Origin of the sequence: Lentzea sp. DG1S-22, assembly GCF_036321065.1 — a bacterium.
Classification (GTDB): Bacteria; Actinomycetota; Actinomycetes; order Mycobacteriales; family Pseudonocardiaceae; genus Lentzea; species Lentzea jiangxiensis.
Genome location: NZ_CP143276.1, coordinates 4,560,363 through 4,791,048 on the forward strand (window position 1 = coordinate 4,560,363; position 230,686 = coordinate 4,791,048).

192 protein-coding genes, 5 tRNA genes and 3 pseudogenes (2 of these 200 only partly in view) are annotated in these 230,686 nt (G+C 69.6%); 105 read left to right on the top strand and 95 right to left on the bottom strand.

The genetic code is table 11. From position 1 onward, the window contains the following. Positions 1–64, bottom strand: the 5' portion of a protein-coding gene (locus V1227_RS20830; RefSeq protein WP_176959939.1) for an HNH endonuclease. The gene continues 605 nt to the left of window position 1, outside the view; only the first 64 of its 669 coding nucleotides appear in the window; it begins with the start codon at positions 62–64; its stop codon lies off the left edge, out of view. 151 nt (positions 65–215) lie between these two features. On the opposite strand from V1227_RS20830, the gene V1227_RS20835 reads away from it, so the two are divergent. The 4 genes from V1227_RS20835 to V1227_RS20850 all read left to right on the top strand — a co-directional run bounded on the left by V1227_RS20835 (position 216) and on the right by V1227_RS20850 (position 5,422). Then, positions 216–2,312, top strand: a complete 2,097-nt coding sequence (locus V1227_RS20835; RefSeq protein ID WP_329787265.1) for a prolyl oligopeptidase family serine peptidase — start codon at positions 216–218, stop codon at positions 2,310–2,312. A gap of 41 nt (positions 2,313–2,353) precedes the next feature. Further along, on the top strand, positions 2,354–3,235 hold the full coding sequence (locus tag V1227_RS20840) for a mechanosensitive ion channel family protein (RefSeq protein WP_329794070.1): 882 nt from the start codon (positions 2,354–2,356) through the stop codon (positions 3,233–3,235). A 153-nt stretch (positions 3,236–3,388) separates the two neighbouring features. Next, positions 3,389–3,772 carry a globin gene (locus V1227_RS20845; RefSeq protein ID WP_329787266.1) on the top strand — a complete coding sequence of 128 codons (384 nt, stop codon included), beginning with the start codon at positions 3,389–3,391 and terminating at the stop codon, positions 3,770–3,772. Between the two features lie 57 nt (positions 3,773–3,829). Further along, a complete protein-coding gene (locus tag V1227_RS20850) occupies positions 3,830–5,422 on the top strand; it encodes a glycoside hydrolase family 13 protein (RefSeq protein ID WP_329787267.1) in 1,593 nt (530 codons plus the stop codon). On the opposite strand, the gene V1227_RS20855 is transcribed toward V1227_RS20850, so the two are convergent. From V1227_RS20855 to V1227_RS20865, 3 genes are all read right to left on the bottom strand, one after another. Continuing rightward, positions 5,419–8,343 carry an AfsR/SARP family transcriptional regulator gene (locus V1227_RS20855; RefSeq protein WP_329787268.1) on the bottom strand — a complete coding sequence of 975 codons (2,925 nt, stop codon included), beginning with the start codon at positions 8,341–8,343 and terminating at the stop codon, positions 5,419–5,421. The genes V1227_RS20850 and V1227_RS20855 overlap by 4 nt on opposite strands. A gap of 212 nt (positions 8,344–8,555) precedes the next feature. Beyond that, complete coding sequence (locus V1227_RS20860; protein ID WP_236222840.1) at positions 8,556–9,182, bottom strand: hypothetical protein; 627 nt, start codon at positions 9,180–9,182, stop codon at positions 8,556–8,558. Beyond that, positions 9,175–9,606: an acyl-CoA thioesterase gene (locus V1227_RS20865; protein WP_236222838.1), complete on the bottom strand. Its 432-nt coding sequence runs from the start codon at positions 9,604–9,606 to the stop codon at positions 9,175–9,177. The genes V1227_RS20860 and V1227_RS20865 overlap by 8 nt, the downstream gene beginning before the upstream one ends. 93 nt (positions 9,607–9,699) lie before the next feature. Here V1227_RS20865 and V1227_RS20870 point away from each other — a divergent pair, with 93 nt between their 5' ends. Continuing rightward, positions 9,700–10,197 carry a DUF2975 domain-containing protein gene (locus V1227_RS20870; RefSeq protein WP_329787269.1) on the top strand — a complete coding sequence of 166 codons (498 nt, stop codon included), beginning with the start codon at positions 9,700–9,702 and terminating at the stop codon, positions 10,195–10,197. Positions 10,198–10,263: 66 nt separating this feature from the next. On the opposite strand, the pseudogene V1227_RS20875 reads toward V1227_RS20870, so the two are convergent. The 4 genes and pseudogenes from V1227_RS20875 to V1227_RS20890 all read right to left on the bottom strand — a co-directional run bounded on the left by V1227_RS20875 (position 10,264) and on the right by V1227_RS20890 (position 21,883). After that, positions 10,264–15,194, bottom strand: a pseudogene (locus V1227_RS20875) (NAD-glutamate dehydrogenase). Between the two features lie 348 nt (positions 15,195–15,542). After that, positions 15,543–19,520: a hypothetical protein gene (locus tag V1227_RS20880; RefSeq protein ID WP_329787270.1), complete on the bottom strand. Its 3,978-nt coding sequence runs from the start codon at positions 19,518–19,520 to the stop codon at positions 15,543–15,545. 18 nt (positions 19,521–19,538) lie between these two features. Next, the gene (gene ettA / locus V1227_RS20885) at positions 19,539–21,215 is read right to left on the bottom strand and encodes an energy-dependent translational throttle protein EttA (RefSeq protein ID WP_236222831.1); all 1,677 of its coding nucleotides are present in this window, start codon (positions 21,213–21,215) and stop codon (positions 19,539–19,541) included. Between the two features lie 272 nt (positions 21,216–21,487). After that, positions 21,488–21,883, bottom strand: coding sequence for a single-stranded DNA-binding protein (locus V1227_RS20890; RefSeq protein WP_329787271.1), 396 nt, complete (start codon positions 21,881–21,883; stop codon positions 21,488–21,490). Positions 21,884–22,134: 251 nt separating this feature from the next. Between V1227_RS20890 and V1227_RS20895 the strand changes: the two genes are divergently transcribed. The 3 genes from V1227_RS20895 to V1227_RS20905 are packed head-to-tail and all read left to right on the top strand — an operon-like array spanning position 22,135 to position 24,469. After that, positions 22,135–22,746 (top strand): TetR/AcrR family transcriptional regulator, encoded by a 612-nt coding sequence (locus V1227_RS20895; protein WP_329787272.1) that lies wholly within the window; start codon positions 22,135–22,137, stop codon positions 22,744–22,746. Next, the gene (locus V1227_RS20900; RefSeq protein ID WP_329787273.1) at positions 22,739–23,662 is read left to right on the top strand and encodes an ATP-binding cassette domain-containing protein; all 924 of its coding nucleotides are present in this window, start codon (positions 22,739–22,741) and stop codon (positions 23,660–23,662) included. The genes V1227_RS20895 and V1227_RS20900 overlap by 8 nt, the downstream gene beginning before the upstream one ends. 9 nt (positions 23,663–23,671) lie before the next feature. Then, entirely contained in the window at positions 23,672–24,469 is a 798-nt protein-coding gene (locus V1227_RS20905) for an ABC transporter permease (protein ID WP_329787274.1), read from the top strand. On the opposite strand, the gene V1227_RS20910 is transcribed toward V1227_RS20905, so the two are convergent. Further along, entirely contained in the window at positions 24,466–26,397 is a 1,932-nt protein-coding gene (locus tag V1227_RS20910) for a cytochrome c oxidase assembly protein (RefSeq protein WP_329787275.1), read from the bottom strand. The two genes, V1227_RS20905 and V1227_RS20910, sit on opposite strands and share 4 nt — an antisense overlap. A 35-nt stretch (positions 26,398–26,432) precedes the next feature. Here V1227_RS20910 and V1227_RS20915 point away from each other — a divergent pair, with 35 nt between their 5' ends. Beyond that, positions 26,433–26,951, top strand: a complete 519-nt coding sequence (locus V1227_RS20915; protein WP_329787276.1) for a hypothetical protein — start codon at positions 26,433–26,435, stop codon at positions 26,949–26,951. Here V1227_RS20915 and V1227_RS20920 read toward each other — a convergent pair. Continuing rightward, positions 26,929–28,092, bottom strand: a complete 1,164-nt coding sequence (locus V1227_RS20920; RefSeq protein WP_329787277.1) for an MFS transporter — start codon at positions 28,090–28,092, stop codon at positions 26,929–26,931. The two genes, V1227_RS20915 and V1227_RS20920, sit on opposite strands and share 23 nt — an antisense overlap. A 72-nt stretch (positions 28,093–28,164) precedes the next feature. Here V1227_RS20920 and V1227_RS20925 point away from each other — a divergent pair, with 72 nt between their 5' ends. From V1227_RS20925 to V1227_RS20935, 3 genes are all read left to right on the top strand, one after another. Continuing rightward, a complete protein-coding gene (locus tag V1227_RS20925) occupies positions 28,165–29,244 on the top strand; it encodes a LacI family DNA-binding transcriptional regulator (protein WP_329787278.1) in 1,080 nt (359 codons plus the stop codon). A gap of 129 nt (positions 29,245–29,373) precedes the next feature. Then, positions 29,374–29,446 (top strand) — tRNA-Arg (locus tag V1227_RS20930). A 113-nt stretch (positions 29,447–29,559) separates the two neighbouring features. After that, positions 29,560–31,131, top strand: coding sequence for a tyrosine-type recombinase/integrase (locus V1227_RS20935; protein WP_329787279.1), 1,572 nt, complete (start codon positions 29,560–29,562; stop codon positions 31,129–31,131). Between the two features lie 3 nt (positions 31,132–31,134). Here the strand turns inward: V1227_RS20935 and V1227_RS20940 are convergent, their stop codons facing one another. Next, positions 31,135–31,818 carry an NUDIX hydrolase gene (locus V1227_RS20940; RefSeq protein ID WP_329787280.1) on the bottom strand — a complete coding sequence of 228 codons (684 nt, stop codon included), beginning with the start codon at positions 31,816–31,818 and terminating at the stop codon, positions 31,135–31,137. Between the two features lie 167 nt (positions 31,819–31,985). On the opposite strand from V1227_RS20940, the gene V1227_RS20945 reads away from it, so the two are divergent. The 4 genes from V1227_RS20945 to V1227_RS20960 all read left to right on the top strand — a co-directional run bounded on the left by V1227_RS20945 (position 31,986) and on the right by V1227_RS20960 (position 34,638). Further along, on the top strand, positions 31,986–32,318 hold the full coding sequence (locus tag V1227_RS20945; protein ID WP_329787281.1) for a hypothetical protein: 333 nt from the start codon (positions 31,986–31,988) through the stop codon (positions 32,316–32,318). A 226-nt stretch (positions 32,319–32,544) separates the two neighbouring features. Further along, positions 32,545–32,769: a hypothetical protein gene (locus V1227_RS20950; RefSeq protein ID WP_329787282.1), complete on the top strand. Its 225-nt coding sequence runs from the start codon at positions 32,545–32,547 to the stop codon at positions 32,767–32,769. Between the two features lie 77 nt (positions 32,770–32,846). After that, positions 32,847–33,719, top strand: coding sequence for a DUF5753 domain-containing protein (locus V1227_RS20955; protein WP_329787283.1), 873 nt, complete (start codon positions 32,847–32,849; stop codon positions 33,717–33,719). 40 nt (positions 33,720–33,759) lie between these two features. Then, the gene (locus V1227_RS20960) at positions 33,760–34,638 is read left to right on the top strand and encodes a DUF5753 domain-containing protein (RefSeq protein ID WP_329787284.1); all 879 of its coding nucleotides are present in this window, start codon (positions 33,760–33,762) and stop codon (positions 34,636–34,638) included. Between the two features lie 187 nt (positions 34,639–34,825). Here V1227_RS20960 and V1227_RS20965 read toward each other — a convergent pair whose 3' ends face one another. Genes V1227_RS20965 through V1227_RS20985 form a run of 5 tightly spaced genes read right to left on the bottom strand, consistent with a single transcriptional unit; the run spans position 34,826 to position 38,729 of the window. Next, on the bottom strand, positions 34,826–36,982 hold the full coding sequence (locus V1227_RS20965; protein ID WP_329787285.1) for an FtsK/SpoIIIE domain-containing protein: 2,157 nt from the start codon (positions 36,980–36,982) through the stop codon (positions 34,826–34,828). Then, a complete protein-coding gene (locus V1227_RS20970) occupies positions 36,975–37,799 on the bottom strand; it encodes a hypothetical protein (protein ID WP_329787286.1) in 825 nt (274 codons plus the stop codon). Before V1227_RS20970 ends, V1227_RS20965 begins: the two co-directional genes overlap by 8 nt. Beyond that, entirely contained in the window at positions 37,796–38,122 is a 327-nt protein-coding gene (locus V1227_RS20975; RefSeq protein WP_329787287.1) for a hypothetical protein, read from the bottom strand. Before V1227_RS20975 ends, V1227_RS20970 begins: the two co-directional genes overlap by 4 nt. Continuing rightward, on the bottom strand, positions 38,119–38,460 hold the full coding sequence (locus tag V1227_RS20980) for a WhiB family transcriptional regulator (protein WP_329787288.1): 342 nt from the start codon (positions 38,458–38,460) through the stop codon (positions 38,119–38,121). The genes V1227_RS20975 and V1227_RS20980 overlap by 4 nt, the downstream gene beginning before the upstream one ends. After that, positions 38,454–38,729 carry a helix-turn-helix domain-containing protein gene (locus tag V1227_RS20985; RefSeq protein WP_329787289.1) on the bottom strand — a complete coding sequence of 92 codons (276 nt, stop codon included), beginning with the start codon at positions 38,727–38,729 and terminating at the stop codon, positions 38,454–38,456. The genes V1227_RS20980 and V1227_RS20985 overlap by 7 nt, the downstream gene beginning before the upstream one ends. Before the next feature lie 170 nt (positions 38,730–38,899). On the opposite strand from V1227_RS20985, the gene V1227_RS20990 reads away from it, so the two are divergent. The 3 genes from V1227_RS20990 (at position 38,900) to V1227_RS21000 (ending at position 40,538) form a co-directional block, all read left to right on the top strand. Continuing rightward, positions 38,900–39,325 (top strand): helix-turn-helix domain-containing protein, encoded by a 426-nt coding sequence (locus tag V1227_RS20990; RefSeq protein ID WP_329787290.1) that lies wholly within the window; start codon positions 38,900–38,902, stop codon positions 39,323–39,325. A gap of 144 nt (positions 39,326–39,469) precedes the next feature. Then, complete coding sequence (locus V1227_RS20995; protein ID WP_329794071.1) at positions 39,470–40,141, top strand: NUDIX hydrolase; 672 nt, start codon at positions 39,470–39,472, stop codon at positions 40,139–40,141. Beyond that, the gene (locus V1227_RS21000; RefSeq protein WP_329787291.1) at positions 40,122–40,538 is read left to right on the top strand and encodes an NUDIX hydrolase; all 417 of its coding nucleotides are present in this window, start codon (positions 40,122–40,124) and stop codon (positions 40,536–40,538) included. The genes V1227_RS20995 and V1227_RS21000 overlap by 20 nt, the downstream gene beginning before the upstream one ends. Before the next feature lie 945 nt (positions 40,539–41,483). Here the strand turns inward: V1227_RS21000 and V1227_RS21005 are convergent. The 4 genes from V1227_RS21005 to V1227_RS21020 form a co-directional block, all read right to left on the bottom strand. Then, entirely contained in the window at positions 41,484–43,217 is a 1,734-nt protein-coding gene (locus tag V1227_RS21005) for a DUF262 domain-containing protein (protein WP_329787292.1), read from the bottom strand. A gap of 422 nt (positions 43,218–43,639) precedes the next feature. Further along, positions 43,640–44,173, bottom strand: a complete 534-nt coding sequence (locus V1227_RS21010) for a nucleoside-diphosphate kinase (protein ID WP_329787293.1) — start codon at positions 44,171–44,173, stop codon at positions 43,640–43,642. Positions 44,174–44,266: 93 nt separating this feature from the next. Then, entirely contained in the window at positions 44,267–44,440 is a 174-nt protein-coding gene (locus V1227_RS21015) for a hypothetical protein (protein ID WP_329787294.1), read from the bottom strand. Positions 44,441–44,940: 500 nt separating this feature from the next. Then, positions 44,941–46,542 carry an HNH endonuclease gene (locus V1227_RS21020; RefSeq protein WP_329787295.1) on the bottom strand — a complete coding sequence of 534 codons (1,602 nt, stop codon included), beginning with the start codon at positions 46,540–46,542 and terminating at the stop codon, positions 44,941–44,943. A gap of 119 nt (positions 46,543–46,661) precedes the next feature. On the opposite strand from V1227_RS21020, the gene V1227_RS21025 reads away from it, so the two are divergent. Continuing rightward, entirely contained in the window at positions 46,662–47,045 is a 384-nt protein-coding gene (locus tag V1227_RS21025) for a hypothetical protein (protein ID WP_329787296.1), read from the top strand. Here V1227_RS21025 and V1227_RS21030 read toward each other — a convergent pair. Then, positions 47,021–47,824, bottom strand: a complete 804-nt coding sequence (locus V1227_RS21030; protein ID WP_329787297.1) for an NAD(P)H-binding protein — start codon at positions 47,822–47,824, stop codon at positions 47,021–47,023. The genes V1227_RS21025 and V1227_RS21030 overlap by 25 nt on opposite strands. 88 nt (positions 47,825–47,912) lie before the next feature. Here V1227_RS21030 and V1227_RS21035 point away from each other — a divergent pair, with 88 nt between their 5' ends. Then, positions 47,913–48,674: an AraC family transcriptional regulator gene (locus V1227_RS21035; protein WP_329787298.1), complete on the top strand. Its 762-nt coding sequence runs from the start codon at positions 47,913–47,915 to the stop codon at positions 48,672–48,674. Between the two features lie 56 nt (positions 48,675–48,730). On the opposite strand, the gene V1227_RS21040 is transcribed toward V1227_RS21035, so the two are convergent. After that, a complete protein-coding gene (locus V1227_RS21040) occupies positions 48,731–49,510 on the bottom strand; it encodes a DUF3152 domain-containing protein (protein ID WP_329787299.1) in 780 nt (259 codons plus the stop codon). Between the two features lie 80 nt (positions 49,511–49,590). Here V1227_RS21040 and V1227_RS21045 point away from each other — a divergent pair, with 80 nt between their 5' ends. Together V1227_RS21045 and V1227_RS21050 are read left to right on the top strand one after the other, a co-directional pair. Then, positions 49,591–50,256: a response regulator transcription factor gene (locus V1227_RS21045; RefSeq protein ID WP_329787300.1), complete on the top strand. Its 666-nt coding sequence runs from the start codon at positions 49,591–49,593 to the stop codon at positions 50,254–50,256. Further along, positions 50,253–51,965, top strand: a complete 1,713-nt coding sequence (locus V1227_RS21050) for a sensor histidine kinase (RefSeq protein ID WP_329787301.1) — start codon at positions 50,253–50,255, stop codon at positions 51,963–51,965. The genes V1227_RS21045 and V1227_RS21050 overlap by 4 nt, the downstream gene beginning before the upstream one ends. Here V1227_RS21050 and V1227_RS21055 read toward each other — a convergent pair. Further along, positions 51,949–52,761: an NAD(P)/FAD-dependent oxidoreductase gene (locus V1227_RS21055; protein WP_329787302.1), complete on the bottom strand. Its 813-nt coding sequence runs from the start codon at positions 52,759–52,761 to the stop codon at positions 51,949–51,951. The genes V1227_RS21050 and V1227_RS21055 overlap by 17 nt on opposite strands. A gap of 50 nt (positions 52,762–52,811) precedes the next feature. Here V1227_RS21055 and V1227_RS21060 point away from each other — a divergent pair, with 50 nt between their 5' ends. Then, positions 52,812–53,372: a helix-turn-helix domain-containing protein gene (locus tag V1227_RS21060; protein ID WP_329787303.1), complete on the top strand. Its 561-nt coding sequence runs from the start codon at positions 52,812–52,814 to the stop codon at positions 53,370–53,372. A gap of 7 nt (positions 53,373–53,379) precedes the next feature. After that, the gene (locus V1227_RS21065) at positions 53,380–53,649 is read left to right on the top strand and encodes a DUF2277 domain-containing protein (protein ID WP_329787304.1); all 270 of its coding nucleotides are present in this window, start codon (positions 53,380–53,382) and stop codon (positions 53,647–53,649) included. Here V1227_RS21065 and V1227_RS21070 read toward each other — a convergent pair. After that, positions 53,646–53,789: a hypothetical protein gene (locus V1227_RS21070; protein WP_329787305.1), complete on the bottom strand. Its 144-nt coding sequence runs from the start codon at positions 53,787–53,789 to the stop codon at positions 53,646–53,648. The two genes, V1227_RS21065 and V1227_RS21070, sit on opposite strands and share 4 nt — an antisense overlap. 428 nt (positions 53,790–54,217) lie before the next feature. Here V1227_RS21070 and V1227_RS21075 point away from each other — a divergent pair, with 428 nt between their 5' ends. Both V1227_RS21075 and V1227_RS21080 read left to right on the top strand, forming a co-directional pair. Next, positions 54,218–54,868 carry a hypothetical protein gene (locus tag V1227_RS21075; RefSeq protein WP_329787306.1) on the top strand — a complete coding sequence of 217 codons (651 nt, stop codon included), beginning with the start codon at positions 54,218–54,220 and terminating at the stop codon, positions 54,866–54,868. Positions 54,869–55,205: 337 nt separating this feature from the next. Then, complete coding sequence (locus tag V1227_RS21080; RefSeq protein WP_329787307.1) at positions 55,206–55,346, top strand: hypothetical protein; 141 nt, start codon at positions 55,206–55,208, stop codon at positions 55,344–55,346. 44 nt (positions 55,347–55,390) lie between these two features. Here the strand turns inward: V1227_RS21080 and V1227_RS21085 are convergent, their stop codons facing one another. Both V1227_RS21085 and V1227_RS21090 read right to left on the bottom strand, forming a co-directional pair. Beyond that, positions 55,391–56,041 carry an HNH endonuclease family protein gene (locus V1227_RS21085; RefSeq protein WP_329787308.1) on the bottom strand — a complete coding sequence of 217 codons (651 nt, stop codon included), beginning with the start codon at positions 56,039–56,041 and terminating at the stop codon, positions 55,391–55,393. 63 nt (positions 56,042–56,104) lie between these two features. Beyond that, positions 56,105–57,052, bottom strand: a complete 948-nt coding sequence (locus tag V1227_RS21090) for a methionyl-tRNA formyltransferase (protein ID WP_329787309.1) — start codon at positions 57,050–57,052, stop codon at positions 56,105–56,107. 93 nt (positions 57,053–57,145) lie between these two features. Here V1227_RS21090 and V1227_RS21095 point away from each other — a divergent pair, with 93 nt between their 5' ends. Further along, on the top strand, positions 57,146–58,396 hold the full coding sequence (locus tag V1227_RS21095) for a lysine N(6)-hydroxylase/L-ornithine N(5)-oxygenase family protein (RefSeq protein ID WP_329794072.1): 1,251 nt from the start codon (positions 57,146–57,148) through the stop codon (positions 58,394–58,396). Between the two features lie 10 nt (positions 58,397–58,406). Continuing rightward, positions 58,407–59,942: an amidohydrolase gene (locus V1227_RS21100; RefSeq protein ID WP_329787310.1), complete on the top strand. Its 1,536-nt coding sequence runs from the start codon at positions 58,407–58,409 to the stop codon at positions 59,940–59,942. Here the strand turns inward: V1227_RS21100 and V1227_RS21105 are convergent. Genes V1227_RS21105 through V1227_RS21115 form a run of 3 tightly spaced genes read right to left on the bottom strand, consistent with a single transcriptional unit; the run spans position 59,920 to position 61,508 of the window. Next, the gene (locus V1227_RS21105) at positions 59,920–60,231 is read right to left on the bottom strand and encodes an ArsR/SmtB family transcription factor (RefSeq protein ID WP_329787311.1); all 312 of its coding nucleotides are present in this window, start codon (positions 60,229–60,231) and stop codon (positions 59,920–59,922) included. The genes V1227_RS21100 and V1227_RS21105 overlap by 23 nt on opposite strands. Next, positions 60,228–60,662: an SRPBCC family protein gene (locus V1227_RS21110; RefSeq protein ID WP_329787312.1), complete on the bottom strand. Its 435-nt coding sequence runs from the start codon at positions 60,660–60,662 to the stop codon at positions 60,228–60,230. The genes V1227_RS21105 and V1227_RS21110 overlap by 4 nt, the downstream gene beginning before the upstream one ends. Before the next feature lie 36 nt (positions 60,663–60,698). Further along, positions 60,699–61,508, bottom strand: coding sequence for a hypothetical protein (locus V1227_RS21115; protein ID WP_329787313.1), 810 nt, complete (start codon positions 61,506–61,508; stop codon positions 60,699–60,701). 152 nt (positions 61,509–61,660) lie between these two features. Here V1227_RS21115 and V1227_RS21120 point away from each other — a divergent pair, with 152 nt between their 5' ends. Continuing rightward, on the top strand, positions 61,661–63,133 hold the full coding sequence (locus V1227_RS21120) for a CYTH and CHAD domain-containing protein (protein ID WP_329787314.1): 1,473 nt from the start codon (positions 61,661–61,663) through the stop codon (positions 63,131–63,133). 50 nt (positions 63,134–63,183) lie between these two features. On the opposite strand, the gene V1227_RS21125 is transcribed toward V1227_RS21120, so the two are convergent. Beyond that, positions 63,184–64,404 carry an IS110 family transposase gene (locus V1227_RS21125; protein WP_329794022.1) on the bottom strand — a complete coding sequence of 407 codons (1,221 nt, stop codon included), beginning with the start codon at positions 64,402–64,404 and terminating at the stop codon, positions 63,184–63,186. Between the two features lie 532 nt (positions 64,405–64,936). Here V1227_RS21125 and V1227_RS21130 point away from each other — a divergent pair. Next, on the top strand, positions 64,937–66,415 hold the full coding sequence (locus tag V1227_RS21130) for a beta-N-acetylhexosaminidase (RefSeq protein ID WP_329787315.1): 1,479 nt from the start codon (positions 64,937–64,939) through the stop codon (positions 66,413–66,415). Here V1227_RS21130 and V1227_RS21135 read toward each other — a convergent pair. Further along, entirely contained in the window at positions 66,412–67,749 is a 1,338-nt protein-coding gene (locus tag V1227_RS21135; protein ID WP_329787316.1) for an aldehyde dehydrogenase family protein, read from the bottom strand. The genes V1227_RS21130 and V1227_RS21135 overlap by 4 nt on opposite strands. 197 nt (positions 67,750–67,946) lie before the next feature. Here V1227_RS21135 and V1227_RS21140 point away from each other — a divergent pair, with 197 nt between their 5' ends. From V1227_RS21140 to V1227_RS21175, 8 genes are read left to right on the top strand one after another with little or no spacing between them, the layout of a single operon-like run. Next, positions 67,947–69,302, top strand: a complete 1,356-nt coding sequence (locus V1227_RS21140) for a GAF domain-containing protein (RefSeq protein WP_329787317.1) — start codon at positions 67,947–67,949, stop codon at positions 69,300–69,302. Positions 69,303–69,360: 58 nt separating this feature from the next. Continuing rightward, complete coding sequence (locus V1227_RS21145) at positions 69,361–70,635, top strand: FAD-dependent oxidoreductase (RefSeq protein WP_329787318.1); 1,275 nt, start codon at positions 69,361–69,363, stop codon at positions 70,633–70,635. Further along, positions 70,613–71,170, top strand: a complete 558-nt coding sequence (locus V1227_RS21150; RefSeq protein WP_329787319.1) for a DUF402 domain-containing protein — start codon at positions 70,613–70,615, stop codon at positions 71,168–71,170. Before V1227_RS21145 ends, V1227_RS21150 begins: the two co-directional genes overlap by 23 nt. Next, positions 71,167–71,754, top strand: a complete 588-nt coding sequence (locus V1227_RS21155) for a uridine kinase (protein ID WP_329787320.1) — start codon at positions 71,167–71,169, stop codon at positions 71,752–71,754. The genes V1227_RS21150 and V1227_RS21155 overlap by 4 nt, the downstream gene beginning before the upstream one ends. Positions 71,755–71,800: 46 nt before the next feature. Continuing rightward, positions 71,801–72,346 (top strand): RNA polymerase sigma factor, encoded by a 546-nt coding sequence (locus V1227_RS21160; protein WP_329787321.1) that lies wholly within the window; start codon positions 71,801–71,803, stop codon positions 72,344–72,346. Next, on the top strand, positions 72,343–73,068 hold the full coding sequence (locus V1227_RS21165) for a hypothetical protein (protein ID WP_329787322.1): 726 nt from the start codon (positions 72,343–72,345) through the stop codon (positions 73,066–73,068). The genes V1227_RS21160 and V1227_RS21165 overlap by 4 nt, the downstream gene beginning before the upstream one ends. 10 nt (positions 73,069–73,078) lie before the next feature. Further along, positions 73,079–73,363, top strand: coding sequence for a DUF6412 domain-containing protein (locus tag V1227_RS21170; protein ID WP_329787323.1), 285 nt, complete (start codon positions 73,079–73,081; stop codon positions 73,361–73,363). 40 nt (positions 73,364–73,403) lie between these two features. Continuing rightward, positions 73,404–74,021, top strand: a complete 618-nt coding sequence (locus V1227_RS21175) for a YidC/Oxa1 family membrane protein insertase (RefSeq protein WP_329787324.1) — start codon at positions 73,404–73,406, stop codon at positions 74,019–74,021. Here the strand turns inward: V1227_RS21175 and V1227_RS21180 are convergent. Then, a complete protein-coding gene (locus V1227_RS21180) occupies positions 74,003–75,520 on the bottom strand; it encodes a PucR family transcriptional regulator (protein ID WP_329787325.1) in 1,518 nt (505 codons plus the stop codon). The genes V1227_RS21175 and V1227_RS21180 overlap by 19 nt on opposite strands. Before the next feature lie 112 nt (positions 75,521–75,632). Here V1227_RS21180 and pruA point away from each other — a divergent pair, with 112 nt between their 5' ends. Beyond that, the gene (gene pruA / locus V1227_RS21185) at positions 75,633–77,258 is read left to right on the top strand and encodes an L-glutamate gamma-semialdehyde dehydrogenase (RefSeq protein ID WP_329787326.1); all 1,626 of its coding nucleotides are present in this window, start codon (positions 75,633–75,635) and stop codon (positions 77,256–77,258) included. A gap of 88 nt (positions 77,259–77,346) precedes the next feature. Beyond that, a complete protein-coding gene (locus tag V1227_RS21190; protein ID WP_329787327.1) occupies positions 77,347–78,270 on the top strand; it encodes a proline dehydrogenase family protein in 924 nt (307 codons plus the stop codon). Here the strand turns inward: V1227_RS21190 and V1227_RS21195 are convergent. Next, the gene (locus V1227_RS21195) at positions 78,257–80,668 is read right to left on the bottom strand and encodes an ATP-binding protein (protein WP_329787328.1); all 2,412 of its coding nucleotides are present in this window, start codon (positions 80,666–80,668) and stop codon (positions 78,257–78,259) included. The genes V1227_RS21190 and V1227_RS21195 overlap by 14 nt on opposite strands. 173 nt (positions 80,669–80,841) lie before the next feature. Here V1227_RS21195 and V1227_RS21200 point away from each other — a divergent pair, with 173 nt between their 5' ends. The 4 genes from V1227_RS21200 to V1227_RS21215 all read left to right on the top strand — a co-directional run bounded on the left by V1227_RS21200 (position 80,842) and on the right by V1227_RS21215 (position 84,942). Beyond that, on the top strand, positions 80,842–82,485 hold the full coding sequence (locus tag V1227_RS21200) for a bifunctional 3'-5' exonuclease/DNA polymerase (protein WP_329787329.1): 1,644 nt from the start codon (positions 80,842–80,844) through the stop codon (positions 82,483–82,485). Positions 82,486–82,597: 112 nt separating this feature from the next. After that, a complete protein-coding gene (locus V1227_RS21205; RefSeq protein WP_329787330.1) occupies positions 82,598–83,986 on the top strand; it encodes a carbohydrate-binding protein in 1,389 nt (462 codons plus the stop codon). 54 nt (positions 83,987–84,040) lie between these two features. After that, positions 84,041–84,112, top strand: a tRNA-Val gene (locus V1227_RS21210). 188 nt (positions 84,113–84,300) lie between these two features. Further along, positions 84,301–84,942 (top strand): helix-turn-helix domain-containing protein, encoded by a 642-nt coding sequence (locus V1227_RS21215; protein WP_329787331.1) that lies wholly within the window; start codon positions 84,301–84,303, stop codon positions 84,940–84,942. Here the strand turns inward: V1227_RS21215 and V1227_RS21220 are convergent. Continuing rightward, positions 84,924–85,751 carry a hypothetical protein gene (locus V1227_RS21220; protein WP_329787332.1) on the bottom strand — a complete coding sequence of 276 codons (828 nt, stop codon included), beginning with the start codon at positions 85,749–85,751 and terminating at the stop codon, positions 84,924–84,926. The genes V1227_RS21215 and V1227_RS21220 overlap by 19 nt on opposite strands. 147 nt (positions 85,752–85,898) lie before the next feature. On the opposite strand from V1227_RS21220, the gene V1227_RS21225 reads away from it, so the two are divergent. The 4 genes from V1227_RS21225 to V1227_RS21240 are packed head-to-tail and all read left to right on the top strand — an operon-like array spanning position 85,899 to position 89,037. Next, a complete protein-coding gene (locus V1227_RS21225) occupies positions 85,899–86,321 on the top strand; it encodes a hypothetical protein (protein WP_329787333.1) in 423 nt (140 codons plus the stop codon). Between the two features lie 15 nt (positions 86,322–86,336). Beyond that, positions 86,337–86,912 (top strand): DUF3558 family protein, encoded by a 576-nt coding sequence (locus tag V1227_RS21230; protein WP_329787334.1) that lies wholly within the window; start codon positions 86,337–86,339, stop codon positions 86,910–86,912. A gap of 40 nt (positions 86,913–86,952) precedes the next feature. After that, positions 86,953–88,248: a PPE domain-containing protein gene (locus tag V1227_RS21235; RefSeq protein ID WP_329787335.1), complete on the top strand. Its 1,296-nt coding sequence runs from the start codon at positions 86,953–86,955 to the stop codon at positions 88,246–88,248. A gap of 9 nt (positions 88,249–88,257) precedes the next feature. Beyond that, complete coding sequence (locus V1227_RS21240; RefSeq protein ID WP_329787336.1) at positions 88,258–89,037, top strand: ESX secretion-associated protein EspG; 780 nt, start codon at positions 88,258–88,260, stop codon at positions 89,035–89,037. A gap of 52 nt (positions 89,038–89,089) precedes the next feature. Here the strand turns inward: V1227_RS21240 and V1227_RS21245 are convergent, their stop codons facing one another. The 7 genes from V1227_RS21245 to V1227_RS21275 all read right to left on the bottom strand — a co-directional run bounded on the left by V1227_RS21245 (position 89,090) and on the right by V1227_RS21275 (position 96,376). Next, entirely contained in the window at positions 89,090–90,250 is a 1,161-nt protein-coding gene (locus V1227_RS21245) for a lactate 2-monooxygenase (protein WP_329787337.1), read from the bottom strand. A 34-nt stretch (positions 90,251–90,284) separates the two neighbouring features. Beyond that, positions 90,285–92,438, bottom strand: coding sequence for a protein translocase subunit SecD (gene secD / locus V1227_RS21250; RefSeq protein WP_329787338.1), 2,154 nt, complete (start codon positions 92,436–92,438; stop codon positions 90,285–90,287). Positions 92,439–92,484: 46 nt separating this feature from the next. Then, positions 92,485–92,808 carry a hypothetical protein gene (locus tag V1227_RS21255; RefSeq protein WP_236217998.1) on the bottom strand — a complete coding sequence of 108 codons (324 nt, stop codon included), beginning with the start codon at positions 92,806–92,808 and terminating at the stop codon, positions 92,485–92,487. Further along, positions 92,808–93,758: a tetratricopeptide repeat protein gene (locus tag V1227_RS21260; RefSeq protein ID WP_329787339.1), complete on the bottom strand. Its 951-nt coding sequence runs from the start codon at positions 93,756–93,758 to the stop codon at positions 92,808–92,810. The genes V1227_RS21255 and V1227_RS21260 overlap by 1 nt, the downstream gene beginning before the upstream one ends. A gap of 45 nt (positions 93,759–93,803) precedes the next feature. Continuing rightward, positions 93,804–95,231: a rifampin monooxygenase gene (rox, locus tag V1227_RS21265; protein WP_329787340.1), complete on the bottom strand. Its 1,428-nt coding sequence runs from the start codon at positions 95,229–95,231 to the stop codon at positions 93,804–93,806. Between the two features lie 166 nt (positions 95,232–95,397). Beyond that, on the bottom strand, positions 95,398–95,784 hold the full coding sequence (locus tag V1227_RS21270) for an NUDIX hydrolase (RefSeq protein ID WP_329787341.1): 387 nt from the start codon (positions 95,782–95,784) through the stop codon (positions 95,398–95,400). Between the two features lie 10 nt (positions 95,785–95,794). Then, positions 95,795–96,376: an FMN-dependent NADH-azoreductase gene (locus tag V1227_RS21275; RefSeq protein ID WP_329787342.1), complete on the bottom strand. Its 582-nt coding sequence runs from the start codon at positions 96,374–96,376 to the stop codon at positions 95,795–95,797. 82 nt (positions 96,377–96,458) lie between these two features. On the opposite strand from V1227_RS21275, the gene V1227_RS21280 reads away from it, so the two are divergent. After that, on the top strand, positions 96,459–96,932 hold the full coding sequence (locus V1227_RS21280; RefSeq protein WP_236217990.1) for a MarR family winged helix-turn-helix transcriptional regulator: 474 nt from the start codon (positions 96,459–96,461) through the stop codon (positions 96,930–96,932). A 10-nt stretch (positions 96,933–96,942) separates the two neighbouring features. Here the strand turns inward: V1227_RS21280 and V1227_RS21285 are convergent. Then, positions 96,943–98,062, bottom strand: a pseudogene (locus tag V1227_RS21285) (NAD(P)/FAD-dependent oxidoreductase). A 177-nt stretch (positions 98,063–98,239) separates the two neighbouring features. Here V1227_RS21285 and V1227_RS21290 point away from each other — a divergent pair. From V1227_RS21290 to V1227_RS21315, 6 genes are all read left to right on the top strand, one after another. Next, entirely contained in the window at positions 98,240–98,440 is a 201-nt protein-coding gene (locus V1227_RS21290; protein ID WP_329787343.1) for a hypothetical protein, read from the top strand. A 52-nt stretch (positions 98,441–98,492) separates the two neighbouring features. Beyond that, positions 98,493–99,995, top strand: coding sequence for an AMP-binding protein (locus tag V1227_RS21295; protein ID WP_329787344.1), 1,503 nt, complete (start codon positions 98,493–98,495; stop codon positions 99,993–99,995). A 29-nt stretch (positions 99,996–100,024) separates the two neighbouring features. Next, positions 100,025–101,335 (top strand): helix-turn-helix transcriptional regulator, encoded by a 1,311-nt coding sequence (locus tag V1227_RS21300; protein ID WP_329787345.1) that lies wholly within the window; start codon positions 100,025–100,027, stop codon positions 101,333–101,335. A gap of 625 nt (positions 101,336–101,960) precedes the next feature. Continuing rightward, on the top strand, positions 101,961–102,095 hold the full coding sequence (locus V1227_RS21305; protein WP_329787346.1) for a hypothetical protein: 135 nt from the start codon (positions 101,961–101,963) through the stop codon (positions 102,093–102,095). A 117-nt stretch (positions 102,096–102,212) separates the two neighbouring features. Then, positions 102,213–102,701 (top strand): PH domain-containing protein, encoded by a 489-nt coding sequence (locus V1227_RS21310; RefSeq protein WP_442916343.1) that lies wholly within the window; start codon positions 102,213–102,215, stop codon positions 102,699–102,701. Next, positions 102,698–104,257, top strand: a complete 1,560-nt coding sequence (locus V1227_RS21315; RefSeq protein WP_329787347.1) for a PH domain-containing protein — start codon at positions 102,698–102,700, stop codon at positions 104,255–104,257. Before V1227_RS21310 ends, V1227_RS21315 begins: the two co-directional genes overlap by 4 nt. Here V1227_RS21315 and V1227_RS21320 read toward each other — a convergent pair. Next, positions 104,230–105,165 (bottom strand): GlxA family transcriptional regulator, encoded by a 936-nt coding sequence (locus V1227_RS21320; RefSeq protein ID WP_329787348.1) that lies wholly within the window; start codon positions 105,163–105,165, stop codon positions 104,230–104,232. The two genes, V1227_RS21315 and V1227_RS21320, sit on opposite strands and share 28 nt — an antisense overlap. Positions 105,166–105,242: 77 nt before the next feature. Here V1227_RS21320 and V1227_RS21325 point away from each other — a divergent pair, with 77 nt between their 5' ends. Beyond that, positions 105,243–106,502 (top strand): MFS transporter, encoded by a 1,260-nt coding sequence (locus tag V1227_RS21325; RefSeq protein ID WP_329794073.1) that lies wholly within the window; start codon positions 105,243–105,245, stop codon positions 106,500–106,502. On the opposite strand, the gene V1227_RS21330 is transcribed toward V1227_RS21325, so the two are convergent. Further along, positions 106,434–107,951: a helicase HerA-like domain-containing protein gene (locus V1227_RS21330; protein WP_329787349.1), complete on the bottom strand. Its 1,518-nt coding sequence runs from the start codon at positions 107,949–107,951 to the stop codon at positions 106,434–106,436. The genes V1227_RS21325 and V1227_RS21330 overlap by 69 nt on opposite strands. 72 nt (positions 107,952–108,023) lie before the next feature. Here V1227_RS21330 and orn point away from each other — a divergent pair, with 72 nt between their 5' ends. The 3 genes from orn (at position 108,024) to V1227_RS21345 (ending at position 110,521) form a co-directional block, all read left to right on the top strand. Next, the gene (orn, locus tag V1227_RS21335; RefSeq protein WP_329787350.1) at positions 108,024–108,629 is read left to right on the top strand and encodes an oligoribonuclease; all 606 of its coding nucleotides are present in this window, start codon (positions 108,024–108,026) and stop codon (positions 108,627–108,629) included. A gap of 66 nt (positions 108,630–108,695) precedes the next feature. After that, a tRNA-His gene (locus tag V1227_RS21340) sits at positions 108,696–108,768 on the top strand. Positions 108,769–108,895: 127 nt separating this feature from the next. Further along, on the top strand, positions 108,896–110,521 hold the full coding sequence (locus V1227_RS21345) for an ABC-F family ATP-binding cassette domain-containing protein (RefSeq protein WP_329787351.1): 1,626 nt from the start codon (positions 108,896–108,898) through the stop codon (positions 110,519–110,521). Positions 110,522–110,525: 4 nt separating this feature from the next. Here the strand turns inward: V1227_RS21345 and V1227_RS21350 are convergent, their stop codons facing one another. Then, entirely contained in the window at positions 110,526–111,662 is a 1,137-nt protein-coding gene (locus V1227_RS21350; protein WP_329787352.1) for a L,D-transpeptidase, read from the bottom strand. A gap of 281 nt (positions 111,663–111,943) precedes the next feature. Between V1227_RS21350 and V1227_RS21355 the strand changes: the two genes are divergently transcribed. After that, positions 111,944–112,017: transfer RNA gene (locus tag V1227_RS21355), tRNA-Lys, on the top strand. Between the two features lie 461 nt (positions 112,018–112,478). Here the strand turns inward: V1227_RS21355 and V1227_RS21365 are convergent. The 9 genes from V1227_RS21365 to V1227_RS21405 all read right to left on the bottom strand — a co-directional run bounded on the left by V1227_RS21365 (position 112,479) and on the right by V1227_RS21405 (position 120,228). Further along, positions 112,479–113,681, bottom strand: a complete 1,203-nt coding sequence (locus V1227_RS21365) for a cation:proton antiporter domain-containing protein (protein ID WP_329787353.1) — start codon at positions 113,679–113,681, stop codon at positions 112,479–112,481. Further along, the gene (locus V1227_RS21370) at positions 113,678–114,136 is read right to left on the bottom strand and encodes a flavin reductase family protein (protein ID WP_329787354.1); all 459 of its coding nucleotides are present in this window, start codon (positions 114,134–114,136) and stop codon (positions 113,678–113,680) included. Before V1227_RS21370 ends, V1227_RS21365 begins: the two co-directional genes overlap by 4 nt. A gap of 35 nt (positions 114,137–114,171) precedes the next feature. Then, positions 114,172–115,902 (bottom strand): tryptophan halogenase family protein, encoded by a 1,731-nt coding sequence (locus V1227_RS21375; protein WP_329794074.1) that lies wholly within the window; start codon positions 115,900–115,902, stop codon positions 114,172–114,174. Between the two features lie 28 nt (positions 115,903–115,930). Continuing rightward, a complete protein-coding gene (locus tag V1227_RS21380; RefSeq protein WP_329787355.1) occupies positions 115,931–116,188 on the bottom strand; it encodes a lasso peptide biosynthesis PqqD family chaperone in 258 nt (85 codons plus the stop codon). Then, entirely contained in the window at positions 116,185–116,610 is a 426-nt protein-coding gene (locus V1227_RS21385) for a lasso peptide biosynthesis B2 protein (RefSeq protein WP_329787356.1), read from the bottom strand. Before V1227_RS21385 ends, V1227_RS21380 begins: the two co-directional genes overlap by 4 nt. Beyond that, entirely contained in the window at positions 116,610–118,421 is a 1,812-nt protein-coding gene (locus V1227_RS21390; RefSeq protein ID WP_329787357.1) for an asparagine synthase-related protein, read from the bottom strand. Before V1227_RS21390 ends, V1227_RS21385 begins: the two co-directional genes overlap by 1 nt. Positions 118,422–118,431: 10 nt before the next feature. Beyond that, positions 118,432–118,554: a lasso RiPP family leader peptide-containing protein gene (locus tag V1227_RS21395; protein WP_329787358.1), complete on the bottom strand. Its 123-nt coding sequence runs from the start codon at positions 118,552–118,554 to the stop codon at positions 118,432–118,434. A 115-nt stretch (positions 118,555–118,669) separates the two neighbouring features. Further along, a complete protein-coding gene (locus V1227_RS21400) occupies positions 118,670–119,212 on the bottom strand; it encodes a GtrA family protein (RefSeq protein ID WP_329787359.1) in 543 nt (180 codons plus the stop codon). 32 nt (positions 119,213–119,244) lie between these two features. Then, complete coding sequence (locus V1227_RS21405; protein ID WP_329787360.1) at positions 119,245–120,228, bottom strand: ParB/RepB/Spo0J family partition protein; 984 nt, start codon at positions 120,226–120,228, stop codon at positions 119,245–119,247. Between the two features lie 282 nt (positions 120,229–120,510). Here V1227_RS21405 and V1227_RS21410 point away from each other — a divergent pair. Both V1227_RS21410 and pip read left to right on the top strand, forming a co-directional pair. After that, positions 120,511–120,830: pseudogene (locus tag V1227_RS21410) on the top strand (IS5/IS1182 family transposase); the annotation flags it as partial. Between the two features lie 605 nt (positions 120,831–121,435). Next, positions 121,436–122,407 carry a prolyl aminopeptidase gene (gene pip, locus V1227_RS21415; protein ID WP_329787361.1) on the top strand — a complete coding sequence of 324 codons (972 nt, stop codon included), beginning with the start codon at positions 121,436–121,438 and terminating at the stop codon, positions 122,405–122,407. A 58-nt stretch (positions 122,408–122,465) separates the two neighbouring features. Here pip and V1227_RS21420 read toward each other — a convergent pair whose 3' ends face one another. The 3 genes from V1227_RS21420 to V1227_RS21430 all read right to left on the bottom strand — a co-directional run bounded on the left by V1227_RS21420 (position 122,466) and on the right by V1227_RS21430 (position 128,770). Then, the gene (locus V1227_RS21420; protein ID WP_329787362.1) at positions 122,466–124,064 is read right to left on the bottom strand and encodes a glycoside hydrolase family 64 protein; all 1,599 of its coding nucleotides are present in this window, start codon (positions 124,062–124,064) and stop codon (positions 122,466–122,468) included. A gap of 178 nt (positions 124,065–124,242) precedes the next feature. Further along, positions 124,243–125,442: an acyltransferase family protein gene (locus V1227_RS21425; RefSeq protein ID WP_329787363.1), complete on the bottom strand. Its 1,200-nt coding sequence runs from the start codon at positions 125,440–125,442 to the stop codon at positions 124,243–124,245. 148 nt (positions 125,443–125,590) lie between these two features. Continuing rightward, the gene (locus V1227_RS21430) at positions 125,591–128,770 is read right to left on the bottom strand and encodes a S8 family serine peptidase (RefSeq protein ID WP_329787364.1); all 3,180 of its coding nucleotides are present in this window, start codon (positions 128,768–128,770) and stop codon (positions 125,591–125,593) included. A gap of 188 nt (positions 128,771–128,958) precedes the next feature. Here V1227_RS21430 and V1227_RS21435 point away from each other — a divergent pair, with 188 nt between their 5' ends. The 4 genes from V1227_RS21435 to V1227_RS21450 all read left to right on the top strand — a co-directional run bounded on the left by V1227_RS21435 (position 128,959) and on the right by V1227_RS21450 (position 132,443). Continuing rightward, entirely contained in the window at positions 128,959–130,161 is a 1,203-nt protein-coding gene (locus V1227_RS21435; protein WP_329787365.1) for an amidohydrolase, read from the top strand. A gap of 43 nt (positions 130,162–130,204) precedes the next feature. Beyond that, positions 130,205–130,816 carry a lysoplasmalogenase gene (locus V1227_RS21440; RefSeq protein ID WP_329787366.1) on the top strand — a complete coding sequence of 204 codons (612 nt, stop codon included), beginning with the start codon at positions 130,205–130,207 and terminating at the stop codon, positions 130,814–130,816. Between the two features lie 79 nt (positions 130,817–130,895). After that, positions 130,896–130,969, top strand: a tRNA-Lys gene (locus V1227_RS21445). An 88-nt stretch (positions 130,970–131,057) separates the two neighbouring features. Then, positions 131,058–132,443, top strand: coding sequence for a DUF4241 domain-containing protein (locus tag V1227_RS21450; protein WP_329787367.1), 1,386 nt, complete (start codon positions 131,058–131,060; stop codon positions 132,441–132,443). Between the two features lie 79 nt (positions 132,444–132,522). Here the strand turns inward: V1227_RS21450 and V1227_RS21455 are convergent, their stop codons facing one another. Then, entirely contained in the window at positions 132,523–133,185 is a 663-nt protein-coding gene (locus tag V1227_RS21455; RefSeq protein WP_329787368.1) for a fasciclin domain-containing protein, read from the bottom strand. Between the two features lie 211 nt (positions 133,186–133,396). Between V1227_RS21455 and sigK the strand changes: the two genes are divergently transcribed. From sigK to V1227_RS21485, 6 genes are all read left to right on the top strand, one after another. Further along, the gene (gene sigK / locus V1227_RS21460) at positions 133,397–134,008 is read left to right on the top strand and encodes an ECF RNA polymerase sigma factor SigK (protein ID WP_329787369.1); all 612 of its coding nucleotides are present in this window, start codon (positions 133,397–133,399) and stop codon (positions 134,006–134,008) included. Next, positions 134,005–134,736, top strand: a complete 732-nt coding sequence (locus tag V1227_RS21465) for an anti-sigma factor (RefSeq protein ID WP_329787370.1) — start codon at positions 134,005–134,007, stop codon at positions 134,734–134,736. The genes sigK and V1227_RS21465 overlap by 4 nt, the downstream gene beginning before the upstream one ends. Positions 134,737–134,780: 44 nt before the next feature. Then, a complete protein-coding gene (locus tag V1227_RS21470; RefSeq protein WP_329787371.1) occupies positions 134,781–135,131 on the top strand; it encodes a VOC family protein in 351 nt (116 codons plus the stop codon). Positions 135,132–135,210: 79 nt separating this feature from the next. Next, on the top strand, positions 135,211–136,215 hold the full coding sequence (locus tag V1227_RS21475) for a fatty acid desaturase family protein (RefSeq protein ID WP_329787372.1): 1,005 nt from the start codon (positions 135,211–135,213) through the stop codon (positions 136,213–136,215). Positions 136,216–136,265: 50 nt separating this feature from the next. Further along, positions 136,266–138,113, top strand: a complete 1,848-nt coding sequence (locus tag V1227_RS21480; RefSeq protein ID WP_329787373.1) for a hypothetical protein — start codon at positions 136,266–136,268, stop codon at positions 138,111–138,113. 51 nt (positions 138,114–138,164) lie between these two features. Further along, complete coding sequence (locus V1227_RS21485) at positions 138,165–138,866, top strand: SDR family NAD(P)-dependent oxidoreductase (protein ID WP_329787374.1); 702 nt, start codon at positions 138,165–138,167, stop codon at positions 138,864–138,866. A gap of 3 nt (positions 138,867–138,869) precedes the next feature. Here V1227_RS21485 and V1227_RS21490 read toward each other — a convergent pair whose 3' ends face one another. From V1227_RS21490 to V1227_RS21535, 10 genes are all read right to left on the bottom strand, one after another. Further along, complete coding sequence (locus tag V1227_RS21490) at positions 138,870–140,066, bottom strand: cytochrome P450 (protein ID WP_329787375.1); 1,197 nt, start codon at positions 140,064–140,066, stop codon at positions 138,870–138,872. Positions 140,067–140,079: 13 nt separating this feature from the next. Beyond that, positions 140,080–140,862, bottom strand: a complete 783-nt coding sequence (locus tag V1227_RS21495; protein WP_329787376.1) for an ABC transporter permease — start codon at positions 140,860–140,862, stop codon at positions 140,080–140,082. Beyond that, positions 140,859–141,794 (bottom strand): ATP-binding cassette domain-containing protein, encoded by a 936-nt coding sequence (locus V1227_RS21500; protein WP_329787377.1) that lies wholly within the window; start codon positions 141,792–141,794, stop codon positions 140,859–140,861. Before V1227_RS21500 ends, V1227_RS21495 begins: the two co-directional genes overlap by 4 nt. Before the next feature lie 10 nt (positions 141,795–141,804). Further along, positions 141,805–142,647, bottom strand: coding sequence for a DUF4097 family beta strand repeat-containing protein (locus tag V1227_RS21505; RefSeq protein WP_329787378.1), 843 nt, complete (start codon positions 142,645–142,647; stop codon positions 141,805–141,807). A gap of 68 nt (positions 142,648–142,715) precedes the next feature. Beyond that, positions 142,716–143,237 carry a ribbon-helix-helix protein, CopG family gene (locus V1227_RS21510; RefSeq protein ID WP_329787379.1) on the bottom strand — a complete coding sequence of 174 codons (522 nt, stop codon included), beginning with the start codon at positions 143,235–143,237 and terminating at the stop codon, positions 142,716–142,718. 99 nt (positions 143,238–143,336) lie between these two features. Next, positions 143,337–144,122, bottom strand: coding sequence for a TIGR02452 family protein (locus V1227_RS21515; RefSeq protein ID WP_329787380.1), 786 nt, complete (start codon positions 144,120–144,122; stop codon positions 143,337–143,339). A 44-nt stretch (positions 144,123–144,166) separates the two neighbouring features. Continuing rightward, positions 144,167–144,406: a hypothetical protein gene (locus tag V1227_RS21520; protein ID WP_329787381.1), complete on the bottom strand. Its 240-nt coding sequence runs from the start codon at positions 144,404–144,406 to the stop codon at positions 144,167–144,169. After that, positions 144,399–145,151: a hypothetical protein gene (locus tag V1227_RS21525; RefSeq protein WP_329787382.1), complete on the bottom strand. Its 753-nt coding sequence runs from the start codon at positions 145,149–145,151 to the stop codon at positions 144,399–144,401. Before V1227_RS21525 ends, V1227_RS21520 begins: the two co-directional genes overlap by 8 nt. 52 nt (positions 145,152–145,203) lie before the next feature. Further along, on the bottom strand, positions 145,204–145,629 hold the full coding sequence (locus V1227_RS21530) for a universal stress protein (RefSeq protein WP_329787383.1): 426 nt from the start codon (positions 145,627–145,629) through the stop codon (positions 145,204–145,206). Positions 145,630–145,631: 2 nt separating this feature from the next. Then, on the bottom strand, positions 145,632–146,897 hold the full coding sequence (locus tag V1227_RS21535) for an SLC13 family permease (protein ID WP_329787384.1): 1,266 nt from the start codon (positions 146,895–146,897) through the stop codon (positions 145,632–145,634). A gap of 83 nt (positions 146,898–146,980) precedes the next feature. On the opposite strand from V1227_RS21535, the gene V1227_RS21540 reads away from it, so the two are divergent. Continuing rightward, the gene (locus V1227_RS21540; RefSeq protein ID WP_329787385.1) at positions 146,981–147,760 is read left to right on the top strand and encodes a class I SAM-dependent methyltransferase; all 780 of its coding nucleotides are present in this window, start codon (positions 146,981–146,983) and stop codon (positions 147,758–147,760) included. Between the two features lie 38 nt (positions 147,761–147,798). After that, the gene (locus tag V1227_RS21545) at positions 147,799–148,857 is read left to right on the top strand and encodes a sensor histidine kinase (protein WP_329787386.1); all 1,059 of its coding nucleotides are present in this window, start codon (positions 147,799–147,801) and stop codon (positions 148,855–148,857) included. A gap of 1 nt (position 148,858) precedes the next feature. Here the strand turns inward: V1227_RS21545 and V1227_RS21550 are convergent, their stop codons facing one another. The 8 genes from V1227_RS21550 to pglW form a co-directional block, all read right to left on the bottom strand. Continuing rightward, positions 148,859–150,187: a purine-cytosine permease family protein gene (locus tag V1227_RS21550; protein ID WP_329787387.1), complete on the bottom strand. Its 1,329-nt coding sequence runs from the start codon at positions 150,185–150,187 to the stop codon at positions 148,859–148,861. Between the two features lie 76 nt (positions 150,188–150,263). Continuing rightward, a complete protein-coding gene (locus V1227_RS21555) occupies positions 150,264–150,908 on the bottom strand; it encodes a hypothetical protein (RefSeq protein WP_329787388.1) in 645 nt (214 codons plus the stop codon). A gap of 225 nt (positions 150,909–151,133) precedes the next feature. Continuing rightward, on the bottom strand, positions 151,134–153,245 hold the full coding sequence (locus V1227_RS21560) for a DEAD/DEAH box helicase (protein ID WP_329787389.1): 2,112 nt from the start codon (positions 153,243–153,245) through the stop codon (positions 151,134–151,136). Next, positions 153,242–154,564, bottom strand: coding sequence for a BREX system ATP-binding protein BrxD (brxD, locus tag V1227_RS21565; protein ID WP_329787390.1), 1,323 nt, complete (start codon positions 154,562–154,564; stop codon positions 153,242–153,244). The genes V1227_RS21560 and brxD overlap by 4 nt, the downstream gene beginning before the upstream one ends. Further along, positions 154,561–157,251, bottom strand: a complete 2,691-nt coding sequence (pglZ, locus tag V1227_RS21570) for a BREX-2 system phosphatase PglZ (protein WP_329787391.1) — start codon at positions 157,249–157,251, stop codon at positions 154,561–154,563. The genes brxD and pglZ overlap by 4 nt, the downstream gene beginning before the upstream one ends. Then, the gene (locus V1227_RS21575; RefSeq protein ID WP_329787392.1) at positions 157,251–161,003 is read right to left on the bottom strand and encodes a PglY protein; all 3,753 of its coding nucleotides are present in this window, start codon (positions 161,001–161,003) and stop codon (positions 157,251–157,253) included. Before V1227_RS21575 ends, pglZ begins: the two co-directional genes overlap by 1 nt. Positions 161,004–161,006: 3 nt before the next feature. Beyond that, the gene (gene pglX, locus V1227_RS21580) at positions 161,007–164,594 is read right to left on the bottom strand and encodes a BREX-2 system adenine-specific DNA-methyltransferase PglX (RefSeq protein WP_329787393.1); all 3,588 of its coding nucleotides are present in this window, start codon (positions 164,592–164,594) and stop codon (positions 161,007–161,009) included. 20 nt (positions 164,595–164,614) lie between these two features. Further along, a complete protein-coding gene (gene pglW, locus V1227_RS21585) occupies positions 164,615–168,964 on the bottom strand; it encodes a BREX system serine/threonine kinase PglW (RefSeq protein ID WP_329787394.1) in 4,350 nt (1,449 codons plus the stop codon). A 262-nt stretch (positions 168,965–169,226) separates the two neighbouring features. On the opposite strand from pglW, the gene V1227_RS21590 reads away from it, so the two are divergent. After that, positions 169,227–171,059: a DNA/RNA helicase domain-containing protein gene (locus V1227_RS21590; RefSeq protein ID WP_329787395.1), complete on the top strand. Its 1,833-nt coding sequence runs from the start codon at positions 169,227–169,229 to the stop codon at positions 171,057–171,059. Positions 171,060–171,158: 99 nt separating this feature from the next. Then, positions 171,159–173,048: a DUF2075 domain-containing protein gene (locus V1227_RS21595; protein WP_329787396.1), complete on the top strand. Its 1,890-nt coding sequence runs from the start codon at positions 171,159–171,161 to the stop codon at positions 173,046–173,048. Between the two features lie 54 nt (positions 173,049–173,102). On the opposite strand, the gene V1227_RS21600 is transcribed toward V1227_RS21595, so the two are convergent. Both V1227_RS21600 and V1227_RS21605 read right to left on the bottom strand, forming a co-directional pair. After that, entirely contained in the window at positions 173,103–173,294 is a 192-nt protein-coding gene (locus tag V1227_RS21600; RefSeq protein ID WP_329787397.1) for a DUF397 domain-containing protein, read from the bottom strand. Between the two features lie 278 nt (positions 173,295–173,572). Then, positions 173,573–174,133 (bottom strand): hypothetical protein, encoded by a 561-nt coding sequence (locus tag V1227_RS21605; protein WP_329787398.1) that lies wholly within the window; start codon positions 174,131–174,133, stop codon positions 173,573–173,575. A 56-nt stretch (positions 174,134–174,189) separates the two neighbouring features. On the opposite strand from V1227_RS21605, the gene V1227_RS21610 reads away from it, so the two are divergent. The 13 genes from V1227_RS21610 (at position 174,190) to V1227_RS21670 (ending at position 192,903) form a co-directional block, all read left to right on the top strand. After that, positions 174,190–174,642, top strand: a complete 453-nt coding sequence (locus V1227_RS21610; RefSeq protein WP_329787399.1) for a YbaB/EbfC family nucleoid-associated protein — start codon at positions 174,190–174,192, stop codon at positions 174,640–174,642. Then, positions 174,639–174,947: a hypothetical protein gene (locus V1227_RS21615; protein WP_329787400.1), complete on the top strand. Its 309-nt coding sequence runs from the start codon at positions 174,639–174,641 to the stop codon at positions 174,945–174,947. Before V1227_RS21610 ends, V1227_RS21615 begins: the two co-directional genes overlap by 4 nt. Beyond that, the gene (locus tag V1227_RS21620; protein ID WP_329787401.1) at positions 174,944–176,242 is read left to right on the top strand and encodes a WXG100 family type VII secretion target; all 1,299 of its coding nucleotides are present in this window, start codon (positions 174,944–174,946) and stop codon (positions 176,240–176,242) included. The genes V1227_RS21615 and V1227_RS21620 overlap by 4 nt, the downstream gene beginning before the upstream one ends. After that, the gene (locus V1227_RS21625) at positions 176,239–176,679 is read left to right on the top strand and encodes a DUF6346 domain-containing protein (protein ID WP_329787402.1); all 441 of its coding nucleotides are present in this window, start codon (positions 176,239–176,241) and stop codon (positions 176,677–176,679) included. Before V1227_RS21620 ends, V1227_RS21625 begins: the two co-directional genes overlap by 4 nt. Next, a complete protein-coding gene (locus V1227_RS21630) occupies positions 176,676–177,566 on the top strand; it encodes a DUF6346 domain-containing protein (protein WP_329787403.1) in 891 nt (296 codons plus the stop codon). Before V1227_RS21625 ends, V1227_RS21630 begins: the two co-directional genes overlap by 4 nt. 242 nt (positions 177,567–177,808) lie before the next feature. After that, complete coding sequence (locus tag V1227_RS21635) at positions 177,809–178,774, top strand: hypothetical protein (RefSeq protein ID WP_329787404.1); 966 nt, start codon at positions 177,809–177,811, stop codon at positions 178,772–178,774. Positions 178,775–178,823: 49 nt separating this feature from the next. Beyond that, positions 178,824–180,344: a TIGR02677 family protein gene (locus V1227_RS21640; protein WP_329787405.1), complete on the top strand. Its 1,521-nt coding sequence runs from the start codon at positions 178,824–178,826 to the stop codon at positions 180,342–180,344. Then, entirely contained in the window at positions 180,341–181,507 is a 1,167-nt protein-coding gene (locus V1227_RS21645) for a TIGR02678 family protein (protein WP_329787406.1), read from the top strand. Before V1227_RS21640 ends, V1227_RS21645 begins: the two co-directional genes overlap by 4 nt. Continuing rightward, on the top strand, positions 181,504–185,451 hold the full coding sequence (locus tag V1227_RS21650; protein ID WP_329787407.1) for a TIGR02680 family protein: 3,948 nt from the start codon (positions 181,504–181,506) through the stop codon (positions 185,449–185,451). The genes V1227_RS21645 and V1227_RS21650 overlap by 4 nt, the downstream gene beginning before the upstream one ends. Further along, positions 185,448–186,614: a TIGR02679 family protein gene (locus V1227_RS21655; RefSeq protein WP_329787408.1), complete on the top strand. Its 1,167-nt coding sequence runs from the start codon at positions 185,448–185,450 to the stop codon at positions 186,612–186,614. Before V1227_RS21650 ends, V1227_RS21655 begins: the two co-directional genes overlap by 4 nt. 55 nt (positions 186,615–186,669) lie before the next feature. Next, positions 186,670–188,064, top strand: coding sequence for a TIGR02677 family protein (locus V1227_RS21660; protein ID WP_329787409.1), 1,395 nt, complete (start codon positions 186,670–186,672; stop codon positions 188,062–188,064). Further along, entirely contained in the window at positions 188,061–189,137 is a 1,077-nt protein-coding gene (locus V1227_RS21665; protein ID WP_329787410.1) for a TIGR02678 family protein, read from the top strand. Before V1227_RS21660 ends, V1227_RS21665 begins: the two co-directional genes overlap by 4 nt. Next, a complete protein-coding gene (locus V1227_RS21670; protein WP_329787411.1) occupies positions 189,130–192,903 on the top strand; it encodes a TIGR02680 family protein in 3,774 nt (1,257 codons plus the stop codon). Before V1227_RS21665 ends, V1227_RS21670 begins: the two co-directional genes overlap by 8 nt. A gap of 170 nt (positions 192,904–193,073) precedes the next feature. Here the strand turns inward: V1227_RS21670 and V1227_RS21675 are convergent, their stop codons facing one another. After that, positions 193,074–195,356: a LuxR C-terminal-related transcriptional regulator gene (locus V1227_RS21675; protein ID WP_329787412.1), complete on the bottom strand. Its 2,283-nt coding sequence runs from the start codon at positions 195,354–195,356 to the stop codon at positions 193,074–193,076. Positions 195,357–195,440: 84 nt separating this feature from the next. Between V1227_RS21675 and V1227_RS21680 the strand changes: the two genes are divergently transcribed. Beyond that, positions 195,441–196,493 carry a cytochrome P450 family protein gene (locus V1227_RS21680; RefSeq protein ID WP_329787413.1) on the top strand — a complete coding sequence of 351 codons (1,053 nt, stop codon included), beginning with the start codon at positions 195,441–195,443 and terminating at the stop codon, positions 196,491–196,493. Here V1227_RS21680 and V1227_RS21685 read toward each other — a convergent pair. Genes V1227_RS21685 through folP form a run of 3 tightly spaced genes read right to left on the bottom strand, consistent with a single transcriptional unit; the run spans position 196,450 to position 198,560 of the window. Beyond that, a complete protein-coding gene (locus tag V1227_RS21685) occupies positions 196,450–196,734 on the bottom strand; it encodes a hypothetical protein (protein WP_236216279.1) in 285 nt (94 codons plus the stop codon). The genes V1227_RS21680 and V1227_RS21685 overlap by 44 nt on opposite strands. A 48-nt stretch (positions 196,735–196,782) precedes the next feature. Then, the gene (locus tag V1227_RS21690; protein WP_329787414.1) at positions 196,783–197,721 is read right to left on the bottom strand and encodes a hypothetical protein; all 939 of its coding nucleotides are present in this window, start codon (positions 197,719–197,721) and stop codon (positions 196,783–196,785) included. Between the two features lie 14 nt (positions 197,722–197,735). After that, positions 197,736–198,560: a dihydropteroate synthase gene (folP, locus tag V1227_RS21695; protein WP_329787415.1), complete on the bottom strand. Its 825-nt coding sequence runs from the start codon at positions 198,558–198,560 to the stop codon at positions 197,736–197,738. A gap of 62 nt (positions 198,561–198,622) precedes the next feature. Between folP and V1227_RS21700 the strand changes: the two genes are divergently transcribed. The 4 genes from V1227_RS21700 (at position 198,623) to V1227_RS21715 (ending at position 203,504) form a co-directional block, all read left to right on the top strand. Beyond that, a complete protein-coding gene (locus V1227_RS21700; protein WP_329787416.1) occupies positions 198,623–199,669 on the top strand; it encodes a DUF2786 domain-containing protein in 1,047 nt (348 codons plus the stop codon). A gap of 94 nt (positions 199,670–199,763) precedes the next feature. Beyond that, positions 199,764–200,246 carry a hypothetical protein gene (locus V1227_RS21705; protein ID WP_329787417.1) on the top strand — a complete coding sequence of 161 codons (483 nt, stop codon included), beginning with the start codon at positions 199,764–199,766 and terminating at the stop codon, positions 200,244–200,246. 63 nt (positions 200,247–200,309) lie between these two features. Continuing rightward, positions 200,310–200,582 carry a GlsB/YeaQ/YmgE family stress response membrane protein gene (locus tag V1227_RS21710; protein ID WP_329787418.1) on the top strand — a complete coding sequence of 91 codons (273 nt, stop codon included), beginning with the start codon at positions 200,310–200,312 and terminating at the stop codon, positions 200,580–200,582. A 720-nt stretch (positions 200,583–201,302) separates the two neighbouring features. Then, positions 201,303–203,504 carry an esterase-like activity of phytase family protein gene (locus V1227_RS21715; protein WP_329787419.1) on the top strand — a complete coding sequence of 734 codons (2,202 nt, stop codon included), beginning with the start codon at positions 201,303–201,305 and terminating at the stop codon, positions 203,502–203,504. On the opposite strand, the gene V1227_RS21720 is transcribed toward V1227_RS21715, so the two are convergent. Both V1227_RS21720 and V1227_RS21725 read right to left on the bottom strand, forming a co-directional pair. Then, positions 203,505–204,353 carry an SWIM zinc finger family protein gene (locus V1227_RS21720; RefSeq protein ID WP_329787420.1) on the bottom strand — a complete coding sequence of 283 codons (849 nt, stop codon included), beginning with the start codon at positions 204,351–204,353 and terminating at the stop codon, positions 203,505–203,507. It lies immediately after the preceding gene. Next, on the bottom strand, positions 204,346–207,321 hold the full coding sequence (locus V1227_RS21725; protein ID WP_329787421.1) for a DEAD/DEAH box helicase: 2,976 nt from the start codon (positions 207,319–207,321) through the stop codon (positions 204,346–204,348). The genes V1227_RS21720 and V1227_RS21725 overlap by 8 nt, the downstream gene beginning before the upstream one ends. 51 nt (positions 207,322–207,372) lie before the next feature. Between V1227_RS21725 and V1227_RS21730 the strand changes: the two genes are divergently transcribed. After that, a complete protein-coding gene (locus V1227_RS21730) occupies positions 207,373–208,818 on the top strand; it encodes an aromatic amino acid ammonia-lyase (protein WP_329787422.1) in 1,446 nt (481 codons plus the stop codon). A gap of 790 nt (positions 208,819–209,608) precedes the next feature. On the opposite strand, the gene V1227_RS21735 is transcribed toward V1227_RS21730, so the two are convergent. Both V1227_RS21735 and V1227_RS21740 read right to left on the bottom strand, forming a co-directional pair. Beyond that, a complete protein-coding gene (locus tag V1227_RS21735) occupies positions 209,609–209,893 on the bottom strand; it encodes a MoaD/ThiS family protein (protein ID WP_329787423.1) in 285 nt (94 codons plus the stop codon). Beyond that, complete coding sequence (locus tag V1227_RS21740; protein ID WP_329787424.1) at positions 209,890–210,969, bottom strand: WD40/YVTN/BNR-like repeat-containing protein; 1,080 nt, start codon at positions 210,967–210,969, stop codon at positions 209,890–209,892. The genes V1227_RS21735 and V1227_RS21740 overlap by 4 nt, the downstream gene beginning before the upstream one ends. 146 nt (positions 210,970–211,115) lie before the next feature. Here V1227_RS21740 and V1227_RS21745 point away from each other — a divergent pair, with 146 nt between their 5' ends. Beyond that, positions 211,116–212,798, top strand: coding sequence for an acyl-CoA dehydrogenase (locus tag V1227_RS21745; protein WP_329787425.1), 1,683 nt, complete (start codon positions 211,116–211,118; stop codon positions 212,796–212,798). Here the strand turns inward: V1227_RS21745 and V1227_RS21750 are convergent. After that, the gene (locus V1227_RS21750; RefSeq protein ID WP_329787426.1) at positions 212,795–213,424 is read right to left on the bottom strand and encodes a TetR/AcrR family transcriptional regulator C-terminal domain-containing protein; all 630 of its coding nucleotides are present in this window, start codon (positions 213,422–213,424) and stop codon (positions 212,795–212,797) included. The two genes, V1227_RS21745 and V1227_RS21750, sit on opposite strands and share 4 nt — an antisense overlap. A gap of 68 nt (positions 213,425–213,492) precedes the next feature. On the opposite strand from V1227_RS21750, the gene V1227_RS21755 reads away from it, so the two are divergent. Next, positions 213,493–213,933 carry an ester cyclase gene (locus V1227_RS21755; protein ID WP_329787427.1) on the top strand — a complete coding sequence of 147 codons (441 nt, stop codon included), beginning with the start codon at positions 213,493–213,495 and terminating at the stop codon, positions 213,931–213,933. Here the strand turns inward: V1227_RS21755 and V1227_RS21760 are convergent. Continuing rightward, positions 213,930–214,829 carry an asparaginase gene (locus V1227_RS21760; RefSeq protein ID WP_329787428.1) on the bottom strand — a complete coding sequence of 300 codons (900 nt, stop codon included), beginning with the start codon at positions 214,827–214,829 and terminating at the stop codon, positions 213,930–213,932. The two genes, V1227_RS21755 and V1227_RS21760, sit on opposite strands and share 4 nt — an antisense overlap. Positions 214,830–214,971: 142 nt before the next feature. Continuing rightward, the gene (locus V1227_RS21765; protein ID WP_030468404.1) at positions 214,972–215,178 is read right to left on the bottom strand and encodes a cold-shock protein; all 207 of its coding nucleotides are present in this window, start codon (positions 215,176–215,178) and stop codon (positions 214,972–214,974) included. A gap of 238 nt (positions 215,179–215,416) precedes the next feature. Between V1227_RS21765 and V1227_RS21770 the strand changes: the two genes are divergently transcribed. Continuing rightward, the gene (locus V1227_RS21770) at positions 215,417–215,647 is read left to right on the top strand and encodes a hypothetical protein (RefSeq protein ID WP_329787429.1); all 231 of its coding nucleotides are present in this window, start codon (positions 215,417–215,419) and stop codon (positions 215,645–215,647) included. A 12-nt stretch (positions 215,648–215,659) separates the two neighbouring features. Next, a complete protein-coding gene (locus V1227_RS21775) occupies positions 215,660–216,427 on the top strand; it encodes a hypothetical protein (protein ID WP_329787430.1) in 768 nt (255 codons plus the stop codon). A 5-nt stretch (positions 216,428–216,432) separates the two neighbouring features. On the opposite strand, the gene V1227_RS21780 is transcribed toward V1227_RS21775, so the two are convergent. Together V1227_RS21780 and V1227_RS21785 are read right to left on the bottom strand one after the other, a co-directional pair. Further along, complete coding sequence (locus V1227_RS21780) at positions 216,433–217,536, bottom strand: sugar ABC transporter substrate-binding protein (protein WP_329787431.1); 1,104 nt, start codon at positions 217,534–217,536, stop codon at positions 216,433–216,435. Between the two features lie 91 nt (positions 217,537–217,627). Continuing rightward, positions 217,628–218,731 carry a sugar ABC transporter substrate-binding protein gene (locus tag V1227_RS21785; RefSeq protein WP_442916344.1) on the bottom strand — a complete coding sequence of 368 codons (1,104 nt, stop codon included), beginning with the start codon at positions 218,729–218,731 and terminating at the stop codon, positions 217,628–217,630. Positions 218,732–218,962: 231 nt separating this feature from the next. Here V1227_RS21785 and V1227_RS21790 point away from each other — a divergent pair, with 231 nt between their 5' ends. The 3 genes from V1227_RS21790 to V1227_RS21800 all read left to right on the top strand — a co-directional run bounded on the left by V1227_RS21790 (position 218,963) and on the right by V1227_RS21800 (position 223,083). Beyond that, the gene (locus V1227_RS21790) at positions 218,963–220,675 is read left to right on the top strand and encodes a S8 family serine peptidase (protein WP_329794075.1); all 1,713 of its coding nucleotides are present in this window, start codon (positions 218,963–218,965) and stop codon (positions 220,673–220,675) included. A gap of 196 nt (positions 220,676–220,871) precedes the next feature. Continuing rightward, positions 220,872–221,567 carry a helix-turn-helix domain-containing protein gene (locus V1227_RS21795; protein ID WP_329787433.1) on the top strand — a complete coding sequence of 232 codons (696 nt, stop codon included), beginning with the start codon at positions 220,872–220,874 and terminating at the stop codon, positions 221,565–221,567. A gap of 55 nt (positions 221,568–221,622) precedes the next feature. Further along, the gene (locus V1227_RS21800) at positions 221,623–223,083 is read left to right on the top strand and encodes an alpha/beta hydrolase (RefSeq protein WP_329787434.1); all 1,461 of its coding nucleotides are present in this window, start codon (positions 221,623–221,625) and stop codon (positions 223,081–223,083) included. A 111-nt stretch (positions 223,084–223,194) separates the two neighbouring features. On the opposite strand, the gene V1227_RS21805 is transcribed toward V1227_RS21800, so the two are convergent. Both V1227_RS21805 and V1227_RS21810 read right to left on the bottom strand, forming a co-directional pair. Then, positions 223,195–226,125, bottom strand: a complete 2,931-nt coding sequence (locus tag V1227_RS21805; RefSeq protein WP_329794076.1) for a glycine--tRNA ligase — start codon at positions 226,123–226,125, stop codon at positions 223,195–223,197. A gap of 361 nt (positions 226,126–226,486) precedes the next feature. Continuing rightward, positions 226,487–226,666 (bottom strand): hypothetical protein, encoded by a 180-nt coding sequence (locus tag V1227_RS21810; protein WP_329787435.1) that lies wholly within the window; start codon positions 226,664–226,666, stop codon positions 226,487–226,489. A 4-nt stretch (positions 226,667–226,670) separates the two neighbouring features. On the opposite strand from V1227_RS21810, the gene V1227_RS21815 reads away from it, so the two are divergent. Both V1227_RS21815 and V1227_RS21820 read left to right on the top strand, forming a co-directional pair. Then, positions 226,671–228,092: an LCP family protein gene (locus tag V1227_RS21815; RefSeq protein ID WP_329787436.1), complete on the top strand. Its 1,422-nt coding sequence runs from the start codon at positions 226,671–226,673 to the stop codon at positions 228,090–228,092. A 78-nt stretch (positions 228,093–228,170) separates the two neighbouring features. Next, positions 228,171–228,692 carry a helix-turn-helix domain-containing protein gene (locus V1227_RS21820; RefSeq protein ID WP_442916345.1) on the top strand — a complete coding sequence of 174 codons (522 nt, stop codon included), beginning with the start codon at positions 228,171–228,173 and terminating at the stop codon, positions 228,690–228,692. Between the two features lie 52 nt (positions 228,693–228,744). Here the strand turns inward: V1227_RS21820 and V1227_RS21825 are convergent, their stop codons facing one another. Further along, the gene (locus V1227_RS21825) at positions 228,745–230,037 is read right to left on the bottom strand and encodes a glucosaminidase domain-containing protein (protein ID WP_329787438.1); all 1,293 of its coding nucleotides are present in this window, start codon (positions 230,035–230,037) and stop codon (positions 228,745–228,747) included. Between the two features lie 13 nt (positions 230,038–230,050). Beyond that, a protein-coding gene (locus V1227_RS21830; RefSeq protein ID WP_329787439.1) for a C40 family peptidase crosses the window boundary here: on the bottom strand, positions 230,051–230,686 show its end. The gene runs 657 nt beyond the window's last position; the window shows 636 of its 1,293 coding nt (coding positions 658–1,293); its start codon lies off the right edge, out of view; it ends in the stop codon at positions 230,051–230,053.

Here is a 230,686-nt window from a genome sequence, read left to right on the forward strand (position 1 = left end):
GGACCGTCGGCGCCGTCTCGCCTGGCAGCGAGGTGCCGATAGGGGTCGGTTGTCGGTCTGGCACGCGACCACCTCCACCGGTTCAGCCATAGGAGACCACACTTACCAGGAAAAAATCACGTGTGATAAGTGACGCGTCACGGATGTGTGATCGAACCCGGGGTGAACCACGTCCCTATCGGGGATCGTTTTCATCAACCGCTACCCTGGACAAGGTGACAGAAGCCCCTTCCACGCCCCTGCCTGCGACGATCACCTACCCGGCCGCCGAGCGGCTGGACCTCGCCGAGCAGATCCACGGCCGAGCAGTCGCCGACCCGTACCGCTGGCTCGAGGACGTCGCGGACCCGCGCACCGAGCAGTGGTCGCGAGCCCAGGACGCGCTGGCACGCTCCTGGCTGGACGCGATGCCCGGCCGCGAGCGGCTCGGCGCCAGGCTGGGGGAGCTGATGCGCACGGGATCGGTGTCCACCCCGACCTGGCGCGCCGGCAGGGCGTTCTTCACCCGCCGCGGCCCCGAGCAGGACCACCCCGTCGTCCTGGTGCGCGAGACCGACGGCACCGAACGCGTGCTGCTCGACGTGAGCGCGCTCGACCCGTCCGGCAGCACCACCCTGGACGGCTGGTCCCCCAGCCTCGAGGGCACGCGGCTCGCCTACCAGGTGTCCGTCGGCGGCAACGAGCACTCGCTGCTGCACGTCGTCGACGTCGAGACCGGTGAGCTGATCGAGGGCCCCATCGACCGCTGCCGCTACTCCGCGATCGGCTGGCTGCCCGGCGGCGAGGAGTTCTTCTACGTCCGCCAGCTCGACCCGGCGCTGCTGCCCGAGGACGAGAAGCTGTTCCACCGCCGCGTGTGGCGCCACCGCGTCGGCACGGACCCGGCGACCGACCTCAACGTGCACGGCGACGACCAGGCGCCCACCTTCTACTACACGCTGAACGTCTCGCACGACGGCCGCTGGCTGGTCGTGAGCGGTGCGCCCAGCACCCTGAAGCACGACTCGGTGTGGATCGCGGACCTGCACGGCGACGCCGAGCTCAAGACCGTGGTCCTGTCCGAGGCGGGTGTGCAGTGCTCCGCGTCCGTCGGCCGCGACGGCAGGCTCTACCTGCACACGAACCACGGCGCACCCCGCCAGCGCCTCTGCGTCGCCGATCCCGCGAACCCGACCGAGTGGACCGAGCTGATCAGCGAGGAGCCCGACTCGGTGCTCGACGGCGTGCGCCTGCTCGACGGCGACCTGGTCGTCCTGCGCACCCGGCACGCGGTGTCCGAGCTGCACCTGCACGACGCCACGACCGGTGAGCACAAGCGCGAGATCCCGCTGCCCGGCACGGGGTCGCTGCACGGCATGTCCGTCGTGGACGTCCACACCGGCCACGACCGGGACACGCTGTGGTTCGGGTGGACGGACTTCGTCACGCCGCAGTCGGTGTACCGGTACTCGAAGTCCACCGGCGAGACGGTCCTGCACGAGGCCGCGCCGGGCCGGGTCGAGCTGCCGGCCGTGACGACGCAGCAGGTCGCGTACGCGTCCAAGGACGGCACGACGGTGCGGATGTTCGTCGTCAGCGGCGAGCAGAAGCCCGACCTGCCCCGTCCCGCGCTGCTCACGGGCTACGGCGGCTTCGCGATCGGCCGCGGCCCCGGCTACAGCGCCACCACGCTCGCGTGGGTCGAAGCGGGCGGCGTGTGGGTGCACGTGTCGTTGCGCGGCGGCGACGAGGAGGGCGAGGACTGGCACGTCGCCGGCATGCGCGGCAACAAGCAGAACGTGTTCGACGACTTCCACGCGGCGGCGGAGCACCTGATCCGCGGAGGGTGGACCACGCCGCAGCAGCTGTCGATCATGGGAGGCTCCAACGGCGGCCTGCTCGTGGGCGCCGCGCTGACCCAGCGGCCGGAGCTCTACGCGGCCGTGGTGTGCTCAGCGCCACTGCTCGACATGGTGCGCTACGAGAAGTTCCTGCTCGGACGGTTGTGGGCCGACGAGTACGGCAGCGCGAGCGTTGCGGAGGAACTGGACTGGCTGCTTTCCTACTCGCCTTATCACCAAGTGGTAACGGGCGTTGAGTACCCTTCGGTCTTGTTCACGGTGTTCGAGTCGGATTCTCGTGTGGATCCCAACCACGCCAGGAAGATGTGTGCCGCGCTGCAGCACGCCTCGTCGAGCGATCCGACCAAGCACCCGGTGCTGATCCGCCGCGAGACCGAGGTCGGTCACGCGGGCCGGTCGGTCAGCCGGACGGTGTCTCTCGCCGTGGACCAGCTGACGTTTCTCGCGAATGCCACCGGCATGGAGTTGTAGGAGGGCACGACCACGTGATGGCGACGAGTCCCGTGGATGACATCGAGAACAAGACCGCGCAGGCGGTCGGCTTCTTCGAGAAGTACGGCCCGGACATCATCGCGGGTGGCATCAAGATCCTTCTGATCCTGATCGCCGCGTTCGTGATCAGGGCCATGCTGCGCAAGGTCATCGACCGGATCACCACGCCCGGCAAGGAGGGCAAGAAGCCGGGCCTGCTCAAGCCGTTGCGGGAACGCGCTCCGCAGGCGCTCGGCAACCTGATGTCCGAGCGCCGCGAGCAGCGCGCCAGGACGATCGGCTCGGTGCTGAAGTCGATCGTCACGATCATGATCTTCGGAATAGCGTTCCTGGAGATCCTGATCGTGGTCAAGCTCGACATCACGCCCGTGCTGACCTCGGCGGGCATCCTGGGCGTCGCGATCGGCTTCGGCGCCCAGAACCTGGTCAAGGACTTCCTGGCCGGCATGTTCATGCTGCTGGAGGACCAGTACGGCGTCGGCGACGTCGTCGACCTCGGCCCGGCCACGGGCACCGTCGAGGCCGTCGCCCTGCGCACCACGACGATCCGCGACACGAACGGCACCGTCTGGTACGTCCGCAACGGCGAGATCCTGCGCGTCGGCAACTCGTCGCAGGGCTTCGCGGTCGCGGTCGTCGACCTGCCGCTGAGCTACGGCGCGAACCTCGCCGAGGCCACCCAGGTGCTCGAGCGCAAGGTCTCCGAGGTGGCCGACAAGGACCCGCTGAAGGCCGACATCACGGCCAAGCCCGAGGTCCTCGGCGTCGAGAAGTTCACGCCGGAGGGCATCACGCTGCGGGTCACGGCCAAGACGCGTCCCGGCCGCCAGTGGGCGGTCCAGCGCAACCTCCGCGCGCAACTCATGCCCGCCCTGGAAGAAGCAGGCTTCACCGCCAAGTAGTGGGGCCGTGTCCTCCAAAACCAGGAGGCCGGGTGAGGTGGAACACCCATTCGAGACGGTGATCACCCGGCGTCCTGCCAGTTCACACCCCTATGGCACAGCCAACACCGGGGCGGCCTGCGCCCACTTGCCCGCGTGAGTCAGGATGGGTGGGTGGGCAACCCCGTGAGCTTCTTCGAACAGGTCGGTGGCGAGGAGACGTTCCACCGCATCGTCGCGCGCTTCTACGAAGAGGTGAAGTCCGACGAGGTCCTCCTCCCCCTCTACCCGGAAGAAGACCTCGGACCTGCGGAAGAGCGGCTGCGGCTGTTCCTCGTGCAGTACTGGGGCGGCCCCCACACCTACTCGGACAACCGGGGCCACCCGAGGCTGCGGATGCGCCACGTGCCGTTCAAGATCGGCCCGATCGAACGCGACGCGTGGTTGCGCTGCATGAGGATCGCCGTCGACGAGGCCGGCTTGGACGAGGCCCACCGCAAGCAGCTCTGGGACTACATGGAGATGGCCGCGAACAGCTTGATGAACAGCTGGTCGTGACCATCCATCACCCGTTCGGGTCCTTTGGCAGCGAGACGAATGGCAGGATGACCCCTCGTGCGACGATCCTCCGACCTCACCCCTGAGATCGCCGAAGAGGCCGCTTGGTGGCGTGACTCCGTCTTCTACCAGGTGTACGTGCGCTCTTTCGCCGACTCCAACGGCGACGGCGTCGGCGACCTCGAAGGCATCCGGTCCCGCCTCGGCTACCTGGAGCTGCTCGGGGTCGACGCCCTCTGGCTCACCCCGTTCTACCGCTCCCCCATGGCCGACCACGGCTACGACGTCGCCGACCCGCGCGACGTCGACCCGCTGTTCGGCGACCTGGCCGCCTTCGACCGGCTGGTGGCGGAGGCGCACGAGCACAACATCCGCGTGACGGTCGACCTGGTCCCGAACCACACGAGCGACCTGCACGAGTGGTTCCAGGAGGCCTTGCACGCCGGTCCCGGCAGCATGGAGCGCTCCCGCTACATCTTCCGCGAGGGGCGCGGCTTCGACGGCTCGCAGCCGCCGAACAACTGGACGTCGGTCTTCGGCGGCCCCGCCTGGACCCGCGTGCCGGACGGCCAGTGGTACCTGCACCTGTTCGCGCCGGAGCAGCCCGACCTCAACTGGGACCACCCGGAGGTCCGCGCCGACCTGGAGCGCACACTGCGGTTCTGGCTCGACCGCGGGGTCGACGGCTTCCGCATCGACGTGGCGCACGGCATGGCCAAGCCCGACGGCCTGCCGGACATGGAGATCCGCCACCAGGCCCCCGGCGTGCTCAGCGACGACGCGCACGACCCGCGCTTCGACAACGACGGCGTGCACGAGATCCACCGCATGATCCGCAAGGTCATGGACAGCTACCCCGGCACGATGGCCGTCGGCGAGATCTGGGTGAAGGACGACGAGCGGTTCGCCGCCTACGTCCGTCCCGACGAGCTGCACCTGGGCTTCAACTTCAGGCTGGTCGAGGCCGGCTTCGACGCGGACGCCGTCCGTTCGGCGATCGAGCACTCGCTGGCCGCCGTCGCGCCGTCCGGCACGCCGGCGACGTGGACGCTGTCGAACCACGACGTCGTGCGCCACGTGACCCGCTACGGCGGTGGCGCGCTGGGCGAGCAGCGGGCCCGCGCGATGACGCTGGTCGAGCTGGCGCTGCCGGGCGTGATCTACCTCTACAACGGCGAAGAGCTCGGCCTGCCGAACGTGGAGCTGCCGGACTGGGCGCTGCAGGACCCGACCTGGGAGCGGTCCGGGCGCACCGAGCGCGGCCGTGACGGCTGCCGCGTGCCGATCCCGTGGGAGGGCACCGCGCCCCCGTTCGGGTTCTCCACGGCCGTCAGCACGTGGCTGCCGCAGCCGAACGAGTGGGGCCACCTCACCGCCGAGGCGCAACTGGAGGACCCGGGCTCGATGCTCTCGCTCTACCGCGAGGCGCTGGAGCACCGGAAGTCCAACGCGGGCTTCGCGGGCGACGAGCTCGAGTGGTACGGAGCCCCGGCGGGCTGCTTCGCGTTCCGGCGCAAGGGCGGCGGGCTCATCTGCGCGCTGAACACCTCGGGCGCGTCCGTGCCGCTGCCGCCCGGCCAGGTGCTGCTGTCGTCCGGCCCGATGGACGGTGACCAGCTGCCGCCGGACACCGCCGTCTGGCTCGTCTAGAGCGTCAGGGTGACCGGGAGGCGCGGTTCGCGCGCCTCCCGGTTGCCGTACCGGCGGAAGATCGCCAGGGCCTCGCTCCACTGCTCCTCGCCGGACTCCCCGGAGGCGTCCAGGACGGCCGCGAGGTCGCGCAGGGTCCGCGCCCGCCAGACGGTCAGCGCCAGCGCGTCCCACCACCGCAGGGCGTGCTCCAGCCGCCGCCGGGCCTCCGCCAGGTCGCCCTCCGCGAGTTCGAGCTCCCCGAGCGTGCGCAGCACCAGGGCCTGCCCGAACCCGTCCTGCATCTCGTTGCACGTCTCCAGCGCCTCGACCAGCGCCTCGCGCACCTCGGCACCGCGTCCCTGCCGCACCCGCACCTTGGCGAGCGACTGCACGGCGTAGGCCGACGCGAGCTTGTTGTCCAGGCGTTCCAGCAGGGTCACCGCGTCCGAGCACCACCGGTCCGCCTCGTCCAGCCTCCCGGCCGCGCGGTGGACGATGCCGACGGACCGCATCGCGATGGCGAGGTCGCGGGCGTTGCCCAGTTCGCGGTAGTGCGCGACCGCGTCGGTGCAGTACCGCACCGCCTCGTCGAGGTCCCCCTGCTCGCACAGCACCCGGCCGAGGCCGTGGATCGCCTGCGCCAGCGCCTTCGGTTCGTCGAGCGTGCGCAGACCGGCGAGCGACAGGTCGAGCGCGGTGCGGGCCTCGGCCAGCCGTCCCTGCTCGCGGTGCACGGTGCTCAGCGACAGCCTCGTCAGCGCCTGGAACCGGACGCCGTCGCTCAGCTCCAGAGCCTGCTCGTAGTACGACGCGGCCTCGTCCAGCCGGTCCTGCTCGAACCGCAGCCAGCCGAGGCCGGCGAGCAGCCGTGCCTCCGCCAGCTTGTCGCCGACGCGCCGTGCGGCCTCCAGTGCGGCGTTGTGCGTGCGGTACCACTGGCTGAAGAGGTTGCGGACGGCGAACCGCGACGAGCTGAGCGCCGCGGCGAGCTTCGAGGCGGCCTCGGTCAGGTCGAGCTCGCTGATGCGTTCGACGAAGCCGACGAGCTCGGTCTGCTCGGCGTCGAACCACTCCTCGGGGTCGTCGAGGATCTCGTCGATCTTGGCCCGGTCGAGGAACGACACCGACGTCTCGACCCAGTCGAAGTCGGCGCGCGGCATCCGCGCCCCGGCGGCCTCGACCAGCGCCAGCAGGCAGCGCGCGACCCGGTCCGCGACGGCGGGGAACCCCGTCTCCTCGGCCTCACCGCGTTCCCGCGCGAACGCCCGCGTCAGGTCGTGCAGCTTGTACCGGGCGCCCACCGGGTCGAGCAGCTGGGCGTCGACGAGCCGTTCCACGACCTCGTCGGCCGTGTAGGCGTCGCAGCCGAGCAGCGGTGCGACGATCCAGCCGCCGAACGACGACACGTCCAGCAAGCCCAGGCGCCGCAACGCGGTCCGCTCCAGCTCCCCCAGCTCGTCGAAGCTCAGCGCGAGGCTGCCGCGCACCTCCAGGTCGCCGATCATCAGCTCCTGCAACACCCTGTGCTGCACCTTGAGCCGGTCCGCGAGGCGTGCCAGCGGCCACTGCACGCGCGCCGCGAGCCGGGCACCCGCGATCCGCAGCGCCAGCGGCAGGTGCCCGCACAGCCGGACGATCTCCTGGGCGTGCTCGGCCTCCCGTTGCGCCCGGCCACCCCCGACGACCCTGTCCAGCAGTTGCAACGCCTCGGCGTCGTCGAACACGTGCAGGTCGAGCTGGTGCGCGCCTCCGAGCGCGCCGAGGCGTTCGCGGCTCGTCACGAGAACGGCGCACGTGGGCGCGCCGGGCAGCAGCGGCCGGATCTGGCGCTCGTCGGAGGCGTCGTCGAGCACGATCAGCACGCGTCTGTCAGCCAGCAACGTGCGGTAGAGCTGCGCACGTTCGTCGAGCTCAACGGGAATCGCCGCATCGGCGACACCCAACGCGCGCAAGAACCCGACGAGCACCTCGGCCGGATCGGAGCGCACGGTCTGCACTCCACGTAACGAGGCGTAGAGCTGACCGTCCGGGAAGTGCGCGCGCACGCGGTGAGCGACGTGCAACGCCAACGTGCTCTTGCCCGATCCCGGCTTGCCCGAGAGCGCGCACAACCGGTAGCCCGAGGTGTCCACGAGCAGGCGCGAGAGTGCGGCGACCTCGCTCGCGCGTCCGGTGAAGTCGGCGATGTCGAACGGCAGCTGTCCCGGCGGCGTGACCGTCGCGGGTTCCGGTTCCGGTCGGGCCAGGGGTTCGGCGAGCACCTCGCCGTGGGCCTGCCGCAGCAACGGCCCGGGGTCCACGCCGAGCTCCTCGACCAGCGCCCGATGGCCCTCCTGGTAGCAGGCGAGCGCGTCGGCCTGCCGGCCTGCCTGGTGCAGGGCGCGCATCAGCTGGGCGCGCAACCGTTCCCGCAACGGGTGCTGCGCCACGGCTTCGGTGAGCTCGCCGATCAGGTCGGCGCCCTGCCCGGTCGTGAGCCCGGCCTCGGCGAGGTCTTCGAGGACCCCCAGCCGCAGTTCCTCGAGCCTGGCCCGTTCGTTCTCCGCCCAGCTGCCCTGCGCGCCGCCGAGCGCGGGACCGCGCCAGTGCCGCAGAGCCGCGCGGAAGTGGTCGACGGCCTGGTCCGGAGCGGCCCGCGCCCCGGCGTCGGCCTCCCTGCGGAACGCCGTCAGGTCCACCTCTTCGGCGTCGAGCCGGTAGCCGCCCGCGTCGCGGGAGATGACCTCCGCGTCGACCGCCTTGCGGATCGCGGAGACGTACGTGTGCACCAACGCCCGCGCGGTGTCCGGCGGGTCCTCACCCCAGATCGCGTCGATGAGGTGCTCGGCGGACACGACGCGTCCGGGCCTGGTGGCGAGCAGCGCCAGCAGCGTGCGCGGCTTCGGGCCGCCCACCGGTACCTGTCTGCCGTCGACGACGACGCAGACCGGTCCCAACACGCGAAACTCCACAAGCCCCCCAGCCGTGATCCCTCCGAGCCGCCAACGTAGCGCGCCTCGGCCACGGCGTCACTCCACCGCGAGCAGCAGACCGACCTCGCGGGGCTGCGTGGTGGTGAAGACGAAGGCCAGGTCGAAGAAGAGCGTGTGCCACGCGCATCCGACTGCGTCGCCCGGAACTCCGGTTCGCCCGATCTGGGCTCGGCCCAGGTTCAGACGATCAGCGGCAGCATCGAGTGGCGGCGGCGGACTACCGCGCCGTACCGGGCGTCGATCCGCAGCCACGAGTCGGTCGCCGTGACCCGGACGTCACCGTCGTCGCCGAGGAAACCCATGCCCGACAACGCGAACAGGACCCGCAGCGGGACCTTCACGTCCAACCCGGACCCGGTCACGGTGAGCACCGTCTGGTCCAGCAGCGACGCCGGCGGCGTCCCCTGGGGACCGGTGTTCTCCCGCGCCACCTCGACGCCCTCGTCCGCGATCTCCGCGACGACCGCGACGGGCAGCCTGTCGACCACGAGCCAGCCCTCCGCGGGCGGCAGGGCCGAGCGCCACATCAGGTCCTTGGCCGGTCCCGGGTCGATGCGCTCGTCGCGCATGACCGCGAGACCCGTCAGCAGCTCCGATCCGGACACCGTGACGTCGGCGGGATTCGCCTGTCCCGCAACGGTTCGCGTCGCCAGGGTGTCGAACGGCGTGGCGACCCACGCGTCGAGCAGCTCCTCGTTGCGGTTGCGCAGCCGCACCACCGTCTGGGCGTCGAGGCGCACCGCGCGTGCGGCGAACGCCCCGAGGTCGTCTCTCTCGGCCGCGTCGGCCAACACCAGATCAGGCACCGTTTCCCCCTGCCCGCCACCCGGCGAGAAAGTCGCGCTCGGCCTCGGTCAGCCGCCGCGGACGTGCTGTCGTCACGTTGAAGGGCGCCATCAGCGTCTCCGCCTTGACGACCACCGGGCTGTTCACGTCGCGGCTGCCGCGCACCACGTAGTCGAGCGTCAGCGACGCGGACTTCAGCTCCCGCACCGACATCTCCACGATGATGTCCTCACCGGTGAAGACGATCGGCGCGAGGTACTCGACCACGAGCTTCGCGACGACCATGCCCTCGGCGAGTTCCTTGACGCCGTGGCGGGCCGCCTCCGTGAACAGCAGCTCGATCCGGGCGTCTTCGAGCAACGTCACCGTTTTGGCGTGGTTGACGTGGCCGAACGCATCCATGTCCGACCACCGCGGCCGCACACCCGTGACGAAGACACCCATGCAGGGACCCTACCGCTCACGACCGCACGAACCTTCACAGGACCTCCACACGCAGCGATTGAAAGTCGATAGGCAACTCTCGATACTCGATCCATGTCTCGTGTCCTGGTGACCTTCCTGCAGGCCCTGCTCGCCATCGCGTTCCTCGGCGGGCTGTTCGCGCAGGTCGCGGTGATCCCGGCGACCGCGGCGAACGAGGTCGAGCTGTTCCCGCCCTACGAGGCCGTGAGAGTGCCGTTCGTGGTGTCCGCGATCGTCTTCGTCGCGTGTCTGCAGGTGCTGGCGGTGGCGCTGGGAGGGGTGCTGCACCGCGCGGGCGAGGGCACCGTGTTCGAGCCGGGCTCGGTCAGGTGGACGAACGTCGCGATCGCGGCCGTCGCCGCCGGCGCGCTGGTCCTCGCGTGGCTGTTCGTCTTCGTCACGTTCGCCGACATCCCGTCGCCCGCCGACGGCATGGAGGTCCTCGGGCTGTGGATGGGATCGGGCGCCGGGACGGTCGCGGCGGTCGGCGTCGCGCTGCTGGTCGTGGTCGGGCGGCAGTGGCTCCGCCGGGCGATCGACCAGCGCGGGGAACTCGACCAGGTCGTCTGACGTTCAACTGGCACCGGGGCGCCGCGAAGGGGATTTCGCGGCGCCCCGGTTCGTGCTCAGTCCGTACTACCTGACCATGCTCCGCACCTGGCGGGCGGCGACGGACAGGGTCGCCAGGTCCAGCTGGTGGACCCGGTTGATCTCCTCCAGCGCACCGCGCGAGCGGGCCAGGCGGGAAGCGTTGGCCTGCTCCCACTTGGAGATCTTCTCGGTCGCCGTGTCGCCCTCGTCGCTCGCCCTCAGCACGTCGAGGGAGATCGCCCGCAGCGACGAGTAGAAGTCGTCGCGCAGGGCCAGGCGGGCCAGGGCGTGCCAGCGGTTGCCGCGCTCCAGGCTCGTCACCGAGTCCAGCATGTGGTCGATGTCGAGGTGGTCGGACAGCGCGAAGTACAGCTCGGCCGTCTCGCGGTGCGTGCGCTCCGGACCCGCGCCGCCGGTCGGGCCGAACTCGCGCTCGGCCAGCTCGGCGATCTCGGTGACGTCGAGCAGCCCGTACATGTACAGCAGCGCGGCCACCTTGCGGGCCAGCTCGGCCGGGACGCCCTGCTCGACGTACCGGTCCGCCTTGTCCGCGACCACGGCCAGTTCCTTGCCCTGCAGCAGGTCGAAGGCGTACGGGCTCAGCTCCTCGACCACGCCGCGGAAGCGGTTGATCGCGGAGCCGACCGCGAGCGGCTGCGGGCGGTTCGACAGCAGCCAGCGGGACGCGCGGTCGAGCAGCCGGCGGGTCTCCAGGACCATGCTGTCCTGCACGTCCGTCGGCACCACGGTGTCCAGCGCCTCGATCTCCCGCCAGATCGACGGCAGGTCGAAGACCTGGGTGACGACGGCGTACGCGCGGACCGCGTCCGTCGCCGACGCGCTCATCTCCTCGGCCAGGCGGAAGGCGTAGGAGATGCCACCACCGTCGACGACCTCGTTCACCACGACGGTCGTGATGATCTGCCGCGCCAGCGGGTGGTTCGGGATCTCCGCGCCGAACCGCTCGCGCAGCAGGCTCGGGAAGTAGTCCGGGAGCTTGCGGGTGAAGGTGTCGATCGTCGGGATGTCGCTCGCGAGCAGCTCTTCCTTCAGCGTGAGCTTCGTGAACGCGAGGAGCGTGGCGAGCTCCGGCGAGGTGAGGCCCTCGCCGTTCTTCTCCAGCGCCTTGAACTCCGCGGCGCTCGGCAGGGCCTCCAGCTTGCGGTTGAGGGCCCCGCGCGCCTCCAGGTCGGCCGTGAGACGCGCGTGCACCGACAGCATCGAAGCGGCGTGCGCCCGGCTGACGCCGAGGACGCTGTTCTGCGAGTAGTTGTCCGCCAGCACGAGCTCGCCGACCTCGTCGGTCATCTCGGCGAGGACCTCGTTGCGCTGCTGCTGCTCCAGCGAACCCTCGCGGACCAGGTGGTCCAGCAGGATCTTGATGTTGACCTCGTGGTCGGAGCAGTCGACGCCCGCGGAGTTGTCGAGCGCGTCGGTGTTGACCTTGCCGCCGCCGCGCGCGAACTCGATGCGGCCGCGCTGGGTGAGGCCCAGGTTGCCGCCCTCGCCGATGACCTTGACGCGCAGCTCGTTGCCGTCGACGCGGATCGAGTCGTTCGCCTTGTCGCCGACGTCGGCGTGCGACTCGGTCGACGCCTTGACGTACGTGCCGATGCCGCCGTTCCAGAGCAGGTCGACCGGCGCGAGCAGGATCGCCTTCTTGAGCTCCGGCGGGGACAGCTTCTCGACTCCCTCGGGCAGGCCCAGTGCGGCGCGGGCCTGCTCGGAGATCGGGATCGACTTGGCCGTCAGCGGGAAGACGCCGCCGCCCTCGCTGATCAGCGAGCGGTCGTAGTCGTCCCACGACGAGCGCGGGACGTTGAACAACCGCACCCGCTCGGCGAACGAGGTGGCCGCGACCGGGTTCGGGTCGATGAAGATGTGCCGGTGGTCGAACGCGGCCACGAGCCGGATGTGCTCGGACAGCATCATGCCGTTGCCGAACACGTCACCGGACATGTCGCCGATGCCGACGACGGTGAACTCCTCGGTCTGCGTGTCCACGCCGAGCTCGCGGAACGAGCGCTTCACGCTCTCCCACGCGCCCTTGGCCGTGATGCCCATGGCCTTGTGGTCGTAGCCGATCGAGCCACCGGACGCGAACGCGTCGCCCAGCCAGAAGCCGTAGCTCTGGCTCACGCCGTTCGCGATGTCGGAGAACGTCGCGGTGCCCTTGTCCGCCGCCACGACCAGGTAGGTGTCGTCGCCGTCGTAGCGCACGACCTGCGACGCGGGCACGACCTCGTTGTTGATCAGGTTGTCGGTGAGGTCGAGCAGGCCCGAGATGAACATCTTGTAGCAGGCGATGCCCTCGGACATGAAGTTCTCGCGGTCGATGCCGGGGTCACCGGTCGCCGGGATCGGGCGCTTGACGACGAAGCCGCCCTTGGCGCCGACCGGCACGATCACCGCGTTCTTCACGGCCTGCGCCTTGACCAGGCCGAGGATCTCCGTGCGGAAGTCCTCGCGGCGGTCGGACCAGCGCAGGCCACCGCGCGCGACGCTGCCGAAGCGCAGGTGCACGCCCTCGACCCGGGGCGAGTACACGAAGATCTCGAACTTCGGCCGCGGCTGCGGCAGGTCCGGGATCGCCTGCGGGTCGAGCTTGACCGACAGGTACGGCCGGGCGTTGCCGTCGGCGTCGCGGAAGAAGTAGTTCGTCCGCAGCGTGGCGTTGATCAGCGTGAGCAGGCTGCGCAGGATCCGGTCCGCGTCGAGGCTCGTCACGTCGTCGATCAGCTTGCCGGTCTCGACGACCATCGTCTCGGTGCGGTCGGCGCGCGTCGCGTCGTCCAGGCGCGGGTCGAACCGGGACTCGAACAGCGCCACCAGCGCGATCGCCACGCTCGTGTGGCCGAGCACGGCGTCCTCGATGTAGTCCTGCGAGTACGGCGTGCCGGCCTGGCGCAGGTACTTCGCGTACGCGCGCAGCATCGCGGCCTGTTGCCAGGTGAGCCCGGCCTGCAGCACCAGCGAGTTGAACCGGTCGACCTCGGCCTCGCCCCGCCAGACCGCGGCGAACGCGTCCTGGAAGCGCACCCGCACGTTGTCGAGGTCTTCCTCGGACAGCTGCGCGAGCGCGGCCTTGTCGATGCGCAGGCCGAAGTCGTAGATCCAGCACTGCACGCCGTCTTCGCGGGCGATCTCGTACGGCCGCTCGTCGACCACGATGACGCCCATGCGCTGCAGCATCGGCAGCACGTCGGACAGGGTGATGCCCTCACCGGTCACGAACAGCTTGAAGCGCCGCTCCCCGGCTCGGCGTTGTCCGGCACGTAGAACACCATGTCGAGGTCGCCCTCGGCGAGCCGCTCGATGCGGCGGTAGTCCTCGAGACCGGTGGAGGCGGGGAAGTCCTCCTTGTAGGCCTCCGGGAAGACCGCGGCGAACCGCTGGCCCTGCTCCGTGGCCGACTCGGCGCCGTCGCCGCCGACCGCCTCGACCATGCGGTCATCCCAGCTGCGGACGGCCTCGGCGAGCTTGGCCTGGATCGCGTGGACGTCCGGCTCCAGCGTGCGCGCCGGGTCCGTGTGCACCATGAAGTGCACGCGGGCCAGGGCGGACTCGCCGATGCGCGCGCTGTATTCGAGGCTCAGGCCGCCGAGCTCGGCGAGCAGCACCTCCTGCATCGCGAGGCGGCTCGTCGTCGTGTAGCGGTCGCGCGGCAGGTAGACCAGGCACGAGAAGAAGCGGCCGAACGGGTCGCGGCGCAGGAACAGCCGCAGCCGGCGGCGTTCCGCGAGCGCGATGACGCCCGTGGTCGTCTGGTAGAGCGTGTCCGCGTCGACCGAGAACAGCTCGGTGCGCGGGTAGTTCTGGATCACCTCGAGCATCCGCTGGCCCGAGTAGGACTGCAGCGGGAAGCCCGCGCGGTGGATGACCTCGCGCACGCGGCGCTCGATCACCGGGATGTCGAGCACGTCCTCGTGCAGCGCGGTGGTGCTGAAGATGCCCAGGAAGCGGTGCTCGCCGGAGACGTTGCCCTCGGCGTCGAACGTCTTCACGCCGACGTAGTACGGGTAGACGCTGCGGTGCACGCTGCTCTGCGCACTCGCCTGCGTGAGCACCAGCAGGTCGGGGCTGAGCGCCTGCGCGCCGTTGTCCGGGCCGGCGGTGAGGCTGCGCGCGGCGAGGCTGTCCTGGCGCAGCACGCCCAGGCCGCTCGCGAGCACGGCCCGCAGAGCCGGTTCGCCGTCCTCGTGCACCAGCTCGTACTGCCGGTAGCCCATGAACGTGAAGTGCCCGTCCGCCAGCCACTGGAGCAGCTTCGCGCCGTCGGTGGTGGACTCCGACGCGTCCTTCTCGAGCTCGCCGGCCAGCTGCAGCGCCGTGGCGACCATGCGGTCGGTGTCCTCGACGACCTCGCGGACGTCGGTCAGCACCGCCTGCAGCCGGGTCTCGAGCTCGCGGGCGCGGCCGGGGTCGGTGATGAGGTCGACCTCGATGTTCATCCACGACTCGGCCAGCGCGTCCGCGGGCGGATCCGCCGGGTCGGCCGCCGGCAGCACCTCCGTGCGCTCACCGGTGACCGGGTCGCGCCGCACCACGACGATCGGGTGCACGACGCGCTGCACCTGCACGCCCGCCCGCGTGAGCTCGGACGCGACCGAGTCCACGAGGTACGGCATGTCGTCGGTGACGACCTGCACGACGGTGACAGGGCACTGCCACCCGTCGGCGCTGCGCGTCGGGTTGAGGATGCGCACCGCGGCGCGTCCGGGGACGCGGCTCTCGGCGAGCTGGTAGTTCGACCGCACCGCTCCGACCAGGTCCACCGGGTCGTCGTCGTTGACTTCCTCGGCGGGCACGTGGCGGTAGAAAAGGCGGATCAGGTCTGCGAGTTCGGGGGCATTGGCGGCGGCCCGTTCGATCAGCTCGTCACGGACCTGCTCAGGACTGGCCGTTCGACTGCCATCAGCCGCGGCAGGGGCCGCGGAGACGTCGTCGGTTCGGGTCGGGGCTCCAGTCGAGGTCATCTTCAGGCGACTCCACGCTATCCGGCACCTCTGTGTGCCGGGTCCGACCCCACCCTAGATGGGGCGGTGGCCGTCAACGGCAACGGGAGGGGCTCTGACGGACCACTGAATCGAGGCTGAATCGAGTCACATCCTCAGTGGCGGCAACACTTTCAGGCACCACCGCTCCGTCGGCCCGCCACCGGCTCAACCCCGAGAGCCGGCTCGCGCGAGCCACCGATCCGGTGACACACAACCGATCATCGGCCGGTGGGGGGACCGGCCTCCGACCACCTACCCGTCCGCGGCGGGCCGCTAAGCCCACCGCGGACGAGTTGGGCAAGTCTTGAGGTGTGGCGCTGGCCACCCTCACGCTCCGGGCAACGTCCAGCCGGGGCCTTCCGCCCCAAAGCGCCGGATCGGACCCGTGGTCTCGTTGTCCGGCGCGACACCGACCGGCACGATCGGCCCGGTCTTCTCCTGCTCGGCCTCCGGCGCGCTCCCGACCGGCTGCGCCGAGCCGAACGCCTGCGGTGACCCGAAGGAGGGCGTGACCGGGGTGGCTGAGCCGGGACTCGTCCCCGTGTCCGCCACCGGCTGCGTGCCGAAGGAGGGGCTGGACGGGAAGGCGTCCGGGACAGGCGTCTCCGGAACGGGCCTGCGCCGCCTGCCGAAGGCGAGGTCCGCTCCGGAAGCCCCGTCCGACGACGGCGCTTCCGGGTTCGGCGACGTGCCGGCCTCCTGCGAGCGGGAGTACCGGCCCGGCTGGAAGTAGCTGTCCGAGCTCGGCGCGACCTCCGACCCGAACGGCTTCTCCTGCCCGAGCGCGGCCGAGCCGGGCAGCGTCTGGACCGCAGCGTCCTGCTGCACACCGAACCCCGTGACCGGCTCGGCCTCGGCCGCCGGCTTCTGCTCCACACCGGACGCCTCCCCCGACGGCTGCTCCGCGGGGGGTTCCGCTGCCGACCAGCCGGCCGGGCTCAGGTCCGACGCCTCGAACTGCTCCTCGTCGGACCGGCGGCCCGTCTCGTACGCGACCAGCGCTTCGGCCAGCAGGTCGGCGAGGCTCATCTCGCTCGGACGACGACGGCTGCTCGGCCGGCCCGTCCTGTCTCCCGCTTCGGCGGGCGGGGCGTCCGCACCGGTCCCGTGGCCCGCGTCCGGCCCGGCCGGCGAGCCGGGTTCGGTGGCGAAGAAGTCGTACTCCACGGCGGACTCCGGCTCGTCGGCCGTCGCGGGGCCGGATCCGGTCGCCGGCCCCTCATCCGGCTGCGGGTCGAAGTCCGGTCGCGCGTTGAACGACGACGGCGTGGCGAAGGCCGACTGGGTGCCGAAGCTGCTCTGCGTGCCGAAGGTCTGCGTGCCGAAGCTCGGCTGCGTGCCGAAACCCGCCCGGTCCCCGAAACCGGTCTGGGTGCCGGAGGCCGGCTGGGGCTGGTCGGGCCTGCGCACCGGGACCGTCGGGACGTCGCCGGAGTCGTCCTCCACGTCCGCCGAGCTCAGGAAGGTGCTCGTCATCAGGTCCGGTTGCGGGGACGGCGGGACCTCCTCCGGTTCCGGCACGGCCGGAACCGGGTCGGGGGTCGGGGGCAGCGGCGCGGGGTCCGGCTCCGGCTGCTGGTCCGGGTGCTCCGGCGCGGCGGGGAGGGACGCCTCCGGCTCCGGCTTCGGCTTCGGCTTCGGCGCGTTGAGGTCCAGCAGGCTGAAGTCGAGGTCCGGGAGCCTGCGCTCGTCCGGATCGGGGACCGCGGGAAAACCGTCCGCCGGGGTGTGCGGCGGGAACGCCGGCTCGTCGAGGTGGGGACCGAAGTCCGGAGCCGCCGGGGCCCGGGAGAACGCGGCCGACAGGCCGGGACGCGCGTGGTGGTCCGACGAGCCCGGGATCGCGGAGCGGTCCTGAGACGGGGACTCCGCGGACGGCTCGTCCCGGCGCAGGCTCGTCGGCGGCTCGACGCGCCACGACGGAATCCCGGCCCGCGACTCGGGCCGGGATTCCGGCTCGGCCTCGCGGGCCCGCCTCCGGCCGCCTGCCCGCAGGCCCTGGGCCTTGAGCATGTCCAGCACGCTTTCCTGCTGGGGCTGGGCGGCCTCGTCGCGAGCGGGAGCCTCCGCACGGGCGGCGGCCTCCCGTTCCCCGGCGCGGCGCGCGACCTCCTGGTGCGCCGCCTCCTGGCGGGCGACGTCGCGGCGAACCGCTTCCAGTCGTGCGGCCTCGCGCCTGGCCTCCTCCTGGCGGGCGGCTTCCTGCCGGGCGGCTTCCAGGCGCGCTGCTTCCTGCCGGGCGGCCTCCAGGCGGGCGGCCTCTAGGCGGGCCGCTTCCTGACGTTCGGCCTCCAGGCGCGCTGCCTCCTGCCGGGCGGCCTCCAGGCGGGCCGCTTCCTGGCGGGCGGCCTCTTGGCGTTCAGCCTCCAGGCGGGCCGCCTCCTGGCGCGCTGCCTCCAGGCGGGCGGCCTCCTGCCGGGCCGCTTCCTGCCGGGCGGCCTCCCGGCGCGCGGCCTCCTGCTCGGCCGCTTCCTTGCGCGCCGCCTCGAGCCGGGCGGCTTCCTGGCGTTCGGCCTCCTGGCGCGCGGCCTCCTCGGCGGCACGGGCCTCGCGTTCGGCCTGGGCGCGCTGTTCGGCGCGGGCCTGCCGTTCCTCCTCGATCTGACGGCGGGCCTCGCGCTGCAGCTCCATGAGCTGCTGCTCGACCTTGCGCTTGCGTTGCTGCTCGACGGTCAGCTGCACCTGCGGTGCGGGCGGCTGCGGTGCGGGCTGTTCGGGAGCGGGCGGCTCGGAGGCCGGCGGCGCGGCGGGGGGAGGGTCGGTCGCGACGGGGATCTCGGCAATGGTGGTCGGGCGGTCGTCGATCTCGCCGGCGGCCACGCGGGCGGCGCGGCGGCGGCCGCTCACCATGGCACCGGCGGAGGCGATCAGGCCGGAGGCGGGGACCGTTCGCTCCGAGGACGACGGGGAGGCAGGGGTGGGGGAGGGAGAGGAAGGCAAGGATGCGGGTGGCGGTTCCACGGGTTCCGGGGTCTTGTCATCGGGCTCGCCGAACGGCTGGACCATGCGCCACCGGTCGGCGGCGTGTTGTCGTGCCGCGGACAAACCCTCCACGGTCATGTCTTCGGCAGCGCGCCGGGCGCGCTTGACCTTCAGCCCATCGCCCTTGCGGACCTGGACGGGGCGCCACTGCCGGAGTTGTTGCTTCAGGGCGGCGGGCAGAACGCCGTCGGTGGCCACCTGCGCGCCCTCGACCGGGCGGAGCAGACCGGCCAGCTGCTGGTGCAGGTCGGCCGGCTGGCGGTGCACACCGGAGAACTCGGCGGCGAGCCGGGCGCGCACCGCGTAGACGGCGCGGGCACGGCGGCGTTCGGCGGCGTGGGCGGAACGCAGGTTGGTCAGCGCGTCGGCCAGGTCGCCGGACACCTCGTTCACGTGGGCCAGCGCGAGCAGGCTCTCGGCCAGCAACGTGTCGAGCTGGTGGCGTTCGGCGCTCACCGCGGCTTCGCGCAGCATCTGGCGGGCCAGTGCGACGCGGCCTGCCGGGAGGTGCACGCGCGTCGCCAGGGCCAGGCGCAACCAGCCCGTCGTGGACGCCGACGGAGCGCGCACCGGGAGGTGGAGCAGCGGGTCGCCGGCCTCGCTCGCGTCGTGCAGGCGGTTCGCGTCCATCAACGCGAGCACCAGCTCGAGCGTGAGGTGGCCGACGCCCTGGCCGCTGTCCGCGGCCGGGTCGGAGAACCTGCTCAGCAGGTCCAATCCTTCGCGTGCGGCACCGATGGCGGCGGCGATGTCGCCCCACCGCCGGTGCTGCGCGGCCTGCACCGCGCGGATCAGCCCGCGCAGCAGCAGGCGTGTGTCCTCGTCGAGCGTCGTGTCGGCGACGTAGAGCTGGTCCGCCTCGGCGAGAGCCCGCGCGGGCTCGTCGCCGCGGCCGACCGTGACGAGGCATTCGCTGGCCTGGACCAGAGCGGAGGCCCGCAGTTCGGCGGGCACGTCCGGCGCTTCCAGCACCGGCATGACCGCCGCGAACCCCGTCAGCGGAGCGCCCACGGAGCGCGCGCACGCCGCCAGCTCGACCCGCAGCAGCCACCCGGTCTCGTGCTCACCGGCGGCCTCGGCCGCCTTCAGGGCGTCGAGCGCCCGGTCGGCGAAGCGGACGCCGCGGCCCACGCGGTTGCCCGCGAAGACCACGAGCGCCTCCGCCCGCAGGCGGTCGGCCTCGTCGCGGCGGGTCGAGGCGAGCGCGACCGCGCGCTCGCCCAGCACCAGAGCGAGCTCCGGTGCGCGCCAACGCAGCATCCAGGCGGGCACGACCAGCGTGCTCACCTCGACGTTCGCCTGCGTCTCGCCCCTCGCCGCCACGACGTCGCCGTTGCCCTCTCAGTCCCGTGTCAGCTTGCGGTACGTGACACGGTGCGGCCTCGCGGCGTCCGCACCCAGGCGCTCGAGCTTGTTCTTCTCGTAGCCCTCGAAGTTGCCCTCGAACCAGTACCACTTCGAGGGGTCCTCGTCCGTGCCCTCCCACGCGAGGATGTGCGTGGCGACGCGGTCGAGGAACCACCGGTCGTGCGAGATCACGACGGCGCAGCCGGGGAACTGCTCGAGAGCGTTCTCCAGCGAGCCCAGGGTCTCGACGTCCAGGTCGTTGGTCGGCTCGTCCAGCAGGATCAGGTTGCCGCCGAGCTTGAGCGTGAGCGCGAGGTTCAGGCGGTTGCGCTCACCACCGGACAGCACGCCCGCGGGCTTCTGCTGGTCCGGACCCTTGAACCCGAACGCGCTGACGTACGCGCGGGACGGCATCTCGACGTTGCCGACGTGGATGTAGTCGAGCCCGCCGGACACGACCTCCCACACCGTCTTCTTCGGGTCGATGCCGCCGCGGTTCTGGTCGACGTAGGACAGCAGGACCGTGTCGCCGACCTTGACGTCGCCCTCGTCCGGCTTCTCGAGCCCGACGATGGTCTTGAACAGCGTCGTCTTGCCGACGCCGTTCGGGCCGATGACGCCGACGATGCCGTTGCGCGGCAACGTGAACGACAGGTCGTTGATCAGGACCCGGTCGCCGAAGCCCTTCTTGAGCTTGTCGACCTCGACCACGACGTTGCCCAGACGCGGGCCCGGCGGGATCTGGATCTCCTCGAAGTCGAGCTTGCGGGTCTTCTCGGCTTCGGCCGCCATCTCCTCGTAGCGGTCGAGACGCGCCTTGGACTTGGCCTGGCGGGCCTTGGCGCCGGAGCGCACCCACTCGAGCTCGTCCTTGAGGCGCTTCTGCAGCTTCTGGTCCTTCTTGCCCTGGACCGCGAGACGCTCGGCCTTCTTCTCCAGGTAGGTGGAGTAGTTGCCCTCGTACGGGTGGGTGCGGCCGCGGTCGATCTCGAGGATCCACTCGGCCAGGTTGTCGAGGAAGTACCGGTCGTGGGTCACGGCGAGCACGGCGCCGGCGTACTGCGCGAGGTGCTGCTCCAGCCACAGGACGCTCTCCGCGTCCAGGTGGTTGGTGGGCTCGTCGAGCAGCAGCAGGTCGGGCTTGCTCAGCAGCAGCTTGCACAGCGCGACGCGGCGGCGCTCACCACCGGAGAGCTTGGTGACGTCGGCGTCCGGCGGCGGGCAGCGCAGGGCGTCCATCGCCTGCTCCAGCTGGGAGTCGAGGTCCCACGCGTCGGCGTGGTCGAGCTCCTCCTGGAGCTTGCCCATCTCCTCCATCAGCTCGTCGGAGTAGTCGGTCGCCATCAGCTCGGCGATCTCGTTGAAGCGGTCCAGCTTCACCTTGATCTCGCCCAGGCCCTCCTGGACGTTGCCGAGGACGGTCTTCTCCTCGTTGAGCGGCGGCTCCTGCTGCAGGATCCCGACGGTGTAGCCGGGCGACAGGTACGCCTCGCCGTTGTTGGGCGTGTCCAACCCCGCCATGATCTTGAGCACGCTCGACTTGCCGGCGCCGTTGGGACCGACCACACCGATCTTCGCGCCGGGGTAGAACATGATCGTGACGTCATCGAGGATGACCTTGTCACCGTGCGCCTTGCGCACCTTTTTCATGGTGTAGATGAACTCGGCCATGGCGGCGATCGTAGAGCGGTGCCCGGAGGCTCCTGACCTCGGTCGCCGAGTAGCCCGCGTCCGGCCTCGGACAGAGGGTCACGCGACTCGGTGACCTGCTCGTTCCGTTCGAACGTGAACGACCCTCGGCGATCGGGCCTGGGTGGTCCCGACCTACGAGCTTCCCTCCTTCTTCGTGGTTCGCGGTACGCACATCTTGTCCGGCGGTGGTGTCCGATCGGGTGGGTTCCCGAACTACCGCCGCTCGTTTGCCCCGAACGGCTCAAGCCCGCTCAGAACGGGACCGGCTCCTCGGCCGGGTCGTCGGCGACGCGCGGTTCAACGAGCGGGGCGGCGCCCAGTGACTGCACTCGGCTCAAATCCAGTCCGACGTGTGCCGCGTCGACGTTGAACGACTGCCGTTTCACGTCGTCCTTCTCGTAGGTGCGGATGCGCAGCTTGCCGTGGACGATCACAGGATCACCTTCGGACAGCGTGGTCTTCACGCTGTCGGCCAGCTTGCGCCAGCACCACACCCCGAGCCACAAGGTCTCGCCGTCCTCCCACTCGCCGAGCGCCGTGTTGTACCGGCGTTCGGTCGAACTGATCCGGAAGAACGCGTTCGTCTTGCCGTCCTCGCCGTGCTTGTACGTGATGTCGCTGACGACAGTGCCAACAACGGTGATCATGGTGGAATTCCAGGACATCGGGCTCGCCTCCAGGTCGCAGGTTCCGGTCCAGAGTGCTCCGGGGGTGGCTGGGGCGGGCCGGGCATGCGCGGATCTGTGGATTACTCGCGGGTTGTGGACAGGTCGAGATCTTGGAGCGCCTCGAACAGCGGAATCGTCGGGGTCGTGTGCTAGTGCGGCGCTGGAGCCGCGCGAGTGAGTGAGCGCCCACTCATTGACATGAGTGAGTGCTCACTCATAAGGTGGCGGACGTGCCAGAGGAACCACGCCGCCGCCGCGCCCCCGCGATGAGCCCGGAGGACCGCCGCGAAGCGATCGTCCAGGCCGCGCTTCCGCTCGTCGTGAAGGCCGGCGCGAACGTCACCACCAGCCAGATCGCCGCCGCGGCCGGGATCGCGGAAGGCACGGTGTTCCGCGTCTTCAAGGACAAGGCGGAGCTGCTCGACGCGTGCATCCAGCGCGCGCTGCACTCCGACGAGGAGGTCGCCCGCCTCGGGGCGATCCCGGCGGACGTGCCGCTGGAGGAACGGCTGACCGCGGGCGTGGCGGCGTTCAGCGGCTACCTCGACCGCATGTGGGGCGTCATCGGCGCGCTGCGCGAGTCCGGCTACCACCCGCGCGACGAGGACCACAGCAAGCACAAGGGGCCGCCGGTCGGCATGCAGCAGCTGACCGACGCCGTCGCCGGGCTGTTCGGCGACGCGGACCTGCGCGTCAGTCCCGACCTCGCCGGGCGGATGTTGCTCGGCGCCGTCTTCACGAACCGCATGGGCACGGGCTTCGGCGAGACCACCGCCGAACCCGCCGCCATCGTGGAGCTGTTCCTGCACGGAGCACTCCGACCAGGGGGAACAGATGACTGAGCTCATGATCGAAGCCCACGAGGTGGGCAAGAAGTTCGGCGACGTGAACGCGCTCGACGGCGTGAGCGTCACCGCGAAGAAGGGCTCGGTTCTCGGCCTGCTCGGCCACAACGGAGCCGGCAAGACCACGTTGGTCAACGTCCTCACCACGATGCTGCCGCCGTCCGGTGGCAGCGCGAAGGTCGCCGGGTTCGACGTGGTGAAGCAAAGTCACGAGGTCCGCAGCCGCATCGGCCTCACCGGCCAGTTCGCCGCCGTCGACGAGCAGCTCAGCGGCCACGACAACCTCGTGCTGATCGCGCGGCTGCTCGGCGCGAGCCGCCGGCAGGCCCACCAGCGCGCGGACGACCTGCTGGAGCAGTTCGACCTCACCGACGCCGCGAAGCGCAACGCCAAGACCTACTCGGGTGGCATGCGGCGGCGCCTCGACCTGGCCGCGTCGCTCGTCGGCAACCCCGAGGTGCTGTTCCTGGACGAGCCGACGACGGGACTCGACCCGGCGAGCCGCCTCGCGATGTGGGAGATCGTCGAGAAGCTCGTCGCGGACGGCACGACCGTGCTGCTCACGACCCAGTACCTCGACGAGGCCGACCGGCTCGCCGACTCGATCACCGTGCTGTCCCACGGCAAGGTCGTCGCGTCCGGCACCTCGACCGAGCTGAAGGCCCAGGTCGGCCAGCGCACGGTGACGGTCACGCTCGACACCGCGTCCGATGTGGACACCGCGGTGCGGGCCATCTCCGCCGTCGGGCTCACGCCCGTCGCGGAAGGCCTCACGCTCACGACCCCCGTCAGCGCGTCACGCGACCTTGCGACGGTCGTGCGCGCGTTGGACGACAACGGCTTGGAGGCGCACGAAATCGGCCTCAAAGAGCCCACTCTGGACGACGTCTACCTCACGCTCGCCGCGAACTAGGGGGAAATCATGGCGACTTTGACCTGGCACGGCAGCAGCTACCCGATGCAAGTCCTCGTGCTGACCGGCCGCTCTCTGCGTGCGCTGCTGCGCACGCCCGCGCTGGTGTTCTTCAGCATCCTGCAACCGTTGATCATGCTGACGCTGTTCAGCCAGATCTTCGGCAGCATCACCTCCACGGCGAACTTCCCGCCGGGCATGAGCTACATCAACTTCCTGCTGCCCGCGATCCTCGTGAACACCGCGATGCAGTCCTCTCTCGCGTCCGGCATCGGGCTCGTGCAGGACATGTCGAACGGTGTGCTCGCACGGTTCCGTTCGCTGCCCATCCGCCCGAGCACGGTTCTGCTGGCACGCAACCTGTCCGACGCGGTCCGCACCGCGTTCCAGCTCGTGCTGATGATCGCGTTCGGCGTCCTGGTGTTCGGCTTCCGCCCGGACGGCGGCATGGCCGGCACCCTGGCCGCCCTGGGCCTCGCGCTGGTCGTCGGATGGGCGCTGAGCTGGGTGTTCATCGCGATCGCCGCGTGGGTCCGCAAGGCGGAGCTGATGCAGACCGTCGGCTTCCTGGCGATGTTCCCGCTGATGTTCGCGTCCAGCGCGTTCGTGCCGGTCACCGGTCTGCCCGGCTGGCTGCAGGCGATCGCGAAGGTCAACCCGCTGACCTACGCGGTCGACGCCGCCCGCAGCCTGGCGCTCGCCCACCCGGTCACCGGGGTGGCCGGAGCGCTGCTCACGAGCGGCGTGATCGCCCTGGTGGGCGCGTTCTTCGCGGTCCGCGGCTTCCGCCGGCCGCTGTCGGTCTAATCCTTCCCGGCCATCTTGCGCAGCATCGCGTTGTAGGCCTCGAGGTCGGCGTCGCCATCGGCGTCGGCCTTGCGGTCCAGCCGTTTCGCGTCCCGGCCGTCCTGCCGCGCCCACTGCGTGAGCAGGGCGACCATGACCACCAGCAACGGGATCTCCCCCGCCGCCCAGGCGATGCCGCCGCCGAGCCGCTGGTCCTCCAGCAGGTTCTGCACCCACGGCAACGCCAGGCCGCGGTAGAACTGCTCGCCGATGACGGTCGCGGAGCTCATCAGCACGACGCCGAAGAACGCGTGGAACGGGATCGACGCGAACAACAGCCCCAACCGCCCGAGCGGCGGCAGCTTGTTCGGTGACGGGTCCACGCCGATCACGGGCCAGTAGAAGACATAGCCGGCGAGGATGAAGTGGGCGTTCATCGCGAGGTGCGCCCAGTGGAACGGCAGCGCGGCCTCGAACAGCCCCGAGAAGTAGAGCGCGTAGAAGGACCCGACGAACAGCGCCAGCGCCACGAACGGGTTCGTCAGCAGGCGCGCGACCGGTGAGTGCACGAAGGCCAGCACCCACTCGCGCGGTCCCGGCACCTCCTTGTTGACCGGCAGCGCGCGCAACGCCAGCGTGACCGGCCCGCCCAGGACGAACAGGATCGGGGTCAACATGGACAGCACCATGTGGGCTTCCATGTGCACGCTGAACATCGCCGGTGAGTACCGGCCCATGCCCGACGACGTCGCGAACAGCAGCGTGAAGCAGCCGCACAGCCACGCGACCGTGCGTCCTACGGGCCACCTGTCACCGCGCTTGGTCAGCCTGCGCACGCCCAGGACGTAGAGCAGCGCGAGCGCCAGGGCGGCGGTGCCGAAGATCAGGTCGAAGCGCCAGTCGAAGAGGATGCTCGCGAGGGTCGGCGGGCCGTCGAGGTCGTAGCCGATCGCGATCTCCACGCGGCTGGGCAGCTCGACGCTGCCGCCGGGCGGAGGCGTGCGGGCCAGCGCCACGGCCAGGCCGATCGTGAACATCATCAGCAGGAACTCGACGCCGGCGAGCTTGAGCAGCGCGTGCGGCCTGCCGTCGACCACGCCCTTGACGCCGCGTTCGCGCTGGAAGTAGCCGAACACGCCGAGCAGCAGCAGGCAGGCGAGCTTGCCCAGCGTCAGCCAGCCGTAGGTGGACGTCACGAGATCGGTCGGCGTGATGCGCACGAGGGCGTTCACCACGCCCGAGACGGCCATCACGATCCAGCTGACCAGCGCGATCTTCGAGAACCTCGTGGTGGCCAGCGGGAGGTGAGCGCCGCCACGCCTGCCGTGCGCCAGCAACGCGACGAGGCCGCCCACCCACAGCACCGCGGCGATGAGGTGGAACAACAGGCTGTTCGTCGCCATGTCGTGCGACCCGCCCGACGACGAGTGGCCGGTGACCGCAGCCGGGACGAGCGCGAAGATCGCGCCGAACAGCAGGACCGTCGTCCATCCCCACGAGAGCACCAGGCGGCAGCCGAGTGCGAGCAACGCCACGATGATCGCCGTCAGCATCCACGCCTTGGACTGCTCCAGCAGCATCGCCGTCGCCATCATCTGGCTGAAGCTGAACGAGCTCACGGGACGGTCGATCGCGGCCGCTGTGTTGAACGGCACGGACAACAAGGCGCCAACGAGCCACACCAGCGCGAACCACCCGGCTGTGCGCATCGCGGCGTAACCGTCCGCTGCGAGAGTGCCGGACTTCTGCGGTGGTACGAGGAAAGCCGCCAACAACAACGAGCCGATGGTCACCACCGCACCCGTCTCGGTCAGCACGCGCACGATGAGCAGCCCTGCCGGAGGGTTGCTCTCGAACGAGCTGAGCGCGACGGCGGCGAGGGCCGCCACCGCGAAGCCGATGACGACGAGGGGCACCAAACCCGTTCTGGTGGAGCGTTCGATTGGCACGTCATGGAGCCTACGACCCTCTAGTGTTGCCCCGTGTGAGCCGTTCTCTCCTGCTGCTGCTCGTGGCGCTCTCCGTGGCCGGCTGCGCCTACCGCGTCCAGGGCGAACCCATCGCGGCGCCGCTGCCGCCGCTGGCCATCGAGAAGCCGCGCAAGACCGCGGGCGTCGACCCGTGCGCGCTGGTGACGGAGAAGGACCTCAAGCCGGTCGGAACGCTCAGGTTCAACCCCGTGCCGCGCCCGGAGATGGCGAACTCGTGCCTCTACACGCTCAAGGAGAACGCATACGTGCTGGTCGCGGTGCCGTACCGGTCGTTCGACGAGTCGAAGAGGATCCAGAAGGACGGCCGCGCGGTCGAGACGGGCAAGCACGCCACGTGGCTGAGCTGCGGCCAGGAGGCCAAGGACATGGTGTGCACCGCCACCATCGCCGTGACGCGCGAGGAGTCGCTGCTGGTCGCCATCGGCATCGGCGGCGGCGCCACGGAGGCCAAGGCGCGCGACTCGCTGGCGCCGATCGCCCAGGAAGCGCTCAAACGGATGCCGTCCGCCTAGCCGCACGCCTGGCCAGCAGGGTCGCCGGGATGATCAGCGCGGTGACCAGCGCCACGAACCCGAGCGACACCACGAGAGAGCTGACGTGGGCAAGGCCACCCACGATCGGCGGCCCGGCGAGGAACCCGGTGTAGGCGATGGTCGTCACCAGTCCGAGCTGACGCTCGCCACCGCTGCCGTCCGCGCGCTTGCCGGTCTCGCTGGCCAGGTCCATGACGACCGGGAACGAGAACGCGAGCCCCAGGCCGGCCAGACCGAACCCGGCGTACCCGGCGGCGGGGTGCGGGACGAGCACCGCGAGCGCCAGTCCCGCCGCGGCGAGGCCACCGCCCGCGGCGAGCAGGCGGTGAGGACCGAGCTTGCGCTGGATCGGTTCGCCGAACCACCGTGCGAGCCCCATAGTGACCGAGAAACCGGCATAGGCGTATGCACCCGCTGCGTCGCCCATGCCCCGCTCACGGACCATGAACAGCGCCGACCAGTCCGCCGCCGCCCCCTCCGCGATAGCGCTGCACAGCGCGACGCTCGCCAACAGCCAGAGGACCGGGCTCTTGAGCACGTTCTCCCGTTCGGAGACTTCTTCCCTGTGCCGCTCCCCTACGCCACCGGGAATGCTCTTCGCGATGAGCGCGGTCACCACAAGGCCTACGAACGCCGCGAGAAGGAAGTGCCTCATAGGCGTCCAATGCGCCTGAGCGGCGGCGGCGCTGCCCAACGACCCGATGAGCCCGCCGACGCTGAACCCGGCGTGGAACTGCGGCATCAACGGCCTCTGCAGGCTGCGAACGACCACAACCGCCGCGACGTTCATCGACACGTCCATCGCGGCGATGCTCGCGCCCAGTGCCACCAGGCTCAGCCCAAGTTGCAGCGGTGACTCCGACAGCGCGAGCACGGGCAGAAGCAACGGACTGAGGAGACTGCTCGCTATCAGCACGCCACGCGACCCGTAGACCGCGCAAATCCGTGCCGCCAGCGGCGCCGTCACCGCGAGCCCGACGCTCGCCCCGAGCAGCGCGAGCCCGAGACTGCCCACCTCTGCGCCGACCTGCCCGGCGAGCGCGGGCACACGGGCGGCCCAGGTGCCGAACACAGCGCCGTTCAAGAGGAACACGACGAACGTGGCCAGACGTGGGGACATGCGTCCCAGCATGACTGAAGCGCTTCAGCAGCGCCAGCGGTAGAGGTGCGATCTCTCGCATACGATGCGTCCGTGGACTCCGACCGCCGACGCAGGCCGACGCTGGACACCGTCGCCGCGGCCGTGGGGGTCTCGAGGGCAACGGTGTCGAACGCGTACAACCGCCCGGACCAGCTCTCGTCGTCGCTGCGCGAACGCATCCTCGAAACGGCGCGCTCCCTGGGCTACGCGGGCCCCGACCCGGTCGCCCGCTCCCTGGCCACCCGCTCGTCCGCGGCCGTCGGCTTCATGCTGCCCCAGGGCCTGTCCGGCGCCTTCTCCGATCCGGCGCTGTCGATCGTGCTCGACGGCCTCGCCTCCACCGTCGACGGCCACGACCACAGCCTGGTCCTGATGCCGGGCAACTCCACCGGCGGCCCGCGCCCGTCGATCGTCGCGCGGGCCCAGGCGGACGTCATGGTCGCCTACTCGCTCCCGGACTCCGCCCCGGCCCTCGACGCCGTGGCGGCCCGCGGCCTGCCGCTGGTCGTGATCGACCAGCCCGTCCTGCCGGACTCCGCGCGGGTGGAGGTCCAGGACTACGCCGGCACGTGCGCCGCGGCCTCACACCTGCTCCACCTCGGCCACACCCGCTTCGGCATCCTGACCTTCGCCCTGCACCCGGACGGAGCATCGGGCCCGGTCTCGCAAGAGCGCCGTTCGGACGTGCCGTTCCGCGTGAGCCGGGACCGCCTGGGCGGCTACCTCGACACTTTGGAAAAAGCCGGGGTGAAACCGGACAATGTTCCGGTGTGGGAGGCCCGCGGCAGTGACCGCGAACTCGGACGGCTGGGCGCGCGGTGGTTGCTCACCCGCGAGCCCCGCCCGAGCGCCTTGCTGTGCACGTCGGACCAATTGGCCTTCGGCGCCCTGCAAGCGGCCAGGGACCTGAGCCTCACCGTCCCGGACGACATCTCCGTCATCGGCTTCGACGACGTCCCCGAGGCGGCCTACAGCGACCCACCGTTGACTACGGTGCGTCAACCCCTGGCCGACAAGGGCCGCCGAGCCGGCGAACTGGCCCTGAAATTACTGGCCGGCGGCAGACCACCCCGGCCGACGAGACTCGACGTTTCCCTCGTGGAGAGAGCCTCGACGGCCCGCCAGACGTGATCCGCGTCACGTTTAGGCCGTTTTCATCACCCATTTGGTCGTAGGGCGGAAACGGTCGATCGACTCCGGACGATGTGTCCGGTGGGGGCATCGGTGGCCACAGTTCGTGGCCGTCTGCGCACCCCTCCAGCCTCTGTAGCTCAGTGGAGAGAGCGAGGGACTTCTAATCCCGAGGTCGCAGGTTCGAATCCTGCCAGGGGCGCTGGAAAACAAGGCCGCTGACCTGCATAGACAGGTCAGCGGCCTTCTTCGTTCTTGATCTTAGGCCGCTTCAGTGGAGCCACACGTGGAGCCAACCTGCCCTACCGTGGCTCTATGGCCCCTCGGAAGACACCCTCCAAGCCCAAGCAGCGGGGCGAGATCCTCCCGCTCCCCAGCGGCTCGCTGAAGGTGCGGGTCTACGCCGGGAAGGACCCGATCACGGGTAGGAAGAACTTCCTGACAGAGACCATCCCGCACACACACCCGGAGCTTCAGAAGGAAGCTGAGCGGGTTCGCACGAGGTTCCTCAACCAGGTCGACGAGCAGCGCAACCCTCGCACCAACGCGACGGTTGACGCGCTCTTGGACGAGTACCTGGGAAAGATCAACGTCGATAAGAGCACGCGCATCGGCTATGAGGGCAAGATCCGGAACCACATCCGGCCGCTGATCGGTCACCTCAAGCTCTCCAAGCTCGACGCTCACGCCATCGACACCTTCTACGCGACGTTGCGCGCGTGCCGCGCCCACTGCGGCGGCAAGGGCAACTTCATCGAACATCGCACGAAGCGGCAGCACGTCTGCAACGAGAAGTGCAAGAAGCACGTGTGCCGCGGCTTGGACGTTTCGACCATCCGGCAGATCCATTCAATCCTCGGCGGAGCCCTGAAACGTGCCGTCAAGTGGGACTGGCTCAGGATCAACCCGCTGAACCAGGCCGAGACTCCCCCCACTCCGACGCCCAACCCCCATCCGCCGGAGCCCGAAGAAGCGGCAGCCGTCGTCAGCGCGGCCTTCCGAGACTTCGCGTGGGGCACTTTTGTCTGGCTGACGATGGTCACGGGAGCGCGGCGTGGCGAGATGTGTGCGCTCCGGTGGGATCTCCTCGACCTGGACCGGGCCGTTCTCCAGATCAAGACGAGCATCGGACAAGAGGGCAAAGAGACCTGGGAGAAGGACACCAAGACCCATCAGCAACGCCGCATCGCTCTGGACGCGGAAACCATCGCGTTGCTCCGCGCGTACCGACAGCAGTGCGAAGACAAGGCGGCCGAGTTCGCACAGAAGCTCAAGCGGGATGGTCGGATCTTCTCGAACTCGATCGACCACAGCACCTATTGGAAGCCTGACACGGTTTCGCAGCGCTTCTCCCGTCTCTGCGAGAAGCTGGAGATCGACACCGACCTTCACTCACTGCGCCACTACTCGGCCACTGAACTCATCAGTGCAGGCGTGGACCCGCGAACCGTCGCCGGACGCCTGGGACACGGCGGCGGTGGCGCCACGACGCTGCGGGTGTACTCCGCCTGGGTCTCGGAGGCAGATCAGCGCGCGGCCGGAAACCTTCGCGGCCGCATGCCGACCATGCCGGTTTCCATCGACGTCGATGGTTCGGCGACCAGCACAATGGAGCCCGAAATCCGGGGTCCCTACCAACAAATCGCCGCTGATCTGCGCGGCGCGATCGTGTGCGGCGCGCTGAAGCCTGGGGACAACATCCCGACCGTCGTCGAACTCTGCCAGCGCTACAACGTGGCAGCGGGAACGGCGAACCGCGCGGTCGCCGAACTGAAGGCAGACGGACTCGTCACGGCAAGTCGTGGCAAGCGCGCGGTAGTGGCGCCGTTGAGTGAGTCGAGCTTCGCGAACGTCGTCAGCTTGAAGAACAGGCGCGCGAACAAGTAGCCGCTACAGGTCCAGCGCCTTCAACACCGGCCGGTAGATGCGTTCGGCTGGAATGAGACCGATCAAGCTCGACTTGTCCACCCACTGCACGTCCGCGTTCTCGAACGCGTCAACGTTCTTGGCCGCGCCGGCGACGTAGTCGCAGAGCACGTATTCGCAGAGAACCTGTGTCGCCGGGTGCAGCCTCGTCCCCAGTCCCCCACGCACGACGCAGTGAACATCCGTCTCACTGAGCGTCTCGCGCACGGCGATCGTCTCTGGTGCCGCGCCAGGCTTGACCATTCCCGCCGGAAACTGCCATCCGGCCGATCCATCGTCACCACGGCGACGCACGACCAACACCTCTGAACCCCTCAGCACGACCGCTATCGCTACCCGCAACGGGTGCACGGCCGTGTGCGCGTCCGGCTGCTGAGGTGGCGACAGCAGCTCGGCTATCGAGAGACCGAAGATGCGTTCGAGCAACCGGGCGTTGGCAGGCCGCACCGGCCCCAGCGGCGTTCCGTCCTTCCGCACTCCGGCGACCAGCCGTAGGAGATGCCGCACGCTGAGCGTGCCCGGCTCGTCGTGCTCGCGCGCGAAGTCCGTCGCGAACTCGACGAACTCCTCGTAGGTCAACTGTCGCGCCTTGATCTGTTCTTCGAGCACGGTGCGGGCAGGTGTCGCCGTCAACGTCTTCGCGGTCATCCCGACCTCCCCACCACCAGTGGCGCTCAAACGGCGCACTCATGGCATCCGCATGTCATGTTCAGGTGCCCGGATCAACGTCAGGCTTGATTTCAGTCTGGCACAGACCTCTGCGCAACGGGTCTTTCGAGTGCCTCCTTCACGCGGACAGAGGCGGGTGGGTAACGGTGTGGAGTGAACTGGCGAAGGACGCGGGCGGAATCGCCCTGTTCTTGATCTGGCTCGTGTTGCCGCTGGTGTACGTGATTGCGCTCGGTCGCCGATACGTCCGGCTGGCACGAGAAGCGGCGCAGGAAGCAACGTGGGCAAGCGAGGAGGTCCAGGACGTCTTGGACGACCTCCAAGCCGCCGAATGTCCGGACGAGGCCACTCATCCCGTCATACCGGCCGCGCGTACCGAGGACACCCAGGAACTCACCCCGGTCCAGCCGCCCAGCACGGGCGGCAGGCATCGGCTCGGCGAATCACGGCTCCGCGAGGTGGCGTCGTGCCAGAGGTGAACCGCACGGTTCTTCTCGTGCGCCTGCGCCGTGGAGAGGTCGGCGAGACACAGCGGGTGTGCCACCTCGTTCCGGCGCCACCTGACGACGAGATTCCGACATCGCTCACGGCGTACTGCGGTCTTGTGATCATGCCTGGTGCGGCGGAACTACTTCCCGCCCCGGACGGCATGCCGTGCGTCGGCTGTCTCTTCCGCAGCCCTCTGGCTCCGGCCAAGGAGATCCGATGAACGTTGCGCGACAGTTCCGGCTAGCGCCGCTGACCGACGAGATGCTGACGCGGGTTCAGCGGTACGCGAACCTCTCGCCGGACGAGGCATTGGAAGTGCTGGTCAGGTACGGCTTCGTCGCGTACCGGATGACGGTGCTCCACCAGTTCGGCATGGATCCGAACCTCGGTTCACTCCTCGACCTCCCGGCAGGTCCGGACGGAGACCACCAGCCCGGTTGAGGGCTGGTGCGGGAGCCGACGCGACGCGCGCAGTCGCGTCGGCTTCCTTCATCGCACTTCACGGAGCGAGTCAAACGATGCCGAAGAACTTCAAGTCCAGCCTTCAGAACCGTGCTGTTGCTCGCGCGGTTGCGTTGTGGCGGCAGGAAAGCGGCTTGAGCCTGTCCGAAGTGAGCAAGCGTGTGCACTGGTCGTCGGCCAAGACGTCGATCATGCAGAACGGGCTGACGCCGATCACCGATGCCGATGTGATGGCGCTTGCTCTCGCGCACGGGATCGACGATGGGCGGCGTGAACCGGTGTTCTGGGGAGCACAGCGAGCGCGTGATCCACTCAGGTTCGATCTGCTGACCGGTGGCACGGTGCCGTGTGTCGAGTGGACCTATGACGAGGTGGAGTCCGAGGCGAACTACGTGCGGGTGGTGGCGTTGGACGTCTTACCGCCGTTGGTCCGCACGCCGGAGTACTCGGGTGCGATCGGCCGTGAACAGGTCGGGGCAGTGTCCGAGCAGGGGCATCGTCGCTATCCCGACGGCCATCGTGCGCAGATGTTGCGGCACTTGACGGATGGGGTCTCGCTGCGGATGGACGTTGTGCTGGGAGCGGCGGTGTTGAGACGGCCAGTGGGTGGCCCGTTGGTGATGGCGGACCAGTTGTTCCAGCTGGCGGCGTTCGCCGAGCTTGACGGCGCGCGGGTGTTCCTCGTGCCCGACGAGGTGGGCGCCTTCGCGGGGATGACGTCGTTCTCCCTGCTGTCGTTCCGTCAGCCGCAGTTCGACGACGTGGTGCACCTCGACCACCTGCACGGGAATGCGTGGCTGGAAAGCGAGGCTGAGCGGCGGCCCTACACAGACACCTTCAGGCGGCTGATGGATGTGGTGCTTCCGACAGCCGAGACGTCGGAGCAGATCGTGCAGGCCGCGCAGCGGTTCAAGGACGCCGCGTCCTGATCAGGTTGTGTCACAAGGGAACCAGTGCAAGGAACCGGGTATGACAAGAAGGTTCTCGACCGCGCGTGGTCGTGAGTTCGGCGTGGGTATGCGTGCGGCACTTGAGGGTGCCAGCCTGACGGGGAACGCTGCCGCCAGGATGCTGGACTGGGACCCGTCCAAGGTCTCAAACCTGCTGAACGGCAAGGGTGGCGTCAGTCAGCTCGAAGTCGCCGTGCTGCTGGGGATGTGCCGGGTCAACGCCGGCGAACTCGCCCGTCTGCTAACGCTTCACCAGGACACGCACATCCGGGGCTGGTGGCAGCAGCACGGCAGGTGCGCCCCCGTCCGGCTGCACACGGTGGTCGAACACCTGAAGGTGGCCCGGACGCTGACGAGCTGGCACACGCACATGGTGCCGCTGTTCTTGCAGACGGCTCACTACATGCGTGAGGTACTGCTCGCCTCCTCGACGGTGCCGCAGGACGAGGTACTGGACCGGGTACAGGCACAGCTTGCGATGCAGGACGTGCTTCGGCTCAGCCGGACGAAGTGCACCTTTTTCATCCACGAGCTGGCATTGCACCTGCGGATCGGCGGTGCTGAGGTCTACGTCGGGCAGTTGTTGCACCTATTGTCCATGTCGGCCTGGAAGAACGTCAGCATCCGGATCGTGCCTGCGGCGTTGGGGGCGCACGCAGGTCTCGCGGGGTCGTTCACGCACCTGACCCTGGATACGTACGAGCCGCTGGTGTGGGTGGCTACCGAGAACTCCAGCTTGTTCGACGAGACACCGGACGCGGTCGAGGGCTACGACAACGTCGTTCGCGCTCTCGATGACACGAGCTGGGACGAGGAGACGTCCACAGCTTTCATCGCCAGCCTGTGTGACGGCCTGCCGCTGCCCGACGCTGACGTGCCGCTTCCGCCTCTCGCGTAGACACCACCGTGTGCCGCGCCGTCTCTCGGGATGGCGCAGCACACGGCTGTTTCTGGGCAGTTGTGACGGGTTATCCGTCACGCGTCACACCCGTCACGGCGGCCCATTTCCGCTGGTCATCGGTGGTTCGATACCCGTCACAGGGCGTGTGACGGGTGACGCGGCCAGTGGGACGGGTTGTGACAGGTCAGCGGCCATCGTCGATCACCTCCGCCTCGACCACAGCAGCGCGGCGGACACGCTCGACCGCCGCACGGATGTCCGCCACGTCGTAGCCGCGCACCTGCCTCACTCCGTCGTCTGTGGTCACTCGGTCACGCGTCGGGCGACAGCCGAACCCCGCCATGTCCAGACCGAACCCCTTCGGCTCGACACCCAGTGCCTCCACGAGTTCGGCCGTCGGCACGAAGTCCCGCCCATCGTCGTCAGCGAGGTAGTCCACGACGGACGCCAGCGGTTCCGGCAACTCGACCTCCGCCACGCGTTCCGCCTCGACTGGTGCGGGTGCACCTCCGGCGATCGCCCTTGCCACTGCCGCGTGATCGAGCCTCGCCGGTGTGGTCTGCCCTGCAGCGTGGCCGGTGAGGGTTCCTTCCTGTTCGCGTAGTGCTCGGCCTTGTGCGCAGATTTCGCGCCAATCTTCGTTGGGCATGTAGAACGTGCGCACCGTCAGCGCCAATACGTCTGCACCGGCCTGGGTCTCGCCGTCCGGGCGCAGGATGCCCACACCCTTGTGAGAAGGCAGCAGACGACTGGAGTCGTAGCCTCGGGTGTTCATCTGCTCCCCGAGGATGATGTTGCTGTCGCGCCAGTCCATGACCCGCAGCGCGAACCGTGATCCGAGCACCGCCCGCAGGCCGGACGGGATGGTCTTGCCGTCCGGCCGCTGTGTCGCCAGCAGGAGGATCACTCCGGCCGCCGGTGCCTTCTTGGCGAGCCACATCAGCAGCTCGCCGCAGTACTCCCCGGCCGTGAGCTTCTTGCCCTGCACCTCCACCGGTGTGCGGTCCTCCAACGGGATCTGGACCTCGTCCACGACCAGGGCGGTGATCGGCATGCCCAACGCGATGTCGCGGGACATCGCCGGCGTGACCTTCGACTCCGGGCACGTGAGGTCGTCGAGCTCCTGCATCCGCCGATACCGGGCCTGCACGTCGGCCACGAGCTCCACGAGCCAGTCCACGAACCTCAGCACGTGCTCGGAGTCATCCCCGGCCATGAACCGGTGCGCCACCTGCTCGGCTGCCTTCCAGTCCTTTCCGTTCTTGAAGTCGGCGACGTAGAGCCGCACATGCGGATCCAAGATCAAACCCGCGGCGGCAAGCCGTTCGGCCATCGTCTTACCTTGCCTGGGGATCGCACCGATCAGCAGCGACGTCCACACCAACGGCAGGTCGATCCTGCCCCCACGCGCATCCGTGCCGAACGGCACCGGCCGCCACGCATCCCACCGCTGCACAGCCAGCAGCGGAGTCCGCGTCGGCGGAGCACTGTAGGGGTCCTCATCCGCAACCCACAGCGCCACGCGGCCCGCGTGCCCGCCGCTGCCCCGGACCCGTTCCACGTTGAGCTGGATCTCGTCCACGGCGAGCGCGGACGCCAGCGCGTCGCGGTTCTTCACGACGTCCACGGCCTTGCGGGTGGCGGGCAGATCGACGGTGACCGCCCACCCTTCGCCCTGCCGCGTCGCGCGGTGAACCAGGCGCAGCGTCTCGTCCTTCCCGATGAGCTTCGCGTCCCGGAACGCGTCCACGAGCACCTGCGGGTCCATCGTCCACGTCAGCGTGCGCGGTCCAGCGAGCACCGGCCGCCGCCCAGGACTGCCGTCCTTCCGACGGCCCAGCACCGCCAGCGCGACCGCAGTGACCGCTCCGGCGAACCACAGCGGGCTCTGCCCGTAGAGCAACCACAGCACCAGACCCACCGTCGGTACGACGGCTGCCACGGCCCCGGTGACCTTCCACCGGAACAGGGTGAGCGCGCGAATGTCACCGAACTTGTCCGCAAGCTTCTCCGATTGCTCGGCAGCTTCGCGGTAGTCCCGCACCGTTACCCACGACCGCCACCACCGCACCGCGACCACCAGCCCACGCACCACCGCGCCCACGAACCGGAACGGAGAACGCAGCACCGCCACGACAACATCCTTCGCGACCTGCACCGCGTGAACACGGTCCTTCGCCCACAACGGCACACGCGGTGAACGCCGCCACCCGTTCACGAACCACCGCCACCACGACACGCGCGGAGACGGGGACATGCCGTTCACGAACTCGCCTTCGAGCACCTGCCGCACGGGCAGCGCCTGGTCCACGCCGGCAAGTTCCTGACCGTGATCAGTCATCGGAACCACCGCCCACCTCAGCAAGCAGCGCGGCCGACAGCCGAGACGACAGACCACGCGAGCAACCAGTGACACCACGGACCCACGCCGGACTCACCACGACACCAGGCGACCACTGCTCACGCGCCCGCTCCAGGTAATCCTCAAACGACACTCGCCGCTGCGCCTTCCTGCTGTGTCGCAGAGGCTTCGCAGGTTCATGAACAGCCACCGCGGGTGAATCCGCGGTGACCTGTACGGCCCGTGTGGACGCTTCCGTGAACGCCGCCGACACCGCCTCCGTGAGCTTGTCCCGCAGGTCCGTCACCGCCTCCGCCGCGACGAACACCACAAGCGGAGGAACCGAGTGCAGCACCACACCCGACACCGATCCGGCCGCCCACGAGTGCCAGGTGTTCATGACGTAGGTGGCGGCGAGCGTGAACCACTTCGCCCGTCGCGTCCACGCACCCGTCCGCACCCGGTACCGAGCGGTCACCTGCTCAGCCCGCAGGATCGCCAGCAACACCAGCGACACCGTTGGGTCGAGCAACCACGCCGCCAGCCACGGCAGCGACCACGCCGGCGTACCCGCCGCCGCGAACGACTGCACGTTGATCATCGTGAACCCGAGACCCAGCACGATCCCCGACCAGCACAACCGGTCCACCTGAGCGCGCACCCGCTCGACCCGCAACGCGATCACATCCGGATGCGTCGCGTACGCCCGCAGCTCCGCCGCCTCCGCCGCATCAGCAGCCAGCCTCTCGGCAGCCGGGGCGGCGGGTGGCCGCCCGAAGGCGACCACCCCTTCCCGAACCCTGATCGGCGTCCTCATCGCCGCTCACCCCGACGGGGACCCTCGTGCGTGGTGATCGTGAGCGCCCTCGTCAGCGTGTACGCCGCGAACAACGCGGGCAGACCCAGCACCACGAGCAACAGCGTCACGTCGCCCCGATGCGTGATCACCGCCCACTGCACACTCACGATCGCACCGGCCATCACCAGCACCCGCCCGGTCAAGGAGAGCAACCGAGCACCGGCACGTGCCGCGTTCGCCGCTGCCTTCGCCCGCCGAGCACTCGCCCGCCAGACCCACAGCAGCACCACGACCACACCCACCACCGCGAGCATCTGCGTCGGAGTCAGGTCGATCGTCACGACGACCCACCACCCTCACGGCGAGCACGCCACACCCGGAACACCTCACGGCGATCCTCCTGCGACAGACCACCCCACACACCCACCGAGTCCTCACCGGCCGTACGCAGCTCCCACTCCAGACACACGCCCCGGACCGAGCAGCCCGCACACAACCGCGCAGCAGCCTCGCGGTCGCTGATCTCCTCCTGTTTCCACTCGGGACCGTCGCCGTCGGCCCACAACCACATGCACACGCCGTCCCGCGTCACGATCTCCAACAGCACCTCGTCCGGCACCTTCGCGTAGCGGTCCAACTCGGCCGCCACCACCTCGTAGTAGTCCTCCGGGTTCACCACGCACCCCCGGACTTCTGCGCGAACTCGCGGGCCGCGCGCCGCTCAGCGGCGATACGTGCGGGGTCGACGAGCCCACCGGTCGCCGTCGCCTCGTTCAGCAACTGCTCAAGCGCTGCGGCGGGAACGACGTAGCGGGTGCGCAACTGCACCGCCGGGAAGTCGCCTTCCCTGATCACTCGATAGAGGGTGGAAGGCGCGACCCGCAGAATCCGGGCGGCCTCTCTGACTGTGTAGAACGCCGGTCGGGCGTTCTCGGTCTTCTCGTTCATGGGATTGGTGCCCTTCTAAGCGATACTGGATAATTTCGACCAAAAGATCGGGATGATTTCATCCCATCCAGACACTAAGGGAGCCCAACCCGCAGCCACGTTCTCGATGTCCGGGCCGCGGAATTGCCCCCGCGCTACGCTCAGCAGCGAGGCGGAGCGCGGAGGAATACGTGGCGGACGACTGGAGCGCGGTCGCAAGAGCGATCAACCAGCGCATGACCGAACTCGGCATGAATCAGCGAGAACTCACGGAACGCTCGCAGGTGTCGAAAGCGATCGTCGGCGAACTCCAGAACAACACCGTTCAACGCCGCCGCAGTGAACGAACGCTCGAAGCTCTCTCCGTAGCTCTCGACTGGCACCCCAACCACTTGCAAGCCGTGCTGGGTGGCCGCATCCCGCCGCAGGTCGGGGAGCCTGCAGCCCGCGATGACGATGTCCTCGGCCGGCTGGCCGTCATCGAACATCAGTTGCGCGAAATCGTCGCCCGACTCGGCGGAATCGACGCTCTCACCGATCAGGTGCGAGAGGTCAGCGAGAACGTCGAAAAACTTGCTGGAAGCCTCGGAGTCGAGCGGAAACAACTCGGTCAGTAGGGGGTTCGAATGGCTGTTTCTCATGCCAATGAGTCAACGCTGAAAGCCGCGTACCAACCATGCATGTCCAGTGCAAGAACGATGCAAGCTCCATGCAACTCCAGTGAACTTCACCGGCGAGCGGCGGTGTAAGCCGTGGATCTCATGCGCGAGTGGACCGGCCGCACGGCGACCGCACTCCAGCGCGCACTACGCGAGTCCAACGAGACCTTCGCCGCCACGCTCGGCCTCTCTCCGCGCGCAGTGGCGAAGTGGCACGCGGAGCCAGACAGCCGGCCACGTCACGAGACACAGCAGCTGCTAGACCGCGTGCTTGAGCGGCTGTCGGCTGCTGAGCGGACACGGTTCACAATGGAGCTTGAGCCACAGGAGTCGAACAAGCAGCCACCGACCACGCCGGACAGCGGCCACGCGCTCCGCGTGGCGATCGCAGTGGTTGTGAATGACGGAAACGTGCTCATGGTGCAGCGCCGAGAAGATAACGGCTCTACGTCCTGGCAGTTCCCCGCCGGAATGATCAAGCCGCGCGCGTCAGCTGAGACCACGGCGATCCGTGAAACACTTTCCGAAACAGGCGTTCACTGCCGCGTGACACGACACCTTGGCAGCCGATTGCATCCAATCACTCAGGTGTACTGTGAGTACCTTCTCTGCGAGTACCTAGTCGGAGAGGCACAGAACATGGACGCAGTGGAAAACGTCAGCGTGATATGGGCGCCCAGCGACCGGCTTACCCGATTCATCCCTGCAGAGACAGTATTCCCTCCGATATTGGATGCCCTGGAGGTACGGAACAGTGAGCGAACAGACACCTGACGATCAGCGGCCACCGATTGCGGCCGCCGTAGTGATTCAGGATGGCGCGGTGCTACTCGTCAGGCGTCGAATTAAGGAAGGTAGCCTATCCTGGCAGTTTCCAGCCGGCGAGGTAGAGGCCGACGAGTCGCCAGAGAGCGCTGCCGCCCGTGAGGCAAACGAGGAAACCGGAATCACGGTCGTCAACGGTAAGAAGCTCGGCGAACGGGTCCACCCCAATACAGGTAGAACGATGATCTATGTCGCTTTCGATTCAGTCGAAGGCGAAGCCAGCGTTGTTGATGATGACGAGCTTGACTCGTTGGCTTGGGTCAAACACAGCGAACTGACGAGCTACGTTCCGTACCCATTCTTTGAGCCTGTTCAGCGACACCTCGACAGAATTTTGTCAAAATAAAAATAGTGGGCTCCGGCGTTGCGCGCACGCCGGATCCCACTACGAATACCAACCCTAATCGACCACTGGAATGATATGGCGTCAACCGTACACGAACGTGCCGCACAATCTGCACTGAACAAGATATTACGCGACTCTAGCAGCACCGCCGCTCTAATGAACTTCTATACTCGTCTTGCGGACGCAGAGTTAGAAGATCCAGTCGTTAGCGTATTCGGACAAATATACCAGCGACCATTCAATGAGTGGCCACTGCCTCAGATCGCAGCATACTTCCGGATGCACTGCGACATCGGCCGTGGGACGATAGCTCGCGCAACACTGCATGTTGACGAGTATCCATATCCAGACAGAGAACGCGACGCCAACGCAAAAGCTCTTAGCGATCTCCCCTTACCCTTTACCGCCAAAGTCGATCTATTACAGAAAGGCGCCGACCAGGACGGAATACTTACATGGGACTCACCGGTCATGCTGACAAAGGCCACAGGCGATCGAGTGTACGCCGGCTGCCTCAGGAATGGGTACGATCTTCTCTTAAGGACGTACGCTTTGCCAGCCATGTCCATACCGCTTGAGATTGGCCGCACCCTACCTAGTCGAACGCTTATGCACCTAATACTCGACGGTGCAGTTGCGCGCTGGCCTTATGGATCAGACGAAATAACCATACTAGTCAATCTTGAATATGGCTGCGGTCGCGACGAGACAAAAATGAGTGAAGTGATTCACAAACCGGTACTCATCACTTTCGGTACAGCTTCCGAATCTGACCAGGATTCCTAGAATGAGGCACCACCGACTGGCTCCGCATCGAGGCACGTAAGGGAAACCGTCCCGACTCACAGCATGTTTGCCAGGGCTCTAATCTATGTCACTGCTCCGGTGTCAGCCTAACACCGGAGCTTGACACAACAAGGGAACGAATTTCAGGCTGTGCGGGAACTAGCGAGTCGGGAAACGAGAAAAAAGCCTTCCCACTTCACGCGCCGGAACCTCAACCGTACTGGGTCCCTGTCGCTCGTACCACTTATCACGATAAGTTACAGGCTCAGAGGAAGCCCCCTTCACCGTAAGCAAAATGACTGTTCGCCCGTTGTACCGCGAAGGTCGCATGTCCCGAAGAACTTGCGATTTTACGTCAGGGTCGAGATCTGAGCTTTTGAACTTGCCGGATAGAAAGCTTTGGTAGCCGTCGACAGTACCACCGTGATGCAATAGCTCATGGTCGATTCCGGTTATATAGAATCCGTGTTCGCGCATCAGCGTCACGTTGTGAATCTGACGGACACGCTTTGCCGCCGCCTCATCATCTGCTACGCCAACGATGATGTATCCCACTGCATCCGGGCCGTCGCTGGCAATTGCGGTAATGGCGTGGAGGATTCGTTCAAATGAGCGTTCATCGAACTTCATTGAACTGTCGAGCAAGTGCAGGCCCTGTTTTAGCTCAAAAAGTGAGTGCTCAGCGAGCGCCGCTTGCAGAAGGCGGTGAATTCGAGACTCATTGGCCTCAAGCAGGACATCTCGCTTACCGTTAGCCGGAACGGTGGCCTTCTCAAGGTTGCCTACGACGTTGTTGACGTTGTCCCGCTTATTCTCCGCAGACCAAGTTCCACCACCGGAAGCAATCCTCAGCACGCGATCGCCAATACCATCAAGCGATTTGACCATCTTGGAATAATCTTCGATGACGCGGTCACGACGAATGAGGAGGTCATAGAGAGCAAGGAATATAGTCGAATAATACCGCGGAACTCGCTGACGAGAACTTTTAAAGATAAGCTTTGTGAACGTCTTACCGGATTCCTTCAGTATGGCCTCAAGCTCTCCATGAACGTACTCAAACCTTCGCTTGATCAGCTCGGGGTCTTCGCGTTGAATGGCCGCCTCAATACGTTCTCGCCTTTTGTCACCCGCATCACCAGACTTCAGTCCATAGTACTCATCAAGCACCTCGGAGTGATATCGAGGCATAGAATCGAGAACCATGCTTGCCAGGAGATCAGCGATGATTTCCTCATCACGGGATTCCCGAACCTGGTCCCTCTCCAAAATTCGGTGGTGGACCCAGAAAACATCCTCAATGTATACGCCAGTACCACCTTCATCCGTTGTAATACTAATCGCGGGCATGTTTCCCAGTTTGATGAGGCTTCGCACAGAAGCATCGCCTCGAACGAAGCAAGATACTTCGCGCACGAGATCCGCAAATGTCGACACTGCTCCTGCTTGACGAATCTCCTGACGCGACAAGTAGCGCCCATTGGAGTTAATTCGACGGAATACTTCTTCGATCAGGTCCTCACCTGGTGCCCTATACGTCGATATCGGAAGAACATAGTTAGCAATCCGTACACACTCGTTGCGGTCCAGGGCTGGCTGTTTCTGAACAAGGTCACCGTTGTCGCGGCGAAGCTTCGTCTCCGCAAGGGTCTCAAGATCGAAGTAGCCACCGTCGACTGAATACTCGTTCTCGATAAAGGAAAAAACCGCATTCAAGCGCTGCAATCCATCGATGAGTTCCAGAGCGACTTGACTCTCAAGCGTTCGCTCGGCGGTGAGGATCAGCGGAACCGGCAATTGTCTGCGCAGCGAGTCAATGAACGCCGCCTTCTCCGATGTCGACCAAACCAGCTTGCGTTGATAGCGACGATTAACCACAAAGGCGCCAGCCACGAAACTACTATAAAGTGTCTGTACGTTTTCCCCGCGGACTATTAGATTGCTGCTAAGCTCTGCCATCCTCATTACCTATCCACTAGATCAATACGTCCGCAAGGCGTCGCCGAACAACACCCGAGTGCAGCAGCTCCGGAATGGCGATGCCGCCAACCGAGGCTCGACTACTTACTACCTGCTCTAACTCTTCGGATGGAAGAGCCTCAAGAAGACTAACCGCGCACATCGCCCATTTCTTCGAGAGATCGAATCTGCGCCGACCACCCACGTCCTCGTTTCGGTAGCGGAAGGCTAGCGCATACGCGGTCTCGGCTGCCACACGCTTACTTGCGACGATTTCACAATGGAATGTCGAAATAAGCTCATCTAGCGATGCCAAGGATTCAGGATCGCCCGCCATCAAACCACTCCGCCTCAGATCAATAAGCGAACTTCTCGACGAGAGTTTCGTATTCGTGCTGTTCTGGAGCCGAGAACCAAAGCTTCACCTCATACTCCGCTTCTTCGGAGTTTCCAGAAGCGTGGACAAGATTCATCACTGCCTTGCCGTTCACTTCAGACGATGCCTTTGTCTGATGAGCAAAGTCGCCACGAACCGTGCCCGGCGGAGCCTGATCAGGGAAGGTGCCACCGATGATCTTCCGCACCTTGGCGACTGCTTCCACACCTTCGAGAGCCAATGCGATAACAGGGCCACTTTGCATAAATCCGGCGGTCGTGTTGTAGATGTCAGATCCCGCACGTTCTTCAAGGTCGAAATAGTGCTTGCGAGTGAACTCCGCATCCATGAGCTTCATCTTGACACCAACTATCTTCAGCGCAGCGTCTTCAAAGCGTGTGATGATGCGTCCCGCCAGCCCACGAGCAAGCGCATCAGGCTTCAACAGAACGAGAGTCCGCTCAACACCGAGATCCTGCGAGTCAAACATCCTTGCCCTTTCTGAGTCGGACATGTGACCCAGACCATACCGACTGCCGCAAGGAAAGGTGGCGGATCTCAGACCGCACCCCGCACAACGACACCCTGATCCACAAAGGACGATCAGCTACTGCCCCGCGTACACGGCTCCGGCGGCCAGGAGGCTGACCCCGGCGGCGATCAGGGCAGGCGTGCGGTTGCCCTGATCGCCGCCGGGATGCATGCCCTCGGACAGCCGGCGGCGGGCGCGCACGCGGACGTCGTCGGGGAGGGTCCGGGACTCGGGCAGCTGGTCGATCATCGGAGGTCCTAGCAGGTCGGGCAGACTCGGTGATGCCCAGCAGCGTGGCGGCGTCGGCGGTGGATAGGTCGCCGAGCAGGCAGAGCTGGGCGATCTCGCGTTCGGACTGCGGCAGCTTCGCGATCGCGGCGACGACGGCGGCCAGTCGGCGTTGGGCGTCGGTGCGGACGGCGACCTCGTCGGCGTGGTCGCGTTCGGGCTGCGGGGCGAGCTGGCCGACCAGCCGCAGCGCGCGGCGGGAGGCGCGCGCCATTCGGTGTGGTCCGTCGCGCCTGTCATCGTGGAGCCACTCGTGGAGCCAGCCACCGGAGAACGATGACCTCAAGTGGACACATGGGGCATGGCTCCTCAACAAAAGCGCAGGCAGATTCAGTAGAGAATATCGATTGCATCACTTCTAATCCCGAGGTCGCAGGTTCGAATCCTGCCAGGGGCGCTGGACTGAAGGGCCGCTGACCTGCACCGACAGGTCGGCGGCCTTCGTCGTTCCAGCCGGGTGCCTACATCCAGTTCGCGGTGACTGCGACGAAGTGGTCCGTGATCGCCTGCTTGCACGGGCCCACCGCGAACTCGGCGCCGTCGAACTTGGCGTAGTCCGGGTAGTCGCTCAGCGATGGGGCGAGAACCACGCGCCAGGTGGTGGGGTCGATCGCCAGAAGGCCGTTGTCGAAGAGCAGGTGCACGTCAGCGCGGAGCAGGACGCCCTCGTCCAGGTTGTGGGTCTCGTGTTCGGCGAAGCTGCGGAGGTGCGCCGCCTGCAGCACTTCGGCGGGGCAGGGGCCGGTGATCGCGCAGACGTGGCCGTAGTGCTGGACCAGTTTCTTCCTGAACTTGTCCTGGCCGTTTCGGGCCTTCGTCTTGCTTTCGCGCCGGCCTCCCCTGGGTGTCTCGTCGTCGGCACCGGCGCTTTCGTCCCGCTCTGTGATGGTGCGGCGTGCGGCCTTCACCTTGGTCGCGACACGTTCTTCCGCCACCTGCGAGGGCAGCGGCACGGCGACGCGAGCGAGCATCGCTTCCAGCTTGTCCACGTCCAAGGGGCGGATGGCGTTCTGCACCGCTTCGTCGGTGCACGCTTCCTTGAGCTCGTCGGCGGTGATGGCGCCGTCGAGCGCGCGCCAGGTGCCGCCGTAGTAGGCGACGTACTGGGTCACCTTGGTGGGCTTGGTTTCAGGCTGCTCGAACTCGTGGTGGCAGTCGTTGCGGCGGCAGCGGTAGCGGGGGCGTTGGACCTTGCGCTCGTCGAAGCGGCCGCCCAGGCAACGCGGGCAGACCTTCTGCTCCTTCGGCACGTCCTCCTGGTGGTCGATGCGGGAGATCCTGGCGACGCCGAGCACGTCCTCGCCGTCGCGGATGGCGATGACGTGGCCTTCGCGGAGTTGCTGGGAGCGGCCGACGTTGTTGTCGTAGACGTAGCTCGACCCCAGCACGTCCGGGTAGCCGGTGTTGCCGCCGTACTTCCGCTCGCCCTCTGCGGAGAACAAGGCCCAAGCCCTGGTTTCGTGTTGTGCTCGGATCGCGGCGGCCTGGCGGTGCATGTCGATCTCATTGGCCCTGAACTCGTCGATGACGACCTCGTCGAGGGCTCCGCCGCGGGTCTCCTTCTTGACGTAGTCCGGAAGGCTGGTCTGCAGGTCGTAGAGCTTGCGCTGGACGCTGTTGACCGAGCGGAAGTTGAGTCCGCGGTCCTGTGGGGCGTGGAACGGCAGCCGCTGCAGTAGCTGCGCCAGTTCCCGCACCGCCGGGTCGTTCGCTCGTTGCGCCACGCGGTTGTTCGAGAAGAGCTGCGAGCAGGCGAGGATCAGCTCCTCCCGCGTCCACTTGGGCGGCCGCAGTTCCTTGACCTCGAACCCCAGGCTCTTCAAGGTCTCGTTGACCGCGTCGTCGTCCGCGACGTCCGACGGCTGCAACGGCGCGCGATCAGGCAGGTGGCCGTGGGCAGCGGCGGCGATCACCCGCGTGCCGTACCGGCGGCCGCCGTCGGCGATCACGTAGTTGCGCAGCCGGTCGAAGCCGTGGTGGTCGCAGAACTCCGCCAACCCCATGCGGTCGTGTTCCGTCAGCGCCGTGCGCACCGCGTCTGCGGTGATGTCCCCAAGACCCACTTGGGAACGATTTCAACCAAACGCCGCCCAGACAGCCGCCATATGCAGCAATGGGAGGCCGAATGGCCTCGGACGCAGTGCAACGAACAACTGTGGACCCTCGGCTGAATAATCGGGTCGTGGACAAGACGCGGTTGGGCATCGGGCTGGTCGTTGGCGTTCTGGTGCTGCAGACGGTGGCCGGCCTGGTCTGGAGTGCCGACGCCACGCTGACCGGGATCGGGCTCGCCTTCAACGCCGTGGCCGCGGTGTCGGTGGTGCTGCTGGTGCGGCGGGGTGGGCGGGCGGCCTGGGCCGTTGCCGGGTGGTGTGCCGGGTTCTTCGGGTGGCACGTGGTGGGGCTTGGCGAGCTGGCCGGCTGGTGGACGACCGGGCTGGACGCCGCGTTCCTCGTGGGCGGCGGGTACCAGGTCTCGGTCGTCTACCAGGCGGTGCTGGCGACGGCCGCGGGGTTTGCCGTGCACCTGTTGTTGCCTCGTCAGGACCAGGTTTCTGCCACGTAGGCGTCGAAGCTGGTGGCCGGGCGGCCCAGGAGGGTCTCGAGATCGGTGGTCGGGGTGGCCAGCACGCCTGCTCGCATGCCCTCGTAGAGCATGTTCAGTTCGGTGACCACCTCGTCGGGGACGCCCTGGGCGCGCAGGTGCTGCGCGTACTCGTCCGGGGTCAGGCGGGTCAGGGTGGTGGTGCGGCCGGTGGCCGCGGAGATCTTGGCCAGCGCGGTGTCGAACGTGATGGGTTCCGGGCCGCTGAGGTCGTAGGTCCGGCCGTGGTGGTCGTCGGTGGTGAGGGCCAGGGCGGCCGCCTCGGCGATGTCGGCCACGTCGACGAACGGCTCCGGGGTGTCGTCGACCGGGAGGGACAGGGTGCCGGACTCGACCTCGGCCTGCCAGACCTCTTCGGAGAAGTTCTGGTTGAAGTTGTTGGCCCGCAGGATGGTCCACGTCGCCGTGCCGGCACGGAGCGCCGCTTCGGCGGCTCGCATGCCTTCGAAGAGGGCCGGTGGTGTCTCGTCGAGGCCCCGGCCGGAGAGCAGGACCAAGCGGCGGACGCCCGCGGTGGTGGCCAGGTCGGTGAACGGGGCCGCCGCTGCCGGGTCTTCCGGGGCGATCAGGTATACGGCGTCGGCGCCTTCGAGGAACGGCTTCCACGTGGTGGTGTCGTTCCAGTCGAAACCGGTGGAGCGGGAGGCCTTGCGGACGGTGACGCCGCGGGTCTCCAGGCTTCGGACCACCCGGCGGCCCGTCTTGCCGGTGGCGCCCACGACCAGGATCTCTTGTGTCATGGGGACAGCCAACCTCCACGGCCGGCGCCGCGACATGGGCGAGAGTTCATCGATGATGTTCGATCGTTCAGGCCGTATCTTGAGGAGCATGGAGCCGTTCGACGAACTGCTGCGCGGGATGCGCGCGGATGGCGCCGGGGTGCGCCGGACCGAGGTGGACGGGGCGGAGGTGTTCGGCGGGCTCACGTTGTGCGCGGTGGCTTCGGGTGAGGTCGAGGTGCGCGGTGAGGTCGCGAAGGCCGGGGACATCGTCGTGGTGCAGGGCGCTGTTGCCGTCGAGGGGCGGGCAACGGTCGTCAGTGGCACGTACGACGCCATGGGGGCGGTGGCCCGGCGCCTCGTTTCGATCCTGCCCGGAGCGCTGGTGGTGCCCGGGACCGAGGAGTGCGCGGCTTTCTACGAGAACATCGGCCTGGGTGGGCCCGGTGTGGTGGCGGACCGGTTCCTCGACTGGTTGATGGTGTGCGCCCTGCGGGACTGGTTCGACCGCGAGCACGGCGACGGGTGGCCGGCCGCCCTCGCCGACGAGGTGGTCGGGCCGGTTCTCCGCTCGATGCACTCCGATCCGGGACGGGCGTGGACGCTCGTCCTGCTGGCCAGGGAGGCCGGGGTGGCGCGGACGACGCTCGCCGGGCGGTTCGCCAGGCTGGTCGGGGTGCCGCCGCTGACCTACCTGACGCGGTGGCGGATGGCGTTGGCGGCCGACCTGCTGGCCGAGTCGGGGGCGACGGTGGCCTCGGTGGCGCGCAGGGTGGGGTACGCGGACGCGTTCGGGTTCAGCGCCGCCTTCAAGCGGGTGCACGGGTTCAGCCCGAGCGAGTGCCGCAGCCGGTGCGCCGCGAGCGCGTGACGTCCAGGTGCGCGGTTTGGTGAAGGCGGACCTCGACCACGGGCGCACACACCGAATCACGGGTACGGCCAACCGTTCGGCGCGCACACCTTCCCGTCCTGCGGGATGACGGCGCCCTGCGGCACGCCGCCGGTGATGCGGACGATCCCGTCGTTGGCCACGCTGAACGTCTGCTGCATCATCACCGGCGCCGGTCCGCCCGCCACGCCGCACGGCTGGTGCCCGTACCCGAACGCGTGACCGACCTCGTGGTTGACCACGTACCTCCGGTACGAGTCGAGGTCCGGCAGGAACGCGACCGCGCCGCGGAACCAGCGCGCGGCGCTCAGGAACACGAAGTTCCCGTCACGGCACGAGACGTCGACCGGGATCTCGAAGCCGCACACGGCCCGCGCGGTCTGCTGCGACGTCAGCCTGATGCGCAGCGAGGCCGCTCCCGAGACGCGTTGCACCGAACGGGCGCCGCGGGCCGTCCAGCCGCGCGGGTCGGCGAGCGTGGCGTCCACGAACGCCGAGAAGGCCTGCTCGTCCACGGTGATGCCGTTCTCCACCTCGACGGCGTAGGTGCGGAGCGGGCCGGTGCCGACGACCGGGCCGTTCCCCGGCACGACGTGGAACGTGCCCGCGCCGGCCACCGGGAACTCGGGGCCGTCGGGCAGGTCCGCGCTGGACGTGTACACACGCGGCGGCGGTGGCGGCGAAGAGGACGAGGCAACGGTGACGGGCGGGGCGGACGACGTCGGCGCGGTCGCGGGGGACGTCACCCCGGCCGGCTGGGCCGTCGTCAGCAGGATCGCGGTCAACGCGACCGCCGCCAGCACCAGGTGCGCCTTCATGGCGGCCACGCTGGCCGGAACTGATGAAGAACCTGTTTGCGTTCCGCTTGCCTGTCGTGAAGACCTGCATACTGCGCACCGTGTGTGCCCACATCCTCGTCGCCGAGGACAACGTTCACCAGGCTGAACTCGTCCGCCGGTACCTCGAGCACGACGGGCACTCGGTGGTGGTCGTCCACGACGGACGGGCGGCGATCGACGAGACGCGGCGCCGCAACCCCGACCTGCTGGTGCTGGACGTGATGATGCCGCTGGTCGACGGCATCGACGTGCTGCGCGCGGTCCGCACCGGGTCGGACGTGCCGATCGTGCTGCTCACCGCGCGGTCCACCGAGGACGACGTGCTGCTCGGGTTCGACCTGGGCGCGGACGACTACATCACCAAGCCGTTCCGGCCGAGGCAGATGGTGGCACGGGTGCGGACGATCCTGCGGCGCACCGGACGTGCGCGCGAGGCGAACGCGACGGTGCTCAAGGTCGGCGATCTGACCGTCGACCCGATCCGGCACGAGGTGCGCATCAAGGATGAGCTGGTGAGCCTCACGCCCGCCGAGTTCCGCTTGCTGGCCAAGATGGCCGCACAGCCGCAACGGGTGTTCACGCGCGAACAGCTGCTGGAGGACGGGTTCATCACCGCGCGCACGGTCGACGTGCACATGATGAAGCTGCGCCGCAAGATCGAGCGGGACTCGCGCCGTCCGGAACGCCTGCTGACCGTCTACGGCATCGGGTACAAGCTCGCATGAAAAGCCTGCTCGTCCGCTTCTTCCTGTTCTCGCTGGTGATCGCGGCCTGTTCGATCGCGGTCACGGCGTGGCTCGCGAGCCAGGCGACGACGGGCACGATCCGCCAGGAGCAGGGCGAGGCGCTCGAGACGGATGCGCAGATCCTGGACGAGCTGGTGCGCTACGCGGCCACGCACGAGGACTGGACGCGCTCGAAGGACGTCGTGGAGGTCATCGCGGCGAAGTACGGCCGCCGCATCGCCCTGACCGACGGCAACGGCAAGACCCTGGTGGACACCGGCCGGGAGAACGCGCCGCAGCTGCCGATCACCCCCAAGGCGCTCGTGGACCCGTTGAACGTCAACGGGAGGATCGACCCGAGAGCGGTGGGCCCGTTCAAGCTCACCGACGAGGAGCGCCGGAAGCTGCAGAGCTACGCGGACCAGCTCCTCGCGTGCACCGACAACAGGATCAACATCGTCATCGCGCCCAACGGGCGGCCGCGGTTGCCGAACCTCCGTCCCGGGGAGCTCTCGCTCTGGGAGGACTGCACGGTCGGCGATCGGCTGTACGTCCTCACCGCCACGGAGCTCGCAGCGTACGCGGAGCTGCACCGGTTGTTCTCGACGTGCGTCGACGCGCTGCCCGGGCCCCTGCCGTTCGGGTACAGGGCCCCCGCGCCGAAGTCGTTCGACTGGGAGGTGACCACCGTCAGCGGCGAGCCGCCGGAGGTCGTGGAGTGCATGGACGGCGCGCGGCGCGAGCAGCTCAGACCGCACGTCGCCGCACCGGTGCAGCTCTTCCTCACGGCGACCACCGGCGACGAGCCGCAGACGATCGACCTGTCCACGACCGGCACCACCCGGATCACGGTGGTGGCACTGGGGATCCTCGCGATCGCGGGCTTCGCGTCGTGGATCACGGCGACGCAGCTCGTGCGTCCGATCCGCGCGCTCACCGCCGCCACCAAGCGCACGGCCGAAGGCGACCGCACGGCACGTGTCGACGGCGGCGCGGGTGAGATCGGTGAGCTGGCGCGGTCGTTCAACGCCATGTCCGAGAAGCTCGCCGAGACCGAACGGCAGCGGCAGGCGATGGTGAGCGACGTCGCGCACGAGCTGCGCACGCCGTTGGGCAACATCACCGGCTGGCTGGAGGCGGCGCAGGACGGGCTCGCCGACCCGGACCCGCACCTGATCGGCATGCTGCTGGAGGAATCCCTTCTGCTGCAACGACTCGTGGACGACCTGCACGACCTCGCGCAGGCCGACGCGGGCACCCTGAAGCTGCACCCCGAGCCGATCGCGCTCGACGACGTCGTGGACCAGGTCGTCAACGCCCAGCAGAACCGCGACGTCCTGCTGCGGGCGGAGACGACGCCGGTGCACCTCACGGCGGACCCGGTGCGGCTGCGGCAGGCGCTCGGCAACCTCGTCGCGAACGCCGTCCGCTACACCCCGCCCGGTGGCGGGGTGGTCGTGAGGCTCTTCCGGTCGCAGGACAGCGCGGTCCTCGAGGTCGCCGACACCGGCACCGGCATCGCCCCGGACGACCTGCCGCACGTGTTCGACCGCTTCTGGCGAGCCGACAGGTCGCGCAGCCGCACCACGGGCGGCAGCGGGCTCGGGCTCGCCATCACGCGGCACCTGGTCGAGGCGCACGGCGGCACGGTGTCGGTGACGAGCGAGCCCGGCCGGGGCTCGACGTTCAGGATCAGCCTGCCGGCATGAGGCCCAGCAGGTCGACGTTGATCATCCCGGCCGCCTGGGCGCCCTGCGCGGCGGCGACGATCACGATGGCCGCCGGGTCCGTGACGTTGCCGGCCGCGTAGACGCCGGGAACGCTCGTGCGGCCCTTGGCGTCCGTGCGCACGAACTGGCCGGCCGGTGTTTCCACGGTTTCGGCGCCCAACGCCAAAAGGAACTCGTCGCGCGGTTTCACCGGCGCGGAGTACACGAGCGCATCGGCCGGCACCCGCCGGTCACCCGAGATCACCGCGACGAGCCGGTCGTCCTCGACCTCGACGCCGTCGACGGACGGGACGTGCGTGACGTCGTCCGACCACTGCCGGACCAGGGCGACCTTCATCTCCTCGCCGAAGACCACGAGCTTCTGGTCGCGGACCTCGTAGCCGTGGCAGTACGGGCAGCCGAAGACGTCACGGCCCCAGCGGTCGCGCAGGTTCTCCGGCACCTCGTCGACCAGGCCGGTCGCGAACAGCAGACGTCGAGCCCGCACCGTGCGGCCGGTCAGTTCGACGGCGAACCCGTCGTCGGTCCTGGTGACGCCGCGAACCTCGTCGTTGACGATCTCGCCGCCGTAGCCCTCGACCTCGGCACGCCCGTGCTTGAGAAGCTCCAACGGCGAGAGTCCGTCACGAGAGAGATAGTTGTGCATGTGCGCGGCCGGCTTGTTGCGCGGCTCGGCACCGTCGACCACGAGCACGCTGCGACGGGCCCGGGTCAGCATCAGAGCGGCGCTCAGCCCTGCCGCTCCCCCACCAATGATCACCACTTCGTAGTCCATGCTCCGAGGGTGCGGTCGACAGCCCGGTTTTGGCAAAGTAAGTTGCTGTTATGGCAACAACCGTGGGCCAGCGCCTGGCCGCCCTGCGCGCCGAGCACGACCTGACGCTGGCGGCGTTGTCCGAGATGACGGGCATTTCGAAGTCGACGCTGTCGCGTCTGGAGACGGATCAGCGCAAGCCGACGCTCGAGCTGCTGCTGCCGTTGTCGCGGACCTACCAGGTGACGCTGGACGACCTGGTCGGCGCACCCGAGGTCGGCGATCCGCGTGTCACGATGAAACCGCGCGAGCTCACCCACGGCCGCGTCGGCATCCCGCTGACGCGCTCCATCGGGCCGCTGCAGGCGTGGAAGCTGATCATCAGCGACGACCGGATGCACGAGCCGCAGGTGCACGAGGGCTACGAGTGGTTCTACGTGCTCAGCGGCCGGATCCGGCTGCGGCTCGGCGACCGGGAGGTCGTCCTGCGCGCCGGTGAGGTGGCGGAGTTCGACTGCCGCCAGCCGCACTCGCTGGGCAGCGCGGACGGCCGGCCGGCGGAGATCATCAGCCTGTTCGGCAAGCAGGGGGAACGCCTGCACACCCGCGCGGCGCCGCCGGACAGGTCATAGTGGGGGCATGTGCCGAAACATCCGCGTGCTCCACAACTTCGAACCGCCGGCCACCTCCGACGAGGTGCAGGCCGCGGCGCTGCAGTACGTGCGGAAGGTGAGCGGGGCGGCCAAGCCGTCCGCGGCGAACCAGGCCGCGTTCGACCAGGCGGTCGCGGCCGTGGCGGCGGCGACGCGGGAACTGCTGGACGCGCTGGTCACGACGGCGCCGCCCAAGGACCGCGAGGTGGAGGCCGCGAAGGCGAAGGCCAGGGCGGCTGAGCGCTACGCGCGCTAACGGCGGACGCGGGTGTCGAGGTACATGCAGATCAGCTTGGCCGCGACGCCCGCGGAGCCGACGATGAAGGCCTGGTCGGGCCCGAGAGTCACGGCGATGGCCCACAGCAGCAGCGCGATCAGCACGAGGATGACAGTCACCTGTGCCGCGTGCGGCCAGCTTCCCAGGTGGACGAGCCACCTCGCCGACTGCCGCGGCTGCGGAACCTCCACGTCACCCGCTCTATCGGGTGAACGCTCCGCTTTGACCGCCATCGTGCTCCTCCGCCGTGAATCCTCCGGACGGATCCATTCTCCTGAGTTGATCTTCTACGGAGTGTTACTCCACCGGGTCATGCGGTGAGCGTTGGGTGAGCGTCGGCGAACGGCAGACGAACGGTCATCAGCGTGATCGGTTGCCGGACCGTCACCGTCCGTTCACCGATTGCGACCCAGGTCGCAACCGTACGTGTCACCCAACCGAGTGATCCTCGACTCTGCGTAGCGGATGGGCCGTTCGGAGCAGGCCCGTTTTTGTCAGACCTCTCGGATAACGTCAGGTGAAGCTCGCGGTACGAGGGGAGAAAACGTTGCCGGACAACAACGTCAGCGTCACCGCACTGTCGTTCACCGAGTACGTCATGAGCGGTCAGCGTGGACGCATCAACATCGTGTCGGAACAGCGGGGGATGTACCTGGCCTCCGACACGCGGGTGTGCGGGTTCTACAACCCGATCCGCGACGCCATGCGCCGAGCGGTCAACTCGACCGAGCCGGAGATCGAGCTCAAGAAGGCGGTCATGAGCGCCAACCGCACGGGCCAGCCGCGGGCGTTCGAGGAGATCGCCGACGGCTTCCTGCCCTGGCTGGCGTCGTTCAAGGCGACCGGTGTGCCGGTGGAGGGGGCCACCTACCGCGCCGGTGAGCTGACCCTGAAGGTGCGGCCGCACCTCGGGCTGCGCAAGAAGGACGGGTCGACCTACGCGGTGCTCGTGCACACCAAGGAGGCGCCGCTGACCAGGGAGGCCGCGAACGTGGCGCTGCGGATCCTGCAGCACACGGTCGCGGACACGCTGCCCGGCGCCACGCCGATGGTGCTCGACGTGCGACGCGGCAAGGCCTACCAGATGCCGGCGCGGACGAACCTCGGCAAGCTCGACGTGCTGATCGCCGCCGAGGCCGTGGGGTACGTGACGCACTGGAAGCTGTCCGGCCTGTTCGAGTCCGTCCAGGTCGGCTAGGGAGACACCGTGTCGCGGAGCGCGGACCTCGTCGCGTTGCCGGGGTGGGAGCAGAAGCGCGAGCAGGAGCTGACCTGGGCCGGGGCCGAGGACTACGTGGGGTTCGCGTTCCCGGCCGACTACAGGGAACTCCTGTCTGCGGTCGGCGGTCGGCGGCGGGGTCTTCGACCACGTCGTCGCGGTGATCTCGCCGATCGCCGACGAGGACTCGCTCGACGACTTCACGACCGACGTGCACGCCGCCCCGGAAGGCCTCGTCCCGTGAGGGACGGCGGCCGAGGGCGGCTGCACCCTGTACCGGCGGGCCGACGGCCCACCCGACCGGTGGACGATCACGTTGTGCGACATCGAGTTCTCCGAGCAGGAGGACTACGACGGGCCGGTGTCCGCGTTCCTCCACGACCTGCTCACCGGGAAGGTCGTGAGCGGGCTCGTCGCGGCCACCCCGGCCCGCAAGCCCGCTTTCTGGCCGAGCTAGGCGCTGTCCCGCGAGTCTCATCCGCGACAGTCGCGGCCGAGGGCCTAGCAGGTCGCGAGCAACCCGGCGAGCGCGTCGTGCTCCGCCTGGTCGGCAGTCAGCTTGTAGTTGATCTTCACCGCGATCCAGTGCCGCGCGTACGTGCAGCCGTACGCGGCGACCGGCGGCTTCCACTTCGCCGGGTCCTGGTCGCCCTTGGAGCGGTTGGACTTCGCGGTCACCGCGATCAGCTGGATCCCGCCGAGGTCGTTGGCGAACGCCTTGCGCTGCTCGTCGGTCCACTTGTCGGCGCCGGAGCGCCAGGCCTCGGCGAGCGGCACGGTGTGGTCGATGTCGACCTCCCCACCGTCCTTGATCACCACGCCGTCGTAGACGCTGGTCCAGGTTCCCGACGTGGCCTTGCAGTCCTTGTCCGACTTTACGTCGACGCCCTGGCGCTGCAGCACGATCTCCCTGGTGTCGCAGGAGTTCCCCTGCGAGGCCCAGTGCGGGAAGCGGTCGCGGCTGTAGCCGGCCATCTTGCCCTCGGGCGCGATGACCAGTGCGGCGAGGTCGGACGAACCGGCCGGGGCGGACCCGGTGGGCGCGGGGGTGGTGGGCGGGTTCTCCTGCGGGGACTGGAGTTTCGTGAGGTACCAGCCCACCGCCACGAGCAGCAGGAAGACCACCAGTGACGTCACCGCCGCGCGATTCATGCGGCAATGATTAACCATGCGAATCACGGACCGGTCACCCGGCCCGTGATCCGCATGTCGCGGTTACGGGCGCGAGGTGAGGTAGCCGCCCATGTTCTTGAAGTACTCGTGCGCCTTGAGCTCCACGCCGTCGGCGGTGCGAACCTTCTTGACCAGCAACGCCTTGCTGCGGCCGCGGCGGGCCTCGGCTCCCGCGACGATCGCGACACCGTCACCCTCGCGGTAGAAGATCCGGCCGGGGGTGCCGCCGTAGACAGCGGAGGAGACGTCCGCCTCGATGATCTCCAGCCGCTGGCCGCGGTGGAAGCAGAACGCGCTCGGGTACGGCGCGCACTGCGCGCGCACCAGGCGGTCCAGCTCCTCGGCCGTCCAGGTGAAGTCGATGCGCAGGTCCTCCTCCGCGCGCTTGTGGAAGAACGAGGCCTGCGAACGGTCCTGCTTGGTGAAGTCCGTGCGGCCGGAGGCGATCTCGGCGAGGCCGTCGACGGTGATCGGGCCGAAGAGCTCCAGCGTCTTCTCGAACAGGACCGCGGTCGTGTCGCGCGGGCCGACCGGGACCGAGCGCTGCAGCACGATGTCGCCGGCGTCGAGCGTGTCGTCCATCATGTGGGCCGTCACGCCGACTTCCTTCTCGTCGTTGAGAAGCGCCCAGATCAACGGCGAGAAGCCCGCGTACTTCGGCAGCAGCGAGTCGTGCACGTTCAACGTGCCGTGCTTGGGCAGGGCGAAGACCTGCGGCGGGATCCAGGTGCGCCAGTTGCACGCGACGATCACGTCCGGCTCGGCGGCCTTGAGGGTGTCGAGCAGCTCCTGGTCCTCCGGACGCTCGCGGACGAGGACGTCGACGCCGTTCTCGCGCGCCAGGTCCTCGACCGAATCGCTCCAGACCTTCTCGTACGCACCCTCACCCTTCGGGTGGGTCACCACCAGGACGACCTCGTGCTCGGACGCCAAAAGTGCCTGCAGGGTGCGACGACCCCAGGTCTGGAACCCGAACATGACGACCCTCATGGGGGTGTCCTCCTTCACTCCGGTGCGTTACGGTCAGGCTAACCTAACTGACGGCTTGCCAAGGTAGCTTAGGCTGCCCTAAGTTCGGTGCTCATGCATCCGATCTACGACATCGTCGGTATCGGGTTCGGTCCCTCGAACCTGGCACTCGCCATCGCTCTGACCGAGCACAACGAGCAGGCCGAAACCCCCGTCACCGCGGTGTTCCTGGAACGCCAGCAGGCGTTCGGCTGGCATCGGGGCATGCTGCTCGACGACGCCACCATGCAGGTGTCCTTCCTCAAGGACCTGGTCACGATGAGGAACCCGGCCAGCCGCTTCTCGTTCCTGTGCTACCTGCGCGACCGCGGCCGGCTGATCGACTTCGTCAACCACAAGAACCTGTTCCCGCTGCGCGTCGAGTTCCACGACTACTTCGAGTGGGCGGCCGCGCAGGTCGACGACGTGGTCTCCTACGGCACCGAAGCCGTTGGCGTGGAAGCGATCCAGAACGACCTGTTCGAGGTGACGACGGCCACGGGTGACGTGTACCACGCCCGCAACCTCGTCTTCGCCACCGGACTGCGCCCGACCGTGCCCGAGGGCGTCGCGCTGTCGGACCGCGTGTGGCACAACAGCGAGTTCCTGCACCGCGTCGGCGAGCTCACCGACCCGAAGCGCTGCGTCGTCGTGGGCGCCGGGCAGAGCGCGGCGGAGGCCGTGGCGTACCTGCACCGCGAGTTCCCGCGTGCCGAGGTGTGCTCGGTGTTCTCCCGCTACGGCTACTCCCCCGCGGACGACAGCTCGTTCGCGAACCGGATCTTCGACCCCGAGGCCGTCGACCACTACTTCGACGCACCGGACGCCGTGAAGCGGCGGCTGATGGAGTACCACCGCAACACCAACTACTCCGTCGTGGACGTCGACCTGATCGCGCAGCTCTACCGCACCACGTACCGGGAGAAGGTGCTCGGCACCGAGCGCCTGAAGATGATGAAGATGACCCGGCTCGTCGCGGTCGAGGAGACCCGGGACGGCGCCCGCGCGGTGATCCAGTCGCTGGTCACCGGCGAGCAGGAGTTCGTCGACACCGACCTCGTGCTGCTCGCGACCGGGTACGACGAGGCCATGCCGATGCTCGGCTCGCTGGACGAGATGTGCGCACGGGACGAGGCCGGCCGTCTGGTCGTGGGCCGCGACTACCGCCTCCAGTCGCCGCTCAAGGGCGGCATCTACCTGCAGGGTGGCACCGAGCACTCGCACGGCATCACGTCGTCGTTGCTGTCGAACGTCGCGGTTCGATCGGGTGAAATCCTGGCTTCGGTGCTCACCCACACCCCTGTGCCGGTCCTCGCGACCGCGTAAGACTCACCGGGTGGAACTCGACCTGAAGCTGACGGGCTGCCGGGCCATCACGATGGACCCGGCACGTCCCGCCGCGCACACCATCGGCATCTGGCAGGGCCGCATCGCCGGGCTGGACGAGCAGGTCGCGGACCTGCCGGCCGCCGAGACCGTGGACCTCGGCGGCGCCGTGGTGCTCCCCGGTTTCATCGACGCCCACACGCACCTCGCGTGGAACGGCCGTCGCACGATCGACATCACCGGCCTGGCGACCGCGGCCGCCGTCCTCGACCGCCTCGCCGGCGCTCCCGGCACCGGCTGGATCGAGGCGTCCGGCTACGACCGGCGGATCATGGACTCCCCGCTCACGGCCGCCGACCTCGACCGGATCAGCGGCGACAGGCCCGTCTACGTCGCCGACCTGTCCGGGCACGCGTGCGTCGTGAACTCCGCGGTGCTGCGGCGGCTGCCGGAGATCACGAGCGACGGCTGGCTCACCGAGAACGAGCAGCTGGCCGCGCGGACGTTGCGCCTGCCGTACTCGCTCGACGAGATCACCGCCGAGCTGCACGAGAGCGCACGGCAGGTGCTCGCCGAAGGCGTCACGATGTGCGCGGAGGCGGGCATCGGCGCGGGCCTGATCGCCAGCAGCCCGCTGGAGGCCGCCGCGTACCAGCGCGCCCGGCTGCCGATCCGCGTGCAGCTCATGGTGTCCGCGCACGTCCTGCACGACGTCGCCGCCGATCCGGCCGACCGGATCCCGCGCGCGATCGACCTGGGCCTGCACACCGGGTTCGGCGACGACATGCTGTCGTTGGGCGCCATGAAGCTGTGGACCGACGGCGGCATGATCGCGCGCACGGCCGCGTTGACCGAGCCGTACGCGGGCACGGACAACGCGGGTCAGCTCGCCGAGTCCGAGGAGCTCATGCGGGCGGCGATCGTCGACGGGCACCACGCGGGCTGGCAGCTCGCGATCCACGCGATCGGCGACCGCGCCATCGACTTCACCCTGGACGCCGTGGCCGAGGCGCAACGGCAGCGGCCACGCCCGGACGCCCGGCACCGCGTCGAGCACTGCGGCCTGGTCCGCCCCGACCAGCTCGACCGGATCGCGGCCCTGGGGCTGGTTCCCGTCGTGCAGCCGACGTTCCTGCACGCGTACGGCGACGACTACAGCGAGATCATGGGCGAGGAGCGGGCGCCGTGGCTGTACCGCGGCAGGTCGTTCCTCGACCGCGGGATCACCGTCGCGGGCAGCTCGGACCGGCCGGTGGCGGACGGGGCGCCGTTGCGCGCCATCGAGTTCATGGTGCGGCGGCGGTCGTCCGGCGGCCGCGCGGTCGGGCCGGACGAGGCGATCACCGTCGAGGAGGCGATCCACGCCTACACCCTCGGCAGCGCCTACGCGTGCCGCAAGGAGCACGTGCTGGGCAGCCTCACGCCCGGCAAGCTCGCGGACCTCGTGGTGCTCGGCGACGACCCGCGCACGAGCGACGCGATCGCGGACATCCCCGTGCTGGCCACGGTGGTCGGCGGCGCCTTCAGCTTTCAGCGATCTTCTTGATGGCCGCCAGCCTCGCGTCCCACTGGGAGGCGAGGCCGGCCATCCAGGTGGCCGTGGCGTCCAGCGCGCCGGACCGGACGGAGAAGTTGTTCTCCCGGCCGGCGCGTTCGGACGCCACCAGCTCCGCCCTCTCCAGCACGGCCAGGTGCTTCACAATCGCCTGCCTGCTCACCGGCAGCTCGGTCGCGAGCGCCGACGCCGTCACGGCGCCCTTGGCGGCGACCAGGTCGAGGATCCGTCGGCGCATCGGATCGGCGAGCGCGGCCAGCACGTCATCGACCTGACTCACTTCTCCAGGTGCTCCCGCAGCTCGTCGAGTTCGTGGCCCCAGCCGTCGACGTTGCCGGACGCGTACCGCTCCTGCTCCTCCGACGGCAGGTCGAGCTGCGTGAACCCGCTCTCCACGACCCGCAGCAGCGTGCCGCCGTCCTGCGGGACGAGCGTGAACTCGACCAGCGTCGCGTTGCCGGGCACCGGATCCGGCCCGAGCGGACCCGACCAGCGCCACGAGAAGAACGTCTCGGGCTCGACCACCTCGATGATCGCACGCCCGGTGCCGTGCTCGGTCCACGTGAGGGTGACCTCTCCGCCGGGCGCCAGCTCCGACACCGTGGCCCCGGCGTCGCCGAACCACGCGCCGAGGTGCTCGGCCGAGGTCAGCGCGTTCCAGACGCGCGTGGGCGACGCGTTGACCAGCACGTCGCGTTCGATCCGGTCCACCCGCCACCTCCTGCAACCAAGCGGTTGCAAAACAGGCTACTGCAGGTGGAACGTGGCGGCCAGCGTGGTGAGGCGGTCGGTGATGTCGGCGTGGACGTTGGTGCGGCGGACCCAGTTCTCACTGCCCGACGCCGCCGACGGTGCCGCCCCGAGAGGCGAGACGGCGTCCGTGACGCCGTACTCGAGCCGGTACGCGAGCACCGCGATCGCCGACTCCAGCCAGAACGACGGGTCCGGCGTGGGGATCTCGCCCAGGCCGACCCGGAACCACACGGGCATCCGCGCGTACTGCCCGAGCGCCGCGGAGATCCGCCGCGCCGCCGCTTCCCTGATCTCGCCCCGGGCCTTGTCGCCCGCGAGCACGGCCTCGGTGCGCCACTCCTCCCCCGTGGCGTCCTCGTCGGCCGCGAGCCGCTCGGCCGCCCGCCGCGCACCGGCCTCGTTCGCGTTGATCAGCCACTCCATCTGGCGCACCTCGTGCGACAGCGCGTCCCGTTCGAACCGGGGCACCCGCCCACCGTCCAACCTGGACCGGGCCTCGTCCCGCCGGGCCTTGAGCCCGGCGAACTCGAGCACCTCCTGCCTCAGCTCGACCCGCGCGGGGTCGGCGAGGATCTCCTGCTCGGCGTCCCACGCCTTGCGCAGCGCCTCGACCAGCGGCGCGATGTCGCCCGCCACCGCGTCGAGGTCGGCCAGCGGCCCGTCCCCGGCACCGGACAGCCGCCGCTCGAGCACCGTGAGCCGGGCCGTGACGCGCTCGAGCTCCGCCGTGAGCTGACCGACGTGGCTGATCAGGGTCGCGACCTGCGGCTCGACCGCGTCGAGCCGTTCCTTCTCCGTGGGCACGCGACCAGCGAACCGGACCAGGGCGACCCCGCCAAGGCGGTGACCACCTTTTGCACGCATTAGAGACGCACTTCCGCCCGACCGAGGAACCCAGCTCTCACGCACCGTCACGACCATGCGTGAACTGGTGCAAAACGAGGTATTAATGACAAATGGCGACCTCTACGACGGAGACCGAACGCAAGTACGAGGCCCCATCGGACGCGAGTCTGCCGGACCTCACCGAGATCACCGGCGTGGCCGCCGGCCCGGAGGAGTTCGACCTCGAAGCCACGTACTTCGACACGGACGACTACCGGCTGGCCCGCGCCGGCGTGACCCTGCGCAGGCGCGTCGGCGGCGCGGACGAGGGCTGGCACCTGAAGCTCCCGGCGGGTGAGGACTCCCGCGAGGAGCTCCGCGTCCCCCTGGACCGCGCGACGAAGAAACCCCCGGCAGACCTCACCTCCCTGGTCCGTGCCCACACGAGGGGCAACGACCTCGCCCCGGTCGCCGAGATCCGCACCAACCGCCGCCGCTGGCAGCTGACCAACGGCACCGGCGAAATGCTCGCCGAGGTCGTCGACGACGTCGTCACCGCGCAAACCCTGGGCTCCTCGACCACCACCAGCTCGTGGCGCGAGATCGAGGTCGAGCTGGGCGAGAGCGGCGACCGCGAGCTCCTCGACACCGTGGAACGCCACCTGGGCGACGCGGGCATCGTCCGGTCGTCCTCGAAGTCCAAGCTCTCCCAGGTGATCGGCGTCCGGCGCGACTCCGGCCCCACCCTCGGCAAGAAGCCGACGGCGGGCGACGTGGTCCTCGCCTACCTCTACGAACAACGCGCGGCCCTGCAGAACCAGGACCCGCGAGTCCGCCGCAACGAACACGACGCCGTCCACCAGATGCGGGTGGCCACCCGCCGCATGCGCTCGGCGCTGCAGGCCTTCGGCAAGATCGTGGACCGGGAACGAACCCGAGCCCTCACCGACGAACTGAAGTGGCTCGCCGGGGTCCTCGGCACCTCCCGAGACCTGGAAGTGCTCCGCAAGCGCTTCGAAGAGGGCCTCCACGCCCTCCCGCCGGAACTGGTGCTCGGCGACGTCGCAGCTCGCCTGACGCGACACTTCGCCCCGCTGGAAGCCAAGGCGCACAACGACTCCGTGGCGGCGCTCGACAGCGAGCGCTACTTCGCGCTCCTCGCGAGCATCGACACCCTCCTGACCGAGCCACCCCTGACCGCCAAGGCCTCGGGCAAGGCCAAGGACGTCCTCCCCGGCCTGGTGGAAAAGGCCCGCCACCGCCTCGACGTCCGCGTGGAAGCGGCCCTGGCCACCACCGACAGCGACGAACCCCTGCACGAGGCCCGCAAAGCGGCCAAACGCCTCCGCTACTCGGCCGAGGTGGCCGAACCGGCCCTGGGCAAGCACGCCAAGGCCCTCCGCAAGCGGGCCAAGGACGTCACCACCCTGCTGGGCGACCACCAGGACTCGGTGGTGGCCCGCCCGGTGCTCCTGGACCTCGGCAGGGGCGACGAGAACGGCTTCACCTTCGGCCTGCTGTACGGCAAAGAGGTGGAGCTGGCGCACAAGACGGAAGCAGACCTCCCCGCCCTGTGGCGCAAGCTGAGCAAGGAACACCTCTAGCCACGAGCCCCACGTCCGCGATGCCGAAGACATCCCAGTTGCCAGGGGTGTCAAGCGGCTGCGGCGGTGTGGTGTGCCCAGGCGGTGTGTTCGTTGTAGGTGGTGCGGGTTTTGAGGCAGCCGTGCAGGATGCCGACCAGGCGGTTGGCGAGCTGGCGCAAGGCGGCGTTGTGGCTGCCGCCTCGGGCGCGTTGCTGCTGGTAGTAGGCGCGGGCGCCGGGGCTGACCCGCATGGCGACGAAGGCCTGGGCGATCAGGGCGTCGAGCAGCCGGTCGTTATGGACGTGCCGGGCCGCGATGGTGCGTTTCTTGCCGGAGGCGATGGTGATCGGGCTGGTGCCGGCGTAGTTCTTGCGCGCCTTGGCGCTGGCGTAGCGAGTGGGGTCGTCTCCGAACTCGGCGAGCACCCGAGCGCCGAGAACGCGTCCCATCCCGGGTTGGGACAGGATGATCTCAGCGTCCGGGTGCCGGCCAAAATGGGCCTCGACCTCGCGCTGCAGGCCGGTGATCTGCTCGGCCAGCGTGGCCAGGATCGCGATCGTGGCGCGGGTCGCCGCCGCATAGGCGGCCGTCACCACCGGCGGCTGTCCGAGGTGTTCGGCGCGCAGCGCGGCCTGGATCTCGGCGGCCCTGGTGTCGACGTCCCGACGCCGGGCCCGCGCCAACGAGCCGCGGATCTGGTTGAACGACAACCTCTTCGCGGTGTCCGGATCGGCTGCCCGGCCCAGCAGCTCCAGCGTGTCCGGCGCGTCCAGATCGGTGAACGCCGCAAGCGCAGCGGGGAAGTACTCGCGCAACGAATGCCGCAACCGCAGCGTGTGACGGGTCCGATCCCAGATCAACGTCTTGTGCACCCGCGCCACGACCTTGATGCCCTCGGCCTCGGCCGAATCACCCGCGACCGGACGCAACTGGTGCGCGTCGGTGCGGACCATGTCCGCCAGCACATGCGCGTCCCCCGCATCGCTTTTCGCGCCCGACACCTGATACCGGTCCCGAAACCGCGCCACCGACAACGGATTCACCGCGAACACCGCATACCCAGCGGCGACCAGCGCGGCCACCCACGGACCCCGGTCGGTCTCGATCCCGACCCGCACCTGCACATCCCCCACATCGGCATCACCCGAGTGCTCGGCGATCAACGCGTGCAACCGCGCCATCCCCGCCACCCCCTCGGGCAACCGGGCCTTCGCCAGCCTGCGTCCGCCAGCGTCCATCACCTCGACATCGTGATGATCCTCAGCCCAGTCATCACCCACCAGCAGCAGCATCTCACCCTCCCGACTCACACCTCATCAGCAGCAACGGGAGAACCATCAGCGACCTAATGAACAGTGCTCACACCAGCCGGTGGGCACGACATCCCAGCAGCGATCCCGTTCTCCCGGCACCGGCGAGGGCACGATCTTCGGCAAGGACTCACAGTCCAGGCGAGCCGAGTGCTCACCCACCAGCGCTACCAGAACCGAGCCTGCCAGACGACCGGCTCAGCACTCATTAGGCGAGCCCCGGCGAAGACGAAGCCGAGCCGTCCTTCAAGGCACTCCGGGTGGGGTGGCTTCGTCACGAGTCATGACACCTCTCCTTGGTGTGGCCCGCTCCTGGCTCGACTCGTGACGAAGCCACCCCGCCAACGCAAGCACCAACGCAACAGCAAGCCGCCCAACTCACCAGGCGTGCCATCAACCCGCGACCGGCGCCGGCCCAGGCTTTTGACCAGATCGGCGGGGTCCGGGGCGGAGCCTCGAGCGGTAAACAGGAACCCGCCACCCGAACCCAGCCACAACAGGAGCGCCCAAGGTGACCCAAAGCCCCCTGCCCCACCTGGTCCCCCACCCGGTGGAGGTCACCCCATCCCAAGGCACCCACACCCTCGCACCGGACACCACCATCCAGGCCACCGCAGCCGCCGGAGAACCGGCACAGCGCCTGGCGGAAATCCTCCGCCGCTCGACAGGTTTCGCACTGCCGATCAACGACACCACCGGCAGCATCCGCTTCACCGACGGCGCAGCCGAGGAGCAAAGCACCGAGGGCTACCAGCTGGACGTGACCTCGGAAGCAATCACCATCAGGGCCAACTCCCCGGCCGGCCACTTCAACGCGATAGCCACCCTGCGCCAACTCCTCGACCCCAGAATCGAAGCCCGGTCACGACAGCAAGGCCCCTGGCAGATCCCCGCGGTCAGCATCCGGGACCACCCCAGGTACCACCACAGGGGCGCGATGCTGGACGTGGCAAGGCACTTCTTCACCCCCGCCGAGGTCGAGCGCTACATCGACCAGATCGCGGCCTACAAGATCAACTACCTCCACCTGCACCTGACCGACGACCAGGGCTGGCGCCTGGAGATCAAGAGCTGGCCCGACCTGACCAGGACGGGCGGCTCGACGGAGGTGGGCGGCCGAACCGGCGACCTCCACTACACGCAGGCCGAGTACGAGGACCTGGTCGAGTACGCGGCGAACCGCGGCATCACGGTGATCCCGGAGATCGACGTGCCGGGCCACACCAACGCGGCCCAGGCCAGCTACCCGGAGCTGAACGACGACGACAGGGCCAAGCCCCACTACACCGGCACGGACGTGGGCTTCTCATCCCTGGCCATCCACAAGGACGTCACCTACACCTTCGTGGAAGACGTCATCCGGGAAGTAGCCGCGCTGACTCCGGGCCCGTACCTCCACATCGGCGGCGACGAAGCCCTTTCCACCTCGGAGGAGGACTACGCGACCTTCATGGCGCGTGTGCTCCCCCTGGTCAAGAAGTACGGCAAGACGGCCATCGGCTGGCACGAGTTCATCAAGACCAGCGACGACCCGGCGACGATCCCGCAGTTCTGGGCCACCACGACGACCGACGACGACGTGGCCGCGGCAGCACGACGCGGCCACAAGGTCCTGATGTCCCCGGCCAACCGCGTCTACCTGGACATCAAGTACGACGACACCATGCCCCTGGGCCTCGTCTGGGCGGGCTTGGTCGACGTCAGGGACACCTACGACTGGAACCCCGGAGCCTACCTGGAGGGCGTGTCCGAGGAACACGTCCACGGCGTCGAAGCTCCACTGTGGACGGAAACCGTCACCACCTCGGCGGACGTCGAGCACATGGCGTTCCCCAGGCTCGCCGCGGCGGCCGAACTCGCCTGGGCCCCGGCCGAGGTCCACGACTGGGAGGCGTTCGCCCCGCGCCTGGCCGCCCAGGCCGAGCGCTGGAGGGTCCAGGGCGTCAACTTCCACCCCAGTCCCCAGGTCCCCTGGCCCCAGCAGGACTAGAAGTAGCCCTGCCCGTGGTCGGAGTAGCTGACGACCAGGTGCTTGACGCGGCGGTACGCGGCGAGCGCGGTGGTGTTCGCCGGGTACGCGTAGTAGTTGTTGACCCACACCCGCTCGGCGCGCAGGTCCCGGCCCACGTTGTGCGCCAACGCGATGTCACGGCACCAGATGCCGGCGCCGAGCTGGGCGGCGGCCTCGTTGGCGATCTTCAGGGCGTCGTCGCGGTCGTCGAACCTCGTCACGGACACGACGGGGCCGAGCACGTCGTCGGCGAACACGGACGAGCGGTGGTCGCCCTCGAAGATCGTCGGCTGGACGTAGTGGCCGTCGGCCTCGCCGCCGGTCACCAGGCGGGCGCCCTCGGCCTTGCCGCGCTCGACGTACGCGAGCACCCGATCGCGCTGCGCGAGGCTCACGACGGCGCCGACCATGGTGTCCGTGTCGAGCGGGTCACCCAGCTTCAACGCCTGCGTGCGCTCGGTGGCGAGGTGCAGGAACTCCTCGTGGACGGCGGACTGGAGCAACGCGCGCGACGGGGCCGTGGCGATCTCGCCCTGGTTGGCCGCGAACATCGCGAAGCCCTCGAGGGCCTTGTCGAGGAAGCCGTCGCGGCGCGCCGTCACGTCGGAGAAGAAGATGTTCGGGCAGCGGCCGGACGTCGCGGGGTGGTCGCCGGAGCCGGTGACGACGTTGACGACGCCGGGCGGCAGCAGGTCGGCGATCACGTCGATCAGGACGTGGACGGACGCCGGCGTCTGCAGGGCGGGTTCCAGGACGACGGCGTTGCCGGCGGCCAGGGCGGGTGCGAGCACGCGGCAGGCGTTCATCAGCGGGAACGTCCACGAGATGCGCTCGTGGACGACGCCGAGCGGCTGGAACGAGCGGTAGTCGCAGGTGTCGCGGCCGAGCTGCTCGACCTCGCCGACCTCGGCGCGGACGACGGCGGCGTACTGGCGGAAGAGCTCGATCAGCATCGGCACGTCGGCGACCAGGGCCTCGCGCACGGGCTTGCCGTTGTCCCAGGTCTCGGCGACGGCGAGCTCGGTCGCGTGCTCCTCGATGCGGTCCGCGATCTCGCACAGCACGGTGGCGCGCTCTCGCGCCGTGGTGTTCCCCCACGCCTGTGCGGCGCCACTGGCGGCGTGCAGCGCGCGGGCCCGATCCGCATCGGTCCCGCGTGCGACCTCGGTGAACACCTCGCCGGTCACCGGCGTGACGTTCTCGACGTACTCACCGGACACGGGCGCCACGTGGTCGCCGCCGATGAAGTGGTCGTACCTCGGCCGGTACGCGACCACGCTGCCGGGCTGACCCGGTGCCGCGTACTGCGTCATTCTCAGCTCCTGCCAGAAGATGGCCCACTGCGGGACTGTGGTGGGGAAAATGAGAAAGTAGGCAGCAGTACGTTGCATGCCCGTTGCAAGCCGTGGATGGATCAGTGGCCCACGAACCTGGGCAACACGCACTGTTGCTGAGTCGCGTCAGAGATGCCGTGTTGAGTGGTACTCGCACGGTTGATTTGCCACGCTCAGTGATTTCCGCGTCGTGGCAGCGGTCACTCGCCGCGAACGTCGACCCCGACCTGCACACCGCGCCGACCGTGTTCGCCGCCGACGAGCTGCCCGATCTGCGCGAACGCCACCCGCTGCACCCGACGCTGCCGCTGCTGCGCGAGACGCTGCTCGGTTTCGCCGAGGAAGCCAAGCACATCATGATCGTCGCGGACGCGCAGGGCCACATCCTGTGGTGCGAGGGCTCGAAGGACACCCGCGGCAGCGCCGAGGACGTCGGCCTGGCGGCGGGGACGCTCTGGTCGGAGGGTGCCGCGGGGACGAACGGCATGGGCACCGCGCTCGCGGTGAACTCGCCCGTCACGGTCCACTCGGCCGAGCACCTGGTGCGGACGTACCACCACTGGACGTGCGCGGCGAGCCCCATCCGCGATCCCGACACGGGGACCACGATCGGGGTCGTCGACCTGAGCGGTCCGATCGAGACCGTGCACCCCTCGATGGTGGCGCTGGTGTCGGCGTCGGCCCGGCTCGCGGAGTCGGAGATGCTCGCGCGGATGCACGCGCAGGACGAGGAGCTGCGGTCGCGCAACATGCGGCACCTGATCGCGCTGCGCGGTGAGCCGGGCGCGCTGCTCAGCCCCACCGGGAGGGTCGTCGCGGTCGAGCCGTACGGGCTGCTGCCGTCGCGCGTCGACGTCTCCGCGGACAGGGTGCGGCTGCCCGACGGCCGCGAGGCGGTCCTCGAACCGCTCGCCCAGGGCTACCTGCTGCGCATCCCCCGTCAGCGCCACGTCCGGCGCAGCGTGCTGTCGCTGTCGTTCCTGCTGCCGGAGCCGAAGGTCGTGCTGGACGGCCGCGAGGTGCCGATCTCGTTGCGGCACGCCGAGATCCTGTGCGCGCTGACGTTGCACGGCCGGCTGTCCGCCGACCAGCTCGCGCTGCGCCTGTACGGCGAGCGCGGCAACCCCACGACCGTGCGCGCCGAGCTGCACCGGCTGCGCGCCCAGCTGGGCACCGACGTGCTCGCGACCAGGCCGTACCGGCTCACCGCCGACGTCGAGACCGACTTCCTGGCGGTGCGGGCCGCGTTGAAGGACGGCGACGTGCCGCTGGCCGCGAGCAGGTACCGCGGGTCGCTGCTGCGCCGCTCGGAGGCGCCCGTCGTGCTGGCCGAGCGGGACGACCTCGCGACCGGCGTGCGCACGGCGGTCCTGGCGCGTGGCGACGCGAACGCGTTGTGGACGTTCACCCAGACCGACTCGGGAGAGCACGACGTCGAGGCGCTGGAACAGCTGGTGAGGCTGTTGCCGCCGGACGACGTGCGGCTCGCCATCGCCACCGCCCGGCTGAGGAGACTCAGTCAGGACGATTGACAAGACTCTCAACCCCTGAATATCTTTCTCGCTAAGATACTTGGCGAGGGGGATTCTCATGCGCGTACTGATCATCGGAGCGGGGACCGGTGGCCTGTGCCTGGCGCACGGGTTGAAGAAGGCCGGCGTGGACGTCGCGGTGTTCGAACGCGACCGCACACCGCGCAGCATGCTGATCGGCTACCGGGTCGGGATAAGCCCGGACGGCAGCAAGGCGTTGCACAGCTGCCTGCCGCCGGAGGTGTTCGCCGAGTTCGTCCGCACCACGGCCCGGCCGCCGAAGCACATCGTCATGCGGACCGAGAAGTACCGGGAACTGCTGACCGGCGACATCGACACGAACGTCGACGACAGCCGCAGCGAGAAGTCCGTGAGCCGGATCGCGATGCGCACGGCACTGCTGGGCGGACTGGACGACGTCGTGCGGTTCGACAAGACGTTCCGGCACTACAGCCAGAACGACGACGGCACCGTCACCGCCCACTTCGACGACGGCACCTCCGCGACCGGTGACGTCCTGGTCGGCGCGGACGGCGCGCAGTCGAAGGTGCGCAGGCTGCGCCTGCCGCACGCCGAGGTGGTCGACACCGGCATCACGTCGATCGCGGGCAAGCTGCCGCTGACCGAGGAGAACGCGAAGCTGCTGCCACCGCTGGCCGACGGCGGGATCACGCTGGTGTTCGGGCCGCGCGGCGAGTTCGTGATCATCCACGTGATGCGCTTCGACGGCACCGGCGTCGAGGACGACTACATCATGTGGGGCTACGCGGCGGCGCACGGGAGGTTCCCGGACATGGAGGGCATGAGCCAGGCCGAGCTCAAGCACGTCGTGCTGACCCTGACGCCGAGGTTCCACCCGGACCTGCGCAGGCTGTTCGCGCTGGCGACGCCCGAGACCGTGTTCCAGATCAAGGTCCGCACGTCCGAGCGGCTGCGGCCCTGGGAGCCCGGCAACGTCACGATGATCGGCGACGCGGTGCACCTCATGACCCCCGGCCGCGGCATCGGTGCGAACACGGCGCTGCGGGACGCGGAACTGTTGTCCCGCAAGCTCGCCGAGGCCCACCGCGGCAAGGACGTGGTGCAGGCGATCGGCGAGTACGAACGCGAGATGGTCGAGTACGGGTTCCGGGCCGTGGAGGCGTCGCGCGAGATGATGGACGGCACCAGCCTGGCCCACAAACCCGTGATCGGACGGGTCGTGGCGGCGTTCTCGCGGACGTTCCTGCGGGTGACCGACGTCGTGCCGCCGCTCAAGCGGAGGATGATGGCCGAGGACGCGGCCGAGCGTGATCACGTAAGTTCTGGCCATGAGGTTGTTCGCGCCGGGTGAGGTCGTGGTGCGGCGCGAGGTGCTGCACGGCAAGGTCTGGTCGGAGATGCCGACCAGGGTCGTCGTCGACGAGCCGGGGCTGCTCGCCGTGTTCGTGGAGCCGGGCACGAAGCTCACCTACCCGAGCCACCACCACCCGCACCCGTGGGACAAGCCGGACCGCGGCTTCTGGCGCGGTCACGGCAAGCTCATGCTGCACCGCCCTCAGGACGCCTACTCCGTCGACCTGTTCTGGAAGGGCGAGGACAGGGTCTTCGGCAACTACTACCTGAACCTGCAGGCGCCCTACCGCCGCGTCGACGACGGGTTCGAGACGCTCGACCACGCCCTCGACTACACCGTCGCCCCGGACGGCACCTGGCAGCAGCGCGACCTCGACGAGTTCGAGGAGCAGGTCGCGTCGGGCAAGTACTCCGCCGGGGAGGCCGAGGAGATCCGGGCCGAGGCCGTGAAGATCGAGGAGATGCTGGTGTCCGGTGAGGTCTGGTGGGACCCGGCCTGGGCGGACTGGCAACCGGAAGCGGTGTGGCGGTGAAGGTCCGGCCGCTGACCTTCGACACGCTCGTCGCCGAGATCGCCGGCCGGGTGTCGGAGCTCGACGGACGGGTGCGCGTCCTGGTCGACGGCGCCCCCGCCGCCGCACCGGGCGAGCTCGCGGACGCCGTCGTCGAACCCCTGCGGGCCCTGGGTCGTGCGGTGCGGCGGGTGTCCCTGCAGGACTTCCTGCGGCCGGCGTCGGTGCGGCTGGAGCACGGCCGCACCGACTCGTACTCGTACCGGCACGACTGGTTCGACTACCAGGGCCTGCAACGCGAGGTGCTCGACCCGGCGGTGCAGGGCAGGGTGCTGCCGTCGCTGTGGAACGCCGCCACCGACCGGGCGAGCCGCGCCGAGTACGTCGACCTGCCGGAGAACGGCGTCGTGCTCGTGGACGGCACCCTGATGCTCGACCGGTGGCTGCCGGCCGAGCTGACCGTGCACCTGTGGCTCTCCCCCGGCGCGTTGAAGCGCAAGACGGCCGAGGAGTGGACGCTGCCCGCGTTCGACGACTACGACCCGGTGGCGGACCTCTTCGTGCGCTACGACCACCCCGAACGGCCCGGTCTCGTCGAGTCGTGAACCGAACACCTCTCTGCGGACATGAGCGGAGCAGAGAGGAGGGTCCGTGACCGACGAAGAACTCTGGGGGCAGGTCCGGGCCGGCGTGAGCGAGGCGTTCGGGCTCCTGTTCGAACGCCACGCCCAGGCCGTGTTCGCCTACTGCCTGCGCCGCACCGGTACGTGGGCGGTCGCCGAGGACCTGGTGTCCGTGGTGTTCATGGAGACGTGGCGCAAACGCACGTCCGTGACGGTCGAGGAGTCCCTGCTGCCGTGGCTGTACACCGTCGCACTGGGTGTCACCCGCAACCACCAACGCGCCCGCACGCGGTACAAGGCCGCGCTTGGCAAGGTTCCGCCGCAGCACGCGGACGACGACCACGCCGATGACGTCGCACGGCGGGTGGACGCCGAGGCGAGGACGCGGGCGGTGATCGCGGAACTGGAGAAGCTGCCCGCCGGGGACCGGGAGGTGCTGGAGATGTCCGCGTGGTCGGACCTGTCCCAGGCGCAGATCGCCCGGGTGCTCGGCATCCCGGTCGGCACGGTGAAGTCCCGGCTCGCTCGCGCGCAGCGCACCGTGCGTGGCGCTCTGGTTGAGGAGGCGCTGTGAACATCACGCCGGACATCCCGCAGCTGGACCCGATGCGGCTGCAGGTGCGCAAGCACGCCCTGCTGAATGAGATCAGCGCGAAACCGTCCCGGCGGTGGTGGCGCTTCGCGGTGCCCTCCACGGCCCTCGTGGCCGCCGTCGCCGTGGCACTGGTGCTGTGGACGCCGACGAACCAGGACGCCTCCGCGTCGTGGACCGCCGAACCGAGGGCGCCCGGCGACCTGGCGCCCATGATCGCGGCGTGTGGGAAGACGCTCGACCAGATGGACGCGGAGCGCGGACTGGAGGGGCGTCCGGTCTGGCCGGCCCCGCGTGAGGTGGCGGTGACCGACCAGCGCGGCGACATGACGATGGTGGTGTTCACCGGTCCGCAGTCCGAGGCGCTGTGCTGGGGAACACCGAAAGGCGTCGGAATGGGCGCCCACGGCAGCGTCGAGGAACGCGAGCCGCTCGGCGACCGCCTGTTCGCCGACTTCGCCCCGCAGGTCGGCATGACGGAGGTGAGCAGCGGCACCAGCACGACCGTTCTGACCGGCAGGGTGAGCCCGAAGGTCGGCAAGGCGGTCATCGTCACCGAGGACGCGCTGGAGGTGACCGCCAGCCTCGGCAACGGCTGGATCGTCACGTGGTGGCCGAGCCTCGGCAAGCCGAAGGAGGTCAGGCTCTACGACGGAGCAGGCGTCCTCCTGCAGACCGCCCCCGTTCCCGTCAGGTCCAGGTAGTCTGCAAGGCATGTGGCGGCCGGAGACCAAGCAGCGGGCGATGCTCGCGCTCGCGGTCTTCCTGCCCGCCCTCTACGCCTTCACGCTGTTCTCGTCGCCCACCGAGGTCGTCGCGGCCGTGACCGCGCTCGCCCTCGCGTTGATCGTGGTCGTCGCGCTGGTGCCGCTCTCGGTGGCACCGGCGCGGTCGCTCTCGATCCGCGAACGAGCCCAGCGCACGGCACAGCTGCGCCTGCGAAACCCTGACGCCGCAGGCAGGGCCCGTCCCCGAGCACCGGGATGCCGGACGTTCTGACACGTCCGCACGTCCCGACTCAAGACGGAGAACCAACCCCTTGTTCGCTGACCTGGGCGCTGCCCTGGCGAGCTCCGGCACGCCCGCGCTCGCCATCGTCCTGTTCACCATCGTCATGCGGCTCGCGCTGCACCCCCTTTATCGCGCGGCCGTGCGCGGCGAGAAGGCCAAGGCCGAGCTCGCACCCGAGATCCAGAAGCTGCAGAAGAAGTACGGCAAGGACCTGGTGCGGTTCTCGGAGGAGTCGCAGAAGGTCTACAAGCGCAACGGCGTCTCGATGTTCGCGGGCATGCTGCCGATGCTCGCGACCGTCCCGTTCTTCATGGTCGTCTACCAGGTGGTCACGACGCCGAACCCGTTGCTGGAGGGGACGATTTTCGGCGTCTCGCTGAGTGCTCACTTCCTGAGCAGTTTCGCGTGGGTGTTCTTCGTGCTGTTCGGGCTGCTCGCCGTCGTCGCCTACCTGACCGTGAAGTGGCAGCAGTCGCGGATGACCGCCACGCCCCAGCCGGGGTTCATGACGGGACTGGTCAAGGTGCTGCCGTTCGGGACGATCCTGGTGGCGGCCTACCTGCCGCTGGCCGCCGGGCTGTACCTGCTCACCACGACGACGTGGACGATCGCGGAACGGGCGCTGCTCTACCGCATCCTGAGCTGAAGCTGGGCCACGAGCCGCACGAGCGGGTCGTCCAGGTCGAGGCCGCTCTCCTTGGCCCGCTTGAGCCGGTATCTCAACGTGTTCGGGTGCACGTGCAGTTTGTCCGCCGCGGCGCGCACGTCACCCAACGCGTCGAGGTAGGCCAGCAGCGACTTGGCGAGCTCCGGGTCGAGCGCGTCGATGCGCGGGTCCCTGATGCGCGGGTTGTCCTGCAGCAGCGCGAGGATCTCGCTCACGAGGACCTGGGAGCGGACGTCGGCGAGCGTCGCCACCTCGGCGTCGAGGTCGCGGGCCATCGCGTCGAGCACGCGTTCGGCCTCCTGCCGGGAGACCTGCGCGTCGTCCAGTGTGGACACCGTGGAGCCGACGGCCGCCTGGACGGACGTGTGCAGGTGCCGGCGGGCGGTGGTGACGATCTCCCGCGTCAGGTTCAGCAGCTGGGCGTTCGGGGCGAGGTCCGGCAGCAGCACGTAGGTGCGGCCGCCGGACTCGCTGACCAGGGCGCTGCGCCGGTACGCGGCCGCGTGCACGGAGATCAGGCCGGTCATCTCGGCGCGGCGGAGCTCGTGCTCGCTGCGGTCGCCCTCGCCGCCCCGCAGGGCGAACACCACGACCGCGGCGGGCTTGCCGGGGTCGGCGCCGATCTGGCCCGCGACGGTGGCGGCGTCCATCCGCCCTGTGAGCAACGCGGCGAGGAGGTTCTCGCGGAACCTGGACGTGGGCTGGTTGCGCTGCTGGATCAGGTGCGGGGCGGTGACGCGGGCGGCGCCGAGGAGGGCCCGTTCGGCCTGTTCGGTCAGCGGCTGGTCGCCCTCCTGCACCCAGATCGTGCCGAGCGGCTGGGCTCCCGCGTGGATGCCGACCGCGATGCGGCGGCGGATGCCGAGCTCCGGGCGCTCGTCGATCCGCACGACCTCCTCGCCCGAGCGGAGCAGGTTGTAGACGCCCCACTCGCGCAGCATCTTCAGGTACGGCTCCGGGCCCTGGCGGCCGAGGATCGACAGCCGGCGCAGCTCGTCGACCTCGTCAGAGGAGCGGGAGTAGGCGAGGACGCGGCTCGCGGTGTCCTCGATGCTGACGATCCCGCCGGTCAGGGTGGCAATCGTTTGCGCGAGCGCGAACAGGTCGCCGAGGACCTCACCGTCGTCGGTCGTGGTCGTCAGGACGCTCCGGGCGAGCGACTCCAGGTGGCCCCAGCGGACCTCGGGCCGGACCCCGAGCAACGCCACACCCGCGTCCGTCGCGGCCTGTTCGAGCGCCTGCGAGCTCTCCTTGACCGCCACGGCGGCCGCCTTCGCCCGTCCGGCGGCCCTGATCAGCGGCAGCGCGGCCCGGCCCCGTGCGCCGATGACCAGTGCGAGATCACCGGCCGCCACGTCCGGCGGGTCGTCCGGATCCATGATCACGACATCGCGGACCTCGACCTCCAGGCCGTGGGGCGCGACCTGGAGTTCCACGAGCGGATCGCCGAGCGCGATCAGGAGGTGGCGGAGGCTCATAATTGTTCGATCGTACATCTGACCTGGTGAATCTTGGTCAGTCGGACAACCGAGGCCAGGTCGTGCGGACTTACGGTGTGCGTACCGACGCTGATTCGAAGAGGAGTTGCGAGTGGACGCGGTCACCCAGGTTCCCGCCCCGGTCAACGAGCCGGTCCTGCAGTACGCCCCCGGCACCCCGGAGCGCGCTGAGCTGCAGGCCAAGCTGGCCGAGCTGCAGAAGGAGCCGCTCGAGCTGACGCTGACCATCGGTGGCGAGCAGCGCATGGGTGGCGGCGAGCGGTTCGACGTCGTCCAGCCGCACAACCACCGCTCCGTCCTCGGCACGCTGGCCGGCGCGACCCAGCAGGACACCACCGACGCCCTGCGCGCGGCCCGCGAGGCCGCCCCGGCGTGGCGCGCGATGTCGTTCGACGACCGCGCGGCGATCCTGCTGCGCGCCGCCGACCTGCTCGCCGGCCCGTGGCGCCAGACGCTGAACGCCGCCACGATGCTCGGCCAGTCGAAGACCGCGATCCAGGCGGAGATCGACTCGGCGTGCGAGCTGATCGACTTCTGGCGCTTCAACGTGCAGTTCGCCCGCACCCTGCTGAGCGAGCAGCCGATCTCCTCCCCCGGCGTGTGGAACCGCACCGACCACCGCCCGCTCGAGGGCTTCGTCTACGCGATCACGCCGTTCAACTTCACCGCCATCGCCGGCAACCTGCCGACCGCGCCCGCTCTGATGGGCAACGTCGTGCTGTGGAAGCCGTCGCCCACCCAGTCGTTCGCCGCGCACCTCACCATGCGGCTGCTGGAAGAGGCGGGCATGCCGCCCGGCGTCATCAACCTGCTGCCCGGTGACGGCCTGGCCGTGTCCGAGGTCGCGCTCAACTCCCCCGACCTCGCGGGCATCCACTTCACCGGCTCCACCGCGACGTTCCAGAAGCTGTGGGCGCAGGTCGGCGCGAACATCGCCAACTACCGCTCGTACCCGCGGATCGTCGGCGAGACCGGGGGCAAGGACTTCATCCTCGCGCACCCGTCGGCGGACCCGGACGTGCTGCGCGTCGCGATGATCCGCGGTGCTTTCGAGTACCAGGGCCAGAAGTGCTCCGCCGCGTCGCGCGCCTACGTGCCGCGCTCGGTGTGGAACAAGATCAAGGACCAGTTCCTGGGCGAGGTCGAGGCGCTGACCTACGGCGACGTCACCGACTTCTCGAACTTCGGTGGCGCGGTGATCGACCGCCGCTCGTTCGACAAGCTGTCGGGCGTGCTGCAGGCCGCTCGCGCGGACTCGTCGCTCGAGATCGCCGCCGGCGGCACCGCGGACGACTCGGACGGCTTCTTCGTCCGGCCGACCGTGCTGCTCGGCTCCGACCCGGCGAACTCCGTCTTCACCACCGAGTTCTTCGGCCCGGTGCTCGCGGTCCACGTCTTCGAGGACGCCGACTACCCGACGGTGCTCAAGCAGATGGAGAACGCGGCGCCGTACGGTCTGACCGGGTCGATCATCGCCCGTGACCGCGCCGCCGTGGCGCACGCGCAGGAGGAGCTGCGGTTCGCCGCCGGCAACTTCTACGTCAACGACAAGCCCACCGGTGCCGTCGTGGGCCAGCAGCCGTTCGGCGGCGGCCGCGCGTCCGGCACGAACGACAAGGCGGGGTCGGTCCACAACCTGCTCCGCTGGGTCAGCCCGCGCTCCATCAAGGAGACCTTCGTGGCGCCCACCTCCCACCTCCACCCGCACCAGGGCTAGACCAAGCCCTCTTGAGTGAGGGGAACGTCCTTGCGCCACAAGTGCCCGGACGTTCCCCTCACCTCTCACACCCCGAGGACGTGAACCTATGTTGCGCTCCAGCCTCCTCCTGGCGTCCCGCAGCGCGGGTGCCCGCAAGCTCGTCGAGTCGACGCCGCTGACCCGGCCGGTCGTCGAGCGGTTCGTCGCCGGTGCCGACGTCACCTCCGCGATCCACGCGACCGCCGAGGTGCTCGCGGACGGCCGTCTCGTCACGCTGGACCACCTCGGCGAGGACACCGTCGAGGAGTCGCAGGCCACCGACACGGTCGAGGCGTACCTGACCCTGCTGTCCCGGCTGGAGTCGCACGGGCTCACCGAGGGCGCCGAGGTGTCGGTCAAGCTGTCGGCCGTGGGTCAGTCGCTGCCGGTGGACGGCGAGAAGATCGCGCTGGAGAACGCGCGTCGCATCTGTGCCGCCGCCGCTGTCGTCGGCACGACCGTGACGCTCGACATGGAGGACCACACCACCACGGACTCCACTTTGAGCATCCTGCGCGAGCTGCGCGTGGACTTCCCGTGGGTCGGCGCGGTGCTGCAGGCCTACTTGAAGCGCACCGAGCAGGACTGCCGCGACCTCGCGTACGCCGGATCGCGCGTGCGGCTGTGCAAGGGCGCCTACCAAGAGCCCGCTTCCGTTGCGTACCAGGACAAGCACGACGTCGACCTGTCGTACGTCCGCTGCCTGAAGGTCCTCATGGAGGGCCAGGGCTACCCGATGGTCGCTTCGCACGACCCCCGCCTGATCGCGATCGCGGCCGACCTGGCCTCGGGGCGTTCGAAGGACTCGTACGAGTTCCAGATGCTGTACGGCATCCGGCCCGAGGAGCAGCGCCGCATCGCGTCCGAGGGCAACCGCATGCGCGTCTACGTGCCGTACGGCGACGAGTGGTACGGCTACTTCATGCGCCGTCTCGCGGAGCGTCCGGCCAACGTGGCGTTCTTCGTGCGCTCGCTGCTCACGACGAGCTGAGCGCCTCGACCGTTTCGAGGGCGAACCCCAGTTTCACCGGCTCACCCGCCTCGCGGAGGATCTCGACCGCGCAATGGGTGAGCCGCAGTGCTTTGCCCACCTCGAAGCCCGTCTCCGCGCAGAGCGCCCCGTAGATCGTGAGCGCGTCCGCGTAGCCGGGGTGCCGGTCGAGGTCGAGCCCGGTCAGGTGCCACAGCACCACGGCCGTGTGCGCCGTGTTCCTCGCTTCTTCTTTCCGTTCCGCGGCACGAAGCCGGCACACGTGCTGCTGCACGGCCGAGAGGTAGACCGTGGGCGGGGTCTTCGCCGTGATGGCGCGGCAGACTCCGACGGCGAACTCGGACATCCGCAGGGCACGCACGTGGTGGTCCGATTCGGACAGCCGGCGTGCCGTGTTCTGCAACGCCGGGGCCAGCTCGTCGCCGAAGAACTCGACGAGCTGCGACGGCAGGCGGTGGCAGACGTCGAGGCACTCGTCGGCGGTGTGCAGCGCCTCTCCGTCCTGACCGCGCAGGAGCCGCTGCTCGACGAGCACGGCGAGGGCGACGACGAGGCCGGCCTGGTTGCGGACGAGGTCCTCGGCGACCAGGTCCCGGTACACCTCGACGGCTTCCTCGGCCGCTCCGACGTCACCGACGACCTGGGCCACGGTGAGCAGGGCCGCGCCCACGCCCCTGCGGTCGCCCGTCTCCCGCCAGAGCATCACGGCCTCGCGCGCGGTCAGTGCGGCCTCGACGTCGTCGCCCAGCTCCCGCAACGCCCGGCTGCGCCGCACCAGCGCGTCGGCGAGGCCGGTGCCGAACGTCCCGGGGTTCGCGACGGCCAGGCGCCGGAACAGGTCGACGGCCTCCTTGAGCGTCTCGCTCGCCGCCTCGGCCCTGCCGAGGTCGACGAACATGGTGCCGGCGGTGACGAGGTTGCGGGCGAGCTCGGGTTCGAACCGCGGGTCCTCCTGGGCGAGCACCCGCCAGTTCGCGATCGAGAGCTGCATCGAGTCGGCGGCGTGCTGCTTCCGCCCCTCGACGTGGAAGCGGCGGGCCATCGCGGCGGCGACCCGCGCGAAGTCCGCGCGGAAGAGCGCAGGGTGGTTCGTGGCGAGCTCCTGGAAGAGCAGCGTGGCGCGGCTGATGGCGGTCATCGCGGCCTCGTCGCGGCCGAGCGCCTGGTAGCGGTAGCTGATCTGCTCCAGGGCGGAGGCGAGCTGCGGCACGGTCTCCGGGTCGTCGAGCGCGATCTCGTGCCAGAGCGCGATCGCCTCCTCGGAGACGGCGAGCACCTCGTCGCCCCGCTGGGCGTTGATCAGCCGCAGGCCCAGGTCGCCCAGCGCGTCCGCGAGCAGCGGCCGGTTCTCGCGGTCCCGCTCGACGAGCTCGCGGTAGCACCGCACCTCGGCGCGCGAGGCGTCGACGGACTCCTGGCGCAGGCCGCACAGCATCGTGCGGGCGCTGAGCATCCCGTACATCTCGGCGCGTTCGAGGGTGCCGCCGGCGCGCTCGACCAGCCGCCGGGTGAGGATCGACGGGATCGCGTCGGTGGCGAAGCGCTCGTCGCGGAAGACCTGGCGGGCGATGGCCTCGACGGTGGCGGGCGACCCGATCTCGGCGGCGATCCGGAGGCTGTCGCGGGCCATGTCGCGCACGACCTCGGGCGTGCCCGTGAGGAGCTCGTCGAGCCCAGGCCTCAGGACGGGCCAGCGCAGTGCCGCGCGGGCGAGCAGGTCGGGGTCCGGGCGCTCCGGCGTGGCCACCGCCAGGTGGTCCTCGGCGAGGCGCCCGGTCCTCGGACCGTCGTCGTGCTGGAGCAGCCGGCGGACGAGCTGGGTGCGGTTCACGTCGCACGGGTCACCGCGGACGGCGGTCAGCGCGGCCATGTGCAGGTCGAGGACGGTCTCGTGCGCGATGTTCGGCGGCGGCTCGTCCGGTGCGGTCACGTCGAGCTGCTTGGCGAAGTGCTGGCAGGCCAGCGTGAACGACCCGGTGCGGTCCCCCATCGTCGGGGCGAGCTCGAGGTCGGTCACCTCGTGGTCGAAGTCGGCGATGCGCTGCCGGGTGGAGGACCACCACCAGCCCGTGGTCCGCGCGGCCAGCAGCACCCGCGTGCGCACCGGTCCGTGCCGGAGGGTGTCCTGCAGCTGCGCGAAGACGTCGTTCCACGTCAGGCGGTCGGCGTCGTCGACCACCAGCAGCCGGCCGTGCTCCTCCTCGTCCCAGTGCTCGGCGAAGTGCCGCAGGAGCCTGGTCTTGCCCGCGCCGGCCGGGGCGTGCAGCAGCAGGGACGCCTGGGCGGTGGGGCTGTCGCGCCAGAGCGCGAGCGCGTCCAGTTCTGGTTCTCTGCCGTGGAAGGGGACCACCTGACGGGTGGGATCCAGCAACGCGGCGACGCTGAGTGCTCGGTCCACGCACCCATAGTCGGTCGCGGTTCCGAGGAGGGGTAGGAAGACCACTCCATCGTGGCCTTTTCCCGTTTTTCTCTCACTCCATCGCCCCCTGGCTCGGAGGTAGTCCACCAGCTAGCGGCCGTCGGGTTTCAGCCTGGACTGAAACTGTCGGGGGTCGGTTGCACAATCGGGGTGTGCTGATCGCCCTCGTCCCGGAAGCGGACGGCGCGGGCCGGTGGCAGGAGCTGCACGACGACGGGACGCCCGCCGGTCCGCCGATGCAGGCTCCGTCGCTGGCCTCCGCCGTCGCGTCGCTGGAGCGCGCCCACCGGCCGCGCTGGGTGTGGGCGGACACCTCCGAGGTCTACCCCGCGCTGCTGCGGGCCGGGGTGCGGGTCGACCGGTGCTGGGACCTGCACCTGACGGAGGCGTTGCTGCTCGGCGCCGAGGGCAGGCACCGGGAGCCCCGCGAGCTGCCGGGGGCGCTGGCGCGCGTGCTCGGGCTGCCCGCGCCCGCCGACGTGGGGCCGCCCAAGAAGGACGACGAGCTGACGTTGTTCGGGCCGGAGCCGGTGTCGCTGCCCGGCGACACGGACCCGCTGGCCGCGCTACCGCTGGTTTTCCGCGCACAGCAACGGAATCCGGCGCTGGGGCTGCTGATCGCGGCGGAGTCGGCGTCGGCTCTGGTGGCGGCGGAGATGACGCACCACGGGTTGCCGTGGCGGGAGGACGTGCACGCGAGGCTGCTGGAGGAGGTGCTCGGGCCGCGTCCGGCGCCGGGCGCCCGGCCGAAGCTGTTGCAGGCGCTGGCGGACCAGATCCAGGAGGCGTTCGGCGGCAGGGAGATCAACCCGGACGCGCCGGCCAGCATCGTCCGGGCGTTCTCGCGGGCGGGCGTCGAGGTGCCGTCCGCACGGCGGTGGGTGCTGAAGAAGGTCGACCACCCCGCGGTGGCGCCGTTGCTGGACTACAAGGAGCGCGCCCGGCTGTGGGTGGCGCACGGCTGGTCGTGGCTCGACACCTGGGTTTCGGACGGGCGGTTCCGGCCGGACTACGTCGTCGGGGGCGTGGTCACCGGGCGGTGGGCGTCGCGCGGCGGGGCGGCGTTGCAGATCCCGCGGCTGATGCGGCAGGCCGTGATCGCGGACGACGGCTGGTGCCTCGTGGCGGCCGACGCCTCGCAGCTCGAGCCGCGGATCCTCGCCGCCCTGTCGGGGGACGCGCGGTTGATGGAGGTCTGCGGCGACGACGACCTCTACGCGGCGCTGGCGGAGGACTCGTTCAAGGGTGAGCGGTCGCGCGCGAAGATCGCGATGCTGTCCGCGATGTACGGCGGCACGGCCGGTGAGGCCGGGTCGCTGCTCGCCGTGCTGCGCAAGAGGTTCCCCGTCGCCGTCGGGTACGTGGAGGCGGCGGCGCAGGCCGGCGAGCAGGGCCGGATGGTGCGCACGAGGCTCGGCCGCACCTCGCCCACGCCGTCCGCGGCCTGGCAGGAGCTGACCGGCGGCGCGGACGACTCGGGGGACGTGTCGCGGTCGTCGCGGCAGGCAGCGCGGAACTGGGGGCGGTTCACCCGCAACTTCGTGGTGCAGGGCAGCGCGGCGGACTGGACGGCGGCGTTGCTGGGCGTGCTGCGCACCCGGCTGCCCGCCGACGCGCACCTGGTGTTCTTCCAGCACGACGAGGTGCTCGTGCACTGCCCCCGCGAGGACGCGGACGCCGTGGTGGAGGCGATCGCCCAGGCGGGCCGTGAGGCGACGCGGCTGCTGTTCGGCGAGACATCGGTGCGCTTCCCCATGAACGCGGTGCCCGTGACCTGCTACGCCGACGCGAAGTGAGTCCGAACGAGACTGTGCCGCTTGCGCCGTTGGTCCGAACGGGCGCTTGTTCTTACGCCGTGAGAGCGCTCTCATAAGTGGACTGCACCCGTGACAAGGAGGTCACTCGCGCATGAGGCAACGCCGTCGCATCCTCGCGGCCACGACAGCTCTTATTGCCGCGGTACCCCTGGCGATCGCCGCCATGTCCGCCAACGCTTCGATCCCACCCCCTGCATCGGGATGGACGCAGGTGTGGGGTGACGACTTCAACGGTCCCGGCGGGACCTTGCCGTCCAGCTCCAACTGGATCTTCGACCTCGGCCACGGCTACCCCGGCGGACCTGCCAACTGGGGTACGGGGGAGATCCAGAACTACACGAACAGCACGAACAACATCAAGCTCGACGGCAACGGCAACCTGCGCATCACCGCGCTCAAGGACGGCGCCGGCAACTGGACGTCGGCGCGCATCGAGACCCAGCGCTCCAACTTCAAGCCCCCCGCCGGCGGCAAGCTCGCCATCGAGGGCCGCATCCAGATGCCGAACGTCACCGGTGAGGCGGCACTGGGCTACTGGCCCGCGTTCTGGACCCTGGGCGCGCCGTACCGGGGCAACTACTGGAACTGGCCGGGCATCGGCGAGTTCGACATCATGGAGAACGTCAACGGCATCAACTCCGTGTGGGGCGTCCTGCACTGCGACGTCGCCCCCGGCGGCGCCTGCGGCGAGTTCACCGGCATCGGCAACTCGCGGACGTGCCCCGGCGCGTCCTGCCAGACCGCCTTCCACACGTACCGCTTCGAGTGGGACGACGCCGCGAAGACGTTCACGTGGTTCGTCGACGGCCAGTCGTTCCACCAGGTGACGCAGGCACGTGTGGGCGTCAACGTGTGGAACGCGATGACGTCGCACGCGGGCCACTTCATCCTGCTCAACCTCGCGATGGGCGGCGCGTTCCCGAACGCGCTGAACAACAACCAGCCGACCCCTGTCGCGGCCACCCAGTCCGGGCACTCGATGGTCGTGGACTACGTGGCCGTCTACTCGTCTGGTGGCGGGACGACCACTCCTCCGACGACCACGACCACGACCACCACGTCGAACCCCGGCGGTGGGGGTTCCGCGTACAGCGAGCTGCAGGCGGAGAACGCCTCGGAGCGGTCGGGCGGCTCGGTCGCACCCGGTGACGGCGGTTCCGGCGTGCACCAGATCGGCAACGGCGGCTACCTGAAGTTCTCCGGCGTCAACTTCGGCACCGGGCCCGCGCGGCAGTTCTACGCCCGCGTCGCCTCCGGGGCGGGCGGTGGCGTGAGCGGTCTGGTCGAGGTGCGGCTCGGGTCGCGCACGGCCGCACCGGTCGGGTCGTTCGCAGTGGGCAACACCGGCGGGTGGGACTCGTGGAGAACCATCCCCGCGAACATCTCGAACATCACCGGCACGCACGACGTCTACATCACCTTCACGAGCGGGCAGCCTTCGCCGTACGTGAGCGTGAACTGGGTGAAGTTCGGAACCTGACCCCGCTCGTGTGCCGGGGTGCGCCCGTCCGCTAGTATTCCGTCCGTTCGCCGCGGACGATTAGCTCAGCGGGAGAGCACTACCTTGACACGGTAGGGGTCACTGGTTCAATCCCAGTATCGTCCACGATTCTCGGGGCGGGGAGTGTCGGCAAAAGCGCCGACCTCCTCGCCTCGTGGCGTTTTCCGGGGCCGAGCCCCCGGACCCCCGACCGTGGTTGCGTTGAGCGACCAGGGTTGGAGCAAGTCGTGGCAAGGCCCACCACTTGGCGCCGCGTCCTCCTCGGATGCGGCGCCGTTTGCTTTGATGGACCCGTGTACGCCGAACGTCCCGCTCCCGCGGGCCTGGCCTGCCTCTGGACGCGCACGGTCTCGTCGCCGACCGTGCAGCGCGTCGTGCCGGACGGCTGCACCGATCTCATGTGGACACCGGCGACCGGGGCGTTGTTCGTGGCCGGGCCGGACACCGAGGCGCAGCTCGCTTCCGTTGCGCCCGGGACGTTGTACGGCGTCCGGCTGCCACCGGGAGCCTTCCCGTCCGTCTTCGGGGTGCCCGCGCACGCCGTCCGGGACCAGCGGGTGGCGTTGCCGGAGCTGGTCCCCTCCGCGCGGCTGATCTCGTTCACGGAGATGGTGGAGTTCTGCGCTTCGCGGGTCGTCGTGGACCCGGCGCTGGCCGCCACGGCGTCGTTGCTGCGCCGCGCCGACGTCGCCTCGGCGGCGTGGGAGATCGGGCTGAGCGCACGCCAGTTGCGGCGGCGGTGCCTCGACGCGTTCGGGTATCCGCCCAAAGTGCTGCAGCGGGTGCTGCGGTTCGACACGGCGGTGCGCCTGGCGTGGAACGGGATGCCGTTCGCGTCGGTCGCTGCCGAGGCCGGCTACGCGGACCAGGCGCACCTGGCCCGCGAGGTTCGCGCGCTCGCCGGCGTGCCGCTCGGTCAGCTGATCCGGCCGTAGCGGCGCAGCGTCAGCAACGCGTCGACGGTGGCGATCGAGCGCCATTCGAAGTGGGCGATCGGCGTGAAGGCGGGGAAGCCGAAGGTCCAGCCGCCGTCCTCCTGCTGGCCCTGCTCGAGCGCGTCGAGGTCTTGGGCGAGCTCGTCGTCGGTGAACCAGGCCCTGGCGAGGCTGGTGGGCTTCTGCGCGAACTCGTGCGGGTCCAGGCCCTCGCCCTCCGCATAGCCCTCGGTGCTCTGAGTGAGGTGCTTTAGCTTCTCCGCGGCGAGTTCGGCGCGAGCCCGGTCCGGGACCTCGTCGAGGAACATCGCCGCGCCCCGCAGCTCGTACGGGTGGGTCCGCTCCAGCCGGTCGATCTGCAGCCAGCAGTACTCGGTGGCCCGGTCGAGCCACGGGTGGGCGATCTTCATCGCGTGCAGGGCGGCGGCGATCTGGGAGGTGAGGAGCAGCCCGCCCCGGTCGTCGGCCGCGACCCACGGCGCCCTGGGGTGGTCGCGGGAGGTGGAGAAGCCGAACGGCACGCTGCCGTCCGGACACGTGTCCTGCAACCAGGCCAGAACCGGTTCGGCGTGCTCAAGGGCGCCGACCGCGCCGAAGAGCTGCAGCGCGCGCAGGGCGTGCAGCGGCTGGCTGGTGGGCCCCCGGTGGTCGGGTTCGAGACCGTGGCCGAAGCCGCCGTCGTCGTTGCGGTAGGCCAGCACCGCCCGGACCACCGCATCGGCGCTGCCGCCGTCGAAAACGTGCTCGAACCAGCGTTGTTCCAGCGTGCGGGCGTTGAGCCAGAGGAAGTTCCTCGCCTGTCCGATCATGCCCCGAACCTAGGCCGGTGACCGCGCGGGGTCTTGGACGAATCGGCCATGTGACCTGATCAGCTGATTCGATCGCCTCCGCGGGGAACCGGTCCTATGCGAAAATCCTCTAACCGGGGTGTGGAGTTCTGAGGGGAGCTGGCTGAGATGCTGATGTTCGACGCAGTCGTACCCGTCAAGGCCGCCGCGGCCGGCGCGGCTGCCGGTGCGGCCGCGGGTGCCGCTGTCGCCGCGGCGGCCGGTGCCGGTGGTGGCGGCGTCGCGAAGTTCAGCGTCGACCCGGACCAGGCCCAGAAGATGATCGACGGCCTCAAGCTGGCCCTCGAGAAGCTGATGGACCTGCGGGAGAAGAGCGGCGAGATCGTGAACTCGGGCGCTCCCGGTCCCGACCCGTACAGCGGCTACGCGACCCTTGCCATGCGCAAGACGGCCGGTGGCGAACCCGGCGGTTACCTGTGGGCGAACGAGCAGGCCCAGAAGGCGCTGGAGCAGACCATCAAGAACATCGAGAAGGCTCTTGCCGAGTACCGGGCCACCGACGATGCGGCGAAGACCGCGATGAAGGGCTGACCGACTTTGAAGCGCATGACCGCTCTGCTCACCGCCGTGTTCGCCTTCGGCGCCCTGGCGGGATGCACGGGCAACACGACCGGCGGCACCCCCACCACCGGTGCCCAGACCGGGACCGAGCAGACGAGCAGCACGCCCACGTCCGAGCCGTCGTCGGGCCTCAGCATCGCGAACTACGTGACCAAGCCGTGCGACATCCTCAAGCCCGATCAGCTCGCCACCCTCGGGTCTGTCCGGGAGGGGGCCACGGGCACCGGTGAGCTCGGCCAGAAGTGCACGTGGCGCGGCCAGGACGTCTCCAAGAACACGAGCTACATCGTCCACGTGACCGAGGGCAAGGCCGTCGACGACATGGCGGCGAGCAGCAAGGCGAAGAACAGCTTCTTCGAGGAGAAGCAGATCGACGGTCTGAGGGCCTACTCGACCGACGGCACCGACGGGTCGATGTACTGCCTGACCACTGTTCAGGCCTCGAAGACCGACTCGATCACGGTGCAGGTCAGCAGCTCCGCGGACGAACGAGCGACCAAGAAGCCCTGCCCGGAAGCCGAACGGGTCGCGCAGCTGATCATCACGAACCTGAAGGGGTAGCGAGATGGCTGGGGATGAGCCGAACATCACTGGTTTCGTGATGCTTCCCTTCGCGGGGGGCGACACGATCTACGAGTGGTTCGAGAAGGGCAGCGGACCGAGCCAGAGCACCGCGGTCACCGCCAACGCCTGGCGCGACCTCTCGAGCGGCCACGGTGACGTAGCCCAGCTGATCGAGAAGGCCGTCCGCGACTCCGGCGCCGCGTGGGAGGGTTCCGCGGGTGACGCGGCCCGCGGTGGGACGTCGCCGCTCGCGAGCTGGGCGACCGTCACCGGTGAGTCGGCCAGCCAAGCGGGCACGACCGCCGACACCATCGGCGACGCGTACTCCGACGCCAAGAACTCGATGTCCAAGCCACCGGCCGTTCCGGACAAGCCGTTCCTGAACGACTGGATGCCCTGGGACACCGACTACGACCAGGCGGTCGAGCGGAACCAGCAGGTCAGTGAGCAGAACATCCGCGCGTTCAACCAGTACGCCGGCGCGGTCAACGCGAGCATGAACAACCAGCCGACCTTCATCGCGCCGACCGCCACCGACGGCAACGTCGCGGAGCAGCCGAACAACGGTGAGCGCGGCATCTCCCAGGTCGGCTCGCACAACCAGACGCCTCCCAACGTCGGCACGGGCACGAACACCGGCACGAACACCGGCACCGGTGGTGGCGACCAGACGAACACCTCCGGCTGGAAGCCGCCGACGGACAGCACGAACCCGTCCGGCGTCGACCCGAGGTTCCCCCCGCCCCCGCCGACCGACGACGGCCGTCCGCGGCCGCCCGGCAACATCGGCGACCCCGGCCTGCCGCCCGGTGGCAGGTGGGACCCGAACGACCCGCGTCGTCCCGGTGGTCCGCTCGACCCGAACAACCCGCGCAACCGTCCCGGTGGGCCGGGTGGCCCCGGTGGTCCCGGCGCGGGCCGCGGCATCGGGGGTCCCGGCGGGCCCGGTGGTGGTGCCGGCGGCGGTCGTGGTGGCGGCGGCGGTGGCGGCCTCGGTGGGCCCGGCGGTGGCCTCGGTGGCGCCGCGGCGGCTCGCGCGGGTGGCCTCGGTGGTCCCGGTGGCATGGGCAGCGGCTTCGGTGGCGCTGCTGGTGTGGCCGGTACCGGCGACGGCCGTGGCGGTGCCGGTGGCTTCGGGCCCGCGGGTGCCGGTGCGGCGGGCGCGGCCGGTCGCGGTGGCGCTGCGGGCATGGGCGCGGGCGGTATGGGTGCCGGTGCCGGTCGTGGTCAGGGCGAGGAGGACAAGGAGCACAAGTCCGCGTCCTACCTGCAGGAGACCGAGGACATCTTCGGCGACGGAACGCTGGTCGCTCCGCCGGTCATCGGCGGATAGGGGGACGACGTGCTTCGCAGCAGGGTCGCCATCCCTGTCACGGCGCTCTACCAGGCGTGGCACGCCGCGGGCCTGCCGACGATGCACCGCGCGCTGCTCGCCCAGGTCGACTTCGACGAGGAGCTCCTCGCGTCGGGCGACGTGAGCGAGCTCGAACGGCTGCAGCGGTCGGCGTGGGCCCAGCTCGAGCAGTACGGGCTCGCGCGCGGCAACCAGATCCACCCGGACCTGGCGAACGCGCTGCGGCTCGTGGTCGAGGCCGGCGTGGAGTACTGGGCGTTCTTCAGCCTGAAGGACGGCCCGCAGCAGAGCGTGCTCGTCGTGACGAACGGCCAGGACGCCCTGCGGATCGTGCTCACGCCGGACCAGCAGTTCGTGCTCGAGCCGATCCGCCCCGAGGAGGCCCCGCAGGCCCTGGTCGGCGCGCTGCCGCCCACGCCCGCGGGCCGGGGCAACCCGATCACGGTGCCCGAGGACGCGTTGCGGCAGAAGCGGCAGCCGTCCTACGAGGACACCGGCTCGTTCCTGCAGCAGAGCCGTCCGACCAGCACGCCGAACGACCAGCTGGTCGCGCAGCTGAAGGAGATCATGGGCCAGCCGCGCACCGCGGGCGGTCAGCTCTTCTCGGCCAAGCGCGACCACCTCGGCCGCAAGCAGCGCTGCGCCCACCCGCTGACGTTCATCGACACGCCGAGCGGGCGGTACCTGGCGGCCAAGAGCGACGGCTGGCTGCGGGTGCAGCCGGCCGACTTCGGCACGCTGGCGCACATGACGGCGACCATGCCGTAGGAGACGCCTGTTCGACGGCCGGGTCGCTGCCGCGGCCCGGCCGTCGTCGTTCTCAGGCGAACCGCAACGCGTCCGGACCCAGCTCGGCCGGACTCCGGTGGCCGGAGAGCCCGAGCGTCAGGTCGAAGTCCGCGAGCAGGCTCCGCAGCACGTGCTTGACGCCGACCTGGCCGCCGTGCGCCAGCCCGTACGCGAAGGGCCGCCCGACCATCACGGCCTTCGCCCCGAGCGCGAGCGCCTTCACGACGTCCGCGCCGGTGCGGATCCCGGAGTCGAAGAGCACGTCGACCTGCTCCCCCACCGCCTCGACGATCGCGGGCAACGCGTCCAGCGACCCGACCGCCCCGTCGACCTGGCGCCCGCCGTGGTTCGACACGACGACACCGTCCATTCCGGACTCGACGGCCCGGCGCGCGTCGTCGGGATGCTGGATTCCCTTGAGGACGATCGGCCCGTCCCAGTGCTCGCGCAGGAACGACAGCTGGTCCCACGACTTGTCGGTGCCGGTGAACATGCCCACCCACCGCAGGATCGCCATCGGCAGGTCCTCCTCCGGCGCCTTCTGCAGCCCGGCGCGGAAAGCGGGGTCGCTGAACGGGATCGCCGTGCCCACCCCGCGCAGGAACGGCAGGTAGGCCTGGTCGAGGTCGTGCGGCCGCCACGCCAGCGTCCACGTGTCGAGCGTGACGACGAGCGCCGTGTACCCGGCCTTCTTCGCCCGCTCCAACAGCGACGCGCACACTTCAGGGTCGTTCGGCCAGTACAGCTGGTACCAGCGCGGCCCGTCACCCGACGCCTCGGCGACCTCCTCGATGGTGTGCGACGACGCCGTGGACAGCACCATCGGCACCCCGAGCTCCGCCGCGGCCCGCGCGGTCGCCAGTTCGCCGTCCGGGTGCAGGATCGACTGCACGCCAACGGGTGCGAGCATCACCGGCGCCGGCAGCTCGGTGCCGAGGACGCTCACGCCGAGGTGCCGCTCGGTCGCGTTCGTGAGCATCCGCGGCACGATCCGCACGCGCTCGAACGCGTCGCGGTTCGCCCGCACGGTGGCACCCGACCCGGCGCCTCCCGCCACGTACCAGAACGGCCCCGGCCCGAGCCTCTCGCGCGCGGACTGCTCCAGCGCGTCCGGGTCGGTGGTGAACGGCGGCACGGCGCCGCCGAGCCCCTGCAGGTAGATCTCGTTCTGGTACGCGGCGAAGGAGGTCATGCCGCCTACTCTGCTACGAAGCGAGCCGCGTCAGCTAGGTCCGCGCCGCCACCGCGTTCTTCTTCGGAACCGCTCGACGCGGCCAGCGCGACTCCAGCCAGATGGCGATCGGTGCGGCGGTGACCACTGTGGACGCCGTGCCCGCCAGCAGACCGATCAGCAACGCCGTCGCGAAGTCGGCCAGCGAGCCGTCTCCCAGCACGAGCAGGGCGGCGAGCACGAACAGCACGCCGATGCCGGTGTTCACGGTGCGGGGCACGGTCTGCACCACCGCGTCGGACACCACGTCCGGGTACGGGCTCTTGAACCGGGACCCGCGCAGCTCGCGCAGGCGGTCGAAGACGACCACGGAGTCGTTGACGGAGTAGCCGATCACGGTCAGCAGGGCCGCGAGGAACACGCCGTCGGCGGTCTTGCCCATCCACGCGAACAGGCCCACCAGCACCAGGACGTCGCTGATCAGGGCGGCGACCGTGGCGAGACCGAGGCGCCAGTCGAAGCGGACGGCCAGGTAGCCGAGCTGGGCCGCGACTGCGATGGCGAGGCCGATGACGGCGTTGCGGCGCAGCTCGGAGGAGAGTGACGGGCCGATCAGCTCGTTGCTCGACTGGCGGGCGCCGCCGTCGACCGCGGACGACACGACCTGGCCGATGCGGGTGGACGTCGCGTCGTCGATCGGGCCGGTGCGCAGCGAGACCTCGTTGCCCGAGGACGAGACGACCACGTCGCCGAAGCCCGCGCCGGCCAGGGCGCCGCGCACGCGACCGGCGTCCACGACGCCACCCGCGGTGAAGTCGAGCATGCGGCCGCCGGTGAACTCGACGCCCAGGTTGAGGCCTCGCACGAGCAGGCCGGCGAACGCCACGAGCACCAGGGCGCCGGCGCTGAGCAGCCACCGGGACGGGCGGCGGTACAGCACGACGGACAGGCGCTGACGAACCCAGCCGAGCGTGTGCAGGCCGCTCAGGCGGGGGCGCTGGGTGACGAACCGGGTGCCGAGCGCCCACACCACGAGCACGCGTGAGAGCACCAGGGCGCTGAACATCGAGGCCAGCACACCGATGGTCAGCGTGACGCCGAAGCCCCGGACCGGGCCCGTGGCCAGCCAGAACAGCAGACCCGCTGCCAGCAGCGTGGTCACGTTCGAGTCGGCGATGGCGCTCAGCGCGCCGCTGAAGCCCTTCTCCGACGCGCGCCGGAGGTTGGGTTTGCGCGAGTACTCCTCGCGCGCCCGTTCGAAGATCAGGACGTTCGCGTCGACCGCCATGCCGATCGCCAGCACGAAGCCGGCCAGGCCCGGCAGGGTCAAGGTCGCCCCCACCGCCAGCAGCCCGGCGTAGGCCACGCCCGCGTAGCCGACCAGCGCGACGACGGCCAGGAAGCCCGCGAGGCGGTACGCGAACATCAGGAACAGCGAGGTCAGGGCGATGCCGATGATCGCGGCCTGGGCGCTGGCCTCGATGGCCTCGGCGCCGAGGGTCGCGCCGACGGTGCGCTGCTCGATCACCTCGACGGGCACGGGCAGCGCGCCGGAGCGGATGACCAGCGCCAGTTCCTTCGCCTCGGGCTGGGAGAACCGGCCGGTGATCGTCGTGGCGCCGCCCGCCTGACCGCCGCCGCACGGGGTGTCGAGGCTGACCTCGGGCGACGAGATCGGCTTGCCGTCGAGCACGAACGCGATCTGGCGGCCGGGGGTGCCGGACGGCTCGCAGGCCGCCTCGCCGGTGACCTTCTGCCACTTGCCGGGGGCGTCGCCCTGGAACTGGATGTTGACGACGAAGCCCGCGCCCTGCGGGTTGCGCACGGACTGGGCGTCCGAGATGCCCTCGCCGGTCATCACGGTCTCGCCGTTGCGCTGCACGGTGAGCTGGGCGGTGCGGCCGAGGACCTTCACGGCCTCCTCGGGGTCCTGGACGCCGGGGAGCTCCACGACGATGCGGTTCTCGCCGGAGCGGGCGATCACCGGTTCGGCGACGCCGAGCGCGTCGACGCGGCGGCGCAGGACCTCGAGGGAGCGGTCGGCGGCGTCGGAGTCGCCCTTGGCCTCGAGGACGATCTGGGTGCCACCGCGCAGGTCGAGACCCAGGCGGGGATCGGTGGTGAGCAGCAGGAAAGCGGAGGCGACGAGGACCCCGAGCGCTAGGAAACCGCGCACGAGAAGACCCCGCCGCGCGTTGTCGCGCGACATGGGTGGGTGGACCTTCCGGAAGAAGAAGTTGCTGGGAAACGAGCTCTCAGCGGCCGGAAGGCGGGGAACGGTCCCGCTGCGGGGTCCAGCGGATGCCCTCGGGCGTGCGGTGCACGCGGCGGGCGAAGGAGACGACGAACCGCATCGGCAGCGCGGGCCTGGCGACCGGCGGCACGTCCATCGGCAGCTGGGCCTGCGGCACCTGGGCGGCTTGGACGTTGTGCGGCTTGGGCGTCGTGACGGGGAGGTTCGCGAACTCGTGGCCGTGCCGGACGACGGACCCGGTGGCGGTGGGCTCGGCGGGCGCGGCGACGACGAACAGCTGTCCGAGGAACAGCATGAACGCGAGCGCGACCGCGTTGCGACGCATCACCGCTTCCTGCCTCCACCGACGTAGACGAGCGCTCCCCCCACGACAGCGCACAACCAGGAAAGCACAAGTGGCTGCATCGTGGTGGCACCGAACAGCAACGCGACGGTCCACGCGGTCAGGACCAGCGCCGAGACACCGAGCAGCGACACCGTCACGGCGAGCTTGCGCAGGCCGAACAGCAGGGAGAACGGGCGCAGCCGCAACGCCACGACGAGGCAGCACAGGACGATCGCGCCGGTGAAGAACCCGAGGTAGGGCGTGGGCCGGGGCATGCCGGCGATCAGCGCGAGCACACCGCCGCCGATCAGCAGCAACGACAGCGTGCGCAGCGCACGCCACACCTGCACCTTGTTCAACTGCACCGGCGCGGGCCTGACGCCGCGGCGCCGCTGCACGGTCGCGAGGTTGGCCTTCGAGTCCGCGTCGGACGGGTCGAGCTTGATCGCCGTCCGGTACGCGTGCTCGGCGGTGCCCCAGTCGCGCATCCGCAGGGCCGCGTCACCGAGCACCTGGAACGCCCGCGGTTCGGTCGAGGCGAGCTGCGAGGCGTGCAGTGCCGAGTCGAACGCCTCGACGGCGCCGTCCGGGACGTCCGCGAGCACCTCGGCGAGCACGACGTAGCAGCGCCAGTCGCCGGGCTTGCGCCGCACGGACTCCCGCGCCGCCACCGCCGCCTCCTGGTGCCGGCCGAGGTCGCTCAGGGCCAGTGCCGCGAGGCGTTGCGGCCAGGCGGGCTCGCCGTCGAGGACCATCGCGCGCTTGGCCGAGTCGAGGGCCTGGTCCGCCTCGCCGAGGTCGAGGTGGGCCGCCGCGAGCCGGCACCACGCCTCGGCGTGCCGTGGGTTCGCCGCCACGAGGGGCCGCAACAGGTCGATCGCCTGCCGCGGCTTCCCCGAGGCGGTGAGCTCCGCGGCACGCAGGAGCACCGCTGTCATCGGCTCGGACACGCCGCACAGTGTGGCAAAGCGTCGCGGGCCCTCGAACGGGTGACCTCAGCAGGCCGTCCCGAACCAGCGGGTCAGCTCGGCCTCCAGCCCCTCCTGGTCCTCGCCCGCCCACGCCACGTGGCCGTCCGGCCGCAGCAGCACCGCGGGCACGTCCAGGTCCTCGCTGACGTCGACGAGGTGGTCGACGCGGTCAGCCCAGCCCCCGGCCGAGAGCGAGCCGGACTGGTCGAGCAGGATCCCGCGCCCGGCGCGCATCCGCTCGTAGAGCCCGCCGCGCTCGAGCGCCAGGTCGTCGATCCGCCTCCCGACCAGGTCGTTCTCCGATCCGAAGTCGTACCGGATCGAGACGGCGATGATCTTCTCGACGAAGTACCGGTTGACCTCCTCGAACCGCACGAGCTCGGCCAGCAGCCGCCGGACCGCCCGCGGGCCCGGCTCGGCCTTCATCAGCTCGACCTGCGCGCGGGTGTTGTCCAGCACCTCCCCGGCCACCGGGTGCCGCTCGGCCTCGTAGGTGTCGAGCAGCCCGGGCGGTGCCCAGCCGCGCACGGCCGCCGCGAGCTTCCAGCCGAGGTTGAACGCGTCCTGCACGCCCAGGTTGAGGCCCTGGCCCCCGGTCGGCGGGTGGACGTGCGCGGCGTCGCCCGCGAGGAACACCCGGCCGGAGCGGTAGCGCTCGGCCTGCCGGGTGGCGTCGCCGAAGCGGGACAGCCACCGCGCGGAGTGCACGCCGAAGTCGGTGCCGGCCACGCGCCGCAGCTGCTCCTCGAAGTCGCCGAGCGTCGGCATGGCCGAGCGGTCGGGGTTCACCCCGTCCGCCGGCACGACCACGCGGTACGTCGCGGAGCCGCCGATCGGGCCGATGCCGAACCGCTTCTGCGTCCTGCGGACCTCGAGCACCAAGGGCATCGCCTCCTCCCACGGGACACCGATCTCCATCTCGCCCAGCAGCGTCTCCACGCGCGTGGGCTCGCCCGGGAAGCCGATGCCGGCCAGCTTGCGCACGGTGCTGCGGCCGCCGTCGCAGCCGACGAGGTAGCGCGCCCGCAGCGACGTGCCGTCCGCGAGCCCGGCCGTCACGCCGTCGTCGTCCTGGCTGAACGCGGTCAGCGTGCTGCCGCGCCGGATCTCGGCACCGGCCTGGACGGCGTGCTCGGTGAGCAGGCGTTCGACGTGCGGCTGCGGCAGGCCGAGCACGACCGGGTACTTCGTGCCCAGCCGCCGCGGCACGGGCCGCTCGATCCCGGCGAAGAACCCGGCCAGCGGGTGCGTCCGCCCGGCGTCGAGGAACCGCTCGGCGATGCCGCGCTGGTCGAGCACCTCGATGCTGCGCGCGTGCAGCCCGAGCGCCCGGACGACCTTCGTCGGTTCCCGCTCCCTTTCCAGCACGACCACGCTCACGCCGTGCAGACGCAGTTCCCCGGCCAGCACCATGCCGGTCGGCCCGCCGCCCACGATGACGACGTCGATCATGGAGTCCCCGTTTCCCCAGGTGATGGCGTTGGCCGGGGAATCATGGGGGACGCACGGGGTCTTGCCGCAAGACCAGGGGTGCGCTATACGTTGGAGTGGGGACGGAGAGCGGTGCTCGCTGTCCCGCGTCGTTCTCCGGGACGGTCGCGGCCGCGGTCCGCGAACGTCAGGACAGTTCCCCGATGTCCCGCAGGTGGTCGAACACGATCCGCGTGACCGGCGAGACCCGGTCGGAGTCTGCGGTGGTGAACCACGCCAGCTCGGCGATCTCGCTCGCCGGCGCCAGCTCCCCGGTGAAGGACGCCGAGTAGCAGGTCATCCGCACGGTCTCCCCCTCGGCACGACCGTGCGCCTGAGCCTCGAACACCCCGAGCGGCGCGGCGTCGGAGACGTCGACCGACAGCTCCTCGCGGATCTCGCGCACGAGCGCCTCGACGTCGGACTCCCCCGGCTCGCGCTTGCCGCCGGGCACGTAGAACGTGTCCTTGCCGTGCGAGCGGGCGACCAGCACGCGCCCGTCCACGACGTGGACCCAGGCCACCTTGTCGATCACGCGACCGACACTAGGCCGTGGCGAGCTCCTTGACCACGCGGTGCGCGTCGGCCAGCGACTCGACGGCCAGCTCCCGGAACTGGTGCATCTGCGGCACGACGTCCGCCAGGGTCAGCTCGGCGTGCACGAACTCCAGGTTGTGGTCGAGGCCGACCATCGACAGCACCGCGCGCAGGTACGGCTCCTGGAAGTCGAACCCCTCCCGCGGCGTGCCCGGCTTGTACGAGCCACCGCGTGCCGTCACGACGACGACGCGCTTGCCGCCCCAGGCGAAGGTGCCGTCCTCCCGGGCGAAGTGCTCGGAGGTCGCGACCTGGTCGATCCAGGCCTTCAGGGTCGACGGGATCGAGAAGTTGTACATGGGCGCGCCGATGAGGATCACGTCGGCGGCGTCGACCTCGGCGATCAGGTCGGCGGCGATGCCCTGGTCAGTGCCGTCCTTGTGCGGGACCGGCGACGCGTGCAGGTCCCGGTAGGCGTACCCGCCGCCGGGGTTCGCGGCGCGCCAGTTCTCGGCGAACGCGCTCGTGACCTCGCGGGTCACGGACCCCTCGTACCGGATGCTCGTGTCGATGTGCAGCAGGTTGGTCATGCTCAGAACATACGAGCAGAGAACTTCTGAGTCAAGACGTTCTGAACTGAGAACATCTCTTCCGGGATGTAGGATGGAACACATGGAGGAGCAGCCCGAACTCGTCGAAGCCTGCTTGGAGAAGTGGGACTTCAACTGGTTGCTGCACCGCGCTACCCAGCGCGTCGGGGCCGCGTACGCCGAGGAGATCGCGAAGTTCGGGGTGTCGTTGCGCGGTCAGCTGGTGCTGCAGGCCCTCGCCAGCGAGGAGGTCCAGCGCACGCAGCTCAAGCTCGGCGCCATGCTCGGCCTCGACAAGACCACGCTGACGAGCGAGCTCGACAAGCTGGAGCGGGCGGGCCTCGTGATGCGCGTGCCCGACCCGAACGACCGGCGCGTGCGCACACCGGTGATCACCGACCGGGGCCGCGAGCTGCAGAAGGAGGCGGGCGACGCCCTCGCCGAGGTCGAGCGCGCCTTCCGCTCCCGCTTCACGCACGAGGAGATGGCGATCATCCGCAGGGCGCTGCAGGACCTCTCGCGCGGCGAAGGTCCGATGCACGGCTCCTGCATCTGAGGCCCGGAGGCTAGGCGAGGGACCCCAGGTCCGCCTCGCGCAGCTGCTCCGGCGTGACCGCCGCCTGCGCGTCCACCAGCGCCTTGAGCGCGGTGCCGTGGTCCCACACGTTGACGTTCATCGCCGCCCGCAGCCGCCCGTCGCACAGCCAGAACGCGATGAACTCCCGCGAGGTACTGGTCGCTGAAGAAGTACGGCGACTCGAGGTACGGCTCGTCCAGGCCGAGCAGCGAGCCCGCCACGTGCGTGCCCTGGTCCTTCGCGTTCGCCCAGTGCTCGACGCGGACGCGCCGGCCGAGGCGCGGGTGGTCCTGCGCCGCGACGTCACCGGCGGCGAACACGTCCGGCGCGGAGGTGCGCAGCGCGGCGTCGACCGCGACACCGCCCTCGGCGAGCTCCAGGCCGGCGGCCTCGGCCAGTTCGAGCCGCGGTGACGCCCCGACGGTCAGCACGGTCACGTCCGGCATCAGCTCCGTGCCGTCGTCCAGCCGCACGCCGGACGGCGAGAAGCCCTCGACACCCGTGCCCAGCCTGAACTCCACGCCGTGGTCGGCGTGCAGGCCCCGGAACACCGCGCCCATCTCGGGACCCAGCACGCGCACGAGCGGCTCGGCCAGCGGGTCGGCCACGGTGACGCGGCAGCCGTGGGCGCGGGCAGCCGCCGCGACCTCGCAGCCGGTCCAGCCGGCACCGATGATCGCGACGTGCCTGCCCTCGCGCAGCGCGGACTCCAACGCCACCTCGTCGTCCAGCGTGCGCAGCACATGTCCTTGTGCCCCAGGCAGAACGCGCGGGCGCGATCCGCTCGCGAGCAGGAGACGGTCGTAGGAGCGCACGGCCCCCTCGGAGTCCACGACCGTGTGATCACCCGGCCGGAGCTCCAGCACGGACACGCCGAGCCGCAGGTCGATCTCGTTGTCGGAGCAGAAGCCCGGCTCGTGCACCCACGCCGGTTCGTTGGCCTTCCCCAGCAAAAGGTCCTTGGACAGCGCGGGAAGCTCGTACGGGCGGTGGTGTTCGGAGCCGAACATCAGGATCTCGCCGCCCTAACCGCGGTCTCGGAGCGCGCCCGCGGCGGAGGCACCGGCGAGGCCGGTTCCCACGATCACGATGCGTTGCGGTTCCGCCATCTTCACCCTTTCAGGTGACCAACTCTCGTCCCACATGCGACGCTATCCGCAGCTCGGCGCGGTCGCCCGACGGAGAAACGGGAAACCTCCGTCATGATCGCCGGTTGCGCGCGTCTCACCTGTGCGAGCGCCGGCACCGCCGCGCCGGTGCGCCGAGTGAGCTGGAGGAAGAACCCCGTGGGAGCAAAAGAGGAGTGGCAGGTGAGCTGCCGCGACATCGCTTCGCGCCGACGGGACATGACGGTGTTCGTCAGCCAGGGACACGTGGTGATCACCGTGCCGCCGGGGGAGGCCGCCGTGCTGACGCCCTTGGAGGTCGGCCGCCTGCGGGCGGCGCTGCGCGACGCCGTCGTGAGCGCGTCCAACACCGACATGTGACCGCCATCACAGCACTACCTACTGATGAGTAGGTAACTGGCACAGTGGGTCCATGGTGACCCGTGTGCTGCTGACCCTGGTGAAAGCCGGAGTGATCCGGCCGTTGGGCCCGCGAGGGCTCACCGGCGCCCTGCTCGGCTACCTGCACTGGAACATCACGCTGGCGTGGGGCTACCAGACAGGTGCGGGACGGCACCCGGACCGCGCCGCGATCGTCGACGACGACGGCGTCCTCACCTACGCGCAGGTTCACGAGCGCACGAGCAGGCTCGCGCACGCCTTCCGCACCGGGGAGCGCGTCGGCCTGCTGTGCCGCAACAGCCGTGCCTTCGTCGAGACGATGACCGCGTGCACGAAGGTCGGCGCCGACGCCGTCCTGCTCAACACCGGCCTGAGCGCGGGCCAGCTCGACCGGGTCGCGCGGGACCAGGAGATCGACAGGATCGTCGCCGACCGCGAGTTCGCCGGCGTGCTGCCCGCGGGCGTGCCGGTGTTCTTCGCCGACGAGCTGGAGTCGCTGATCGCGAACGGGCCCACCACCCCGCTCCCCCGCAGGCCCCCGCGCGGCCGGTTGATCGTCCTCACCTCCGGCACCACCGGCACCCCGAAGGGCGCCCGCCGCCCGGAACCCGCGAGCCTCGCCCCCGCCGCCGCGCTGCTGTCGCGCATCCCCCTCAGGCACGGCGACGTCATCTCGATCACCTCGCCGCTGTTCCACGCCTGGGGCCTCGCCGCGTTCCAGCTCGGGCTCGTGCTCGGCGCGACCCTGGTGCTGCGCCGCAGGTTCGACCCCGCGCAGGCGCTGCGGGACGCCGAGAAGTGCACCGCGATGTTCGTCGTTCCCGTGATGCTGCAACGCATGCTGGAGACCCCGCACCGGCCGCGGCTGCGGGTCATCGCCTCCAGCGGCTCGGCCCTCCCGCCGCGCGTCGCCGCCCGCACGCTCGAGGAGTTCGGCCCCGTCCTCTACAACCTCTACGGGTCGACGGAGGTGAGCTGGGCCAGCATCGCCACCCCCGAGGAGATGCTCGCCGAACCCGGCACGGCGGGGAAACCACCGCTCGGGACCCGGCTGGCCGTTGTGGACGACGACGGCAAGCCCGTGGCACCGGGTGAGACGGGGCGGATCTTCGTCGGCAACGAGATGCTGTTCGACGGCTACACCAACGGCACCAGCAAGGAGTCGCTGGACGGCCTGATGTCGACCGGCGACCTCGGCTACCTCAAGAACGGCCTGCTGTTCGTCGCCGGCCGCGACGACGAAATGATCGTCTCGGGCGGCGAGAACGTGTACCCGCACGACGTCGAAGACCTCCTCTCCACCTTGGACGGCGTCACCGAGGTCGCGGTGCTCGGCGTTCCCGACGAGGAGTGGGGCCAGCGCCTCGCCGCCTTCGTGGTCGGCGCGAAAACCCTGACAGCCGACCAGGTGCGCGAGCACGTGAAGGCGAACCTGGCCCGGTACTCGGTTCCCCGCGACGTCTTCTTCGTCGACGAGCTGCCGCGCAACGCGGCCGGAAAGGTGGTGAAACGCCACTTGCGCGACCACCACTAGGGTCAGGCCCCGGGTGAGGGGGCTCGACCATGACGATTCCGGGCAGGACGGCTGATCCGCGGTCCAACGCCGTGCACGACCTGCGTGAGGCGCGCATCGCCCTGGACGAGGGCAGGCCGGGCGAGGCGCTGGAGTTCGCGGAGAAGGCGGTGGCCGCGTTCGCGTGGCTGGACGACGCGGAGGGTGTGGCCGAGGGTGTGCTGGCGCAGTCGGTGGCCCTCGGCAAGCGCGGGTTGTGGCCGAGCGCGCTCGACACGATCGACAGGGTGCAGGAGATCGCGGCGGCCAACCGCCACATCGGGCTCCAGGCGCGGTGCAGCTTCTCCCGCGCCGTCGTGGAGCTGCGGCTCGACTCGCGGGAGCGCAGCTTCAACTCCTTCGCCCGCGCGCTCGGCCTCGCGGAGCTGACCGGTGACAGCGAGCTGATCGGCTCGGTGCTGTTCGAGCAGGCGCGGGTCATGCGCATGCAGTTCCACGAGCACTGCATGGTCCGCACCGAGGACAACCGGTGCAGCCTCGACGGGGAGCCGTGCGTGCGCAAGCTCCGGCGGGCGGAGGCGTTGTGCGCACGGGTGCGCGACCGGTGGAAGCAGGTCGGCGACCCGGTGCGGATGGCGATGGTCAACGTCCTGCTGGCGCACGTGCGCATCGACCTGGGGGAGCTCGACCGCGCGCACCGCAGCTGGCAGCGCGCCGACCAGCTGCTCGCGGGCAGGAACCGCCCGGTGGCGCTGGCGGAGGCGCTGATGGTGCGGGCCCGGCTGAGCGGGGCGCGCGGGCGGCACTCCGACGAGATCGCGCAGCTGGCCCAGGCCGCCGAGCTCGCGATGAGCTGCCTGGCGCGCGAGGTCGCGGTGCACGCGCACCAGCGGCTGAGCGAGGCCTACGAACGGTCCGGCGAGTTCGAACGCGCGTTGCGGCACGCGCGGATGCAGCTGGAGCAGTACCGGCTGTGGGAGCTGCAGGAAGGCCGCGACCTGCTGCGGATGCGCGAGCACGACCTGTCGTCACGACTCGTGGAACAGTTGGCGCACAAGCGTTTCGGACCCCAGCGCGAGAACGGGGTGGTGCGCGTCCCACCCGCCGGCGAGCTGCACGAGGCGGGCACCGCCGAGCACACGAACACGCGGATCGCCCGCGCGTTGCGGGCCGGGCTCACCAAGCGCGGCATCGAGGTGCTGCGGCTCGTGGCGGCCGGGGCGAGCACGGCGGCGGTCGCGGAGTCGCTCGGACTGTCCCCCAAGACCGTGCAGAACCACCTCCAGCGGATCTACACGACGCTCGACGTCCACGGCCGCGCCGACGCCATCGTCTGGTGGATGAACCTGACCACGCCCTAGTAACGGGCGCCGATCGAGCGCGACGGGCCGGCCCGACGCGGCCGCGATCGCCCGTTCGGCTGCTTGCCGTTCTCCGGCAACTGCCGCTTAGCGGGTGTTCTACCCATTTCCGCGCGGTGCAATTGGGTGATGTGACGGGCAACTGCTCTGTGTCATGCTCCGATCACAACGTGTCCCGTTGACGAACAAGGGGCGGTCATGACCGGGCAACGCCGCCCAGCGCCTCGGCAGGCGCCAGTGCTCGCGCGACGCGATGCGTGGCACGTCCCGCCACCGCACCCGCCCGACGGCCACGGCCTCCGCGGATTCGGCCGTCCGGGCGAGGCGCCGCGGCGAGGATGCGCGCAGGATCTCCCCGAGCGCGTCCACCGCCGGACCGGGAGACCACGACTTGAACAGCTTCGACACCGGCACCGGCACGCCCTGGTGGCCGCGCCCTCTTGCGAGCGGCGCCTCGGTGTCCCCCGGCACGCGTGCGCCGGACTCGAGCCGCGACACGTAGCTCGCCGGGACGCCGGGACACGCGACGTCCTCTCGCGACGGACCGCGCCGCGAACGGGCCACCCCGCCCGCGCCGAAGATTTCAGCCCCCACCACGGCTACCCCCTGACGAACGGAGCCCCCGATGAAATTGCACACCATCGCCCGCGCCATCGCCGCCCTACTGCTGAGTTTCGGGGCTCTCACAGCGTTGGCGGGGACCGCGGCGGCCGATGACCCGGACCAGGCGTTCCACCCGCCGTACTGCATCGAGTCCTGACAGCCCTGCGCGGCCGCGGTAGTCCTGCCTCCCTCGCACGCGGGACCACCCGGCCACCGGCACACCAATTGACACACCTGGCCACACCGCCCGGAGCCGTTGAGGCACCCTTGGGGAGTGACTCCGCAACTGCGCACGCCTCGTCACCAGGTGAGCCCGAAGTCCGTCCTGCTGTGGACCATGCAGGCCGCCGTGTTCTGGCTCGTGCTGGTCGTGCCCCAGCTGGTCGTGTTCCTGCTGGTGGACGAGCCGCCGGCGTGGGAGCTGTGGGTGCTGGTCGCCACCGCGGTCGTCGGCGTCGTCCACACCGCCGTCGAACCGAGCTGGCGCTACCGCGTCCACCGCTGGGAGACGACGCCGGACGCCGTCTACACGCTCTCGGGCTGGCTGAACCAGGAGTGGCGGGTCGCCCCGGTGTCGCGGATCCAGACGATCGACACCAAGCGCGGGCCGTTCCAGCAGCTGCTCGGCCTGTCGACGGTCACGGTGACGACCGCGTCGGCCGCGGGTCCCGTGGAGATCGAAGGGCTGGAGCACGAGCTCGCGCAGAGGCTCGTCGTCGAGCTGACGAACACCACGCAGGCGACGCCGGGTGATGCCACGTGAGCACCCCGGCGGAGGTGCCGGCCGGACTGCCCGCCGCACCGGAGATCACCGAGCCGCTGCAGGAGTGGCACCGCCTGCACGTGCGGATGCTGGTCGTGCGGCCGCTCAACGAGGGCGTCGCGATGCTGGTGCCGATCCTCGTGCTGCTGTTCACCGGCAACGGCGAGAAGTGGCGGCTCATCGCGAGCGGCGTGACGGTCGCGACGATCCTCGCGTTCAGCTACCTCATCTGGCGCACCACGAAGTACCGCATCACCGACGACCAGGTCGAGCTGCACACGGGTCTGTTGACGCGCAAGCAGCTCGCGGTGCCGCGTGATCGCATCAGGACGGTCGACCTCACCTCCAAGCCGGGCCACCGGATCTTCGGGCTCTCCGCGGTGCGGATCGGCACCGGGCAGCAGGACGTCCCGGGAACGGACGGCCTCACGCTCGACGCCGTGACGCAGCAGGAGGCCGAGCGGCTGCGGGTGTTGTTGCTGCAGAAGGGAGTCGCGCCCAGGGCCGCCTCACCCGAGGAGCCCGGCGCCGAACCGGTCGCGCTGCCGGAGTCCGAGGTCATCTCGCGACTCGACCTGAAGTGGCTGAAGTTCGCGCCGCTGTCGCTGTCCGGTCTCGTCGCGATCGGTGCCCTGTTCGGCGTGCTGTCGAACTACGCCGACGACCTCGGCCTGCACCCCGTGCAGGACCTCTGGGAGTGGCTGTTCGAGCACCCGAGCCTCACGCTGTTCGCCGGGTTCCTGGTCGCGCTCGTCGTGGTCGGCCTGGTGCTGTCGATCCCGCTCTACGTCCTGCAGTTCTGGAACTACCGGCTGACCCGCGAACCGGACGGCACCCTGCGCGTGCAACGGGGCCTGCTGACCACGCGGTCGGTCTCGGTGGAGGAGCAACGGCTGCGCGGCGTCGACATCCAGGAACCGCTGCTGGTGCGCGCGGGCAGGGGCGCGAAGCTCGCCGCGGTGACGACGGGCCTCGGCTCCAAGGGCGAGAGCAACCTGCTGCTGCCACCCGCGCCGCTGTCCGTGGCGCACCAGGTCTCGAGGGACGTGCTCAAGGTCGGCAGCGACCCGACGGCGCTGCGGCTGCGCAAGCACCCGTTCGCCGCGTTGCGCCGCAGCGTCTTCCGGCACGTGATGCCGTGGGCCGTCATCGCCGCGGGCCTCGCGATCTGGGCACCGCCCTGGGCGTGGCCGATCCCGGCGGCGGTCATCCCGTTCGCCGCGCTGATCGGCTGGGACAACTACCGCTCGCTCGGCAACGCCCTCGACGAGCGCTACCTGGTGACGCGCAACAACTCCCTGGTCCGCAGCACGGTCGCGCTGCAGCGCACCGGCATCATCGGCTGGCGCATCCGGCGGTCGTTCTTCCAGCGCCGCAGCGGGTTGATGACGATCGGCGCGACCACGGCGGCGGGCGCGGGGATCTACCACGTGACGGACGTCGGCGAGTCCGACGGCCTGGCGCTCGCCGACGAGGCCGTGCCGGAGCTGCTGCGGCCGTTCCTGGTCGACGAGTCCGCTGTGGACGGTCAGGCCGACCGGAACGTCTGGCGGTAGGCGCTCGGCGAGATCCCGATCACCGCCGCCATCTGCTGCCGCAACGCCGCGCCGGTGCCGAAGCCGGCGTGGTTCGCGACCTGGTCGATCGGCAGGTCCGTGGACTCCAGCAGGTGCCGGGCCCGGTCGACGCGCTGCTGCGCCAGCCACTGGCCCGGTGACATGCCCGTCTCTGCGCGGAACCGCCGGGTGAACGTGCGCACGCTCATCCGCACCTGCGCCGCCATCGCGGCGAGGTCGAGGGGCTCCTGGAGGCGTTCCAGGGCCCACTCGCGGGCGAGCGCCGTAGAGGTGTCCGGGTAGCTCGGCACCGGGCGGTCGACGAACTGCGACTGCCCGCCCTGCCGCCACGCCGGGACGACGCAGTAGCGGGCGATCCAGTTCGCCACCTCGCTGCCGTGGTCGGACCTGATGACGTGCAGGCAGAGGTCGATGCCCGCGGCGACGCCCGCCGAGGTGAGGACGTCGCCGTCGTCGATGAACAGCACGTCCGGGTTCAGCCGCACCTGCGGGTACAGCGCGCGGAACTCGTCGGTGGTCTTCCAGTGCGTGGTCGCGGGCCTGCCGTCGAGCAGCCCGGCGGCGGCGAGCACGAACGCACCGGTGCAGATCGACATGATCCGGCGCGCGTTCGTCGTCGTCAGCGCCTCCCGCACCGCGGGTTCGAGCCGGCCTTCCCTGGCCGGCCGGTAGTGCGTGCCCGGGACGAGCACCGTGTCGGCGTCCCGCAGCACCTCCAGCCCGTGCTCGGGCGCGATGGTGAAGCCGCCGGTGGTGGGGACGGGGCGGCGGTCCGGCGAGCAGACGACCACCTCGTAGCGGTCCTCGAGCCGGGCGAACATGTGCGTCGCGCTGCCGATGTCGAACGCCACCGACTGCTCGAGCGCGAGAACGGCGATCCGGTGCATGGCCTGATTCTTTCACATGTTGGCCATCGGGCCACTGGTTGCAGCGTCGGCCTTCACCGAACCTTGTCGGCGTGAGACTGCATTGGGCCTGGGTTGTCGCGGGTGTGTCCTTCATCGCCCTGGTGGGCGCGGCGTCGTTCCGCGCGGCGCCGAGTGCGTTGATCGAGCCGTTGCGGGCGGAGTTCGGCTGGAGCACCAGCACGATCTCGCTCGCCATCTCGGTCAACCTGTTGCTGTACGGGCTGACCGCGCCGTTCGCGGCCGCGCTGATGGACAGGTTCGGTGTCCGCGTCGTCGTCACCTGCGCGTTGACGACGGTCGCGCTCGGCAGCGGGCTGACGGTGTTCATGACCGCGTCCTGGCAGCTGGTGCTGCTGTGGGGTGTCGTGGTCGGTCTCGGCACCGGGTCGATGGCGCTGGCGTTCGTCGCGACGATCACCGGACGCTGGTTCGTGAAGCACCGCGGCCTGGTCACGGGCGTGCTGACGGCGGGTGGCGCGGCCGGGCAGCTGGTGTTCCTGCCCACCGTGGCGTGGCTGTCCGAGAGCTACGGCTGGCGGCCCGCGTCGCTGGTGATCTGCATCGCCGCGCTCGCCGTGGTGCCGCTGGCGGCGTTCTTCCTGCGCGAGTACCCGCGGGACGTGGGGCTGCTGCCGCTCGGCGCCTCCGAGGACACTCCCCCGCCGCCGGCCGGTGGCGCCGCCCGCCGGGCGGTCGGCGGCCTGCTGCAGGCCGCCCGCACCCGGCCGTTCTGGTTGCTGGCCGGTGGTTTCGCGATCTGCGGGGCCTCGACGAACGGCCTGGTGGGCACGCACTTCATCCCCGCCGCGCACGACCACGGCATGCCGACGACGACCGCCGCCGGACTGCTGGCGCTGGTCGGCGTGTTCGACATCGTGGGCACGATCGTGTCCGGGTGGCTGACCGACAAGGTCGACTCGCGGATGCTGCTGGCGGCCTACTACGCGTTGCGCGGCCTGTCGTTGATGGTCCTGCCGCAGCTGTTCAGCGAGTCGGCTCACCCGTCGATGCTCGTGTTCATCATCTTCTACGGTCTCGACTGGGTCGCGACCGTGCCGCCGACCGTGGCGTTGTGCCGCCAGTACTTCGGGATGTCCGGTCCCGTCGTGTTCGGCTGGGTCTTCGCCTCGCACCAGCTCGGCGCCGCGCTCGCCGCGTCCGCCGCCGGGCTCACCCGCGACCACCTGGGCAGCTACGACCTGGCCTGGTACGTCGCGGGCGGGCTCTGCCTCGGCGCCGCGGTGCTCTCAGCGTCGCTTGCGCGAGGTGCCGAAGATGCCCCGCGTGATCTCGCGCGCCAGGGCGCTGCCCGCTGACCGCAGGAACGACTTCACCGCGCTGTTGCCGAGCACCTTCTCGACGAGTCCCGGTTCCTCCTCCCGCCGCTGGGGTTCCAGGGCTCGTCGTCGCTCTTCCTGTTGCGGTGGCGCGACCTTCCGCATCAGCTGCTCGTAGGCCGACTCGCGGTCGACGGTCTCCGAGTACTTGCCGTGCAGGTCCGATGCCCGGGACTCCTGCTCGATCGCGTCGTCGCCGATGGTGTCCATCAGCGAACGCGGCGCCCGCAACCGGGTCCACGCGACCGGCGTCGGCGCGCCCTTCTCGCTCAGCACGGTGATGACCGCCTCGCCGATGCCGAGCGACGTGAGCGACTTCTCCAGGTCGTAGTGCGGCGTCGTCGGGTACGTCTTCACCGTGCGCGCCAACGCTTTCTGGTCGTCCGGCGTGAACGCGCGCAGAGCGTGCTGGACCCGCGCGCCGAGCTGCGACAGCACCTCGTTCGGGATGTCCGTCGGCAGCTGCGTGCAGAAGAAGACACCGATGCCCTTGGACCGGATCAGCTTCACGGTCTGGGTGATCTGGTCGAGGAACGCCTTGGAGGCGTTCGAGAACAGCAGGTGCGCCTCGTCGAAGAAGAAGACGAGCTTGGGCTTCTCGACATCGCCCTCCTCCGGCAGCGTCTCGAACAGCTCCGCCAGCAGCCACATCAGGAACGTGGAGAACAACGCCGGGTTGCCCTGCAGCTCGGCCAGTTCGAGCAGGCTGATGACGCCCCTGCCGTCGCGTTCGCGCATCAGGTCGGCTGGATCGAGCTCCGGCTCGCCGAAGAACCGGTCGCCGCCCTGCGCCTCCAGGTTGACCAGAGCCCGCAGGATCACGCCCGCCGTGGAGCTGGAGACACCGCCGATGCCCTTGAGGTCGGCCTTGCCCTCGTCGCTCGTGAGGTGCTGGATGACGCTGCGCAGGTCCTTGGTGTCGAGCAGCGGCAGCCCCTTCGAGTCGGCCCAGTGGAAGATCAGGCCGAGCGTCGACTCCTGGGTGTCGTTCAGCCCGAGGACCTTCGACAGCAGGATCGGCCCGAAGCTCGTGACCGTTGCCCTCAGGGGCACACCGATGCCACCCGTGCCGATCGAGAGGAACTGCACGGGGAACGACTGCGGCTGCCAGTCGTCGCCGGTGTCCCGCGCGCGGGCAGTGGTGCGGTCACTCGCGGCACCCTGCCGCGACAGACCGGACAGGTCGCCCTTCACGTCCGCCATCAGCACCGGCACGCCGTTGGCCGACAGCTGCTCGGCGAGCAGCTGGAGGGTCTTCGTCTTGCCCGTTCCCGTCGCGCCCGCGACGAGTCCGTGGCGGTTGACCATGGACAACGGGATGCGGACGTGCGCCGTCGGCTCCACGGTCCCGTCGACCAGCACCGCGCCGAGCTCGATGGTCGCGCTCTCCGACGCGTACCCGGCGGCGATCTCAGCTTGAGCCGTCATGCACGGGGAGCGTAACCAGGTTGTCGCACGCCGCCACTCGAAGTTGACGCTCCGCGCAGTAATGTTCCGGGCGTGATGGATCGTCTGGTGTGGATCGACTGCGAGATGACCGGACTCGACTTGGGCAAGGACGCTCTGATCGAGATCGCGGCACTGGTCACGGACGCCGAGCTCAACGTGCTCGGCGACGGTGTGGACATCGTGATCCACGCTTCCGACGAAGTGCTCGCCTCGATGCCGGAAGTCGTCGTGCAGATGCACGCCAAGTCGGGCCTGACCGAGGAGGTGCGCGCCTCCGCGGTCTCGTTGGAGGAGGCCGAGGCGGCCGTGCTCGCCTACATCAAGGAGTGGGTGCCGGACCCCCGGACCGCTCCCCTGGCGGGCAACTCCATCGCCACCGACCGCGGGTTCATCGCCCGCGACATGCCGGCGCTGGACGCGCACCTGCACTACCGGATGGTCGACGTGTCGTCGATCAAGGAGCTGTGCCGGCGCTGGTACCCGCGCATCTACTACGCGCAGCCGGGCAAGGGCCTCGCGCACCGGGCGCTCGCCGACATCGTCGAGTCGATCCGGGAGCTCGCGTACTACCGGCGGACGGCGTTCGTGCCGCAGCCCGGCCCGACGACCGAGCAGGCCCAGGCCGTGGCCGCTGACCTGCTGAAGGACGTCAAGTGACCCCCTGATTTCTTTGCCGGTGGATGCCGTTGCTATGCTTTCCTCGCCGGTCAACGACTGGCAATGGTGGGTGTAGCTCAGTCGGTAGAGCACTGGGTTGTGATCCCAGGTGTCGCGGGTTCAAGTCCCGTCACTCACCCGGATAAGCCGGGTTATGTTCGCAGAAAGCGCGAACATAACCCGGCTTCGTCGTATTTCCCGGGGGCCGAGCCCCCAGACCCCGGCCGGGGCGACCCCCGGACCCCCATCTGTCGGAGCGCACCCTCATGACCACGCTCGTCGCCAAGGACCTCGCCGCCGGTCACGGTGATCGCGTCCTCTTCTCCGGTCTGGACCTCGTGGTCGCTCCCGGCGACGTGATCGGCCTGGTCGGCGTGAACGGCGCGGGCAAGTCGACGCTGCTGAAGACCCTGGCCGGGCTGATCCCCGCCGAGTCGGGCCGCGTGTCGCTGAACCCGCCCTCGGCCAACGTCGGGCACCTGTCGCAGGAGCCCGAGCGCCGCGAGGGCGAGACCGTCCGCGAGTTCCTGGCGCGCCGGACCGGCGTCGCGGAGGCCCAGGCCGCGCTGGACGAGGCCACCGAGGCGCTGACCGCCGGCAACGACGAGGGGTACTCGGACGCGCTGGACCAGTGGCTCGCGCTGGGCGGTGCCGACCTGGAGGAACGCTCGCTGGAGGTCGTGGCCGACCTGGGGCTGACCGTGGGCCTCGACGCGTTGATGACCTCGCTGTCCGGTGGCCAGGCGGCGCGGGCGGGCATGGCGTCGTTGCTGCTGAGCCGTTACGACATCTTCCTGCTCGACGAGCCGACCAACGACCTGGACCTCGACGGCCTGGAGCGGCTGGAGAAGTTCGTCACGGGCCTGCGCGCAGGCACGGTGCTGGTGTCGCACGACCGCGAGTTCCTCGCGCGCACGGTGACGAGCGTGCTGGAGCTCGACCTGCACCAGAACGCCGTGCGCCTCTACGGCGGCGGCTACGAGTCGTACCTCGAAGAGCGCGCACGGTCGCGTCAGCACGCCCGGGAGGACTACGAGGAGTTCGCCGACACCAAGGCGTCGCTGGAGGCCCGTGCGCGCATGCAGCGCGCGTGGATGGAGAAGGGCGTGAAGAACGCACGGCGCAAGGCGGGCGACAACGACAAGAACGCCCGCAAGTTCCGTGCCGACGCCACCGAGAAGCAGGCCTCGAAGGCCCGCCAGACCGACCGCATGATCGAACGGCTCGACGTCGTCGAGGAGCCCCGCAAGGAGTGGGAGCTGCGGATGGAGATCGCCGCGGCACCGCGGTCGGGTTCCGTGGTGGCGTCGCTGCGGGCGGCCGTGGTGACGCGGGGGTCGTTCACGCTCGGCCCGGTGGACCTGCAGGTCGACTGGGCTGACCGGGTCGCGATCACCGGCGCGAACGGCGCGGGCAAGTCGACGCTGCTCGCGGCGCTGCTCGGCAGGGCGGAGCTGTCGTCGGGCTACGCGACGCTGGGGTCCGGCGTCGTGGTCGGCGAGGTCGACCAGGCGCGCGGGTTGTTCCTGGGCGACCTGCCGCTGGTGGACGCCTTCGAGGAGGCCGTGCCGGAGATGACCCCGGCCGACGTGCGCACGTTGCTGGCGAAGTTCGGCCTCAAGGCGGCCCACGTGACGCGCCCGGCGGCGTCGCTCTCACCGGGCGAACGGACGCGGGCCGCACTGGCCCTGCTGCAGGGACGCGGCGTCAACCTGCTGGTGCTCGACGAGCCGACGAACCACCTCGACCTGCCCGCGATCGAGCAGCTGGAGTCGGCGCTGGAGCACTACGCCGGCACGTTGCTCCTCGTGACGCACGACCGGCGGATGCTCGAGTCGGTGCGGGTGAACCGCCACCTGACCGTGTCGGGCGGTCAGGTGGCGGTGTCCTGAAGCGTCAGCGGTTGCCCTGGACCCAGGTGGTCCACGGGACCTGCCAGTCGCCGAAGCCGTCCCACGACTCCAGGGGCGGGCCACCGGAGTTCGTGACGATCACCACGTCGCCCTGCTTGCTCGCGTCGTAGACCCACTTGGCGTTCTCGGGCGAGAGGTTGAGGCAGCCGTGGCTCACGTTGCGGTGCCCCTGGTCGCCGATGGACCACGGCGCGCTGTGGAAGAAGATGCCGCTGTTGGACATGCGGTACGCCCAGTCGACCGGCGTCCGGTAGCCGCCGTTCTCGAGGGCCAGGCCGTACGTGGTCGAGTCCATGATCATGTGGCTGTGCTTCTCCATCAGCACGTACGTGCCGGTGGGCGTCGCGTCGGCCGGCTTGCCCATGGACGTCGGCATGGTCCGCACGACCTGCCCGTTGACCTTGGTCGTCACCTGGTGGGTCTGGCCGTCGGCGTAGTGGATGACCTCGTCGCCCACCGTCGTGGTGATGACGCGGTCCTCCTGGCCGTAGATGCCGTCGCCGACGTGCTTGCCGTAGACCTTGACGTGCATGGTGATCTTGGTGCCCGGCTTCCAGAACTTCTCCGGACGCCAGTGCACCTCCTTCTTGTTGAACCAGTAGAAGGCGCCCTCGACCTTGGGCTCGGTCGTGATCTCCAGCATCTTCTCGGCCGCGACCTTGTCGGCCACCGGCTCGTCGAAGTAGAAGGCCAGCGGCTGCCCGACACCGATGGTGGTGCCGTCCTGGGGATTGGTCGACACGTACGTGAGCGTGCGCGGCTTCACCGTGGTGAAGGTCGACTCCTTGGTCTGCGCCTTGCCGTCCTCACCGGTCGCCGTGGCGACGAGCTTGTACGTCTTCGAGTACCCGAGCGGCTCGGTGTTGGTCCACTGCGTCGCCTCGGGGTTCATCTTCCCCTCGACGACCTTGCCCTCGGCGTTCGTCAGCTTGACGTCGCTGAGCTTCCCGTCCGCCGCCGTGGCGATGACCGGCAGGCCGGGCGACACGTCCGCCGCGCCGTTGTTCAGCGCGAGCGTCAGCGTGACGGGCTTCGGCGGAGGCGGCGGAGCACTCGACGACTCACCCCCACCCCCGCTCGGGCTCGCGCCACCCCCTGAACAGCCTGCGATCAGCACCACAGCGATTCCCGCCGTGACCACCCCTCGACCGCGCCTGCCCCACATCCCCATCGACGCACTTCCGATCTGCTTGTCGCGGCTCCCGAGACTGCCTGCACGTAGCGTTGTGGCGTCCCCCGATCAGGTGACGACACGATGTCCCCCGAAGTTGCGCGAGTGGCCGGATCGTTACGTGGCCGATGCGTCATCGAACAGCCGCTGACCAGGCGATTGGGAACGCGCGGAGGCGCTGTGCTAACGTTCTTCACGTCGGAACGAGCAAGCCTCCGGCACACAAACAAGCGCCGCTAGCTCAGTTGGTTAGAGCAGCTGACTCTTAATCAGCGGGTCCGGGGTTCGAGTCCCTGGCGGCGTACTCCAGAGAAGCAGGTCGAGATTCGTCTCGGCCTGCTTCTCTGTTTTTCGCGTACACATCCGAATTCTCCGTTTCCGCCTTGTGGATCATGGTTTGTGCGCCCGAGGAATCCCTGGGACCAAGGGTCACGCCGCAGCCAGGCAGGTGGTGTGCCCAGGCTGTGGTCTCGTCGTAGGTGGTGCGGCTGGCGAGGCAGCCGTGGAGGATGCCGACGAGGCGGTTGGCGAGGTGGCACAGGGCGGCGTTGTGCGGCACGCCGCGGGCGCGTTGCCGGTCGTAGTGGGCGCGGGCTCCGGGCGAGGCGCTCAGTGCGCTCACGGCCTCTCCGCTCGCTCCTCGATCTTTCACCTGCCTGCACGCTGGAGCACTGCGACGATCCGCTCCCGCGTGACCTCGACCGCTGGGTAAGAAGTCCCTGAGTTGTGCCCGCGGGCGTGCCACATGGCGCTGCCGGTCCCGGATCAGGGCACCTTGGCGCGCTGGACGTCCGCCAGCCCCGCAGCGTCGCCGCGCAGCAGCAGCCTCAGCAACGGACCGGCCATCGCCGTCGTCACCAGCGCCATCACCACCATCGACGAATACAGGCTCCGGTCGAGCACCCCGAGGCTCATGCCGACGGAGAGGATGACGAGTTCGGTGAGCCCTCGAGTGTTGAGCAGCAGTCCCAGCGCGGCCGACGACCTGGGAGGCACGCCTCCGGCGCGGGCCGCGAGGTAGCCGCCCGCGAACTTGCCGCCGATGGCCACCAGCAGGATCAGGCCCAGCTCGCCGAAGCCGGACCAGCCGATCGACGTCAGGTCCACCTGCAGGCCCGCCACCACGAAGAACACCGGTAGCAGCAGGATCGAGCTCAGTTGTCCCAGGCGGTCCAGCAGCGCGGCCGTGCCCTCCCCGGGCATCACCACGCCGAACAGGAAGGCACCGAAGATGAAGTGCAGGCCCATCCACTCGGTCGCCGCGGCGGACATCAGCAGGCCGGCCAGGCCTGGCACTGTCAGGTCGCCGGTGAGGCGTCGCAGCACCGGGGTGACGATCCACCGCATCACCGCCAGGTAGGGCAGCAAGAAGAGCAGGCGCCACTGGTCCGGGCCGTCCGCGTCGCTCACGGCCGCGACCACGGCCAGCAGTGACCACGCCGCCACGTCGTCCACCGCGGCGCACGTGAGCGCCAGGCCTCCCAGTGGCGTGCCGGTCAGGCGGAGGTCGACGAGCAGCCGTGCCAGCACCGGGAAGGCGGTCACCGCCATCGCCGCGCCCAGGAACAGCACGAACCCCAGGCGGTTCTCGGCTGGGTGTGTGCTCAGGAGGTGCAGCGCGAGCACCGTGCCGAGGCCGAACGGCAGTGCGATCGAGGAGAACGAGACGGTGACCGCCAGGGATCCTCTGCCGCGCAGCAGGTTTCGCGGGAGCTCCAGGCCCACCACGAACATGAACACGGCGAGACCGACGTTGGCGAGCGCGCTCAGGGACGGGCGCACGTCTGCGGGGAACACGGTGTTCGAGATGGCGCCGTTGAACAACGACGGGCCCAGCAGCACGCCCGCGACTATCTCGCCGATGACCGGTGGTTGGCCGCAGTACCGGGCCAGGCGGCCGAAAAGCCGTGCCAGCACGACGATCAGGGCCAGGTCGGCCAGCAGGACGGTGAGCTGTGCCGCTGTCACGAGGTCACCTCGGTCGGCAGCCTGACGTACCGGCGCATCCCGTAGAGCAACGGGTCGGTCGTCTCGCTTTCCGCGATCCGCAGCACTTCGCCGAACACCACGTGGTGGTCCCCCACCGGTTCGGCTCGTCGCACCGCGCAGTCCGCGACCGCGTGCGCGTCGTCCGGCAGGTGCGGGCCGCCGGTCTCCGCCTGCCAGCGCACGCGGGCGAAGCGGTCCAGCGCACCGGAGGCGAACAGTTCCGCGGTGGCTCTCGCCTCGCCGTGCACCAGGTTGACGGCGAAGACGCCTCGGCGCAGGACCGCCGCCAGGGTCGGGCTGCCGGTGCGCAGGCAGGCCAGCAGCGTCGGTGGGGCGAGCGTGACGCTGCACAGCGACGAGCACGTCATCCCGCGCGGCGTGCCGTCGGTGTCGACTGCGGTGATGATCGCGACCCCGGTCGGGAAACCGGCCATGAACGAACGGAATCCCGACCGGAGCGCGTCGGTCGTCACAGCATCCCGATCGGCTCGGCGCGCAGCGGACTCGCCCAGCTGTCCGCGTCGAAGAGCAGCTGCTGGTTCAGCGCCGGGTCGTCGTGGAACCGCGAGAGCGCCTCGAGCTGTGGCAGCGCGCGCCGGACGAAGGCGTCCGCCGCGTTCCTGCGGGCCTGCCACCGCGCCGGCGGCTCAGCTCGGTGCAGCAGCCTCGTCGGAACCTGCTGGCCGAGCAGGATCGTCTCCACTCCGGCGAGCCCGTAGAACGTAGGTGCGTTGCCCTGGACGAAAGTCCGCAGCAGCGGGTTGCGGTAGCGCAGCGGTGCGCCGGTCGCGTACATGTCCAGCATCGGCTGTGCGCCGGAGATGTCGGCGTTCGCGCGCACTTCCCGCCAGAACGGCGTGTCGCGCCTGGTGTTGAACCGGTAGTGGATGGACAGGAACCACCGCAGCGCGTCCCACCTGTTCGCGAGGCCCACGTTGACCATGTCGCGGCACTGCGGGTCCGCCCACGAGCCGGGCAGCGAGGCCACCAGCGCCTGGACGCTCGACGTGATCATCAGGATGCCGGTCGACTCCAGCGGTTCGACGAACGCGTAGGAGTTGCCGATCGCCATCACGTTGCCACGCCACGCTTTCTCGTGACGGCCGACGCGGAACCGGACGAACCGCGGTTCGCTGACGCCGGGGAAGCGCGCAGCGAGTTCCGCGGCGGCCCGGTCGTCGGAGATCGCGTTCGACGAGTAGACGTAGCCGAGGTGGTCGTCCTGCGGCGTGGGGATGCCCCAGCACCAGCCGGAGTTCATCGTGATGGCGCTGGTGTACGGTTTCAGGTTCCCGCCGTGGCCGACGTTGCCGGTCACGGCGGAGTCGGTGAAGAGGCTGTTCGCGTAGCTGTGGAACGGCGTGCGGAAGGCCTTGCCCAGCAGCATCGAGCGGAATCCCGAGCAGTCGACGTAGAAGTCGTAGGAGAGCTTGCGGCCGTCGGAGGTGTGCAGGTGGTCCACCCAGTCGTCACCGCTGAGCGCCACGTCCTCGATCCTCGCCTCGACGTGCTGGACGCCGCGCTGCTTGGCGATGTCGGCGAGGTAGCTCACGAAACGGGCGTTGTCGAGGTGGTAGGCGAACGGCAGGTACTTCATCAGCGACAGGTGCCGGTCACCCGCATCGAACACCGGCGCGCGCTCCGCGCTCATCAGCAACGACTGCAGCGTGTACCCGTCGATGCCGCCGCCGGCGTCGACCGCGCCCGCCGTGCCGATCGAGTTGCTGTCCCAGTCGAACGGCGCCATGAACCCGTCCGGCCGCGGGCCCCACTCGAAGCGGATGCCCTGCTTCCAGGTCGGTCGCACCTGCCGGTAGAAGTCCTCGACGTCGATGCCGAGGTAGTGGTGCAGGAAGATCACGATGCCGGGAACGGTGGCCTCGCCGACGCCGATGATCGGGATCGACGGGGACTCGATCAGCGACACCTCGAGCCACGGCCTCTTGGTGCGCAACGCGATGGCCGTCAGGTAACCGGCTGTGCCGCCACCGACGACGGCGACCCTGCGGATCGCCCTCTCGTCGTCCACCGCGGGTCTCGGCAGCATCTCCACCAGCGGTTCGTGGTTGCTGCGCAACGAGATTCCCGGTAACCGAGGCGCGTCGGCGGCGCCGCCGAGCCACTCGCGCACCGCCGCTGACTCGTGGTCGGAGAAGGTCTCCACCAGCTCGTCGAGTGCCGATGGCCGTCCAGTGTTCATCTTCACGAGTGGTTCCCCCAGAACCTCGTCAGCCGGCAATGAGATCAGCGGAACGCAGGTGGCCGACGAACACGTCGACGTCGGACCGCACGTCGGCGACGTCGACGCCCGCGCTCGCCGCGATGCGTTCCGCGATCTGGTCTGCGGTGTCCCCGGCCGCCAGCCGTTCCAGGACGTACGCAGCGGTCGGGTTGAGCTGCCAGTAGCGGCCGGTCCGTTCGTCCAGCACGACCATGCCGTCCTCTGCGCGCGTCATCGACACCTGTGCGCGTGGGCGCAACGTCATCGCGAACCTCCCCTTGGTCCAACCGTGATCAACGACTTCCACCGGCTCATGTCGCCGGTCTCCCCCACCGCCCTGCCCTCGGCCTCCACCCAGGCGTGCGCGCGGAACGGGTGGATCTGCGCGCCCACGTGCCATGTCGGCCAACGGCCTCGCAGCCGGCACAGCAACGCGACCGCGATCGACCTCGGCAGGCACCCGTCACCCGCGACCATCACGCTGCTGGCGAGGACCGCCCGGTGGGCCGCCGCTGCCTCCTCGTACGTCGCGGGCCGGGCGCCTTTCGACACGGCGGTGAGCACTCGGCGGATGCGTTGAGGTGACCTGGTCCCGAGCACTCGTGCCACGAGCACCGCGGCCGATGCGGGAACACCTCGGATCGTGCCGGCCGCGGGGCGGGTGAGGGCCGTCGCTTTGGCTTTCATCAGCTCGCACTCCTCATCGCGACGGCGGACGCGCCACGCAGCCAGGTCTCGCAGTTGAACGTCATCACCATGATCGGCAGCGCCGGTCCCGGCGGGGGCGGCCCGAGGACGGCGAGGCGCAGTGCCTCCGCGTCGACCAGGCCGAGGTCGGCGAGCAGCAGGTCGTCGCACAACGCGGCGAGCCTCGACCGTTGCGCGCGCAGTCCCGAGTGCACGTCCTCGGACATGTCGTTCTTGGTCGAGCGCCGCACGATCCCGGCGGGCACGACGTCGCGCAGCGCGGCGGTCAGCAGCGGTTTGAACGCCCAGGGAGTGCTGCGCTCGTGCGGGAGCACGGACAGGCACGCCTCGACGACCCGGTCGTCCAGGAACGGTGCTGCCGTCCGCACCCCCTGGGTCGCGGTGAGCTGCCCGATGAGCCGGGCGACCCGCCCGGACGCCCTGATCTGCTCCAGGGCGAGGTGCTCGCTCCTGTTTTCCGCCAACGGTTCCGCGTCCACGGCGGCTCTGTCGAGCGCGTCCACGACGAGCCGGGTGCCCGCCTCGGTGAGCCACGTCGGCAACCGCAGCGGGTGGTTCCAGCTCGCAGGGGGCAGCCGGGCACCGGGCAACGGCGACGCGACCTGCCGTGCGCCCTGCGCGAGCCAGTCCCGGTAGGACTGCCTGTCCCGCAACGCCTGCCAGGTCTGGCTCACCGACCACCGCTTCAACCCGCGGTGGCCACGCACGTGGTCGAGTGCGAGCAACGGATCGCGCCGTGCCAGACCGTGCACGTAGTTCGGCGGTGCGGACAGCACCTCGTCCCCGCCGTGGCCGGTGAAGTGGAGCGTGGAGCCGCGGGCCCGCACCCGCCGGGCGATCTCCGTGAACCGCGCTCCCTGCAGGCCGAGGAACGGTTCGTCGTGCGGCTGCAGCGGGTCGAAGAGTCCCTCGAACGGCAATGGCAGGTCGCTCGCGGGCATGAGCAGGTGTTCCGCCCGCGGCATTCGTGCCGCGGCGTCGACGGCGATCGCGGTGTCGTCGTCCTCACTCGTCAGCCCCGTCATGGTGACCGCCAGCAACTCCGGGTTGTGCTGCCAGGCGAGGAACCCCACGGGCGTGGAGTCCATCCCCCCGGACAGGTCGCAGCTGATCGTCGGCCGCGACCGGGCACTGTCGCCGACGGCTTCGACGAGCGCGTCCCGCAACCGGTCCGCGCCCTCTGCCAGGGTGAGGCTCGGGGCCGGCGGCGTCCACCAGCGCACGACGTCCGGTGTGCCGCCCGGCGCGGCGTAGTGGCCGGGTGCGACCGCGGTGACCCCGCGCCACATCGTGGACGAGGTGAGCGGATGCGGAACCGACGGGAACAGCAACCGCAGGGCGGCGGACTCCTCGTCCAGTTCCGCGGCGGCGATCTCGGCGACGAGGTCCGCCCGGTTCGCGGCGACACCGCCGCCGGTGAACATCCGCCGAGTGTTGGAGATCGTGCCCTGTGCGCGGATCCGGCCTCCCAGTGAGGCCACCACGTGGTGACTGCCGGGCAACGCCGGGACGACGCGGTCGAGCTGCCGCACGTCCGTGACATCGCGCAGCAATGCCTCGAGCCGTGCTTCGGCGAGCGGGCAGAAGCCGATCAGTGCGACGACGCCGTGCCGGCTCCGGAACGTACGGAGGTCGTCGTCGCAGAGGACGCCCACGATCAGCGGGCGACCGGACGGATGGGTGACCAGCACCTCCGCCCCGTGGCGATGGGTACGAGCGGCGAGAACGCCGTCGTCGTCCGCAAGGACGACGAACGCGTTCTCGCCGCCGTCAGCGTGAGGCTGAGGCACTAACGGATCCTCAGTCCCACAGCCAAGCGGTGTCCCACGGGTTCTGGCTGCCGATGCCGTTGGTGAGGTCGGCGAAGTCACCGATCTCGGCCATCAGCGGCTGTTCATACCCACCCGGCTTGATTTCTTCCATGGCGTGTCTCTCCCACCAGTTCGACAATTCCGGGAATGGATTTCCCCGGCAGAATCGAACCTAGCAAGCGACTTCCAGAGCGCCAACGGATTACACCGAAATTGCACAGACTAATTCAGGCAGCCTGGTCAAAACCGGGATCGTGCCGCTTTTTGGACGCTTTCGTTCTGCGCTCGCCCTCGGTCGGGAAGACCCAGCGGCGGAACGCCCAGAACCGGAACACCATCGCGATCAGCGTGCCGATGATCATCCCGCTGACGAAGTCCGCGGTCTCCTGCACGAGCAGGCTCACCTGCGGCACCCGCAGGTGCAGGACGTAACGCGAGATCACGTACGGCAACGAGTTCAGAGCCACGCCGATGCCGCTGATCAGGAAGAACAACGCCGCTTCGTGGTGCCGTTCGCGCCCGCCGCGGGAACTGAAAGACCACTCGCGGTTGAGAACGTACGACACGATCGTCGCCACGATGGTGGCGACGACGAGCGCGGTGACGGGCTTCGCCTTCAACACGGTGAACTTCAACGTGTAATTCAGCGCCGACGTGACGAGGAAGCACGTGCCACCGACGAACAGGAACTTCAGCGCTTCACGGTGCTTGAGCGCGTTCGCTCGCACCGGCGCCGGCAAAACGGACAAAACCCTGCGAACGAACGGCATCTGCACAGTCTATCGCAGCCACCTGGACCAAATCATTTACTGCCCTGCTCGAGCTCGTGCGCGAACTTCTGCCAAATTCCGGCATAACCGCGCGCCAACTCCGCGACCATGCCCGCGGCGTGCGCCGGCACGTTCGTCGCGAGGCCTTCCCGGTCCTCCACCATCGGCGCGTGCGCGTCGAGCAGCCGCAGCAACGACCTGCCCGTCTCGCTGAACCGCAGCGCCGGGTCCCTCTTCAGATCCCGCACGATCGACTTCGGGTCACCCGCCCTGAGCGCGACGCCGACCGCCAGTTCCTCGCCTCGCCGCACCCGCCCGGGCACCGGGTCCTCACCACGCTCGACCCGGTCGCGGACGTCACGCACGGTTCCAGTGGAAATGCCCGTCGCGGCGGCGATCTGCCGCAACGAACTGCCGGGGTTCGACTCGATCAGGTCGGCCGCGGGCCTGCGCCCGTCCGCGGTGCTGAGCGGGCGCGCCCGACCGTCCTGCCCGATCCGCGTGCGCAACTGGCAATGTCCGCCGGTTGCGCGCCGCCGGATCACGCCGACCGTGCGCGCGGCGATACCGGCGACCCGCGCGATGGCCCGATCCGACCACTCCGGGTGCGACCCGATGATCCGCGCGGCAGCGGCGGCACGGTCCGCACGTGACAACGGCAGACCGTGCGTGGTGTTCGCCTCGACCGCGAGCACGAACGCGTCGATCTCGGATCCGTCGAACAGTCGCGCCCGAATCGTGCGTTCCCCACGCATCTCGGCCGCGCGCAGGCGATGTGCGCCGTCGATCACCTTCATGGTCTTCCGATGCACGACGATCGGCGGCAGCTCGCCTCCCGATTCCGCGAGAACCCTGACGTGCTCCTCGTCCTCCCCGGCGGAGCGGGGAGAGTCGGCGGGCAGCAGTTCATCAATGAGCAGTGTGACCAGCACGAATCCGGTGTCCGGATCGGACGATTCCTGACCTTTTGTTGAAGATTTATCGGAGTGAACAGATTCGACCGAGCGCGCGTTCACGCGGCACCCCCCAGGTTGCACGGGCCCGTGACCAGCTACCTGCCATCACAGGCACTCGCTTCCGACCATACTGGTGCGTGTTGGGCTGTCAACCTGTCTTAAACATCGGGACGGCTCCGAGGTGAACCCGCTCTTTACCCGGAGAAAGCTCAATCAGTGAGCCTTTCATCCTGGTCTGAATGCGTTGGCGGGTAGGGGTTGCGGTTGTGACTGGTTGACGCGGTCGCGGCGTGTCGGTCCCTGGGCACGGCAAGCCGTGGCGGGCAGAGCCGTCGACCAAGCGGCAGTACCCACGACACCGCCGCGGCCCGGATCTGGAACATCCTCGCCGCCCTGCGCCAGGCCGGGCTGGTGGCCTTGGGCGACAAGGGCTGTCACGGCTAGATCCGACCGGTCGCCACGTGATCACCCCGTACTGGACCGCAACAAACCTGAGTCGCAGAAGGACGCCAACCGAGCCCACGCCCTCCTGCGCGGCCCCGGCGAGCGCGCCCAGCACAAGACCCGGCCATCCTGCGCAAGCTCCGCCGCTGCCCCCGCCGCGCCGGCTGACTGGCCCAAGCCGTCACGTCCTGCAGAACCACGAGGCCACCATAGGATGAAAAATGCTCAATTCACCTTGCAGGAGCAGGATCCTGGTATTCGGCAGCACTTGGGAAAAACATGCGGGTGGCGGCAGGTCATTGCTGCGGAACGATTCCCCGGCCATCCGATGACGTCGATCCGTGACTCGGCTTTGCATTCTTCGCCCCGACTGTTCAGGACCAGGTCGTGACCGACCTGCACCGCCGCCCCGGGCTGTCAGTGCAGGAGTTCCTCACCGCTGGCGTGCTGGCAGACGCGTTGCGGTCGGTGTGCTGCGCAACGGTGACGGCCCGCTCGTGATGCTCCGGCCGGATCACCGTGACCGCGCGCTCGACGTCGTGAAGGACCCCAGAAGCGGTGCCCCCGAGGAGGCCGAGCCGCGTCCGAGATCCCGACCTGCGACGACACGGGGCGGTACAACGCGACAGGAGCACCCGACGCATCCCGGCTTGACGTGCAGAAACGGTATTCACCGGCATCACCCGGCACCACTGCCGAGCCCCACCCTGAGACTCTTGTTCAGCGGGTCCGGGGTTCGTGTCCCTGGCGGCCTGCTTCTCTGCTTTTCCGGACATCTTCCGATTGCCGTTGCCGTCGGTGACCGTTGCGCGATCATGTCCCGATGGGGAGCACATCTGCCGACGCGCGTTATCCGCTGAGCGAGCCGCACGAGTCGGGAATGCTGGACGTCGGTGACGGGCACTCGCTGTACTGGGAGGTGTCGGGCAACCCCGGCGGCAAGCCGGCCGTGGTGCTGCACGGCGGTCCCGGTTCGGGGAGCTCGCCGGGCAAGCGCGGGTTGTTCGACCCGGAGCGGTACCGCGTGGTCCAGTTCGACCAGCGCAACGCCGGGCGCAGCACGCCTTCGGCGACCGAGCCCGTCGTCGACCTGTCCGCGAACACGACGCCGCACCTCGTCGCCGACATCGAGGCGTTGCGGGTCCACTTGGGAATCGAGCGCTGGCTGGTGCAGGGCGGGTCGTGGGGCGTCACGCTCGCTCTTGCCTACGCGGAGGCGTTTCCGGAGCGGGTGACCGAGATGGTGCTCGCGGCCGTGACCAACGGCGACCGCCGTGACACCGACTGGATCACGCGGGACATGGGGCGGGTCTTCCCGCGCGAGTGGGAGCGGTTCCGCGACGGTGTGCCCGTCGACGAACGCGATGGCGACTTGGCGGCCGCCTACAGTCGGCTGCTGCACGATCCCGACCCCGGGGTTCGTGCCAAGGCGGCGCACGAGTGGTGTGTCTGGGAGGACACGCACATGTCGCTGGCTCCCGACGCCGCGCCCTCGCTGTCGGTGGAGGACCCGGGGTTCCAGCTGGCGTTCGCCCGCCTCGTGACCCACTACTGGTCGCACGGCTGCTTCCTGGAGGAGGGACAGCTGTTGCGCGACATCGGGCGCCTGCACGGGATTCCGGCCGTGTTGATCCACGGGCGTTACGACGTCAGCGGTCCGCTCGGCACCGCCTGGGCGTTGCACCGGGCGTGGCCGGGGAGCGAGCTCGTGGTCCTCGACGACACCGGGCACGGCGGTGGCAGCATGACCGCGGCCATCGTCGCCGCGACCGACCGCTTCGCCCGCGGCCGGTGACCTGAGAACACGTGACGCCGGGGCGCACTGGCACCCCGGCGTCACGTGTTCGGTTTTCTCAGGTCCGGTGCCACTTCTGGTTGGCGCCGCCGACGCAGTCCCACATGTGCAGGACCGCGTCGTTGTTCGGGTTCCACTCGGCGATGTCCACGCACTTGTTCGCCTGCGGGTTCACCAGGTCGCCCGCACCGGACAGCACGAACTGCTGGGCGGGGTTGCCGGAGCAGGTCGCGAGCTGCACGGCCGCCCCGTTGGCCGTCGAACCCCAAGCCACGTCAACGCACTTGTTGTTCTCCGTGCGCAGCGTGCCGCCGACGAACTCGAACTTCTGGTTCGTGCCGCCCGTGCAGTTCCACACGACGAGGCGCTGGCCGTCGGCGAAGTTCCAGTTCGGCACGTCGATGCACTTGCCGTTCCAGTCGCTCACGACGCTGCTGGTAGTGCTGGCGGGCGGAGGCGTGGCGCCGCCGCTGAACGGCGTGAGGATGATGCCGGCCGAGCGCGGGTCGCCGTCGTGCACCAGCGACTCCTGCGCCTGCACGTCGTCGAACGCGAACCCGTACGCCTTGCCGTCCACCATGTTCTGGTGCACCAGCCGCGAGTAGTGGTTGGTGATCGTGCCCTGGTAGAAGTCCGCGGGGCCGCCGCCGGGCTGGATGTCGATGCGGCCGAGCGTGGAGCGGTGCAGCGCGGCGCAGAGGGTGCGCGCGATCGGGCCGACCACCTGGTCGTTGGGCGCGTGCAGCGCGCCGTCGCAGCCCCACACGTTCGACGTGGACGGCTTCGCGAACGACGCCACCTGCTGTCCGGCGGAGTTCGTGAAGTTCATGGTGTTGCCGGAAGTCCGGCCGAAGTACTTCACGTCCGGCCGGTCGCCGAACGGCTGCACGGTCAGCGTCTTGCCCGTGTAAGCGTTCCACGCCTGGGTGATGTACGGGTCGAGGTAGTTGCGGTCGAACTTGCCGACGTCGGCCGCCTTGCCCGGCGCGAGGACGCGCAGCACCGTGCCGTCCGAACGCGACATGATCGACCCGGACCAGCCCGCCTGGTTGCGGATGCCGTTGATGACGGCGTCACGCCCACCGGACTTGAGCTCACCGGTCTTCTTCGTGGCACCACCGGCGCCCGTCACGGTCACCGCGTGCGGCACCGCGAACATGTCCACCTGCGAGCTGTTGAGCCACAACCCGGCGTCGTTGTAGGTGAACTCGCTCCAGTCGAACAGGATGCCGCTGTTCGGGTCGCCGGACGCCCACGGCGCCGGCTGCACCAGGCCGTCGGGCGTCAGGAAGAACTTCAGCTTCTCGCCGAACGACATGTAGACGCGGCCGGAGATGAACCGCGGCACGCGCAACGTGGCCGTACCGCCTTGTCCGGGTCCGGCGATCGACACGTCCGGCGCGGGCGTGGGCGGGTTGCCACCAGGCGACCACGGCGTGAACGTGCCCGCCTGGTTGACGTACCCGAGGCGCCCGTTGCGGATGTCGGTGCCCAGGACGTACAGGTGCACGGCCTCGGACCGGCCGCTGTTGTTGGTGACGTTGAGCGGCAGCAGGTCGGGGCCGATCGCCTGTGCCGACGGGATCGCGACGGCCGCGGCCGACGCGGTGACCGCCAGTGCGGCGAGCGTGCTCCACCACTTTGTTCGAGTACGCATCTGACTCCTTGTGCAGGGGTGCTCCGTTCGCAGGCCACCGACCGGCTTCAGGGCAGTCGGCGGCCTCCGCTCCGAGAACTGGTCCAGACCGGTTATGAGAGCGCTTCCATGGTTGATCGCAGACGGGAGCCCTGTCAATACCGGTTCGTGGACACGACGAGTCCGATGTCGACCCGGTTCAGCGAACTCCGTTGTCCCTCAAGTCACCGCTGAGCCGGAACCGCTGCTGCCGCGGAATCTCCCCCACCGCCACCGTCCGGGGCACCGCCGGAGGCCGAGGCCTCGCAGGAGGCCGCAGATAACGGCGCAACTGCTGCGTCGGCTTCTCCACCAGCCGCCACGACAACAGCCCGGCCACGTAGGACAACGGCACCGCCAGAGCCATCAGCAGCCACGGGTCGCGCACCCCGGCGAGGACCACGAGCTGCTGCAGCGGCATGCCCCAGATGTAGAGGCCGTAGCTGCCGTAGACCCACTCGTCGTACCCGCCCAGCCGCCGCGGCCAGTGGTGCGCCCACGTGACCGCGCCGTAGCCGGCGGCCAGGGGCAGCACGTATCGGGCGGCCGGTTCCACGGGCGGGAGGAAGTTGACGACCAGGTACAGGACGAGGAGGGCGAGGGCCACCCAGGGCTTGAACGGGAGGCTTTTGCGGTGGACGAAGAAGATCATGCCGAGCACGAACGGCACCATGTACGCGACCAGCGGGGCGAGCGGGACGCTCAGGAAGCCGCCGAAGTCGCCGTTGTCGCCGACGCGGGCCTGGCCGAAGCCGTCCAGGACCAGGAACGCGGCCAGCAGGGGGAAGAGGGCCAGGCGGAACCTGCCCAGCGCGCCGAGGAGGCCGGCGGCGAGGACGATCAGGTAGCCGGTGGTCTCCATCGGCAGGGTCCAGATGGAACCGTTGGCGGAGAACGGGTACGGGTTCTCGGCGAAGACGCCGGGGAGCTTGTGCTGGAGCGTGTAGAGGCCCGCGTTGTTGATGACGTAGCCCCACGTCCGGTGGTCGTGCCAGTACTCCGCCTGGCTGACCACGGTGACGAGCGGGCCGATGACGAACGCGGTGACCATGACGACCACCAGCAGGGGTGGCCAGATGCGCAGGGCCCGCTTGAGCAGGTAGCGCCACCACGACGCGTCGCGGTGCCAGCTGTCGGCGATCTGGTAGCCGCTCATGGCGAAGAACGCCATCAGCGCGAAGTAGCCCGGCGAGAGGTTCCAGCTCTTCGGGAACATGCCGATGCGGCTGGGGTCGATCAGCGGGAAGCTGTGCTCGACCACGACCAGTACGGCGCCTACCAGGCGCAGCCAGGCGAAACCCGTCTCGATCTTCGCATAGCGCTTCCCCTCGGTGAGCGAGCTGTCCGCCCGCCTCAGCACCCCGTCCACGGTTCTTGCCCGACCGGTGTCATAGGCCTAGCAGAGTAGCGCGGACGGCGAACGGCTCAGCAAGAGTTCGATTGATCGTCAACGAAATGGTCGGTGCGTGGGACGGGGAGGGGCGCGTGAGCCCCTCCCCGTCCGCGCGTCACTTCAGGGTGTACGCCCGCAGGACCGTCTGGTCCACGGACCCGTTCCTGTCGGAGGTTTTCGCCTTGAAGGACACCGATTTGGCGTTCTTCGGGTGCAGCAGCGTGACGAGCCACCTGCTGCCCGCCTTGAAGAGGAGCACGCGCTGCCACGTGGCGCCCTCGTCGTAGGAGACCTCGACCTGCGGCGTGCGGACGTCGGTGACGTCGGCACGGGCGCCGTTGCGCTGCACGGTCACCGGGACCGTGAGCACGCTGCCCGCCCTGCCCTGGTTCGCGTCGTCGAGCTTCGGCTCGAACCTGACGGCGAGCAGCGGCAGCACCTCCGGCACCTCACCCGCGACGGTCCCGGAGGTGAACGTCCAGTCGGCCGTCACCTTCGACGTCCCGCCGGGGCGGGTGCTGTCGGCGTGCAACCGGTAGGCCGTCCTCGCCGGCGGGACGGGGGTGAAGAGCCGGCCCGGCGTGGAGGACTCGGCCACGACCCGGCCGTTCGCGGTCAGCTTCGTGGTGCCGGTGGCGGCGTCGAAGTCGAACGTCGAGTGCTCGCCGGTGCCGTCGGCGAACAGCGACGCGTTCACGAACAGCTCGTCGCCCAGGCGGCCCGCCCAGGCAGCGGTCTGCTGCTCGGAGACCGCGGGGAAGGCCGGGCCGAACACCGCGGTGTTCCACTGCTCGGTGCTCTTCGCGCCGCTGCGGAACGTCCTCGGGGCCGCGTCGTCGATGAAGGTCGGCAGCGCGTTCGGGTCGGTCTCCTCGGCCAGCCAGCGGTTCCAGCCCACGCCGGGCGTGTAGAACTCGGTCAGCTCGAACGGCAGCGCGCCGCGCACGCCGTTGTTGCGGACACCGGCCGAGCCGGGGACGCGGGCCTTGAACTCCGCCTCGACGCGGGCCATGTCCCGTTCGCGTTCGTGGTGCTTGATCGCGGCGGGCAGCTTCTGCTCACCGGCGGCCAGCGCGTGGAACTGGTACGGGCTGCCCTGGAAGGTCCCGTCGGCGTTCTTCTTCGCCAGCACGCTGCTCGCCGACCACTCGAACTCCGGCGCCGACGTGGACGACGGGTGGACGTAGAAGTCCTCCCAGGTGTCGGTGCCCCAGCCGCTGCTGTAGCCGAACTCCGGCGTCATCATCTGCACGGTCAGCGAGCCGCTCACCTGCGCCGCCTCCTGGCGGTCGACGGTGATCGACGGTTCGCTGGCGGTGCGGGCGTCGAAGGTGACCGTCCTGTCCGCGGTGACCTCGACGGCCGGGTCGTAGGCCACGGTGAGCTTCGCGCGGACCGCCGGGTCACCGCTCGGCGTCTCGAAGAACGTGCTCAGCAGGTACCGGCCCCTGGGCACGCGGACCGTCGCCCTGCCGGTCGGGGCGGCACCCTGCAGGACGCTGCGCTTCTCGAAGTCGATGAGCAGGTAGCGCCAGGCCGCGCCGGGCTTGCCGTCGTGGCCGATGTGGTCGAGCGTGAGGTCGTAGCTCTCCGGCTCCTTGTGCACGCCGATCGGCACGCGGACGCCGTTGGACGCGACGACCACCGCGCCGTACACGCCGTCCGGGCCCGCCACTCGGGTGTCGGCGGTGACCGAGGCCTCGGCGGTGCCTCCCGCGGGAACGGTCAGCTTCGCCGGGGACACGCTGAACACGCCCGCCACGGCCGGCTTCTGGTCCGCGACGGCCAGGTCGAGGGTCAGCGGCTCGGTGCCGGTGTTGCGGTAGGTGATCTTCTTCGTGATCGGCTGGTCGTCGTCGTGCGGCCAGCGGGCCGTGCCGAGGCTGAGGCTCGCCGGGGTGGCCACGGGGCTCGCGGTGGCGGCGCGGGTCAGGTCGACGCGGCCGGCGCCCTGGTCGTAGACGCTCGACCCCGCGAACGGCTTGGCGGTGTTCATCAGCGCGGTCTTGATCTCCAACGGCGACCACGCCGGGTTCTTCGCCGCGAGGACCGCCGCGGCGCCCGCGACGTGCGGGGTCGCCATCGACGTGCCGGACAGCGCCACGTGGCCCTCGTCGACCGGGGTGCCGATGACGCCGTTGCGGGCCTTGGCCGCCGCGATGCCGACACCGGGCGCGGTGATGTCCGGCTTGATGGCACCGTCACCGGCACGCGGACCGCGGCTCGAGAAGCTCGCCAGCCTGTCGTCGCGCTCGACGGCGCCGACGGTCAGCGCGGCGTCGGCGGCCGCGGGCGAGGCGACCGGGGCGCCGGAGTTGCCGGCCGCGACCACGAACAGCGCGCCGTGCTCGGCGGTGAGGCGGTTGACGGCCTGCGACATGAGGTCCGTGCCGTCGCTCGGGCTGCTGCTGCCGAGGCTCATGTTGATGACGTCCGCCCTGGTGGCGGCCCACTCCATGCCCGCGATGATGCCGGACTCGGAGCCGCCGCCCCCGTCGTCGAGCACCTTGCCGTTGATGAGCTTGGCGTCCGGGGCGATGCCCTTGTACCTGCCGTCGCCGGTGATCGTCGAGGCGACGTGCGTGCCGTGCCCGTGCCGGTCGTCCGCACTGGTGGCGGGGGTGAAGTTCTTCTCCTCCACGACGGCGCCCTGCAGGTCCGGGTGCGTGGCGTCGATGCCGGTGTCGAGCACGGCGACCGTGGTGCCGGCTCCCGTCAGACCCTGCTGCCACGCCTGCGGCGCACCGATCTGCGCGGCGCTGCGGTCGAGCGTGGCGGTCACCCTGCCGTCGAGCCACACCCTGGTGTCGCCGGCCGAGCGCGCGGCGGAGAAGAACCCGCCCTTCTTGTCGGCGGTGACGGCGTGGGCACCGATGCTGGGCAACGGCTTCGCGTCCGCCGAACGAGCGCCAACACCGCCCTGGACGATCAACGGGATCGTGTCCCGCTCCGCGTCGGCGTAGCCGGACCGCGTGAGCAGCGAGACGTTGAAGAGCCGCCGGTCGAGCGCGCCGGCCGAGATCTTCTGCTGCACGTCCAGCGGGACGACGTGCAGGTCGCCGCGCTCGTCGGTGTGGTGGTGGAAGCGGACGTGCTCACGGCCTTGCGCCGCCACCGTCCGCACCTGCCCGTTGTTCACGTGCACGACGTCGCCCGTGACCAGCGTGACCGTTGTCGTCAGACCACCCGCCTGCAACGGCGCGGGTGCGGTGATCTCCCCCATCGCCGGGGGCACCGTGACCGTGGACGCGACCACGGCCACCGCCAGCCCGGCGGCCAGTATGGATTTTTTCAACGCGAACTCCCCTTGTTCGGCGTTAGAGGGCGATGTTGCCCTCAGTGACAGAGATACCGCAGAGAGTGGTTTCGTTGAGGAGGTTCGCACCTTGTGTCCGAATCCGGGTGCGGCCTGCCGATTCGGCCAATCCGGTGATCAGCGCGAGGTCGCTACCATTCGGACCACCGCCAGCCGAAGGGACCGACGTGCCTGACCTGCACGCGCTCTACCGCGACCTGCACCAGCACCCCGAACTGTCGCGGCAGGAGTTCCGCACTGCCGGTGTGCTCGCGGAAGCGTTGCGGTCCTTGGGGTACGACGTCACCACCGAGGTCGGTGGCACCGGCGTGGTCGGTGTGCTGCGCAACGGCGACGGCCCGGTCGTGATGCTCAGGGCGGACATCGACGCGTTGCCCGTGCAGGAGACGACGGGTCTGCCCTACGCGTCCACGACCCGTGCGACCACTGCGGACGGCGAGGACGTGCCGGTCGCGCACGCCTGCGGTCACGACATGCACGCCACCTGCCTGGTCGGGGCGGCGGACAGGCTCGCACGGACGCGCGACGAGTGGTCCGGGACGCTGCTCGTGGTGTTCCAGCCGGCAGAGGAGCTGGGCAGCGGTGCGCGGGCCATGGTCGAGGACGGGTTGTTCGACCGGTTCGGCACGCCGGAAGTCGTTCTGGCGCAACACGTCAGCCCGTTGCCCGCCGGGATGATCGCGCACGGCGCCGGCCCGCTCATGGCCGCGTCGGACTCGGTGCGCGTCACGTTGTTCGGGCGCGGCGGCCACGGGTCGGCGCCGGAGACCGCGGTCGACCCGGTGCTGATGGCGGCGCACGTCGTGGTGCGGCTGCAGGGAATCGTCGCGCGCGAGGTCGCCCCGAGCGACCGCGCGGTCGTCACGGTCGGGCGGTTGCTGGCCGGCACCAAGGAGAACGTCATCCCGGAGACCGCCGAGCTCGGCGTCAACATCCGGACGTTCGACGAGCACGTCCGCGGCGTCGTGCGGGCCGCCGTCGAACGGATCGCCCGGGCCGAGGCCGCCGCGTCCGGGGCGCCGCGCGAGCCCAGGTTCGACTGGTACGACGGCACTCCCGTGCTCGTGTCCGACCCGGACGCGACGGCGAGGACGGTGGCCGCGTTCGCCGGGCACTTCGGCGCGCACAACCTGATCCCCGGAGCGGTGGTCAACGCCAGCGAGGACGTCGGCGTGTTCGGCACCGCGGCCGGCGTGCCGACCGTGTTCTGGTTCCTCGGCGGCACCGACTTCGGCCGGCGCGAACCCGGTCAGCCCGTGGCGATGAACCACTCCCCCGAGTACGCGCCGGACATCGAGCCGACGCTGACCACCGGGGTCGACGCGCTGGTCGTCGCCGCGAGGACCTGGCTCGGCCGCTCCCCGGCGTGACACCGTCCACTTGGTCCGGCGGTCTCAACGGCGAGAGGTGCACATGAAGAAGCAGGCGTACGCGGTCGCGGCAGTGGCGGACTCGATCGCGGCAGCGGTGCGCCGCACCGGAAAAGTGCGCAAGGTCACCAAAACCGCTCTGATGCCCGCGCTCGCGGTGGCCACGCCTCCGCGCGACCCCGGCATGGCGGTCGGCCTCGCCGGTTCGTGGGCGGGTGACGTCGCCCTGCTCGGCGACTCCGACCGGGCGTTCCGCACCGGCCTGACCAGCTTCCTGGTGGCACACCTCGGTTACACCGCCGCCCTGGCCCGCCGCTCGGCGTCCGGCTCGCGCGCGGCCGTCGTGCCGATCGTCGCGGCCTCGGCGGCGGGAGCCGTGGCGTTCGCCCGCGCGGCAGGACCGATGGGACGCCCCGTGGGTCTCTACGCCCTCACCCTCGGCACGATGGTGGCCGCCGCGTCGACCGTGCGCGGACCGGGCGCACGACGCGTTTTCGGTGGTGCGGCGCTGTTCGCGGTGTCCGACGCCCTGCTCGGCGCGAGCCGGTTCGTCCTCTCGGGACGGGCGGCGCGAGTGGCCTCGGCGGGGGTCATGCCCACCTACGCGGCGGCGCAGTACCTCATCCACACGGGCTTCGAGGAGTCCAGCGGGTGACCCGCGTGAAAACCCGGTGGAACCCCTGTGCTAACGTTCTCCACGTCGGAAACAGCAAGCCTTCCGGCACCGTGAACAAGCGCCGCTAGCTCAGTTGGTTAGAGCAGCTGACTCTTAATCAGCGGGTCCGGGGTTCGAGTCCCTGGCGGCGTACACCGGAGAAGCGGGTCGAGATCATTCTCGACCCGCTTCTCCGCGTTCGGGGCACCGGTCTTCCGCGGCCTCCGTACGATCGCGCACCGTGACCTCCCCGGCGCCGGAGAACCGATCCCCCACGCTGCTGTCCCGGCGCACCGCGATCCTGTCCGGTGTCCTGGGTGTGTCGGTGCTCGCCGCCGGGCTCGCGGCGCAGTGGCTCCCCCGCGAACCCCGGGCCGCCGACCCGTTCGCCGGGCGGGAGCTGCCGGAGGTGCCCGCGCCCGACCCCACGGACGAACCGGTGGACGTCGTGTGCTGCGCGGGATGGGATTCCGCTGCGCGGACGCCGGTGGCGCCGATGTCCGAAGCGGTCGCACGGGCTCAGGACGCCGCGGGTGCCCAGTACGCCGTCGTGTTGCTGGTCGGCGGTGTGGCGCGGGCGGTCGTGGAGGTGTGCTGGGCGGCTCACCACGCCGAGGTGTGGTTCCTCGACGGGGAAGGCCGCCGTTACCGCGGTGTCGCCCGCCGCCGCTGGCCCGACGGGCGGTTGCGGTTGTTCGAGGTGCGCGGCTGGCGCTACGCCGGCAGGGACGCCCGGGAGTTCGACGGCGACCGTCCGGCGGTGCGGTTCCGGGTTCATCGTGGGGCGACGGCGGGGATCGAGACGGTCTCGGTGCACGCGGAGCTCGCCGGCGGCGGGTCGTTCCAGACCTCCCGCGAGTGGGAGCGGTGGCCGGAGCCGACGCGGCCGCCGGACGACGTCGCCGTGCTCGCGGTGGACGGCTGGGCGGCGCTCGCCGGGCTGACCGGTCCCGTGACCGTGCGGTCCGGCCCGGACGAGGTGCCGGCGGAGTTCCCCTGGCGGCCGCCGCACGCGTTGCGGCCGCGGCACGTCACCGAGCTCACCACCGGCGGCACGCGGTTCCGCGTGCCGGACGGGCGCGTGCTGAGCGTGCGGCGGGTTCCCGCCGGCAGGATCCGGTTGCCCAGCGGCAGGCTGCTCGCCGGCGACCCCGGCCGGCTCGACGCCGGGTCCGCTCCCCTGGCGGTCACCGTCCCGCCCGGCGAGTACGCGGTGGACGTGTTCCAGGTGTGGGAGAACAGGACCGGCCGTTCCACGTGGACGGCCGCCTGCCGGGTGACCGTCGCGGACAAGCCGGTCACCTCGTGGGAGCAGGCACTGCGCGAAGGCGACCACGAGCTCGAACTGGGCGACGGCGAGTTCTTCGGCAACCCGGTCGACACCGCCACGTTCGCGTTCGCCGACCACACCGGCATGACGGAGTTCGCCCGAGCCGACGTCGATGCCGCCACGACCGGCGAAGCGCCCTACCGCACGCTGTCCTCCGACAGGACCGACATGGTCGTCGTGCCGGGCTGGAGCGATGGCGCGTGCCTCGTGTGGCTCGGGCGGGCCGAGGACGGTTCGCCGAGCAGCTTCGTCCTCGACTTCCAGGTGCCGGACCTGGCCGACGCCGAACCGGGCTGATCAGTTCGCGCGTCGCCCGGCGCACGAGCAGAACGCGGCCGGGCCCCGGCGTCGCGGGGCCTGGCCGGAGTCACCGCTGTCAGGCGGGCAGCAGGACCGAGTCGATCAGGTACACCGTGGCGTTGGCGGTCTTCACGCCACCGCAGATCACGTTGGCGTCGTTGACCTTGATCGCGTTGCCGGAGCCGCTGACCTTGACGGTGCCGGTCTGCACGGTCTTCTGCTCACCCGCGATCTTGTCCGGCGCGATCTGGCCGGGGACCACGTGGTAGGTCAGGATCTTGGTCAGCAGCGCGTCGTCGGTCTTGAGCTTCTCGATCGTCGCGGCGTCGATCTTCGCGAACGCCGAGTCGACCGGCGCGAACACCGTGAACTCCGCGCCGTTGAGCGTCGAGACCAGGTTCACCTTCGGGTTGAGCTTGCCCGACACCGCGCTCACCAGCGTCGTGAGCAGCGGGTTGTTGCTCGCCGCGACCGCGACCGGGTCGGCGGCCATGCCCGAGACGGAACCGGCACCGGACGGCACCTGCTTGGCGTAGTCGGCACAACCCGGGCCGACGAGGTTCGCGGCCGGGTCCGCCATCGCCGACGACGACGGGGCCATCGAGGTCGTCGAGGTGGCGGCGGCGCTGGAGGAGCTGCTGCCGGTGCCGGCGGCGTCACCCGAGCCGCACGCCGCGCCGAACAGGGCGAGCGAGACGGCGCCGACGGCCAGGGCGGAGCTGCGGACGGTCTTGTTCATGACAGGACATCTCCCGGAGTGATCGAGCGGTTGCTGCTCGTGATTCGGGGCTCGCCCGCAAGCGGATGGGTGCGGTTATGAATCCGTTACCAACCGCACCGTCCGCTCGACGGCGGGGCGATCCCGCCCGAACGTGACGGCTCACCCGAAACCGATCCGAAAACGCTCCGGCTGCGAACACCAGAGGACAACGCTGAGGAGAGGACTCGGGATGCCGAAGCGTGAGCAGTCGCTGCAGAGCCTGCAAAGCACCCCCCGTGACGTCGGGCGCCCGGCCGATCCGACGGCGGACGACCTGCTCGCCCTGGTCGCGCGGGGTGACGAGGCGGCGTTCGAGCGGCTGTACGACCTGCTGTCCGGCTCGGTGTTCGGGCTGATCAGACGCGTCGTGCGGGACCAGGCGCAGTCGGAGGAGGTGTTCCAGGAGGTGATGCTCGAGGTGTGGCGGACGGCGACGAGGTTCGACCCCGAGCGCGGCAGCGCCAACACCTGGGTCCTCACCCTGACGCACCGCAGAGCCGTCGACCGGGTCCGCTCCGCCCAGGCCGCCACGCACCGCGAGGACCGCGCGGCCCGCCTCGACCCGGCCAGGCCGTTCGACGAGGTGAGCGAGCAGGTCAACGGCCGGCTCGAGCAACGCCAGGTGCGCCGGTGCCTGAGCTTCCTGACCGAACTGCAGCGCGAGTCCGTGCTGCTGTCCTACTACCAGGGCTACTCGTACCCGGAAGTCGCGAGCCTGCTGGGCATCCCGCTCGGCACGGTCAAGACGCGGATGCGCGACGGCCTGATCCGACTGCGGGACTGCATGGGGGTGACCGGATGAGAACCACATCCGCGGATCTGCACACGCTCACCGGCGCCTACGCCGTCAACGCGTTGTCGGAGTTCGAGAGGACCGCGTTCGAGACCCACCTGCCCGGCTGCGAGAGCTGTGCGGTCGAGGTCGCCGAGCTCACCGCCACGGCCGCACGTCTCGGCGCGGCGGTCGACTCCCCGCCGCCTGCCCACCTGCGTGCCCGCGTGCTCGCGGCGGCGGCGGAGACGCGGCAGATTCCCCCCGAGACGGCCAGAAATGCGGTTCGCGCCCCGCGCACCGGCTTCAGGCGGTGGGCCGGTGGGCTGGCCGCGGCCGCCTGCCTGGTCGTGGCGGCGTTCGTCACGGTGCAGGTCACCGACTCCGCCGACGAACGCCGGCTGGCGCAGCTCTCCAGCGAGTACAGCCGCTTCTCGGACCTGCTGTCCACTCCGGACGCCAAGCTGATCAGCGGCACCGCGCCGAACGGGGCGACGGGCACCGCGGTCGTGTCGGCGAGCCGCGACGAGGCGCTGTTCCTCGCCAGGGACCTGCCCGCCGCGCCCGGCGGGCACACCTACCAGCTGTGGCTGATCGGCGACGACGGGCCGCGTTCGGCCGGCCTGCTGGCGGCCGGGTCGTCGCCCGTCGTGGTGACCGGGCTGACCGGTGCGCGGGAGGTGGCGCTCACGGTCGAGCCGGACGGCGGTTCGCCGGGTCCGACCACACCCCCGGTGATGGCGATGGCACTGGCGTAGAACGAGGGCGGAGGTTGTCCGCATGCCGTGCCGGCATTCCGCGCATGATCGGACGTTGGCACGGCCTGGTGGTCGACTGCCCCGACCCGCGGGCGCTCGCGGGTTTCTACGAGGAGTTGCTCGGCATGGTCCGGGTGCAGGACGACGGTGATTTCGTCGTCATCGGCGACGCCCCCGACCGGCCGGGCGTGGCCTTCGCGAGGGTCGAGGCGTGGGTGCCTCCGCGGTGGCCGGAGGAAACGGCGCGGATGCACTTCGACGTGAGGGTCGCCGACCGGGAGGCCGCGGGCCGTCAGGTGCGGGAACTGGGTGCGCGCAGGCTCCCGGGAGGCGGCGAGTCCTTCGACGTCTACGCCGATCCCGCCGGGCACCCGTTCTGCCTGGTCTCGTGGTGAGGCCAGGCGTCATCGGCCGTGCACGACTTCTTCGTCACCGTGTGGCATCTTCTTCGTCGCAGTGGGGCATCCTGGGCGAATGGTGCCCCGGCAGGCGAGCGACTTCGCCCAGTTGTCCGCCCTGGTGAAACAGGCAGGACTACTCGAACGACGACGCGGCTACTACTACGCGCGGATCGGTGTGAACCTCGTCCTCTACGCGGCGGCCTGGGTGGCGTTCGCGCTGCTGGGCGACTCCTGGTGGCAGCTCGCGGTGGCGGTCGTGCTGGCGGTGATGAGCACGCAGCTCGCGTTCATCGGCCACGACGCCGGGCACAAGCAGATCTTCGCCTCCCGGAGGTGGAACGAGATCGCCGGCTACGTCCACAGCGGACTGGTGGGGGTCAGCTACGACTGGTGGGTCTCGAAGCACAACCGGCACCACGCCAACCCCAACCACGAGGACGAGGACCCGGACGTCGACATCTCGGTGCTCGCGTTCACGCAGCGGCAGGGTCTCGCCAAGCGCGGGCCGTTGCGGTGGATCGCCTCGCGCCAGGCGGCGTTGTTCTTCCCGTTGCTGTTGCTGGAGGGCTTCGCGCTGCACTGGCACTCGATCCGGCACTCCGGGCGCGAGCGACCGCTGATGATCGCGAACGTCGTGGTGTACCTGGCGGTGGTGTTCTGGGTGCTCTCACCGGTGTACGCCGTCTCGTTCGTCCTCGTGCACCAGGCCGTGTGGGGCTTCTACATGGGGTGTTCCTTCGCCCCCAACCACAAGGGGATGCCGGTGCTCTCGGCGGGGCACTCGCTCGACTTCCTGCGCAAGCAGGTGCTCACCTCGCGCAACATCCGCGGCGGCTGGTTCGTCGACGTGCTGCTCGGCGGGCTCAACTACCAGATCGAGCACCACCTGTTCCCGAGCATGCCCCGCCCGCACCTCAGGCACGCCCAGCCGATCGTCAGCGAGTTCTGCCGGCAGCGCGGCATCTCCTACGCGCAGTGCGGCCTGTTCCGCTCGTACGGGTACGTGCTGGAGCACCTGCGCGAGGTCGGGGCGTCGTTGTCCGAAAACGGACAAAGGCCGGCCGAAAGGCTCGCCTGACCCGCACGCCGCTGGTTTCCTCGGTTCGAGACCGAACTGGGGGTTCTACCATGCGAAAGCACCTGTTTGGCGTGCTCACGGCCGGTGTGGCACTGACTCTGGTGGTCGCGGGGCAGTCCGCGGCCGAGCCCGTGCCGCGCAGCAGCCAGCCCGAGCCGATGCTCGCCTTCCTGCCCGCCGAGGCCCAGGTCGACTGGGCAGCGGTCCACCGCAGCCGGGAGGCGCGCAAGCAGTCGCGGCTGGCCGCGAAGAGCGCCGGCCAGCCGTTGACCTACACCGAGGAGGAGACCGGTCAGGGCGCCAACGACGCACCGGACCGGGCCGAGCACGTGGCCGGGTTCGGGACCGGCCGGGGCAAGAACGCGAAGCTCAGGCTCACCGGCGACCTGGCCGGTGATCCCTCGCTCCCCGTCGCGCCACCGTCCCCTGAGACCGACGACGCCGTTCCGCTCGCCGGCAGCCTCGGCACGCCCGCGCGGACCAGCGGGAAGATCGGCGACGGCCCGTACGGCAGCGCGGGCGACGGCACCGGCGACCACGACTTCTACAAGGTCACCGGCGGCGCGGACGGCGCGGTGCTCACCGTCGAGACGGACACCCCGACGGGCTCCCTGGACACGCTGCTCGCCGCGTTCGACGCGCAGGGGCGGCTGCTGGCCGAGCACGACAACCTCGCGGGCACCACGGACAGCAGGCTGCAGCTCCCGGTGGGAGCGGGGCAGGACGTGTACGTGATGGTCGCCGCGGCCGGTCCCGGCGGGATCCCGGCCGACCCGCTCACGCCGGGCACCGGCAAGCGCGTCCTCACCGAAGGCGCGTACGACCTGACGATCACGAACGGCGCGCAGCGCCAGGACAGGGACTTCTTCTCCGTCGACCTCAGGGCCGGCGACGTGCTCGGCGCGTCGGCGGCGGGCAGGGCCACCAGGGTCGTCGTCCACGACCCCTCCGGACGCGAGGTCTTCGGTTCGTCGCAGGACTTCAGCTTCCTGTACGCCGAGAACTCCCCGCTGCCCGCCGGTGGCAACGCCGTCGCGGACTTCGTGGCCCCGAGGGACGGCCGCTACACCGTCGGCGCCGAGAACGGCACCGGGCGCTACGACGTCACGGTCGAGGCGTACCGGCCCGGCTCCGAGCTCAACCAGCGGCCCGAGGTGCTCACGCTCTTCCTCGACTTCGACGGCGCCCGCGTCAACACCCGCGTCTTCGGCGTCACCCCGTCCGGCAACCGCGACCTCTCGCCGCTGAGGAAGTTCCTGCCGGGCTGGGGCCTCACCGGCGCCGACGAGAACGCGGTGATCGACGGCGTGGTCGCCACCGTGCGGGAGAACGTCGAGAAGGACCTGGCCGCGAAGGGCACCAACCGGCGGTTCGCCGTGCGCGTGCTGAACAGCCGCGACCACGCCGACCCGTGGGGTCAGCCGAACGTCAGCCGGATCGTCGTCGGCGGCTCGATCGCCGAGTCGGGCATCCAGACCGTCGGCATCGCGCAGTCGATCGACGCGGGCAACTTCGGCAAGGAGGAGACTTCGCTGGTGCTGCTCGACATCCTCAGCGCCCCGGCCGCGCAGTCGCGCACCTCGTTGAACGGCTACATCACACCCGCCAGCGACAAGATCGCGTTCATCGGCAGGGCGATCGGCAACATCACCGCGCACGAGGCCGGGCACATGTCGGGCAGCTGGCACCAGGACCAGTTCAACGAGCTCGACAGCCTCATGGACCAGGGCGGCAACCCGAAGGGCATGTTCGGCGTCGGGCCGGACGGCGTCGGCGGTACCGCGGACGACGTCGACGTCGACTTCCACGAGGACGTCCTCAACCCCGGCGAGGGCTTCACCGGGATCGAGGACTCCCTCAACCGCACCGCGTGGGCCTACGTGCGGGGCACCAGCTGACGGTCCGATTCCCGCCAGAACCCCGGCCGCTGTTCCGCCAGGGTGGACGGCATGGGATCACTTGCAGGAAAAGCGGCTCTCGTCACCGGCGGGAGCCGCGGCATCGGGGCCGCGGTCGCCGAGAAGCTCACCGCTCTCGGCGCCCGCGTCGCCGTCATGTACCAGAACACCAAGCCCGACAACGGTTTCGCGATCCGGGCCGACAGCGCCGACCCGGACGCCGTGGTGGCCGCCGTCGAGGAGACGGCTGTCCACTTCGGACGGCTCGACGTGCTCGTCAACAACGCCGGCGTGTTCTGGGTCGGGCCGCTGGACGAGCTCGGCCGCGACGAGTTCGACCACACGATGGCCGTGAACGTCCGCGCGCCGTTCCTCGCCGCGCGCGCAGCGGCGAAGCACATGCGTGGGGGTGGCCGGATCATCAGCATCGGCAGCAACGTCGCCGTGCACGCGCCGTTCCCCGGCTTCGCGTTGTACTCCGCGAGCAAGACGGCGCTGATCGGGATGACGAAGGGACTTGCTCGCGACCTGGGTCCGTCGGGCATCACGGTGAACGTCGTGAACCCGGGTCCCACCGACACGGACATGAACCCCGCGGACGGGCCCATGTCGGACGCGATTCGCGGACTGACCGCGCTGGGGCGCTACGGAACACCTTCGGAGATCGCGGAGGTGGTGGCGGCGCTGGCAGGGGAGGCCGGTGCGTACGTCACCGGTTCCAGCATCAACGCCGACGGTGGTTTCACCGTCTGACGGCTACGCCCAGGTGACCGGCAGGGCGTGCACGCCGTAGATGTTCATGTCGGTCCTCAGCTTCACCTCGCTGGGCTCGACGGCGAGCTCCAGCGAGGGGAAGCGGCGCAGCAGCCCCTCGAACCCGGCGCGCATCTCGATGCGGGCCAGCTGCTGGCCGAGGCACTGGTGGACGCCGTGGCCGAACGCCAGGTGCCCGCGGGCGTTGCGGTGCACGTCGAGCGTGTCCGGGTTCTCGTAGCGCGCCGGGTCGTGGTCACCCGCCAGCAGCGACAGCACGACCGTCGAGCCCTTCCGGATGGTCTCGCCGAAGAACTCGACGTCCTCCGCCGCGTAGCGGAAGAAGACGTCGGCGACCGTGAGGTAGCGCAGCAGTTCCTCGACGGCGTCGGGGATCAGCTCCGGTGCCGACCGCAGCGCTTCCTTCTGCTCCGGGTGCTCCAGCAGCGCGAAGGTGCCCAGCGCCAGCATGTTCGCGGTCGTCTCGTGCCCGGCGAGCAGCAGCAGGAACGCCATGCCGGTCAGTTCCTGGATGCTGAGGTCCTCGTCGCGGGCCAAGTCGGACAGCAGGTCGTCGCCGGGTTCGGCGCGCTTGGCCGTGACGAGCTCGGACAGGTACGTGCTCAGCGCCACGTACACGGCGATCTTGTCCTGGAGGTCGATGTCCCGTTCCATGAACCGCGACGAGTTGTGCTGGAACGACTCGCGGTCCGCGTACGGGACGCCGAGGATCTCGCAGATCACCAGTGACGGCACGGGAAGCGCGAACTCCCGCACCAGGTCGACCGGCGGGGTGAGCTCCGCCAGCGCGTCCAGCTGCCGTTCGGTGATCTCGACGATGCCCTCCTCGAGGGCCTTCATCCGCTTGACCGTGAACGCTCCGGTGAGCTTGCGGCGCAACCGGGTGTGGTCCGGCGGGTCCATGCTGATGAACAGGCCCGGCTCCTGCGGCGACGGCTCGGTCTGCTCGGGCATGCCGGGCGTCGGGTACGGGACGTGCAGGACGCCGAGGTCCTGCCGCGAGCTGAACCTGAGGTCCGCCAGCGCCTGCCGGACCGCGTCGTAGCCGGTGACGAGCCAGCCCTCGTGGCCGTCGGGGAAGAGCATCGGGCTGACCGGCCGGGTGGACCGCAGCGAGGTGATCCGGCTGGGAGGGTCGAACGGGGTGACGTCCCGTTCCATGGGCAGGCCGTGCAACATGTGACGATCTCCTTCAGCGGGTGGATTCGCGGTTGAAGAGCTTCTTGGACCAGAGGTAGCCGCCGACCCCGATGACGAGGCACCAGGCGGAGGCGATGTAGCCGCTGTTGCCGATCGGCGTGCCCATCAGCAGTCCGCGCAGGGCGTCGATGAACGGGGTGAACGGCTGGTACTCGGCGAACCAGCGCAGCACGGTCGGCATCGAGTCGGTGGGCACGAAACCGTTGCCGAAGAACGGGAGCAGGATCAGCGGCAGGCCGACGTTGCTCGACGACTCGACGGACTTGCTGGCGAGACCGAGCGCGGCGGAGAGCCAGATCATCGCGAACGACATGGCGACCAGCAGGCCGGCCAGCGCGAGCCAGCCCAGGGCGCTCGCCTGCGGGCGGAACCCGATCGCCAGCGCGACACCGAAGACGACCGTCATCGCGAGGACGGTCTGGACCAGGCTGCCGATCACGTGTCCTGTCAGGACGGACACCCGCGCGATCGCCATGGTGCGGAAGCGGTCCACGATGCCCTCGGTCATGTCCATCGCGATCGAGATGCTCGTGCCCTGCACCGCGGCGGTGATCGACATCAGGACGATCGTCGGCGTCACGTAGTTCAGGTACTCGGCACGGCCGCCGGACGGACCGCCGAGACCGGCGCCGAGCGTCCCGCCGAACACGTAGACGAACAGCAGCAGGAAGACGACCGGCATGATCAGGAGCTGGAACGTCAGGGACGGGTAGCGGATCATCCGCTTGAGGTTGCGGCGCACCATCGTGGCCGAGTCGGTCAGTGCGTGCGTCATGAGCGGGCCACCGTTTCCGGCTTGCCGGTGAGGGCGAGGAAGACGTCGTCGAGGTCGGGCGTGTGGGTGCTGAGCGACTCGACCGCGACCGCGTGCTCGTCGAGCCGGTCGAGCAGGGCCTTGAGGGAGCGGACGTCGCTGTCGCTGGGCACCCGCAGGGCGAGCGCGTCACCGTCGCGCGAGGCGTTGCGCACGACCCGCGTCGCGGCTTCCAGGTGCCGCAGTTCGCTGAACTGCAGCAGGACGTGACCGCCGGGGATGCGGCGCTTGAGCTCGTCCGCGGTGCCCTCGGCGACGATCCTGCCGTGGTCGAGCACCGCGATCCGGTCGGCGAGCTCGTCGGCCTCCTCCAGGTACTGCGTGGTGAGGAAGATCGTGACACCGCTCGCCACCAGCCCGCGCACGATCTGCCACATGGTGCGGCGGCTGCGCGGGTCGAGGCCGGTGGTCGGCTCGTCCAGGAAGATCACCTGCGGCGACCCGACCAGCGTCATGGCGAGGTCGAGCCGGCGCCGCATGCCGCCGGAGTACGTGGAGGCCGACTTGCCGGCCGCGTCCACGAGGTCGAACTCCGCCAGCAGCTGCTCGACCTTGGCCCTGCCCTCCGCCTTGCCGAGGTGGTGCAGGTCGGCCATCAGCCGCAGGTTCTCGCGCCCCGTCATCAGGTTGTCGACGGCGGAGAACTGGCCGGTGACGCCGATGGCGGCGCGCACGGCGCCGGGATCGCCCGTCACGTCGTGGCCCGCGACGGAGGCGCTGCCGCCGTCCGCGCGGATCAACGTCGAGAGGATCTTGACCGTGGTGGTCTTGCCGGCGCCGTTCGCGCCGAGCAACGAGAACACGGTGCCGCGCTGGACGTTCAGGTCGACGCCCTTGAGAACTTCGTTGTCGCCGTAGGAACGGCGCAGGCCGGTGGCCTTGATCGCGTACATGGGATTCCCCTCAGGCACGGCGGACGGAGATGTCGCCGAAGGACGTGTGGGCGGTGACCTTGACGGTCTCGGCACAGGCGCCGGGGCCGTCACTGCCCTCGAGCGAGTTGGAGACGCGGCCGAAGCTGGTCTTGGCGTCGATCCACGCGGCGGTGCCGTCGGCGATGCCGACCTCGATGCCGCCCATCGCGGTGTTCAGGGTGACGGTGTCGCGGACGACCTCGCCGACCTCGATGGCCCCCATCGCGGTGCGGGCCTCCACCAGGGCGCCGGCGCGTTCGACGTGGATGTCGCCGTTGGCCGAACGGGCCCGCAGCGCGCCCTCGACCGTGCCGACCTCGATGTGGCCGTTGGAGTTCTTCACGACCAGCGCCCCGTCGACCCTGCCGACGCGGAGGTGGCCGCTGCCGGTCTTGACCTCGGCGTTGCCGGTGACCGCGCCGACCTTGACCGCCCCGGCACCGGTGTCGGCCTTGAGCGAACCGGCGCGGTCGACGTGGATGTTGCCCGCGGACAGGTCGACCTCGGCCGCGCCGAGCACGCCGCTGGTGCGGACGCTGCCCGCCGTGACGTCGAGGTCCACCTTGGACCCGGTCGGCAGCTCGATCACGACGTCGACCGACCTGGTCTTCCTGGAGAAGTCGAACGTCCGCTTCGGCCCGCGGACCACGAGAGTGCCGTCGGCGAAGTCGACGCTGGTCTTCTGCGCGGTGTCGACGTCCGAGGTGTCGGACGGGTCGGAGGGCCGCACGTCGACGGCCGTCGTGGTGCGGTCCGTCGCGACGACCTGGACGTGGCCCGCGTAGATGTCGAGCAGCACCGAAATCGGTTCCGGCGTGTCGTAAGAAGGCATGGCTGTCCCCTCAGAAGGTGTGGGTGGAACATCCCCGCAGGTCGGGGCGAAGTGGTGAAGGGCTGGAGCTAGCGGACCCAGCCGACGAAGCGCTGCGCGCCGGTGATGCTCGACAGCGTTTCGGCGGTGGTGTCGCGCTTCGGGCTCAGCTGGGCCGACGCGGCGCGCACGAGCCACGCGTTGACCGAACGGCCCTCCTTGGCCGCCGCCTCGTCGATGGCGGCCTTGAGCGGTTCGGGCAGGCGGACGTTGATGCGCACCGTGGTGCCGTCGTCGAAGCCGGCCGCCACGTCCTCGGCGGGTGCCGCGGGGGCGGGCTCCGGCGCGACGGCGGCCTGCGGCTCGGGCTTCTGGCGCGTCACGACGAACTTCGGGTCACGACCCCGCAGCAGCACCTGCACCGAGTCCGGTGCCAGGTCCGCGGTGATCTCGTCGGCGGCGGCGGAGAGCGCTTCGAGCAGCGCCAGCCGGATCGCCGACTCCATCGTCACGGTCAGCCGCTCGACCAGCGCGCTCGCTTCCCCGCCACCGGTTTCGACGGCGGTCAGCAGTTCGCGGCCGAGGGAGGCCACATACGGCGTCAGATCCATGGCATCACTATGGCACACAGTGGCACCACCAGCAAGCAATTCTGGCTCAGATTGGCATCATTCTGGCTCAGGGCAGGTCAGCGGTGGTGCCATCGTGGTTCAGGCGAACACCTCGGCGAACGCGGAGAACGTCGGCGCACCTTCGCGGCCGTCCAGAACGGCGAAGACGACGTGCTCGAAGTAGCGGTTGTCGCGCAGCGCGAGGGCGAAGATCCGGGCGACGGTGGCGGGGTCGTTGCCGAAGACGCCGCAGCCCCAAGCGCCCAGGACGAGCCTGCGGTGGCCGTGCGACGCGGCGACGTGCAGCACGCGGATGGCGCGCCCCAGCAACGCGAGCGGGACGCCGTCGGCCTTCTCCGGCTGGTTCTGCCGGATCGCCGCCAGGTTGGGCGCCGCGGCGGTGAGGAACGAGACCTCGTACGGCCGCGGCAACAACTCGCCCTCGTCGTCGCGGAACACCGGGACGCGCGGCGAGTAGATCACGCGGTCGGTGTAGGTGAGGTCGGCGTGCGCGCGGTGGTGCTCGTAGAACTCACCGGCGGTGCGCAGGCTCAGGTAGAGCGCCGACGCACGGGCGATGCTCTCCTCCTGCGCCACCCTGCCGTTGAGGAAGCCGCCGCCGGGCTTGCGGGCGGAGGCGAAGTTCAGGGCGGCGACGTCGCCGCCGAGCCGGCGCGCGGCCTCCAGGGTGGACTCGCCGGTGACGTCGACCCGGACGCCCGCCGTCTCGCAGGGCAGCGGCAGCACCTCGTCCGGCAGGTGCAGCCGGGTCCCGGAGACGGCGTGGGAGACGTCGACGGCGACTTCGCCCGCGCCGGTGGCGTAGGAGCCCCGTTCCGAGATCTCGACGGTGTCGTGGGCGATGGCGCGCAACCTGCTGCTCATGGTGCCCCCGAGTCCGACCGCCGCAGACCGCCGCGCCAAGCGGGTCAAATCCGCCCGTAGACCTCGGCGACGGCACCGAACGCGGCCTTGGGCTCCCAGCGGCCGTCGTCGTACACCTTCACGATGCCGGGGCTCGCCATGTCGAGGTCGCGACCCGGGTCGTCCGGCCGGTGCGGGTAGTTGCCGAGCGCGAACATGTAGACGAACGCGCCGTCCACGCCTTCGGCCTCGAAGATCTCCAGCACCTCGCGCAGGTAGGTGGCCTGCTCCTCTTCGTCACGCACGTACCCGTCCTTCACGCGAACCGGCAACCCGGCGTCGTCGTGCTCGACGATCTCCATGCTGCGCGGAGCCACGGCACCCGAGCCGCGCCAGGCCGCCGTGCCGAAGCCGGTGATCGCGACCGGTTTCCCCTGCGCCACCACGTTCCTGATGCTCTCGGCGTAGACGCCGGCGACCTCGGCGGAGCGGATCAGCTCGAACGACTTGATGTCGAACAGGTCCCAGTCGGGGTTCTCGAACGGGATGCAGGCGTAGGTGAGCCTCCCGGAAGTGCTGCCGCACCACGGCGACGGCTTCGGCCAGGAACGCGGTGAGCTTCTCGCCCGCCTCCCGCATCCGTTCGGGCCGCCCCAGCAGGTGTCCCAGCCGCTGACCGACGTCGTCGCCGGGCAGGAAGCCCGAGTTCATGATGCTGACCTCGACACCGGTCACGAACACGACCTCCGCGCCCCGCAGCCGCACGCGCTCGGCCCTGCGCGCGCAGTCGGTGAACAGCTCCAGGATCCCGTCGGGCGTCAGCTCCAGCGGGTAGGGCGAGAACCAGATCTCCAGCCCGAGCCCGGCGGCGATCCCCGCGGCCAGCTCGAGCCGTTCCGGATCACCTCCGACCAGGTGGACGGCGTTGCAGCGCAGGTCGTCCCGGATGACGGTCAGGTCTCGCCTGACCACGTCGAGGTCGAACCCCTCGAGCGAAATCTCCCCGTGGCGCACGAAACCGGTGTCGTACGCAATGCCCTTGGCTCGCATGGCGTGAGACTAGGCGATAAAACTGCGCGCACGCAAGTTTGCGTGTGCGCAGCTATGAGGGCCAGACGAGGAGCACCGGACAGGGCGCGTGGTCGACGACGAACCGCGTCGCCGGGCCGAGGCTGCGCGGGCCGGCGTGGCTGACATCGCCGTCCCGGCACAGGACGAGCAACGACGCGTTCTGAGCCGCCGCGACGACTTCGTGCTCTACCCGGCCGACCCGCGCCTCCTTCGCGCACGGGCGCCCGAGACGTTCCGCCGCCGCGTCGAGGAGCCGTGCGGCGTGGTCGGCCGCCAGGTGGTCCAGGCGCGTGCCGGGGTCGCGCGACGCGTGCCGGCCGAGCAGTCCGGCGAAGGCGGCGTGTGCCGCGCCGGCCACATCGCTGACGTGCAGCAGCAGGAACTCCCCCTGCTGAGCGCTCGCCGCGTCGACGCAGTCCTGCCAGGTGTCGTCGGCGATCCACACGACCACCGTCATGGTCATCCTCCGATCACGTGCAGGGACGCCCACAGTGCCACGACGGCGCCCACCAGGGTGGCGGGCACGGCGAGCAGGCCGAGCTTCGTGAACTCCGGCAGGTGCACCTCGGTGTCGTGGTCGTGCACGATCCGCCGCCACAGCAACGTCGCGAGGGACCCGGCGTAGGTGAGGTTCGGGCCGAGGTTCACGCCCAGCAGCACCGCGAGAACCGCTCCAGGCCCCGTCGGCGCGACCAGTGGCAGGAGCACGAGCACCGCGGGCAGGTTGTTGATGACGTTCGCGAGCACGGCGGCGACCGCGGCGACCCCGAGCAGCGCCCACAGGTCGTGCCCGCCCGGGATGACGTTCCGGAGCAGGTCGTCGAGGCCGTTGTCGACCACGGCCCGCACCACGACGCCGAGGCCGATCACGAACGCGAGGAACGGCAGCGACGCCGCCCGCGCGAGCTTCCGCACCGTCGTGCGCTTCTTCACGAACGCCCGGACCGCCATCGCCAGCGCCCCCGCGCACGCCGCCCACGCCGGGTCGATCCCGGTGGCCGACGCGACCACGAACCCGACGAGCGTCAGCGCCACCGCGGCCAGCGCGAAGACGGGCAGTTCCCCCGGAGGCGACGACCCGGGCGCGTGCACCGGCGCGTCGAGGTCGGTGCGGAAGAACCGCCGGAACACCAGGTACTCGGCCGCGATGGCCACGAGCCACGGCAACGCCATCAGCGCCGCGAACCGCGTGAAGCTCAGCCCGCTCGACGCGAACGCCAGCAGGTTCGTCAGGTTCGACACGGGCAGCAACAACGACGCGCTGTTGGACAGGTGCGTGCACGCGTAGACGTGCGGCTTCGGCCGGACGCCGAGCTGTGCCGCCGTCGCGAACACCACGGGCGTGAGCAGCACGACCGTCGCATCGAGACTCAGCACCGCCGTGGTCACCGAGGCCGTGACGAACACGCTGCCCAGCAACGTGCGCGGTCTGCCGCCGGACGCCCGCGCCATCCAGGTGCCGCAGGCGTGGAAGAGGCCCTCGTCGTCGCAGAGCTGCGCGAGGACGAGGATGGCGGCCAGGAACCCGATCACGGGTCCCAGCCGCACCGCCTCGTCCACGGCGTGCCCGACCGGCAGCGCCCCGACCACGACCACGAGCACCGCCGCCGGCACCGCGACCGCCGCCTCCGGCAGGCCCCACGGCCGCACCACCGCGCAGACGAGCACGGCGGCAAGCAACAAAACGGACAGCGCCAGCACGGGATCCTCCTGCGCCGGCGGCATTTCCGGCTTCTCGGCCGCCGCTGACTCTAGGTCGTGCGCCGGACCGGTTCATCTCGGCCGCCGCGCTCGTGATCGCCTGCCGGGTGCGGAAGTACCCGCTCCCGCCTTCGCGGCGGACACCCGATGGCGATGATCTTCTCGCCGACCGCGGAGGCCTCGGTTTCGAGCGTCAGCTGACGTCGCACACCGCTCACCTATCCGCCGCCGGTTGCCTTGGACCCGATCATCGGCGAAGGGAGACCGGCGATGTCCGGCGAGAAGCAGTACAGCCGCCGTGCGATCGGCAAGCTGGCGGACGGACCCGCCGCAACGCGGTGTTCCTCGCGCACCAGGGGTTCGAGGTCGACGCCGTGGACGTCTCGGCCACCGCCATCGCGTGGGCCGAGGAGCGGTCGGAAGGCCTCGGCATCCGGTACCGCCACGGCGACGCGTTCACGACCGAGGGCTCCTACGACCTGGTCTACGACTCCGGCTGCTTCCACCACCTGCTGCCGCACCGGCGCATCGGCTACCTCGCCCTGCTGGAGCGCGTGCTCGTGCCCGGCGGCCACTTCGCGCTCACGTGCTTCACCACCGAGGAGGGCACCACCACGCCGGACGCCGAGCTGTACCGGCGGGCGGGCCTGTCCGGTGGCGTCGGCTACGACCCGGACGACCTCCGGTGGGTCTTCCAGGACCTCGCCGAGGTCGAGCTCCGACGGATGACGGAGGAGGTCCCGGACAGCGCTTTCTTCGGCAAGTCGTTCCTGTGGACGGGGCTGTTCCGGAAGCAGCAGGTGCAGCCACCGAACGCCGGTGTCCGGCAGGCGGAAAGGTCGGCCGTCGCCACCTGCGAAAGTAGGGACAATCCCCTGCTCCAGTAGGTGATCCGGGGCACAAAACCGGCAGTATCGTCACCCGCGTGACGCGGGCCCGGGATCTGGCGTTGGTGCTCCTCGTGGCAGCGCCGGGGGTCTGCCGCGAGTTCGTGGCGCCCGCGCCGTCCCGCTTGGTGGTCGCGTCGACGGCCTTCTACGTCGTGGTCCACCTGCTCGCGGCGGGCGCGCTGTGGTGGCGGCGGACGCGGCCGGGGGCGTCGGGCCTGGCAATCGCTTTCCTGACACTGCTCACCCCCACCTTCGCGTCGTTCGCGTCCGCGTTCTCCGTCGCTCACGCGGCACGGCACCGCTGGCTCGTGCCGGTCCACGTGCTGACGTGGGTGGTGGGCGCCGGCGTGTGGACGGTGCCGGACGGGCTCGTCGGCCCCGGCGCGATCGTGATCGCCGGTCTGACCGGCCTGTACCTGGGCGAGCGGCGCACGCTCCGGCAGATGCTCACCGAGCGGGAGTGCGAGCTGCGCGTCGAGCAGGCCCGCGCGGACGAACGCACCAGGCTCGCCGCCGAGATGCACGACGTCGTCACGCACCGGCTGAACCTGATGGTGCTGCACGCCGGGGCGTTGCGGATGGCGGCGAAGGACGACGGCGTGCGCCAGGCCGCCGAGGAGCTGCGCACCGCGGGCCGCCAGGCGCTGGCCGAACTGCGCGACCTCGTCGGCGTCCTGCGCTCCGGCCGCGCCCCGCGCATCCCGGACGTGCTGCCCGACCGCCTGTCCCGCCTCGTGGCCGACTCCGCCGCCACCGGCCTGGAGGTCACCCTGACCGAGCACGGTGACGCGGACACCATCTCCCCCGCCGTGCGCCGCACCATGTACCGGGTGGTGCAGGAGTCGCTCACGAACGTGCACAAGCACGCCCCCGGCGCCCACACCGAGATCACGATCCACTGTGGACCGAGCAGCGTCCGCGCGGTCATCCGCAACGCCCGGCCGTCGGCTCCGGGCCCGGCGCTGCCCGGCGCCGGCGGACTGCTCGGCCTGCGCGGCCGCGTGGAGATGGTCGGCGGCACCCTCACCGCGGGCCCGACCGACGACGGCGGTTTCGAGGTGGACGCCGTCCTGCCCGCATTCGTGCCGACCTGACTCAGGCGGCCTTCCCGGTCAGCTCGCGGCGGGTGGCCCTGCGCGTCCTGATGCGCAGCAGGTCCCACCGCCCAGCGGCGACGTACAGCGCGAACGCGAGCACGAAGGAGTTCAGACCGGACAGCCCGAACGGCAGCACCTCGCCGACAGCGGCCGCGACGAGCCAGATGACCACCGTCGCGGGCACCCACGAGGGCGCCGACCTCGGCACGAGCGGCCGGGTGGAGACGAGCTCGTTCCGCCAGCACCGCACGACGTGGTACTCGGCGATCATGATCCCGGCGACCGGTGGGAACACCACGCCGAGCAGGACCAGGAAGTGGTTGAAGTGGGCGGCGACGCCCGCGGCCGCGAGAGAGCTGCCCGCGCATCCCGCCACGACCGTCACCTGCGCCCGGCTGACCCGCACCGCGAGGACGGCGTCGAAGAAGTTCACGAGCCCGAGCGAGGCCGAGAAGAGGTTCCAGTCGTTGATCTTCAGCGCGACCGCGACGACGACCAGCGCCCCGGCCCAGCCGCCGGTCGAGCCGATGACGCCCAGGACGTCCGTGGTGCCGAGCGCGTGCGCGATGACCACGCCCACCAGGCCGATGACCCACTCGCCGGCCGTGACCCCCAGGACCGTCTGCTTCACGACGTCGCCCCCGTAGCGGTGGAAGCGCGTCACGTCCGGCGAGACCACCGCGCCCACGACGAAGCTGCCGGTGACCAGCGTGATCGCCGTCAGCATCCCGATGGACGGACCGGGAGCGGGGCCGCTCAGGACGCTGACATCGTTGACGTTCGCGAGCACCACCCACGCGAGCAACCCCAGGAACGCGGGTACGGCCACATACGACGGCCACGCCGTCCACCGCGCACCACGGGCCGCGATGACCGTGACGACGACCCCGAACACCAGCGCCCACACCGGTGCCGGCAGCACCCCGGCGACGTTCGCGAGCACCGCCCCGGCAAGGCCCGTCTGCACCCCGAACCACCCGGTGCACGACAGCGCGATCACCATCCCCAGCACCGCCGACCCGGCGTGACCGAACCCGGTCCACCGGCTGAGCAGGGCGGCCGGCAGCCCTTCCCGCCACCCGATGGTCCCGACGGCGACCGCCACGACGCCGACCAGCACCGCCCCGACCGTGAGCGCGACGAACGCACCCCAGAACGACATGCCGAACCCGAGCGTCGCGCCGAGCAGCACCTGGCTGAGCGCGGTCGTCTGCCCGAACCGCTGAGCCGCGACCGACCACCACCGGTGCCGGGCACCACAGGGAACACGGCTGAGGACCTGATCATCACATCCGGCGCGAGAGGTCTCGACCATCCCTCGGATCACCACCCGGACAGTAATGGCCACCCCACGATCGAGCTACGGACACGCGGTACGAACGGGTGAACCACCACCGCGCAATTCACACAGCGACACGATTCATCGCCAACGCGATCCGCCGGCGCGCCACCAGCCGGGTCTGGTGCACGTCCATGCCGAACGCGAGGGCCGGCCGCCGCTCGAACCGGTCGTAACTGCGGCTGAGCAGCCAATGAGCCGCCTCGGGAGTGATCAGCTCCAGCCGCACCTCGTCCCGCAACCGGCTGAGCGCCTCGTCGACCTGCCTCGTCAGGAACGCATGCCGCGTGAGGCTCCCGTTGATCTCGTCGACCATGAACACCATCGCGTGCGGCACGTCCCCGTACGCGTAGCTGCACAGCAGCGCCAGGTATCCCGCGTCGATCGACCGGTCGCCGATCCAGCAGTCCCCGAACCGCAACCCGGCGAGGTCCCACCGCGGCGGCTCCTGGTGCGCGGCCGCCTCCTTCGCCCACGTCCCGGGCCGGCCGGGCAACAGGTGCCCCAGCGCCGTCAGCAGCGCCGCACTCCGCCGGCTCGGCACCCCCTCCAGGTGCCGGACGACGACCTCCCACAACTCCTCGTTGCGGGCGAAAGACCCCACCGACGCGCTGACCCGCAGCTCGACGTCGAGTGGATCGGTCAGCTGCGGCAGCGGGCGCCCGGCATCGACCACCGCCTGCTGCATGGGGCTCAGCCTCGTCCGCACGGGCGGAGATTAGACCGATCGGCGCAACACGAGGGCTTGGTTCACCCACGCCATGACGGGGATCACCCCATCGAGACCGCTCATGACGTGTGAACCGACTGGGCTGGCCCAGCTGGACCGGTACCCCGACACGGGCACCGCCAGCCGATCATCCGGTGACGAGGTGAATCATCCGAAGGTCGGGATCAACCTCGCCGACTGGGAGCGGAACGAGCCACACACCTCTCACGGTTGACGATCTGCCACGACGAAGCGAAGTGGCTCAGCCAGGACGCGTGCTGCTCCATCGAGGTCCGCGAGGCGTTCCGCCAGCGTCGCCACGGCCAGGTGTTCTGGCAGTGCTTCGTTGAACTTGAGGCCGGCGAGCGCACGCTCGTCCACCTCCGGCAGGCACAGCCTCTCGAGCGCGTCGGCAGTAGCGGCCTTCCACATCGCCCGGTCGACGTCGGTGCGCAACCGGATGGAGACGTCATCGACCCGCTGTCGCTCATCGGTGACTTCCGACAGCGTGGCCGCCAGTGTCGCGTTGGCGCGGTATCCCGCCCACGTCCACCATCGGACATCTGGTCCTATGCGTGTGATTACGGTGCCGCCGGGATGCACCGCGGATTCGGCATCCTCGCGTTCTTCAGCCAATGCGTTCAGTGCTCGCCGGGTCAGCTTGACCGGCGGCTCCGCGCCCAGCAGCACCTCACGAACCGCTCGCACCAGCTCCAGCGACGCCGCACCGACGCCAGGTGTGTGCCACCGAGCCCGGCCACCGCTCTCGGCCTCCTCCACGAAACAACGCCGGCGCTTCCAGTCGATCCAGCTGACCCGCCAGCTGCGTCCCGCCAGCAGAAGCAGACGCGGTCCTTCGACCTTCTCGGTCAGCAGCGCCGGATCCGTACGACCGATCTCGCGGCGGCCGTGCAACACGGTGAACTGCGGAGGCGCGGTGAACACGGCGGTCATGCCCATGAAGTGGCGCATGCCGAACTTCTTCTCCGCGGTCGGGCCGATGAACAGGACTTCGCCGTCCTGCTCGAGGAAACCGCGTCCCATCAGGTGACGCAGGATGGGCTCAGCGCTGCGGTCGAACGGCGCGAGGCCGTTCCACTCCTCGACCCACAACCGGTTGCCGATGCGGTGTTCCTGCAGGCACAGAGCGAGCAGCTGCTGCGCGACGATGTGACGCGGTTGCGGCGGAGCGGCGACAGGCTCCACGTAGCCACGGCTCCAGAGCAGGAGCAGACCCGCGGCCCAGGTCACCTCGTCTCGCCTGATCGCCAGGAACAGGCAGTTCCTCACGGACCCTGGCCGACGGCCGGTCCGTCCCAGCCGCTGCAGGAAGGGCGCGACCGAGCCGGGCGAGTTGATCTGGATGACCCGGTCCAGGTCTCCTACGTCGATGCCCAGTTCCAGGGTGCTGGTCGACACGATCACGCAGTCACGTGCTTCGGCGAACGCCTCCTCCGCACGCCTCCGCTCGTCCACCGAAAGGGAGGCGTGGGAGAGGAACGTGGTGACGCCAATCGCGCGTAGTGCCGCTCCCAGTTCCTCCACCAGCTGGCGGGAGTCGCAGAAGACCAGCCGCTTCTCACCACGGTGCAGGTTCGCGATCACCGTTGCGGCGTTGCCCACCGAGCCCACGTAGTCGAGCTCGATTTCACCGGACGGCACGGTTGCCGGGCCGACACCCGGCGCCACCACCCGTGCCGGGCGGGCGTCGCGACCGGATCCTTGGAGCCAGCGCAACAGCTCATCGGGGTTGCCGACCGTGGCTGACAGGCCGACGCGTTGGATTGGACGCCCTGCGATCTTGGTGAGCCGCTCGAGCACCGCGAGCAGGTGCCAGCCACGATCGTCGCCGGCGAACGCATGCACCTCATCGACAACGATCACCCGCAGGTTCTCAAAAAGCTGCCGGTGCTCGACCTTGACACTGACGAGCATCGCTTCGAGCGATTCCGGGGTAGTGAGCAGAACGTCCGGCGGCTCACGCAGGATGCGCTGCCGTGCTGACGCCGTCGCATCGCCGTGCCACAACGCCACTCGCCGACCCAACCAGGACGCGTACTGCTCCAGTCTGGGCAGCAGGTTGTTGAGCAACGCCTTCAACGGGCACACGTAGATCATCGAGAGGCCGGACCACTTGTAGTGTTCCATCGCGCTCAGCAGCGGAAAGCAGGCAGCTTCGGTCTTTCCGCCCGCTGTCGGAGCGAGCAGGACGGCGTCAAGCCCGTTCACGAGCGGCTCGACAGCTTCTGCCTGCAGGGGGCGCAGCGAGCGCCAGCCCAGCGTGTTCACGATGTGGTGGGTCAGCACCGGGTGGAGATGCTCCAGCCCGGTCGTCACGGAAGTTCCAGCTCGATGTCGCCCGCGCTGACAGCGGCATTGCGTTCGATCTCGTTGAGCTCGGCGTGCGTCACCGTGACCGGATAGTGCACACGCGGGTCGAACTCGGCGTGTTCGTCGACGCGGTCGAGCACGTCGCTCACCAGCTTGCGCAGGAATACCCGCGGAGCCACACCGACCTGCCCACCCAGCTTTCCAGTCACCGCCTCGGCCAGGTCCGCGACGTAGCGATCATCCACAACGGATTTGACGCGGTCCGGACTGTGCGCGACACCAACGAACAAGTCACGCACCTTGCGTCCCAGCTCACCAAGGCGGTCGAGGTCGAACCCCGGCAGGCGCAGCTGAACCGCGCGAGTCGAGTCGAACCTCGGATCGGTGGTGAAGTCCGTGGCCAACCGCTGCGCCAGCGGTGCCAGCCGCTGCACACCCTGCTGACCGTCGAAGAACGCGGGTGTCCCGGTGATCACGAGGAACAGTCCTGGAAACCGGCCCGCGTCTATCTCGTCGAGCAGCTGTCGCAGTGCGTTCAGCCCCTTTTCCCGCACATCCCCGCGCACCCGCTGCAGCGTCTCGATCTCGTCCAGCACGAGCAGCAGTCCGGAATGTCCGCAGTCGCGCAGTACCGTGAGCAACCCCTGCAGGAATCCCAGTGCCGCGAAGTGATCCAGATCGCCACGCACACCTGCTGCTCGGCGAGCGGACGCGGCAACGGACTTCTGCCCACCGAGCCAGGCGATCAGCGACTCCGCCGTGGCGACATCTCCGGCCACCCGCGCCTTCCGGTAACCGCGCAGCGCTGCCGCGAATGCGGGCGTCGTCCTGGCCACTTCGGCGAGCCGTTGCTCGAGCAGCGTGTCAACCGCGATGGCCAGCGCCTCTTCGTCGTGCTCGGACACCTCACCCTCATCGAGGACTTCCTCCTCGAGTGTGTAGAACCACGAATCGACGATTGGACGGAGAGCGCTTGGCGGATGAGTTGCCGTCATCAGGCGTTCGGTCAGCCGCCGGTACACGGTTTCCAACCGGTGCAGCGGAGTCTCGGTCTCCGAGATCTGGATCTCGGAGACCGCCATGCCGGAACGCTTCGCTCGCTCGGCGAGCCAACGGGCGAAGAACGTTTTGCCCGATCCGTACTCACCGCGGATGGCGTGGAACGCGGCTCCGCCTTTGGCGATGGTGGCCAGGTCCTCGTCCATCGAAGACGCGAACCGGTCCAGACCCACGGCGAACAGGTCAAGGCCGCTCTGCGGCACCGTGCCGCGCCGCAACGCCGCGATGACCTCACGACAACGTGCCTTGCTGACCTCGACCGTCATCGCTTCACCCCGAACTGCTCGCACAGCAGACCGGTGTTCAGCTCAAGGCTCAGGCCGCCGTCGATGAGCGACAGGACGGGGTATCCCTCGACGTTGAGCAGTCGCTGCAAGGTGGTCACGAGGAAGTCCGGGTTGCGGCCCGCGCGGCCGGCCACCGATGCGATCGCCGTCAGAGAGCGCTTGCCGTCGGCCAGTGCGTCGATGACCGCGGCTACATCGGGCTTGTTCGGTGCCTTCGGCACGAACGCCCGTTGCGCGTCGTACACAGTGGATTCCACGACTTTCGTACCCAACGTCGGCACGGCCCGGTCCGCAGCGGGTACGGGGAACAGAGCCTCGCCGGGCTCCGTCTTCGAGGGCTTCTTGGTCGTCTTTCGGGGTGGCACCGACGTGACGGCGACCGGAGTCTCGGTCTGCGTTTCCCACCAGATCGGTGCAATGGACTCATGCGGCAACGTGGTCCACCCGGAAGGCAGCAGCCCCACCGCGGGAAGCAGAACGAGCACCGGAACCGTCATCTCGGCCAACGAGGCGCCGCCGTGGTATCCCGCCTTGCGCTTCAGATACCTGATGTCTTCTCTCCACGGCACCACGACGCTGCCGTCGCCGTACAGCACACGCGGACCAGCGAGTACCACCTCGCCGTCCTCCGCTTTGCCCGTCCGCCACCTGACGGACTCGACCTCGGTCGCGCGAGTCGGGCCTTCTCCGGGAGCGGAACGATCCAGCACATGCCCGTGATCGGACACGAGCACGACAGGGCGGCCGTACGCACGGGCCGCGTCCAGCAGCTCCGGTAGATAGGTGATGTCGCTCGGCCGCCAGCCGACGCGGTCTCCTTCCCTGCCGTGTTCCAGCGCGTCGTCGATGGTGTTGAGCACCACGCCGACCACGTCGTCACCGGCCAATGCGTCGACGACTGGTTCCGCAAGACGCTGGCCCGCACGTCCTCCGATGTCGCCCTTGAAGAACAACGCCGACTGCCGCCGATGCTTGCGCCAGAACGCCTCGAACCCGGCCCTCTGCACGGGTTGGTCGCCCACGGCGAGCCCTGCCGTCAGCAGGCTCGTCCGGCTCACGAGAGTCACTGACGGGACGGCGGCCACGGCGGCGACACGCGCACCCGTAGCCGGTGTCGCTTCGTGCCAGGCCCTGCTCGTGAGCTGATCGCCGAGCTCGATGGCCACCGCGCTGCTCATCCCGTCCAGCACGACCACCAGTGGTGCCTGGCCGTTGGCGCTCAGCGGCAGCACGATCCTGGGCAGCACATCCTCGATCAGCAGGCAACCGCCCGGCGCGTGGGTCGAGGCGGTGACCGTCCATCGAGCCAGCAGCCGGGCGAAGTCACGGTCAAGGCGATCCCTGCGTGCGCGTGCCGCGTCGTGAATCGACTGGTACGCCTGGCCGACTGCCGGATCGTGGACCCCGTCCCCCGCCCAGAGAACGGTGAGTGCACGGTCGACCCATCCCCAGTCGGCGACGTGTGCGCCGACGCCACCGGACACCGAGTCGACGACCGGCTCGGGTTCCGCGAGCCAGCGGGCCAGCCGGACGGCCATGGTCGCGGCCAGAACCCGCTGCGGGAAGAGGTCGGCGAGTGCGTGATCCTTCAGCGCCGACAGAGCGGAGTCGGCCGCCGCACGCCGGCTCGGCGACAACACCGCGGCGAGGGAACGGAACCGCGTCCGGAAACTGCTCTCAAGGAAACGACTGGACGACAGTTCCTCGGTCAGCTCAGCCGCCGCGGCCAGCTCATCCGCTTGCGCCACGACGTCGAGCACGCGTTCACGCGCGATCTCGCCCTGAGCGGTACCGGACCTGGCCTCGGTGATCCACCGTTCGAGCACACCTTCCACCGCGTCCACGAACGCACGCAGCTCGGAGGTCCTGGCACGCACAGACCCCAGCAGGCTGCCGAACGCGCGCGCTGCCTCGTTCGACGCCTCCGGCCTGGTCACCACCGCGCCGAGGACACCGAGTGCCATGGCGTCCTCGGCGCGCCCCGCCGCGGCGAGCGACATCACGACGACGGCCGCGTCGCCCACGGTTTCGACCAGCCAGCCGGTGAGTCCGGAACGCTCCGCCTCCGGCAGTCCGGCGAACAGCTTCAGCCCTGCCGGGTTCTGCGACCACGAGAGGAGTGCGCCCGCGTCGAGGTTTCCCTCGACGAGCTGCTGCCCGCCCAGCCGCGCGCCGATCAGCGCACGCACTGCCGCGTCACGGGTCAGCACCTGCCCGGCGCGACGCCAGCCCTGCGGAGGCTCGGCCTCGAGCAACGCTTCGACGAGCCAGCCCTCCTGGCGAATTCGCGAGTCGATGTCGGCCGCGCCGAACCGCTGCTTGAGGATCACCACGCGGTCCACCGTTCGCGTGGAACCACCGACCGCGTAGGCGCGCAGGTCCCAACCGAGCTGGGCGTCGCTCACATCGGTGGTGACGACCAGGATGTCGTCGCCGTCCACAGCAGACCGATGTGTCTGCCAGGCATCCACGATGCCCAGGACCGAGGACTGGTCGGTGACCTTGACGTTGCGCTGCTCCTCGCCGAGCCGGACGGTGAACTCGGTGGGCGACTTCGGGTCGTATCGACCGTGAACCAGGACGAGCCTGCGATCACCGGCCCGTGGCATCTCGGCCTCGAGCAACGCCTCGATGACGCGGCGGTTCGCTTCGGGAACGGCTGCCATCAGGAGTCGTCCTCAGCTGCGATGACGCGGATGGTGATCTCGAGCTCTGACTTCGGATGCTCGGTCGCGAGACCGCGGATCTCCTGCTGCATCTCGTCCAGCAGCCTGCTCAGATCACGCTCGAGAGCGCTGGAGGTGACCCTGCGCACCGAGTGGCGACCAGTCGGGGCCGCAGGAGCCGGAGCGACTGGCGTGCCTGGCTCGACCGGCGTAGGAGCCGGCGCGGCCACTGGTTCGGCGGTGGTCGCCCGGCGCGCGGCCTCGTTGATGATCGCAACCGCACGAGCCCTGATCGACCCGAGGACCGGAGACAGTGACCGGACCAGCTCGTCCTCGGCCGCCGTTCGCACGACCTCGTCGACGAGTCGTTCCGCCTTGTCCGCCACTCCATCGCCGCGTCCGGTGAACCCGCGAACCGACTCCAGCAACGTCCAGTCGACGCTGTCGAGAGCGGCGAGCACCTCGGGCGCGGAACTGATCGCCTTGCCGAGCGTCTCGTCGGTGGCGCCGTACGTCGCGGTGGCCAGTTGCTTCAGCGTCGGCGTCGGGTCATGTGCACCCGTGATCCTGGCGAGCAGGTCAGCGGCATCACGTGCGGTCGCCAGACGGGCCGTGTTCTCCGGCGCCCCCAACGCCGCGGCGTGCTTTTCCAGGGAGCGACGCAGGCCGTTGACCGCCGGTTCCAGAGCGGCGGCCTTGTCGCGGACCTCCCCCGCGAGCTTGTTGACGTTGCGAGCGAACAGCACGTCGGGCACGTGCGCACCGAACAGCGTCGCTGCCCGATTCCGCGCGAGCCCGAACTCCTCGGCCGAGGGCAATTCCTGTGCCCGCAGTGCGTAGCCCGGCCCGATCCGCTCCAGGTCCGGTGCGTCGACCGGTGCGCCGTGCAGCATCCACGCCCGGTCGGCGAGCAGCGCGTAGGTGCTGATGATCAGGTTGCTGACCACCTTGTCCAGCCCGGTGTAGCCGAGCCCGGCGATCCACGTGCGGATGTCTTCCGCGCCGAAGTCGCCCTTCACATCGTGCTGCGCCGCGTACTGCTCGATGCGGCGCCGCCACTCGGTGGACAGGTTGAGCGGACCATCGCTGACCTCGCCGAGCTCGAGTGGATGCACGATCCTCTTGACGAGCGCGAGCTGGGCGCGATCGACCACGACTCGCTGCTTGCCGTCCTCCATCGCCCGGTTGATCCACCCGAGGACGGTGCGCAGTTCGCCCGTCGTGATGGCCTTGCGGCTGTCCGCGGGATCGAAGTCCGGGTGCTTCGGGTAGAGCGTGTCGAACATCCCGTCCGCGAGAGCGAGCAGGTTGTACTCGAAACCCGCACCGCCGTGCAGTCTCGGCTTGTGCGACGGCAGCAGCGACAGCACGTGCCCGTCGTCGCCGACCTCGGAGCCGACCGTGCTGGCCTCGGGCTTGGCGATGCCGTAGAGCTGTTGCAGCGCAACGGCGAGCTGCGACGTCAGGTTGTCGCGCTGGGCCTGCAGCTGGTGCCGCACCCTGATCCGGTCGTCGGCCGACAGGTGGCTCGCGTAGTCGTCGAGCCGGTCGCGCTCGAGCAGGTACTGGATCTTCAGCAGCCGGCCGAGCTGTCCCGACTTCTGCGTGGACAGGAAGTGCGGGATCCACACGACAGTCGCGGCCTCGAGGCCACCACGTCGCAGGTTGATCACGCGGCCCGCGTCGTCGGTCGGGTACTTGTTCGGGACGTCGAACGGGTAGTCGAGCACGAACCGGACGCACCCGCTGACGCTCGGCGTGAACTGCGCCTCCGGCATGTCGGCCGAGTCGCGCACGTTCGCGAACACGAACTCGGCGGTCCGCCGGGTGCCCTTCCACACGACTTCCCGCTGGTTGACGAACTCGCCGGTGTCCTTGACACCGAACGCCTTCCACAGCTGCTCTTTGATCCACACCCGGCGCGCGCCGACGGTGTCCTGCTCCCCCACCGCGTCGAGCAGCGGCTCGACGTCCAGGTCGGACAGGTGGAGCGTGAACACCGGGTCCTCGTCGCCGTCCGCGCGCAGCTCGCCGAACTCGGCCTGCAGCTCACGCAACCTGCTGACGACGACCGAACCGGCCGCCACGGTCCGGGACCTGATGGAACCGTGGTTGAGCGCGGCGAGGCGCGGTCCGGTGAGACGAGCGAGCGCGGGCACGTTCGGCGCCAGGGCGGCGAGCAGCAGCGTCTTGACGAACCGGTCGTCGGCCACGAAGCGCTGATCGGTCTCGCTGCCGTACTTCTCCACCAGGTGCCCACGCACCCTGGCGTAGAACCGTTGCGCTGCTTCGGCTTCTCGGCGAAGGCGGTCGGTGAACGCCTCGCCCGTGCCGTCGGACAACACGTCCCACAGGTCACCGAGGGGAATCAGCTCACCGAGCTTCATGTCGGCCCGCCGCCTGCGGAGCATCTCCTGCAAGAGCTTGAGACCGGTGCGTTCCCGTTGCAGTGCACCGGAAAGTGCGACCAGCACATTGAGCAGCGCGGGCGACAACGGATACACGTCACGGAAGTCCGACCAGTCCGCGCCGGTCGCACCGGCGGAGTCGAGCAGCGCGTCGCGGGTGGCGGAACTGGTCGACTCGATGTCCGCGAAAGCCTCGCCGAGCGCTTTGCTCGCCTCGTCGGACTTCGGCTTCAGGACACGTTCCTTGATGATGGCCGGGAGGTTGCGGTCCTCCAGGTTCACCACGTCGAAGCGGCCGGCGAGGTACTCGACGTGCGACTCGAGGTTCTTGACGTCCGCGCCCGTGACGTCCTCCCCGACGAGCTTGGTGAGGTCGCGCTGACGGGAGATGAAGGAGACGATCGGCAGCACGCGACCGGCATCGCCGGACTCGATCAGCTTCACCAGCTTGCTGACCTGGGTGTTGACGAACTGCTGGTCCGCCATGTGCGACTGCAGCCACAGGATCAGCTCGTCGAGGAACAGAACCAGTCCGTCATAGCCAAGTTCCCTGGCGTGCTGGCTGATCACCGTCAGCCCGTTCTCCAGCGGGATGAACGCGTCGGCGTCACCACTCGCACCTCGCGCATAGGACGACATCGGACCGGTGAGCAGCGCGGACTCGAGCTGTCGCCGCACCGGATCGCCCGCGGGCGCGTCGAACGCCTGGTCCAGCGCGGTGGAGGTCCACACGGACACACCCGCCTCGTCGATCGGCGCGAGATCGTCCTCATCGTCAGCCGCGCTCGTGTCCCCCAGCCACTGCGCGAACTTGGCGTCGTCAGCAAGGAACTCACGGTGCCGACGCGCGTCGTGCAGCATCGCGTCGGACCTGTAGACCTCCGGCGTCCTCTTGTCCGGGTGCAGCTGCCGTGTCGTGGCAACGTATCCGCCGAGGACTGCCGAGTCGATGCTGGTGGCGCCGATGAGGTGGTACGGCACCATCAGGAACTTCTTGCCGCGCAACCACTCGTCGTGGTCCGCCACCACCGGCTGCAGCCCCGCCTTGGCGCGCGCAACGGGTTCGTTGTTCAGGATGGCGTGCAGCACGGTCAGGAAGTGGCTCTTACCGGAACCGAACGAACCGTGCAGGTACGCGGCATGACTCGTGCCGTCGCGAACGGCCGCCTTGACGATCGACAGTGCCTTGGCGAAGGCACCCTGAAGCTGGTCGGTGACGACGTACTCCGCGACACGTGCCTCGGTGTCCGTGAAGCCACCAGACAGCTCGACCTTGAAGTCGCCGGCGTGCACCGACTCCGGAATGTCGATGACGTCGCGGAGGAACAGGTCGGTGGTGCTCACTGATCAGCCCTTCTTACGTCCGCGGGTGGCCGCGGCGGGTCGCCACCCACGGAGATCATCCTCCGTGAGCTGGTGCTTGGCACGCTGCCCGTCCAGGAAGGCCTGGTACTCCTCCGCCGGGTTGCCGCCCCACTCGTCGTCGTACTCGCCGTGCCACTGCTTCACCCAGGGCATGGCCTCGAGCAGGCCCGCCAGCAGCGGCTGGATCTTGTCGGTGCCCCAGCCGGCCTGGTCGGTGCGGTCGTTGACGATGTTGACCAAAGCCTGCGCCTGGTCCTTGTGGTCCCAACCGGCCCAGCCGAGCAGGAGCGTCGGGTCGGAGTCGGGGTTCGCGTCCGGGTAGGAGATGAACCGCTCCTTCGGCACGTCCAGCTTGCCGCGCTGTGACCAGTAGCTGGTCTTCTTGAAGTCTGCCGAGGTGTACTTGGGCGGGACCGCGATGTCGAGCCGCTTGCCCGTGCGGTCCTCTTCTCGCTGCAGCTCCCAGGTCTCTTCCCACTGCTGCCGCTTGCGCAGGCCGGAATCCTTGTAGCGCATGGCGGCGAGGTACGGGACGTGCTGGTCGGCGATGACCTGTTCGAGAATCTGGGCCAGGGTGAGGTCGCGCTTCTTCAGGTGGTCGGTCGCGTAAAGCTGAGCCACCGAGTGCATGTCGGCGTCATCTTTGAACTGGTCGGCGAGTTGGCTGACGGTGAGCGCACGAGGCTGCTTCATTCCCTCACGTCGACCGAACCACATGTCCACTTTCTCGCAGCGGCCGAGAAGCCAAGTTCGCAATGCCTCAGCTTCCTTCTTCTCCCATTCTTGCTCTACCCACCTACGCTTGCATTCGGGCCGCTCGACCAGCGCGACATCCTTACGTTTCTCAACAACATCGATGCGCGCGCTTACGATGCTCCTGTACCATTCCGGCCAACATCCAGGAATTTCAGTGATAGGAGCCGACCCGTGGCGAGCAAACCATTGTCCGATCGCTTCATCGACTCCCGCGTCACGAGCGATCAAAATCTCAAACGACCGTTCACCTAGATCAATTTCCGGAACAGAGTCGAGGTCCTGAGCAGTCAGCGCGCGCACTTCATTGCCTGAAATAAGCCCATACAAAGCATACACATGCCAGTCAAGCTCTTCCTGAAGCGCTATCATCTTCCTTCGAATCCGCCCAAAATCCCTCATCAACAAATCAAGTTGCGCTCGCGTGGGTACCACTGACCGAAGTGCTACCGATGGCTCACACTCGCGCAATCGCTGAGAGAGATCATCCATCCGACAACCCAAGTCAAGCGGCAAATTTTCCGGAACCGGAAATTCAAGGAGTTTGGTTCCAGTGAATTCGAAGTAACTCTCCCACGCGTAACGACCCGTCGACCGTTCGCCACCACGGTTCCCTTTATCCTGACTCACCTGCTTAAGCCAGAAACATGCCAACGAAGAGTTGAGCAAGCCCAACAAAGCCAAGTGATCATCTTCACTTGCACCGTCAAGCATCTTAATGACCGGAGCAGATCGAATGAACACATACTCAGACCGCGACAAACTAAAGTGAGCATGAGTCGAAACAAAGGAAAAAGAAATCAAGTGTCCCGCCCAGTATCGACTTGGCGAAAAACTCGAGTATTCAAACCACGTGAGACCCTGTTCTTCCTGAGTTCCCGATAGCGCTCTCCGAAGCTTCAACAGAAGACGATTGGGCCAAAGAGCACGCTCCTCCGAACCGCCTATGGCAGCGGATCGATCTTCAGAGTACGGAAAAATCACCAGCTCAGCGCCAGCATTTCTCCAGTCACGTATGTCGACACCGCTAGCCATAGGGCGGATGTGGGCGCTTGAAAGATTCATTCGGCGCCCAAGTGCAGGACCAACTAGATAAGCATCATCTTCCCGAGTCGTCGCACAGAAACCAATGCTAGACACCCTGGCACGCAAAGGCTGCGAGCAGGAACTCTCCAACGCCTCCATTAGGCCGCTTGCTCCGCCTCCACTTAGCGACCAAGGATGAGAAGCCAGCGACTTGCGCGGAATATAATCGACGCTGACCCAGTCCGACTCACTGCCCGGCACGCCGACCTGGCGCACGATCGCCTGCCACGCGAGTCCTTCAGAGGGAATATCAGGAACCACCGGTTCACCGCGAATACCAAGCACGGCGAGGACGGGCTCATTCATGCGCGCAGCGAAATTTCGCCCAACAAGAATAACCGTGGGCGTTCCGTGGCCCGGGATGTGAGCACCAGAAGTATCTACTACGTGCGTCAAATGGACACTCGGGAAGAACCGCTCAATTAGCTTCTTTCCGAATTCGCGCTTCATGTACGAGTTCGCTGTTATCTGACCGACATAGCCCGCCGTACGATCGGAGCCATGCGTCCGAATCGCCAGATTGAACAAGCATTGCACAAACGGAACAGACAGTGCATACTGACCAGCGCATGCATCATAGCCGCGCCGGTAATTATCGCTTTCTTGCTTGTCTTTCGGAGTAATGTACGGGGGATTTCCGACAACTACATGATACGATCCTCTTCCCAGAAGATTGCACCGGCGTACATATTCTTTTACATCCTCTGGATGGTATGTATACATGGCCACTTGGTCAAAAAGGTCCATTTGCACGCCGGGAGCACCACGGCCGTGCAGAAGTGAGTCTCCTACAGCAACGTTGATCGGGAAGTCCGACGCATCTACAAGGCTCTTCTCACTTGCAGCACACAGCGCGGCGATCAGAAGTCTAAACCGGGCGATGGAAGTAGCAAATGCATTTTTGTCACAGCCGTGAATAGACTCCATCGAACGGCGAACCAGCGCCCAGTCATCGGTACCGGGCTCAGCGGCACGCCACTTCTCAATCAACCGAGCGAAGATTCCGAGCAAAAAGTGCCCAGATCCACAAGCGGGGTCGATCGTCCGCAGCCCCTTGAGCCCGAATTCCTCAACAGCAGGCTCAAGAGTCAGATCGAGAATGAACTCCTCGACGAACTCCGGCGTCTGCAGCAGCGCGTAAGTCTTCCGAGCATGCTCGGAAAGATCCTGGTAGAGATCACCAAGGAACCGAGTATCCAGCGCCGAGTCCGTGAAGTCATACCCACCCTCCCGCCGCCGCCAGAACCGCAACAACTCAGTGGCAGCCTCGAACGAAGGCTCGATCTCCCACAACGGGTTATGGTCCCCATCGAACAGCCCAGCCACCGCGGGGTGAGTCGACGCAAGATGGTTGAACGCCTCAATGATCCAGTCACGGTCGTTCAACGAAGGATGCGCACGGAAGAACGCCTCGTGCCGCTCCTCCGCATCAGCCAACCGCTCACCGGGTCCGGCGATGTACGGCCACTCAATCAGCTGGTTGTCTTCGCAGAACCGCACGAATACGGTGCCCAGCACCCACGCGGCAGCGACCTGGGTGACGCGCTCGTCACGCCAGGCCCCGTACGTGGCGGCGGTGCGCTCGGCCTGCCGCGCGAGGTCGTACTCGGCGCGCAGGGCGGTGGCGAAGCGCTCGACCTCGTCGCTTTGCACACGCAGGTCGTCCTCCAGCGCGGTCACCTGCTTGCGCAGGTCCTTGACCAATGCCGCGTGGTCGAATCCAGGAGCCAACGGAGCGTTCCTTCCAACTATCAGGCTGCGCCGCGCAGCTTTTCGAGAACCGAGCTGGTCAGCACCACGCGCTCGGAGTCGTCCAGCACCTCGACCGTACGGCCGTCGATCTGCGGGGTTTCCAGCGCGGACTCCGCCGGGCACAGCAGCCACAACCCATGTGGTGCGTCGGCTGCCCGCCGGGCCGCTTGCTGCAATGTCACGAGCGTGTCGTGGCCGCCGTGGTCGAAGTACCGCGCGAGCAGGCCGGCGTCGTGCACGAACAGCACGCTTCTTCCGTGCGAGCCAGCGTCCATCAGACCTGCCGCGACCCGCTTCAGCGCCGTCGAGACGTAGGACGCGAGTCCGCGCGACATCGGTCCCGACTGGCTGAACTTGGCGTCGGCGGTCAGCACCTTGTTCCAGTCCGCGCCGTGCTTGGTGACCAGCTCGCGGAACGCCGTCAGGAACTCGCGGTTCAGGTCGACGACTCGGACCGGATACGTCTGTGCGATCAACTCCGCCGCGCCCTGCAGGTGCTTTCCGCGCATCGTCATCGCCAGGAAGCCGCCGCGCTCGACCTTGGCCGCCAGTTTGCCCTCGGTCACCGCGACCGGGTCGAGCCCTGCCGCGACCATGCGGTTGTGCGCGCTGACCGAGGTGCTGGACGACGATGCGATCCGTGAGTACTCCGGTGCGGGTGGCCTGAACTGCTTGGCCGCGACGTCGTACTCCAGGGGGAAACCCGCCTCGCGGAGCGCCTCTTCGAGGACGACGTGCGTCGGCCGCGGGTTCACCGCCAGCTCCGGGAAGCGAGCGCGGACCCTGGCCAGCACGTCCTCGATGCTGAGGCCGCCTTCGCGACGCACGCCCGCTCCGGCTTGTGCGATCCGCAGGGCCTTGGCCAGGCTCAGGTCACGCGGATACAGCTCGAGCCGCGGAGACGCCGCCGCACCCTGCGACGCGGACGCCGCGAGCGCGACGAGCCGGGTGTCGGCGAGGGCCGCCATGCCTTCCGGTGCGCGCACGCCGCGAAGCTCGCGTAGGACGACGCCGCGTCCTGGCAGGGGATCCTGTGTGATCAGCTCGTCGGCCCGCCTGCCCAGCGCCACGGCGTAGTCGGCGAGTTCGGAGGCGCTCGGGTCATTGCCGAGCAACGACTCACACGCGATCAGCACCCGGTCGCCACGACGCAACACGTCGAGCCGAGGGCCGCCGTCGCCGTCGGCCAGCGCCTCGTCCGGGTGCAGCCCTGCCCACTTCTCCGCCTCGACCGCGGCGCGCACCACCGCGAGCGCCTTCGCCTCGGCCGCCTTCGGGTCGTCATCGCCGGTGCCGTGGCGTGCTCGGACCGCCGCCGCGAGTTCGTCGGCCGACATCACCCGGCCTGAGCCGGCGACTGTGTCGACCAGCTCGTCTCGCACGTCGGCCAGCCAGTGCTCGCTCGCCCAGAGCTTGGCGACCGCCTGCTGGTGTCGCGACACCGACGCTTGCGTGATCTTGGCGGCCTTCGCCACCTCGACCTGGTTGGGCCAGCTCGACAGCTCACCTTCGAGGCCCAGCGTCAACCTGACGACGTCGGTTCGCGGCGCACCTTTGGCCTTGCTCATCGGTACGAGCAACGTCGTCAGCTCGTCGACGGTGAGCTGGCCGCGAAGGTGCTGTACGGGTTCGGTTTCGACGAGCGCTGGTCGTGACGATGTCGTCGGGCGCTGCAGTGCCGCCGCCCACTGTTTGTGCCGCTTGATCAGCTCGTTGCGGATCATCCGGCCCGCGCCACGTGCCCTGGAGATGTGGTGCAGCGGTACGGTCAACAGCTCGCCGACCGTGGTGGCGTGCAGTCCCTGCGCCAGCGAGACGGCACGCGGCGTCAGGCCCGCGGCCTCCAGCGGAGTGTCCAGCTGGGCGGCTTCGGCGTGGACGTCCCGGTTCTCGTCGACAGTGCCGGTGGAGTCCATGCCGACGGTCGCCGGTGTGGTCACCGGGTTGGCCGCGTCGGCCACGCGGAACACGTCCCGCCACGCGTTGTGCATCTGCGCCAACGTGTCGAAGCGCTGATCGACGTCGCGGTGGAAGGCCCGCTGGAAGAACGCGCTGAGCCCGTCACGGAGGCTGAGGTCGAACAGGTCGGCCGCGATGGTCGGAGTCTCGTCGGACGTGGTGCGCGGATCGGAGATCCCGTCACCCCAGACCGGGCGGGTTCCTGATGCCATCTCGTGCAACGTCACTGCCGCGGCATAGCGCTCGGCGTGGTCGTCGAACGCAGGGCGGCGCACGGTTCCGAGGAACGGGTCGAGGTATCCGCGCGTGCCTGCCTTCACATCGCGCTCGGAGATGCCGTGCAACGAGAAGTCGAACAGCATCAACTGGTACGAGCGGTCGGCCCGCCGGAACACGCCGAAGTTGTCCGGCTTCAGGTCCCGGTGCCGGACTCCCTTGGCGGCCAAGTGGTCGAGTGCGGTGAACAGGTCGCCGCCGTACCTGTCGAGCCGGTCGTACGACAGCCTGCCCTCGGCCCGCAGCAACGACCCCAGCGAGTGTTCGCCCGCGTAGTCGAGGTCGAGGACCGTCCGGCCACCCAGCTGCCGGGGACCGTCCAGCAGCCGCACGATGACACCACCGCCGACGAGGCGCAGCGCGTCGGCCTCGGCCAGCAGCCGCTCAGCTTTGGCCTCGTCCAACGCGATCTTCAGGACGCGCTGCTCACGCGTGCTCTCCTCGTTGTCGTCGTCACGTTCCCGGGAGACCAGCAAAGCTCGCGCGGTCGCACCGGTGCCGAGCACGCGATCGACCCGCCAGTCACCGTCGACCGTCTGACCGGGCAGCACGGTGAGCGGGTCGACGTCCGTGGCAGGCTCGGGTGCGTCCGAGGTCTTCTCGATCTCGTCGAGCTCACGCAGGAAGGCGTCGGCTGAGTCGATCCTGTCGTGCACCGCGGCCCTGGTCGCCTGGAAGATCAGCGCGTCCAGTGCGTCCGAGACCCCGTCGAACACCGCGTACGGGTGCAGGCCACCCTCCGCGGCGACCCGGTCCACCAGGCTCGCGCGGTCAGCGGCAGGCGGCTGGCCGGTGAGGATCAGGTAGGACACCGCGCCGAGGCCGAAGACGTCCAGGTCCACCGGATCCGCGTAGGGGGTGTCGAACTCCGGCGCGAGGTAGGTGTCGGCGGAGTCCGCGATGTAGTCGCCACCGAGCGACGAGTTGCCGAGCGACGACATGCCGGTCGTGTCGAAGTCACGCGCCGCGCTCTGCCAGTCGATGACCCGGAGCACGGGCGATGCGCCGTCCTCCTTCGCGGACACGTAGACGGAACGTGCTGCCAGCGCGCGGTGGTAGAGCGACCGGCTGTGGGCGTAGTGCAACGCTTCGGCCAGTTGACGCACGAGGTCCAGCCGCACCTCTGGCGTCAGTCGTTCGCCGTGCAGCGCCAGGTAGGAGTCGAGGCGCAGGTCCGTGGCGTTGTGCCGGAACAGGATCGCCGGGCCGCCCTGGTGCTCACGGATCTCGGCCGCCTGGACGATGCCGCGGTGGGCGATCCCCTGCAGCACCTGGTATTCACGCCGGGCCGCGCGATCGACCGACTGCCGGCGCTCCTCGGTCGCCTGCAGCTCCGTGAGGTAGATGCGAACGCGCCCTTCCTCGCGCACGATGCCCGTGCGCTTGGCGAGCCGGTCCTCCCAGCTGGGTCCGGCGTCGAGCCGGTCGGCCGTCAGCTCCCAGCCGTCGCCGAACCGCAGGTGTGCTGTGGACGCCCGGATTCCGATCTTCTCCAGCAACCGGGGGAGCTGGCGCGAGAAGTCTGCCGTCACCCGCTGGGACTCGCGCTGCGGCGGCGTCGCGAGCAGGTCACGCCAGATCCACGGAAGGCCAGAGCTGTTGTCGTCACGTGCGTAGACACGCGTCGCCTGCACAGCGTCGAGATGAGACTCGAGTCCCGGCGCGGACAGGAAGACAACGGGCTCGACACGCGGGACACGCGCGCTGATGTGGAGCTGCTTGGCAGCCCACTCCAGCCTGTTCTTCAGCTCCTTGGACTTCAGATCAGTCAGATGCAGTGGGTTTCGCAGCGTGCGTGACCGGGTGCTGCCGTCGGGGTAGAAGCTCCAGGTCTCACCGTTGTTGACGACGCGGCCGGGGTGGCCTTTCAGCTCCACGAGGTACAAGCCGCTCGGCACGGCGATGAGCAGATCGCACTCGTTGATCCGACCGGACGCCGCTGTGAAGGAAAAGGTCGACCACGCGCGGTACGGCTCCGCGTTCGGCATCAGCCGCCGCACGTGGTCAAGACCGTCCTGCTCCCAGGGGTACTCCGAGGTCCGCTCCTGGAACCACCGCTTCTGCGCTGGTGGTGGCGCCGGCTTCGGCGATGCAGGTCGGCCTCCTGAAGCCACGATCTCCACTCCCCCGCTGTCTCTGCGCTGCCGAACGGCCGATGCTACTGCCTGACAAGTGTCGCAACCGTGCGTATTCGATCAACACCGCGCGCGTCACTCAGCCGGCTGACCAGGCCATCGCTCCTCTGTCACAGAGTGTTACCCGCAACTCGCTCCAACTCGTCACTCGTTTGGGTATAACCTGATTGAGTGATTGGCGTCACCCAGGGTGAAAATGGGGGAGTCGGTGCCACTCGTACGGGGTCAAGCCAAGGACCTGTTGAAGGAAGCAAAGAACGAGACGCTGCACCGACGGCTCGCGCGGGAGTACCACGCCACGCAACTCAGACCCGTCAACGCGCGGGAACTCCAGTCGTGGCGGAACAGCCTGGGCGCATTCCTGGAAGTACTGGACGCCGCTGGGCTTGGCGACAGCGAGGTGCTGCTGGAACACACGCTGCCGCGGTCATCGCTGCGGATCGATGCCGTCGTGTGCGGCCACAACCCCGAGACCGCTCGTCCGTCCTACGCGTTCGTCGAGCTGAAGCAGTGGGACCGCGTACATTCGATGGTGGGAAACCTTGTACGGCAGCACGAACACGATGAGCTCAGAACGCACCCGGTCGACCAGGTGCGCGGCTACTGCCGCTACGTCCAGCACTCCATCCCGTTGATCGCGGAAGACAAGAAGCTCGTCAGCGGCATCGCCTACCTGCACAACGCGAAGCGGTCCCACGTGGAGCTACTGCTGCGCCACCAACCCGATCACTGGGGTGAGCTCTACACGGCTGATGACCGGTCCAAGCTCGAGGAGAGGCTGGCCAGCCTGCTCGACCGGAACCGGTCCTACGAGGACAACGTCGCGACCGCTGACAGGTTCCTGAGCTTTCCGGTGCGGCCGTCGGCCGAGTTCATCGAGATCATCAAGAACGCGGTGCTCGAGCGCCAGTTGTTGCCGCTCGTCGACCAGCAGCGAGCCGCCTACCAGCTCGTCGAGGACGCCTTGGTCGATGCGGACGAAGACGCGCAGAAGACGGTCGTGGTCGTCGTGGGAGGTCCGGGTTCGGGCAAGAGCGCCATTGCCCTGAGCCTGCTGGGGCGGCTCGAGGAGCTGGACATGCGCGGCTACCACACGACCGGTTCCAAGGCGTTCACCGAGACGTTGCGCCTCCACCTGGACCGGGACGGCAAGGGCGTCCGAGACGTCTTCAAGTACAACAACAACTTCCAGGACGGACGCAACCGCAAGGTGAGCGTCCTCGTCAGCGACGAGGCACAGCGCATCCGCCGGTCCAGCTCACAGTCGGGTTCGCGCCGACAGGACCACGGCGCCGAACCGCAGATCGCGGAACTGATCAAAGTGGCCCGCGTTCCCGTCTTCCTGCTCGACGAGAACCAGCGTGTGCGGGCTGACGAGGTGGGTTCGGTCGACGAGATCACCAGAGTGGCTCGAGGTCTCGGCTGCAAGGTCGAGGTGATCAACCTGCGCGGGCAGTTCCGCTGCGGCGGCAGTGACGCGTTCGACCGGTGGGTCGACCGTCTGCTCGGGATCGTCGACGAGCCCCCGGTCGTCTGGGCCGACCTGGCGTCCGACAGCCCGTTCGAGGTGCACGTCGGTGACAGTCCGCGCGACATGGAGAACTGGTTTCGCGCACGCAAGGCCAAAGACCAGAGCGCCCGGATGACCGCGGGCTTCTGCTGGCCGTGGCCGTTCGACCACCGATCACCGAAGCCCGACATCGAGATTGGCAACTGGCGGCGGTGGTGGAACCTGAAGAAGCCTGCCAAGGACGGCCCTGAGCACATCTACTGGGCGACTGATCCGAAGGGCGCCCGCCAGGTCGGATGCGTGTACACGGCGCAGGGGTTCGAGTACGACTGGGCCGGGGTGATCTTCGGACCGGACCTCGTCTGGCGCACGGACCGTTGGGTCGCCCGGCCGGAGCGGTCGTTCGATTCGAAGGCCAAGGAGAACCGGGCACTGTTCCCCGAGCTCGTGCGCAACGCCTACCGTGTGCTGCTGACCAGGGGAATGCGCGGCGTGACCATGTTCTCGGTCGACCCCGAGACCCAGCAGCACCTTCGAGCGATGGTCGGCCGGACGGCTGCTTGATCAGCTAGCCTCGGGATGCGGCCCGCCAGGCACCGAGGGACACCTCGTCGTTGCCTCCACCCGCGTGTGGATCGAACACGCCCAAGTGGGGGAACATTCGTGGCTCTCGTCCGTCAGAGCGCCGAGTCGCTGCTCGCCGACGCCTTGGCCGATCGCCTGCACAAGGTGTTGGAAGACAAAGCACGGATCCAGTTCGAGGCCGGTGTGAGCGACGGCGAAGTGAGGTCCTGGCAGAACAGCCTGCCCACGTTCCTCAACGATCTCGTCGACGCCGGTCTCGGTCACGTCGAGGTGTTGCTGGAACACAAGCTGCCGCACAGCCCGAAGCGCGTCGACGTGGTGCTGTGCGGCCGGAACCCGCGGCACGGCGGACCGTCCTATGTGCTGGTCGAACTCAAGCAATGGTCGAAAGCGGAGCCTTACGGCGACGACCTGGTCAAGGTCGAGTTCTACCCCCAGCCCGTACTCCATCCGCTCGAGCAGGTCCGCCTGTACTGCGAGTACCTCGTGGACTCGACGCCTGCTCTCGCCGAGCAGCCGGACTCCGTGCACGGAGTGGCTTACCTGCACAACGCGCGAAAGGCCGGGGTCTGGAACATCACGCGCTATGGCGTCGACGAGTTCGGTGAGCTCTACACGCTCGACGACAAGAGCGAGCTGATCAATCGGCTCCGCGCGTTGCTCGACCCGGACGCCACGACGCGCGACGGTGCCCGCGATGCCGCCGACGAGTTCCTCGGCATGCGTCACGCGCCGTCCAAGCCGCTGCTGACCGTCGCGGCCAAGGAGATCCAGGAACGCGAGCAGTTCGTGCTGCTGGACGAGCAGCAGGTCGCCTATCGGCTGGTCACCAGAGCGGTGGACAAGGCTCGCGCGTCGCGGAAGCAGACCGTGGTGATCGTGCTGGGCGGTCCGGGCTCCGGCAAGAGCGTCATCGCGTTGAGTCTGCTCGGCGAGCTGGCCCGGCAAGGCCGAACCGCCTACCACGCCACGGGCTCCTCGTCGTTCACCAGCACCATGCGCAAGCACGCGGGCAGCCGCAACAAGCGGGTGCAGGCGATGTTCAAGTACTTCAACAACTTCATCGACTCGGAGCGGTTCGGGCTTGACGTGCTGATCTGCGACGAAGCACACCGCATCCGCGAGACCAGCCTCAACCGCTACACGAAGCGCGAGGTACGGGAGAAGGCGCGCCGTCAGATCGAGGAGCTGATCGACGCCGCGCGGGTGCCGGTGTTCCTCCTCGACGAGAACCAGACCGTGCGTCCCGGCGAGATGGGCTCGCAGAGGGAGATCGAGGAAGCCGCCGAGGCCGCGGGCTGCGACGTGCAGGTGGTGAAGCTCGGCGGCCAGTTCCGTTGCGGCGGTTCGGAGTTCTTCGACGCGTGGGTCGCCAGGTTGCTGGGCATCAAGGGAAATCCGACACCGTGGTCGGCTTTGGTCAGTCGCATGGACGACGAGTTCGTGGTGAGCAGCGCGGAGTCGCCGCGTGAGATGGAGTCGTGGCTGCTCGACCGCCAGGCCAAGGACGGCGGCACCGCGCGGATCGCCGCCGGGTACTGCTGGAAGTGGAGCGACCCCGCCACCTTGGACGGCACGAAGGTGCTGGTGCCGGACGTGCGGATCGGCGACTGGGAGCGGCCGTGGAACGCGAAACCGGAGCAGCGGGTCCCCGATGTGCCGGCGTCGCATTTCTGGGCGAGTGACGAGCGCGGGTTCGGGCAGATCGGCTGCATCTACACCGCCCAGGGGTTCGAGTACGACTGGGCGGGCGTGATCTTCGGGAATGACTTCGTCTGGCGCGGTGACCACTGGAAACCCCAGCGCGAGCACTCGCACGACCCCGCCGTCAGGAAGGCCGACGAGCTCCACTTCGCCAGGCTGATTCGCAACACCTACAAGGTGCTGCTGACGCGTGGCATGCGCGGTGTCTGCGTCTACTCCGAGGATCCGGAGACCCAGGAGCACCTGCGCTCGATGACGAGCTGAAAGGGTTCGTGGAGCGCGCTGTTCGCGGCAGGGACACGAGCCGCGCGCATCAGGTCAGCGCCGGAAGCCGCCGGACTTCACGGAACCGAGGAACGCCATCCACGCCGTCGCCTTGACGGCGAAGGTTCCGTTATCCGAGTCCTTGCTGTCTCGAATGTCGATTTCGTCCAGACCAACGACCAGCTCGACACAGTTGTCAGATGAGGTGTAGTTAGATTTGCGCCACGTCTTGTGAGAGTTCGTCATGTCGCTGGAATCTATTCTTTGAAGAGTTCAGCTCAAGCGCGGATGATCTCGAGCGTCTCTTCGGACGTGAGGGCCTGCTCGTCCGCGACCGTAGAACTGCATGCCGCCGGTTACCTGCTCCGCAGGGTGTCGGACGGTGGCGGCCCCGGCCGCGCCGAGTACCAGTACCGGCTCAGCACTGACGCCGCACCGCACGCGCGCGAACTTCTCCGACCGAGCTGACCAAACGGCCGAAAACACGACATCGCCAGATGATCATTTCAGGCCACTCTGAGAGGTCACCGCGTCGAGATCACTGCACGCAGCCCGTCGACGAGCAGACCGCCGGGAATCTCGAACTGGACCCCGCCCTGCGCGGTGACCAACAGAGTGACGGGCCGATCGAGCGCATCGACGACCACCGCCAGCTCCACCCCGTGAAAGCGGTGCCAGTGCGGCGGCCAGTCACGCGGCCGGGCCTGGTCCGAGGCGAAGACGTCCAGGACATCACCGCGCATCACCAGGTGCTCCCGCGACTCACGAGCCGGATCGGCGGGTAGCACCAGCTCAGCCGCGAGGACCGCGTCCACGAGAGCCCGCTTGTCCTCGTATCCGCGCTGCACGAGGTACATCACCGATTCGAGGTCGTTCTCGAAGGTGATCTCGCTCGGCCGATACCGGGGATTCGGCACGTACTGGTCGGTGATCTCACCCTGAGCGTCGACGAGGTACCTCCCGATCACTGCCTCCGCGGGAACGCCGACGGCCGCGTCGTGCGCGGGGTCGACCACGTGCAGCCAGTTGTTGGGAGCGCGCCTGGCACGTTCCCTCATCTCCCTCGTCACGAGCGGCTTGACCATGCACGCATTGTGCCGAACCGTGAGCGGAGAGTTCGGCTGAATGGGATCATCCGATCGTGACCGATCCACACCAGTACCTCGCCGACTTCGAGCAGCGACTCCAGCAGGCCCAGGAACAGGCGAACGCCATCCAGACGGCGTTCCGGGAGTCCCGCACGCAGGCCCAGAGCCCGGACGGCTCAGTCATCGTCACGGTGGGTTCCGGCGGCCGCATCGAGTCGCTCCAGCTCACTCCGCGCGCCGACGACCTCGGCCACACCGCGTTGGGCCGCACGATCATGGACACCATCCGCCGTGCCCAGGTCGAGGCCGCCCGCAAGATCGAGGACACGATGCGCCCGCTGCTGGGCGAGGGTGAAGGCATGGCGTTCCTGCGCGAGCAGGTCGAACGGGGCATCGCCGTGATCGACCCGGCCGGCACGGTCGAGGAGCCGAAGCCGACGCCACGCCGCCCCGCGCCGCCGCAGGGTGATGACGACGACTTCGGCGGAAACTCGGTGCTGCGATGAGCGGCGGCTTCCAAACCCAGGCCGAGACCGTCGCCACCCATGGCAAGATGCTCGTCGGCCGAGTGTCCCCGTCCCTGCAAGAGGCGGTGTCCGCATCGCAGATCAGCCTGGGACCGAACGTGATGGGCGAGCTTTGCCAGCGCTGGTCATGGATCTTCAACGAGGAGCTCGACGAGGCGAAAGCCCTGCTCGCCGCCCTGCCCAAGGCCTTCGAAGCGACCGGCGACGAGCTCTGTTCGACCGCCGAGACCTATCTGCAGGTCGAAGAGGGCAACCGCACCGCCATGCAGGGAATGGACCGATGAGCAACCCACTGGTCAAACAGAAGGAGAACGAGCAGAAGTACTACGCCGGCGCGGGCATGCTCGACTCGGCGGAGGACGTGATCAAACCGTTCGCCGAAGGCAAGACCATCGACCCGATCGCGCTCGGCATCGACGGCGCGGCCCTCGCAATGGACGTCGCCGGGTTCCTCACCGATCCTCTTGGTTCGCTGGCGTCGTCGGTAGTGGGCTGGATCATCGAGAACGTCGGGTTCGTCCGCGAAGCGTTCGACAAGCTCATGGGCGACCCGCCTGCGATCGAGGCGGCGGGCACCACGTGGGAGAACATCTCCAAGCGCCTGGCCAACGAGGCCAACCACTACGAGTCGCACGCGAAGACGCTCGCCGACTGGACCGGCTACGCCGCCGACGCGTACCGCACACGATGCAGCAGGCTCGTCGCGAAACTTCGCGGCTCCTCCGAAGCTGCCGCGTCGGCCGCAAACAAGATCAAGGTCGCGGGTGCCGTCGTCGCCGCCACCCGTGCCCTGATCCGAGACCTGCTCGCCGACTTGGCGGGCACCCTGCTGATGTGGGGCATCCCCGCAGCCGCCTCGGCAGTTCCGACCGCGGGAGCCTCGATCGCCGCCTTCATCACGCGCGCGGTGACCAAGGCCGTCGAGATCGGGACCAAGATCGCGCGATTCGTCGCCAAGTTGTTCAAAGCACTGGACAAACTCGGCTCATTGGCGAAGAGCGCGGGCGCCGCCATGCGCAAGCAGGCCGACGAACTGGCGTCGCTGAGCAGGCAGATGCCGAACAGCCGCTCCGGCAACCAGCGCGCGGCCGAACTCGCCTCCGACTCCGCCACCAAGGTGTCGAGGGCCGACTCCGTGGAGAACATCGGCGACGGCCTGTCCAACGCGAGCAAGCGCATCCAGGACGGCGTCGACAACGCGATGAACAAGGTCGACGACGTCATGCAACGCACCAGTCAGAAGGTCGACGACTGGGCCGCACGCGTCAAGGAGAACGGTCCGGCGCGCAAGGAGAAGGTCAAGGACTTCTACGACACCATGAACCAGCCGTCGTTGAGCACCAAAGAGAAGAACATGGGAGACCCTGCCACCCAGTTGGGCCGCGCGGCCGACAGAGTGGACGCACCGCTGAGCAAAGGCCTCCTCGACGGACAGAACTGGGTACGCGCCGTGTCGAGTCGCGACATCAACCACCTGGTCCCGAACTGGGGCGACCTGGTCCACCCCACCAAGGAGCTCTCGAAAGAGCTGAACAAGGCCGAAAACGGCGGCCACAAGGATCCTGGGGCAGAGCGATGACGAGGCGGATCGTCCTCGCTGTCGTGACTTGGCTGGCTGTGCTGTACGGCGCCCAAGCGGCACTGCTCACCTTCGGGGGTGAGGTGTCCTCCGGCGGTGAGCCGAAGGGCAACGCGCAGGACATCTCGTGCAAGCGAAACTGGTGGGCGTTCGGTCTGCTCTGGTCATGCGAGGCCACGATCGTGGCCAATGACGGCAAACATCACCCGTACCACAGCGACAACTCGATCCTGACGCCGTCCGACATCGGCAACCAGGTACCGATGACCACCAACTACGTGCGGGCAGGCAGGTCATCCCAGGCAACCCTGGAGTGGGGTCTGGCCGAGCGCAGGGAGCCCGACAAAGCCGCTGTCGTGCTCAGCGCGATCGGACTCATGGCCGCCGGGGTCGTCATCACGTTCCGGCTGTTCCGCAACAGAAATCCGGTGTCGTGAAAGGACATCACCAACGCTGGCTCGCCGCCGTCTGGCTCGCGCTGTGCGCGTACGGCGCGGTGTTCCTCGTGCTCTTCTGGGAAGACCACGGTCCCAAGGGCAGCCCCGTGGCACAGGCCGACGACATCCACTGCGAGCGCAACTGGCTCCTCCTCGGGACCCGCTGGAGCTGTACCGCGATCGTCACCGATCAAGGCGTGCTGTACCGCTACACCAGCGACTCCTCCCTGCTGACCCCTGCCGACACCTCCGTCCCCATGCAACGCCTCGCCCCGCATCACTTCGCTCCCGCTCGCGCATCCTTCACCCCCGCACCGTGGCCCACCATGGGTGCTGTCACCCTCGTCGCCCTCGGCCTCGTGGGCTCCGGTGTGTTGTGGCAGAACAGCCGCGCGAAACGGCCAGCCGTCAAGGCAGAGGTGCGGCGCCTTCGTGCCCAGGCCCGTTGGTACGTCGGCGCGGGCGTGCTCGCCTTCCTGGCTGCCTACTTCGCCCACGGCCTGCTGATCACCGCCCGCGCCGACATCTGGCCGAGGCGGGCCGAAGGCACCGGTGTGGCGACCTCGTGCAACCAGGATTGGCGCTATCTGGGTGCCCAATGGCGCTGCAGTGTCGACATCACCGCGGAAACCGGCCAGAAGCTCACGTGGACGATGAGCCACTCGCAGTTCACTCAGGCAGACATCGGTGTTCCGAAGCCGGTGACCGCCATCGGTACCAGGTGGGAGGCCGTCGACCAGCCCTACGAACACAGGTTCGCCAAGGCGTTGTTCGTCCTGCTGCTGGTCGGCGGCGTCGCGTTGCTGGTCAAGCCAGCTTTCGACCTGGCGAGGGTTCGAAATCTGGAGAACCCGAACCTGCCGCTGCGGTTCCTGCCCGTCAGGTGACGGGGTGATGGCCGAGCGGGGGAGGGTCGATCGTGCACCATGTGGATCCGACAACGGCGATTCGGCCACTCACCGTTATTCGATGCCCGCCACCACCAGTCGGCTCGACCGTGCCGCCGAGCTGAAGCGCATGCTCGTCACGTTCGGGCGGACCGGCCGTCTCGAGCGGGAGTTCGCTCGCACGCGCCGAATTCCGGGCCGGGACCGATCTCGATGACGTAACCCTCACGGACAGGTTCCTGTTGCAGCACAAGCTCGACGACGGCCGCACGGTGGTCGAGCACTTCGTCGGAGCTCATCCCGAACTGTCCGAGGACGACAGGGCGGTGATGCTTGGCTGGCAGGACGTCGTCGAAGGCATCTTCGAGATCGAGGAACGCGACGGGGAAGCGCTGGTCGCGGTGAACCTGTCCGACGACCTGACCTACCGGATCCGCTCCAACACGGGGGCCTCGCTGTTCGACCGGATGCCCGAGCGGTCGTTCCTGGCGGGTCGGGTCGTGCCGGTGACCGACGAGTGGGTGCTCAGCGGCGCGTGCCGGCCGATGCCCGCGTCGAGGCGGAGCGAGATCTACGAAATGGTCATGCGCTCGTTCGTGACCGACAAGGCGTCCGTCTTCCGCAACAAGGAGAAACTGGAACTCGGCTGGAAGCTGCAGCGCGAAGACCGCGAGTACTTCCTCTCGTTCTTCGGCACCGACGAGGTCGTCATGACCGGAGCGGAGTACGCGGAGCGGATGCCGGAGTACTGGGACTTTCGCATCGCCAAAGCGCAGGAGACCGCCAGGATGAGGGCAGCGAACCACGCTCCTGCCCCGGAGTACGAGCTGTCCAACGCCCTGTGCGCCGCGAAGTCCGTGGGTGTCGTCTATTACGAGGTCGAAGGCCTGCTCCTGCTCGACGGGTACGCCACGGTCAAGGCGGTCTTCGACGACCCCGCACTCATCCGCGACCGCACGCACCGCAACCGGGTGAGCCTCTACCTGAAAGACGACTCCATCCCTCCGGCGGTGTTCCGGCGCCTGGCCGACCGCGATCCCTCGAAGGCGGACCAGGTGTTCCGGCACCTGCTGAACAAACCCCGCTTCTCGTGGGAACGAGACGGGGAGCCGCTCCTGCGACGCACCAAGCGCGCCCACTTCGAGCGGCCCGCCTACCCGAGCGTCACGCCGGCGAGCGAACGGCTCACGACGTACCTGCGCGGCTGACGGACGTTCGGCTCCGAAACTGTCCGACCCTCCTGGCACACTGGGCGCCATGCCGGACTTTCAGCCGTTCGCGCACCTGACGACGCCGAACGCCGAGCTCTACCGCGCCGTGATGGGCGAGTTCGTGCGTGCCAAGCGGCGGTTCGTCGTGCACCTGCGGCCCGAGGACGTGCACGAGGCGCTGGACGCGGACCTCGCGGCGGTCACGGACGCGCTCGGCAGGCTGAAGGACTGGGGCAACCTGCGCGCGGATCCGGACACCAGCCGCGTCACGACGGTCGAGGACTTCCACCGCGCCCGGTTCCTCTACCAGCTGACACCGGCGGGCGAGGCGGCTGAGCAGGCGCTGCAGACGTTCGACGAGGCGCTCGGCAGGCGGGGCGCCCTCCAGGCCGTCGCGCTCACCGACATCGTCACGCAGCTACGCGCGCTGCTGGAGCTGGCCAGGCTGGACGAGCCGGATCCGGCCAAGGTGCACCTGTTGCTGCGTGGTCTCGTCGGCAGGTTCACCGACCTCGCGGACAACGCCCAGGCGTTCATGGGGTCGCTGCAGCGGTCGATCGACCTGCACGACGTGGACGTCGACGCGTTCCGCGCGTACAAGGACCAGCTGATCGACTACCTTGAGCGGTTCATCAAGGACCTGGTGACCACGGGTGCGGAGATCGCCGGTCTCGTCACGGAGATCGGCGAAGCCGAGCGACTGCTGGTGATGGCGGCGGCGCGGGAGGCCGAGGACGCGGCGCCCGGCGAGGAGCAGGGGCGCGACGAGGAGTTCGAACGAGGGCTCGCACTATGGCGGGAGCGCTGGCTCGGGTTGCGCCAGTGGTTCGTCAGCGAGCCGCAGCATCCGAGTCAGGCCAAGTTGCTGCGGGCGCGGGCGAGGGCCGCGATTCCGGCGTTGTTGCAGGTGGTGTCGGCGCTCAACGAACGGCGGGCGGGGCGGTCGGATCGGTCCGCGGACTTCCGCACGCTGGCGCGGTGGTTCGCTCAGGCGCCGGACGAGGCGACGATGCACCGGTTGTGGCGGGCGGCTTTCGGGTTGTCGTCGGCGCGGCACCTGACGGTCGACGCGGACACGCTCGGCGAGAGGGATGAGCAGCCGGTCGCGCCGAGTACGCCGTGGTTCGACGCGCCGCCGTTGATGATCAGCCCACAGTTGCGCAAGACGGGCAGCTACGAGCGGCGGGGCAAGCCGAACAAGATCGTCGATCGGAGCGAACAGCGCCGGATCCTGGCGGAACGGGCCGCGCGGCAGGCCGAGGAGACCGAGCTGGCGCGCACACGGCTGGTGACGCGCCGGCCGATGAGGCTGAGCGAGGTCGGCACGCTGGAGCCGGCCGAGTTCAGGCTGTTCCTCGGTCTGCTCGGGGACGCGCTCGCGGCACGCGGACCACGTCAGGGAGAGGTCTCGACGACGACGTCCGACGGCACGTTGGAGATCAGGTTGACCTCGCTCGACGAAGGCACCGCGGAGATCTCCACTCCGCACGGCACGTTCCGCGGGCCGGACCACGTCGTCGAGATCCTCGACCTGACCGCCGCGGAGTCCGAGGAGTGGTCGGCGTGACACGGTCACTGTCGGACGCGCTGAGCGCCTCGTCGGCCGACGATCGGCGCAAGGCGGCGCGGGCGTTGCTGCGGCGGCCGTTGCTGCGCGCGGGCGCGCAGCCCGACGAGTACCGGCTGGTCCGCAAGTACGAGGCGGAGCTGCGGGCGTGGTTCGACCTTAACACCGGCTGGCGGCTCGTCGTCGACAGCGAGGTGGCCCGCCTGGTGAAGGTCTCCGCGACCACGGACGACGCGACCCACCCGGCCAGGGACACGCGCTCGAAGCTGCCGTTCACCCGGCGCCGCTACGTGCTGACCTGCCTGGCGCTCGCGACGCTGGAACGCGCCGACGCGCAGATCACGCTGGGCCGGCTCGCTGCGCAGGTGGTCATGGGCGCGGCGGACCCGGAGCTGGGCGTCGACTTCACGCTGAGCGGGCGTGAGGAACGCTCGGACCTCGTCGCCGTGGTCCGGCTGCTGCTCGATCTCGGGGTGCTGAGCAAGGTCGCGGGTGAGGAGGACGCCTTCGTGCGCGACACCGGCGACGTGCTGTACGACGTGGAACGCCGGGTGCTGGCCACCATGCTGGCGACCAGGCGCGGTCCGTCCACGATGGACTCCCTGGATCTCGCCGAGCTCACGGTGGAGGTCGTGCCGGACACCGACGAGCTGCGCAACCGGGCGATCCGCCACCGGCTGACCCGGCAGCTGCTGGACGAGCCGGTCCTGTACTACGACGAGCTGGACGAGGACGAGCTCGCCTACCTGAACCGGCAGCGCGCCGCGCTCACCCGCCAGGTCGCCGAGCTCACGGGACTGGTCGCCGAGGTTCGGGCGGAAGGCATCGCGATGATCGATCCGGCCGACGACCTCACCGACGTGCGCATGCCCGAGAGCGGCACCGAGGGCCATGTCACCCTGCTGGTCGCGGAATACCTTGCCGCGCAGGGAGAGACACGTATCAGCGACCTCCACGACCGCGTGCGCGAACTGGCGCGGGAACACCGCTCGTACTGGAGGCGCAACGCCACCGAACCCGGCGCCGAGACCGAACTGGTCGAGCAGGCCCTCACCCGCCTGACAGCGCTGCGTCTCGTTCAGAGGGACGCCGACCACGTCCGTGCCCGCCCGGCGCTCGCCCGCTACGCGCTCGCCGAACCGACCATCACCACCACGAGGTGACCGACGTGCTCCCCGTTCCCGCCCGTGCTCGCTGGCAGCCGTTGCGCGCCGGTCTGGTCGACCTCTTCTACTACGACCATGAGGAGTTCCGGTTCCGCGACGGACGGCTGTTGCTGCGAGGCAACAACGGCACGGGCAAGTCCAAGGTGCTGGCGCTGATGTTGCCGTTCCTGCTGGACGGCGAGCTGTCGCCGCACCGGGTGGAACCGGACGCCGACCCGAAGAAGCGGATGGAGTGGAACCTGCTGCTCGGCGGCGCGCACCCGCATCCGGAGCGGCTGGGCTACACGTGGCTCGAGTTCGGCAGGGTCAGCGAGGACGGAACTGCGGAGTACCGCACGATCGGGTGCGGCCTGAAGGCGGTGTCCGGCCGTGGCATCGCGCGGCACTGGTTCTTCGTGACGTCGCAACGGATCGGGCAGGACCTGTCGCTGGTCGACGCCACGACCACCGCGCTCGCGCGTGACCGGCTCGCCGACGCCCTCGGCGAGCACGGCACGGTCTACGACCGGGCACGCGAGTACCGGCGGGCGGTGGACGAGGCGCTGTTCGGGCTCGGGGAACAGCGCTACGCCGCGCTCGTCGACCTGCTGATCAACCTCCGCGCACCGCAGTTGTCCAAGCGTCCCAACGAGAAGGCTTTGTCGAGCGCGCTGACCGAAGCATTGCCGCCGTTGGACCAGGCGATCATCGCGGACGTCGCCGAGGCGTTCCGCAGCCTGGAGGAGGACCGCGACGCCCTCAGGGCGATGACGGAGGCGCGGGACGCGGCGGAGTCGTTCCTGGGGCATTACCGGCGCTACGCCCGTGTGGCGTCACGTCGGCGTGCGGCACAACCGCGCAACGCGCAGTCCAACTACGAGCGCGTCAACCGCGAACTGACGGCCGCACAGGAAGCACACGAGCAGGCGCAACAAGCACTCGACGCGGCCGAGGAGCAGCTCGACCAGCTCGAACAACACGCGGCGCGGCTGCGGGCCCGCGAAGAGGCGCTGCGGGCGAGTCCCGAGATGCGCAGCGCACGGGAGCTGAAGCGCGTCGCCCAGGAAGCGCACCGGCTCAGGCGTGAGGCCGGTCGGCTGGCGGAGGAAGCGGCCAGGGCAGCGGACACAGTCGGCTATCGCACCAGACTCGCCGGCGACGCGGCCGCGGTCCTGCAGGAGGCGGCGGAGGCGCTGGAAGGTTGCCGCACGCTGGCAACCGAGGCCGCTCGTGCGGCGCTGCTGGACGAAGCGGTGCTGACCGACCGCGTCGAAGCGGAACGTGCGGCCGAACGCCAGCACCGGGCGGTCCGGCACGTCGACGGGCTGATCGCGTCCGTGGAAGAGGCGAGGACGAAGCTCGAACAGGCGCGACTGCGGGTGGACGAACTCGCCGCGGAGGCCGATGCCCTGGCCGACCGCCGCTCCGAGGCCGCCGAAGCCGTGCAGGAGCAGGGCCGGGCGCTGGTCGCCGCGGCTCACCGTCATCTGGCGGCCACCGTCGAACTGCGTGCCGAGGTGCCTTCCGAACTGGACCTGTGGGTCGAGACCCTCGACGGTCCGAACCCGGTGAGGACCGCGGTGGACGCTGCCGGGCACACCGCGAGCGCGGCACTGGCGGACGCCGAGGCGGACACGAGGACACGTGAGTCCACCGCTCGTCGTCGCGTTGCCGACCTTGACGACGAGATCACCAAGCTGGAAGCGGGGGAGAACAGCCTGCCGCCGGTCCCCCACACCCGCGGGGCGAGCCGCGACGACAGGCCGGGGACGCCGCTGTGGCAACTGATCGACTTCGCCGAGGAGCTCACGACCGAGGAGCGAGCGGGCCTCGAAGCCGCGCTGGAGGGCGCGGGGATGCTCGACGCGTGGGTGACCCCGGACGGCGAGCTGGTCTCTCCTGACACCGAGGACGTCTTCCTGCGCGCCGCCGAGGTCGAACCGGCGAATTTGACGTCGGTGTTGCGGGCGGACGAGCGGGTGTCCGCCATCCTCGCCACCATCGGTGTCGGCGGCGGGAAGAACTGGGTCGATCTCACCGGGCGGTTCCGCACCGGGGTGCTCGAAGGCGCGTGGCACAAACCCGCGGCGGAGTTCATCGGCCGGAGCGCTCGCGAGGCCGCCCGCCTCGCCAGGCTCGCCGAGTTGCGCGCCGAACTCCTCGTCGTGCAGGACGAGCTGGCCGCGCTCGCGGCCGAGCAAAGCACCCTGCGGGAACGACGCGCGACCCTCGCCAGCGAGATCGCGGCCTGCCCGGACGACGCCGGGTTGCGCAAGGCCCATGCGGCGGTGCACGCGATCGACGGCGAACAACACCGTCTCGCCGAACGCCGGCGCATCGCGGAGGAGAAGCGGGCCGACGCCCACACCGCTTTCAACGCGACGGAACATCGGCTCGTCGAAGAGGCCGCCGAGGTGGGTCTGCCCGCCACACGCGGTGAGCTGAAGGCGGTGTCGGAGGCCCTGGCCCGGTACCTCGTCGCCCTCGCGTCTCTCTGGCCCGCCCAGCGCCGCCACAGCGACGCGATCCGTGACGACGAGCGCGCACGCGGCGAACTCGCCTCCGCGTCCGAGGACCACGCCTCACGCCAGGCGCAGGCGGCAGAAGCCGCCCTGGCGAGCGAAGCGGCCACCGAGCACCACGAGACCTTGGCGGCCACCGTCGGTTCCGCCGTGGCCGAGTTGCAGCGCCGGCTCACCGAGGTGGCGGACGCGCTGAGGCAGTGCGGCGACGACCGCAAGGCCGCGGACGGCCGCCGTACGGACGCGCTCACGAACCGAGGCAAGGCCGAAGGTCAGCTCGACACGCTCAGGACGCAGCTGGACGAAGCGACCGCGAGCCGCGCCGAGGCAGCGGAGTCTCTTCGGCGCTTCGCGACGACCGGACTGCTCCGGGTGGCGCTGCCCGACCTCGCCACCCCGGACCCGGCGGCGCAGTGGGCTCCCGATCCGACCGTGCGGTTGGCGAGGTCGATCGACCGCGAACTGGCGGAGCAGGCCGACGACGACCAAGTGTGGGAACGGGTCCAGCGCAAGGTCAACGACGAACTGAAGACGTTGACCGACACGTTGTCCCGGCACGGGAACTCGGCGACGGCGAGGTTGCTGGACGACGGCATCGTGGTCGACGTCCTGTTCCAGGGTCGCACCACGAGCACACCGGATCTCACCGACGCACTGCGCGTGGAGGTGGCGGACCGCGGCCGGATCCTGGACGAGCGCGAGCGCGAGATCCTGGAGAACCACCTCGTCAACGAGGTCGCCAGCACCCTGCAGGAGCTGATCTTCGCCGCCGACGAACAGGTGGCGCGGATGAACGCCGAACTGGACGACCGCCCGACCAGTACCGGCATGCGGCTGCGACTGAGGTGGGTGCCGGTCGAGGACGGCCCGACCGGCCTGGCCACCGCCAGGGAACGCCTGCTGCGCCAGACCTCCGACGCGTGGTCCGACGAGGACCGCTCGGCCGTCGGTGAGTTCCTGCAGGCGGAGATCGCGAACGTGCGGTCCCGCAACGCCTCTGGCACCTGGCTGGAGCACCTCACCGAAGCGCTGGACTACCGCAGGTGGCACCGGTTCGTCATCCAGCGCCACCAGAACGGCCAGTGGCGCACCGCGATCGGACCGGCTTCCGGTGGCGAGCGGGTGCTGACCGCGAGCGTGCCGCTGTTCGCCGCGGCGTCCTCGCACTACGCCTCCGCGGGCAACCCGCACGCGCCCCGGCTGGTGACGCTGGACGAGGCGTTCGCGGGTGTCGACGACGACTCCCGGGCGAAGTGCATGGGTTTGCTGGCCGCGTTCGACCTGGACGTCGTGATGACCAGTGAACGCGAGTGGGGTTGCTATCCCGAGGTGCCGGGCCTCGCGATCGCCCAGCTGTCCCGGACCGACGACATCCCGGCCGTGCTGGTGACCCCGTGGGAGTGGACCGGTCAACGCCGAATCAGAGTGGCTGCCGGATGACCAGACTGCACCGTCTGCTCGGTGGCGACGACCTGGCCTGGCTCGTCACGCGTGTGCGCAAACGTCTCGAACGCGGCGAGCCGCTCGACATCGCCGTGACCCTCTCGAACGCTTCGGAGTCCCAGCGCCAGGCCGTGCGTCGCCTGCTCGGCCGAGCGCCACGCCCAGGCCGGACGTTGAGCGTGTCGTTGCCCGCGGTCGACGAGGTGCTGCGCCGATCCGGTGCCCACCCGGACGGGCTCAGGTCGGCGGTGCTCGAACTGACCGGCCCGCTTCCGGACGCCGTCGACCTGGAGGCCCTGTGGGACAAGGCCTTCGCGGAGCTGACCGACCCGCGCCTCGCCGAGTGGTCGCAGTCGTTGCGCGCCAGCGGCCTCGTCAAACGCCTCGCACCGACTCCGCAGGGCGCAGCCAGCCTGCTGGCCGTGGTGGACGTCGTCATGCGACAGCTGCCGTCGCCGGGCGAGCCGATCGGCCGGTTCGCTGCGCGCACAACGGGTGACGCCCACGCGCTGGACGACGACCGGCCACTGGCGACACTCGCGCTGCGAGCCGCCCGCATTCTCTCGGGTCTGCCGGACGGAAGCGGAGCGGAGTGGCGGCGCGAGGTCTGGGCGTCGGTCGGCCTGATGCGCGATGAACTGTCGACGACGGTCATCACCCTGGGTCTCACCGGGCACCCAGGTCTGGAGGCGTGGCTCGGCCAACCGGTGCACCTCACGCTGCGCCAGCTCGTCCGTGATCCTCCACGCCTTGGCCCGCTGGACGTCTTCGTCTGCGAGAACCCGGTTGTCGTGGCAGCCGCGGCCGACCACCTCGGGCCCTCCTGCCCGCCGCTGGTCTGCACGAGCGGCCAGCCCGGCACCGCCGTGATGCACCTGCTCCGCCTGATCGTCGTCGCGCGCGGCACGCTGCGCTACCACGGCGACTTCGACTGGGGCGGCATTCGCATCGCGAACGTGCTGCACGATCGCGTGCCCTTCACACCGTGGCGCTTCGACACCGCGGCCTATCTCGCTGCCGGTGACGTCGGCCGTCCCCTCACCGGGACGCCGGTCGAGGCTCGTTGGGATCCCGTTCTGACGACGACGATGCACCACACCGGCCGCCGCGTCGAGGAGGAGTTGGTGCTCGACGGTCTCCTGGACGACCTGTCGAGCTGATGGCCGCTCACCGTGCTGACCGAATGCCCCACGGCGACAAGCTACGGTGGCACAGGTGACGACGTTTCCCCCGGTGCCCGCGGACCTGTTCCGCTTCACCACGACCGGCCACGCCGAGCTGCACACCGCAGTGGTCCGCGTGTTCGGGGTGGCGAACGAGCGCCTGGAGACCGTCCTCACGGCCGATGACGTGCAGCAACGGCTCCGCGGCGTCGGCTGGTCCGAGCAGGTGACCGACGACGAGCTCGCCGCGTCCCTGACCGCGCTGCGTGGCTGGGGCCTGCTCGACGCGAGCCAGCAGCGGTACGGGCTCACGAAGCTCGGCGAGGCCGCGTACGCGGGCCTGAAGCACGCGCTGGAAACCCTCACGGGCAGCGGCTCGCTGCAGACCGCCGTCCTGGACGCGATCGCCGACCGGCTCGACGAGCTCGGCAAGCCGCTGGACGACCGCGGCACCTTCACGAAGCTGATGGAGCTCGAAGGCCACCTCGACGCGCTCAAGGTCAACACCACCCGCTTCAACGCGGACCTGCAGCGCCTGCTCCGCGACGAGGACGCCGACCTCGCCACGTTCCAGGACCTCAAGCGCACGACGATCACCTACCTGCGCGACTTCATCGCCGACCTCGACGACCGCAAGCAGCGGATCCGCGACGCGATCAGCGCCATCGACCCCGCCGAGCTGCACGAGCGGGCGCGCAGCGGTGCCGGCCCCCACCTGGACGCCGAACCGTGGCTGCGGCAGCGGGCGGCGAACTGGACGAGCCTCACAACGTGGTTCGACAACGCCGACGAGCTGCAGGACGTGTCGCGCAAGGCGATCGTGCAGCTGCTCAGGGTCCTGGACCGGATCAGCGAGCAGCGCAGGAAGCCCACGAACACCGCGGCCGACTTCCGGGCGCTCGCCAGGTGGTTCGGGCGCACCGGGACCGAGGCCGAGGCGCACGAGCTGTTCAACGCCGCGTTCGGGCTCTACTCCTCCCGCCACGCCCACCTCGCGCACGCCGACGGCGAGCTGATCCCCAGCGGCGAGGCGTGGGAGAACACGCCGCCGGTGCCGGTGTCGCCGCAGCTGCGCGCGACGGGCAAGCAGGAGCACATCGGCAGCACCGGCAAGGTCCGCAACGTCGACGAGGTGCGCCGCAACCGCCGCATCCAGGCGGAGAAGGAGCGCGCCGAGCTCGAGTACGCGTGGTCGCAGATCAAGACCGACGGCGCCGTCCGGATCTCCACGCTCACGAACCTGGACCACGACACGTTCCACCGCCTGATCGACCTGGTCGGACGCGCGCTGGGCAGCGATCCGGACAGCACGGGCACGCGCACGGCCGGCACCAGCGACGGGCGCATGCAGATCAACCTCCGCAACGCCCGCGGCTGGGCGACCATGACCACCCAGAAGGGCACGCTGAGCGGGCCCGACTACGTGATCGACGTGCAGAGCCGATGAGCCGCACGGGAAACCAGCTCGCACGGCTGGAGAGCGAAGAGATCGCGCGTGGCGTCCGCCTGCTGCTCGCGCGTCCGCTGGTCACCGCCAGGCAGGACCACGACGGCTTCGACCTCATCAGAAGGCGCCGCGAACCGATCGTGAAGTGGTTCGACTACTACTGCGGCTGGCGCGTGCACGTCGAGCCACGCGCCGGATACGCGCGTCTGTTCAAGACGACGCAACGGCCCGATAGCACGCGTCCGGTGTTCGATCGGCGGCGCTACATCGTGCTGTGTCTCGTATGCGCGGAACTGTTGACCACGCCCACGATCACGCTCGACGCGCTGACGGCACGCACGCAACAGGCCGCCGCCGCTGAGGGACTTCCGCCGTTCGAGCCGGCCCGGCGCGCCGACCGCAACGCGTTCGCCGACGTGCTGAACTTCCTCGAAGAGCACGGCGCGGTCGAGGTCGGTGAGCAGGTCCGCGCGGACCCGGCTCTCATCACGCGCCTGCTGTCCGCTCCCGTTCCGGCCTCCACAGTGGACAAGATCGAGGACCTCACCCGCGAGACCAGGTACGACAACGCGCATCGCAGCGTGTGGCAACGGCACTCCGTGATGCGCAGGCTGATCGACGACCCCGTGGTCTACAAGGAGGACCTGAGCGAGAGCCAGATCGCGTTCCTCATGTCGCCGTCCGGCCGCAAGGTCGTCAGGACCGGCATCGGGCTCGCAGGCTGCACGCTCGAAGAACGCGCCGAGGGTTTTCTCGTGGTCGATGCCGACGCCATCGCCACGGACACGAGGTTCCCGGACGACGACAGCCACGCGAAGGTCGCCGCGTTGTTGTTGCTCGACCGGTTGGCACAGGGCCCCGTGCCGTTCGAGGACCTGGTCGAGGAGACGCGCGAGCTGCTCACGAAGTTCCGCAACTGGGCCAAGGCCTACCAGTCGGACGGGGGCGCGGGCAGACTCGCGGCGGACGGGATCGAGCTGCTGGAAGCGTTCGGTCTCGCGCGCACGGAGAACGGCGTCGTTCGCAGGCTGCCCGCGGCAGCCCGGTACGCGGTCGAGGAGCTGCATGACTGACCGGTGGCAACCCAGCCGCGCCGGCATCATCAACGTCTGGCGCTACTACGACGAGATCTTCTCGTTCTACCAGGGCAGACTGCTGCTCAGGGGCCCCAACGGCACGGGCAAGTCGAAGGCGCTCGAGCTGCTGCTGCCGTACCTGTTCGACGCGAACCTGCGCCCGCACCGGTTGTCGACGTTCGGCAGCGCGGACCGCACCATGCACTGGAACCTCATGGGCGAGGGCAACCAAGGCAGCACCCGCGTTGGGTACGTGTGGCTGGAGTTCCAGCACGGCGAGCAGTGGTTCACGTGCGGTGCGCGCCTTCAGGCCACCACGAACACGTCGAACGTCAACGCCACGTACTTCACGACGTCGCTCAGGGTCGGCGACCTGGCTCTGGTGAACGAAGCCGGACGGCCGTTGACCAAGAACGACCTCGTCGAGGCGATCGGTGAACACGGCGTTGTGCACGCCTCACCGGCCGACTACCGGCACACGGTGCGCACGACGTTGTTCCCGGGCGTGAGCGAGCAGCGGTACGACTCGCTGATCACGGCGTTGCTGCAGCTGCGCACGCCGAAGCTGTCCGAGCGGCTCGACCCGGGCGTGCTGTCCTTGTTGCTGTCCAAGGCACTTCCGCCGCTGGACCAGTCCGACCTCACCGAGATCGCCGAGGGGTTCGAACGCCTCGACCGGCGTCGCGAGGACCTGCGCCGTCTCGACGAGGAGATCACCACCGCCGAACGGCTCGCGGAGGTCCAGCGCACCTACGCCCAGCGCGTTCTCGGGGCGGCGACCTGGGCGCTCGAGACGTCGTCCGAGCAGCTCGAGGACGCCACGCGGGCCGCGCGGATGAGCGAACGGCGCTACCAGCGCCAGGTGACGCTGACCGACGAGGCGTTCGACCAGCTCGCGGCCCTGGGACGCGAGGCGAGCGCGGTCGGCGCGCAGATCGCCGGCATCTCCGACCTGCCCGCCTACCAGGAGGGCAAGCAGCTCGACCTGGTGCGGCAGCAGCTGTCCGCCGCGACCCGGCGCGCCACCGAAGCCGCCTCGCACGCCGCGAAGCTCCGTGCGCGCGCCGTCGCCGAGGAGGAGCAGGCCGGTCAGGCCAAGTCCGACGCGGCCGCGCGAGCCGATGACCTGCGCCGATCGGCCGTGCAGGCGCGGGAGGCCGCGGAGCTGGCGGGCATGCCGTCGGTGTTCGAGGAGATCGAGTCGGGCAGCGACGCACGGGCGGGACGTCAGCTGCTCACCGCCGCCGTCGACTCCCGTTCCGCCGAGATCGGCTCCATCATGCGTGCCGTTGCCGCGCACGGGAGAGCCGCCGAGGCACGGGACGCCGCGCGCCAACGGCTGGAAGAGACCCGTGACGAGCTCGACCTCGCCACCGAGGCGGAGGTCGCGGCGCAGCAGGCGTTCGAGCAGGCGCTGGCGAAGTTCCGCGCGGACTTCGAGACGTGGGCGCAGGGCTGCTCCGAGCTGAGCGTGTCCGACCACGGCGAGATCGTCGAGGCCGCCGCGCTCGCCCGCGAGGAGTTCAGCCGCATCGAAGCACGTCTGCACGAGACGCGCACGGCGTTGAACGGCCAGCTCTCGCAGTACAACTCCATCCGCGAGAAGCTCGCCAACCAGATCGACGTGCCACCGCCCGCCCCGTACACGCGCGACGTCAAGTACCGCGCGTCTGCCGCAGGCGCTCCCCTGTGGCGACTGGTCGACTTCCGTCCCGGCACGCCACCGCACGTGTGCGCCGCGGTCGAGGCGGCGCTGGAGGCCTCGGGCCTGCTGGACGCGTGGCTCACCCCGGACAGCTCGTTCGGCGTCTCCGACCTGGACCGCTTCGCCGAACCGCTGCTCTGCGGCCCCGCGCCCGGCACCACGCTGCTGGAGGTGCTCGTCACCGACGACGAGCGCTGCCGGCAGCTCCTCGAAAGCATCGCGTTCGGCGACACGGCCTCCGGTCACACCGCCGCCATCGGCGCGGACGGCACGTGGCGCCTCGCGAACGCGCACGGCCGCTGGAGCAAGGACTTCCCCACCTACATCGGCGCGGACTCCCGCAAACGCGCCCGTGCGGGCCGCATCGCCGAGCTCACGGGCCTGATCGAGCAGCTGGCCACGGACCTGTCCGGTGTGGACGCCGCGCTGAACCAGATCGCCGTGCGCCGCGCGACCCTGGCGGGCGAGCTGGCGCGGCAGCCGTCGACCGACCCGATCGAGATCGCCGAGGAACAGCGGACCAAGGCGCAGCTGCGGTGCGCGGCCCGCAAGGACGCCGTCGCCGCGGCCGCCCAGCGCGTGTCCGACGCCGAGGCCGCCCTGGCCCGCCTCGGCTCCCCCGCCGCCCTGCCGGACGTGGAGGCGCTGGCGAAGTTCGGCACCGCCTGCCACCGCTGGCTCGACGACCGCCAGGCGGCGTTCGCGGCGGAGACGTCGTCGGTCGAGGCCGGCAGCCGTGCGTCGCTGAGCAGCACCTTGGCCGACGAGGCCGAGGAGACGGCGGCCGCCCGTCAGCAGGAAGCCGCCGACCTGACCGTCAAGCTGGAAACCGTCGAACGGTCCACGGGCTCCGAGTTCCACGCCCTCGACCAGCAGCTCATCTCGTTGCGGGCCAAGGCACTCGAACTGGCCGAACAACGCGAGCTGCTGCAAGACAAGCAAACCGGCCTGGCGCGCACCCTCGGCACGTTGGAGGAAAAGCGCAAGACAGACACCGCACGCGCCGCGGAAGCCACCATCGCCCACGAGGCCGCCGAAGCCCGCTACCGCCACCTGACAGGCAGCCACCTGCCCGCCGACGCCGGCGAGGTGCCCGAAGGCGGCGTGGACCCACGTCTGATCCGCGACGCCGAATCGCGCCTCAGCATGGCCGTGCACGAGGCACAACAACAACTCGCAGGCCGCATCGCCCTGTCCCTGGACGCCGACGACGACGTCACCGTCCTCACCGCGACCCTCGACGGCACACGCATGGGCGCACACGCCCTGCTTCGCACGCTTCAGGCCGAACGCGACCGCATGCGCACACACATCACCGACGGCGAACGCGACCTCTTCGACCAGACCCTCACCGGCGACACGAGAAGGCACATCGCCCAGCGCATCCAGGACGCCGCAGACCTGGTCCGCACCATGAACCAACGCCTGGAGCGCGTCCAGACCGCCTCCGGCATCCGCGTGCAGCTCGACTGGCAGGTGGACCCCCAGCTACCGCCGGGCACGAGAGAGGCCCGCGACCTCCTGCTCCGTTCAGACCTCAACGCCGACGAGCACGAGCAACTGCACCAGTTCTTCCGCGAGCGCGTAGAAGAAGCACGCGCCAACGACACCGCGACGGGCTGGGAACAACAACTGGCCCAGGTGCTCGACTACACGACGTGGCACCAGTTCGTCGTGAAGGTGGACCGCGGCGAAGGCTGGGTCCCGGTCACCAAGCGAGTGCACGGCGCCCTCTCCGGCGGCGAGAAGGCGATCGTCCTGCACCTCCCGCTCTTCGCGGCGGCCGCGGCCCACTACCACTCGGCCCCGCACGCACCGCGCCTGATCCTGCTGGACGAGGTCTTCGTGGGCGTCGACGCCACCAACCGCGGCCAGTTGCTGGAGCTGCTGGTCAACTTCGACCTGGACCTGGTCCTCACCTCGGACCACGAGTGGTGCGACTACCGGGAGCTGACGGGCATCGCCATCCACCAGCTCACGACCGGCACCGACGGCGATGACGCCGTGACGACCGTGCGCTTCACGTGGGACGGGCACAGCCTCACGGCCGACGACTAGCTGCCGAGCAGGGCGAGTTGTGCGCGCTGCTCGTCGGTGACGGGGAACGACGGGTTGTGCCGCGGGTAGATCTCCGCGGCCACCCGATCCATCTCCGTCACGTCAACACCCCATCGACCAGCGCCGCGTTGCCCTCTTGCCGGGACTGTCGTTCCGGCCTGTGCTCCGCGTTAGCCCCTGTCCGCGAGGTCGTCGGCAAAAAGCGACACCAGCTCTCCGCGCGTCGCGATCCCGAGCTTCGCGTAAGCGTGGGACAGGTGGTTGTCGACGGTTCGCACCGAGATCACCAGCGACTCGGCGATCTCCCGGTTCGTCAGCCCCCGCGCCGCCATCGCCGCCACCTCCCGCTCCCGCTGCGTGAGCGGCACCAGGGACATCCGCGCCAACGCAGGCGTCCGCGCCCCCTCGCACGCCCCGATCAGCCGCCCGAACAACACACGATCACCCGACTCGGCAGCGGCCTCCGCGGCGTGCAGCATGAACCCTGCTTCCTCGAACCGCAGAGCCACCTCGGCCAGCCCAGCAGGATCGTTGCGCACCAACGCCTCCGCGTGCGCCGCGAACACCGGCACCAGCAGACCGGTGGTGGTGGAAGCGAGTTCCCGCAACCGTTCGACGGCTTCAGCCGCATGCCCCAACCGAACCGCATCCTGCAGATGCAACGCCTCGGCAGCGAACTCCCCGTACGAACGCGCTTCGGCCGCCGCATCGAACGGCGAAGCACCTCCAGCCCAGATCCGCGCCGTCCACAGCCCGTGCCGATAAGGCCGCATCCCCGACGGCGCCAACTTCTCCGCCTCGGCCAGCAGGGAGCGGGCGTCGTTGCCGAGCAACGCCTCCACGTGGGCGAGCGTGCACAGCCGCACGAAAGGCTGCACAGGCCGCGCCTCCTGCAACAACCGTCGCGCCTCCAGCAGTCGCCCGCCGGCACACGCCAGCGCAGCGCACGAGACGGCCCAGCTGGACCGCATGGAGTCCCACTCGGCCTTCTCCCGATGCGCCCGCACGGCAAGACGTTCCGCACGCAGCAGATCGCCGTGCAAGGAGTGCACGAACACCTCGGAGAACGTGTTCATCTCCGCACCCAGCCCCACTTCGCTGACCGGCGGGATGACGGGGAACGGGCCGGTGTACCGGCCCTGCACCACGTCGATCATCGCGAGAACCGCCGCCTCGCCCGGATCGGAAGCCGACAGCAGGGCGCGGGCCTCGTCGTACCTGCCCGCGTGGAACAGCATCACGGCCCGCCCCGCCGGCATCACGATCATGTCGGCGGCTTCCTCGCTGCGCCCCAGGCCCCACCCGAGGTTCATCCCGCGCATGGTCCGGACCTCGACCGGGTCGTCGTCGGTCGCGACCATCGCGAACACTTCCTCTGCCTCCTCCGCACGGTCCGTGAACACCAGTACGTAGGCCAACAGCCGTGCAGCTTCTACACCACCACCGACGGACCATGCGGCGCGTGCAAGTCGCTCTGCCAGAACAACCCCACCTGTCGCGCTGGCGAGCTTCGCGGCTTTCAAGAGCAGGTCGGGGTCGTCGGCCGTCCCGCTGTCCAGACGCAACACGGCCACCCGCAACGGGTCGTCGAGCACAGAAGCCAGGTAGCGCTGATGATTGCGCTTGCGCAGAGGAGGACATTGCGCGCGCAACACCTCGCCGTACAACGGATGTGCGAGACGCAGCCCCTCGTCCGTCACGGTGACGAGGCCGTCCAACGACTCGGAAGCGGCCAAGTCCAGAGGCTCACCGAGAGCCAGCAGCTCCAGCACACGGCGGTCCTCGTCCGGCACGGCGGCGAGGTGTGCCTCGATCAGCTCCACCAGCCGGGCGGACAACGGCAGCGGACCGTCCAACGACCACACACCGCCGTGCGACGTCCACGCGGCCGCGAAGTGCATCTCCCGCAGCAACAACATGTTCCCCATGCAGGCCGTCCAGAGCCGATCGGCCGTCACGCTGTCCAGCACGCCGCCGAGCACCGTCTCCAGCACCTCGACCACCGCGGGACGCCCGAGCGGCTCCAGCTCGATGCGCGGCAGCAGTTCGTCCTTCCACAACGCCACCACGGGTTCCGGCGCCCGTTCCCCCGAACGCAGCGTCGCCACCACGACAGCTTCACGGTGCTGCACGAGCTGATGCAGCAAACCAGCAGACGCGTCATCGAGCAGATGGACGTCATCGACCACCACGACGCGACCGCGCAACGCTGTCCGTGCGGCGGTCAACATCGCCAACGGCGAGGGATCGACTGACGGCAAGAAGGGCGCCATCACGCCGAGGGGGATCTCCGACATGGCCGCTGTCGCACGCAACCGGACGTCACACGCGATTTCGTCCAGCAACCGCGTCTTGCCCACGCCGGCGGGACCCGCCACGATCAGCCCGGCCCCGCGCACCGCGCGCCGGACCGCGGCGAGCTCGGCGTCCCTCCCCACGAACGGCCACCCCATGCGGCCAGGCTAGGTGATGCGCGCCGGCAAGATGGGTGATCGCCTACTCATGTCCCCGACCTGCGGCGACGCCAGGATGGCGGCATGAGCTTCTTCGTGGATCCGACGCCGTACTTCGACAAGTGGCGCGAGCAGGGACCGGCGCTGATCGAGACCCCGGACGGCCAGAAGACGTGGATGATCAGCCGCTACGACGACGTCGTGCAGGCGCTCAGACACCCCGGCCTCAGCAGCGCGTTCGTCCCTGGCGGCATGCTGAACCACACCGACCCGCCGGAACACACGCGCCTGCGCAAACCCATCGCGCGCGCGTTCGCCACACGGCGTGTGGAGGTGCTACGACCGCGAATCGAGCAGATCGCCAACGAGCTGCTCGACACGTGGGAGGGCGCGGAGGAGGTGGACGTCATCGAGACGTTCGCCTACCCGCTGCCGATCGCCGTCATCTGCGAGCTCCTGGGAGTGCCCGCAGATGACAGGGACGAGATCCGCCGGCTCTCCGGCGAGCTGCTCGCACCGCAGACGATGGCCGACGCGTTCGTCCGATTCGCCGGATACGTGCAGCAACTCTTGAACACGAAGGAGCCTGGCGACGACGTCATCACGGAACTCCGGGACGAACCGAACCTCGTCCCGAACCTCGTGCTGCTGATCACAGCGGGACACGAGACCACCGTGCAGCTCATCGGCAACGGTCTGCTGGCGCTGCTGCGCGATCCCGCGATGAAGCAGAGGGTGATCGACGATCCGATCGCGCTGCCGGAGGTCGTCGAGGAGCTCCTGCGCTACGACGGCCCGTTCGCCACGGGCATCGTGCGCGTCGCCACCACCGACGTAGTCGTCGGAGGGGTCACGATTCCGAAGTCCTCGCAGGTCACCGTCTCACTTGGGGCGGCGAACCGGGATCCGTCCCGGTACCCGGATCCGGACGTGTTGCAGCTGGGCAGAGATCCCCACGTCACGTTCGGGCACGGGATCCACCACTGCGTCGGGGCGCGGCTGGCTCGAGTCGAGGGTGAGATCGCTTTCGGGACGCTCCTCCGGCGTTTCCCGGAACTCGCGCTCGCCGCTGAGCCCGAGTGGCGGGAGTCTTTCATCCGAGGCTTGGCGTCATTTCGCGTGCGACCGAAGCCCTGACGGCAGCACGGGCCGCCGACAGGTCGTCGACGGCGTAAATCTCCGGACAGGAGGCGATCACGAGGTCCTTGTCCGACGCGACTGTCAGCAGAGAGACTTTCTCGCTCAACGACTTCGCTTGCCGGACCACCCCCTTGGCATCGACGCGGATCAACGTGACCCACGTCTCTGACCAGGGAAAGTCCGCGACGGCGCTGGATTTGCGCAGGCCTTCCACATCGAACTCGGCAAATCTGGGCATGACACCAAGATAACGAGTCGAGGAAGCGGAAAGGCAAAGATCACCCTTTCACCGCAATGCAGCCAGCAGATGGGACAGGTTGACACCCGCGGCGTCCGCCAACCGGCGCACGACTTCCGGAGCGGGTGCCAACGGGTGCGTCTCGCGGGTGAAGGGCAGGCCTTCACCGCCTGAGAACTTCGATTGCGGCGTGACGGGGGCCAGGATCGGGTAGACGCGCCAGCGCGGCACCTTCGAGTCCGCCATCGCGAGCGTGTTCTCCTGCCACAGCATCACGGCGGACTGCTTCGCGTTGCGCGCGAGGACGCAGCCGTGGCCCGTGAGCGTGATTGCGCGCGCAGCAGCCCGCACGGGGTTGCGGAACTCGCCCTCGACGACCCACACGCCGTTCATGAACTCCGCCGTGAAGCCTTCGGTCTCCAGCGCGGCGATCGTTTCGGCGTGCTGGTCGTCCGCCACGGCGGTGGCCAGTTCGACGACCTCCTGGACCTCCGAGGCGGTCACCACGCGCGCACCGGCCTCCGTGGAGGCGTGCAGGAGCCGTTCGACGTGGCGGTCCTCCGCGTAGGCCGCCCACTCCTGCGCCTTCTCCCACGCCGACTGTGCGATGACGTCGGCCTCGGAACCACCACGCAGCCGTGCGTCCTGCAGCAGCTGTGCGAGCGCCACGGCGATGACAGAGCTCAACAGGGCGTCATCGCGCGGCTCGTCGTCGTCGGGCACGAGAGAGGCAACCAGGTCGCGCAGCTCCCCGCGCCAGCTCTCGTCGCCCGCCCACACGCCGATGGCGAGCAGGTTCAGGTAACGGTCCGTGAGGGCCATCCGCACGAGCAACGGCTGGCCCGCCGCTTCCCGCGCGTCGCGGCGCGCGGTCGCCTTCACCTGCTGCCGTTCCGCGGGATCCACCACGCTCACGCGGATCTTGTCGAGTTCGTCGAGGAAGTCGTCCCACCGGTCGTCCGAAAACCGGGCGAAGACGTCGTCCACCTGATACCTCCAGCTCACAGTCGAGCGACGGACTCGAGTACTCGTCTGGTGCGCGCCACCTCGTGCGCGCGGAAGACCGCGGCGCCCGCCAACGCCGCGATCGCGGTCGCGACGAGGGTGCCCTCGACGCGCTCGTGCAGTTCCACGCCGAGGCTCTCCCCGACGAAGTCCTTGTTGGACAACGCCATCAGCACCGGCCATCCGGTCGCCACCAACGCGTCCGTGTGCCGCACCAGCGCGAGGCTGTGCCATGTGTTCTTGCCGAAGTCGTGTGTGGGGTCGATCAGCACGCTCTTGCGGGGCACGCCGAGTGCGACCACCTTCTCCGCGCGCGCGGTCGTCTCCGCGATGACGTCCTGCACGAGGTTCGGGTAGCTCACCCTATGCGGACGTGTGCGGGGCACGGCACCACCTGTGTGCGAACAGACGTAGCCGGCGCCGTACTCCGCGGCGACCTCGGCCAGGCCGGGGTCCGCGCCCGCCCACGTGTCGTTGAGCAGGTCGGCACCGGCCTCGCAGACGAGCCGGCCGACGTCCGCGCGCCACGTGTCGCTGCTGATGACGAGGTCCGGGTACGCCTCACGCACGCGCGCGATGAACGGCACGACGCGGCGCACTTCCTCGCTGGAGTCGACCAGGTCGCCCGGTCCCGCCTTCACGCCGCCGATGTCGACGATGTCCGCGCCCTCGTCGACGACGCGGTGCACGGCCTCCATCGCCACGTCCTCGGCGTAGGTGGCGCCCTTGTCGTAGAACGAGTCCGGGGTGCGGTTGATGATCGCCATCACCAGCGCGTGCTCGCGGACGACCGTCCGGCCGCGGAACTGGAGCTCGATCACATCCCGTGTCTACCAGGTGGTCCCCGACCTGTGCACATGGCGGACGTCTCATACTGCCTGGCGTGGAACTGGTGAAAGCGGTCGACGCGCTCTGGAAGCGCGGCTGGCTGCCGTACGACGTCCGCGAGATCGTGGCGCGGTCACTCGACGAGTCGGCCACCTCTCTCGTGGTGGACGTGATCGCTTTGTCCTGTTCGCCGCATCCTCCGGCGACTGTGCACCCGCGGTGGCAGCGTCAGCTGGAGGAGATCGGAGCCTCCGTGTGGTGGGAGGGTCCGCTGCTGGAGGCGTGGGCGACGCGCCACATCGAGACCCGGTCGTACGCCGAACGCACAGCTGCTGAGCTGCTGAAGTTCCTCGGCCGGTTGCCCTCGTTGCCGCAGATCCTGCCGTTGCCGGGCGACGTGCTGATGTCCGCCGTGCGCGCGGGCCTCGACCCGAAGGTCCTCAACCGGGTGCGCGGACTCCTCGCGAAGGCCGAGTCGACGGCGTTCCCCGAGGAGGCGGAGGCGCTGTCGGCCAAGGCGCAGGAGCTGATGAACCGGCACGCCCTGGAACGCGCGATGCTCGACGCCGACCTGCCGGCCCAGGCGACGTCGCGGCGGATGTGGCTGGACAAGAGCTACTTCAAGGAGAAGTCCCAGCTGGTGCACGTGGTGGCGGAGGCGTTCCGGTCGCGGGCGGTCGCCTACGACGGGTTCGGGTTCGTCGCGCTCGTGGGTGACGAGGTGGACCTGGAGAGCGTGGAGCTGCTGTCGACGTCCCTGCTCGTGCAGGCGACACGGGCGATGGTTGCCGCGGGCGGCAAGGCGGGGAAGGGCAGCGAGGCGCGTTCGCGGCCGTTCCGCAAGTCGTTCCTGGTGGCCTACGCGTCCCGGATCGGCGAGCGGCTGGCGGCGGTGCCGTCGGCGGACGTGGTCGAGGACGAGCGGCTGCTGCCGGTGCTCGCGGACCGCAAGCAGGCCGTGGACACGTTGTTCGACGAGATGTTCACCCGCACCCGCACCTCGCGCGTGACGGTGCGTTCGGCCGCCGGGTGGGGCGCGGGGCGTGCCGCCGCGGACGTCGCCGACATCGGCACGGGCCGGAGTTCGGTGACGTCCGGTTGACCCCCACCCCTTCGAGTGAACTCCCGACCGCACAGAGGCCTCCGGGGCCGCTCACCCCGGAAAACCGTCAGACCCCCTCCCTAACGTCGACCCCATGACATCCACCTTCCACAACGAGATCAAGCTCGGCGAGGTCCACTACCGGCTGAGCGCGACGACGGACCCCGACGAGTCCCTGGTGCTGGAGCTGCTGGGGTCGCTCGACTCCGGCGAGGTGGTCGCCGACGGCCGGCTGCGCCTGCCGGTCGAGGGCGGCGCCACGATCGGCAAGCTCCTCTCGCGCGTCCTGGGCGCCCACACGCGCCTGCGCAGCCGCCAGCCCCGCCACGCGAACGCCAACCAGCCCTGGACCGAAGCCCTCGACACCGAACTGCGCACCGCCTGGCTCACCGCCGCCGAGGAGTCGTCGCCGAAGCTGATCAGGTCCCTGGCCGACGGGATGCAGCGCTCCCCCACGGCGATCCGGGCCCGCCTGGCCCGCGTGGGCTGCGATCCGGACGTGCCCGGCCGCGAACTCTCCGCCACAGCCGCGGCACTGCTCGGGGGAAACCCGGGGGCGGGTCAGGGGAAGACCTGATTCGCCACACCCCGTCCCGGCGGACTCTTGAGTGACAGGCACCGGAGTCGCAGGGGGTACGCAGTGGAAATCAGCGGTTTGTTCACGGCGCTGGTCTTCGGAGCGGCCATCGGCGGTCTGGGCCGCCTCGTGGTCCCCGGAAGGCAGCACATCTCGTTGTTCGCGACCGTCCTCGTGGGCATCGTCGCCGCGCTGCTGGGCACAGCGGCCGCCACCGTCCTCGGCGTGGCGGACACGCCGCGCATCGACTGGATCGAGCTGGCCCTCCAGGTGGGCCTCGCCGGCGCCGGCGTGACCGCCCTGGCCAACCGCACCAGGCCCAAGATCCACCACTGACCCTCGAGCCGGGCGCGGGCGACTCCCCACCGCCCGCCCCACCCACCCGTCCACCACCAGGCCGCAGACCCGAGCCGCCCAGCCTCCGCCCGCGACCACCGCGCCCGGACCGCAGAGCACCCAACGGGTCCACGGCCCCGACCGCACCCGCTGACCGCCCCGGCCGCCCGCATCCGCACACCGCGCCGTCCACATGCGCGCTCCCGATGCGCCCGGTCCGCCAGGCCTCCGCCGCATTCGTGGCCAGCGAACCCACACCGGGTCCACCTGCTTCACCAGACCACTGGCATCGGCCGCCCATGTCCGCAAACCAAACATCCACGTGCATACGACATGCCCAGCCCACCGGGTCGCCCACCGCCACCCTCACAGCCACTGGCCCCCCACCGGGCCACCTGCATCACCAAGCCACCGTGTCAGCCGCCCACGCCCACGAACCACGCCACCCGCGTGCACACCACGACGTGCCCGGCCCGCCACACCCGTCGCCACCACCGCAGCCGCGAACTGCCGAACACCCGCCACCCAGTCCCCGCCGGCGTGCCCGTTGTCGCGAAAACTCAACAGTGGAAGCAAACCCGCTCCCAAGCCCGAACCAGACCGCCCCAGGCCGAACCACCCCCGTCGGCACCCGATCCACCCCGGACGATCAGCGAGCGTTCACCTCGACGCCCACTCGGTCAGCCACACTGCGCGCCTCCGAGCTGATGGGGAGGACCAGTGGTCCGGTTGTGCGCAGGCCTCGCGGCCTTCGTGGTGCTGTTGTCGGCCGCACCCGCCTCGGCGTCCGCGCCGCAGCGGTTCCAGCGCTTCGACACGATGCCGGTGTTCCGCAACAGCTCGGCGGCCGAGCACACGGCCGCCGAGATCGCCGCCGCCACCGCGGACGGCGGGCTGGTCGTCTACACCGACTCGCCCGCACGGCGGATCGGCTTCGCCAAGACGGCCAAGGCGGACAAGGCGGGCAAGGCGCTCACGCCGGACGGTGTGCTGCCGATGCCGGGCGAGCCGACGTCGGTCGACGTCGTCGGCGGGCTCGCGCTCGTCGCGGTCAACAACTCGAAGTCGCACGCCGAGCCGTCCGGTGTGCTGGTGGTGGTCGACCTCGGCCGGCGCGCGGTCGTGGCCACGCACGACCTGGGCGGGCAGCCGGACTCGATCGACATCTCGAAGGACGGCCGGTACGCGGCCATCGCCATCGAGAACGAGCGCGACGAGGACGTGGCCGAAGGCGAGATCCCGCAGGCGCCGGCGGGGTTCCTGACCATCGTCGACCTCGTCGGGCGCGGCCCTGCCGCGTGGCAGCTGCGCAGGGTGGAGCTGACCGGCCTCGCGCAGGTCGCGCCCACCGACCCGGAGCCGGAGTACGTCAGCATCAACGGGCGCGACCAGGCGGCCGTCACGCTGCAGGAGAACAACCACATCGCGGTCGTGGACCTGCGGTCCGGCCGGGTCGTGAAGCACTTCTCGGCGGGCGTGGCGACGGTCGCGGGTGTGGACACCGAGGACGACGGCCGGATCTCGCCGACCGGGACCATCACGGCCGCTCGTGAGCCGGACGCGGTCGCGTGGCTGGACGACCGCACGCTGGCCACCGCCGACGAGGGCGACTACCGGGGTGGCTCGCGCACGTGGACGATCTTCGACGCCGCCTCCGGCGAGGTCGTGCGGTCCTCGGGCAACGAGCTCGACCAGATCGCGATCGAGCAGGGCCAGTACCCGGACGGCCGGTCGGACAACAAGGGCGTCGAGCCGGAGGGCTTGGCCGTCGCCACGTTCGGCCGTGACAGGTACGCGTTCGTCGGTCTGGAACGCGCCAACCTCGTCGCGGTGTACGACGTGAACGACCCGCGCAAGCCGCGTTTCCTGCAGGCGCTGCCGACCGGTGCCGGGCCGGAGGGCCTGCTGCCGATCCCGGCCACCGGCACGCTCGTGGTGTCGGCGGAGGAGGACTCGGCGCAGGACGGCCTCCGCTCGTCGCTCAGCGGGTACCGGCTCACCCGCAAGCCGCTCGCGGTGTCGCTGGCGCGCAACCAGGGCACGCCGTCGATCGTGTCGGACGGCATCGGTTTCGGGGCGCTGTCGGGGCTTTCCGGCATCCCCGGCAACCACCGCGACGTCGTGTCCGTGACGGACGCGGTCTACACCCCGACCCGGATCCTGACCGTCGACACCCTGGCGGCTCCGGCGCGGGTCCGCGCGGAGCTGACGCTGACCAAGGCCGGCGAGCCCGTGGGGTACGACGGCGAGGGCATCGCCGCGCGCCGGGGCGGCGGGTACTGGATCGCGGCGGAGGGCGACGGCAAGCAGAAGCCGAACCTGCTCGTGGAAGTCGCGGCGAACGGCGCCGTCGTCCGGGAGGTCGCGTTGCCCGAGTCCGTCGCGAAGACGGCGACCGGCAACGGGTTCGAAGGCGTGACCGTGCTCGGCGGCGGCCGGTCCGAGCAGGTGTGGCTGGCCGTGCAGCGCGAGTGGAAGGCCGACACCGCGGGCCGGGCCACGCTGGCCCGGTACACCCCGGCGACCGGCGAGTGGGCGTTCGTCGCCTACCCGCTCGACGCCGCCCGGCCGGGCACCTGGATCGGGCTGTCCGAGATCACCGCGGTGGACGACCGCACGGTGCTGGTCCTCGAACGCGACAACCAGCGCGGTGACGCGGCCGAGGTCAAGAAGGTCTACCGCGTCGACCTCGGCGGCGTGACGCCGGTGCCGGCCGGCGTCGTGAAGCCGTTGGTCGGAAAGGAGCTCGCCAAGGACCTGTTGCCCGAGCTCCGGGCGGACGGCGCCACCGCGCACGACAAGCCGGAGGGCCTCGCCGTGATCGGCGACGGCCGCTTCAAGCGGCTCGTGGGCGTGGTGGACAACGACGGCCTGGACGACGCTCCCGGCGAGTCGGTGTTCCTGCGGCTCGGCCGGCTCTGATCAGGAGCCGGCACCCTCGGGGCCGCGGTCCGGCGGCAGCGACAGGTACGCGGGGCGCAGCAGCGAGACGAGGTCCGACCGCCCGATGGTGATCGGCACGGCGTCGAGCTGGTCCAGCACCGCGTCCGCGCGCACGACCGCCGTCGGATCGCCGAGGGTCAGGCTCGTCGCCGTCTGCTTCTGCCAGAACGTGTCCAGGCACTTCGTCAGTGGCGGCGCCTCCTCGCGTGCCGCCACCGCACGGGTGGTGCCGCGCAGGGTGCGCAGGCGTTCGAGCAGGTCTTCGCGGCTGCGTCCACGCCAGGCGAGGATCTCGAACGGGTCGTTGTCGAACGACTCGGCGAGCAGGTAGCAGGTGGCGGCGAGGTGCTTGCAGGGCACCTCCCAGTCCGGGCAGGTGCAGTCCATCGTCAGCTCGCGCTGCGTGGCGGGGAACAGCTGCAGGCCGAGCGAGGCGAACAGCGTCTCGATGTCGCTCGGCATCTCGCCGGCCAGCAGCTTGGCGGCGTAGAGGGCTTTGCCGGCCAGCGCGTGCTCGATGCGCTGCCACTCCGGGGTGGTGAAGGCCTTGATGGCGATGCGGGTCTTGTACGGCGTGGGGCGCGATCCCTGCACCAGCGCGATGACCATGCTGGTGGACAACGACAGCGAGAGCACCTGGCCCTGGCGGGCGTAGTTGCGGCCGCGGGTCAGGCGGCCGCCCATGCCGAACGACTCGAGCACCTCGATGAAGCGGCGCGACCACCAGGTGGCGCCGATGTCACCGCGCTTGCTCCTGGCCTTGATGCCGTTGTCCACCTTGATGGTCTTGCCGTAGCGGTGCCGTTCGCCGGACCAGTGCTCACTCACCGACGGCCTCCCCGGACAACGTCAGCAGGTCGCGCAGCTGCGCGGTGGACAGGTCGGTGAGCCAGTTCTCGCCGGCGCCGACCACCAGCTGGGCGAGCGCGCGCTTCTCCTCGATCATGGTGTCGATGCGCTCCTCCAGCGTGCCGATGCAGACGAACTTGCGCACCTGCACGTTGCGGCGCTGACCGATGCGGAACGCGCGGTCCGTCGCCTGGTCCTCCACGGCGGGGTTCCACCAGCGGTCGAGGTGGATCACGTGGTTGGCCGCGGTGAGGTTGAGGCCGGTGCCGCCCGCCTTGAGCGACAACAGGAACAGCGACGGGCCCTTGCTGTCCTGGAACCGCTCGACCATGCGGTCGCGGGTGGCCTTGTTCGTGCCGCCGTGCAGGAACATCACCTCGGTGTCGAAACGGGCGGCCAGGTAGGGCACGAGCATGCTGCCGAACTCGGTGAACTGCGTGAAGCACAACGCCTTGTCGCCCTCGGCGAGCACTTCCTCCAGCACCTCCTCGAGGCGCGCGAGCTTGCCGGAGCGGCCGGCGACGCGGGACCCGTCGCCGAGGAAGTGGGCGGGGTGGTTGCAGACCTGCTTGAGCTTCGACATGGTCGCGAGCACCAGGCCCTTGCGGCCGATGCCCTCGGCCTCCTCGATCTTCTCCAGCATGTCGTTGACGACGGCCTGGTAGAGCGAGGCCTGCTCGGTGGTGAGGTTGCACAGCTGGCGCATCTCGACCTTGTCGGGCAGGTCGCTGATGATGCGCGGGTCGGTCTTGACGCGGCGCAGCACGAACGGGTTCGTGATCTTGCGCAGGCGGGCGGCGGCGTCCTGGTCGTTGTGGCGCTCCACCGGCACGGCGAAGCGGGCGCGGAACGTGTTGACCGTGCCGAGCACGCCGGGGTTGGCGAAGTCCATGATCGACCACAGCTCGGCCAGGCGGTTCTCGACGGGCGTGCCCGTGAGCGCGACCCGGTGGCGTGCCTTGAGCTGCCGGACGGCCTGCGACTGGCGGGTGGCGCTGTTCTTGATGTTCTGCGCCTCGTCGAGCACCACTCGGTCGAAGGTCAGGTCGCTCAACGCCTCCGCGTCGCGGGCCGCCAGCGCGTAGGTGGTGAGGATCAGGTCGTTGCTCTCGACGGCCTCGCGCAGGGCGTCGCCGCCGAGGCGGCCGGCGCCGTGGTGCACGTGCACGGAGAGCTCCGGGGTGAACCGGGCCGCCTCGCGCTGCCAGTTGCCGACGACCGACATCGGGCAGATCAGCAACGTGGGCGGCCGCTTGCCTTGCGCGCGGTTGAGCGCTTCCAGTGCGAGCAGCTGCACGGTCTTGCCGAGGCCCATGTCGTCGGCGAGGCACGCGCCCAGGCCGATCTTGTCGAGGAACGCGAGCCACGCCAGGCCCCGCTGCTGGTACGGGCGCAGGCGCGCGCCGAAGCTCTCCGGCGGTTCGACGGGTTCGAGCTGTTCGTCGACCTTGCCGGACAGCAGGTCGCCGAGCCAGCCGTCGGCTTCGACGGAGGTGAGCGGGAGCGGCAGGCTCTCGTCCTCCTCGGTCAGTCCGCTGTGGAGCACGACCTCGGCCGCCGTCATCTGGCCGCCACCGCGCTTGAGGAACGCGAGCCCCGCGGCGAGCCGCTTCTGGTCGACCTGCACCCACTGGCCGCGGACCTTCACGAGCGGGACCTTGGCCTTCGCGAGTTCGGCCAGTTCGGCGTCCGTGAGCGTGTCCTCGCCGAGAGCGAGCTCCCACCTGTAGTCCACAATGGACTTCAAGCCGATCTCGCTCTCCTTGGCGACGGTGCCCGCCGTGCCGCGGCTCCTGGTGGTGAGCTTCAGGCCGAGCCTCGTCGTCTGCTGCCACCACGACGGCAGCAGCACGCCGAACCCGGCCTGCGCCAGCACGGGCGCTGCCTGCAGGAACCGGTAGGCGCCCTCCGCGCCGACCTCCATCTCGGCGGGGTGCGAGCCGCGCAAAGCCTCGTCTAGGTCCGGGTGCAGCTTGCTGGCGCGTCCGAGGTCGGCCAGCAGGTGCTCCTGCGGCGCCGGGATCCAGCGCCGCAGCACGCCGTCGTCCGCGAACCACACCTGGTGCGCGGGCACGAGCACGCTCGGTTCGTCGACGGCCTGCAGCAGGAACTCGACGGCCCACTCGTCCTCTTCGCGCTGCTCGGGCGAACGCAGCCGGAAGCACGTGCGCACGGGACTCTCGTTACCCGCGCTGTCCTGCCACCGGTCGAGCTGTTCGCGCAGTTCGTAGAGCTCCACCGGGTCGGAGTCGAACGCCGGCTCGCCGGTGAGCGCGGTGAGCCACGACTCCGCGGTCGTCGCTCGGCCACGTCGGCGCGGCGCGATGTCGAGCCCGTTCAGCCGGGCCCTGACCTGCTCGTCGACCGCTGTCGTGAGCGCGGCGCGCACGAGTTCCGCGGGGTCGCTGACGATCTCCTCGCACCGGCACGCGGGCGGCATCGCGGCCTGGAGTGCCGCGAACCGCGCCGAGTCCGTGCCCGACAGCAGCGGCACCCACCGCGCGACCGCCCGGTCCGGTGCGACCGAGGGCAGCACGCGTCCGCGGTCGACCAGGTCGGCGGCGAACCCCGCCACGTCGAACACGAACCGGGCGGAGTCGCTGAGCCGCACCTCGGCGCCGAGTTCCGGGGCGCCTTCGAGGCGGATCGTGGGGACACCCCACTGCCGCAGCTGCACCTTGCCCCGCGGCGCCCGTCCCGCCGTCAGCGGGTCGCGCACCAGCTCCGGCGACGCCATCGGCCCCGACGAGTACGACGGCAGCAGCAACGCGCGAGTGGTCGTTGTGGGCGGTTCCCGCCCGAGGGCGCCGGCCAGCACCTCGGCCGTGGCAGCGAACGGGTGCGGCGCGTCCCGCCGCGTGCTCTCGCTGCGTGCGGGCAACCCGGAATCCTCGGCCCACAGCGCGAGTGCGCCGTCGGTCGTGCACAGGCCATGCAGTACGAGCACCTGTGAACCCTATGTGCTCACATTGGCGCCACGGTCGAAGACTCCCCTGTCGTGCTGGACGGTCAGTCCCTCAGCGCCGACGACGTGGTGCGCGTCGCGCGGTACCACTCCCCGGTGGCGCTGCACGCTGACGGCCTCGCACGGCTCGAAGCGTCGTGGCGCGCGAGCCGGCGCCTGGTGGTGCGACGACAGGTCTACGGCCGCACGACCGGCGTGGGCGCGAACCGCGACCAGATCGTCAGCACGGAGGGCTGGGCCGAACACGGCCTGCGCCTGCTGCGCAGCCACGCGGGCGGTCTGGGCGGCATGCTCCCCGAGGAACAGGTGCGCGCCATGATGGTCGTGCGCCTGAACCAGCTCCTCGCAGGCGGCGCCGGCGTCCGCCCGGCCGTCGCCGACTCGCTGCTCGCCGCGTTGAACAGCAGCTGCTACCCCGGCGTGCACGAGTACGGCGCCATCGGCACGGGCGACCTCACCGCGCTCGCCGAAACCGGCCTGACCCTGCTCGGCGAGCGCTACTGGCTCGGCTCGACCCAGACCCCCGACCCGATCGAGCTCGACTCGGGCGACGCGCTCGCCCTGATCAGCAGCAACGCGCTCACCATCGGCATGGCGGGCCTCGCCTGGAAGGACGCGCACCAGCTGCTGAAGGCCACGAACGTGGTCGCCGCACTCTCGTTCCTGGCCGTCGACGGCGCCGTCGAGGCCTACGACGAACGCGTCCACCAGGGTCGTCCGCACCCCGGCCAGGTGGCGGTCGCCGCCGAGATGCGCCGCTTGATCGGCGACCCACCGCGTCCCGCGGCCCGCATCCAGGACCCGTTCGGCTACCGCTGCTTCCCGCAGATCCACGGACCGGCCGTGGACGCCGCCACCGACCTGGCCGAGGTGCTCGACGTCGAGTTCAACGCCGCCGCCGAGAACCCGCTGATCGTCGCCGACCACTTCGGTCCGTCCGACGACGCCGCCTACCACCACGGCGCCTTCCACAGCGCGTACCTCGGCCAGGCACTCGACCGCCTGCGGCTGTCGATGCTGCACACCGGCCACCTGTCGACCGCCCGCCTGGCCACCCTGGTCGAACCGGACTTCACGGGCCTGCGCCCGTTCCTGGCAGAGGGCGTGCGCGGCAGCTCGGGCGTGATGATCCTCGAGTACAGCGCGAACTCCGCGCTCGCCGAGGTCCGCACCCTCGCCGAGCCCGCGAGCATCGGCAACGCCGTCGTGTCGCGCGGGCAGGAGGAGAACTCGAGCTTCGCCTTCCAGTCCGCTTCGCAGGCGCTGCGGTCTTTGAGCGCGTTCCGGCTGGTGCTGGCCTGCGAGGTGGTGGCCGCCGTCCGCGCGCTGCGGATGCGGGGGATCACGCCGGACACGCCGTCGTTGCGGGCGGCTTTCGAGGCCGCGGAGTCGAAGCTGAACCCGGACATGGCGGACCGGCAACTGAGCCCGGACGTGGAGGTGGCGGCGGGGCTGCTCGACGACTTCGCGGCGTGCTGACGGGTCCGTGGCCAGGCGGGTGAACGGCCGGCGGTTCGGGGCAGGAGCGGAGGCAGGGCGGGGGACGGAACCGCTGGGCGGCGGGTGCGAGCGGTGGGTTGGTGGGGCTTGGCCGCCGACCTCGAAGAGGTGAGGCCGGGCGGCGCGGCAGCAAGGCGGTGTGCGCGGGGGGGGCGACGCGGTGTGCGCCGGGGGGGCGACGCGATGTGCGCGGGCGGAGACGCGATGTGCGCGGGAGCGGGTCGGCACGTGGGCGGGCCTGGGTTCTTTGACTGCGCCGGGCCGCACCACGTCTCCGGGCCAGCCAGCGCCACTCGAACACCGTCTTCTGTGCCCGACCACACCAACCCACCCGACCGCCCACCGCACCGCCCCGCCGCCTCACTGCACGGCGCCCGCCGCGCCGCGCCGCCCCACGCCTCCCACTGCACCGCGCCGCCGCGCCGCCGCACCGCCGCACCACCGCACCACCGCGCCACCGCGCCACGACCGCGTCCCACTGACCGGCCACACCGCCCCATCGCCGCGTCACGCCCGTGCGCCACCGCCCGCTCCACCGGCACGCCACGCCCGCGCCCACGCGCCAACACCCGCTCCACCCACACCGGCTCCACCACACCGGCTTCACCGCGTCACCCTGCCCACGCCTTCCGGCGACGGCGGGCGGATGCCCGGTGGACGGCATGGCGAGGTGGGACCGCGATGCGGTCGGGGAGGGCGGGCATCCGACTCCCACCCCGTGCCCGGGGTGCGCCGCCAACCCCGGTCGGCGCACCCCGGCCGCGTCCGGTCAGCCGCCGGCCACCGAGGGCAGGATCTGGATCTCGGCGCCCTCGGCCAGCGGTGTCGCCGGGCCCGAGAGGCGGCGGCACTCCTCGCCGTTGACGTAGAAGTTCACGTAGCGGCGCAGGCCCGCTCGTTCGTCGCGCAGGCGGCGGTCGAGGCCAGGGTAGGTGTCCGCGAGGACGTCGAGGGCCCTGGCCAGGGTGGCTGGTTCCTCGACATCGACGTCGAGGTGGGCGGCGCCGTCGGTGGCCGTGCGGAGGACGCCCGGGATCAGGACGGTGACCTTCACGTGGGCAGCACCGCCGCTCGCACCGACATCACGTCCGGCAGGTGGGCGGCGACCTGGTGCCAGGTCTCGCCCTCGTCGGGGCTCGCGTAGACCTCGCCCGAGCGGGAGCCGAAGTAGACGCCGGGCATCTCGGCCGTGTCGGTGCACATCGCGTCGCGCATCACGGCTGTCCAGAAGTTGTCCGGCAGGCCCGCCGACAACGGCTCCCAGGTCTCGCCCGCGTCGCGGGAGCGGTAGACGCGGCACCTGCCCTCCGGCGGGAAGCGGCGGCCGTCGGCCTCGATCGGGAACGTGAAGATCGTGTCGGGGTCGTGCGGGTGGACGACCATGGCGAAGCCGAAGTCCGTCGGGAGGCCGTCGGCTATCGACTGCCAGGTGTCGCCTCCGTCGTCGCTGCGGTAGACGCCGTGGTGGTTCTGGGCGTAGAAGCGCGCCGGCGAGGAGGGGTGCTGGGCGACCTTGTGGACGCACTGGCCGAACTCCGGCCACGGGTCCGGGAAGAAGTACGCCTTGATGCCCTTGTTGCGGGCTTCCCAGGACTTTCCCCCGTCGGCGGTGCGGTAGACGCCGCCGGTGGACATCGCCACGAGGACCCTGTCCGGGTCGATCGGGTCCGGCACGATCGTGTGGACGGCCTGGCCGCCGAAGCCCGCGTCCCACTCCGGGCGGTGCGGGTGGTTCCAGAGGCCCTCGACGAACTCGAACGAGCGGCCGCCGTCGGTGGACTTGAACAGGGCCGAGGGCTGGGTGCCCGCCCAGACGACGCCCGGCTGGGAGGCGGGTGCCGGCTGGAGTTGCCAGACGCGTTCGAGCGCGGCGCCCTCGACCGGGAACGCGATCGGGGGCGAGGCGGACTCCTCCCACGTGGCGCCCAGGTCGTCCGAAATGGACACACCCGGGCCGAAGTGCGGTGAGGCCACGCCGGCCAGCAGGCGGACGCCGGCACGCGTGTCGAACGCGACCGCGTACACCTCCTGCATCGGGTGGTGGGGACCGTCGACCTCCCACGTGACCCTGTCCTCGCTGCGGGCGAGCCACAGCCCCTTGCGCGTACCTATCGCCACGACCACCGTCATCGCAACGCAGCCTCCAAGCTGGGCGGATGTGATGCGGAGCACGTTACGCCGGGGGCCCGACAATTTCCGGGTGAGCAGGAAACCCCACGTAGACCCACAAGTTACTGACTGGTAACGTCCGAAGAAGGAGACGCAAGGAGGCGCCAGTGCTGCTCGACCCGAACCACTACGACCCCGCACACCTCGACGACGAGACCCGCCGCCTGCTCAGGGCGACCGTCGACTGGTTCGAGGCTCGCGGCAAGCGGCGGCTGATCGCGGACGCGCAGGACAGGGTCTGGTACACCGAGTTCCTCGACTTCGTGAAGCAGGAGAAGCTCTTCGCCACCTTCTGCACCCCGAGCAGCGTCGACCCCGCCAAGCGCTGGGACGCCGCCCGCAACGCCGCGTTCAGCGAGGTGCTCGGCTTCTACGGCCTGCAGTACTGGTACGCGTGGCAGGTCACGGTGCTCGGCCTCGGCCCCATCTGGATGAGCGGCAACGCCGAGGCCAAGAAGAAGGCGGCGGCCCTGCTCGACAGCGGCGCGGTCTTCGCGTTCGGCCTGTCCGAGAAGGAGCACGGCGCCGACGTCTACAGCACCGACATGATCGTCACGAAGACCGAGGACGGTTACCGGGCCAACGGCAGCAAGTACTACATCGGCAACGGCAACGTCGCCGGCATGGTCAGCGTCTTCGGCAAGATCGACGACGAGTACCTCTTCTTCGCCGTCGACAGCGGGCACGAGAACTTCAAGCTGGTCAAGAACGTCGTCGACAGCCAGATGTTCGTGAGCGAGTTCCGCCTCGAGGACTACCCGCTGACCGACGCCGACGTCCTGCACCGCGGCCCCGACGCGTTCTCCGCCGCGCTGAACACCGTCAACGTCGGCAAGTTCAACCTCTGCACCGCCAGCATCGGCATCTGCGAGCACTCGTTCTACGAGGCGATCACGCACGCCCACAACCGGATCCTCTACGGCAACCCGGTCACGGACTTCCCGCACGTGCGCCAGAACTTCGTCGACGCGTACGCGCGCCTCACCGCGATGAAGCTCTTCTCGGACCGCAGCGTCGACTACTTCCGCAGCGCCAACGAGAACGACCGCCGCTACCTGCTCTTCAACCCCATCACGAAGATGAAGGTGACGAGCGAGGGTGAGAACGTCATCGACCTGCTCTGGGACGTCATCGCCGCCAAGGGCTTCGAGAAGGACACCTACTTCACCCGCGCCACGGCCGACATCCGCGCGCTGCCCAAGCTCGAGGGCACCGTCCACGTGAACCTCGCGCTGGTGCTCAAGTTCATGCCGAACTACTTCTTCAACCCGGCGCGGTACGACGAGGTCCCGACCCGCCACGACGCCGCGGACGACGACTTCTTCTGGCACCAGGGTCCCGCGCGCGGTCTCGGCAAGATCCAGTTCCACGACTGGGAGCCGATCTACGCCGAGCACGCCCACCTGCCGAACGTCGCGCTGTTCCACGAGCAGGCGAACGCGATCAAGACCCTCCTCACCACCGCGGCGCCGGACGCCGAGCAGCAGAAGGACCTCGACTTCCTGCTCAACCTCGGCCACCTGTTCACGCTGGTCGTCTACGGGCAGCTGGTCCTGGAGCAGGCCAAGATCACGGGGACCGACGACGCGGTCCTCGACCAGGTCTTCGACGTGCTGGTCCGCGACTTCGCGGGCTACGCGACCGCGCTGCACGGCAAGGCGAGCAGCACCGAGGCCCAGCAGCAGTGGGCCGTGGCGCAGATCCGCAAGCCGCACGTCGACCAGGCCCGCTTCGACGCCGTGTGGCAGCAGGTGGAAGCGCTCTCCGGCCGCTACGAGATGCGCCCCTAGGACCGGTAGCGCTCCAAGGCCGCGATCAGGAGCTCGAGCCCGAACTCGAACTCCTGGTCGTGGTCGTAGGTGCCCAGCTCGTCCATCACGCCGGCGGACAACGGGAACGCCGACATGTCGACGTCCTCGTACGGCGACAACGCGATCCCGCCGAGCTCGGGAGACGTGGCGACCTCCCGCATCAGCGTGCCCAGCAGGTACGACACCATCGCCCGCATCATCCCGACGGCGACCCTGCCCCGGAACCCGGCGCGGTCGAAGTTCGCCAGCGCCGCCTCGATCGTCCGGAACCCCGCCTCGCTGCTGAGCCGCCGCGTCGCCAGCATCACGAACGCGCGCGGGTGCCGCCGGGCCAGTTCGCGCACCGCCCGCGCGTGCGCCCGGATGTGGTCGCGCCAGTCGTCACTGTCCACCTGGTACGGCCGGGCGTCGGCCATGATCCGCTCGGCGGCGAGGTCGACCAGCACCGCCTTGTTCGGCACGTGGTTGTACAGCGACATCGTGCCCGCGCCGAGCTCGGCGGCGAGCCGTCGCATCGAGACGGCCTCGACGCCCTCGCGTTCGATCAGCCGCACCGCCGCGTCGACGATGCGGGCGCGTGTCAGCGGCTCACGGGGCGGGGACACTGGCGGAGACCCTGTGGCGTGGAGTAGCTTCCGTGCGACGTACGGCGTACGTAGGAGGGTCTCGCCGCATGACGGAGTCCAAGGCGCTCAGGGCGCTGCGTGAAGCGATCGTCTTGGAGCACCTGGAGTCGCAGAACGACCACGACTTCGACACCTCCCTGAACACCTTCCCACACCCCCGCTACGAGATCATGGCGTCCGGCCAGGTGTTCGAGGGCGTGGACGCGGTTCGCGACTACTGGCAGCGCACCCGAGCGGCCTTCCCCGACCAGCGCAGCAAGGTCATCGACGTCCACCACGCGGATGACGCCGTGATCCTCGAGTTCGAGTTCCAGGGCACGCACCTCGGCAGCCTCATCGGCGAAGAAGTTACCGGACGGTCGTTCAAGGTCAGGATGGTCGGGTTCTTCCTGTTCGACAAGGACGTGCTGATCTGCGAGCGGGTCTACGGCGACACCGCGACCGTGATGGCCCAGCTCGGCATGCTCGAACTGCCGGAGCAGTTCTAGAAGACGACCCGCACCTCGCCGACGACCTCTCCCCCGCCCAGCACCGGCACGGACAGGTGCTCCTCGGCGGGTGACACGTCGAACCCCGTGCCGGCGAGCGCCGTCAGCCCGATCGCCGTGGTGGCACGGGGGTTGCCGTCCAGCACCTTCACCGCCACCGCGTGCCCGGCCGCCGTCGCGAGCACCAGCACGCCCTCCGCGCCGCCCTTGGCGACCACGCCCGGCAGCAGCCGCATGACCGCCGTGTTGACGTGCCCGGTGCCGCCGACGTACTCGGGAAACCGGCGCATGGCATCGGCGACCGGCGTGCGCACCAACCCCTGCATTGCGCGCGCCAAGCCGTGCAACGACAACGCGTACACGGGCGCACCGCAGCCGTCGATCGCCGTGTGCGCGATGCTCTCACCGGCGAGTTCGGCGACGGTCCTCGACACCAACCGCTGCAACGGGTGCGTCGGCTCCAGGTAGGACTGCGTCGGCCACCGCGCCGCCACGCACGCCGCCAGCATCGCCGCGTGCTTGCCGGAGCAGTTCATCCGCACGCGCGACGGCTCGGACACTCGCCGCCGCGTCTCCTCGTCCTCCGGCCACGACGGAGGGCAGCGCAGCACGTCCACCGGCAGCCCGCCGAGCAGCCGCACCACCAGCTCGACGTGCCGGTCCTCCCCCGTGTGCGACCCTGCCGCGATCGCGAGCGCCGGCCCCGCGAGAGGGGCCCCGGCGGACAGGCACGCCAACGCCTGGAACGGTTTCATGCACGACCGCGGCAGCACCGGGTCCTCGACCGCGCCGACGGACACGCCGACGGCACCGGACGGCAGCAGGCCGACCACGCTGCCGTGGTGCAGGCTCTCCACGAACCCCGACCGGGTCACCTCAGCGAGCAGTGCGGGCACGGGAAGCCTCCAGCCGGTGGGCCAGGTCGGGTGCGGCCTCCACCGCTGCCACCGGGCACCGGCCACGAACAGCACCGGAGCCGCTTGTCCGGTACGGGACAAGCGGCTCCGGTGTCAGATCAGATGTGCTGACCAGTCAGACTCAGACGGCGCGAACGCCCTGGGCCTGCGGGCCCTTCTGGCCCTGACCGATCTCGAACTCGACCCGCTGGTTCTCCTCGAGAGCCTTGTAGCCGTTCATCTGGATCTCGGAGTAGTGGACGAACACGTCGGCGCCACCGTTGTCGGGGGAGATGAAGCCGAAGCCCTTCTCCGCGTTGAACCACTTGACGGTGCCCTGTACTGCCATCTTGCTACTTCTCCTCTAACAGGTGCCGGATCGCGCTCGCGACCACCGGGTCAAGTCACGGCGGCGTCTTCTCCGGAACCTGGAGAACCCGCACAACTCGCGACCTCGTTCCGCGAGCGGGGTAATCCACGAACACGAAACGTACGACCTCGGACAGTCAACCACGGCTCCCCGCCCTCAGTCGAGCCATCGATTTCACTGCTAACGTGAGACCCCGAACGACCACGCGGAGGTGCCCGTGCCCGAGCTGACGACCTTGTCGATCAAGGTCTCGGTCGCACCGCAGGTCGAGCGCGGCCTGCACGCTCTCGTCCGGGAGCACCCGGCGAGCGCCCCCGCGCGGCCCGAGTCACCGGATCGGCCCAGTGATCGCGGGACGATCGTGAACCAGTCGTTCGGCGACGTCCACGGCACCCTGTTCCAGATCGGCACCGTCCACGGGAACGTGAACCGGTACGGCGACCGGTAACCTGGAGGGTCGTTGACCCAGGGGGCCGTGGCTTTGACCGGCAGCGAAAGACTGCTCTTCTTCTTCATCGGTTTGGTGACCACGTTCGTGTTCATCCGCATCAGCGTGCGCATGATCAGGGCGAAGGTCCGCTGGTGGCCTGGGAACATCGTGGCGGGCGACACGCACGTGCACCACGTCGTGTTCGGCACCGTGCTGCTCCTGCTGTCGAGCGTCACGAGCCTGGTGATCCCCGACGACCTGCACGGCGCCCGGCTGGCCGCCGCGGTGGGTCTCGGCGTGGGCGCGGCGCTGGTGCTGGACGAGTTCGCGCTGATCCTGCACCTGCGCGACGTGTACTGGACGAAGGCGGGGCGCCTGTCCGTGGACGCCGTGTTCCTCGCGGTGGGCCTGACCGGCACGTTCCTGCTCGGCGCCCGGCCGCTCGGCTACGACGAGGTGCTGCAGCTCAACCCGGACACGACGCCCGCGTCGACGTTCACGCTGCGGCTGATCGCGATCGGCGTGAACCTGTGCTTCGCGATCGTGGCGCTGCTCAAGGGCAAGATCTGGACGGGGCTGCTCGGCCTGCTCGTGCCGGTCGTCCCCGCCGTGGGAGCCGTGCGGCTGGCACGGCCGGGATCGCCGTGGGCGCGCTGGCGCTACCTCGAGGGTTCGCGCAAGCTCACCCGCGCGTACCGCCGCGAGGCCCGGATCAGGCAGCCGATCATCCGGGCGAAGATCGCCGTGCAGGAGTTCATCTCGGGGCGTCACGACCTGCCGGATCACGACAGGTCGTGACGGGGTCAACCTCCGAGGATGTCCTGCTGGGCGCACACCGGGGCGAGGTCGCCGGCGCACAGCTCCGCCGGCTTCACGATGCCCTCGGTGACCAGCGTCCGGACGGTGTCCTTCTTGATCAGCGTGGCGCCGAGCAGCACCGACTTGATGTCCCGCCGCGCGACGGGGTCCCTGAGGTTGCCGGTGGCGAGGTCGTCGGCACCGTCGAGGTCTCCGCGGGCGATGGCGATCGCCAGCCTGGCCGCGGCCTCGGCCTCGTCGCGCACCGGCTTGTAGACGGTGATGCACTGGTCGCCGCGCAGCACGGCCCGCAGGCCGTCCACGGTGGCGTCCTGGCCGGTGACCGGGACCTTGCCCGCGAGGCCCTTCTTCTTGAGCACCCCGATGACCGCGCCGGCCAGGCCGTCGTTGGCCGCGACCACGCCGTCGACCTTGCCGCCGTTGTCGTTCAGGATCTGCTCGAACAGCTGCCCGCCGAGGTCGTTGTTCCAGTCGGCGACCGGCTGCGACTTCACGAGCTTGAGCGCGCCGCTGTCGTACTTCGACGACAGCCGTGACTTCTGCCCCTGGGTGAAGAGGGTCGCGTTGTGGTCCGTCGGCGCGCCCTCGATCTCGATGATCTGGGCACCCGGCCTGTTGCCGAGGCAGTCCAGCAGGCCGTCCGCCTGCAGCTGGCCGACGTTCACGCTGTCGAAGCCGACGTGGTACTCCGCCTGGCCGCCGAGCGTGACGCGGTCGTAGTCGATGACCGGGATGCCCGCGGCCTTCGCCTTCTTCTGCACCGCGAGACCACCCGCCGCCGAGAGCGGCGTGATCATCATGACCTTCACCTTGCGGCGGATCATCTCGTCGGCGATCTGGGCGAACTTCGCCTCGTCGCCCTCCGCGTTCTCCATGAACGGTTCGATGTCCGCGTAGTTGAACGCCTGGGTCAGCAGGGGGCGATCTTGTTCTTCCCAGCGCGCGGAAGTCGTTCGGTCGGGAAGGATTACCCCGACGATTGGTTTGGGGCCGCGCGCGGGCAGCGTCGGAGAGCCCTGACCTGCGTCACCGCAGGCCGAGAGGAGAAAGAGCAGGCACGCCGACGATGCCATTACCCGTCTTCGCATAAACGCGGAGTTCAGCCCTTGAATCTTGTTAAGTCAAGATTTCTTCTCATAACATCACCCTCCGCTGCCGACCGGTCACCAGTGGTCGGGTTCAGCCCGTGACGATGTCCTGGCCGGCGCACACCGCCACGAGGTCGGCGGTGCAGAGGTCCTGCGCCTTCACCACGCCCTCGGTCACGAGCCTCCTGACGCTGTCCTTCTTGATCAGGGTGGCGCCGAGCAGCACCGACTTGATGTCCCGCCGGGCGACGGGGTCCCTGAGGTTGCCGGTGGCGAGGTCGTCGGCACCGGCGAGGTCACCCCTGGCTACCGCGATGGCCAGGCGGGCGACCGCCTCCGCCTCGTCGCGCACCGGCTTGTAGACGGTGTTGCACTGCTCGCCGCGCAGGATGGCCCGCAGACCCTCCACAGTGGCGTCCTGCCCGGTGACCGGGACCTTGCCCGCGAGGCCCTTCTTCTTGAGCACCTCGACGACCGCGCCGGCCAGGCCGTCGTTGGCCGCGATCACACCGTCGACCTTGCCGCCGTTGTCGTTCAGGATCTGCTCGAACAGCGGACCGCCGATGTCGGGTTTCCACCCCTCCACCGACTGCGTCTTCACGAGCTCGAGCGCGCCGCTCTCGTACCTCGGCCCCAGCACCGACTTGTGCCCCTGGGCGAACAGGGTGGCGTTGTGGTCGGTCGGCGCGCCCTCCATCTCGACGATCTGGGCGCCCGGCTTGGCGCCGAGGCAGCTCAGCATGCCTTCGGCCTGCAGCTGGCCGACGTTCACGCCGTCGAAGCTCACGTAGTACTCGGCCTGGCCGCCGAGTGTCAGCCGGTCGTAGTCGATGACCGGGATGCCGGCCTCCTTGGCCTTCTTCTGCACGGCGAGACCGCCCGCCGACGACAACGGCGTCGTCACCAGGACCTTGACCTTGCGGCGGATCATCTCCTCGGCGATCCGGAGGAACTTCCCCTCGTCGCCGTTCGCGTTCTCGATGAACGGTTCGATGTCCGCGTAGGTGAAGGCTTGCGTCAGAAGAGGACGGTCCTGCGCCTCCCAACGCGTGGAGCTCGTCTGGTCGGGAAGGATTACCCCGACGATCGGTTTGGGACCACGCGAAGGCAACGTCAGAGCACCCCCGCCCGCGTCACCGCAGGCCGAGAGCAGAAAGAGCAGGCATGCCGACGTTGCCATTACCCGACTCCGCATAGCCGCGAAGTCCATCTTCTCGATATCGACAAGTCAAGATTTGTTCCCATAACGTCACGCTCCGCTTTCGATCGGCTACAGTTCGATTCCGTACGAAAGGCGCTGATGCGGGACGCATTTTCGTGCCAGTGTGACGGACTCGAGCGGCAATTCGGGGGCCGCTCCCGTGTTGTTGGATCCAGCCCTGACCGGGTGTGAGGAGACAGCTAGGTGAGAACGCGCAGAACCGTGATGGCGGTGGCGGCAACGGTGTCGCTGATCGCCGCGGGTACGTCGGCGGCGGGGGCAGCGCCGGCCTCGGCCACCGCGGGCCAGGCGGCGGACACGGAGTACACGGTGCTCCTGGAGGAACCCGGCAACCGCGACTTCGCGATCGACGCCGTCGAGGCGGCGGGCGGCGAGGTCGTGCGGGACAACAAGGCCGTGGGCCTGCTGACGGTGAAGGCGCCCGCGACGGGGTTCGTGGAGAAGGTTTCCGCCTCGAGCGCGATCGTCGGTGCCGCCCGGACCAAGCCGATCGGGCACGCGCCCGCGGCGAAGGCCGAGAAGGCCAAGCGGGACAACGTCGAGAAGGAGAACAAGGCCGAGAAGCCGAACAAGGCTCCGGCGTCGTCGCAGTCGACCGCGGGCATGGACCCGCTCGACGGCGACCTGTGGGGCCTGAACCTGGTGCGCTCCAACATCGCGCGCGCCAAGCAGGCCGGTGACAAGCGGGTGTACGTCGGCATCCTCGACACCGGTGTGGACGGTTCGCACCCGGACATCGCGCCCAACTTCAACAACGAGCTGTCGCGCAACTTCACCGTCGACATCCCGAACGACTCCGACGGTGGCGAGTTCGACGGCCCGTGCGAGTTCCGCGGTTGCGTCGACCCGGCCAACTGGGACGACGGCGGCCACGGCACGCACGTCGCCGGCACCATCGGCGCCGCTGCCAACGGCTTCGGCATCTCCGGTGTCGCGCCGAACGTGTCGCTGGTCAACATCCGCGGCGGGCAGGACGCGGGCTCGTTCTTCCTGCAGCCCGTCGTCGACGCCCTGACCTACGGCGCCGACGTCGGCCTGGACGTCATCAACATGTCGTTCTACGTCGACCCGTGGTACATGAACTGCACCAACGACCCCACGGCCTCGGCCGAGGAGCAGCTGGAGCAGCGCACCATCATCGCGTCCGTTCAGCGCGCGCTGAACTACGCGCACCGCAAGGGCGTCACGCTCATCGGTGCCGGTGGCAACAACCACGAGGACCTGGGCAAGCCGCGCCAGGACGTGCAGAGCCCGAACTACCCGCCGGGTCACGCCCGTCCGCGTCCGATCGACAACGCGACCTGCCTCAACCTGCCGACCGAGGGCAACCACGTCATCTCGGTGTCGTCGCTCGGCCCGTCGACCTCCAAGGCCGACTACTCGAACTACGGCCTCGAGCAGACCTCGATCTCGGCTCCGGGCGGCTACTTCCGCGACTTCTTCGGCACGCCGTGGTACCGCACCAACGAGAACATGATCCTGTCGACCTACCCGCGCAACGTCGCTCTCGCCGAAGGCGCGATCGACGAGGCCGGCAACATCACGGACAAGGGTCTCGGCGCCGGCGTGAAGAAGGCCGTGCAGGGCGACAAGGTCGGCTACTACCAGTTCCTGCAGGGCACCTCGATGGCCGCCCCGCACGCCGCCGGCGTCGCGGCGCTGGTCGTCAGCCAGTACGGCAAGAAGGACAAGAAGAACCCCGGCCTGACCCTCGACCCCGACAAGGTCGAGAAGGTGCTCTACAAGACCGCGATCCAGCGCGCCTGCCCGAACCCGCGCACTGTCTCGTACGTCAACGTGGGCCGCACGCCGGAGTTCGACGCCACCTGTGAGGGTGACGCGAAGTTCAACGGCTTCTACGGTCACGGCATCGTGGACGCCTACGGTGCTGTTACCCGCGGTGGTCAGTTCCTGTAAGTCCCAGCTGGACAGCGGAGGGCTCCCGGTCGTCTCGACCGGGAGCCTTTTGCATGCGACGAAAGTAGTTCGCCTCGTCCACCTTCGTCCCCACCTCCCGCCGCGCCTTGACCGTGCCGTAGCGGCATGGTTTCCACTGGTCCTGTCAGCAAGCAGGAACCGGGGAAGAGGCGTCGTGGCGTGGAGCACCAGTCAGTTGGCAGACCTCGCCGGCACGACGCTGCGCACGATCCGGCACTACCACGAGGTGGGCCTGCTCCCCGAGCCGGAGCGCAAGGCCAACGGCTACAAGAGCTACGGCGTGCCGCACCTCGTGCGGGTGCTGCGGATCAAGCGCCTCACCGGTCTCGGGCTGTCGCTCACGCAGATCGCGGACCTGGGCGACGGCGACGAGCACCCCGGCGAGGCGTTGCGCGAGATGGACGCCGAACTGGCGGCGACGATCGAGCGCCTGCAACGGGTGCGGGGCGAGATCGCGGTGATCCTGCGGCAGGAGTCACCGACCGACCTGCCTGCGGACGTCGCGGCGATGCTCGCGAACGTGGACCTGTCACCGCAGGACCGTTCGTTCACCGTCGTGCTGGCCCAGCTGGTCTCGCCGGAGGCGTTGTCCTCGTACGCCGAGGTGCTCAAGCGCTACGCGAGGGTTCCCGTGCTCGTCGAGTTCGACGAGCTGCCCGCGGACGCGGACGAGGCGACGCGCCAGGACTTGGCGGAGCGCATGCGCGTACACCCGCAGGTGCTGGAGATGCGGGCCGCGTTCCCGGACCCGGCGAGCCTGTACGGCGCTTCGCCGCACAGCGAGAAGTTCGTGGCGCAGACGATCGTCAAGACCATCGCCGAGCTCTACAACAAGGCGCAGCTCGACGTCCTCGTCCGCATGAACGGCTGACTTTTTCATCGGTTCGGCACGCCGGAGGGGCGTGCCGTCGGGGAGGGATTTGCTAATGCGAAAAGCTTTGTCACTGGCTGCGGTCGTGACCGCCGCCGCGGGCGTGGTGGCGGTGCCGGGGGTGTCGTCCGCCGGCACGCCGAAGCCCGAGGTGCAGTGGGTCGCCTGTCCCGCCGACGTGGCGCTGCCGGGCCTGGAGTGCGGCAAGCTCCAGCTGCCGCTCGACTACCGCAAGCCGCAGGGCCGCAAGACCGAGGTGATGTTCAGCCGGCTGGCCAGCAAGAACCCCGCGAAGCGCAAGGGGATCCTGCTGACAAACCCCGGCGGGCCGAGCGAGGGCCTCACGTTCCCGGCGGTGCTGAAGGCGGTGGGCCTGCCGCAGAGCGTGCAGGACGCCTACGACGTCATCGGCATGGACCCGCGTGGCATCGGCTACAGCTCACCGTCCACGTGCGACATGACCGAGGAGCAGATGGCGGACGGCAGCGTGCCGCCGTACGCGAACAACTCCGCCGAGGTGCGCCAGCGCGCCGCCGAGGTGGAGAAGATCGCCGAACAGTGCCTGAAGTCGTCCTCCGCGGACGAACTGCCGTACAACACGACCGCGAACATCGCGCGTGACCTGGACTCGGTCCGTGCGGCGCTGGGCGAGGAGAAGGCGTCGTTCCTCGGCTACTCGTACGGCTCGTACCTGGGTTCGGTGTACGCCACGCTGTTCCCGAAGACCTCCGACCGCGTCGTGATCGACAGCAACCTGCCGAAGGGCGGCTGGGACGTCGAGGGCGGCCGGCTGATGGGTCGCGGCGTCGAGGACACGTTCCCGGACTTCGCGAAGTGGGCGGCGGCGCACCCCGAGCACGGCCTGGGCACCACGCCGCAGCAGGTGCGCGCCAAGTTCTTCGACCTCGCCGCACGGCTCGACGAGAAGCCCTCGGTGGAGGGCATCGACGGCAGGACCTTCCGCTTGCTCACCTTCACGGCCCTGTACGGCACCGGTGACGCGGCCTTCACGAAGCTCGCCGCCTCCTGGAAGGCCTTCGACACCGGACAGCCGCAGCCGCCGCAGGACTACCCGGAGGTCCCGCGCGTCCAGGCCCTGCTGGCGGGGCGCCTGCACGTGATCTGCGGTGACTCGGCCTGGCCGACGTCGGTCGGCACGTACGAGCGCAACGTGGCGGTCGACCGGGTCCGCCACCCGATGTTCGGCGCGGCCGCCGCGAACATCCAGCCGTGCGCGTTCTTCCCGAAGCCGCTGGAGAAGCAGGTCCTGCCGTCCGACCGGGGCCCGCGCAACGTCCTGCTGGTGCAGAACGAACGCGACCCCGCGACGCCGCTGGCCGGCGCCCGGTCGACGCGCCGCGCGTTCGGCGACAGGGCCGCGATGATCACGATCGACCAGGGCGGGCACGGCGCCTACGTCATCGGCAAGAACAAGTGCGCCAACGACAAGGTGACCGAGTACCTGCTCGGCGGGCAGCGCCCGGACGACCTCAGGTGCGCTGCTGGGACCAGCTGACACGCGGTGGTGGAGGACGGCTCCGGCCGTCCTCCACCACCGTCGCTTCGCGAACACCTCCGACCAGGCCGCTGAGGTGGAAGGCCTGCGGCCGGAGCTCCGGAGGCGCTCCTACAGCTGGGTCCAGTCCAGCACCGGCGCCGCGAAGTCCCGGATGGACGCCAGCAACCCGAGCCGAGCCGCCTTCACCGACTCGTCCTCGGCCATCACCAGCACCTCGTCGAAGAACGTGTTGATCGGCCCGGTCAACCCCTCGGCCGCGGCCACGAAAGCGGCCAGCCCGGCCACGTCCCGCGGCACCGGGTCGAACGCCTTGTGCAGCGCCACCTCGGCGGGCTCGACCAGCACGGAGGCGTCGTACGACCCCTCCACCGAAGCCGGCACGATCCGCCGCACCCGCTGCAGAGCAGCCGTCAGCGCCGCGAAGGACTCGTCGCCCGCCAGCGACTCCAGCTGCGCGAGCGTCTCGTCGGCCAGCACGGGCGAGTCGGCCAGCGGCAGCACGGCCTGGACGAACCGGTGCTCGTGCCCGGCGTCGAGCAAAGCCTGCTCGTACCGGCGCACGGCGAACTCCCGTGCCGTCTCCAGCGCGTCGGCCGAGACCTCGAGCCCTTCCGCGGCAAGGGAAAGCGCCACCGGCAACGTGATCGCCCGCAGGTCCGGGAACGCCCTCAGCACCGTCACCGCGCCGAGCGCGGCACGACGCAGCCCGAACGGGTCGGACGACCCGGTCGGCTGGGCGCCGATCCCGAAGAGCCCTGCCAGCAGGTCGAACCGGTCGGCCAGCGACAGCAGCGCACCCGGAACCGACGACGGCAGCGCGTCGCCGGCCGACCGGGGGAGCTCCATCTCCCACAACGCCAGCGCGACCTCGGGCGTCTCCCCCGCCCGCTCCGCGTACTCGCGGGCCATCACACCGGCCAGCGACGACAGCTCGATCACCATCTGCGAGCCGAGGTCGAACTTGGCCAGCGCGCCGGCGCGGTCCAGCGTCTCGCGGTCGGCGTCGACCACCTCGGCGAACCGGCCGGCGAGCGCGGCGATCCGGGCGGCGCGGTCCGCCATCGAGCCCAGCTTGTCCGCGAACGTCAGCTTCGCGAGACCGGACTTCATCTCCTCCAGCGGCGTCTTGAGGTCCGCGCGCCAGAAGAACGCCGCGTCCTCGTACCGCGCCCGCAGCACGGCCTCGTTGCCCGCGCGCACCAGGTCGGCGTCCACGGACCCGTTCGCCACGGCCACGAAGTGCGGCAGCAGCGCGCCGTCGGCCGAGCGCACCGGCAGGTAGCGCTGGTGCTTGCGCATCACGGTGGTGAGGATCTGGGCAGGCAGCTCCAGGTACCGCTCCTCGAACGAGCCGAGGATCGGCGTCGGCCACTCGACGAGGTTCGTGACCTCGGACAGCAGCCCGTCGACCTCGACGACGCCGCCGACCGACGCCGCGAGCTCCTGCGCGGCCTCGACGATCGCGGCCGAGCGGGCGGCCGCGTCGACCTGGATCCCGTGCGAGGACAGGAACTCCAGGTATCCGTCCGCCGTGGACACCTCGACCACCGGCGTCGAAGCCGTGCGGTGAACGCGGGTCGTCGTGCCGGAAGCGAGCGACGACACCGCGACCGGCACCGGCGTCGAGCCCAGCAGCGCGAGCAGCCAGCGGATCGGGCGGGTGAACGACAGCTTCGGGTCGTTCCACTTCATGTTCTTCTCGGCGCGCAGGTCCGCGACGACCTCGCCCAGCAGGCCGCTGAGCACCTCGACGGCACCGCGCCCGGCGTCGGTCTTGGTCAGCGCCACGAACTCGACGCCGTTCTCGGTGACGCGGCCCAGCGCGGACACGTCGACGCCCTGGCCGCGGGCGAAGCCCTGCACGGCCTTCGTCGGGTTGCCGTCGGCGTCGAAGGCGGCGGAGACGCGCGGACCGCGGACGGTGCGCTCGGCGTCCGGCTCGCGCGGCGACACGGCGGGCACCAGGACGACGATCCGGCGCGGCGTGCCGTGCACCGCCACCTCGCCGTGCGTGAGGCGGGTGGCGCCGAGCTTCGCCGTCACGGCCTCGCGCACCGCGTCGACGGTCCGGACGACCTCGGCGGGCGGCAGTTCCTCGGTGCCGATCTCGAACAGCAGGGTCGCGGGCGCCACGACGTCGGCGAAGGACGAGGGCTTCTCGACGGCGGCGGGAGCCTCGGCGACGCCCAGCGGGTGCCCGAGCTCGGCGCGGCGCTCGGCCCACAGACCGGCGACCTCGCGGGCCAGGCCGCGCATCCGGCCGAACGCGCGGGCGCGCTCGGTCGTCGAGATGGAGCCGCGCGCGTCCAGGACGTTGAAGATGTGCGAGCACTTCAGCACGAAGCTGTGCGCCGGCACGGGCAGGCGGGCGTCGAGCATGCGCCGGGCCTCGGCGGCGAACTCCTCGAAGAGGCGCTTGTTCGCCTCCACGTCGGCGTCGTCGAGGTAGTACCGCGACATCTCGTACTCGGCCTGGCCGAACGCCTCGCCGTAGGAGATGCCGGGCGCGTAGGCGATCTTCTTGAAGTGGTCGACGCCCTGCAGCGCCATCATGATCCGCTCGATGCCGTAGGTGATCTCCACCGACACCGGGTCGAGCGTCATGCCGCCGGCCTGCTGGAAGTACGTGAACTGGGTGATCTCCAGGCCGTCGAGCCAGACCTCCCAGCCGAGGCCCCAGGCGCCGAGAGCGGGCGAGGCCCAGTTGTCCTCGACGAACCGGACGTCGTGCGCGCGGACGTCGATGCCCAGCGCCTCGAGCGAGCCGAGGTAGAGCTCCTGCGGGTCGCCCGGGTCGGGCTTGAGGATCACCTGGAACTGCGTGTGCGTCTGCAGGCGGTTCGGGTTCTCGCCGTAACGGGCGTCGTCGGGCCGCACGGACGGCTCCACGTACGCGACGCGCCACGGCTCGGGACCCAGCACCCTCAGCACGGTGGCGGGGTTCAGCGTTCCCGCCCCGACCTCGGTGTTGAACGGCTGCACCACGATGCAGCCTCGGTCGGTCCAGTACTTGGTCAGCGCGAGCAGCGCGTCCTGCATCGTCAACACGGCGACGAGTCTACGAAACGGACAAAAACGCTGGTCAGGGGGCCTTGATCGGCTGGTGTCCACCACTGTGCCACCCTTTGCACAACCGAGTGACGCTCCCGCACGTCCACTTGGGGTACCCGCATGTGCCGAGAGGAGTGGGTGTGGACAACCGGCCGCCGCGGCCGGGAGACCCGAACGGGGCTCCCGGTCGATCGTCATCTGGGCGCCCTTCCGCCACCCCTCGTCCGCAGGCGGGACAGCCCCGCCGCCCGCCGGTGCCGCCGCGTGCGTCCGACCCGCCGCGCAGGCAGCCGAACCGGGCGGAGCCGCCGAGGCGCGAGCCCCCGAGGCGCATCGAACCGGCGCGCCCTCAACCCCAGCGCGGGCGTGCGGCCTCGTCCGCACCGCGCTCGCCGGCCGACCGCCCGACGGTCCGCACCACCCCGGCCAAGGCGGAGGCCCCGGAGCCGAGGCCGCGCCCGAGGCCCGCTCCCGCCCGCCGCCCGAGTGCGGCCAGGCGCGGCGCCTCGACCGGCGCCAAGGTCTTCATCAGCATGCTGTCCGCGGCGGTCCTCGTGGTCACCGGCGTCGCGTGGCAGAACCTCACCGCGCTGACCGACGGCTTGACCAAACAAGACCTGAACCTCGCCGACGCCGGTGAGAAGCCGGCCGACGGCGCGATCGACATCCTGCTGGTCGGCATGGACAGCCGCACCGACTCCAAGGGCAACCCGCTGCCGCAGAACATCCTCAACGAGCTGCAGGCGGGCGGCACCGACGACGGCGGGTTCAACACCGACACGCTCATCCTGCTGCACATCCCGAACGACAGCGGCAAGGCGTTCGCCGTCTCGTTCCCGCGCGACTCCTACGTGAAGATCGCGGGCGGGTTCGGGCGACACAAGATCAACTCCGCCTACGGCTACGCCAAGAACCAGGCCGCCGAGAAGCTGAAGGGCAGCGGCAAGAGCGGGCCCGAGGTCGAGATGGAGTCGCGCAAGGCCGGCGCGAACAACCTCATCGAGACCGTGCAGACCCTCACCGGCACGACGATCGACCACTACGCCGAGGTCAACCTGGTCGGCTTCTACGACATCACCAAGGCCATCGGCGGCATCGAGGTCTGCCTCAACAACAAGGTCCGCGACAGCTTCTCCGGAGCGAACTTCGCCGCGGGCCGGCAGACCATCGAGGGCAAGAACGCGCTGGCGTTCGTCCGGCAGCGCCACGGCCTGCCGCTGGGCGACCTCGACCGCGTCGTGCGCCAGCAGGTCTTCATGGCGGGCCTCGCCAAGAAGATGCTGTCGGCGGGCGTGCTCACCGACAGCACGAAGCGCAACGACATGATCAAGGCCGTGAGCGGCGCGATCGTGCTCGACGACGGCTGGGACATCACCAAGTTCGCCCTGCAGATGAAGGACATGACGGGCGGCAACATGACGTTCCAGACCATCCCGACCGGCAACCCCGACCTGCAGACGCCGGAGGACGGCTCGGCGGTCGAGGTGGTCGAGTCGGAGGTGCGCGCGTTCTTCAAGGGCCTGGGCAAGGCCCCGGCGTCCTCGAACCCGGCCACCCCGAAGTTCGACAAGGCCTCGCTGACCGTCGACGTCCGCAACGCCTCCGGCCAGCCGGGCCTCGCGGGCCAGGTGCTGCAGTCGCTCGTCACGAAGGGCTTCAAGGGCGGCCAGGCGGGCAACGCCGAGGCGCTGGCGAAGTCGGTCGTGCGCTACGGCAAGGGCGGCGAGGCGGGCGCCGACGCCGTCCAGGAGGCCCTCGGCGGGCTGAAGGTCGAGGAGGACGTCAACATCCCGGTCGGCACCGCCCGCGTGTTCCTCGGAGCCGACTACTCGGGTCCCGGCGCGCAGGGTTTCACCGGGTCCGGAGTGCTCGCCCTGGACGGTGCGCGCCGGCAACCGGCTGACCCCGCGGCCCCTCCGCCCATCTCCGCAGACGGCGTGCGCTGCGTGAACTGATACTCAGAGTAGAGAAGTACCCCCGTTCGGGGGATTCTACGGGCAAGTTGCGTAAGCGACGAAGCACTGGCGCCTTCCATGACCGTGAGACCCGCTCACGGGGTGGAGGGACCAGTGCGACCTGCGAACGGCCAAATCGACACAGCGGCGTACCAGCGCGTGCTCGGTGATGAGATCCGCAGCCTTCGCAAGCGACGCGGATGGACCCGCAAGGAGCTCAACAAGCGGCTGCAGACGGAGATCTCGCTGCAGACGCTCGCGACCTACGAGCTCGGCACCCGGCAGTGCTCGGTCGTGCGCCTCGTGGAGATCTGCCACGCCCTCGACGTTCCGGCGCACGAGGTCCTCGCCCGCGTCCACGAACGCTTCTTCGGCGACATCCCGACAGGCCACCTGGCGCTCAACCTCGCCGCCGTCGCGGCGACCGACAACTCCCGGCTGATCCCGCTGCGGAGGTGGGCGGCCGGACGCCTGCACGCGCTGCCTCCCGGCGTCTCACCGGAGGTGCACCTCGACCTGCCCGCCCTGGAGAACATGGCACAGCTCTGCCAGCTGCCCACCGTGGAGCTCATCAGGATCCTGCGCTCGTTGAGCCGCTGACGCCGGAACGCCCCCACCGGCCGGCAGGGGCGTTCTGGTCGTCGTGCGGTTGTCAGGCGGCGAAGCGGGTGAGGGCGCTCCAGCCGGTGCCACCCTCGTGGCCCCAGTGGAAGTTCCCCGTTCCGTCGCCGTAGAAGTAGCGCAGCTGGTCACCGGCGACAGCGATCAGGTCGCCCTTGCCGTCACCGTTCATGTCGGTCACGGCGAGATGTCCCAGGCTTCCCCAGCCGACGCCGCCTTCGCTGCCCCAGTGGAAGTTGCCACTGCCGTCGCCGTAGTAGTAGCGCAGCTTGTCCTGGTACACGGCGACCAGGTCCGCCCTGCCGTCGCCGTTGACGTCCCCGGCCTCCAGCTTGGACAGAGCGCCCCAGCCGTTGCCACCCTCGCTGTGGAGGTGGAAGTTCCCGGTGCCGTCGCCGTAGTAGTAACGGAGCTGCTCACCCACCACACCGACGATGTCGGCCTTGTTGTCGCCGTTGACGTCCTCGAGGTTGAGGTGCTTGACGGCCTCCCAGCCGCTGCCGCCCTCGCTGCCCCAGTGCAGGTTGCCACTGCCGTCACCGTAGAAGTACCGCAGCTTCCCGCCGGCTTCGGCGATCAGGTCGCCCTTGCCGTCGCCGTTCACGTCACCCATCGCGATCTCACCCAGCGCGCCCCAGCCGACGCCGCCTTCGCTGCCCCAGTGCAGGTTGCCGCTGCCGTCGCCGAAGTAGTAGCGCAACTTGTCCTGGTACACGGCGAAGAGGTCGCCCTTGCCGTCACCGGTGATGTCGGCGTTGCCGCGGCCACCGGCGTTGTCGAACCGGTAGGTGTTCCAGTTCCGCATGATGGCCAGGACCTTGGTCACGTAGGACTGGTCGGTCGCGTACGCCTTGGCGATCTCGGTGAGGAACCTGTCCGGCTGCGACCGGTACGGCAGGGCGTGGGCGTAGCTCGGGGCCGTCGAGATCATCCGGCCGTAGTCGCGGAACGAGTCCCGCATCGAGTTGTAGGTGCGGAAGTACGCCGTGGCGGGGTGGCAGCCGCTCTGGTCGCACTCGGTCGTCGGGTAGGCCCGGCAGCCGACGGCGATCGGGCCGGGCAGGCCGTCCTTGCACTTGATGCCGAAGTAGTTGCGGTCGTTGGCGGACAGGGTGCTGCGGCCCCAGGCGGACTCGTGGATCGCCTGCCCGGTGGTCACCGAGGCGGGCACGTCGTACTCCCGCTTCACGTCCTGGGCGAGCGGTCCGGCGACGGCGATGAAGTCGTCCCGGTAGTCCTGCGCGGACAGTTCGGACGCCGTGGCCAGCGCGGGCGTGGCGACCAGACCGGCCACCGCGGCGGCGAGAACGAGGATCTTCCTCATGGCTGGTTCCCCCTCATCCTGCGAAGCGGGTCAGGGTGCTCCAGCCGGCGCCACCCTCGTGGCCCCAGTGGAAGTTCCCCGTTCCGTCGCCGTAGAAGTAGCGGAGCTTGTCGCCGGCGACCGCGAGCAGGTCGCCCTTGCCGTCACCGTTCATGTCGGTCACCGCGAGGTGGCCCAGGCTTCCCCAGCCGGTGCCGCCTTCGCTGCCCCAGTGGAAGTTGCCACTGCCGTCGCCGTAGAAGTAACGGAGCTGGTCACCCGCGACGGCGACCAGGTCCGCCCTGCCGTCGCCGTTGACGTCCCCGGCCTCCAGCTTGGACAGAGCGCCCCAGCCGCTCCCACCCTCGCTGTGGAGGTGGAAGTTGCCCGTGCCGTCGCCGTAGTAGTAGCGCAGCTTGTCACCCACGACACCGACGATGTCGGCCTTGCCGTCGCCGTTGACGTCCTCGAGGTTGAGGTGCTTGACGGCCTCCCAGCCGCTGCCGCCCTCACTGCCCCAGTGCAGGTTCCCCGAGCCGTCACCGTAGAAGTACCGCAGCTTCCCGCCGGCTTCGGCGATCAGGTCGCCCTTGCCGTCGCCGTTCACGTCACCCATCGCGATCTCACCCAGCGCGCCCCAGCCGACGCCGCCTTCGCTGCCCCAGTGCAG

Excerpts from the sequence above, each read along its gene's own strand:
- V1227_RS21345 (WP_329787351.1), top strand. The coding sequence starts at position 108,896 with ATGACCACGCTCGTCGCCAAGGACCTCGCCGCCGGTCACGGTGATCGC.
- V1227_RS21665 (WP_329787410.1), top strand. The coding sequence starts at position 188,061 with ATGAGCCGCACGGGAAACCAGCTCGCACGGCTGGAGAGCGAAGAGATC.
- V1227_RS21190 (WP_329787327.1), top strand. The coding sequence starts at position 77,347 with ATGTTGCGCTCCAGCCTCCTCCTGGCGTCCCGCAGCGCGGGTGCCCGC.
- V1227_RS21810 (WP_329787435.1), bottom strand. The coding sequence starts at position 226,666 with ATGAAGACCTTGGCGCCGGTCGAGGCGCCGCGCCTGGCCGCACTCGGG.
- V1227_RS21605 (WP_329787398.1), bottom strand. The coding sequence starts at position 174,133 with ATGGTCAAGCCGCTCGTGACGAGGGAGATGAGGGAACGTGCCAGGCGC.
- V1227_RS21015 (WP_329787294.1), bottom strand. The coding sequence starts at position 44,440 with ATGATCGACCAGCTGCCCGAGTCCCGGACCCTCCCCGACGACGTCCGC.
- V1227_RS21255 (WP_236217998.1), bottom strand. The coding sequence starts at position 92,808 with ATGCGTCGCAACGCGGTCGCGCTCGCGTTCATGCTGTTCCTCGGACAG.
- V1227_RS21225 (WP_329787333.1), top strand. The coding sequence starts at position 85,899 with ATGCTGATGTTCGACGCAGTCGTACCCGTCAAGGCCGCCGCGGCCGGC.
- V1227_RS20965 (WP_329787285.1), bottom strand. The coding sequence starts at position 36,982 with ATGACTGATCACGGTCAGGAACTTGCCGGCGTGGACCAGGCGCTGCCC.
- V1227_RS21455 (WP_329787368.1), bottom strand. The coding sequence starts at position 133,185 with ATGAACAAGACCGTCCGCAGCTCCGCCCTGGCCGTCGGCGCCGTCTCG.
- V1227_RS21090 (WP_329787309.1), bottom strand. The coding sequence starts at position 57,052 with ATGAGGGTCGTCATGTTCGGGTTCCAGACCTGGGGTCGTCGCACCCTG.
- V1227_RS21800 (WP_329787434.1), top strand. The coding sequence starts at position 221,623 with ATGCGAAAAGCTTTGTCACTGGCTGCGGTCGTGACCGCCGCCGCGGGC.
- V1227_RS20905 (WP_329787274.1), top strand. The coding sequence starts at position 23,672 with ATGGCGACTTTGACCTGGCACGGCAGCAGCTACCCGATGCAAGTCCTC.
- V1227_RS21060 (WP_329787303.1), top strand. The coding sequence starts at position 52,812 with ATGGCAACAACCGTGGGCCAGCGCCTGGCCGCCCTGCGCGCCGAGCAC.
- V1227_RS21805 (WP_329794076.1), bottom strand. The coding sequence starts at position 226,125 with ATGCAGGACGCGCTGCTCGCGCTGACCAAGTACTGGACCGACCGAGGC.
- V1227_RS21640 (WP_329787405.1), top strand. The coding sequence starts at position 178,824 with ATGCCGGACTTTCAGCCGTTCGCGCACCTGACGACGCCGAACGCCGAG.
- V1227_RS21040 (WP_329787299.1), bottom strand. The coding sequence starts at position 49,510 with ATGAAGGCGCACCTGGTGCTGGCGGCGGTCGCGTTGACCGCGATCCTG.
- V1227_RS20890 (WP_329787271.1), bottom strand. The coding sequence starts at position 21,883 with ATGATCACCGTTGTTGGCACTGTCGTCAGCGACATCACGTACAAGCAC.
- V1227_RS21055 (WP_329787302.1), bottom strand. The coding sequence starts at position 52,761 with ATGGACTACGAAGTGGTGATCATTGGTGGGGGAGCGGCAGGGCTGAGC.
- pglZ (WP_329787391.1), bottom strand. The coding sequence starts at position 157,251 with ATGGCAGCCGTTCCCGAAGCGAACCGCCGCGTCATCGAGGCGTTGCTC.
- pip (WP_329787361.1), top strand. The coding sequence starts at position 121,436 with ATGGGGAGCACATCTGCCGACGCGCGTTATCCGCTGAGCGAGCCGCAC.
- V1227_RS21480 (WP_329787373.1), top strand. The coding sequence starts at position 136,266 with ATGCGAAAGCACCTGTTTGGCGTGCTCACGGCCGGTGTGGCACTGACT.
- V1227_RS21230 (WP_329787334.1), top strand. The coding sequence starts at position 86,337 with ATGACCGCTCTGCTCACCGCCGTGTTCGCCTTCGGCGCCCTGGCGGGA.
- V1227_RS21525 (WP_329787382.1), bottom strand. The coding sequence starts at position 145,151 with ATGCGAGCCAAGGGCATTGCGTACGACACCGGTTTCGTGCGCCACGGG.
- V1227_RS21035 (WP_329787298.1), top strand. The coding sequence starts at position 47,913 with ATGGAGCCGTTCGACGAACTGCTGCGCGGGATGCGCGCGGATGGCGCC.
- V1227_RS21380 (WP_329787355.1), bottom strand. The coding sequence starts at position 116,188 with ATGACGTTGCGCCCACGCGCACAGGTGTCGATGACGCGCGCAGAGGAC.
- V1227_RS21305 (WP_329787346.1), top strand. The coding sequence starts at position 101,961 with ATGAAATTGCACACCATCGCCCGCGCCATCGCCGCCCTACTGCTGAGT.
- V1227_RS20865 (WP_236222838.1), bottom strand. The coding sequence starts at position 9,606 with ATGGGTGTCTTCGTCACGGGTGTGCGGCCGCGGTGGTCGGACATGGAT.
- V1227_RS21815 (WP_329787436.1), top strand. The coding sequence starts at position 226,671 with ATGCTGTCCGCGGCGGTCCTCGTGGTCACCGGCGTCGCGTGGCAGAAC.
- V1227_RS21495 (WP_329787376.1), bottom strand. The coding sequence starts at position 140,862 with ATGACGCACGCACTGACCGACTCGGCCACGATGGTGCGCCGCAACCTC.
- V1227_RS20985 (WP_329787289.1), bottom strand. The coding sequence starts at position 38,729 with ATGAACGAGAAGACCGAGAACGCCCGACCGGCGTTCTACACAGTCAGA.
- V1227_RS21530 (WP_329787383.1), bottom strand. The coding sequence starts at position 145,629 with ATGACGGTGGTCGTGTGGATCGCCGACGACACCTGGCAGGACTGCGTC.
- V1227_RS21320 (WP_329787348.1), bottom strand. The coding sequence starts at position 105,165 with ATGCACCGGATCGCCGTTCTCGCGCTCGAGCAGTCGGTGGCGTTCGAC.
- V1227_RS21500 (WP_329787377.1), bottom strand. The coding sequence starts at position 141,794 with ATGTACGCGATCAAGGCCACCGGCCTGCGCCGTTCCTACGGCGACAAC.
- V1227_RS21755 (WP_329787427.1), top strand. The coding sequence starts at position 213,493 with ATGACGGAGTCCAAGGCGCTCAGGGCGCTGCGTGAAGCGATCGTCTTG.
- brxD (WP_329787390.1), bottom strand. The coding sequence starts at position 154,564 with ATGACGGTCGAGGTCAGCAAGGCACGTTGTCGTGAGGTCATCGCGGCG.
- V1227_RS21245 (WP_329787337.1), bottom strand. The coding sequence starts at position 90,250 with ATGACCTCCTTCGCCGCGTACCAGAACGAGATCTACCTGCAGGGGCTC.
- V1227_RS21300 (WP_329787345.1), top strand. The coding sequence starts at position 100,025 with ATGACGATTCCGGGCAGGACGGCTGATCCGCGGTCCAACGCCGTGCAC.
- V1227_RS21420 (WP_329787362.1), bottom strand. The coding sequence starts at position 124,064 with ATGCGTACTCGAACAAAGTGGTGGAGCACGCTCGCCGCACTGGCGGTC.
- V1227_RS21120 (WP_329787314.1), top strand. The coding sequence starts at position 61,661 with ATGGCGACCTCTACGACGGAGACCGAACGCAAGTACGAGGCCCCATCG.
- V1227_RS21085 (WP_329787308.1), bottom strand. The coding sequence starts at position 56,041 with ATGAATCGCGCGGCGGTGACGTCACTGGTGGTCTTCCTGCTGCTCGTG.
- V1227_RS21180 (WP_329787325.1), bottom strand. The coding sequence starts at position 75,520 with ATGAGCCTCCGCCACCTCCTGATCGCGCTCGGCGATCCGCTCGTGGAA.
- V1227_RS21145 (WP_329787318.1), top strand. The coding sequence starts at position 69,361 with ATGCGCGTACTGATCATCGGAGCGGGGACCGGTGGCCTGTGCCTGGCG.
- V1227_RS21235 (WP_329787335.1), top strand. The coding sequence starts at position 86,953 with ATGCTTCCCTTCGCGGGGGGCGACACGATCTACGAGTGGTTCGAGAAG.
- V1227_RS21620 (WP_329787401.1), top strand. The coding sequence starts at position 174,944 with ATGAGCAACCCACTGGTCAAACAGAAGGAGAACGAGCAGAAGTACTAC.
- V1227_RS20935 (WP_329787279.1), top strand. The coding sequence starts at position 29,560 with ATGGCCCCTCGGAAGACACCCTCCAAGCCCAAGCAGCGGGGCGAGATC.
- V1227_RS21050 (WP_329787301.1), top strand. The coding sequence starts at position 50,253 with ATGAAAAGCCTGCTCGTCCGCTTCTTCCTGTTCTCGCTGGTGATCGCG.
- V1227_RS21685 (WP_236216279.1), bottom strand. The coding sequence starts at position 196,734 with ATGCCCAGATTTGCCGAGTTCGATGTGGAAGGCCTGCGCAAATCCAGC.
- V1227_RS21600 (WP_329787397.1), bottom strand. The coding sequence starts at position 173,294 with ATGACGAACTCTCACAAGACGTGGCGCAAATCTAACTACACCTCATCT.
- V1227_RS20920 (WP_329787277.1), bottom strand. The coding sequence starts at position 28,092 with ATGTCCCCACGTCTGGCCACGTTCGTCGTGTTCCTCTTGAACGGCGCT.
- V1227_RS20970 (WP_329787286.1), bottom strand. The coding sequence starts at position 37,799 with ATGAGGACGCCGATCAGGGTTCGGGAAGGGGTGGTCGCCTTCGGGCGG.
- V1227_RS21330 (WP_329787349.1), bottom strand. The coding sequence starts at position 107,951 with ATGACGGCTCAAGCTGAGATCGCCGCCGGGTACGCGTCGGAGAGCGCG.
- V1227_RS21680 (WP_329787413.1), top strand. The coding sequence starts at position 195,441 with ATGAGCTTCTTCGTGGATCCGACGCCGTACTTCGACAAGTGGCGCGAG.
- V1227_RS20870 (WP_329787269.1), top strand. The coding sequence starts at position 9,700 with ATGTCTCGTGTCCTGGTGACCTTCCTGCAGGCCCTGCTCGCCATCGCG.
- V1227_RS21510 (WP_329787379.1), bottom strand. The coding sequence starts at position 143,237 with ATGGATCTGACGCCGTATGTGGCCTCCCTCGGCCGCGAACTGCTGACC.
- V1227_RS20900 (WP_329787273.1), top strand. The coding sequence starts at position 22,739 with ATGACTGAGCTCATGATCGAAGCCCACGAGGTGGGCAAGAAGTTCGGC.
- V1227_RS21765 (WP_030468404.1), bottom strand. The coding sequence starts at position 215,178 with ATGGCAGTACAGGGCACCGTCAAGTGGTTCAACGCGGAGAAGGGCTTC.
- V1227_RS21790 (WP_329794075.1), top strand. The coding sequence starts at position 218,963 with ATGGCGGTGGCGGCAACGGTGTCGCTGATCGCCGCGGGTACGTCGGCG.
- V1227_RS21505 (WP_329787378.1), bottom strand. The coding sequence starts at position 142,647 with ATGCCTTCTTACGACACGCCGGAACCGATTTCGGTGCTGCTCGACATC.
- V1227_RS21400 (WP_329787359.1), bottom strand. The coding sequence starts at position 119,212 with ATGCCGTTCGTTCGCAGGGTTTTGTCCGTTTTGCCGGCGCCGGTGCGA.
- V1227_RS21625 (WP_329787402.1), top strand. The coding sequence starts at position 176,239 with ATGACGAGGCGGATCGTCCTCGCTGTCGTGACTTGGCTGGCTGTGCTG.
- V1227_RS21205 (WP_329787330.1), top strand. The coding sequence starts at position 82,598 with ATGAGGCAACGCCGTCGCATCCTCGCGGCCACGACAGCTCTTATTGCC.
- V1227_RS21275 (WP_329787342.1), bottom strand. The coding sequence starts at position 96,376 with ATGACCAACCTGCTGCACATCGACACGAGCATCCGGTACGAGGGGTCC.
- V1227_RS21375 (WP_329794074.1), bottom strand. The coding sequence starts at position 115,902 with ATGAACACTGGACGGCCATCGGCACTCGACGAGCTGGTGGAGACCTTC.
- V1227_RS21170 (WP_329787323.1), top strand. The coding sequence starts at position 73,079 with ATGTGGCGGCCGGAGACCAAGCAGCGGGCGATGCTCGCGCTCGCGGTC.
- V1227_RS21465 (WP_329787370.1), top strand. The coding sequence starts at position 134,005 with ATGAGAACCACATCCGCGGATCTGCACACGCTCACCGGCGCCTACGCC.
- V1227_RS21095 (WP_329794072.1), top strand. The coding sequence starts at position 57,146 with ATGCATCCGATCTACGACATCGTCGGTATCGGGTTCGGTCCCTCGAAC.
- V1227_RS21010 (WP_329787293.1), bottom strand. The coding sequence starts at position 44,173 with ATGTCCGACTCAGAAAGGGCAAGGATGTTTGACTCGCAGGATCTCGGT.
- V1227_RS21295 (WP_329787344.1), top strand. The coding sequence starts at position 98,493 with ATGGTGACCCGTGTGCTGCTGACCCTGGTGAAAGCCGGAGTGATCCGG.
- V1227_RS21220 (WP_329787332.1), bottom strand. The coding sequence starts at position 85,751 with ATGATCGGACAGGCGAGGAACTTCCTCTGGCTCAACGCCCGCACGCTG.
- V1227_RS21395 (WP_329787358.1), bottom strand. The coding sequence starts at position 118,554 with ATGGAAGAAATCAAGCCGGGTGGGTATGAACAGCCGCTGATGGCCGAG.
- V1227_RS21515 (WP_329787380.1), bottom strand. The coding sequence starts at position 144,122 with ATGAGCAGCAGGTTGCGCGCCATCGCCCACGACACCGTCGAGATCTCG.
- V1227_RS21780 (WP_329787431.1), bottom strand. The coding sequence starts at position 217,536 with ATGCGAAGACGGGTAATGGCATCGTCGGCGTGCCTGCTCTTTCTCCTC.
- V1227_RS21675 (WP_329787412.1), bottom strand. The coding sequence starts at position 195,356 with ATGGGGTGGCCGTTCGTGGGGAGGGACGCCGAGCTCGCCGCGGTCCGG.
- V1227_RS20950 (WP_329787282.1), top strand. The coding sequence starts at position 32,545 with ATGAACGTTGCGCGACAGTTCCGGCTAGCGCCGCTGACCGACGAGATG.
- V1227_RS21820 (WP_442916345.1), top strand. The coding sequence starts at position 228,171 with ATGACCGTGAGACCCGCTCACGGGGTGGAGGGACCAGTGCGACCTGCG.
- ettA (WP_236222831.1), bottom strand. The coding sequence starts at position 21,215 with ATGGCCGAGTTCATCTACACCATGAAAAAGGTGCGCAAGGCGCACGGT.
- V1227_RS21535 (WP_329787384.1), bottom strand. The coding sequence starts at position 146,897 with ATGCCGCCGGCGCAGGAGGATCCCGTGCTGGCGCTGTCCGTTTTGTTG.
- V1227_RS21030 (WP_329787297.1), bottom strand. The coding sequence starts at position 47,824 with ATGACACAAGAGATCCTGGTCGTGGGCGCCACCGGCAAGACGGGCCGC.
- V1227_RS21150 (WP_329787319.1), top strand. The coding sequence starts at position 70,613 with ATGAGGTTGTTCGCGCCGGGTGAGGTCGTGGTGCGGCGCGAGGTGCTG.
- V1227_RS21825 (WP_329787438.1), bottom strand. The coding sequence starts at position 230,037 with ATGAGGAAGATCCTCGTTCTCGCCGCCGCGGTGGCCGGTCTGGTCGCC.
- V1227_RS21615 (WP_329787400.1), top strand. The coding sequence starts at position 174,639 with ATGAGCGGCGGCTTCCAAACCCAGGCCGAGACCGTCGCCACCCATGGC.
- V1227_RS21135 (WP_329787316.1), bottom strand. The coding sequence starts at position 67,749 with ATGACGCAGTACGCGGCACCGGGTCAGCCCGGCAGCGTGGTCGCGTAC.
- V1227_RS20995 (WP_329794071.1), top strand. The coding sequence starts at position 39,470 with ATGCGCGAGTGGACCGGCCGCACGGCGACCGCACTCCAGCGCGCACTA.
- V1227_RS20960 (WP_329787284.1), top strand. The coding sequence starts at position 33,760 with ATGACAAGAAGGTTCTCGACCGCGCGTGGTCGTGAGTTCGGCGTGGGT.
- V1227_RS21280 (WP_236217990.1), top strand. The coding sequence starts at position 96,459 with ATGGAGGAGCAGCCCGAACTCGTCGAAGCCTGCTTGGAGAAGTGGGAC.
- V1227_RS21490 (WP_329787375.1), bottom strand. The coding sequence starts at position 140,066 with ATGTTGCACGGCCTGCCCATGGAACGGGACGTCACCCCGTTCGACCCT.
- V1227_RS21475 (WP_329787372.1), top strand. The coding sequence starts at position 135,211 with ATGGTGCCCCGGCAGGCGAGCGACTTCGCCCAGTTGTCCGCCCTGGTG.
- V1227_RS21440 (WP_329787366.1), top strand. The coding sequence starts at position 130,205 with ATGAAGAAGCAGGCGTACGCGGTCGCGGCAGTGGCGGACTCGATCGCG.
- V1227_RS20955 (WP_329787283.1), top strand. The coding sequence starts at position 32,847 with ATGCCGAAGAACTTCAAGTCCAGCCTTCAGAACCGTGCTGTTGCTCGC.
- V1227_RS21370 (WP_329787354.1), bottom strand. The coding sequence starts at position 114,136 with ATGGCCGGTTTCCCGACCGGGGTCGCGATCATCACCGCAGTCGACACC.
- rox (WP_329787340.1), bottom strand. The coding sequence starts at position 95,231 with ATGATCGACGTCGTCATCGTGGGCGGCGGGCCGACCGGCATGGTGCTG.
- V1227_RS21385 (WP_329787356.1), bottom strand. The coding sequence starts at position 116,610 with ATGAAAGCCAAAGCGACGGCCCTCACCCGCCCCGCGGCCGGCACGATC.
- V1227_RS21470 (WP_329787371.1), top strand. The coding sequence starts at position 134,781 with ATGATCGGACGTTGGCACGGCCTGGTGGTCGACTGCCCCGACCCGCGG.
- V1227_RS20940 (WP_329787280.1), bottom strand. The coding sequence starts at position 31,818 with ATGACCGCGAAGACGTTGACGGCGACACCTGCCCGCACCGTGCTCGAA.
- sigK (WP_329787369.1), top strand. The coding sequence starts at position 133,397 with ATGCCGAAGCGTGAGCAGTCGCTGCAGAGCCTGCAAAGCACCCCCCGT.
- V1227_RS21655 (WP_329787408.1), top strand. The coding sequence starts at position 185,448 with ATGACCAGACTGCACCGTCTGCTCGGTGGCGACGACCTGGCCTGGCTC.
- V1227_RS21705 (WP_329787417.1), top strand. The coding sequence starts at position 199,764 with ATGACATCCACCTTCCACAACGAGATCAAGCTCGGCGAGGTCCACTAC.
- V1227_RS21740 (WP_329787424.1), bottom strand. The coding sequence starts at position 210,969 with ATGACGGTGGTCGTGGCGATAGGTACGCGCAAGGGGCTGTGGCTCGCC.
- V1227_RS21485 (WP_329787374.1), top strand. The coding sequence starts at position 138,165 with ATGGGATCACTTGCAGGAAAAGCGGCTCTCGTCACCGGCGGGAGCCGC.
- V1227_RS21065 (WP_329787304.1), top strand. The coding sequence starts at position 53,380 with ATGTGCCGAAACATCCGCGTGCTCCACAACTTCGAACCGCCGGCCACC.
- V1227_RS21670 (WP_329787411.1), top strand. The coding sequence starts at position 189,130 with ATGACTGACCGGTGGCAACCCAGCCGCGCCGGCATCATCAACGTCTGG.
- V1227_RS21785 (WP_442916344.1), bottom strand. The coding sequence starts at position 218,731 with ATGCGGAGTCGGGTAATGGCAACGTCGGCATGCCTGCTCTTTCTGCTC.
- secD (WP_329787338.1), bottom strand. The coding sequence starts at position 92,438 with ATGTCGCGCGACAACGCGCGGCGGGGTCTTCTCGTGCGCGGTTTCCTA.